The sequence below is a fragment of the Streptomyces sp. NPDC047085 genome (assembly GCF_040643735.1).
Lineage (GTDB): Bacteria > Actinomycetota > Actinomycetes > Streptomycetales > Streptomycetaceae > Streptomyces.
In genome coordinates this window covers 1-223,313 of the sequence record NZ_JBEYUW010000005.1, presented here as the reverse complement: position 1 = coordinate 223,313, position 223,313 = coordinate 1, and the positions used below count along the sequence as shown (strand labels likewise).

Here is a 223,313-nt window from a genome sequence, read left to right as displayed (position 1 = left end):
GGGCGGGGCTTGACCGTCGCGGCCGTGGGATGCGGCCCGTGCTCCGCCTGGACGGCGAGCGCGACGACGACGGCGGTCGCTCCCGCCGTCAGTCCGGAGACCCAGGCCCACGAGGGCAGTCGGGCAGCCACGGGTACGCATCTCCTCCGCTACGGGTCCCCGTCAGATGGGTCGGGGTCGGATCATCGTACTCAGTCCGGCTCAGTCGAGGACCGGCAGCAGGTCGGGCAGGTGCCCGTCGGAGGCCGCGGCCGCGCGCTGCCGCTCCTGCGGTACCTCTCCGTACAGGGTCGTGCGCGGCTTCGCGGGGCGTCCGGCGGCCTCCGCCACCGCGACCAGGTCCCGGACCGACTTGTACGAGCCGTACGACGAGCCCGCCATCCGCGAGATCGTCTCCTCCATGAGCGTGCCGCCCAGGTCGTTCGCACCGGAGCGGAGCATCTCCGCCGCACCCTCCGTGCCCAGTTTGACCCAGCTCGTCTGGATGTTGGGGATGTGTGGGTGCAGGAGCAGGCGGGCCATCGCCGTCACCGCCCGGTTGTCCCGGGTGGACGGGCCCGGCCGGGCGATGCCCGCCAGGTACACCGGCGCGTTCGTGTGGATGAACGGCAGCGTCACGAACTCCGTGAAGCCCCCCGTGCGCTCCTGGATCCCGGCCAGCGTGCGCAGGTGGCCCAGCCAGTGGCGGGGCTGGTCCACGTGGCCGTACATCATCGTGGAGGAGGACCGGATGCCCAGCTCGTGGGCGGCCGTGATCACCTCGATCCAGGTGGCCGTGGGCAGCTTGCCCTTGGTCAGCACCCAGCGGACCTCGTCGTCCAGGATCTCCGCCGCCGTGCCGGGGATGGAGTCCAGGCCGGCCTCCTTGGCGGCGGCCAGCCACTCCCGGACGGACATGCCGGTGCGGGTCGCGCCGTTCACCACCTCCATGGGGGAGAAGGCGTGCACATGCATGCCCGGGACGCGCTCCTTCACCGCCTTCGCGATGTCGAAGTACGCGGTCCCCGGCAGGTCCGGATGGATCCCGCCCTGCATGCACACCTCGACCGCGCCCACGTCCCACGCCTGCTGGGCCCGGTCGGCGACCTGCTCCAGGGAGAGGGTGTACGCGTCGGCGTCCGTGCGGCGCTGCGCGAAGGCGCAGAAACGGCAGCCGGTGTAGCAGACGTTGGTGAAGTTGATGTTCCGCGTGACGATGTAGGTGACGTCGTCACCCACCACCGACTTTCGCACGTCGTCCGCGATCCGGCACAGCGCGTCCAGCGCCGGGCCGTCCGCGTGGAACAGGGCCAGGGCCTCGGCGTCCGTGAGCCGCGTGGGGTCGTCGGCGGCCGTGCGCAGCGCCTGCCGCACGTCCGTGTCGATGCGCTCCGGCGCCATGCCGGGGACGGCCGCCTCGCGCAGCGCCTCCCAGTCGCCGTAGACCTCGTCGAAGTCGTCACGCCGGTCGGACGTGCGGCCCTCGGTGTCGATCGCCCGGTGCAGGTCCGTACGGCCGGACGGTACGAACACCTCCTCCGGCTCCTGCCACGGGTGCCCCTCGACCACCGCGTCCGGGCGGGCGAGGCCCGTCTCCGGGTCGGCGAGGGCGCTGACGTGCGGGCGCAGGCGCGGGTCCAGCCAGGGCTCGCCGCGCCGGACGAACTCCGGGTAGACGCACAGGCGTTCACGCAGTTCGAAGCCGGCCGCCGCCGACTTCGCGGCCAGTTCCTCGATCTGCGGCCAGGGGCGCTCGGGGTTGACGTGGTCGATGGTGAGCGGGGAGACCCCGCCCCAGTCGTCGATACCGGCGCCGATGAGCCGCTCGTACTCGGAGTCGACCAGGTTCGGCGGGGCCTGGAGGCAGCCGGACGGGCCCATGATGTGCCGGGCCACGGCCACCGTGGCGACCAGGTCGTCGAGTTCGGCGTCCGGCATGCCGCGCATCGCCGTGTCCGGCTTGGCGCGGAAGTTCTGGATGATCAGCTCCTGGATGCCGTGGTAGGCGCGGGAGATCCTGCGGAGCGCGAAGAGGGACTCGGCGCGCTCCTCGTAGGTCTCGCCGATGCCGATCAGCAGGCCGGAGGTGAAGGGGACGGAGGAGCGGCCCGCGTCCTCCAACACCCGCAGCCGTACGGCGGGTTCCTTGTCCGGGGAGCCGTAGTGGGGGCCGCCCGGCTCGGACCACAGGCGGGTGGCGGTCGTCTCCAGCATCATGCCCATGGAGGGCGCCACGGGCTTCAGCCGCTGGAAGTCCGTCCAGGTCATGACGCCCGGGTTGAGGTGGGGCAGCAGGCCCGTCTCCTCCAGGATGCGGATGGAGACGGCACGGACGTAGGCGATGGTGTCGTCGTAGCCGTGCGCGTCCAGCCACTCGCGCGCTTCCGGCCAGCGGTCCTCGGGCTTGTCACCGAGGGTGATCAGGGCTTCCTTGCAGCCCAGGGCGGCGCCCTTGCGGGCGATGTCCAGCACCTCGTCCGGGGACATGAACATCCCGTGGCCCGCCCGGCGCAGCTTGCCGGGGACGGTGACGAAGGTGCAGTAGTGGCACTTGTCCCGGCACAGCCGGGTGAGGGGGATGAAGACGCTCTTCGAGTAGGTGATGACGCCGGGCCTGCCCGCCGCGTCGAGGCCCGCGTCCCGCACCCGGGCCGCGGACGCGGCGAGGTCGGTCAGGGCCTCGCCGCGGGCCTGGAGGAGCACCGCCGCCTCGGAGACGTCGAGGGCGACGCCGTCCCGGGCGCGTTTGAGGGCGCGACGCATGGAGTTCTCGGTCGGGCCGGTTCCGGAGGTCGCGGAAGTCGTCATCTCTCGAGGATACGTTCGGCCTGATCAAGCCAACGGGGCCCGCCGCGCCTACAGGAAGCGGGCATAGCCGTCCAGCACCCCCAGCACCTCCGACTCGCCCGCGGGCGGGAGTTGGACGACGGTCTCCTCGATGCCCAGTTCGGCGTAGTGGGCGAGCTTGCCGGGGGTGGGGTGGACGGCGTACGGAACGATCTGCAGGGCGGCCGGGTCGCGGCCGGCGTCCGCCCAGACGGACCGCAGCACGGGCAGCGATTCGGACAGACCCCCTCCGCCGATCGGCAGCCAGCCGTCCGCGTACTCCGCGATGTGCGCGAACAGCTTGGGCCCCGCCGCCCCGCCGACGAGGGTGCGCGGGCCGACGACCGGTCCGCGCGGCTTCCGCACCGGCTTGGGGTGGGCGAAGCTCGGCCGCACGCTGCCGTACCGGCCCTCGTGGCCGACCGGCTCCTCGGACCACAGCGCCCGCATCAGCGCCATCCGGTCACGCACCAGCTCGCGGCGCGAGCGCCACTCGACGCCGTGGTCGGCGGCCTCCTCCACGTTCCAGCCGTAGCCGAGGCCGAGGGTGAACCGGCCGTCGGAGAGGTGGTCGAGGGTGGCGATCTGTTTGGCCAGGCCGATGGGGTCGTGCTGGGCGACCAGCGTGATGCCGGTACCGACACCCAGGCGCTCGGTGACGGCGGCGGCCTGAGCGAGAGCGACGAACGGGTCGAGGGTACGGCCGTACTCGCGCGGCAGCTCGCCGCCCATGGGGTACGGGGTGGTGCGCTCGACGGGGATGTGGGTGTGCTCGGGGACGTAGAGGCCGGCGAAGCCGCGCTGCTCCAGTTCGCGGGCCAGACGGGTGGGGGTGATGGTCTCGTCGGTGAGGAAGATCGTCACGGCGATGCGCATGGGTCATCTGTAGCCGGTTTGCCCTCACCTATCCATACCGACCGGTCGCGCAGTTCCCGGCGCCCTCGGGGTGGCTTACGTTGGACGGGTGACGACGTTGCGCGGCACTCTCTCCCCAGGCTCACCGGACTACGTCTACCTTCCCGTCGAAGTTCCGTCCGGCACCCGCGAGTTGCGCGTCTCCTACACCTACGACCGTAACGGCAACGCCCTCGACATCGGACTCTTCGACCAGCGCGGTACCGAGCTGGGCGGTCGGGGGTTCCGGGGGTGGTCCGGAGGCGCTCGTACGGAGTTCTTCGTGCGGGCCGACGAGGCGACGCCCGGGTATCTGCCCGGACCGCTCGGCCCCGGCACCTGGCACCTCGTGCTGGGCCCGTACACGGTGGCGCCGCAGGGGCTGTCGTACGAGGTGACGGTGACGCTCGTGCCGGGGGAGGCCGGGGAGACGCCGCGGCCGGTGTATCCGCCGGACCGGGCCGGCGGGCGGGGGCGGGCCTGGTACCGGGGGGACTGTCATCTGCACTCCTGGCATTCGGACGGGCGCCGCACCCCGGACGAGATCGCGGCGCTGGCCCGGGCCGCCGGGCTGGACTTCGTCAACAGCTCCGAGCACAACACGACCGCCTCGCACGCCCACTGGGCGGACGCGGCGGGCGACGAACTGCTCGTGCTGCTGGGCGAGGAGGTCACCACGCGGAACGGCCATGTGCTGGCGCTGGGGACCGAGCCGGGCACCTTCGTGGACTGGCGGTACCGGGCGCGGGACGACCGCTGGGGGCACTTCGCGCACGAGATCCGCCGGGCCGGCGGGCTGGTCGTACCGGCCCACCCGTACGGCGACTGTGTCGGCTGCTCCTGGAAGTTCGGGTTCGGGGAGGCGGACGCGGTCGAGGTGTGGAACGGGCCCTGGACGCCCGACGACGAGCTGGCGCTGGCCGCCTGGGACGCCCAGCTCGTCGCCCCCGCACGGCGGAACGGGGACTGGCTTCCCGCGATGGGCAACAGCGACGCCCATCGCGCCCCCGACGTGGTCGGCCTGCCGCAGACGGTCGTCCTCGCCGACGCCCTCACCAGGGACGCGATCCTTGCCGGACTGCGCGCGGGCCGCTCGTACGTGGCCGAGTCCCGGCACGTGGACCTCGCCTTCACCGCGTGCGCCGAGGACGGCCGGCAGACGGGGATCGGGGAGCGCTTGGCGGTCCCCGAGGACACCCCGGTGACCGTCCGCCTGGAGGTCTCCGGCGCCCCGCGCTGCACGGCCCGCCTCGTGACCGACCAGGGCCTGCTGTACACGAGCCGCCCGCTGCCGGTGTCGGGAGCGGGCACGGTCGAGTGGCGTACGACCCCGGCGCGCGCGGCCTACGTACGGGCGGAACTGCGCCACGAGGCGGCCCTGGGACCGGTGCCGGGCGCGATGGCCGCGTTCACCAACCCCGTCTTCCTCGGCGCTACTTGATCTGGGCGGCGGCCCACTCGGCCCACTCGCGGCGCATCGCGTTGAAGCGCAGGCCGTACTCCAGGGCGATGCGGCCGTAGACGGAGAGGTTGTCGTCGTCCCAGTCGATGGCATCGTCGAGCTGCTTCAGCTGCTCGTGCTCGCGCGCGGACATCTCGACCAGCTCGGTCAGATAGGCCCGGGCCTGCTCGGGGCGCAGCACACCCAGGAAGAAGACGCGCAGGAGCAGGTCGCTGCGGGTGTTGCGCTGGGGCTTGGTCTCGGTCAGCCAGTGGCGCAGCTCGGCCAGGCCCTCGTCGGCCAGGGCGTACTCCTTGCGGCCGCGCGGCCCCTCGGCGGCCACCGTGATCAGCCCGGAGTCCGCCAGCTTGGTCAGCTCGGTGTAGATCTGGCTCTGCGTGGCCGGCCAGACGTTGGCCAGCGAGGTCTCGAACCGCTTCAGCAGGTCGTACCCGCTGGCGGGGCGCTCCGAGAGCAGGCCGAGCAGTGCGTGTCTGAGGCTCATGCCCCCAGCTTACCTTCCACCCTTGACATGTCACGATCCGACCTTCTAGTTTTGACATGTCAGATCAGGAAGCAAGGCCGTGCGACCACACGGCCACACCAGAGCACGACCACATCGAGCAAGACCACTCGAAAACGGGGAAACCAATGTCGTACCTGCGCACGTTCCTGCCGTGGATCGTCTTCGCCGTCTTCCCTTCCGGGGACTGGCAGTGGGGCGCTCTGGCCGCCCTGCTGGCCGCCGTCGCGATCATCGCCAAGGAGAAGCAGTCCGGCACCGGATTTGACGCACTCGTCATCGAATCCGGCTCGGCGGTCTTCTTCGCCGTCCTCGCGGCCGTCGCCTTCGCCGACCCGCACTCGGGCGTGCACGACTACTCCGCGTCGCTCTCCTCCGGCACCCTCGCCCTCATCGCCGGGGTCTCGCTGGCCATCGGGCGGCCGTTCACCCTGGGCATCGCCAAGCGCACCACCCCGCCCGAGGTCTGGGGTCTGAAGCCGTTCATCCGGACCAACGTCGTCATCACCGCCGTCTGGACCGCCGCCTTCGCTGCCATCGCCGTCGCCCTCGCCCTGGTGGCCCACGCCGGTCACGCCCACTCCACCGCGGCCACGGTGCTCCAGATCGCCGGCTTCGCCGTCCCGATGGTCTTCACCGTCCGCTACGTCGCCCACGTCCAGGCCAAGGCCGCGCAGGTGGCCCGGTGAACCCGAAGCACCTCAGCGGCAACTACGCCCCGGTCACCGAGGAACTCACCGCGCACGACCTGCCGGTGACCGGCACGATCCCGCCCGAGCTGGCCGGCTGGTACCTGCGCAACGGCCCCAACCCGGCCGACGCCGCCTCCGGGCACTGGTTCTTCGGCGACGGCATGGTGCACGGCGTCCGCCTCGACGGCGGGCGTGCCGTCTCCTACCGCAACCGGTGGGTGCGCACCACCAGGTTCACCGACGGGGCGCGGATGTACGACGAGCAGGGCCGGCGGGACCTGACCTCCGGCCCGGCCAACACCCACGTGGTCCGGCACGCCGGCCGCACCCTCGCCCTGGTCGAGACGGCCCTGCCCTACGAGCTGACCCGCCACCTCGGCACCTTGGGCCCCTACGACTTCGACGGCCGGCTGGGCACCGCGATGACGGCCCACCCGAAGACCTGCCCGGTCACCGGCGAACTGCACTTCTTCGGCTACGGCATGGTGGAGTCCACCCACCTCACCTACCACCGGGCGGACGCCACGGGCGCGTTGGTGATCAGCAGGCCCGTCGAGGTGCCGGGCCCGACGATGCTGCACGACTTCGCGCTCACCGCCGAGCACGTCGTCTTCATGGACCTGCCCGTCGTCTTCGACGTCGAACTCGCCCTGACCGGCGGGACGATGCCCTACAGCTGGGACGACGGGTACGGGGCCCGGCTCGGCGTCCTGCGCCGCGACGACCCGTACGGCGAGGTCCGCTGGTTCGCCGTGGACCCCTGCTACGTCTTCCACTCGCTCAACGCCCACGACGCGGCCGACGGCACGATCGTCCTGCACGTCATGCGCTACCCGGAGATGTACCGGCGCACCGCCGACGGCGGCACCGCGCCGCAGCGGGCCGTGCTGTGGAAGTGGACCGTCGACCCGGCCCGCGGGACGGTGCGCGAGGAGCAGGTCGACGATCGTCCGGGCGAGTTCCCCCGCGTCGATGACCGCCTGACCGGCCTCGACTCCCCCTACGGGCACGTGACCTGCGGCACCTCACTGGTTCGCTACGACCTGACGACCGGCTCCGTCACCACGCACGACTTCGGCCCCGGCCGCACCCCCGGCGAGGCCGCGTTCGCCCCGGCCGACGACAGGCCCGGCGGCCCCGGCTGGCTCATGACGTACGTCCACGACGCCACCACCGACCGCAGCGACCTGGTCGTCCTGGACTCCGGCGACCTCGCCGCGCCCCCGGTCGCGACGGTCCACCTGCCGGCCCGGGTCCCCTTCGGCTTCCACGGCAACTGGCTGGCCGACCGGGATGCCCAGGGCCTGTCCTAGGCAGAGCTCCCACGAGTGGCCCGGCGCAGGGCGATGATCTCGGCGACCGCGGTCAGCCAGCGGGCGGCGCGGGTCTCGGCCTCCGGGGTGGTGGTGACCCGCGCGGCCTCGGTCAGCCACTCGCGCAGCAGCTCGGCCGGATCCGGGGACGGGAGCGGCTCGGGCAGCTGCGCCGCGTACGCCAGGCCGCCGGACCGGACGATCTCGGCGACGAACACCAGCGAGCGCGGCAGCACGCCCAGCCGGTCCAGAGTGACCGCCGCCGCGACGGCACCGTCACCGAACAGGGCGGTCCGGAAGGCGTCCTGGGTCAGGCCGTAGCGCAGCAGGACGGCGACGTCGGTGGCGGCCAGGACCTCGTCGTCGGTGCGGCTGTCGGGGGCTGGGGACATGAGGGCCTCGGTTCCGGTGCGGGTCAGCGGACCGTGATCGTGAAGACGTAGAAGCCGGCCTGGGCGCGCGGAGTGGCGGTCAGGGTGGGGTACGGGGACGGGGACGCAGGGCTTTTGGATGCCGTGCCGGTGGGGGTGGGGGTCAGGGTGGAGCGGTCGTGGGGGCCGGGGCCGGTGCACGTGTCCAGGGGGCAGTACAGCAGTCGTACCGTCGTCCTGCCCTTCGCCAGGGCGGTGAAGTTGAAGGACTGGGTGCCTCCGGTGCTGCCGATCATGTCGCTGTCGTCGCCGGACGCCCGGTCGCCCCGGTGCTTCAGCACGGCCGCGTCCGGCTCGGGGTCGGCGAGGTACCAGTGCTCGCCCAGGGTCGCGGCCGACGGGACGGTGAGGGAGAACTCCTCGCCCGGCTCGACGGTGACGGTCCGCTGCTCCAGGCCGTACTCGGCGGTGGCCTTGCCGGTGCCGGTCGCGGTGGGAGCCGCCGACACGCTGGGGGTGGGCGACGCGCTGGGGGTGGCGGTCGTGCTGGTCCCGCCCTGCTCGCCGCAGCCGGTGAGGGCGATCAGGCAGGCGAGGACGGCCGAGCCGAGGAGGGGTGCGCGTGACGTCATGGTGATCCGCTGGTTCCTTGTGGTGTTTCAGTCCTGAGGGAGGTGCACGGCGTACGCGTTCGGCAGCCGGCTGTCGCTGGCCTTCGCCATGCCGCCGTTGACGAAGTCGTCCTCGCTGACCCACGTGGTCTTGCCCCACGGGTTGTAGATCTCCAGCTTGTCGCCCTCCTGGCCGACGATCATCATGGAGTGCCCGTGACGCGTGCCGTCCGCTTCGTACCCCTCGGCGTCGAAGGGCACCGGCTTGCCGTCCGCCACCGCCTTCTCGATCTCCGGCAGGATGGTGCGCCGGGAGTCCGCGTCCCGGACCTCGTGCAGTGCGTAGGAGCTTCCGGTCTCCGGGCTGATCTCCTTGTTGGAGATCTCGGTCTGGCCCTTCAGGTCCATGCCGTTCCAGTGGGCCTCGCCGTGACCTTCCTGGTGCATCCGGTGCTGTTCGTCCACCAGCCGCCGCCGGAAGGCCGCCGGGTCGTCCTCCTGGCCGCCGGGGCCGCCGGTGAGTCCGAGAGCGTAGACGGGGTCGACCATGGCCCGGGCCGTGACCGTGGTGGAGGCGACACAGGTGCCCTCCCGGCCGTCGCCGCCCTGGGCCCACTGCTGGCCGTCGAAGCTCTGGAGGTCGGTGTTGATGTTGGCGCCGTTGCCGGGGTCCGTCCCCTCGTCCTTGAGGCTGTCCCCCTGGGTGACGATCGGCGACAGGTGCCGCTGCAGCCAGGCCGGGTCCTTGCCGTGGATCTTCCCGCCGAACGTCTCGACGTCGTCGACGCCGTGGCCGGCGGCGAGGGCCTTCATCAGGTATGCCTTCTCCTGCGGGGACTTCGCGTTCGCCAGGAGCCGCTCCATGCGGGCCCGGTCGGCCGGCGGCAGCTTCTCGAGGGCCCGGCCCGAGCGTTCCAGCTCGTCGGCGGTGAGGATCTCGTTGTAGTCGGCGGCGCCGGCCGCCCCGCTGGTGTCGGCGAGCATCAGCCGGTCGACCGCGGTCAGTTCGCCGGTGCGCATCTTGCCGGCGCGTGCCTCGGCCGCCCACTTGTTCAGGTCACGGACCGCGGCACGGACGGCGTCGTCCGCGGCGGCGGCCGCGTCGTGCATGAGCGTGACCCCGTCGGCGGCGGGGGCCCGGGCCGCCGCGAGGTCTCGCTTCTCCTCCTCGGTCTCGATCAGGGTGTCGAGCATGTCGAAGAAGCCGTCCCTGTCGCCGAGTTGCCGCTTCGCCACGCTGCAGCCTGGCACGGCCGTCGGCATCCCGCTGCTGCGCGTGCCCGAGCGCGTCGGCCAGTGCGAGCAGCGCCTTCCCGCCGCCCTCGAAGGCCTCGGCCATTTTCGTCGCGGCCCGGGCGGCGGCGCCCACCGCGGCGGAGGCGAGCACGCTCGTGTCGCCGACCCAGACCTCCGGCAGCCGCTTGCGGGCCACCTTGTGCACCCGGTCGTGCAGGTCCCCGGCTTCGTCGACCTGGCCGCGGTAGCGCCGGCCCAGCGAATCGAGGGTCGCCGTGTCGCCCACCGGCGCGGAGACGAAGAGCGCCTCGTCGATCCGGTCCAGCAGATCGTTCTTGGATCCGGCCTTGGGGATGCTCTCGCACAGTTCGGCCAGCCAGGAACGGCGACCGGCCGGAGTCTCCAGGGAGACCAAGGGGCCCATGGCGCCCATGGGGTCCAGCGGCCCCAGCAGTCCCGTCACCGTGCCGCCCTCAGTAGCCCGACAGGGCCGACAGGCGGTCGGCGGACACCGGCAGCGCGGTGGCGCCGTTCACCCCGACGGACACGGCGTGCGCCTGGGCCGCGACCCCGTGGTCACTGCCGGAGTAAGCCCTCTTGGAGAGGCGGATCTTGTCGCCGAGTTCGTGCAGCGCCGCCCCCAGGGTGGACGCGTCCGCGTCCCAGGCGGCGGCGAAGGCGTTGAACGCCTCGCTCACCTCGGCACCGCCCAGGGCGTCCTGCGTGTAGCACATCGGAGTCTGGACCGCCGCGCGGATGCGTCCCGCGTCGTCGCCCGCGCCGTCCAGTTCCTTCGCCGGCCCGGACATGCCGGACCTGACCGTGTAGCCGTCCGACGACGCGCCCATCACGTTCCCCCGTTGCGACCGGTCATGATCGCAGGGGAGGCTAACACGCACCAGTCGTACGACGGTCCATACAGCTCACGCCCCGCACGGGGCCCACACAGCATCCACGCGGGGCACACGTCCGGACGCCGCCCGTGGAGGAGAGCACGGGAGCCCGAGAGATGTCACGCAACGCCGACCTCAAGCACCGCATCGTCACCCGCTTCCAGCGGTACGTCGCCAACCCGCTCAACCGGCGGCTGCCGTTCCAGACCCTCCTGGAGACCACCGGCCGCACGTCCGGGCTGCCCCGGACCACGCCGGTGGGCGGCCGGCGGGTCGGGGACGCCTTCTGGCTGGTGTCGGAGTTCGGCTACAAGTCGCAGTACGTACGCAACATCCAGGCCGACCCCAAGGTCCGCGTCCGCATCGGCGGCCGCTGGCACCACGGCACCGCCCACCTCCTCCCGGACGACGACGCCACGGCCCGCCTGCGCTCCCTGCCCCGCTTCAACAGCGCGGCGGTACGGGCACTCGGCGTCGACCTGCTGACCGTACGGGTGGACCTGGAGGACTGAGGTTCCCCTGATGTGTCCGGCTCACCCCGGCCACACGATCGACTGCACCTCGCTGTACGCGTGCAGAGCGTAGGAGCCCACGTCGCGGCCGACGCCGCTCTTCTTGAAGCCGCCGAAGGGGGCTTCCATGTTGCGGCCGACGGTGTTGATGCCGACGCCGCCGGCGCGCAGGCGGCGGGCGACGCGGAAGGCGCGGGCGACGTCGGACGACCAGACGTAGTCGATCAGGCCGTAGTCCGAATCGTCGGCGAGGGCCACGCCCTCGTCCTCCTCGTCGAAGGGGATGACCGCGACCACCGGGCCGAAGATCTCCTCCCGGGCCACCCGCATGTCGTTCGTGCAATCGGCGAGGAGGGTGGGGGCGACGTAGAAACCCCGCTCCAGGGACGGGCGTTCGCCGCCGGTGACCACGGTCGCGCCTTCCTTGCGGCCCAGTTCGACGTACGACTCCACGCGCGCCCGGTGCTCGGCGGAGATCAGGGGGCCCACCACCGTGTCCGGCTCACGCGGGTCCCCCACCTTCAAGCGGTCGGCGTACGCGGCCAGTTGCTCGACCAGGCGGTCGTACACGCCCCGCTGGGCCAGGACCCGGGTCGGTGCCGTGCAGATCTGGCCGCTGTAGAAGGAGAAGGTCGTGCCGATGCCGGCCACGGCCGAGGCCAGGTCGGCGTCGTCGAAGACGAGCGCGGCGCCCTTCCCGCCCAGCTCCATCAGCTGGCGCTTCATGTCCCGCCCGCACACCTCGGCGATGCGCCGTCCGACGGCCGTGGAGCCGGTGAAGCTGACCATGTCGACGTCGTCGGAGGCCACCACCGCCTCCCCCACGGCCACCGAGCGCCCCGAGACGACGTTCAGCACGCCCGGCGGCGCTCCGGCCGCCTCCAGCGCCTCGGCCATCCGGTACACGGACAGCGGGTCCTGCGGGGCCGGCTTCACCACCACGGTGTTGCCCATGGCGAGGGCCGGGGCGACCTTGCCCGCCGGGTTGGCCCACGGGTTGTTGTACGAGGTGACGCAGGTGACGACGCCGACGGGCTGGCGTACCGCGAGCGCGCCCATCACGCCCGCCCTCCCCATCGGGCCGGCCTCGTTGATCTGCGGGGCGATCGCCCACTCGGCGGGCTCCACGCCGGCGTACCGGCGGAAGCGGGCCGCGGCGACACCTACCTGCATCGCCCGCGCCGTCCGGGTCGTCGCCCCGGTCTCGGCCCGCGCCAGCTCGGCGTACGGCACGAGCCGCTCGCGGACGATCTCCGCGGCCCGCCCGAGCACCGCAGCCCGCTCCTCCGGCCGGGTCCGCGACCAGCGCCCGAACGCCTCCCGCGCCGCCGCGCAGGCCTCCCGCGCCTGTTCCGGCGAGGCCTCCGGGGCCTGCCCGACGGTCTCCTCGGTGGCCGGGTCGATCACCGGGTAGAAGCCGGCGTCCGGCTCGACCCACTCCCCGCCGACGAACAGCCGCTGCCCCTCGCTCACCTGGCCGCTCACCTGGTGCTCACCGTCCCGGTGTCCCGCCCCGAGCGCAGCACCCGGCCCGGTACGGCCCCGCTCACCACGTCGTCCCGGATCGCCTCGACCCCGTTGACCCACACGGCCCGCACCCCGAGCGCCTTCGAGTCCAGCCGCGGACTGTCACCCGGCAGGTCGTGCACCAGGGTGGCCTGACCCGCGTCGATCCGCTCCGGGTCGAACAGCACCAGGTCCGCATGCCAGCCCTCCCGGATCCGGCCCCGCTCGCGCAGCCCGAACAGCCGCGCCGGGTCGTCCGTCAGCATCCTGACCGCCTGCTCCAGACCCACCAGCTTCCGGCCGCGCAGACAGTCCCCGAGGAACCGGGTGGTGTACGGCGCCCCGCACATCCGGTCCAGGTGCGCGCCCGCGTCCGAGCCGCCGAGCAGCACGTCCTCGTGCTGCCAGGTCTCGGCGCGCAAGGTCCAGGAGGCGGGGTCGTTGTCGGTGGGCATCGGCCACAGCACCGTACGCAGCTCGTCGTTGGCGCAGATCTCCACCAGGCAGGCGAAGGGGTCCTGCCCGCGCTCGGCGGCGACGTCCCGCACCACCCGGCCGGTCAGCCCGCGGTTGGCCTCGCTGTACGTGTCCCCGATGACGTACCGCCCGAAGTTCACCAGCCGCCGGAAGACCCCCGCCTCCTTCGACCGGGCCCGCCGCAGCATCTCGGCCCGGACGGCCGGGTCCCGCAGCCTGGCGATCCGCTCCGGCACCGGCAGCCCGAGGACCGGCCCCCACCCGGGGATGAGGTTGAGGGCGCAGAAGGTGCCCAGGGACATGTTCATCGGGGTGAGGATCGGCATGGTGAGCGCCACCACGCGCCCGCCCGCCTTCCGCGCCCGCTCGCTCGCGCTCAGCTGCCGGGGCACCCGCTCCGGCACGGCCGCGTCGACGGTGAGGACGTTCCAGTTCAGCGGGCGCCCGGCCACCGCGCTCAGCTCCACGAACAGATCGATCTCGGCGTCGCTGAACTGATCCAGACAGCCGGCCACGATCGCCTCGATCTGCGTCCCCTCGTGCTCCCCGACCGCCCGGGCCAGCGCCAGCAGCTCGGCCGGTCGCGCATGCCGGGAGGCGACCGGCTGCCCGTCGCCGTCGGAATGGGTGCCGGACTGCGTGGTGGAGAACCCCCAGGCCCCGGCGTCCATGGCCTCGTGGAGCAGCCGGACGATCTCCGCGAGCTGTTCCTCGCTCGGCTGCCCGCCGATCGCGTCGGGCCCCATGACGTACCGCCGGAGCGCGCAGTGCCCCACCATGAACCCGGCGTTGACCGCGATCCGCCCCTCCAGCGCGTCGAGATACTCACCGAAGGAGTGCCAGCTCCACGGCGCCCCCTCCTCCAGCGCCACCAGGGACATCCCCTCCACCTTCGACATCATCCGCCGGGTGTAGTCGGCGTCCCCGGGACGGTCGGGGTTGAGGGGCGCGAGCGTGAACCCGCAGTTCCCGGCGGCCACCGTCGTCACCCCGTGGTTGAGGGAGGGCGTGGCGTACGGGTCCCAGAAGAGCTGGGCGTCGTAGTGGGTGTGGGGGTCGACGAAGCCGGGGGCGAGGACGAGGCCGTGCGCGTCCTCGGCCGTACGGGCGTCCTCGGTGACCTTGCCGACGACGGCGATACGACCGTCCCGTATGCCGACGTCGGCGGTGAACGCGGGCGCTCCCGTCCCGTCGACGACGGTCGCGCCCTTGATCAGGTGGTCCAGCATGCCGGGAGCCCCCTTATACGGCCTGACGGAACCGCGACGTCCGGTGCACCGGATCCGTGTCGATCTTCGGGATCACGTGCTCCCCGATCAGCCGGATCGTCTGCAGCGTCTCCTCCTTCGGCACGCCCACCGGCAGCCCGAAGCTCAGCTGGTCCGCCCCCGCCTGCTCCCACCGCTTGCACTGGCGCAGCACCTCGTCCGGATCCCCGCAGATGAGCAGCTCCTCCTCCACGAGCAGCTCCACGAACTCCGGCGTGTACTGCGGCAGCGTCTCCGGCCACACCGGGAAGCCCTCCGGCCGGGGGAACGTGTCGTGGTACCGGAACACCAGCGACGGCAGGTAGTGCAGCCCGCCGTTGACCGCGATCTCGATCGCCTCGGCGTGCGTCGGCGCGCAGATGGCGGTGGTGGTCACCATGACGTTGTCGTTGACGAAGTCCCCGACCGGCTCCGCGTTCACGACCGCCGTCTTGTACTGCTCCAGCACCCACTCCATGTCGGAGACCTTCTGGATGCTGAAGCCGAGCACGCCGAGCCCCTTCTTCGCGGCCATGGCGTACGAGGCCGGAGACCCGGCGGCGTACCACATCGCCGGGTGCGACTTCCCGTACGGCTTGGGGAGCACCTTGCGCGGCGGGAGCTGCCAGTGCTTGCCCTGGAAGCCGGCGTACTCGTCCTGGAGCCACATCTTCGGGAACTCGGCGATGGTCTCCTCCCAGATCTCCTTCGTGTAGTTCATGTCGGTGATCCCCGGGAGGAAGCCGAGGATCTCATGGCTGCCGGCGCCCCGCCCGCTGCCGAACTCGAAGCGGCCCTCGCTGAGGTGGTCCAGCATGGCGACCTTCTCGGCGACCTTGACCGGGTGGTTGACCTGGGCGAGGGGGTTGAAGATCCCGGAGCCCAGGTGGATGCGCTCGGTGGCGTGGGCGAGATAGCCGAGGAAGACGTCGTTGGCGGAGAGGTGCGAGTACTCCTCCAGGAAGTGGTGCTCGGAGGCCCAGGCGTACTTGAAGCCTGACGTGTCCGCCTGGATGACGTACTCGGTCTCCTCCATCAGCGCCTTGTGCTCGGCCAGCGGGTCGGTCTCGGCGCGCTTGCCCACGTATCCCTGTACGAAGAGCCCGAATTCCACGGCGGTTCACCATCCCAAGTCCAGGTGGTTCCTACGAGTCCTACGAACTTTCTGACGTAGCGTCAGATTCGTCAATAGATGACGGCCTGTCAGATGACGCTGACCCCCGCCAGCCATCCCCCGTCGATCACGAACGGCTGCCCGGTGATGTACGAGGAGTCGTCCGAGGTGAGGAAGAGCGCCAGCCGGGCCACCTCCTCCGGCTGCCCCACCCGCCCGAGCGGCACCAGCTTGCGGTACAGCTCGTCCAGGGCCCGGCTCATCTCCTCCGGGTCGGCGTCCGGGTCCAGCCGGGCCGGGTTCGACATCGCGGTGTCGATCGCGCCCGGGCAGATGGCGTTGACCCGGATCCGCCGGCTCGCCAGCTCCAGCGCGGCCACCCGGGTCAGTCCCAGCACGGCGTGCTTGGTGGCGGCGTACGTGCCCACGGCCGCCATGCCCGTCAGCGCCGTGTAGGACGCGGTGTTGACGATGGTCCCGCCGTCGGCCAGCTCCGGTGCGACCGTCTTCATCCCCAGGAAGCAGCCGACCTGGTTGACCTGCACGACCTGCATGAACTCGTCGAGCGGGGTGTCCACGAGGGCGTTGAAGCGCAGGATGCCCGCGTTGTTCACCAGCCCGTCGAGCCGGCCGTACGCCTTCTTCGCGGCGGCGACGGCGGCCTTCCACTCCTCCTCCACGCCCACGTCCAGGTGGACGTAGGTCGCCCCGATCTCCTTGGCGAGGGCCCCACCGAGGTCGTCCAGCACATCGGCGACGACGACTCGCGCGCCCTCCGCGACGAAGAGCCGCGCCTCCTGCTCGCCCTGCCCGCGCGCCGCCCCGGTGACGATGACGACGCGCCCGTCCAGCTTGCCCATGCCGCTCCTCAGGTCAGGCGGGGCGCGACCTCCGCCCCGAACGCGTGGATCTGGTCGATGAGTTCGCTACGGCTCCGGCTGCGGAACCGCACCTGGATCTGGTGCACGCCCATCGCGCGGTAGGCCCGCAGCGACTCGGCGATCTCGTCCGGGGCCCCGGTCAGGGTGCGCCGCCCGACCTCCCAGCCGACCCGGCCGACGTACAGCGGCTCGGTGATGGCGCCGATGGTGCAGGGCGCCTCGATGCCCGCTTCGGCGCGGAGGCGCCGGAGCCTGTCGATCTGAGCGGGCAGCCGGTCCCGGGGATCCCCCTGCGGCAGCCAGCCGTCGCCCTTCAGCGCGGCCCGGCGGACGGCGGCGGGAGAGGAGCCGCCGACCCAGAGCGGGACGTGCTCCTGGGCGGGCCGGGGGCGCTGACCGAGCCCCTCGAAGTCGTAGAGCTTGCCGTGGTGTTCGGGGAACTCCGACGGTCCGAGGGCGGCCCGCAGGGCGTCGATCACCTCGTCGAGCACGGCGCCGCGCCGCTCGAAGTCCACCCCCAGCGCCTCGAACTCCTCCCGCACGTGCCCGGCCCCCACGCCCAGGATCAGCCGGCCCCCGGAGAGCCGGTCGAGGGTGGCGTACTGCTTGGCGCTGAGCAGGGGATGCCGCAGGCCCACGACGGCCACATGGCTGAGCAGCCGTACCCGCCCGGTCACGGCGGCGAGGTGGGCGAGGGTGGCGACGGGGTCGTACCAGACCGTGCTCATCGCGTCCGCGAGGCGGCGCGGGATCGCCACGTGGTCGCAGCAGGCGAGGTAGTCGAACCCGGCCCGGTCCACGGCCCGGGCGACCTCGACCAGGTCGGCGGGCCCGGCGGCGGCCTCCCAGCCCTCCGTGTAGAGGGTGCTCTGGGACTGCACGGGCAGCTGGATGCCGTACGCGAGGCTCACCGGGGGCTCCACAGGCCGTCCGGGGTCAGCCCCAGCAGCTCGATGGCGTTCCCTCGGACGATCCGCTCGACCACGTCCGCCGGCAGGTGCCCCATCTGGGCCTCGCCGACCTCCCTGGACTTCGGCCAGGTGGAGTCGGAGTGGGGGTAGTCGGTCTCGTACAGGACGTTGCCGACGCCGATGGAGTCGAGGTTGCGAAGGCCGAAGGCGTCGTCGAAGAAGCAGCCGTAGACGTGGCCGGCGAACAGCTCGGACGGCGGCCGGTGGACCTTGTCGGCGACCCCGCCCCAGCCCCGATTCTCCTCCCAGACCACGTCCGCGCGCTCCAGGATGTACGGGATCCAGCCGATCTGCCCCTCCGCGTACATGATCCTCAGGTTCGGGAAGCGCTCGAACTTGCCGCTCATCAGCCAGTCCACCATCGAGAAGCAGCAGTTGGCGAAGGTGATGGTGGAGCCGACGGCGGGCGGGGCGTCGGCGGAGGTGGAGGGCATCCGGCTGCTGGAGCCGATGTGCATGGCGACGACCGTGCCGGTCTCGTCGCAGGCCGCGAGGAACGGGTCCCAGGCGTCGGTGTGGACGGAGGGGAGGCCGAGGTGCGGGGGTATCTCGGAGAAGGCGACGGCCCGGACCCCGCGTTCGGCGTTCCGCCGCACCTCCTGGGCCGCCAGTTCGGCGTCCCACAGCGGGATGAGGGTGAGCGGTATCAGCCGCCCGTGCGCCTCGGGGCCGCACCACTCCTCCACCATCCAGTCGTTGTAGGCACGGATACAGAGAAGCGCGAGGTCCTTGTCCTCCGCCTCCGTGAAGGTCTGGCCGCAGAAGCGGGGGAAGGTGGGGAAGCAGAGGGCGGACTGGACGTGGTTGACGTCCATGTCGGCGAGGCGCTGCGGGACGTCGTACGACCCCGCCCGCATCTGCTCGTACGTGATCACTTCGAGCTTGATGTCGTCCCTGCTGTAGCCGACGGCGGTGTCGAGGCGGGTGAGGGGGCGGCACAGGTCCTCGTACACCCACCAGTCCCCGAGGGGACCGTCCGCGCCGCCCGGCTCGCCCATGACGGGCTTGAAGCGCCCGCCCAGGAAGGACATCTCCTTCAGGGGGGCGCGGACGATGCGCGGACCGGTGTCCAGGTACCGCTTCGGGAGGCGGTCCTGCCATACGGCGGCGGGCTCAACGGTGTGGTCGTCGACCGAGATGATCAGAGGAAAGGTCGCTGTCGTCGAGGTCTCCATGAGGCTCACGGTAGCGCCGATCTGACGGTCCGTCAGCTCCTGTTTCGGGTCTGCCGGGCGCGGAGAGGTTGTGAGGGCCTTGTGGACTCACGCGTGCCACCCTGTGATCGGGGTCTCCCACGGCTGACGCAACTGCCCGGAACAAGGCAAACTGACGGGGTTGTTCGTGATGCCTAGGGGGGGCGAACGCATGGAAGGTCGGCCGCGAGTACCTGAGCAGCGGCGTCCCGGCTCCGCGGCCAGTGCCATCGCGGAGCCGGCGGCATCGCGCTTCAGCGTGCTCGGTCCGGTACGGGCCTGGCGCGGCGGGGAACCGCTGAACACCGGCTCCCCTCAGCAGCGCGCCCTGCTGGCCGCCCTGCTGCTGCGCGAGGGCCGTACGGCGACGGCGGCGGAGCTGATCGACGCGCTCTGGGGCACCGAGCCGCCGTCCCAGGCCCTGGCGGCACTGCGGACGTACGCCTCACGCCTGCGGAAGGTCCTGGACCCGGGCGTCCTGGTCAGCGAGTCCGGCGGGTACGCGGTGCGGGCGCCGGCCGAGGGCGCGCTGGACCTGGCCGTGGCGCAGGAGCTCGCGGGAGAGGCGGAGAAGGCGCGCGGGGCGGGTGACCTGTGCCGGGCGCGTTCCCTGCTCAGCGAGGCGCTGGACCTCTGGGACGGCGAGCCTCTCGCCGGCGTCCCCGGCCCCTACGCGGAGGCGCAGCGCGTCCGGCTGGAGGAGTGGCGGCTCCAACTGCTGGAGTCCCGCCTCGACATGGACCTCGAACAGGGCTGCCACGCGGAGGCGGTCTCGGAGCTGACGGCGCTGACGGCCGCGCACCCCCTGCGGGAACGGCTGCGCGAGCTGCTGATGCTGGCCCTGTACCGCAGCGGCCGCCAGGCCGAGGCGCTGGCGGTGTACGCGGACACGCGGCGCCTGCTGGCGGAGGAACTGGGCGTGGACCCGCGCCCCGGGCTCAGGGAACTCCAGCAGCGCATCCTCCAGGCCGACCCGGCCCTGGCGGAACCCTCGGCCCCTGCGGCAGAACCACCCGTGGTCCAGGTGCGCCCGGCCCAACTCCCTGCCTCGGTCCCAGACTTCACGGGACGGGCCGCCTTCGTGGGCGAGCTGAGCGAGGTGCTGGCCTCGGCATCGGAGGCGGAGGGCCGCGTGATGGCGGTGTCGGCACTGGCCGGGATCGGGGGCGTGGGCAAAACCACTCTGGCGGTCCACGTCGCCCACCGCGCACGCTCCTCCTTCCCCGACGGCCAGCTCTACGTCGACCTTCAGGGCGCCGGCCATCGCCCCGCCGAACCGGAGACGGTCCTCGGCTCCTTCCTGCGCGCCCTGGGCACGGCGGACTCGGCGATTCCGGACTCCCTGGAGGAGCGGGCGGCCCTGTACCGCTCGGTCCTGGACGGCCGTCGGGTGCTGGTCCTCCTGGACAACGCGAAGGACGCGGCCCAGGTACGCCCCCTGCTCCCCGGCACGGAGGGCTGCGCCGCCCTGGTCACCTCCCGGGTCCGCATGGTGGACCTGGCCGGGGCCCACCTGGTCGACCTGGACGTGATGTCACCGGACGAGGCACTGGCCCTGTTCACGAAGATCGTGGGCCAGGAACGGGTCGCGGCGGAACGGGAGGCGGCGCTGGACGTGGTCGGCGCCTGCGGCTTCCTCCCCCTGGCCATCCGCATCGCCGCGTCGCGCCTCGCGGCCCGCCGCACCTGGACCGTCTCGGTCCTGGCGGCCAAGCTCGCCGACGAACGCCGCCGCCTCGACGAGTTGCAGGCCGGCGACCTCGCGGTGAAGGCCACCTTCGAACTGGGCTACGGCCAACTGGAACCGGCCCAGGCCCGCGCCTTCCGCCTGCTGGGCCTGGCCGACGGCCCGGACATGTCCCTGGCCGCCGCGGCCGCCGTCCTCGACCTCCCGGTGGAGGACACGGAAGACCTGCTGGAATCCCTGGTCGACACCTCCCTCCTGGAATCCGCCGCCCCCGGCCGCTACCGCTTCCACGACCTGGTCCGCCTCTACGCGCGTGCGTGCGCGGAACGCGACGAACAGCCACCCAGCGAGCGGGACGCCGCGATGTCGCGGCTGCTGGACTTCTACCTGGCGACGGCGGCGGGGGTCTACGCGGCCGAGCGGCCAGGGGACAGGCTCGTGGACCATCTGGAGAAGACGGGCGTCTCGGGATTGGTCTTCCCCGATCGCCGCGCCGCGCAGGACTGGCTCTACGCCGAAGCAGTGCCGCTTCTGGCTTGCGTACGGCAGTCGTCCAGCGGCGCCACGCTGCGGCGCGCCGTCGACCTGCTGTGGGCGGCGGTCGACCTCGCGGAGTCGGGAGCGAACTTCAAGGAGTACGAGGCGGTCGGCGCGGCCCTGCGTGACGCCGCTCATGCCGCCTCCGACCTTCGCGCCGAGGGCCGGGCCATCCTTGTACTGGCCAACGCCCGCCACTGGTCCGGACAGTTCACCCAAGCCTATGAGGAAGCACGACAGGCACTGGCCCTGTCGGAGTCTGCCGGCGACCCCTTGCCGTGCTGCTGGGCGGCGAACATCCTCGGCGCCTTCGCCTTTTACCAGGGCCGCTATGCCGAGGGCGAGGCATACCTGGAGCGTGCCATCGCCGACTTCCGCGCCTGCGGCGACCTCTCCGGCGCGGCAGCGGCGCTGTGCAACCTCTCTCGTCTGCACCTGCAGACGGACCGGCCGGACAGCGCCGTGCATCTCGCGCGGCAGGGCACCGAGATGTACGAGGAGCTCGGTCACTCCCTGAAGGCGGCCAACGGCCACTACGCCCTGGGACTGGCCCTTGGCGAAAGCGGCCAACTGGCCGACGCCAGCGCGCATCTGGGGCAAGCCCTCCTCGTCTTCCGCGCCAGCAGGCAGCGCCTGTGGGAGGGGATGACCCTCTACCGGCTTGCCGAGGTGGACCTACGCGCCCAGCGGCCGGCCCAGGCGGCCACCAACGCCGAGATGGCCCTGACGCCGCTCAAGGAGATCGGTGGCGAGTGGCGACGCGGCAACGTGCTGACCGTACTCGGAAAGGCCCTGAACGGGATCGGGCAGACCGGCAGGGCCCAGGTCTGCTGGCGCGAGGCGCTGGAGATCTACGAGCGGCTGAACTCCCCTGAGGCAGCGGAGGTCCAAGCGCTCCTGGCCCCGGCCGCCACAGCCTGACCTGGCCACGGTCGCGGCGTTCATCGATCGTTTATCGCGCCACGGCACTCTCTTGGTGTCGGGCCGTTCCGTCGGGGGGCAGACGGCCCAGTCGGCGAGGCCGCCTCACTCGCGATCTAGAGTGGGCGACTCCAGTGGCCCATCCGGCCACCCTCGGGGGAGTGACCGGATGGGCCCGCCACAGCTGCAACGCAACTCCAAGGGGAGGCACCTGATGAGCGACACCACCAAGGACCAGCCGGTCGTCAAGCCGGACAACACCCACATCACCGACGCCACGGCCGGCACCGAGGTCAAGCCGCTCAACACGCACATCACCGATGCCGAGGCCGGCGCGGACATCAAGCCGCTCAACACCCACATCACGGACGCCGAGCTGGCAGCCGGCGATGGCACGGCCACTCCGGACAACACCCACATCACGTCCGAGCCCGCCTGAGCCGGACAACACGGGGGATCGGCCGCGGCGGCGCGGAGGGGGAGCCGTCGCGGCCGAGGTGTGTTCAAAGGCGATCATCAAGGTCGCCATCGCCGTTGCCGCAGTGAGCCGGGACCTCGATGACGATCAGCGCCCGGCCCCCTCCAGCTCGCACCGCACCGTCTTGCCCGCCGCCTGCTCCACTCCCCACCGCACCGCCACCGCATCCAACAGGGCCAGGCCGCGTCCCGTCTCGTCGTCGGGCGCGGCGGGCGGGGCGACGGGGAGGGCATGCTCGGCCGGGTCCGTGACCTCGACCCGAATGCTGTTGCCGCCCGGCCGCGCCACCCGTACACGGATCGGCGCCCCCTCCCCCACATGCCGGATGACGTTGGTGACGAGTTCGGTGACGCAGAGCTGGACATCGGCACAGGGCTCGTCGAGATAGCGGCGGACGGTGCGGCGCAAGCCCTGGAGTGCCTTCGGTACGGCGACGAGTTCGACGTCCAGAAGCGGCCGGCTCGGCCTGCGCCCCTCGGTCCGCAGCACCTCCACCAGCTTGCGTGCTGTCGCCGTGTTGCAGTTCCCGAGGGCCACCAGACCAGCCGGGGGCTGGTATCCGCCCGCGAAACTCGGCAGGTCCACCCGGAGGGACGGCAGGGTGATGCCGTGGGCGGAGAGGGCGTCGCGCAGATCCTCCACGCAGAGGGTGCTGTCGTAGACGGAGTTGCCGGGGGTGGCGGAAGCGGAGTTCAAGGAGGACACGGTTGCGTACGCCTTCCTGTGCTCTCTGTGACGAAACAAGGTTTCGGCTACGCAGCGCAACTGGCAAACGGCGGTGACGAGTTATGCCCCCACGCAAGGACCCCGACGCCTCGGCGAACGTCCCCTCCTTCTACGGCGCCGAGTTGCGCTACCAGCGGGAGCTGGCGGGGCTGACGCTGGAGCAGCTGGCGGAAGGGAGCTTCCGGGGTGTCCCGTTCCTGAGCCAGATCGAGCGCGGAGAGCGGCGGATGCCGCTGGATCTCGCCCGGCACGTCGACAAGGTGCTGGGGACGGACGGGTTTTTCGAGCGCCGTTGTGAAGATGCCCGCAGGGCACGGCAGTCGGGGCATGCGGAGTACTTCGCGGACGTGGCGGAGATGGAGCAGCATGCGGAGACGATCGAGGAGTGGGCTCCGATGCTCGTACCGGGACTGTTGCAGACACAGGCGTACGCCGAGGCCGTCGTTCACACCTTGCTGCCCTGGCTGCCGCCCGAGACCGTCGACAAGCAGGTCCGGGCCCGGTTGAAGCGGGCGGAGATCTGGAAACGCGAAGACCGGCCGTCCTTCTGGGCGGTGCTCCACGAGTCCGTCGTCCACAAGCCTCTCTTGCCGCCGACTGAGATGGCGTTGCAGCTGAAACACATTGCTCATGTGATCCGCTCCACGCAGGGCGTTCTGCAGATCCTCCGGGAAACGGCGAACGCCCACCCGTTCATGATGGGCATGATGAAGGTGATGACCTTCCCGGACGCCCCGCCGGTTGCCTACACCGAGGGCCTCCACAATGGCCAACTCATCGACTTTCCCGCGCTCGTGAAGGACTACCGCAGGTCGTACGATCTGCTCAGGGCCGCGGCACTCCCGCCAGAGGCGTCCCTGGCCATGGTCGAACAAGCGGCAGAGGACTACCGAGATGGCAAGCACCGGGATTGACCTGAGCACCGCCCAGTGGCGCAAGAGCAGCTACAGCAACGGGAGCGGCGGGGATTGCGTCGAAGTCTCGGACACTCACCCCGGGGTGATCCCCGTCCGTGACTCGAAGCGGCCGGACGACGGACCCGTACTCCTCTTCCGCCACCTCGCCTGGAGCACCTTTCTCGGCTCGCTGAAGGGCTGAGCCCTCCTGTGCCGGTGTGCACAGAGCATCTCGGTGGCGGGGTATCCCGATCCCGCAGGGTTCCTGACCCGGGTACCCTCGCGTCGCAGCGCTGAGCGGGCCGCAAGCTGGCTGGCCAGTACATACAGGTGCACCCTGATCACGTACACGCGCCCTGATCCCGCCGATCTCGTCGCCACACCGCAGTTAAGCGGACCAGCCGGTCAAGGCCACCTCTGCGCCACCTACCGTCTGGTACCGGCCATTCAGGAATCCGAGACCGGCCCCCAGGTGGACATGGCCGCACCAGGCGAGGACATGGTCCACGCCTGCGGGAGCAAGACCGGCCTGTGTGACACCCACGGGACAAGCGACGCCACAGCCCTCGCCTCTGCCGGCGCCGCCCTCATCTGGCCCAAGCACCCGACCTGGACCAACAACCAGGTCCTGCGGGTCACGCTCAACATCATCGGCGCACCCACGGACGGAGCCAAGCGCAACGACGCCATCGGCTATGGCATCGTCCGGCCCCGCGTCGCTCTGCAGAGCCCAGTGACCCGGGCCCCGCTGATGTCTATCCGCTGCCGGACCTGGAGGCGGCGGCGGAGTCGTGCTCCTCGGAGCGGCGCTCGCGGTTGGCGCCATCACCCGCAGGCAACGGACGCCGACAGCACCACTCGCAACGCCAGCCTCCGCTCCGAACCAAGCTCCGCACGCAGCGCCTGGATTCAGTCCCTCTCCCTACACACCCCCGGTCCCACCGGACCAGTTCCCCCCGTCCGATCGAGGACCTGGGGGCGTCTGAGTACGGATACTCAGACGGGCTGGTGGCCGACACCGATGGGGCACGTGATGCGGTGTCGGTACTGTGCTTCTCGATCACCACAGCATTGCTGTCGCACGTTCACAGCATCTCGGCGGCGTACGACGGGACACGGGGAGGGGCCACGCATGGCGTGGGAGGAGTGGGAGCAGGCCAAGGCCGCGGCGGTCGAGCGGCAATCGGCACACATGCAGCTCAACCAGATTCCGAGCGACCCGGGAGGCACCAGCTCGGGTGGCGGCGGCGTGTCCGGCAAGCTCAGGTCCGACAAAGCTGCCTGGTCCACGGCCGGTAACGGCGTCGGCGATCTACGGGACAACATCAGCAAGGCGCTGGCGAAGCTGGGGGAGGGCCAGAAGGGCCTCGGCGAGGATTCCGGGTGCCTGACCGCTGCTGCCCAGCGGGAGGTCCACACATCCTGGGAGCGCTACGTCGGGGACGTGAGCGGGCGCTGCGAGAAGCTGGCCGGGCTGCTGGAGAAGGTGGGCAACGATCAGCTAAGGACCGACGAGGCCATCAAGGCCGAGATCGCGAAGGTGAAGACCGAGTACGAGGACACGCCGGCGGCCGGCGGTCAGTCCAAGGGCCGGTGACCAGAGGCCATGGACTACATGACGCTGAAGACCTTGAAGCTGTCCGAGTACTCGGATGCGGCGGATGGTTTCCGCGCGGTGAGCGACATGGCCGGCGCGGCCAAGGACCGCATCGAACTGCAGATCACCGTGGCCATGAAGAAGGCCAACGAGGGTGAGGCAGCAGATGCGGCGGACGGCCAGTTGCGGGAGCTGGCGAAGAACTTCCACTACACGCAGGTCGAGTGCGGCCTGGTCAGCACCGCGCTGGACGGGTTCGTGTACGACATGGAGGCGGCCAGGAGAAAGCTGGACGCTGTGGTCGAGGACGCGCATGCCAGGAAGTTCACCGTGAACTCCGACGGCTCGGTCAGTTACCCGCCCGGCGGTGAGAAGACCGACGGCAAACTCCCCGAGGGCGGCACCGTGGCCAGCCTTGCGGAGGACCCGACCGCAGACGCGATCGGCCGCTATGCGGCCGGCATCGACCCCAACCCCAACGCCCGGTACGCGCAGGAATACGCCGATCGCATCGCGGAGGCCGTCAAGGAGGCCACGGAGGTCGACGAGAAGTGGGCGCCGAAGCTGCGGGCGCTGAAGGCGGACGACGACCTGACCGTCTCCGACCGGGACTGGGCCGACGCGAAGAAGGACACCGCCGGCGTTCTCAAGGGAGCCGAGGACTACCTGCATTCCATCAAGGAGCCGCCCAAGCACGGGACTCCCCAGGAGAACGCGGAGTGGTGGAAGAGCCTCACCGACGAACAGCGGGCGGATTACATCGCCGTCCACCCTGACTCGATCGGGTGGATGGACGGCCTTCCCGCCACCGTGCGTGATGAGGCGAACCGAACCGTGCTTGCCGAGACCCGTGGCGCTTCTCAGGTCGAACTGGACGCCTGGATGGCGAAGGAGCCCGACCGCTTTACGACCATGCACCAACTCAACCCCAACACGGGTGAGGAAGTGGATGTCCAGGTGAGGGATCCTGAAAAGGAAGCTGAATGGCAGAAATGGGAGCGAAGCGGAAGGAGTTGCAAGGGCGGATCGACGGCATGGATGCGATCCAAAAGCGCTTCGACGCGACCGGCAAGCGGGGACTACCTGAGGCATACCTGCTGGGGTTCAGCACCGAAGGAGACGGCCGCGCGATCATCGCCAACGGAAACCCGGACACCGCGGATCACCAGGCCGTCTATGTGCCGGGTACGACGTCGGAGCTGGGAAACATCGAGGGCAACATCAACCGGATGGTCAATGTCTGGCACGAAGCCGATGACCAAGCCGATGGAAAATCTGTTTCCACGATCACCTGGCTCGGCTACGACGCACCTGACAGCGTCTGGAAGGACGCACCGTTCCCGAACTATGCATATGACGGTGCGCCGGCGCTCAACCATTTCCTGGACGGACTCGAGGCGTCACATTCCGGCGAATCGGAACCACACCGTACCGTGATCGCCCACTCGTACGGATCGACCCTTGTCGGCGCTGCGGCCCAGACGGGCCATCTCAACGCCGATGACGTCATCTTCGCAGGCAGTCCCGGCGTCAGGGTGTCCGGCGCCGATGAGATGGACGTCCCCAAGGGACATGTGTGGAACGAGGAGGCCGACGGAGACCCGGTTCCAGACGTCGGCCGCTGGGGTCACGGCGGGGACCGCTTCATCATCCCCAGCGATCCGGAATTCGGTGCCCACCAGATGACCACGGACACCGAAGGGCACAGCGGTTACTGGGACGAGACCTCCCATGGCCCTTCCCAGAGTCTGTTGAACCAGGCCCTGGTCGTTGTCGGCAAGGGTGACATGGTGCCACTGAAGCCGCCGCCCGACCCTTGGGCGCATGTGAAGTAGGAGTGCTGGCAGCCAGGGAAGCAACACGATGACCAGCCCGACGAAGTAAGGCTCCCCGACATGAAGACCAAACTGAGCGCTCTCGTGCTCGCCCTGCCCCTTTCCCTCACGATCCTCACGGGATGCAGCATGACTGACGGCCACTCTGACGAAGTCCCGTTCGCCGGCACGAGCACCTCAAGTCACGCGGCCGACGAAATGGAAAAGGTATCCAGCAGCATCTACGACCTGATCGGCGTCAAGGGGAAGGCGTCAGATAGCCAGCCGGGAGTCATGGACTGCTCGGACAAGGACACTAAGACGTACTTTCGCATCTTCCACCCGTGGAGTTTCTACCCCACATCGGCGAGCGACCTCGACGTAGCGATGGAGCGGCTCAAGACGGAACTGCCGAAGCATGGGTGGAAAATCGTCGCATACGGTCCGGACACCAGCAAGAACAAGAACATCAACCTGGTCGCTGACAACGACAAGAAGAAGTCCAGCGTTAAGATCATCAAAATGGCGAAGAACGATCCACCGAAGCTGAGCCTGACCGTCGTGTCTGGTTGCTACAAGGTCCCGGACGGTGAAGAGGTCGAACGTTTCTGAGAAGTCCTGTGGCCTTGACAACACCCAGCACCCCTTTAACTACGAGGCAACGTCGGCTCACCGCCGCCGCAATTCACCCTTCACGACCTTTCCGCTTGCGTTCCTTGGCAGTTCGGATACGAACTCCACCGCCCTCGGCACCTTGTAGTTCGCCATTTCGCGGCGGGACCAGGCGATCAGGTCGTCGGAGGTCAGGACCGAGCCGGGTTTTCGGACCACGAAGGCCTTGCCGACCTCACCCAGGCGGGGGTCCGGGATGCCGATCACCGCTACGTCCGCGACGTCCGGGTGGACGCCGAGCAACTGCTCTATCTCCGCCGGGTACGCGTTGAAGCCGCCGGCGATGAACATGTCCTTGAGGCGGTCGGTGATGCGGAGGTTGCCGGCCTCGTCCAGGACGCCCACGTCGCCCGTGCTCAGCCAGCCGTCCGGGGAGATCACCTCCCGCGTCGCAGCCGGGTCCTCGTAGTAGCCCCGCATGACGTTGAAGCCCCGGACCAGTACCTCCCCGGGTGTGCCGGGCGGGACCGGGGTGCCGTCGGTGGCGGCGACCTTCACCTCGGTACCGGGGATCGCCCGGCCCGAGGTGGAGGCGATCACCGAGGGGGTGTCCCCGCGGTGGCACATGGTGACGATGCCACTGGCTTCGGAGAGGCCGTAGGCGGTGAGGACCGTCTCCACGCCCAGTTCGCCGCGCAGGCGTTCCACCAGGCGCAACGGCACCACCGCCGCGCCCGTCACGACGAGGCGGAGAGAGGAGAGATCGTGGGCGTCCCTCGCCGTGTGGTCCAGGAGGGACTGGTGGAGGGTCGGTGGGCCGGGCAGGACCGACACCCGCTCCGCCGCGATGTTCGCCAGCGCCGTCTCCACGTTGAACACCGGCTGCGGGATCATCGTCGCCCCGCGCATCAGGCAGGCGATCACGCCGGCCTTGTAGCCGAAGGTGTGGAAGAAGGGGTTGATGATCAGGTAGCGGTCGGTGGTGCGCAGGCCCGCCAGGTCCGCCCAGATCACGTACGCCTTCAGCGTCTGCTCGTGGGTGATCATCGCGCCCTTGGGGCGACCCGTCGTACCAGAGGTGAAGATGATGTCCGAGAGGCAGCCCCCTTCCAACTCGTCTTCGCGCGCCCGCACTTCGGATGTTCCGACCCCTTCCCCCGCTGCCAGGAAGTCCTTCCAGGTCAGGAAGTCCTGGGGGGCGTCGTCGGAGAGGACCACCACCCGCTCCAGTTCCGGCAACCCGGGCAGCGGACCCCGGCCCGTCGGCACGCCCTCGCCCGCCGCCCGCCTCAGTGAGGCCACGTACGAGGTGCCGAGGAACGTGCCCGTCACGAACAGCAGCCGGGTGCCGCTGCGGCGCAGCACGTCGGCCGCCTCCGCTCCCTTGAAGCGGGTGTTCAGCGGCACCAGCACCGCGCCCGCCGTCACCGCGCCCAGTGCCGCGACGATCCAGTCGAGGGAGTTGGGGGCCCAGATCGCGACCCGGTCGCCGACCTGGACCCCGCTCGCCAGGCATGTCGCCGCCGCGCGTTCGACTCGGGCGCCGAGTTCCGCGTAGGTGATCCTCGTGCGGCCGTCGACCACCGCCTCGGTATCCGCGTACCGTTCGGCCGACCACCGCACCAGGCGGGGAACGGTGCCCCAGTCGCCCCGGTCGCCCCAGCCCCGTTCGTTCACAGCAGGCCTCCCGCATGCACGCGTAGCTGACGGTCTGTCAGATTAGCTGTAACCTGACGGACTGTCAGCAGGGGAAGGGGTGGGTGCAGCATGGCAGCCATGGCAGGGGCAGGAGCAGGGCTGAAGGACGCGACCGCCATCGTCGGCATCGGGCAGACATCGTTCGCCAAGCGCCTCCCGGAGGACGAGAGGACCCTCGCCTGCCGTGCCGTGATCGCCGCGCTGGACGACGCCGGAATCGCGCCCGGTGAGGTCGACGCCCTCGCCTCCTACACCATGGAGGAGACCGACGAGGTCGAGCTGGCCAAGGCGGTCGGGTTCGGGGATCTCACCTTCTTCAGCAAGGTCGGGTATGGAGGCGGGGGCTCCTGTGCCACCGTCGCTCATCTCGCCGCGGCCATCGCCGCCGGGCAGGCCAGTGTCGGGGTCGCCTGGCGGTCGCGGAAGCGGGGCAGCGGGCGCCGGCCATGGACCAACACGGCCGTCCAGCTGCCCACCCCCGCCCAGTGGACCCGGCCCTTCGGGCTCCTCCGCCCCGCCGACGAGATCGCCATGCTGGCGCGCCGGTACATGCACGAGTACGGGGCCACGCGCGACCACCTGTTCAACGTCGCCCTCGCCTGCCGCAACCGGGCCAACCAGAATCCCGCCGCCGTGATGTACGAGCGCCCGCTGACCCGCGAGATGTACATGACCTCCCGGTGGATCAGCGAGCCCCTCTGCCTCTTCGACAACTGTCTGGAGACGGACGGCGCGCTGGCCTGTGTGGTCGTCGGCAAGGAGCGGGCGCGGGACTGCCGGCAGCGGCCCGTGTACGTCCACTCCGCCGCCCAGGGACTGCCCGCCCAGCACCACGGCATGGTCAACTACTGGAACGACGACCCCCTCACCGGCCCGGCCTGGAGCGCCGCCCGGCATCTGTGGAAGCACGCCGACCTCACGCCCGAGGACGTGGACGTGGCGCAGATCTACGACGCGTTCACGCCGCTGATACCCCTCTCCCTGGAGGGGTACGGCTTCTGCGGGAGGGGCGAGGGCGGGGCCTTCACCGAGCAGGGCGCCCTGGAGATCGGGGGGCGGCTGCCGGTCAACACGGGGGGCGGCGGACTCTCCGAGGCGTACGTCCACGGCTTCAACCTCATCAACGAAGGGGTGAAGCAGCTGCGCGGGACCAGCACCGCACAGGTTCCGGGGGCCGCCACCTGTCTGATCACCGCGGGGGAAGGCGTCCCCACCTCCGCCCTTCTGCTGAGGAATTGAGCGAGGAGTTGAGACAGTCGTGCTGAACCCCGTCACCGATGCCGACGGCGCCCCCTTCTGGGAGTACGCCGCCCGTGGCGAGCTGCGCGTCCAGGCCTGCGCCGACTGCGGCGAGCCCCGCTTCCCGCCCCGGCCCTGCTGCCCGCACTGCCAGTCCTTCGGGTGCGAGTGGCGGCCGGTGTCGGGGCGGGGGCGCGTGTGGTCGTACGTCGTGGCGCATCCGCCGCTGCTGCCGGACTACGCGGAGCAGGCCCCGTACAACGTGGTCGTCGTGGAGCTGGAGGACGCGCCCCGGATACGGCTCGTGGGGAATCTGGTGACCCGGGCCGGGGCCCCGCTCAACTCCCTTGATCCGGAGCGGATTCGGATCGGCGGGCGGGTCCAGGCCGTCTTCTCCGACGGGCTTCCGCAGTGGGTGCCGGCGTGAGTGGCAGCGGGAGTGAAGGTGTGAGTGCCGTCCGGCTGGACGTCGACAAGGAGAGCGGTGTCGCCGTCGTCACGCTGGACCGGCCCGAGCGGCTCAATGCCATCGATCTCGGCATGGCCGACGAACTCGCCCAGGTCTGGCGCCGGTTGCGGTTCGACGACTCCGTGCGGGCCGTCGTCCTGACGGGGGCCGGGGAGCGGGCGTTCTGTACGGGGATCGACCGGGACGCCGTCGTGCCGCAACCGTCGTCGCCGTACATGCAGGACGATCCGCTGCTCACCGTCGGACCGAAGGCGAACGACCTGTGGAAGCCGGTCGTGGCCGCCGTGCGCGGCATGGCCTGCGGCGGGGCCTTCTATCTGCTGGGCGAGAGCGAGTTCGTGGTCGCGGACACCACGGCCGCCTTCTTCGATCCGCACACGACGTACGGGATGGTGAGCGCCTACGAGTCCATGCTGATGGCCGCGCGCATGCCGTACGGGGAGGTCGCGCGGATGATGCTCATGGGCGCCGGTGAACGGATCTCCGCTCAGCGGGCCCATGAGATCGGGCTGGTGTCGGAAGTGACCGAGCCGGGCGGGGCGTTGGCGGCGGCGGTGCGGTGTGCCGGTGTCCTCGCCGGGTATCCGGCGGGCGGGGTGCAGGGGACGGTACGGGCGCTGTGGGCGGCCCGGGAGGCGGGCCTGGCGCAGGCGTTCGCGCAGGCGCCGCACCTCATCGCGCTCGGCAGTCTGCCGGCCGAGCGGCAGGCGGAGCTGTTCGAGGGGCGGCGCCGGGGAGGGTTCCGGACGCGGTGAGCCCTCAGCTCACGACGGTGGCGTTCGGCTGGGGCTCGCAGTGGTCGAGGCGGGCGAGGTAGGCCTTGTTGAACGGGATCTTGGCGGTCTGTGTCCCGTTGGCGGGGACGGTGACGTCCACGTCCTCGTAGTCGATGAACTTCGAGCGCCTGTCCTTGTAGTAGACCGTCACCGAGAAGGTGGCGCCGGTGTCGTTGGGGTTGGTGACCTCGACGGTCGCGTACGGCTTCTTCCTGGTCGCGCAGCTCACGAGCTCGACCGTGGCGTCCTCCAGGTAGCCGCTGCTGCCGTTGCCGGTGTCGCCGTTCGAGTCGTCGTACGCGTTGTCGTCCGAGTCGTCGTGATCCTGGTGCGAGCTGCTGCACCCGCCCCCGCTGCTGTGGCTGCTCTTGTGGTGGCCGCGGCTCCGCCCCGACGAGAACCCCGTCAGGGCGAGCACCACGAACATGAGCACGGCCGTGAACCTGAGTGTGCGCCCCCGATGCTGCATGCGATCAGCCTACTGACGGGCGTCAGGCCGTACGTGCCGTCCCCGTCCCCTTCTCCGCGTCCAGGGCGTACACGCAGCGGTCCTTGCTGCACGCGTACACGACCCCGTCCCTGACGACCGGGGAGCCGGTGATCTCGCCGCCCGTGGCCAGCTTCCAGCGGAGTCGGCCGTCGTCGGCCTTCAACGTGTACAGCAGATGGTCGGTGGAGCCGAAGTGGATGCGGCCCTCGGCGACCGAGGGGGCGCCCACGACGTCGCCGCCGGCCTGGAAGCGCCACTTGGGCGTACCGGTGACCGCGTCCAGGGTGTAGAGGCCCTTGCCGCTGCCGACGTGGACGTGCCCGGCGGCGATCAGGACCGGTTCGATGGAGGAGCGGGACTCGGTGGCGATGCGCCAGCGGTCGCGGCCGTCGGTGGCGTCGAGGGCGTAGACCGTGCCGAGGTAGTCGGCGAGGTAGATGCCGCCGCCGGTGACCGCCGGGCCGGGGGCGAAGGCGGGCGGGCAGAGGAAGACCGCGGGGGCCTCGAAGTGCCAGCGCACCATGCCGCTGGCCACGTCGACGGCGAGGACGCGGGTGCCCGCGGAGATGTAGACGTAGCCGTCGGGGGCCGGGGTGAGGCGGACCGGGACGCCGCCGCAGGAGGCCGCGTCGCCGATGGGGTACGACCAGCGCTCCTCGCCGGTGCGGGCCTCCAGGGCGCGCAGCCGGGCGTCCTGCCAGACGTAGACCGTGCCGTCGTGCACGAGGGGGCCGGCCTCGGGGGACTCGAAGTCGGTCTGGCAGCCGGAGATCTCCCACAGCTTCTGGCCGTTGGCCGCCTCCCAGGCCTGGACGCCGCCGCCGCGGGTGCCGGTGACGACGGTGCCGTGGTCGGCCTTGAGGGAGTAGACCCAGGCGTCCGTGGACAGCCGCCACAGGTCGCCGCCCTCGCGGGCGTCCAGGGCGAAGAGGGTGGGGCCGTCGGAGGCGTGGATCCGGCCGTCGGCCACCGCCATGGACCAGGCGACGTCGCGGGTCTTGAAGCGGCGGCGGCCGGTGGCCACGTCCAGGGCGTGCACCTCGAAGGAGGTGACGTAGACGAGGTCGCCGTCGACCGAGGGCGTCCCCCAGACGTCGTTGGACATGCGGAAGCGCCAGGGGCGCCAGCCGGCGGGCTCCGCGGGCGCGGCCGGGGCGGCCGGTACGGCAGGGCCCACGGCGGGGTCGGTGCCGTTGACGCCGGGGCGCGGGCGGGACCAGTTGGCGACCAGCCCGGCCTCGGGCGGGGGCGCCTTGACGGCGGCCGCGCGGGCGTCGGCGACGCGCGGGCCGGGGCCGATGGGCACCTGGGCGCCGGCCAGCTGGACCGGGCCGGTGTCGGGGGCGCCCGCCGCGCCGACGGCCACGGGGGCGGGGTCGTAGGACGGCGGCGGGGGCACGGCGGCGCGGCCGCCGCTACGGGGGCCGGGGGCGGTGGGGGCCGGCTTGGCGGGCGGGCGGCCGCCGCGGCGGGACTCGATGAGGCCGACGGCCTTCTCGGGCAGCCAGGCGGAGGCGGTGCCGCTGTCGTCGGAGCCGGAACCGAAGAGGTGGGGGGCGAGCTGGGCCTGGAGGTCGGCGGGGCTGGGCCGGCCGACGGCCTCCATCTGCATGCAGGCCTCGATCAGCGGGCGCAGCTCGTCCGGCAGGCCGGTGAGGTCCGGGCCCTCGCGCAGCAGCATGAAGACCGTCTCGACCGGGTTGGCGCCGTGGAAGGGCGGGTGGCCGGTGGCGGCGAAGACCAGGGTGGAACCGAGCGAGAAGACGTCGCTGGCGCCGGTGACGCTGCGGGAGTCCTTGGCCTGCTCGGGGGACATGTAGGCGGGGGTGCCGACGGCGACGTTCGTCATCGTCAAACGGGTGTTCGAAACGCCGGAGGCGATGCCGAAGTCGATCACCCGGGGGCCGTCCTCGACCACCAGGACGTTGGAGGGCTTCAGGTCGCGGTGGACCAGCCCGGCGCCGTGGATGGACTGGAGGGCCTCGGCGACGCCCGCCGCGAGCCAGCGCACGGCCTGGGCCGGGAGCGGCCCGCACTCGTTCACTATCTCTTCGAGGGAGGGCGCGGGGACGTACGCGGTGGCCAGCCAGGGCACGGCGGCGCGCGGGTCGGCGTCGACCACGGCGGCCGTGTAGAAGCCGGAGACCGCGCGGGCCGCCTCCACCTCGCGGGTGAAGCGGACGCGGAAGAGCTGGTCCTCGGCCAGCTCGGTGCGGACCGTCTTGATCGCCACGCGCCGGCCGGACGCCGAGCGCGCGAGATAGACCAGCCCCATGCCGCCGGCCCCCAGCCGGCCGAGCACCTCGAACGGCCCGATCCGCCGCGGATCGTGCTGCGTCAGCTGATCCACCACTTGCCTGCCACCTCCCCGTACGAGCCGCGTCACCCACATATGTACGCGGCCGAAGTGCAGCGTCTCACCACCGCACCGCCATGGCGGCACGCACCCCGATTCTTCCTGGCCGGGCGGCCGGTTGCGAACCCGGTGATGAATCGGGGTGTCTCATGCCGAATACGGTCATTTCACCGCCGCAGCGGCATGCCTCACAGCTGCGGCAGCATGCCTCACCGCTGCAGCAGTGCGAACGACGCCCCCTGATTGTCGGTGACGACGGCCACTCTCCCGTACGACGTCTCGAAGGGCGGCGCCTGGATCCGCCCGCCGAGCCGCTGCACGGCCCCGAGGGCGTCGTCCAGGTCCGCGACCCGGAAGTGGGTGAGGAAGTGCGGGGGCATCTCGGCCGGGAAGACCTCGGAGACCTCCGCGCGGCCGAAGTCGGGCTCGGTGTCCGTGCCGAACAGGGCGTCGTGGAAGAGACCGCCGTAGAAGGCGTTGGCGGCGGCGGTGTCCCGGGTGTACAGCTCGGCCCAGACGAAGGTGCCCGGCACGTGCCGCCGCCCGAAGCCCTGGTGGCTGCCCGGCTGCCACAGGCCGAACACCGCTCCCCCGGGGTCGGCGGCGAGGGCGGCGGTGCCCAGGTCCTCCACCGGCGTGGGCGCCATCACGACCTGTCCGCCGGCCGCCGTGATCCGCCGAGTGAGCGCCTCGGCGTCCGGGGTGGCGAAGTACACCGTCCAGACCGTGGGCAGCCGCCCGTCCGCCTTCTGGGCCAGCGTGGCGACGGGCTCACCGCCCAGCCGCGCCAGCACGGTGGAGCCGAACAGGGCCTCGAAGGTCCACCCGAAGAGCTCACCGTAGAACCGCTTGCCCGCCTCGACGTCGGACAGCTGGGCGTCCACCCAGCACGGGACGCCCTCTCCGTACACCGATGCCCTGTTTTCGGCCATGCCGCCAAAGTAACCGGGTCGCGCGCAGCCCGCAGACCAGCCACACCATCCCCGATACACCCGTGCACCCCATTTGCAGTCGGCCGAATCGCGCTCCGATCACCCCTCGGTAAGCTGACGGCATGACAGGACAAGTGCGTACCGTCGACGGCCGCGTGGCCGGCCGGCGTGGGCAGGCGACCCGGCAGAAGCTGCTCGACTGCCTCAGCGAGATGCTCAGCTCCTCCCCCTACCGGGACGTCAAGGTCATCGATGTCGCCCGGAAGGCGGGCACTTCGCCCGCGACCTTCTACCAGTACTTCCCGGACGTCGAAGGTGCCGTCCTGGAGATCGCCGAGCAAATGGCCGCCGAGGGCGCCGGATTGACCGAGCTGCTCGAAGGGCGCAGTTGGGCCGGCAAGTCGGGGTGGGTCACCGCGCAGGAACTCGTGGACGGATTCCTGGAGTTCTGGCGGAAGCACGACGCGATCCTGCGTGTGGTCGACCTCGGCGCCGCGGAGGGGGACAAACGGTTCTACAAGATCCGCATGAAGATCCTGAACTCGGTGAACAACTCCTTGTCGGACTCCATCGCCGAGTTGCAGGCCAAGGGCCGGGTCGACAAGGACGTGAACCCGGCGGCCATCGCGGGTTCGCTGGTCGCGATGCTCGCGGCGGTGGCCGGGCACCAGAAGGGTTTCCAGACCTGGGGTGTCAAGCAGGCCGAGCTCAAGCCGAATCTGGCGCTGTTGGTGCACCTGGGTGTGACCGGCAAGAAGCCGACGAAGTAGCGCACGGCTTCCTTCTCTTTTTCCCAGGCCCCCAAGTCCTGTCTGGCAGGCGGTGGTTCATCCGTCGGTGAACCACCGCCTGCGTGCTGTACGGGCCTTTTCGGGCTCGCGCGGGCAACGCCGGCCTACGCGGGCAACGGCCGGTCCTTCACCACGTGCTTCATCACCAGCGTCGAGGTCAGGCGCTGCACTCCCGGCAGGGTCGCGAGCCGGTCGTCGTACAGCCGCTGGAAGGCGGCGAGGTCGGCGGTGGCCACGCGCAGCAGATAGTCGGGCTCGCCGAACAGACGTTGGGCGTCGAGGACGTGGTCCAGCTCGCCGACCGCCCGCTCGAACTCGGCGACCGTCTCCCGGTCCTCCTGCCGCATGGACACGAAGACCAGCGCCTCGAAGGTCAGCCCGAGCGCGGCCGCGTCCACCACCGCCCGGTAGCCCTGGATGGCACCGGAGCGCTCCAGCTCGCGCAGCCGCCGGTGGCAGGGCGAGACGCTGAGGCGCACCCGGGCGGCCAGCTCGGTCACGGTCAGCCGCCCGTCCTGCTGCAGCTCGGCAAGAATTTTCCGGTCCACGTCGTCCATGAGGAAATTCTTGCCCAGAACCGTCCGTCGCGGGCAAACTTCGGGAACACTTTCGGGCCATTCACGCCTAATGTCCCCAGCATGGACTCGGGACTGCTCTTCTCCTTCCTCGCCGTCGACCTGCTACTGGTGTGTGTGCCGGGCGCCGACTGGGCGTACGTCATCGCGACCGCCCTGCGCGGCCGCTCCGTGATGCGCGCGGTGGCGGGCCTGGTCTCGGGGTACGCCCTGCACACGGTCCTGGCGACGGCGGGCCTGGCGGTACTGGTGGTGGGCTCACCGAAGCTGCTGACGGCGCTGACGGTGGCCGGTGCGGGGTACCTGCTGTGGCTGGGGTGGGGCGTGCTGCGCAGTCCGGCGGTGCCGGGTGCGGCGGAGGAGACGCCCGGGGTGGACGGGCGCGCTTTCCTGCGCGGCGCCACGATCAGTGGGCTGAACCCCAAGGGCCTGTTGCTCTACCTCTCGGTGCTGCCTCAGTTCCTCACCCTGCGGGGCGCGCATCTGCCCGTGCCCGTCCAGACGGCGGCCCTGGGCCTGCTCCACATGGCCTGCTGCGCGGCCGTCTACCTCACCGTCGGCATCCTGGCCCGTGCCCTGCTGTCCGCGAGGCCTGCGGCGGCCCGGGCGGTGACGCGTACGTCGGGGGCGGCGATGCTGGGAATCGGGGCGTTCTTGCTGGTGGAGCGGCTGGCGACGGTGTAGCTCCGCGGGGCCGGGGGTTGGGGGCCGTTGTTTGCCTGCGGGCCCGTCGTGGCTGGTCGCGCAGTTCCCCGCGCCCCTGGGGTGCTGCAGTGCTGCCCGCTACATAGCCGCCGCAGCTGCGCTGGGGGCCGTTGTTTGCCTGCGGGGGCGTGGTGGCTGGGCGCGCAGTTCCCCGCGCCCCTAGGGTGCTGCAGTTCGGCCCGCTACATAGCCGCCGTAGCTGCGCTGGGGGCCGTCGGTCGTCTGCGGCGCCTGGTGGCTGGGCGTGCAGTTCCCCGCGCCCCTAGGGTGCTGCAGTCCGGCTCGCTGCATAGCCGCCGTAGCTGCGCTGGGGGGTCGGCGGTCGTCTGCGGGGCCGTGGTGGCTGGTCGCGCAGTTCCTCGCGCCCCTTAGGGGGCTGCAGTGCTGTCGGCCGTCGTATCGCGCGTAGCTGCGGGCAGTCGTGCCGCTGGGGCGGCACGGGTGGGCGCAGCGGCACCCTGCCGGCCCCCGGCCCACGGCTACCGGCGCGTGAGGCGGAAGAGGCGGATCTCGCGGGTCACGCGGGCCTGGTACGTGGCGTACGGCGGCCAGAAGGCCAGGAGTGCCTTCCAGGTGGCGGCGCGCTCCTCCCCCGTGAGCAGCCGGGCCGTGACCGGGATGTCCTGGCCTTTCCAGCTGATCGAGGCGTCGGGGTGGGCGAGGAGGTTGTGGGTCCAGGCGGGGTGGCCGGTCCGGCCGAAGTTGGAGCCGACGAGGATCCACCCGTGGCCGTCCTCCTCCGGCATGCAGGCGAGCGGGGTCCGGCGGGGCAGCCCGCTCTTCGCTCCCGTCGAGGTGAGGATCACCCCGGGCAGCATCTGGGTGCTGAGCAGATACCGGCCCCGGGTGAGCCGGTGCACCGCCCGGTCGAGCGCGGGGACCACGTGCGGGGCGATCTTGGCAAAGCCCCGGGTGGAGGAGACCTTCTGCACGAGCCGTACGCCGGCGGAGGCCATCAGACCGCCACCTCCCCGCGTGCGAACAGCCCGGCCAGCTCGGCAGCCCGGTCCCGCAGCCGGTGCACCGGCCCGAACAGCAGCTCGTCCCCGGCCGCCCGCTTGAAGTACAGGTGGGCCTCGTGCTCCCAGGTGAACCCGATCCCGCCGTGCAACTGGATCGCCTCCCCGGCCGCGAGCCGCAACGCCTCCAGCGCCTGCGCCAGCGCCAGCCCGCCGACCCGCTCTCCTCGCGACCCGGCTTGTGCCGGCGGCGGCGCAGCGGGGTGCGGCCCGTCGGACGCCGACGGTGAGGACGTCCCACGGGGGCCACCCGCACTCGGCGACGAGAACCGCACGGGTGGTGCGGGTGGGAACGAGACCGCCGAAGGCGAAGCCGAGGCGGCCGCGGACGCAGACACAGACGCGATCGGCGCCTCCACCCCCGTCCCCGCCGCCCACGCCGCGTAGTACGCCGCCGAACGAGCCGCCTGCACCGCCACGTACACGTCCGCGAGCCGGTGCTTCACGGCCTGGAAGGAGCCGATGGGGCGCCCGAACTGCTCCCGCTGCCCGACGTACTCCACCGTCCGCTCCAGCACCCGCTCGGCGGCGCCCACGGCCTCCGCCGCGAGCACGGCGGCGACGGTGTCGCCGAGCGCGGAGAGCACGGACAGCACGTCGTCCTCCTCGCCGGAGCCCAGCAACTCCGCCCGCACGTCCCGCAGTTGGACGCGCCCCTGCGGACGGGTGGCGTCGAGGGCGGTGCGCCGGGCTCGTACGACCCCCACCGCGTCCCCCGCCACCAGGAACAGCAGGATCCGGGACCGCGCGAACCCGCCCGTGTGCGCGGCGACGACGAGCAGCCCGGCGCTGTGCCCGTCCAGCACCTGGTCGACCTGCCCGTACAGCCGCCACCCCTCCGGCGTGTGCCGGGCCTGCACGCCCCCCGCCCGGCCCCCGCCGGCCCATTCTCCGCCGTTGCCGCAGGTCAGCGCGAGGGCGGTGGAGAGGGCCGGGCCGGGGACGGCGAGGGCGGCGGTGAGCCGGCCGGTGGCCAGCCGGGGCAGCAGGTCGGCGCGCTGAGCCTCGGTGCCGAGGGCGAGGATCAGCGGCGCCGCGAGGACGGAGGTGGCCGTCAGCGGGGACGGACACAGCGCCCGCCCCACCTCCTCGCAGGCGAGGGCGAGTTCGGTGACCGAGCAGCCGGCGCCGCCGTACTCCTCGGGCAACGCGAGCCCCGGCAGGCCGAGCCGCCCGGCGAGGGCGGACCACAGCGCGGGGTCGTACCCGGCCGGGGTGTCGGCGGCGGCCCGCAACTCCTCGGCGCCGCAGCGTTTGCCCAGCAGCTCGCGCAGGGTGCGGCGGATCCCCTCCTGCTCGGCGGTCAGGCGCGTATCCATGGCTCATCCCTCCGACACCCCAGATCTGACGGGCCGTCATGTTAGGCCGGAAGGGAAGCGAAACCCAGAGGCGTGAAGCCCGTAGGTCCACGCGATGGTCCACGCGAGCACGACGCCCACCCATATCTGATGTACCGTCAGATACATGACGACGACCCCAGGGACCCGGAAAGTCGCCGTGGTAGGGGTGGCCCTCTCCGACTGTGGTCGGGTGGAGGGGGCGACCCCGTACGCCCTGCACGCCCAGGCGGCCCGTCGTGCCCTCACCGACGCGGGGCTGGACCGCGGTCTGGTGGACGGCTTCGCCTCGGCGGGGCTCGGCACGCTGGCCCCGGTGGAGGTGGCCGAGTACCTGGGCCTGCGGCCCACCTGGGTGGACTCCACCTCCGTCGGCGGCTCCACCTGGGAGGTGATGGCGGCCCACGCGGCGGACGCGATAGCGGCGGGCCACGCGAACGCCGTCCTGCTGGTCTACGGCTCGACGGCCCGCGCGGACATCAAGGCGGGGCGCAGGACGGGGAATCTCGACTTCGGCGCGCGAGGGCCGCTCCAGTTCGAGGTCCCGTACGGCCATACGCTGATCGCCAAGTACGCGATGGCGGCCCGCCGCCACATGATCGAACACAGCACGTCCATCGAGCAGTTGGCCGAGGTCACGGTCCAGGCACGGGCCAACGCGGCGCTGAACCCGGAGGCGATGTTCCGCGATCCCGTCACGGTCGACGACGTCCTGTCCGGCCCGATGATCGCGGACCCCTTCACCAAGCTGCACTGCTGCATCCGATCGGACGGCGGCGCGGCGGTGCTGCTGGCGGCCGAGGAGTACGTGCGGGACTGCCGTACCGCACCCGTCTGGATCCTCGGCACCGGCGAGCACGTCTCCCACGCGGCGATGTCCGAGTGGCCGGACTTCACGGTCTCCCCGGCGGCGGTCAGCGGCAGGCTCGCCTTCGAACGGGCCGGGGTGCGCCCGGCGGAGATCGACTTCGCGGAGATCTACGACGCCTTCACCTACATGACCCTGGTGACCCTGGAGGACCTGGGCTTCTGCGCCAAGGGCGAGGGCGGCGCGTTCGTGGAGAAGGGCCGGCTGCTGGTGCGGGGCGGGGAGCTGCCGGTGAACACGGACGGCGGCGGTCTGTCGGCGCAGCATCCCGGGATGCGGGGGTTGTTCCTGCTGGTGGAGGCGGTACGGCAACTGCGCGGGGAGGGTGGGGAGCGGCAGGTGCGGAAGGGGGACGGGGAGGTGCCGCGCCTCGGTGTGGTGTCCGGGACGGGGGGCTGGTTCTGCTCGTCCGGGACGGTGGTGCTCGGCCGGAACTGATCAGCCGGAGGAGCGCGCGGGAAGACGGTTCGTGACGGCCGGTGTTGTCGCCGGCGAGGGACGAGCCGCAGGAGGAGACCGAGATGGCGTTGACCCGCGCAGAGCGAGAGGCGTTCCTGGCCGAGGCGCACGTCGCCGCGCTGGCGGTGGTCTCGGGCCCGGGGCGGGCACCCCTGACCGTGCCGATCTGGTACTGGTACGAGCCCGGCGGGGACGTTTGGATCATGACGGGCCTGGAGTCCCGTAAGCACGGCCTGATCAGGGAGGCGGGCCGGTTCACCCTGATGGTCGACCGGCTGGAGCCGACGGTGAGGTACGTGTCGGTGGAGGGCCCGGTGGTCCGGACGACACCGGCTACGGTCGAACAGCTGCGGCAGCTCTCGGCGCGCTACCTGCCGGCCGAGAAGGTGGACGGCTACGTCGACTTCGCCTGGAAGAACCACGGGGAGCAGGTGGTGATCCACATGCGTCCGGAGCGGTGGGTGTCGTCGGATCTGGGCCAGGTGTGAGCATGAGGGAATGGGAACTGATCTCCACGAACTGCTGAGGTCGCTGCGGGTGTGGGACGCGGGGACGACGACGCTGCCTCCCTTCGATCCGGACACCGCGCCGCCGACGCCCCTGCTCCTGTTCGAGAACTGGTTCGCGGAGGCGGTGGAGGCGGGACAGCCCGAGCCGCACACGATGTCGCTCGCGACGGCCGACGCGCAGGGGAACCCTGACGTGCGGATCGTGATGCTGCACGGCGCCGACGCCGACGGCTGGTCCTTCGCCAGCCACGCCACCAGCCGCAAGGGCCGCGCCCTGGCCGCCCATCCGTACGCGGCCCTCGCGTTCTACTGGCCGGTGCTGGGCCGCCAGGTCCGGCTGCGCGGCCCGGTGACGTCGGCGCCCTCGAGGGAGAGCCAGGCGGATCTGCACGCCCGCTCGACCGGTGCCCTGGCGGCGGCCCTCACCGGCCGGCAGAGCGAGGACCTGTCCTCCCTGGAGGACCTCCGCCAGGCCTCGGAGGCCGCCTGGAAGCGGGCCCGGCAGCACCCGACCGAGCCCTCCTCGACCTGGACCCTGTACCGGCTGCACCCCGACACGGTGGAGTTCTTCCAGGGCGACGCCGAACGCCGGCACGTACGGCTGGAGTACCGCAGCACGGAATTCGGCTGGACCCGAACCCTGCTGTGGCCGTGAGGACCATGGTTCCGTTCAGCCCAAGGGCCTGAACACCGGTTTCCCCTCACGGAACGTGACACGCAACGGCATCCCGGCGACCACGTCTTCCCCCGCGCACTCCACCAGCTCGGTCATCATGCGGGGGCCCTCCGTGAGGTCGGCCACGGCGGCGATGTAGGGGGTGCGGTCGGTGAAGGGCGGGAGGTCGTTGCGGTGGACCGTGGACCAGGTGTAGAGGGTCGCCCGGCCGCTCGCCTCCTCCCAGACGACCCGCTCGCTCCAGCAGTGGGGGCAGAACTCGCGGGGGTAGTGGTGGGCCCGGCCGCAGCTCCCGCAACGGCGGATCAGCAGCCGGCCCTCGGCGGCCGCGTCCCAGTAGGGGCGGGTGAAGGCATCGATCTCCGGAAGGTCGTAGCGTGCTCCGCCCATCAGAACCACCCCAGCGCCGCGTCCACCGACCACGTCTGCCACGCCATTCCGAAGAACCCGACCGCCGAGATCAGCGCCATCATCGAGTTCTGGCCCTGTTCCGCCCAGTCGTGGATCATCAGGACGAAGTAGATCGCGTTCAGGAGCAGGCCGCCCACCAGGGCGACCGGGGTGAGGAAGCCCAGGATCAGGCCGAGCCCGAGGGCCAGTTCGGCGTACGCGACCACGTACGCCATCAGCTTCGGCCTCGGCTTCACCACCACCTCGAAGCCCACCCGCACCGGGGCCCAGCGGTGTTCCTCGGCCACGCCCGCCGCCCAGGCGATGCCCGCCCCGCGTTCGAACCAGGCCTTCTTGTCCTTGTGCCGCCAGCTCTCCAGCCACCACAGGCCGAGGCCTATGCGCAGCACCGCGAGCCACTCCGCGCCATCGAGCCAGATCGCATCCATGGATCTGACGGTACGTCAGATAGTCGGGAATGCCGAGGGGTACGGCATCGGTCCGTCACGTCCGCGACCCGCACCGCACATCCGCGCTCCCCACCGCACCCGTCCCGCCCACTCCCTCCACAGCCGTGATCAATCCGCAACCAATTCCGGTCTTGACCGAGACCCATCAACCTGGTGCGTGATTACGCTCGCGCTCATGGCCGACTCCCGACCCCCCTCCGCGCACCTGTCCGCGACCCCCGCCGACCGCCCCGTCTACGTCATAGGCGCCGGTCCCGGCGGACTCGCCGCCGCGTACGCGCTGCGGGAGCGGGGCATACGGGCGGTGATCCTGGAGAAGGCCGAGCACGTGGGCGCCTCCTGGCGGGGCCACTACGACCGGCTGCGTCTGCACACCACCCGGCGGCTGTCGGCCCTGCCCGGCCTGGCGATGCCCCGCAGGTTCGGGCGCTGGGTGTCCCGGGACAACGTGGTCCGCTATCTGGAGAAGTACGCCGAGCACCACGAGCTGGAGATCGTCACCGGGGTCGAGGTGTTCCGGATCGACCGGGCGGCGGACGAGGACGGCTGGCTGCTGCACGCCTCGGGCGGGCGGGAGCTGACCGGCAGCGCGGTGGTCGTGGCGACCGGCTACAACCACACCCCGCACCTGCCCGAATGGCCGGGCCGGGACACGTACGCCGGGGAGCTGCTGCACGCCGGGCAGTACCGGAACGCCGAGCCGTACGCCGGCCGCGACGTGCTGGTCGTCGGGGTCGGCAACACGGGTGCCGAGATCGCCGTGGACCTGGTGGAGGGCGGCGCCTCGCGGGTCCGGCTCGCCGTGCGGACCGCGCCGCACATCGTGCGCCGTACGACCCTCGGCTGGCCCGCGCAGTACTCCGGCGTGCTGGTACGACGGCTGCCGGTGCGGCTCGTGGACCAGTTGGCCAAGTCGGTCGGCCGGCTGGGTGTGCCGGATCTGTCGGCGCACGGGCTGCCCCGCCCGGACACCGGGATGTACAGCAGGGTGATGCAGGGCGCCGTACCGGTCCAGGACGTCGGCCTGATCGACGCGGTGCGGGCGGGGAAGGTGGAGGTCGTGGCCGCCGTCGAGGGGTTCGAGGACGGGAAGGTGGTCCTCGCCGACGGCAGCCGGATCGAGCCGGACGCCGTGATCGCGGCGACCGGGTACGTGCGGGCGCTGGAAGGCCTGGTGGGGCATCTCGGCGTGCTCGACGCGCGCGGCAGACCCGTCGTCCAGGGCGCCCGCACCCCGGCCGGCGCGCCGGACCTCTACTTCCAGGGCTACACCAACCCGATCAGCGGCATGTTCCGCGAACTGGCCATCGACGCCCGCAAGATCGCGAAGGCGGCCGCGCGGCGGTTCGCGTAAGGGGCCGCCGGCGGGCCCCCGGCGGCGGGGTGCCGTAACTTTGCCGTTCCGACCCATTCCTGACGCTGTGTCAGTTCAGTAATCTGACACTGCGTCAGTTGAATGTTGTTGCTGTCCCACAGCGCCGCCGGCGCTGTCACACAGGAGCGGGCGGAACGATGCTTGGATCAACCCACGGCACCCTCACCACCGACTCCCGCCGGGCCCGGGTCATCGCCTGCGGCGAACAGCGGCCCGGCCCCGCCGTGCACGGCCGGGCCGACTCCATGGACGGCGGGGCGGGCGGGACCGACCTCGACGTCAGCGGGCGCCCGCTGTACGCCGACGTACCCGATCTGGCGCGGTTCTTCCGGCCCGAGTCGGTCGCCGTGATCGGCGCCTCGGACGCCGAGGGGCGGCCCAACACCGGGATCACCCGGCAGCTGCTGGCCTGGGCCGAGCGGGTGGGGGCGCGGGTGCATCCCGTGCATCCGTCCCGCGCGTCGGTGTTCGGCCTGCCCTGCGTCGCCTCCGTCGCCGACCTGCCCGAGCAGGTCGACCTGGCCGTGCTGCTGGTGGCCGATCCGCTGCCGGTGGTCGAGGAACTGGCAGAGGCGAAAGTGCGGTTCGCCGTCGCGTTCGCCTCCGGGTTCGCCGAGACCGGCGAGGAGGGCGCCGAGGCGCAGGAGCGGCTGGCCGAGGCCGTACGACGGTCGGGGCTGCGGCTGCTCGGGCCGAACACCAACCTGAACGCCTTCGAGCGGTTCCGGGACGACCTGGACGGGCCGGCCATCGCGCTGATCACCCAGTCCGGGCACCAGGGTCGGCCCGTCTTCGCCCTCCAGGAGCTGGGCATCCGGCTCTCCCACTGGGCGCCGACCGGCAACGAGGCCGACCTGGAGACCGCCGACTTCCTCTCCTGGTTCGCCGAGCAGCCCGAGGTCGGTGCCATCGCCGCTTACGTGGAGGGCCTGAAGGACGGCCGCGCCTTTCTGCTGGCCGCCGACCGGGCCGCCCGCCGGGGGGTGCCGGTGGTCGCGGTGAAGGTGGGCCGCACCGAGGCCGGGGCCCGTACGGCCGCCTCGCACACCGGCAAGCTGACCGGCGCCGACGACGTGGTGGACGCGGCCATGCGGCAGTACGGGGTGGTACGCGTCGACGGCCTCGACGAACTCCAGGACACCGCCGCCCTGTTGGCGCGGGCGCGGGCTCCCCGGGCCGAGGGGGTCGTCGTCTACTCCATCTCCGGCGGCACCGGCGCGCACGTCGCCGACCTCGCCGCCGGGGCGGGGCTGCGGCTGCCGAGGCTGTCGGAGGGCAAGCAGGCCGAGCTGCACCAGTGGATACCGGAGTACCTGAGCGTGGCCAACCCCGTGGACAACGGCGGGCATCCGGTGGGCGACTGGCGCGGCCGGAAGATCATCGACGCGATCCTCGCCGACCCCGAGGTCGGGGTGCTGATCTGCCCGGTGACCGGGCCCTTCCCGCCGCTCAGCGACACGCTCGTACGGGACCTGGTCGAGGCGGCGGAGGAGACGGACAAGCTGGTGTGCGTGGTGTGGGGGTCGCCGGTCGGCACCGAGCCCGCGTACCGGGAGGTACTGCTCGGCTCCTCCCGGGTGGCCACCTTCCGGACCGTCGGCAACTGCCTCACCGCCGTCCGCGCCTGGCTCGACCACCACCGCTTCGTGAGCGACTACCGCTCCCCGTTCGACGAGGCCCCGCGCACCCTCTCCCCCTCCTACCGCAAGGCCGAGGCCCTGATGCGGCCCGGCCAGCAGCTCAGCGAGCACGCGGCCAAGCAACTCCTGCGCGCCTACGGCATCCGGGTGCCGCGCGAGCAACTGGTGACCAGCGCGGCGGGGGCCGTCCGCGCGGCCGGGCAGGTGGGCTACCCGGTGGTGATGAAGGCGTCCGGCGCCCGGATCGCCCACAAGACCGAACTCGGCCTCGTCAAGATCGGCCTGACCTCCGCCAGCCAGGTCCGGGACGCCTACCGCGAGCTGACCGACATCGCCCGCTACGAGGGCGTCGCGCTGGACGGTGTCCTGGTGTGCCAGATGGTCGAGCAGGGCGTGGAGATGGTCGTCGGGGTCACGCACGACGAGCTGTTCGGGCCGACGGTGACCGTGGGGCTCGGCGGGGTGCTGGTGGAGGTGCTGCGCGACGCCGCCGTACGGGTGCCGCCGTTCGGCGAGGAGCAGGCCCGGGACATGCTCGCCGAACTGCGCGGCCGGGCCCTGCTGGACGGGGTCCGGGGGCGGCCGCCGGCCGACCTGGACGCGCTCGTGGAGGTCGTCCTGCGCGTGCAGCGCATGGCGCTCGAACTGGGCGAGCACATTGCGGAGTTGGACATCAACCCGCTGATGGTGCTGCCCCGGGGACAGGGCGCGGTGGCGCTGGACGCGCTGGTGGTGTGCCGATGAGCGAGGTGATGCGCGACGAAGCCGAGGTAGGGGTACGGCACGAGGTCCGTGAGCAGGTCTCGTACGTCACCCTCGACCGGCCCGAGTCCCTCAACGCGCTCACTCCGGGCATGCGGGACCGGCTGATCGGGCTGCTGGAGGAGGCGTCGGCGGATCCGGGCGTGCGGGCCGTGGTCCTCACCGGGACCGGGCGCGGGTTCTGCGCGGGCGCGGATCTGCGGGGCGGGGCCGCCGGGAAACGCCTCCCGGGAGACGTGGCACGCACCCTCCGCCTCGGCGCCCAGCGGCTGGTCGCCGCCGTGCTGGACTGCGAGAAGCCGGTGCTCGCGGCCGTGAACGGTACGGCGGCGGGGCTCGGGGCACATCTCGCGCTCGCCTGCGATCTGGTGCTGGCGGCCGAGTCGGCCCGGTTCATCGAGGTGTTCGTACGGCGCGGTCTCGTACCGGACGGCGGCGGCGCCTACCTGCTGCCCCGGCTGATCGGGCCGCAGCGGGCCAAGGAGCTCATGTTCTTCGGGGACGCGGTCCCGGCAGCGGAGGCCGAGCGGCTGGGGCTGGTCAACCGGGTCGTCCCGGACGGCGAGCTGGAGAAGACCGCCCGGGAGTGGGCGACCCGCCTGGCGGCCGGGCCGACCCGCGCCCTGGCGCTGACCAAGCAGCTGGTGAACGCCTCGCTGGACGGCGACCGGGCCGCCGCCTTCGCCGCCGAGGCGGCCGCACAGGAGATCAACATGACGGCGGAGGACGCCCGGGAGGGCCTGCGGGCGTTCGTGGAACGGCGGAGCCCGGAGTTCCGGGGACGGTGAGGCTCAGCCGCGCGGCGAGGGCGGCCGGTGCCCCGCCCAGCCCGGCCCCGTGGTCGTCCTGGGGGGCGGCGGCCCAGAGCCACCACAGCAGTCCGGCCGCCGGCAGCTGGGCGCCCCCGAAGGCCGCCGCCGCACTCAGGTCGTCGGGTGCCCAGGTCAGCCCGGCCCTCCGCAGCGTTTCCCGCGTCTTTCCCCGCCTCATGGCCGCAGCGTAGGTGCCCGTTTCCGGCCATCCGCCGACCCCTTCCCATCTGATGGCCCGTCAGCTTCAATGGAGGTGTGATGGGACACGCAGGGGCGGCGGCCGCCGCCGTCCGGTACCTCGGTTCGGCCCCCGCTTCGGGGCCCGTGGAGGCGTTGCCGCGCCCGGAGTTGCGGTGCGTCCGGGACGACGAGCGGGCGCCGGTGGACCAGGCGCTGTTCCGGGGCGTGCTCGGGAACTTCGCGACCGGCGTGACCGTGATCACCGCGCCGGCCGCCGAGGGCGAGGACTCTCCGGCCGGCTTCGCCTGCCAGTCCTTCTCCTCCCTCTCCCTCGACCCGCCCCTGGTCTGCTTCCTGGTGGGCCGCGCCTCGACGACCTGGCCGCGCATCGCCCGCGCGGGCGTCTTCTGCGTCAACGTGCTCAGCGCCGGACAGGGCGCGCTGTGCCGGGCCTTCGCGGTGAGCGGCGCGGACAAGTTCGCGGGGGTGGCCTACGACGCCGCGCCCGTCTCCGGCTCCCCGCGCCTGGCCGGTGCCGCCGCCTGGGTCGACTGCGCGATCCACGCCGTGCACACCGGCGGCGACCACCTCATCGTCGTGGGCCGGGTGACCGCCCTCGGTGCCGCCGAGCCGACGGATCCGCTGCTCTTCCACCGGGGCCGGTTCGCCCGGCTGGACGGCGGCTGAGCGGGCCCGGCGGGCGTCTGCCGGCGTTCAGGACACGGCCACGGCCGGGGCCGGGACCGCAGGGCGGCGGCGGATCACCAGGGCCATCAGGGCGGCCGCCGCACACAGGGTGCCGGAGGCGTACCAGACCATGTCGTAGGCGCCGAAGACGTCGCGGGCGACGCCGCCGAGGTAGGCGACGAGGGCGGCGCCGACCTGGTGGGAGGCGAGCACCCAGCCGAAGACGATGGCGCTGTCCTCGCCGTACTGCTCCCGGCACAGGGCCAGGGTGGGCGGGACGGTGGCGACCCAGTCGAGGCCGTAGAAGACGATGAAGAAGATCATCGGCGGGTGGACGGACGGCCCCAGCAGCATGGGGAGGAAGAGCAGCGAGATGCCGCGCAGGGCGTAGTAGACGGCGAGCAGGCGGCGCGGTTCGAAGCGGTCGGTGAACCAGCCGGAGGCGATCGTGCCGACGACGTCGAACACGCCGATGACCGCGAGCAGCGAGGCCGCCGCCGTGACGGGCATGCCGTGATCGTGGGCGGCGGGCACGAAGTGGGTCTGGATCAGCCCGTTGGTGGAGGCGCCACAGATCGCGAAGGTGCCGGCGAGCAGCCAGAACGGGCCGGTGCGGACGGCGGAGCCGAGGACCGTGAGGGTGCGCCGGGCGGCGCCGGTGACCGGCGGCGGCTTCGGTACGAACTCCTTCGCGCCGTACGGCGCGAGGCCCACGTCGGCGGGGTGGTCGCGCAGCAGGAGCCAGACGAACGGCACCACGGCGAGGGCGGCCAGGGCGACCGTGACGGCGGCCGGCCGCCAGTCGTACGACTCGACCATCCAGGACAGCAGTGGCAGGAAGATCAGCTGGCCGGAGGCGGAGCCCGCGGTCAGGATGCCGCTGACCAGGCCGCGCCGCTCGGTGAACCAGCGGTTGGTGACCGTCGCGGCGAAGGCCAGCGCCATGGACCCCGAGCCCAGGCCCACCAGCAGGCCCCAGCACAGCAGCAGCTGCCAGGCCGCCGTCATCCACACCGTCAGGCCTGAGCCGAGCGCGATCACGGTCAGCGCGACGGCGACCACGCGGCGGATGCCGAAGCGGTCCATCAGCGCGGCCGCGAAGGGCGCGGTGAGTCCGTAGAGCGCGAGGTTGACGGAGACGGCCGCGCCGATCGTGCCCCGCGACCAGCCGAACTCCTGGTGCAGCGGATCGATGAGCAGTCCGGGCAGGGAGCGGAAGGCGGCCGCGCCGATGATCGTGACGAAGGTGACGGCGGCGACGAACCAGGCGCGGTGCACCCTTCGGCGCCGGGCGGGCGGGGCCTGGGCGGGGACGGTGGCTTCGCTTGTCTGAGTCACGTCATAGAGGATCCTTTTTCCAGTCCCGTGCATCGAGTGGCCCGGAGGACAGCATTCGTTAGGATCGGGCCATGACTGTCGGCGAGGAGTTCCGCCCGCACCGCATCGTCGTCCTGGCCCTGGACGGCCTGCTCCCCTTCGAGCTGGGCATCCCGCACCGGATCTTCGGCCGCCCGAAGGACGCCGAGGGCCGGTATCTGTACGAGGTCGTCACCTGCTCGATCCGCCCGACGGGCCCGGTCGAGACCGACGCCGACTTCGCCGTGCACGTCCCGAACGGCCCGGAGGCGCTGGCCACGGCCGACACGGTGATCGTCCCGGCGTCGTACGAACTCGGGCCCGTCTACGAGGAGGGCAGGCTCACCGGCGAGCTGGCCGCCGCCCTGGCCCGGATCCGGCCCGGCACCCGCCTCGCCTCCATCTGCACCGGCGTCTACGTCCTCGCCGCCGCCGGCCGCCTCGACGGGCGCCCGGCGACCACGCACTGGGCGGACGCCGACCGCTTCCAGCGGATGTTCCCGCGGGTCCGGGTCGACGCGGACGTGCTGTTCATCGACGACGGCGACGTGCTGACGTCGGCCGGGGTGGCCGCCGGGATCGACCTGTGCCTGCACATGCTGCGCCGCGATCACGGCACGGCCGTCGCCAACGAGGTGGCCCGCCGCACCGTCGTCCCGCCCCACCGCGCCGGCGGCCAGGCCCAGTACATCCACCGCCCCGTCCCCGACCCGCAGCTGGCCACGACCACCGCCGCCCGCGCCTGGGCGCTGGGCCGCCTGCACGAGCCGATCCAGCTGCGGGACATGGCCGAGCAGGAGGCCATGTCGGTGCGCACCTTCACCCGCCGCTTCCGCGAGGAGGTCGGCATCAGCCCCGGCCAGTGGCTCACCCAGCAGCGTGTCGAACGCGCCCGCCATCTCCTGGAGTCCACCGACCTCTCGGTCGACCAGGTGGCCCGGGACGCGGGCTTCGGCACGGCCCAGTCGATGCGCCAGCACCTGCAACAGGCCCTCGGGGTCACCCCGACGGCCTACCGGCGGACGTTCCGCACGGAGGCGACACGGCCGGCCCCCGGAACGTGAGCACCACGGCACCGCTCGGAAGGTGAGCACCACGGCACCGCTCAGAAGGTGAGCACCGCCCGTGCCACCCGTCCCGCCTCCGCGTCGGCCCGGGCCTTCTCGAAGTCCTCCACCGGATAGGTCGCCGTCACCAACTCGTCCAGCAGCAGGCGCCCTTGGCGGTACAGCTCGGCATATCGGGGGATGTCGTACTGGGGCCGGGAGGAGCCGTAGCGGCAGCCGAGGACCGCCTTGTCGAGGAACATGGAGGAGACGACGAAGGACGCCTCGGCACCCGCCCGGGGCATGCCGAGCAGCACGGCCTGCCCGTGACGGTCGAGCAGGTCGATCGCCTGACGGACCAGCTCCACGCGCCCCACGCACTCGAAGACATGGTCGGCGCCCGTCGGCAGCAGGTCCCTTACCCCGTCCACCGAGGTCAGGAAGTCGGTCGCGCCGAACTGCCGGGCCGCCTCCTCCTTCGCCGGGTTGGCGTCCACGGCCACGATCCGCGGGGCGCCCGCGAGCCGCGCGCCCTGCAGCACGTTCAGGCCGATCCCGCCGGTGCCGATGACGACCACGCTGTCGCCCCGGTCCACCCGGGCCCGGTTGAGGACGGCACCGACCCCGGTCAGCACCCCGCACCCGATCAGCGCGGCCGACGGCAGCGGGATGTCCTTCGGGATCCGTACCGCCTGCACGGCCTTGACGACCGTACGTTCCGCGAAGGCGGAGTTGCTCGCGAACTGGTGGACCGCCCGGTCCCCCCGGGAGAAGGGCTTGCCGGGCCGCCCGATGGCCCGCCGGCACATCGTCGGCCGCCCCCGGTCGCAGTCCGCGCAGGTCCCGCAGTTGGCGAGCGTGGACAGGGCCACATGGTCGCCGGGCCCGACATGCGAGACGCCCGCACCGACCGCCTCCACCACCCCGGCCCCCTCGTGCCCCAGCACCACCGGCACCGGGAAGGGGATCGTCCCGTCCACCACGGACAGGTCGCTGTGGCACAGACCGGCCGCCGAGATCGCCACCAGCACCTCGCCGGGCCCCGGGTCCCGCACCGCCAGATCGTCCACCACCTGGACCCGCTTGCCGTCGAACACCACACCGCGCATCACAGGGACCCCTTCGGCTCTCTCGGCAGACCGAGCACCCGCTCGGCGATGATCGTGCGCTGAACCTGGTCCGAGCCGCCGTAGATGGTGTCGGCCCGGGAGAAGAGGAACAGTTGCTGGTCCGCGTCGAGTTCGTACGGCGTCGACGACGACCAGTCCCCGGGCCCGGCGGAGGCCTCCGCCCCCCGCACCTGAACCGCCAGCTCGCCGAGCCGCTGGTGCCAGTTCGCCCACAGCAGCTTGGCCGTACTGGGTGCGCCCACGTCACCCGAACCCCCCAGCGTGCGCAGCGCGTTCCACCGCATGACCCGCAACTCGGCCCACAGCCGCACCAGCCGGGCTCGTACGACGGGATCGTCGACCGCCCCGGTCCGCAGGGCTGTCCGCACGACCCGCGCCAGCTCCTCCGCGAACCCGATCTGCTGGGCCAGTGTCGAGACGCCCCGCTCGAACCCGAGCAGGCTCATCGCCACCCGCCACCCCTGCCCCTCTCCCCCGACGACGTGCTCCACGCGCGCGCGTGCCCCGTCGAAGAAGACCTCGTTGAAGTCGCTCGTGCCGGTCATCTGCCGGATGGGCCGTACGTCGACACGCCCCGGCTGGTCCATGGGCACCAGCAGAAAGCTCAGCCCGTGGTGCCGACGCGACCCTTCCTCGGTACGGGCCAGCACGAAGCACCAGTCGGCCTCATGGGCGAGCGACGTCCAGATCTTCTGTCCGGTGATCCGGTACGACGCCCCCTCCCGCACCGCCGTCGTACGAACCCCCGCCAGGTCGGACCCGGCGCCCGGCTCGCTGTATCCCTGGCACCACAGCTCCTCCCCGGCCGCGACGGGCGGAAGGAAACGGCGCTTCTGTTCCGCCGTGCCATGGGCGATGAGGGTCGGGGCCAGCAGGTTCTCCCCGATGTGCCCGGACCGCGGCGGCGCCCCCGACCGCGCGTACTCCTCGGCCCAGACGACCTGCTGAGTCAGCGTCCCGGTCCGATTCCCGTACCCCCCCTCACCCCACCCGAGCCCGATCCAACCGGCTGAGCCGAGAGCCCGCTCCCAACTGCGCCTGTCAACGGCGAGTTTGACATTCGCGTCCAACCAGGCGCCGACCTCGGCTCGGAAGGCCGCATCCTCAGCGGTGAATTCAAAGTCCACAGGGCCTCCTCGCAACACCGGTCACTGCAACACACCAAGGGGCGCGGGGAACGGCGCGATCAACCACGACGAACCCGCTCCCGCGAACCGACAACGCGCCCCGAGCTACTGGGCGTTCGGCCTAGAGCCCTGCCGGGCCGCGCTTTCCATCGCCAATAGCTGGGACAGCATGGGCATCGGGTCCACCCCCACCGACCCCGGCAGAACCTCCGCGATCCGCTCCGGCGTCCAGGCACCCTCCCCGTGAACCGAACGGAGTTCCCGCGGCTGGGCCCACACCGCGATCTTCGGGCCGGCGACCGTGTAGACCTGTCCGGTGATGTCCTCGTCGCGGGCCCGGTCGGACAGCAGGTACACCACCAGAGCCGCCACGTCCTCCGGCTCACCGATCTCCGTCAGCTCCATCGGCACGTTCGCCGACATCCGCGTACGGGCCACGGGAGCCACCGCGTTCGCGGTCACCCCGTACTTGTGCAGACCCAGCGCCGCGCTGCGGACGAGCGAGATGATCCCGCCCTTCGCCGCGCTGTAGTTGGCCTGCGAGACGGAACCCTGGTGGTTGCCGCTGGTGAAGCCGATCAGCGTGCCCGCGCGCTGCTTCCGCATCACCGCGGACGCGGCCCGGAACACGGTGAAGGTGCCCTTCAGATGAGTGGCGACGACCGGGTCCCACTCCTCCTCGGTCATGTTGAAGAGCATGCGTTCGCGCAGGATCCCGGCGACGCACACGACCCCGTCGAGGCGCCCGTACGAGGACAGGGCGACGTCGACGACTCGCTGCCCCCCACTCATCGTGGAGATGTCGTCGGCCACCGCGACCGCCTCCCCGCCCGCCGCCTCGATCTCCTTGACGACGGCGTCGGCGACCTCGCTGGTGGGTGAGGTGCCGTCGGTGGAGACGCCGTAGTCGTTGACGACGACCTGCGCTCCCTCGGCCGCCGCAGCGTGGGCGACCGCGCGTCCGATGCCCCGTCCGGCGCCGGTCACGGCGACCACCTTGCCTGCCAAGAAGTTCCCCACGTCCGGCCCCTTCCCGAGGTTTCTGACGGTCCGTTAGATTTTATGGCGCGTCGGATGTGCGGACACAAGCCCCGGGGAGGCACCGGATGTCACTGCCGACTCTTCATCCTGCGTTTCACGAGATCGCCAAGCGCGTGAACAACTGGGGGCGCTGGGGGGCGGACGACGAGATCGGCACGCTGAACCTGATCACCGGCGAGGTCGTCCGCGCGGCCGCCGCCTGCGTCCGCCGGGGCCGGCGCGTGCCCCTCGCGCTGCCTCTCCAGCAGGACGGTGTGCAGACGGGGATGATCCCCGGGCGGGTCAACCCGCTGCACACGATGGTGCAGATCAACCAGGAGCTGTTCGGGCCGGGCACGGTGGCGTGCAGCGACGACGCGGTGACCATGGGGCTGCAGGCGGGTACCCACTGGGACGCGCTGACCCATGTCTCGCACTCCGGGAAGCTCTACAACGGGCGCCCGGCGCACACGGTCACCGCGCACGGCGGCGCCGAGTTCAGCGGGATCGCCACGGCGCGGCACGTCGTCTCGCGCGGGGTGCTGCTGGACGTGGCGCGGGCGCGGGGCGTGGACCGGCTGGCGGGCGGGCACGCGGTCACGCCGGAGGACCTGGAGGCCGCGGAGGAGTTCGGTAGCGTCCGTGTGCGCGCCGGCGACATCGTGCTCGTACGCACCGGGCAGGTGCGGGTGTATCTGGCCGGGGACAAGCACGGGTACGGCTATCCGTCACCGGGTCTTTCGGTGCGCTGCCCGGAGTGGTTCCACGCGCGCGATGTGGCCGCGGTCGCGAACGACACGCTCACTTTTGAGATCTTTCCGCCCGAGATGGACAATCTCTGGTTGCCTGTGCACGCCCTGGACCTGGTGGAGATGGGGATGCTCCAGGGTCAGAACTGGAATCTCGAAGAGTTGTCCACAGCCTGTGGAGAAGAGGGCCGGTACGCGTTCCTGCTGTCGGCGATGCCCGAACCGTTCGTCGGAGCGACGGGAACACCGGTGGCACCGATCGCGGTGCTGTGAAGTCCGGTCGACGACGTCTGGTCGGTGAGGTCCGGCTGGTGAAGTCCGGCTGGCGGCGCACCCCCCTGTTTCCCCCTGGCGCCGCCAACCGGTGCGACCCACACTCGGCGAGGACGGCTGTCACCCGCGCCCTCGCCGTCCCCTCGCGGCGAATCACCGCCCACCAGGGTGTTGAAACGGTCACACGACGTCAACGCCGATACGGCGATTCATCACGAATGCCCTCTTCACCGGGGGCCGCGCACAGGTGCACCCCCGGCGCACCGCCGGACGCACCCCCGGCGCACCGCCGCTCCGGGGCCTACACCGCCTCGAACGCGAGATCCTCGTACGCGGCCGCCCCGCCCCCGTACGCCACCGCCGCGCCCTCCCGGGGCCCCGAGCAGCGGTCCAGTTCGCACCAGATGCTCTTGCCGGCGTCCTCAGGGCTCCAGCCCCAGCGGTCGGCCAGGCAGTCGACGAGGGCCAGGCCCCGGCCGCCGGTGGCGTCACCGCCGGCGCAGCGCGGCACGGGGGCGCGGGAGCTGGTGTCGGAGACCTCGAGGCGGACCGTGGCGGACTCGATCGCACCCGAGGGCAGGGACAGTCGCAGCACGGCAGGACGGCCGGTGTGCACCACGGCGTTGGTGACCAGTTCGGAGACGAGCAGGATCAGCGTCTCGGCGAGCGGCTCGTCGGCCTCTATGCCGGACCCGGCCAGGCGCGAACGGGCCCACCTCCGGGCTCGCCCCACCTCTGCGGGGTCGGGCCGGACTTCCAGCTGCACCTGAAGCACCTGCACCGCTCACACCATCCGAACCGGCGGACACATGACCTCGCGCCACGCGTCCAGCGCGACGGGGGCCACGATCGTAGCCATTCTCTGCATGGCCAGAACAACGGCCCGAGCAAGGATCACGGAACGTGATTCCCTTACGAGAAAGCATGGTTGACGTACAGTCACCCCAACAAGCGCTTCGGGCATATTCCAGCGCGAAGGAGTACCCGTGCGGCATACTGTGCGACGCTCGCTGCGGGGAGTCGAACAGGCCGATTCCGGCGTCACCCCGGGGGCAACACCGGTACGGCTCGTGCTCGTGGCCACTCGCATCCCACACAAGGTACCCGAGGGGGCACCCGACTCCGGGGCGTGACGAGTCCCGCGATGGGGACCCAACCGGGTATCGACGCTCCGTGATTCCGGTATGCCACGATCCGCGACATCGCGGGCCACGGCTTCGGCGGCACCGCAGGGCCGGGGGCCGGGCGGCCGGTCAGGCCACCAGGTCGGCGGCGAGCGCTTCCTCACCGTCCGTCCCCCCGCCGCTCCGCCGGGCCCGCACCCAGGCCCGTTTCAGATGCAGATGGACGTCCGCCTCCCAGGTGAAGCCCATGCCGCCGTGAATCTGCAGGCAGTCGCGGGCCCCGCGGACGGCGGCCTCGTCGGCGAGCAGCCGGGCGGCGGCGATGTCGGCCCGGTCGGCGGTCACGGCGGCCGCGTAGACCGCCGCGCGGGCGGTCTCGGTGCGTACCAGCATGTCGGCGCACAGGTGTTTGACGGCCTGGAAGGCCCCGATCGGCTGCCCGAACTGCTCACGGGTCCGGGCGTGTTGCACGGCCAGTTCGCCCACCCGCGCGGCCGTGCCGAGCTGCTCGGCGGCGGTGAGCAGCACGGCCACCGGATCGGGCTCGGGCGCGCCGGGGCCGGGTACCGCGTGCAGGGGTGTCAGCGGGTCGACCGAGGTGAGCGGCGTCGCCCCGGAGGTGTCCCCGCGTACGACGTCCGCCGCGTCGAGCCACTCCACCAGGGTGCCGTCGACCGCCGCCACCACCGTGTCCCCGGTGGCGGCCCCGGGCACGGCTCCGGCCGCCAGATGCGTCGCCACCAGCGGCCCCGGCACCAGCGCCCGGCCCGCCTCCTCGAACACCAGCACCGCCTCGCTCAGCCCGAGTCCGACGCCCCCGTCCGCCTCGGGCAGCCGCAGGGCGAAGAACCCGGCGTCCCCGAGCGCCTTCCACAGCGCCCGGTCCAGGCGCGGCGCGGCCCCGGCGCCCGCCCGCACGTGGGCGTCGGCCGCCGTGCGCAGTGCCTCGCCGGGGAGGTGCCGGGCGAGCAGTTCGCGGACGGCCGCCGTCAACGCCCGCTGCTCCTGGGTCGGTCGGAAACGCACGGTCACCGTCCCTTCGGCAGGCCGAGGATGCGCTCGGCGACGATGTTGCGCTGGATCTGGGAGGTGCCGGCGGCGATGGTGTACGAGAGGGAGGAGAGCCGGTCGAGCACCCAGGGCCGGTCCAGGTCGAGGGAGCCTGGTCCGAGGACGTCGGCGGCGGTGTCGTACAGCTCCTGGCGGGCGTGGGAATAGCGCAGCTTGAAGACCGAGCCGCCGACGCCCGGCACCCCGCCGCCCGCCTCCGCCTCGCTGACGTTCCACTGGGTCAGCCGCCACAGCGCCCGGAACTCGGCGTTGAGCCGCCCGAGCCGGCGCCGCAGCCCGGGGTCGTCCCAGCGGCCGTTCTCCCGTGCCGCGCGGGCGAGTTCGCCCAGCACCCGGCGGCAGGCGACGACCTCGCCGACGAAGGCCGTGCCCCGTTCGAAGGAGAGGGTCACCATGGTCACGCGCCAGCCGTCGTTCTCCGCGCCCACCCGGTTCGCCACTGGTACCCGCACCTCGTCCAGGAACACCTCGGCGAACTCCGTGGACCCGGCGAGCGTGCGCAGCGGCCGTACGGTGATGCCCTCGGCGTCCATGGGCAGGGCCAGCCAGGTGATGCCCCGGTGTCTGGGTGCCTCCGGGTCCGTGCGGACCAGCAGCTCGCACCAGTCGGCGACCTCGGCGTGCGAGGTCCAGATCTTGGACCCGGTCACCATGTAGTCGTCGCCGTCCCTCCGCGCGCGCGTGCGCAGCGCGGCGAGGTCGGAGCCGGCGTCCGGCTCGCTGAACCCCTGGCACCACACCTCGTCCCCGCGCAGGATCGGCGGCAGCCAGCGCTCCTTCTGCTCGGGGGTGCCCTCGGCGGCGATGGTGGGCCCGGCGTGCAGCAGCCCGACGAAGTTGGCGCCGACATAGGGGGCGCCCGCCTTCTCGGTCTCCTCCAGGAAGATCAGCCGCAAGGTCGGCGAGGCGTCCCAGTGGACGTCGGCGTACCCGGCGTCGTACAGCGTCCGCTGCCAGCCGAGGTCGTAGGCGCGGCGCCCGGGCCAGTCGTGCGGGGACGGCTTGGCCGGCAGGGTGGGCAGCACCTTGCCGAGCCACTCCCGCAGCCGGGCCCGGAACTCCTCCTCCTCGGGTGTGTACGAGAGGTCCACTAGCGGTCCAGGTCCAGGCCGAGCATGCGGATGGCGTTGCCCCGCATCAGCTTGTGCACGGTCTCGTCGTCCAGGCCCTTCACATGGTCGAGGGCGACCTCCTTGGTGTGCGGGAAGGTCGAGTCGACGTGCGGGTAGTCGGTCTCGAAGGTGGCGTTGTCGCGGCCGACGACGTCCAGGGACGCGATCCCGTGCTTGTCCCGGAAGAAGCAGCAGAAGATCTGCCGGTAGTAGTACGTGGAGGGCGGCTCGGGGATCAGGTCCCTGACCCCGCCCCAGGCGCGGTGCTCCTCCCACACGTCGTCGGCGCGTTCCAGGGCGTACGGGATCCAGCCCATCTGCCCTTCGGAGTAGGCGAGTTTGAGGGTCGGGAAGCGGACCAGGACCCCGCTGAAGAGGTAGTCCATCATCGAGGCCATCGCGTTGTTGAAGCTGAGCGAGGCCTGGACGGCGGGCGGGGCGTCCGGGGAGGCGGCGGGCATCTGGGAGCTGCTGCCGATGTGCATGTTGACCACCGTGCCGGTCTCCTGGCAGGCGGCGAAGAACGGGTCCCAGTACCCGGAGTGGATGGACGGCAGCCCGAGGTGGGTGGGGATCTCGGAGAAGGTCACGGCCCGCACCCCGCGCGCGGCGTTGCGCCGGATCTCTGCGACGGCCAGCTCCACGTCCCACAGCGGGATGAGGCACAGCGGGATCAGCCGGCCGCCGCTGTCGCCGCACCACTCCTCCACCATCCAGTCGTTGTAGGCGCGCACACAGGCCAGCGCGACCTCCTTGTCGTGCGCCTCGGCGAAGGTCTGGCCGCAGAAGCGCGGGAAGGTCGGGAAGCAGAGGCTGGCCTCGACGTGGTTGAGGTCCATGTCCTTCAGTCGCTCGGCGGGGTCCCAGCACCCTGGGCGCATCTGCTCCCGGGTGATCCCCTCCAGGGTCATCTCGTCCCGGTCGAAGCCGACGGCGGCGATGTTGCGCTTGTACGGGAACTTCAGGTCCTCGTAGATCCACCAGTCCGTCGGGGGGCCGGCCGGGTCCATGGTGATCTGGTACTTCCCGCCGACGTACGCCAGCTCCCCGATCCCGGCGGTCAGCGGCTTGGGCCCGTGGTCCCGGTACTTCGCCGGCAGCCAGGTCTCGAAGAGGTGGGCGGGTTCGATCACATGGTCGTCGACGCTGATGATGCGGGGCAGTTCGGTCATGGTTCCCCTCCGCGTTCCCTCCGCCGGACCGTACGGGCAGTGCGTACGGGCAGTACGAGCAGTACGTACGGGCAGTGCTTATCTGATGGCCCGTCAGATAGCATGGCAGCTGACGAGTCGTCAGCCAAGGAGGGGGCACACACGTGAACGAGACCCCGCACTCCCTGAGTTCCGCGCGCACCCTGTGGGAGCTGGTGGACCGCCGGGCCCGCCTCACCCCCGACCGCCCGGTGCTGCTCCAGGAGGACCGGGCGCTCACCTTCGGCGCACTGCACGAGGGCGCGGAGCGCGTGGCGGCGGGCCTGTACGGCATGGGCGTACGCCCCGGCACGGTGGTGGCCTGGCAGCTGCCCACCCGCATCGAGACGGCCCTGCTGTCCTTCGCCCTGGCCCGCCTGGGCGCCGTCCAGTCCCCGGTCATCCCCTTCTACCGGGACCGCGAGGTCGGCTTCGCGCTGCGCGAGTCCCGGGCCGAGTTCTTCGCCGTACCGGGCGCCTGGCGCGGCCACGACCACACGGAGATGGCCCGCCGCCTGGGCGCGAAGGGGGTCTTCGAGGCGTACGACGACCTGCCGCGGGGCGATCCGTCCGTACTGCCCCCTCCCCCCGCCGAGGGCACGTCGGTCCGCTGGATCTACTGGACCTCGGGCACCACCTCCGACCCCAAGGGCGTCCTGCACACCGACCGTTCCCTGATCGCGGGCGGCTCCTGCCTCGCCCACGCGCTGCGCCTGACACCGGACGACGTGGGCTCGATGGCCTTCCCGTACGCGCACATAGCCGGACCCGACTACACGGTGATGCTGCTGCTCTACGGCTTCCCGGCGGTGATGTTCGAGCACTTCGCGCTGCCGGACGCGCTGGCGGAGTACCGGCGGCACGGGGTGACCGTGGCCGGCGGCTCGACGGCGTTCTACTCGATGTTCCTCGCCGAACAGCGCAAGCGGCCAGGGGCGAAGGTGATTCCCTCCCTGCGGCTGCTCGCGGGCGGCGGGGCTCCCAAGCCCCCGGAGCTCTACCACGCCGTCGTCCGCGAGATGGACGTACAGCTCACGCACGGCTACGGCATGACCGAGGTGCCGATGATCACGATGGGCGATCCGCGGGACACCCCGGAGAACCTGGCGACGACCGAGGGCCGCCCGCCGGCCGGCATGGAGATCCGGATCGTCGACGGCGAGGTACGGCTGCGCGGCGAGGCCGTCTGCCAGGGCTACCTGGACCCCGCCCAGACGGCCGCCGCCTTCGACTCCGACGGCTTCCTGCGCACCGGCGACCTCGGCCATGTCACCGGCTCCGGCCACCTGGTCCTCACCGGCCGCCTGAAGGACGTCATCATCCGCAAGGGCGAGAACATCTCCGCCAAGGAGATCGAGGACCTGCTCGCCGCGCATCCGGCGGTGGGAGACGTGGCGGTGGTCGGGCTGCCGGACGCGGAGCGCGGGGAACTGGTCTGCGCGGTGGTCGAACGGCGTCCGGGCGCGGACGGGTTGACGCTGGCCGAGGCCGTGTCCTACCTGCGGGCGGAAGGGCTGTCCGTGCACAAACTGCCGGAGCGGCTGGAGGTGGTGGACGCCCTGCCACGCAACGAGACCTTGCGGAAGGTGCTCAAGTACCGCTTGCGGGAACGGTTCGGCGGGGCTTCGGAAGCTACTCCGGCACCGTGAAGTAGCGCGCGAACGCCTCGATGATCTCCGTCTCGCCGATCCTGCCGTCGCCGTCGGTGTCGAGGGCCGCGGCGACCGTCTGGGCGAGGTCCTCCGGTACATGGAAGACGCGGAGGACGCGGGCGGTGTCGGCGAGGGTGGCGTGGCCGTCGGTGTCCTGGTCGGCGACGGCCAGGGCCGCGTGCAGGAAGGGGCGGGCGATCTCGGCGAAGCGGCCGGGGTTGTCGCGCAGGCGCTTGACCGCGCCGGTGACGAACTCCTCGCGGGTGATGCGCTGGTCGCCGTCCCGGTCGGCGATGCCGGCCATGCCCTGCCAGAAGGCCTCGGCGCCGGCGTACAGCGCCTGCCCCTGGTCGGAGCGGGCGGTGACGCCGAACTCGGCGAGCAGTGCCTTGGCCGCGGTGCTGAAGTCCTCGCGGTCGATGTAGCCGTTGCCGTCCTGGTCGAAGGTGGCGAACCGGGCGGCGATCCTGCGCTCGTACTCGGTGCTGACCATGTCTGTTCGGGCCGCCTTACGTTGACGTGGGGGTCGATCTGGCTGGGAGCGTACGTCGTGCGCGGCTGTGAAGTGACGGGAAAACGGCGGTTGTGCCTGGACCGGGGGAATTCTGCGACAACTTTGTGGCGCCCGGGGGTCGGGTCGGCAGGAGGCCGGACCGCGCGAGGTCAGGCCGGCACGAGGTCGGACCTGCGGGAGTCAGGCCGAGAGGGGGCCGGCCTCGTCGGTGACGGCCGACTCGACGTCGGGGCGGATGTCGAACAGGCGGCGCACGCCGAGCGCGCCGAGCACCCGGTTGACGTGCGAGCCGTCGTCGGCGCCCCGGTCGGGCAGGATGAGCCGCAGCCGGCCCTGGCAGGAGCGGATCAGTCTGCGGGCGGCGACGAGGACGCCGACCCCGCTGGAGTCGCAGAAGAAGACCTCGGAGAGGTCGAGTACCAGGCTGTGGTGGCCGTCGGCGACCGCGTCGTGCACCCGCTGGCGCAGCACCGGCGAGGTCACCAGGTCCAGTTCCCCGGACACCCGGAGCACGGCCCACTCACCCCGCTCGGCGCCTTTCACTGTGAATGCCACGGCCCTGCCCCTCCGCTCGCCGGATCTCCCGGAACCGCCCGGAAAACGGAAGCGATTCCTACGTTTCCTTCCGCGCGGCTGCCCAGCGGCCGTTCCCTGAAACCCCGAACAGCAAACCGTGAACGATCGGCAAAGGGCTTGTTTCAGTCACTACCGATCCGGTTCGATCGGACATGAACACCCTTTGTGTGAAGGTTATGTGAAGAGGGCACTATCACCTGCGGCGCTTCACGGGGCGCACAATGACACAAAGGGGCGTGCGCTGTCAGACGTGCCGACTACATTCGAGATGACGGTGCGGACACGCTGAGCACGGGCGAGGGGAGGAACCACATGGCGAAGAAGGACGTACCGCCCCGCTGGGACCGCAAGATGCAGCAGCGGCTCGCGCGCGGCGAGGCGGCCGCCCTCGGCGAGCTGTACGACCGGTTCGCCTCCCTTGTCCACAGCCTCGCCCACCGCGTCCTCGGCGACGAGAAGGCCGCCGACGGCGTCACCCGCGAGGTCTTCACCCACCTCTGGGAGCACCCGGAGGGCTACGACCCCAAGCAGGGCCCGCTGCGCTCCTGGGTGGCCGCGGTGACCAACCGGATGGCCGTGCAGCGGCTGCGCGACAGCGAGACCGCCGCGCTCACCCGGGGCGAGAGCGGCTCCCCGGAGGAGCTGGAGAGCCTGGAGAGCAGGGTGCGCCGCGCCTCCGTCGCCGCCCGCGCCGACTACATCGTCCACTCGATGCCCTCCCCGCTGCGCGCCGCCCTGGAGCTGGCCTACTTCCAGCGGCGTGACTACCGCCAGACCGCCGTCGACCTCGGCGTCACCGAGGACGAGGCCCGCCGCCGCCTCCGCCTCGGCCTGCAACTGCTCTCCACCGCCCACGACGCCGGCACACCACCGGAACCCGGAGGTGCGGTGTGAGCGGAACCGGAGGACCCGGGGAGCCGTACGACGATGGCTCCGAGCATGCTGAACGTCAGCCCGAGCAGCGGTCCGACGGCGGGCCCGACCAGCCCGCGCGCATCCCGATGCCCCGCGCCTCCGTCGAGGACAGCGGACGGCCGCTGCCCGATCCGACCGACCTGGGGGATCTCGCACCTGTGCCGCTCGACCTCTCACACGACGTCCTGAAATCACTGCTCGGGGCCTGGGCCCTGGCCGCCTGCTCGGCGGCGGAGGCGGTGACCGTCGAGGACCACCTCGGCACCTGCGGTTCCTGCGCGGACGAGGCGCGACGGCTGCGCGAGGCGGTGGGGCTGCTGCACAAGCCCGAGAGCCTCGACCTGGACCCCGGGCTGCGCACCCGGGTCCTGGAGAGCTGCCTGCACCGCCGGCCGCCGCGCATCCCGGTGCCCGACTGGGCGGCGCCGTACGACGCCGAGACCGCGCGACTGGACGCGCTGCTGCAGGACTTCGGGGACGCCGAGTGGCACGCGCCGGTGCGGCTGCGGTGGTTCGAGGGCGACCGGAAGAAGAGCCGTCGTACGACCGTGGCCGGGGTGATCGCGCATCTGCTGTCGGTGGACGGGCTGGTCGCAGTGGCGCTGGGCCTGGACGACCCGCTGGCGGAGATCCTCGGGGCGAGCGGGACGGGCGGGCCGAGCGGGCCCGGCGGACAGGGCGTGGCCGGGCCGGTCGAGCGGACCGAGGCGTTCTGGCGGACCTCGCACTTCCCGCCGACGCGTTCGGTGCGGGGACCCTGGCGGGACCAGAGCCACCATCTCGTGCGGACGGCGTCCTTCACGGGCGGCAGCGTGGGCGGGTTCGCGGTGTCGTACGGCGACTTCGAACTGCCGCTGCACGACGCGATGCTGGACCGGGCCTTCGAGTGCTGGGCGCACGCCGAGGACATCGCGGAGGCGGTGGACTACCCGTACGAACCGCCCGCGCCACGGCACTTGAGCAAGATCATCGACCTCGCGGCCCGGATGCTGCCGACCGTGCTGGCCGCCCGGCGCCGGGCGGGACTGTCCGCGCCGGGCCGGACTCCGCATCTGGTGTCGGCGGGCACGCCGGGGCGCAGTGTGCGCCTGGAGATCGAGGGCGCGGCCGGCGGAGAGTGGCTGATCCCCCTGGACTCCCCGGGCGCGGTCGGCTCCGCCGAGTTCGAGGTCGCCCACGTCGCCCTCGACGGCGTGGAGTTCTGCCGCCTCGCCGCCGGCCACGTCTCCCCCGCGGAGGCCGCTGCGGGCCAGGTCGGCGACCGCGAGGCCATCCAGGACATCCTGTCGGCGGCGGCGAGCCTGAGCCGCATGTAGGAGCGGGCCGCGGATGCGCGGGCAGCCGGCCTGCCTTGTCGGCATGGCCAGTACGGCCGTTGTCGCCGCCGACTCGGACCGCGTGCGCACTCCGGTGGTCCACCAGGCGCCTGTCTCCGACGCGGACGCACTCCTTGCACAGACCAAAAGCCTCGGCGACCTCGGTGGCGTGCTCACCCCCCCCGTCACCGAACTGCTCAACGCCGTCCTCAAGGCCGACGACGGCCAGCTCATCCCCGACCAGGCGACCAAGCTCGGTGATGCCGTGAAGGCCGCCATCGCCCAGGCCGCCGCCGCGGCCCCCACGCCCCCGAGCCCGAAGAGCGGCGCCAAGGCGTGTGCCGCCGCCGATCTCTCCGCCGACGCGCTGGCCGGACTGCAGAAGGCGGTCGACGCGCTGCTGAAGGCGGCCACCTCCGGGGACGCCGGCCCGGGCAGCTCCCCGCGGTGCGTGCCGCGGGGAGCCCGGGCAAGGTGCTGTCGCCGCGGCAGGGTGCCCCTTCGGGGGTCGGCGTCTCTAGGCAAAGACCACCGTGCGGCGGCCGTTCAGGAGGATCCTCCGCTCGGCGTGCCACTTGACCGCGCGCGCGAGCGCCTGGCACTCCACGTCGCGGCCGATGGCGACCAGACCCTCGGGGGTGACGTCGTGGCCGACCCGCTCGACCTCCTGCTCGATGATCGGGCCCTCGTCGAGGTCGGCGGTGACGTAGTGGGCGGTGGCGCCGATCAGCTTCACGCCCCGGGCGTGCGCCTGGTGGTACGGCTTCGCGCCCTTGAAGCTCGGCAGGAAGGAGTGGTGGATGTTGATGATCCGGCCGCTGAGCTGCTTGCAGAGGTCGTCGGACAGCACCTGCATGTAGCGGGCCAGCACCACCAGCTCGACGTCCTGCTCGCGGACGAGCTCCAGCAGCCGCGCCTCGGCCTCGGGCTTGTTGTCCTTCGTCACCGGGATGTGGTGGAACGGGATGTTGTAGGAGCCCACCAGCTCCTCGAACTCGGTGTGGTTGGAGACCACCGCCGCGATCTCCACCGGCAGCGCACCGATCCGCGCGCGGAACAGCAGGTCGTTCAGGCAGTGCCCGAACTTGCTGACCATCAGGACGATCCGCATCTTCTGGTCGGCCTGGTGGATCTGCCAGTCCATGTGGAAGGTGTCACCGATCGCCGCGAAGCTCGCCCGCAGCTTCTCCACCGTCACCGGCGCCTCCGCCGAGAAGTGGACGCGCATGAAGAACAGACCCGTGTCGTGGTCGCCGAACTGCTGGCTGTCCTCGATGTTGCAGCCGGTCATGAACAGGTAGCTCGACACGGCGTGCACGATGCCCTTTTTGTCCGGGCAGGAGAGGGTGAGGACGTACTGATCGGCGGGGGCCGCGGCTCGGCTGGGCTGCTCGTTCATGCAGCCCAGAATCTCACGCCGGACCGGCCCTCCGAGCCGTTGTCCGCTACGCGGACCTGGTCATGATCCGCAGCACCTCGAGGGTCCGCGGCGGCGCGTCGGGGTCGTCCCCGTCGCTCGTGGCGAGCCGCAGATGCGCGTCCCGGGCCGCCCGCACCGCCTCCGGCCACCCCTGGTGTTCGAGGTAGGCGCCGACCGGCGCGTCCGGTCCGACCTGGTGCATGATCCGCAGCACCCGCAGCACGGCGGTGTCGACGAGCGCCGCCTCCTGCGAGTCCCGGAAGATCGTGCCGACGTATTTCTCGGCCGACCAGTTGTCCAGCCAGGTGTCCTCGACCAGCCGGTACACGGCGTCGGTGACGTCCCCGTACCCGTCCACGCCGGCCAGCCAGACGTCCCGCTGGAACACCGGGTCGGAGAGCATGTGCAGCGCGGAGCGCACATTGCTGCGCCAGCGCCACCACGGCATGTCGTTCAGTGGCATGCCGCCCATGGTGGAGGAGCGACGGCCGCGACGGGAAGAGTTCTCCGAACCTTGCACGGTCATCGATCGTACGTTCTCCGTCCCACTGATCACACCGGCCCCTGGAATTCACCCTGGTGTCACTTTTCGTTGACCGAGGGTCACTCTTGGGTTAGCTGTGTGAGGGAATCGTGCATGTGCATGACCGGCAGGCGACGCACCTTCAGTTCCATCCTCCCCTTCCTCTCCCGGCCGACCAGAGCAGCCGCCCTGTCCGCGAGCGCTCTGGCCGCGTGTGCGTCGCTGACCGCCGGGTGCGGGGTCATCCCCGGTGCCACGGGGGGCTCCGGGGATGGCCCGATCAAGGTCATGACCTGGGCACCCGACAAGACCGACGCCACCAACAAGCCCGGCATGCCCGCGATGGCCCGCGCCTACGCCAAGTGGATCAACGGCCAGGGCGGCGTCAACGGCCGCAAGCTCGAGGTCCTGACCTGCAACGACCACAACGACAGCGTGGGCGCCGCGGAGTGCGCCCGGCGCGCGGCGGCCGAGGACGTGGTCGCGGTCGTCGGCTCCTACAGCCAGTTCGGCGACTCCTACCTCGCCCCGCTGGAGAGCGCCGGCATCCCCTACATCGGTGGCTACGGCGTCACCAACGAGGAGTTCACCGGCCACCTGTCCTACCCGGTCAACGGGGGCCAGCCCGCCCTCCTGGCCGGTCTCGGCAAGGCACTGGCCGGCACCTGCGGTCCGGTCGCCCTGGTCCGCCCCGACAGCATCGCCGGCGACCAGCTGCCCGCGGTGCTCGACTCGGGCCTGAAGGCGGGGGGACACGCGCAGGCGGGCGACCAGCTCGCCGCCGAGAACGCCACCGAGTACGGCGGCCAGGCCGATCAGGCGCTGCGGTACGCGACCCAGGACGTCACCCGCAGGGGGTGCGTGGTGCCCGCGCTCGGGGACCGCACCGAAGCCTTCATGGACTCCTTCCGGCGCGCCCGCGAGGGGTTCCCGAAGGTGCGGCTGGCGACCGTGCTGGGCAGCGTCGACCAGACGGTGATCAACGCGACGGGCGGGGCGTCGGGACCGTACGAGGGGGCGTACATCACCGGCTGGTACCCGCCGGCGTCCGACGCGCGCTGGGCCCCCATGAAGCGGGTCATCAACGAGGAGGCCTTCGGCGACAACCGCATCGACCCCGCGGACGCCGGAGTGCAGACCACCTGGATCGCCTACACCGTGCTGAAGGCCGTACTGGAGAAGATCGGCGACGGCGAGGTGAGCGCCGACACCGTGCGGCGCACCCTCGACCACGGGCTGAAGGTGTCCACGGGCGGCCTCACCCCGACCCTCCACTGGCCCGACGAGACCACGCTCGCCGCGGTCGGCTTCCCGCGGCTCGTCAACGCCGACGTGACCCTCCAGGTGGTCCGCGACGGCAGGCTGGTCGCCGCCAAGCAGAGCGGGCCGGGCGGCGGCGACATGACGAAGACCCTGGAGACCGCGGACATCGGCTGACCGAGCGGACCGGACCCCGCCGACAGGACCTGGCCGACAGAGCCTCGCCGACAGGGCCGAGCCGGCACTCCGGCGCCTGTGGTGCTCCAGGCGCCGGAACCGTCTCAGGCGCGCCGGAGGATCCCAGGCGCGCCGGAGGGCGTCAGAGGCTCCTGAGGGCGGCAGAGGCTCGGAGGGCCTCAGCGGCCCCGGAGGCCGTCAGAGCTGGGTGGGCTGGCGCTGGGTCAGGCCGTACTTCTGCGCGATGGCGTTCCACAGGCCGGCCGCCTTGGACTTCTCCGCGCTGGCGGTGACGCTCGCCCGATCGCCCGCCTGGGTCTGCCCGGTGGGCTTGGCGTGGCCCTTGTGGCAGCCCCGCTTGCCGCCCACCTGGTCGGCCCAGGCCGCGTAGTGGTTGTCGGCGGAGGCGGAGGCCTGCCAGGCCTTGGTGAGGGAGGCGGTCAGCTCGGCGTTGTTCGGCAGCTTGTCCACGGACAGCTTGCCCAGCCGGGTGACCAGGTCGCCGCGCTGCTTGGCGGCGGCACGCAGGTCGGAGGCGGCCTGGCCGAGGTTGTCGCACTGCCGGACGTTGCCGACCGCCCGGATCACCGAGGCACGGCTGCCGCCGCTGTCGGCGAGCAGCTTGTCCAGCTCGACCGCCTGCGCCTTGGCCGGGTCGGCGGCGGGCGAGGCGGACTGCTGCTGGGTGGCCGACGCCGAGGCGGCGACGTTCTTGCTGTCGTCGCCCTTGTCCCCGCCACCGCCGCTGAGCAGCGCGCCGGCGCCGATGCCGACGACGGCGATGCCGACGCCGATGGCGGCGATCAGCGGCACCCGCGAGCCGGTCCGGCCGCCCCGGCGCCCGCCCTCGTAGTCCATCGAGTCCACCGGCAGCCCCCGCGTCGAGGGCTGCTGCGGCGGGCCGGCGTAGGCGTCCGGCCGACCCTGCGGCTGGACGCGCGGCATCTGCTGCGTGGCCCCGGCCGGGCCCTCGGCGCCCGCGGGCCCGCTGCGGAAGAGGTTGTCGAACTCGGCGGGCGGCTGCCGGTCCCCGCCCTGCCCCCCGCCGGGGACCGGCGGTATGTACTGGGTGGCCTCCGCGTCCGCGTGGCCGGCCGGCGCGGGCTGCTGCTGCACGCGCCCCAGGAACCGGGTCTCCTCCCCGGCCGCCTCCGGCGGCAGCGCGCCCGGCGCCACCGGCGGGATGTACTGCGTGGCGCCCTCGTCGGCCCCGCCCGCCGGAACCGGCGGCAGGTACTGGGTCGCCCCCTCGGGCACGGCGCCCGGGACGGCCGACGGGTACGCGGACGGCTGCCCGCCCGCGTCGGCGGGCACCGGCGGGATGTACTGGGTCGCGCCGTCGGCCGCCGGGGGCAGCGGGGCGCCCGCCGCCGGGTACGCGGGCGGCAGGGGCGCACCGGAGGAACCCGGAAGGTCCTGCCCGGCGGGCGGCAGGGGCGCGGCGGACGAACCCGGCAGCTCGTGCCCGGCGTACTGCTGCGGGTACGACTCGGCACCGCCGTAGCCGGGCTGCCCGGCGTCCTGGCCATAGGCCGGGGCCTGTCCGGCGGAGCCGTAGCCGGGCTGCCCGCCGTACGCGGGCGCCTGGCCGTCCTGGCCGTATCCGGGGGCGGGCGTGCCGTACGACTGGGCGCCGTACGACGACGGGGCCGGCGCGCCCTCGGGGGGCAGCGGGCCGGGACCGCCCGTGGCCGGGGGCTGCTCCGGGGTGTGCCACTGCTGGCCGGCCGCCGCGGGCCAGCCCTGGCCCTGCTGGGTCTGCTGGGGCTGCTCCTGGCCGGGGCCCCAGCCGCCGCCCCACGCCTGCCCACCGGCCGGCGCGGCGGGCGCGGGTGCGGGTGTCATGCCCGGCAGCAGGGGCTCACCTCCGTCGGAGGGCAGCACGATGCCTTCGTGCGCGCGCTGCGCCGAGGGCTCATCGCCCTGTCCACTCTGCGTCACCGGGACTCCTACGATTGAGGGACCTTCGGAATCGTCGGCTCACGCTACCGGGTCCCCCGAGCCGGGTGCCACGCAGCTCAGGGCGCGATCTTGTGCCCTGTGACAGCGGTAACAAAACCTCCCCGCGGCACGCTGTTTATGCCCCCGGCCCGGCATCCGGACGCCGTTCGCCGCGCGTTCACGCAACCGCGGAGCCGGTGTTCAGGCGGCCTGCCGATGATCAGGCCGCCTGCTGGAGGTCGAGGCGGGCTCCGAACTCTCTCACCACCGCCTCGTCGCGGAAGGGCTCCAGTCGCTGCTGGAGGTCCTCCAGATACTCGGCGCCCCGGTTGGAGCGGAGCGTCTCCAGCAGCTCGACCGCCTTCAGGCCGGTGCTGCACGCCTGCTCGATCTCGCGCTGCTGCACCTGGGCCGTGGCGAGCAGCACATAGCCGATGGCGCGCCGCCGGGCCCGCGACTCGGGGTGCCCGGCCAGCGACTGCTCGGCGTACCGCGCCGCCGCCTCCGCCTGGCCCAGGTCGCGATGACAGTGCGCCAGCTCGTCGGCGAGGTAGGCCTCGTCGAAGTGCCTGATCCACGCCGGGTCGTCCCCGGAGGCCGCGTCCGCCTGCTCCATCGCCGAGATCGCCCGCCCGGAGGCCGCCTGCGCGGCACGGACGTCGCCGAGCAGGGCGTGCCCGCGGGCCTCGGCCGCGTGGAACATCGCCTCCGCGCGCGGGGTCACCCGCCCCCGCGCCCCCTCCTGCGCGGCCCGCGCCAGCTGGGCGATCTCGCGCGGATTGCCGAGCTGCGCGGCCAGGTGGCTCATGGAGGCGGCCAGGACATAGCCGCCGTAACCGCGGTCGCCGGCCGCCTGCGCGAGGCGCAGCGACTGGATGTAGTAGCGCTGGGCCAGGCCCGGCTGCCCGGTGTCGACCGCCATGTACCCGGCCAGCTCGGTCAACCGGGCGACGGTGGCGAACAGTTCACGGCCGACCGCCTCCCGGTACGACCCCGCGAGCAGCCCGGAGACCACGCTGTTGAGGTAGTGCACGACGACCGGCCGCACATGCCCGCTGCCGTACTGGTGGTCGAGATCCACCAGCGCCTGCGTCATGGACCGTACGGCCGCCACGTCGGACTGGCCCACGCGCGGGCCCGCCTGCCGGGCCACCTGGGCGTCCGGCGCCGAGATCAGCCAGTCACGGCTGGGCTCGACCAGCGCGGAGGCGGCGACGGAGGAGCCGGACAGGAAGTCCCGCCGCCCCACGTCGCTGCGCCACAGCTCGCAGACCTGCTCGATGGCCCCCAGTACCGTCGGCGAGAACTGGAGACCGACCCCCGAGGCGAGGTTCTTGCCGTTGGCCATGCCGATCTCGTCGATCGTGACCGTACGGCCGAGCTTGCGCCCGAGCGCCTCCGCGATGATCGCCGGGGCCCGGCCCCGCGGCTGCTGGCCGCGCAGCCAGCGGGCCACGGACGTCTTGTCGTAGCGCAGGTCGAGACCGTGCTCGGCGCCGCACATGTTGACCCGCCGGGCCAGCCCGGCGTTCGAGCACCCCGCTTCCTGGATGAGTGCCTGCAGCCGTTCGTTCGGCTGCCTCGCCACGAGAGGCCTTGCGGCCATGTGCTACCCCCTGCGAACCCCTGGAGCGTGAAGATCCGGCCGAACGGTCCGGCCGAACGATCCGGTCGGAACGTGCGGTCGGAACGTGCGGTCGGAACGTCCGGTCGGAACGATCCGGTCATGAAGATCACTGCCCAGCTGACATACCGTCAATGCGTGACATGTGCGGTTTGCCGGGGTAAAGGCAGATGCCACCCCCCTCCCTGACTACCCAGCCCACGCCCCGCTTCCTCCCACGCGCCCCCGGCTGTGCACCCATGCGCCCCGGCTGCCGAATCGATGCTCCTCCCCCGCGCGCGCTCCAGCCGTAACTCCAGGTGGGTGCGGGAGTTGAGTGGAACGTGGAAGAGACGATCGCGGGAACCGAAGCCGCTCAGATTCCGAGGCAGCGCGGGGCGTCGCTGCTGGAGACCGCCGTGCGCTACGCCGAGGAGCGGCACTGGGACGTGTTCCCGGGCACCTGGCTCGAAGCCGTCGACGGGGTGCAGCGCTGCTCGTGCGGCGATGCCTCCTGCCCCGCGCCGGGTGCGCACCCCGCGCGCTCCGACTGGGCGACGCAGGCGACCGGCAGTGCGACCGTCGCCCGCCGGATGTGGCAGAAGCAGCCCACGGCGTCGATCCTGCTGCCGACCGGGCGGACCTTCGACGCGCTGTCCGTCCCGGAGAGCGCCGGGTTCCTGGCCCTCGCGCGGATGGAGCGGATGGAGCTGACGCTGGGGCCGGTGACGCTCACTCCCGACCGGCGGATGCACTTCTTCGTGCTGCCGGGGGCCTCCGTGAAGGTTCCCGACCTGGTGCGGAAGCTGGGGTGGTCGCTGGCCTCGCTGGATCTCGCGCCCTTGGGGGAGGGAAGTTTCGTCGCCGCTCCGCCGACGCGGTTCGGGTCGCGGGGTGCGGTGCAGTGGGCCTGCCGGCCGACGGCGGCGAACCGGTGGCTGCCGGACGCGGAGGAGTTGATCTCGCCGCTCGCGTATGCGTGTTTCCGGGACCGGTAAGCGCGATCGATAAGGGGGTCGGTGAGGGGGGCGCCTGGCGGGGCCGTCTCCCCTTCGGGTTCGCTCCAGCCGCGTTCCAGCCGCGTAGGGTTCCTTCATGACCGAGGCTGCGGTGCGTGTGCGGGGGCTCTGGAAGCGGTTCGGGCAGCAGGTGGCGGTGGGTGGGGTGGATCTCGATCTGCCCGCCGGGAAGTTCATCGGGCTGGTCGGGCCCAACGGGGCGGGGAAGACCACCACGTTGTCCATGATGACCGGGTTGCTGCGGCCCGATCAGGGGTCCGTCGAGGTCGTCGGGCGGGACGTGTGGCGCGATCCGGTGGGCGTGAAGGCGCGGATCGGGGTGCTGCCCGAGGGACTGCGGTTGTTCGAGCGGCTGTCGGGGCGGGAACTGCTCGGGTACGCGGGGCGGCTGCGGGGGCTGCCCGGGCCCGAGGTCGACAAGCGGGCCACCCAGTTGCTGGACGTGCTCGATCTCGCCGGGGCCCAGCACAAGCTCGTCGTCGACTACTCGACCGGCATGCGCAAGAAGATCGGCCTCGCGGCCGCCGTCCTCCACAATCCCGAAGTTCTCTTCCTGGACGAGCCGTTCGAGGGCGTCGATCCGGTGTCCGCACAGACCATCCGCGGGGTACTGGAGCGCTACACCGCCTCCGGCGCCACCGTCGTGTTCTCCTCGCACGTCATGGAGCTGGTCGAGTCGCTGTGCGACTGGGTGGCCGTCATGGCCGCCGGGCGCATCCGCGCCACCGGACCCCTGGCCGAGGTGCGCGGGGCGCACCCCACGCTGCACGGGGCGTTCCTGGAGCTGGTGGGCGCGAGCGGCCGCGACACCGCATCCGATCTGGACTGGCTGGGCGGCGGGACACCCCGATGACCGACGAGACCGCGACCACGGACCCGACCGGCACCGCGCGGCCTGTCGCCACCACGGCTCTCACCGCCACGGCCCTGACCGCCACGGCCCTCACCGCCACCGTCGTACGCCTGAAGCTGTCGCTGCTGAGGAACGGGCTGCGGCAGTCGGCGGGCCGGCGGACCGCGTTCGTCACCTCGGCCGTTCTCGCCCTGCTCGTCGCACTGCTGCAACTGCTGGGTCTGCTGGCCCTGCGGGGGCACGCGCACGCCGAGGCCGTCGCCGTGCCGGCCACGGCCGTGACGGCGCTGGGATGGGCGGTGCTGCCACTGTTCTTCCCGAGCGGCGACGAGACGCTGGACCCGACCCGGCTGGTGCTGCTGCCCCTGCGGCCCCGGCCCCTCGTCCGGGCGCTGCTCGCGGCCTCCCTGGTCGGGATCGGGCCACTGTTCACGCTGCTGGTGCTGGCGGGGTGCGTCCTGGCGGTGGCGCACGGCGCGGCGGGGTACGCGTTCTCCGTCGTCGCCGTCGTCCTCGCCCTGCTGGTCTGCGTGGCGCTCGCGCGGGCCGTCGCCGCCGCCAACGTACGGCTGCTCACCAGCAGAAGAGGCCGCGATCTGGCCGTGCTGAGCGGCCTCGTGATCGCCATCGGGGCCCAGCTGGCCAACTTCGGCGCGCAGCGGCTCGGTTCGGCCGGGCTCGGACAGCTGGAACCGGCCGCGGACGTGCTGTCCTGGGTGCCGCCCGCCTCGGCGGTGGGCGCGGTGCACGCGGCGAGCGAAGGGTCGTACGGCGTCGCGGTCGCCCAACTCACGCTTGCCGTGGGTGCGTTGGCGGCCCTGATCGCCGTCTGGGCGCGGAGCCTGACCCGGCTGATGACCTCGCCCGACGGGTCCACGCTCCAGTGCGCCGACGTGGGGGCGCGCGAGCGCTCCTCCACGGGGCTGGGACGGCTGCTGCCGGGCGGGCGCACGGGCGCGGTCATGGAACGCGCCCTGCGCTACGTCTGGCGCGACCCGAAGACCAAGGCCGCATGGGTGACCTCGCTGGCCATCGGGCTGATCGTGCCGGTGTTCAACGCGGTGCAGGGCACCGGCTCGATCTACTTCGCGTGCTTCGCCGCCGGCATGCTCGGCATCCAGATGTACAACCAGTTCGGGCAGGACACCTCCGCCTTCTGGATGGTGGCCCTGACGATCTCCACCCCGCGGGACGCCTACGCCGAGCTGCGCGGACGGGCGCTTGCCCTGCTGGCGATCACCCTGCCGTACGCCGCCCTGGTCACCGTCCTGACGACCGCGCTGCTCGGCGACTGGCCCCGCCTTCCGGAGGTGCTCGGCCTGTCCCTCGCCCTGCTCGGCGCCATGCTGGCCACCGGCGCCTGGACCTCGGCCCGCTTCCCGTACTCCATCCCCCAGGAAGGCCACAAGAACGTCGCCCCCGGCCAGGCCGGCCTCGCCTGGATCTCCGTCTTCGGCGGCATGGTCGCCGCCGCCCTCCTCTGCTCCCCCGTCATCACCCTGACCATCTGGCTGAACGTGAGCGCGGACGGCGACGCGTGGACCTGGGTCCTGCTCCCGACGGGCGCGGCGTACGGCGCCACGATCACCTGGACGAGCCTCCGACTGGCAGCCCCACGCACGGCGTCCCGCCTGCCGGAAATCTTGGCGGCGGTGAGCAAGGGCTGAGGGCGCCGATCTGGCATAGGGCCCTGCAACTCACCCAAAGGGGCGCGGGGAACGGCGCGACACACAACGCACCCGCATCCGCCAACGCACCGACACCACGCAGACGAGAAGGCACATCAATCCCCGAGCACGGATGCAAGAAACGGCTCGACAGCCGACCGCCAAGCCACCGGCCGGTCATAGTGCACGAGGTGCCCCGCCTCCGCCACCTCCGCATACTCCCCCCGCGGCAGCACCCGCACCATCTCCTGCGCCTCCGCCCGGCCCAGCTCCCCGTCCAGCCCCCGCACGACCAGTGCGGGACACCGGACCTGCGCCAGCTCCTCCCAGTGCGCGTCGTACACCCAGCTCTCGCGGGTGCGCAGCATCTGCTCCGGGTCGAAGGCGGGGCGCCAGCCGTCCGCCGACTCGTGCATGACCTCGGCGTAGAACTCCCCCCGGGAGGGGTTCGGGCGCTCCACCCACGGATCGTCCTCGCCGAACCACTTGCGGACGTCGGCGAGGGTGGCGAACGGGACGGGCCAGGAACGGAACCACTGGGCCCACTCGCGCTGCGAGGCCGCGCCGAGGGCGGAGGCCCGCATGTCGCAGATGACCAGGCCGCGCACCAGGTCGGGGCGTTTCGCGGCGAGCTGCCAGGCGGTCAGGGCGCCCATGGCGTGCCCGATGAGGACGGCGGGGGCGAGACCGAGCTGTTCGACGGCGGCCTCGGCGTCCTCGACGTAGGCCTCCCGGCTGTACGCGGCCTGCGGGTCCTTCTCGCTCTGGCCGTGGCCGCGCTGGTCGAGCGCGACGGCGCGGTGCCGCTCGGCGAGCCAGCGGGCGGTGGACGCCCAGTGGGAGGCGCGGCCCATCAGGCCGTGGAGTAACAGCACGCCCGGAGCGTCGGGCTCCGGATCCGTCTTGGGAGGGTCCGCGAACTCCCAGGCGGCCAGGCGCACCCCGCCCGCTCCCGTCACGTCGATACGCCGTGCCATCGGCCTGGTACCCCCCAGCTCCGCCTGCCTCGTACCGGTGTACTGCCGTGCTCGCCGTCGCCGGCGTTCGCGCCGCTCACGCTGTCGTACTGCCGTCGTACCCGTACTTCCGTCGTACTGCCGTCGCAGACTATCGAATACCTATTCGAAAAATCGGCGTCTGCGGACAACACCCCTCGTTCGAGTGACACCCCTCAAGGAATGATCGCCGCCACCGAGGGGATCTTTCTGGCGGGAGGCGGACCGCTCGGGGAAAAACGGTCCGAAGGGGATGACCCTGGGAGCTCGGGGCTCCGGGTCAGCACAGGGGAGGACAGGCCCCGGCGCCACTCGGCGCCGGGGCCCCGACCTGTTCAGCGCTTGGCGACGAACACGTGCGAGGCGATGTCGGCCTCCAGCTCGGCCGCCTCGCCGCCACTGCCCACCAGCACCCCGCCGGCGGACTCCGTCACGCTCACCACGGAGCCGGGCTGCACGCCCGCGCGCCGCAGCGTGTACATCAGCTGCGCGTCCGTCTGGATCGGCTCGCCGATACGGCGGACGACGACCGTCTTGCCGTCGGCGCCTGCGTCCAGATCGGCCAGCGAGACCATGCTCTCGTCCAGGAACGGGTCGGCCCCGTCCTTCTCGCCCAGCTCCTCCAGACCCGGGATCGGATTACCGTACGGCGACTCGGTCGGGTGACGCAGTAGCTCCAGCACCCGGCGCTCGACGGCCTCGCTCATCACGTGCTCCCAGCGGCACGCCTCCGCGTGGACCTGCTCCCACTCCAGGCCGATCACGTCGACCAGCAGACACTCCGCGAGACGGTGCTTGCGCATCACGCGCGTGGCCAGGCGGCGGCCCTCGTCGGTCAGCTCCAGGTGGCGGTCGCTGGCGACGGACACGAGACCGTCACGCTCCATGCGCGCCACCGTCTGGCTCACCGTCGGCCCGCTCTGGTCCAGCCGCTCCGCGATGCGGGCGCGCATGGGGACGACGCCTTCCTCTTCGAGTTCGAGGATGGTGCGGAGATACATCTCCGTGGTGTCGATCAGTCCGGACATACGTGCCCCTCGATTACCTCTGCCGGCAGCTCCGGCGCGTGCGCTGGCCCTGGCATCAATTCTGCCGGATCCCACTGACAAGCGGGGGCCTCCGGCAGAACGGCGTCCGCGGAGCACCCCAAGGGGTCCAGCGCGACACCCCCCGTCAACACGCGTACACACCCCCTCGGCCGTATTGACACCGCACTGGTCCAGACCGCACCGTGATCCGCGACACCGACGCCGCGAAGGGGCACCGCATGAGCGACGGCACGCCTGCCGACCTGTTCTTCGACGCCGCCATCAACCTGCTGCAACAGGTCCGCGAGGAGGAGGCCGAGGCGATCGACAGGGCCGGCACCCTGCTCGCCGACACCGTCGCGGCCGGCGGACGCCTGTTCGCCTTCGGCGCCGGGCACTCCTCCCTGGCCGCCCAGGACGTCGTCTACCGCGCCGGCGGACTCGCCCTGATGAACCTGCTCGCCGTCCCCGGAGTCGTCGGCGTCGACGTCACCCCGGCCACCCTCGGCTCCGCCCTCGAACGCGTCGACGGCCTCGCGAGCGCCGTCCTGGACACCTCACCCCTCCGCGCCGGCGACGCCCTCGTGATCATCTCCCTCTCCGGCCGCAACGCCCTGCCCGTGGAGATGGCCCTCAGCGCCCGCGCCCTCGGGGTGAAGGTCATCGGCGTGACATCGGTGGCGTACGCCACGGAGACGACGTCCCGGCACACCTCGGGCACCTTCCTGAAGGACCACTGCGACGTCGTCCTGGACTCGAAGATCGCCGTCGGCGACGCCGAACTCACCCTCGACACCATCCCGGCGCCCTTCGCTCCCGCCTCCACGGTGGTCACCAGCGCCCTGATGCAGGCCGTCGTGGCCACCGCTGCCGCCACCCTGGCCGACCGCGGCATCGAGCCCCCACTGCTGCGCTCCGGCAACGTCGACGGCGGCCACGAATGGAACAGGCGGGTCATGGAGGAGTACGGCGACCGGATCTTCTACCGCCGCTGAGACGGCCACTCCCTACCCGCTACTCCCTGCCCCCTACTTCCCCGGCTCCTCCCGCACGGCCTCCGCCAGGTCCAGCGCCGCGCCGATCCGTGCGGCCACGTCCTCGGCGTAGGCCGCGTCGGACCGCTCGAAGCGGCTGCGGCCGGACCCGCGCAGGAAGGTGACCACGCCCAGCGTCCGGCCCCGGCTGCGCAGCACCGCGCACAGGGCGTGCACGGCGTCCTCGGGCCACTGCCGGTCCCGCGCCCACTCCCGCGCCCGCTCGGCCGACACCGACCCGGCGTCCGCGCGCACCGTGCCGGCCCGCGCGACGCACTGCAGCGCCGGGTGCCCGGGTTCGTAGCGCAGGGGCAGCCCGGCCGCGCCCGTGAGCACGCTGGGACCGGGAGCCCCGGCGGGGGTGGCCGCGAGCCGCACCAGCCGCACCGGGGCCGAGTCGTCGCCCTCCGCGCGCGGGGCGCCGGCCATGCGGTCGAGCAGCGCGTGGTCGGCGAAGCCGGCCAGCGCGAAGTCGAGGTGGACGGTGGCCGCCTCCGCCGGATCCTCGCACTCGCCCGCGGCGCGCGCGGCGCGGTGCAGCTGGTTGGTGCGGAAGCGCAGCAGGGAGGCCTCCTGCTCGCCGTGCTTGGCCTCGGTCACGTCCTGGAAGAGCCAGCCGACCCCGAGCGGCACCGGCTCCTCGGCCAGCGGCGACGCCAGCCGCAGGAACCCGCTGCGCCAGCAGCGCCGCTTCTCACCCTCCGGCGTGCGCAGCGCCACCCACATCTCGGCGGGCGCGGGCGGCGCACCCTCGGCCAGCACATGAGTGAGCGCGCTCTCCAGCTCCTCCGCGCCCTGCGCCAGCAGCTCACCGAGCGGCCGCCCGAGCGCGGACGTACGCCCGATACCCAGGGCACGCGCCGCGTGCGCGTTCACAACGGCGGGCCGCAGATCGGCGTCCACCAGGACCACACCCCAGGACGCGTCCTCGAACAGCGCCTCGCTCAACGCGATCGAACGCTCCAGGTCGATCTGCGCGTGCACCTCACTGAAGGCGCAGTACAGACCCGCGGGCTTGCCGTCCGGACCGCGTACGGCGGCGGACTGGGTCCGCACGAGCACGCGTCCGCCGTCCTTGGTGACCAGGGCGAACTCATGCACCTGACGGCCGGACGCGTGCATGGCCGCCATCAGCCGGGACTGCACCTCCTCGGCGTCGGCGCTGCGCACCGCCCACCCGGCGAAGCCGTGCCGCCCGACCGCCTCGGCCGCACTCCAGCCCAGGATGCGCTCCGCCTCGCGGTTCCAGTGGGTCACCACACCATCGGCGTCGAAGGCGCACAGCGCCGCGTCCATGCCGTCCAGCAGCGCGGCGAGCAGATCCTCGGAACCGCCGGACTCGTCCGGGGGGTCGGGGTCCGGCCCGCCCGGGCCGTCAGAGCGGTGCGGGCCGGACCGCTCGGGCTCGTCCGGCCCCAGCTCGTCGGTGGTCCCACTCCGCCGGGAAGCACTCACCTGGACCCCCTGGAGGCTGCGTCGGCGCACGTTACGGCGCTCGGTTCGCTCATCGGCCTTCATTCAACTGGAACGTGACGCAGCCCACATCCTGTTCCCGCAGATTGAAGGAATCAATGCCGGACAACCAGACCCGGCCCACCCGCCGGCTCTCGCCCCAGCTCCAGCCGCAGGTCGACCCACTCGTCGCTCCCGTCGTCCAGCACATACCGGTCGGTCTCCACGAAACCACGCCGCTCCGCGAACCGCAGCCCGTCCACGTTCACGGCCAGCACACACGTCTCGACCGCCCTCGCACCGAGCACACGCGCGTGCGCGAGCCCGTTCTCGTACAGGGCCGCACCGAAGCCACGCCCCCGGTACACGGGCAGCACCCGCGCGATCACGGTCACGACCCCGTCCTCCCCCACCGGCGGCCTGACCGTGGAGCACCCGACCAGCTCATCCCCGAGATAGGCGTTCTCCATCCGATACCGCCCCACCCGCTCCCGCGCGTCCTCGACGGACATGGCGGCAGGCGGAACGATCACATTGTGGACGTACCGCCACTGCTCGAGCATGGCGTCACCGTCGACGGGCTCGATACGAAGATCGGTCATGCGCGGCAACGTAGGGAAACGGGCGCCCAGCCGCCACCGCTTTCGAGCAAGCCGAAAAGGCGAGCAAAAAACGGTTGAACCGAACCGGTCGGCTTCTTAGGGTGGCGATTACACGAGAAGGGAGGTGGTTCGGCAGATGTATGAAAACCGGACGCGTGAGGTGACTGCGGGCTAGCGGCTCGCCACCACACCCAGTGCGGTGCCGGACCGGCACGTGAAAGACGCGTGCAGCCGGCCCAATCCCAAGCAGTCACCCGACCCGCGAGCTCGCCGGTACGTCCGGCCGGCTCCTCCGCCGAGGCGGAGGGACCGAGCTCGCGGGTCGTCTGCGTTTGTCGGTTCAGTGGGCGATGTCCGCGTATCCCTCGACGTCCCGCGGATCGCGCGGCCCCGGCCCCACATACCGCGCCGAAGGACGCACCAGACGACCGGTGCGCTTCTGTTCCAGAATGTGCGCGGACCAGCCGGCGGTCCTCGCGCACGTGAACATCGACGTGAACATGTGCGCCGGGACTTCGGCGAAGTCCAGCATGATCGCGGCCCAGAACTCCACGTTGGTGGCGAGCACGCGATCCGGCCGCCGATTGTGCAGCTCCTCCAGCGCGGCCTTCTCCAACGCCTCCGCGATCTCGAACCGCGGCGCTCCCAGCTCCCGCGCCGTACGCCGCAGCACGCGCGCCCGCGGGTCCTCGGCCCGATACACCCGGTGCCCGAACCCCATCAGCCGCTCACCGCGGTCCAGCGCCCGCTTGACGTAGGCCTCCGCGTCCCCGGTGCGCTCGATCTCCTCGATCATGCCGAGCACGCGGGAGGGCGCACCACCGTGCAGCGGCCCGGACATCGCGCCCACGGCCCCGGACAGCGCGGCAGCGACATCCGCACCCGTCGACGCGATCACCCGTGCCGTGAAGGTGGACGCGTTCATGCCGTGCTCGGCGGCCGACGTCCAGTAGGCGTCCACGGCGGCGACATGCTTCGGGTCCGGCTCGCCCCGCCAGCGGATCATGAACCGCTCCACGACGGACTGCGCCTTGTCGATCTCCCGCTGCGGCACCATCGGCAGTCCCTGCCCGCGCGCGGACTGGGCGACGTACGACAGCGCCATGACGGCGGCGCGGGCGAGGTCGTCGCGGGCCTGCGCCTCGTCGATGTCGAGCAGCGGCCGCAGCCCCCACACGGGTGCCAGCATCGCGAGCGCCGACTGGACGTCCACGCGGATGTCACCCGAGTGGACGGGGATCGGGAACGGCTCGGCCGGTGGCAGGCCGGGGTTGAAGGCACCGTCGACGAGCAGCCCCCACACATTGCCGAACGAGACGTGACCGACCAGATCCTCGATGTCGACGCCCCGGTACCGCAGGGCGCCGCCCTCCTTGTCCGGTTCGGCGATCTCCGTCTCGAACGCTACGACTCCCTCGAGCCCAGGTACGAAGTCGGACATCAGGCGGCTCCTCATGGTGTGTCGGCGGCGGTCACCCCGGTGATGCCCCGATCCTCCGGTGGTCACCCAAACCGCGGGGGGATCTGCACGATAACCCCGAGTGTCACCGTTGGGGAGACCACGCGACACTGAGTGCCACGCTCGTTCGATACGGCAGGATGACCGCGTGACGACCGACAGCGAACCCTTCTTCGAACCCGTCCTCGACCCTGCCACCGATCCCGCCGCCATGCGGAAGCAGTACCGGGCCCAGGGTCTCGAAGAGCACGACCTCGCCACGCACCCGATGGACCAGTTCGCCCGCTGGTTCGAGGACGCCGCGAGGGCGGCTCTGCACGGCACGATCTACGAGCCGAACGCCATGGTCGTCTCCACGGCGGACGCGAAGGGCCGGCCCAGCTCCCGCACGGTCCTGATGAAGCAGTTCGACACCGACGGCTTCGTCTTCTACACCAACTACGACTCCCGCAAGGCCCGCGAGCTGGCGGAGAACCCGTACGTCTCCCTGCTCTTCCCCTGGCACCCGGTCGCCCGCCAGGTCATCGTCACCGGCGTCGCCCGCCGCACCGGCCGCGACGAGACCGCCGCCTACTTCCGCAGCCGCCCGCACGGCTCCCAGCTGGGCGCCTGGGCCAGCGCCCAGTCCTCCGTGATCGCCTCCCGCGCCGAACTGGAGGAGGCCTACGCCGACCTCGGCGCCCGCTACCCCGAGGACGAACAGGTCCCGGTCCCGCCGCACTGGGGCGGCTTCCGCATCGCCCCGGAGACGATCGAGTTCTGGCAGGGCCGCGAGAACCGCCTCCACGACCGCCTGCGCTACACCGCCCGCCCCGACGGCACCTGGACAGTGGACCGCCTGAGCCCGTGAGGCGCGGCCCCCACGGTGGGGGTCACGCCGGAGTCAGCAGGTTCGTGTGGTGGCGTTCTGCCACCAGGGGGTGGGCCCGGAGTTTGCCCTTCAGTTCGTTGTAGCCGTATTCGGCGTACAGGGGGTTGGAGGGGTCGGTGGTGATGCCGGGGGCCGTGGAGGCGTGGGGGAAGGGGAGGGGGGCGACCTTCGCGTCCAGACGGGGGTTGTAGAAGAACGGGACGGAGAAGCGTTCCGTCGCTCCGGGCGGGCTGACCACGCGGTGGTTGGTGGCGACCAGGTAGCCGTTGGTGGCCACCTCCAGCAGTTCGCCGAGGTTGACGACGAAGGCGCCCTCCAGCGGGGGCACGTCGTGGAAGAGGCCGTCCTCGCGCTGGACCTGGAGGCCGCCGACGGTGTCCTGGAGGAGGAGGGTGAGGAAGCCGTAGTCCTTGTGCGCGCCCACGCCCTGGTCGGTGCCGTCGCCCGCGCTGCCGGGGTAGCGGACCAGCTTGAGGTGGGGGTGGGCGTGCTCGCCGAAGATCGGGTCGTAGAAGTCGGCGGGGGCACCGATGGCGGTGAGGAGTTCCCGGAGGAGGCGCTGGGCCACGGCGCTGAGCTTGTCGATCCAGGCCAGGGCGGCGGTGCGCAGCTCGGGGAGGGCGGCGGGCCACTGGTTGGGGCCCTCCAGCCACCAGTACGGGGGCTCGTCCGGGCCGGGGGCGTGGGCGGGGCGCTCGGCGCCTATGTCGAGCTGGTCGCGCCAGTCGCGGGAGCCGCCGGTGCGTTCGTCGCCGGTGCGCGTGTAGCCGCGGAAGTGCGGGGAGTTGACGTTGTCGAGGGCGAGCCGGTCGGCCTCGGGCAGCTTGAAGAAGGCGTGCATGGCCGTGAGCAGGGCGTCGGTCTCGGCCCGGGTCACGCCGTGTCCGACGAGCTGGAAGAAGCCGACGTCGTGGGCGGCGCTGTGCAGCTGGGCGTGGAGCAGCGCCCGGGCCTGGGGGCCGCGGTCGGCGGCGGACAGGTCGATGATCGGGAGCTGGTCGTACGACGGGGTCGCCGTCGCGGTGTGCGTCGTCATGGGTGCGTCCACAGGGGTGTGTGGGCCACGGGCAGGCCGCCATGGGTAGGGGCGGCGCCCAGAATGCCGTAAAAGAGGGAAGAAAAAAGGGGCTGAATCAGGCCGAAAGGCGACAGCCCATGCTCGTGACGCGCACGTAGTCCACGTGGCGGCGGCGAACGAGCATCGGAGGCATGGGCCCAAGAGTACTGCGGGTCGCCAAATCCGGCTGTGGCCCGGTTCACGTGGCCGGCGCCGGGGGCGTCTCAGCAGGTCAGGGCCGCACGGTGGGTCAGGCCACACCGTGGCTCAGGGTCGCACCGTGGCTCAGAGTCCCCCTGTGGCTCAGGTCAGCGCCGCGTCCAGCAGGGCCGCCCACTGGGTCACGACCCGGGCGCGGCGGGCGGTGTCGTCGGTGAGGAGGTTGGCGAGGCCGAGGCCGCGGGCCATGTCGAGGAAGCCCTGGACGGTTTCGCGGACGCCGGGGCGGGATTCGTCGGCGCCGAGGAGTTCGACGGCGATGCGGTGGGTCTCGCGGCCGACGCGGGCCTCCAGCTCGGTGACCCGGGTGCGCAGCTGGTCCTCGTTGGAGGCGGCGACCCACAGGTGGAGGGCGGCACGGAAGAGGGGGCCGGTGTAGAGGTCGACCAGGGCGGCGACGACGGCGCGGCGGTCGGCGGCGCCGTCCGGGAACAGGTCTCTGAGCGCGCTGGAGCGTTCTTCGGCGACGTACTCGACGGCGGCGGTGAACAGGTCCTCGCGGGTGGGGAAGTGGTGTTGCGCGGCGCCCCGGGAGACGCCGGCGCGTTCGGCGACGACGGCGACCGTGGAGCCCGCCCAGCCGTGTTCGGCGAGGCAGGCCACGGCGGCCTCCAGGAGCCGCTGCCGGGTGGCCCGGCTGCGGTCCTGCTTGGGGACGCGATCGGGGACCCGGTCGCGTTCCGCCGTCGTACTCACACCACCCATGCCGCATCACGTCTTTCCAGGAAGGCCGTCATCCCCTCCCTGGCCTGGGCGGAGGCGAACAGCCGGGCCGAGAGCGCGGTCAGGTGGGCCGCGTCCCGGTCGAACGTCTCCAGCACCCTAGCTGTGAGCAGCTGTTTCGTCTCGGCCAGGGCCTGGGGGGAGGAGCGGCGCAGGCCGTCCAGGACGGGGGCGAGGGCTTCGTCCACGTCGTCGCCGGTGAGGGTGAGCAGGCCCAGGCGTTGGGCCTCGGCGGGGCCGAAGCGTTCGCCGGTGAGGTAGTAGCGGGCCAGGGCGCGGGGGTCGGTGCGCGGGATGACCGGGAGGGAGATCACCGCGGGGGCGACCCCGATGCGGACCTCGGTGAAGGCGAAGGTGGCCTCGGGGGAGGCGGCGGCGATGTCGCAGGCGGCGAGGAGGCCGAGGCCGCCGGCCCGGACGTGTCCGGTGATCCGGGCGATCACGGGTTTGGGCAGTTCGACGAGCTGCCGGAGCACGCCGACGAGGGCGTCCGGGTCGGGTGGGTCGCGCAGGTCGGCGCCGGCGCAGAAGGTGGTGCCGGTGTGGGTGAGGACGACCGCTCGGACGTCCGGGTCCTTGGCGCAGTCGGCGAGGGCGCCGGAGAGGTCGCCGACGAGCGCCGCCGAGAGTGCGTTGCGGGTGTCGACGGCGTCGAGGCTGAGGGTTTCGACGGCACGCGCGCGCGTGCGTCCGATCAGTGCGCCTTTCGGTGTGCTCACGCGTGCTCCCTGAGTTCGCGGCGGAGGATCTTCCCGGAGGCCGCGCGTGGGACGGTGTCGATGAAGGTGATCCGGCGGACGCGTTTGTAGGGGGCGACGCGTTCGGCGACGTAGAGCATGATCTCGTTCTCAGTCAGGTCGTCGGCGGTGGGCTGGCGGACGACGTAGGCGTGCGGGATCTCGTTGCCGTCCTCGTTGTAGGCGCCGACGACGGCGGCGTCGGCGATGCCGGGGTGGGTCAGGAGCAGGGCTTCCAGCTCTGCGGGGGCCACTTGGAAGCCCTTGTACTTGATGAGTTCCTTCACGCGGTCGACGACGTACAGCCAGCCGTCGGGGTCGACGTGTCCGACGTCTCCGGTGTGCAGCCAGCCCTCTGTGTCGATCATGGCGGCGGTGGCGTCGGGGCGGCCGAGGTAGCCCTTCATGATCTGGGGGCCGCGGATGAGGATCTCGCCGGGTTCGCCGGTGCCGAGGTCCTTGCCGGGGTCGTCGAGGGAGACGATGCGCATCTCGGTGCCGGCGATGAGCCTGCCGACGGTGCCGGGGGGTGCCTGGTGCAGGCTGTCGAGCGGGACGACGTGGGTGCCGGGGGACAGTTCGGTCATGCCGTAGGCCTGGCCGATGGGCGGCAGTCCGAGGCGTTCGGCGCAGGCGGCGGCGAGGGCCGCGTCGAGCGGGGCGGCGGCGCTGATGACGTACTTCAGGGAGGAGAGGTCGTAGCGGGCCACCGAGGGGTGCTTGGCGAGGGCGAGGACGATCGGCGGGGCGACGTAGAGGCCGGTGATGCGGTGGTTCTCGATGGCGGCGAGGAAGGTCTCCAGGTCGAAGCGGGGCAGGACGACGACCGTGGCGCCCTTGCGCAGGGGCGCGTTCATCAGGGCGGTGAGGCCGTAGATGTGGAAGAAGGGCAGTACGGCGAGGATGCGGTCGCCGGGGCCGGCCGGGACGGCGGGTTCGAGCTGGGCGAGGTTGGTGGCGATCTGCCGGTGGGTGAGCATCACGCCCTTGGGGATGCCGGTGGTGCCGGAGGAGTACGGCAGTGCGGCGATGTCCTCGGCCGGGTCGAAGTCGATCTCCGGTTCGGGTGCGGCGGAGGCGAGCATGTCGATGAGCGAGCGGTGTCCGGTGGCGCTGTCGCAGACGAATATCTCCCGTATGCCGCCCGCGAGTTCGGCGGCGCGGCGGGCGGAGTCCAGCAGCGGGGAGACGGTGACGATCCAGCGGGCGCCGCTGTCGCCGAGCTGCTTGGCGAACTCCTCGGGTGTGGCGAGCGGGTGCACGGTGGTGACGGAGGCGCCCGCGCGCGTGGCGGCGTAGAAGGCGGTCGGGAAGGCGATCGTGTTGGGACTGTGCAGGGCGAGGACGTCGCCCTTGCGCACGCCGGCGTCGGCGAGCGCGGCGGCGAGGCGCCGGTGGAACCGGTCCACTTGCTCGTACGTGAGGGTGGTGCCGTCCGTGCCGTCGACGAGGGCCGGCTGGTCGCCGAAGTCGGCGGCCCGGCCCAGGACGGCGTCGTGGATGGGGAGTTCTACGGGCGGGACGTCTGCGTACGCGCTGCGGAACACGGTTCCTCCAAGCGGCTGCCGGTGGTGGCCTAGTACGACTTGGGCAGGCCCAGGGTCTGGTGGGAGACGTAGTTGAGAATCATCTCCCGGCTCACCGGAGCAATACGAGCCACGCGCGCGGCCGTTATCAACGAGGCGAGCCCGTATTCGCGCGTGAGGCCGTTGCCGCCGAGGGTGTGCACGGCCTGGTCGACGGCCTTCACACAGGCCTCCCCGGCCGCGTACTTGGCCATGTTGGCGGCCTCGCCCGCGCCGATGTCGTCGCCGGCGTCGTAGAGATGGGCCGCCTTCTGCATCATCAGCCGGGCCAGTTCCAGGTCGATGTGCGCCTGCGCCAGGGGGTGGGCGATCGCCTGGTGGGCGCCGATGGGCGCTTTCCAGACGGTGCGGTCGCGGGCGTACTCGATCGCCTTGGTGAGCGCGTAGCGGCCCATGCCGATCGCGAACGCGGCCGTCATGATCCGTTCGGGGTTGAGCCCGGCGAACAGTTGCAGCAGGCCGGCGTCCTCGTCGCCGACGAGTGCGTCGGCGGGGAGCCGTACGTCGTCCAGGACCAGCTCGAACTGCTTCTCGGCGGCGTTGAGTTCCATGTCGATGGGGTGCTTCTGGAAGCCCTCGGCGTCCGTCGGGACGATGAACAGGCAGGGCTTGAGGCGTCCGGTGCGGGCGTCCTCGGTGCGGCCGACGACGAGGACGGCGTCGGCCATGTCGACGCCGGAGATGAAGACCTTGCGGCCGGTGAGGAGCCAGTCGGCGCCGTCCCGGCGGGCGGTGGTGGTGATGCGGTGGCTGTTGGAGCCGGCGTCGGGTTCGGTGATGCCGAAGGCCATGAGGCGGGTGCCGTCGGCGAGCCCGGGGAGCCAGGTGCGCTTCTGTTCCTCGGTGCCGAAGCGGGAGATGACCGTGCCGCAGATGGCGGGTGACACGACGAGCATGAGCAGCGGGGATCCCGCCGCCCCCAGCTCTTCGAGCACGATGGAGAGTTCCGTGATGCCGCCGCCTCCGCCGCCGTGCTCCTCGGGGAGGTTGACGCCGAGGTAGCCGAGTTTGCCTGCCTCGGCCCAGAGTTCGGTGAGGGGCTTTCCTTCGGCGATGGTGCGGGTGAGGTAGTCGCGGCCGTAGCGCTTGCCGAGGGCGGCGACGGCGGATCGGAGGGCCTTGTGCTCTTCGGACTCGATGACGGCGGTCATGGGGCTCCTAAGAAGAGGTTTCCTGTACGACGGCGAGCAACATGCCGGGTTCCACCTGCTGCCCGGGTGTGGCGTGCAGGGCGGTGAGGGTGCCGGCGGCCGGAGCCGAGATCTGGTGCTGCATCTTCATCGCCTCCAGCCAGATCAGGGGCTGGCCGGCCTGGACGGTGGCGCCCTCGGTCAGTCCCTCGGCGATGCGGACGACCGTGCCCGGCATCGGGGCCAGGAGGGAGCCGGGGGCGAACTGGGCCGTCGGGTCGGGAAAGCGGGGCAGGGCGGTGAGGGCGGTGGTGTTGACGTAGACCCGGTCGCCGTAGCGTGTGACGTCGAACGCGCGCTGTACGCCGTCCACTTCGAGGACGACCCGGCGCGGGCCGGCGTGGACGACCCGCACTCCGTCGGCCGTGAGGCCGTCCCTGGTGTGCCGGTAGCGGACCTCGTGTTCCTCGCCCGCCATCTCGTACCGCTTGACCTGCGGTTGTGACGGCAGGTTGCGCCAGCCGCCGAAGCGGGAGCGGCCGTGGGTGTCGGCGAGGGCCGCGGCGAGGGGGGCGTACGGGTCGGGGTCGGGGGTGGTGAGGTCGGTGAGGTGGCGGTCGTAGAAGCCGGTGTCCATGCGGCCGCCGGTGAACTCCTCGTGCCGCAGTGAGCGGATGAGCAGGTCCCGGTTGGTGACCGGGCCGTGGAGTTCCGCTCGCTCCAGCGCGCCCGCGAGCCTGCGGATCGCCTCCGCGCGCGTGGGGGCGTGGGCGACGATCTTGGCGAGCATGGGGTCGTAGTGGACGCCGATGGTGTCGCCGTCGGTGTAGCCGGTGTCGAGGCGGATGCCGTCGGGTACGGCGAGGCGGTGCAGGGTGCCGGTCTGGGGGGCCCAGCCCTGGGCGGGGTCCTCGGCGTACAGGCGGGCCTCGACGGCGTGGCCGCGCGCGCGTGGCAGGGTCGTTTCCAGGGCCAGGCCCTCGGCGACGCGGATCTGTTCGGCGACCAGGTCGAGGCCGAAGACCGCCTCGGTGACGGGGTGTTCGACCTGGAGGCGGGTGTTCATCTCCAGGAAGTGGGCTTTGCCGTCGGCGACCAGGAACTCGACCGTGCCGGCGCCCACGTAGGACACGGCGCGGGCGGCGCGGACGGCCAGCGTGTCCAGTTCGCCGGCGAGTCGGGAGGTCAGACCGGGTGCCGGGGCCTCCTCGACGACCTTCTGGTGGCGGCGCTGGAGGGAGCAGTCGCGGGTGCCGAGGGTCCAGACGGTGCCGTGGGAGTCGGCGAGGATCTGCACCTCGACGTGGCGGCCCTGTTCGATGTAGGGCTCGGTGAAGACCTCGCCGTCGCCGAAGGCGCTCGCGGCCTCGGCGCGGGCGGCCTCCAGGGCGGCCGGGAGGTCCGCCAGGCGGCGTACGATCCGCATGCCGCGCCCGCCGCCGCCCGCGGCCGCCTTGACCAGTACGGGCAGGTCGGCCTCGGTGATCGCGGCCGCGTCGAGGGGCGCGAGGCCCATCAGTTCCTTGGCGCGGGTCTTGGAGGCCATCGCCTCGATCGCCTCGGGCGGCGGGCCGATCCAGATCAGGCCGGCGTCGAGGACGGCGCGGGCGAAGTCGGGGTTCTCGGAGAGGAAGCCGTAGCCGGGGTGGACGGCGTCGGCGCCGGCGGCCAGGGCCGCCTTCACGATCAGGTCGCCGCGCAGATACGTCTCCGCGGGCGTGGCTCCCGGCAGCCGTACCGCCGTGTCGGCCACGCGCGCGTGGAGCGCGTTCTCGTCGGCGTCCGAGTGCACGGCGACCGTCCGGATTCCCAGCTCACCGCAGGTGCGGAAGATCCGGCAGGCGATCTCGCCCCGGTTGGCGACCAGCAGTGTCGAAATCATGAGCCTCACATCCGGAAGACGCCGAAGCCACCGCGCGCGCCCTCGTAGGGGGCGGTGTGGATGGCCGACAGGCACAGGCCGAGGACGGTGCGGGTGTCGCGCGGGTCGATGACGCCGTCGTCGTAGAGCCGCCCGGACAAGAACATCGGCAGGGACTCGGACTCGATCTGCTGCTCCACCATCGCGCGCAGGGCGGCGTCCGCGTCCTCGTCGTACGGCGCTCCCTTCGCCGCCGCCGACTGCCGGGCGACGATGGACAGCACGCCGGCGAGCTGCTGGGGGCCCATGACGGCCGACTTGGCGCTGGGCCAGGCGAACAGGAAGCGGGGGTCGTAGGCGCGGCCGCACATGCCGTAGTGCCCGGCGCCGTACGAGGCCCCCATGAGGACGGACAGGTGCGGGACCCTGCTGTTGCTGACCGCGTTGATCATCATCGAGCCGTGCTTGATGATCCCGCCCTGCTCGTACTCCTTGCCGACCATGTAGCCGGTGGTGTTGTGCAGGAAGAGCAGCGGGATGTCGCGCTGGTTGGCGAGCTGGATGAACTGGGCGGCCTTCTGCGACTCCTCGCTGAACAGGACGCCCTGGGCGTTGGCCAGGATGCCGATGGGGTAGCCGTGCAGGGCGGCCCAGCCGGTGGTCAGGCTCGTCCCGTAGAGCGGTTTGAACTCGTCGAAGTCGGAGCCGTCGACCAGGCGGGCGATGACCTCGCGCGGGTCGAACGGGGTCTTCAGGTCCGCGGGGACGATGCCGAGCAGCTCCTCCGGGTCGTACTTCGGCGGGGCCGCCGGACCCGGGTCCTCGTACGCCTTGCGGTGGTTGAGCCGGGCGATGACGCGCCGGGCCTGGCGCAGGGCGTCCGGCTCGTCCACGGCGAAGTAGTCGGCGAGGCCCGACACGCGCGCGTGCATCTCCGCGCCGCCCAGGGACTCGTCGTCGCTCTCCTCACCGGTCGCCATCTTCACCAGCGGCGGCCCGCCGAGGAACACCTTCGCGCGTTCCTTGACCATGATCACGTGGTCGGACATGCCGGGGATGTAGGCCCCGCCCGCGGTGGAGTTGCCGAAGACGACGGCGACGGTCGGGATGCCGGCGGCGGACAGCCGGGTGAGGTCGCGGAAGATGGCCCCGCCGGGGATGAAGATCTCCTTCTGCGAGGGCAGGTCGGCGCCGCCCGACTCGACCAGGCTGATGCAGGGCAGCCGGTTGGCGAGCGCGATGTCGTTGGCGCGCAGCGACTTCTTCAGCGTCCAGGGGTTGCTGGCGCCGCCGCGCACGGTCGGGTCGTTGGCGGTGATCAGGCACTCGACGCCCTCGACCACGCCGATGCCGGTGACCACGGACGCGCCGACGGTGTACTCACTGCCCCAGCCGGCCAGCGGGGACAGCTCCAGGAACGGGGTGTCCGGGTCGAGGAGCAGTTCGATCCGCTCGCGGGCGAGCAGCTTGCCGCGCCCCCGGTGCCGGGCGACGTACTTCTCGCCGCCGCCCGCGAGCGCCTTGGCGTGCTCGCTGTCCAGGTCGGCGAGTTTGGCGAGCATGGCCTCGCGGGCCGCCTGGTGCTCGGCGCCGTGCGGGTCCAGGCGGGACTCGAGAACCGTCATAGCAGGGCCTCCGGGATGTCCAGGTGGCGGGAGCGCAGCCATTCGCCGAGGGCCTTGGCCTGCGGGTCGAAGCGGTGCTGGGCGGCGACGCCGGCGCCGAGGATGCCCTCGACGACGAAGTTGAGGGCGCGCAGGTTCGGCAGGACGTGCCGGGTGACGGGCAGGTCCCGGGTCTCGGGCAGCAGCAGGCGGAACCTTTCGGCGGTCAGCTCGTGCGCGAGCCACCGCCAGGCCGCGTCGCCGGCGGACGGCCGCGCCCACACCCCGACGTTGGCGTTCCCGCCCTTGTCCCCGCTGCGGGCACCGGCGACGAGTCCGAGCGGGGCGCGTCGCGTGGGCCCGGTGGGCAGGGGGTCCGGGAGGGGCGGCTGGGGCAGGGTGTCGAGTACGCGGGTGTCCTGGGCCGGTGCCACAGGTGTGCGGCGGCCGTCATGGAGGACCGCCACATGGTCGACGGCACCATGGGGCACGTACACATCCTCGAAGACCCCATAGGGTGCGCCCTTTCCGGGGGGCGCGAGCACATGGAAGCCGGGGTAGCTGGCGAGGGCCAGCTCGATCGCGGCGCCGCTCAGCGGCCGTCCGACGACCCGCTCGTCGGGGTCGCGTACGACCAGCCGCAGCAGGGCACTGGCCGTCTCCTCGGTACCGGCGTCGGCGCGGTCGGTGCGGACCAGGTCCCAGCGGACCTCGGCGGGCGGGGACTTGGCGAGCGTCTCGCTCATCTGCTCGCGCACCAGCGCCGCCTTGGCCTCGATGTCGAGGCCGGTGAGGACGAAGGCGACCTCGTTGCGGAACCCGCCGAGCCGGTTCCGCCCCACCTTCAGGGTCGGCGGGGGCGCCTCACCGCGCACGCCCTCGATCCGCACCCGGTCCGGCCCGTCCTGGCTCAGCCTTACGGTGTCCAGCCGGGCGGTGACGTCGGGCCCGGCGTACCGGGCGCCGCCGGTCTCGTAGAGCAGCTGGGCGGTGACCGTGCCGACGTCGACGAAGCCGCCGGTGCCGGGGTGCTTGGTGATGACGCTGCTGCCGTCGGCGTGGAGCTCGGCGAGCGGGAAGCCGGGACGGCGTACGTCGCCCTCCTGGAAGAAGGCGTAGTTCCCGCCGGTCGCCTGGGTCCCGCACTCCAGCACGTGCCCGGCGACGACGGCGCCCGCGAGACGGTCGTACTCCCCGGGCCCCCAGCCGAAGTGGGCGGCGGCGGGCCCGGTGACGAGGGCCGCGTCGGTGACCCGGCCGGTGATCACGACGTCGGCGCCCGCCCGCAGGCACTCGGCGATGCCGAAGCCGCCGAGGTAGGCGTGGGCGGCGAGGGCGCCCGGGTGGGCGGCGGTCAGGTCGTCGCCCTCGACGCGTGCGACCCGCACCGGGATGCCGAGCCGGTCGGCCAGCTGCCGTACGGCGTCGGCGAGTCCGGCCGGGTTGAGGCCGCCCGCGTTGGTGACGATCCGCACCCCGCGCTCGTGGGCGAGGCCGAGGCAGTCCTCGAGTTGGCGCAGGAAGGTGCGGGCGTATCCGGCGGACGGGTCCTTCAGGCGGTCCCGTCCCAGGATGAGCATGGTGAGTTCGGCGAGGTAGTCGCCGGTGAGGACGTCGACCTCGCCGCCGGTGAGCATCTCGCGCAGGGCGGCCGCGCGGTCGCCGTAGAAGCCGGAGAAGTTGCCGATGCGCAGCACCGTCACGCCGGGTCCCCCTTCGGCGGGCGGCCGGTGCCGGGCGGGCCGGCGAAGGCCTGGGCGATGTCGAGCCAGCGGTCGGCGTCCGGGCCCTCGGCACGCAGGGCGAGGTCGGCGCGGTGGGCGCGCTGGGTGACCAGGAGGCAGAAGTCGAGGGCGGTCCCGGTGACGCGCTGCGGCGCGTCCTTGGGGCCGAAGGCCCAGACCTCACCGGAGGGCGCCAGGACCTCGACGCGGAACTCCTCCCCCGGCACGGGCAGTCCCCGCACCCCGAACGCGAAGTCTCGTGCCCGCACCCCGATGCGGACCACATGCCGGAGCCGGTCGGTGGGTGCGCGGACCACACCGAGGGCGTCCGCCACGTCCTGGCCGTGGGCCCAGGTCTCCATAAGGCGCCCGGTGGCCATGGAGGCGGCCGACATGGGCGGGCCGAACCAGGGGAAGCGCTTGCCCTGGGGGGCCGCCGCCCGCAGCGCCCGGTCGAGCGCGGCCCTGCCCTCCCGCCACCGGGCCAGCAGCTCGGCGGGCGCGAGGCGGGCGCCCTCGTCGGCGGCGTCGTCCACGAAGGAGTCGGGGGCGGAGAGCGCCTTCTCGACCACCTCCCGGAAGCCGCCCTCGTCCGTCACGGCGAGCAGGGCGGCCTGGTCGGTCCAGTGCAGGTGGGCGATCTGGTGGGCGATGCTCCAGCGCGCCGCGGGCGTCGCGAGCGCCCACTGCTCGTCGGTCAACTCGGCCACGATCAACTCGAGTTCGCGGCTTTCCTCACGCAGGTCGTCGAAGACGGGCGTCGGATCGGACATGGGGGGAGCATGGCAGCGCGGGGATAAACAATCAAGCGTGCTTGCATGAATTTACGCGGGTCAGGAGAAGCGGGCGGCTTTGAACTTTGAAGGGGATGCCGGGGACAACCGCTCTCACGGCAGGGGGTCGGGCGTGTCCTGCCAGATGGTCACGAGCTCCGAGCGGGGCGTGATCATGTAGACGAAGAAACCACCTGCCACGACCGCGTGCTTCGCCCCGTCATCGGCACCTGGTAGGCGGGTCCGTGAAGGCACAGCGCCTCCGCCGCCCGAACCAGTTCGTCGGCCGTCTTCTCGACCTCGGCGAGAAATGCGGGCGACGCCCCGGCGGCCACGGTCTCCTCGTCCGGGACGTCTCCCAGCGCCAGGTCACTCGGCATGCACCGCCCCGGACGCGGCGCGGTAGATGCCGGCGGCCGTGGCCAGATGGCGACGTGCCTCCTCCGGCTCCTCGGCCACGTGCGCGAGGTACTCGGCTCGGTGGTAGACCTTCGCCGTCTCCGGATGGCGCTCGATCTCGATCAGCGCCGCCCAGTGGTCGAGGTACGCGTGCACCGGCTTGAGCGAACCCTGTTCCACGGCTTCACCCAAGGCCTGATCCTTGGCCCGGTCGTAGGTGGCGAGGAGCTGCGGGGCGACCACGGCACAGGCGGCGCGCAGGGCAGCCGGTGTGCGCTCCGGCCGGGGGATCACCGGCCCGTCCCCAGCCGCTTCGGTGTGCTGCAGACTCATGCGCCGTTCCCTTCGTGCCCTCGGCCGACGCTCCGGCCGAGCCGGGGCCGGCGGATCGGGGCACCGCCCCGACTCTAGTCCCCTCACACCTCACCGTGCCGCAAGAACGTCACGGAGCGACGGCCGGCTCCTTCGCCCTTCCCCGTCCCACCTGCGTGCGCACCGCGCCGATGCTTGCCGCGATGACCAGGGCGATGGCGGCGGTCTGGGCGAGGGAGAGGGACTGGCCGAGGATCAGGAAGCCGGCGGTGGCCGCGATGGCCGGTTCCAGGCTCATGAGGATGGCGAAGGTGGAGGCGGGCAGGCGGCGCAGGGCCAGGAGTTCGAGGGTGTAGGGCAGCACCGAGGAGAGCAGGGCCACCGCCGAGCCGAGGGCGAGGGTGGTGGGGTTCAGCAGGCGGCTGCCGGCCTCGGCGATGCCCAGCGGGAGGAAGAGGAGCGCGGCCACCGCCATGGCGAGGGCCAGCCCGTCCGCCTGGGGAAAGCGGCGGCCCGTCCGCGCGCTGAAAACGATGTAGGCCGCCCACATGGCGCCGGCACCCAGGGCGAAGGCGACACCTATGGGGTCGAGGTCGCTGAAGCCTCCGCCGCCCAGCAGGAAGACACCCCCGAGCGCCAGGCCCGCCCACAGCGCGTTGATCGCGCGGCGGGAGGCGAGGACGGACAGGGCCAGCGGTCCGAGGACTTCGAGGGTGACGGCGGGGCCCAGCGGGATGCGGGCGACCGACTCGTAGAACAGGCCGTTCATCGCGCCCATGGTGATGCCGAAGACGACCACCGTGCCCCAGTCGGTGCGCGAGTGGCCGCGCAGGCGCGGGCGGCAGACCAGGAGCAGGACGACGGCCGCCGCCAGCAGTCGCAGGGTCACGACGCCCAGCGCGCCGGCCCTCGGCATCAGGGTCACCGCGAGCGCCCCGCCGAACTGGACCGAGACCCCGCCGGCCAGCACCAGCCCGACGGGACCGAACGAGCCGAGGGAGGTGCGCGGCGCTCCGGCGGGAGCGACCGGGGTCGGCGTGGCGGCACTGGCCGCACTTGCGGCACTGGCGGTGCCGGGGGCGCTGGAGGGGGTCACGGGCGGTCCAGGTGCTTGATCGGGTTCGTTCATCGCGATGTACTACCGAGTCCAGGGTAATGGACTTAGTCAGGAGTGTGAACCCTTTATGTAGCTGTACTGGATGCTGAGCCCGGAGGAGATGGAAGAGGATCAGCGCCGGGACATGTAGACGTCGAGCGCCTTGTGCAGCAGGCGGTTCAGCGGGAAGTCCCACTCGCCCAGGTACTCCACGGCCTCGCCGCCCGCGCCCACCTTGAAGCGGAGCAGCCCGAGCAGGTGGTTGGACTCCTCCAGGGTGTCGGTGATGCCCCGGAAGTCGTAGACGTGGGCGCCGAGTTCGTGGGCGTCGGCCATCATCCGCCACTGCATGGCGTTGTTGGGCTGGACCTCGCGCTTGCGGCTGGTGGAGGCGCCGTAGGAGTACCAGACGTGGCCGCCGACGATCAGCATGGTGGCCGCCGCGAGCACGTCGCCCTCGTGGTGCGCGAGGTACAGCCGCATGCGGTCGGGGTGTTCGGCGGCGAGCGCCGTCCACATCCGCTGGAAGTACGGCAGCGGGCGCGGAATGAATTGGTCGCGCTCGGCGGTCTCGGTGTAGATGCCGTAGAAGACCGGCAGGTCCTCGTAGCCCCCGCGGACGACCTTCACGCCCGCCTTCTCGGCCTTCTTGATGTTGCGCCGCCACTGCTGGTTCAGCCCGCGGTGGATGTCGTCCGACGACCGCCCGGCGAACGGAACCTGGCTGACGTACCGGGGCTGTCCGGCGGCGAAGCCCTCCTCGCTGCCCGGCTCGGCCTGCCGCCAGCCCAGGCGGCGCAGCCGCTCCGCGACCTCCCCGGCGCCCGGCTCGTACGACGTCGCCTCCGCGTCCCGCAGCCGGTGCGCGGCCGGGTCGGCGATCGCGGCCTTGACCGCCTCGGGGCTCCACCGCCGCAGCACCACGGGCGGCCCCATCTTCACCGAGAAGGCACCGCGCCCCTTCAGGTAGGCCAGCAGCGGGTCCAGCCAGCGCTCCAGGTCGGGCGCGTGCCAGTCGATGACCGGCCCCTCCGGCAGATAGGCCAGGTACCGCTTCACCTTGGGCAGCGGCCGCAGCAGCACCAGCCCCACCCCGACGAGCCGCCCGTCCGCCTCGAACCAGCCCAGGCTCTCCGCCCGCCAGTCGGGCTTCACATCGCCCCAGGACGGCAGCTGCATATGGCTGACCGAGGGCAGCGCGGACACGAAGGCCAGATGCTCGGCGCGGGTGATGGGCCGCAGTGTCAGGGTCATGCGCGCTACTCCTCCAAGATCGCTCGTCCCGCTCACCCTACGGAGTCGGCCCTCCCGTCCCTCGGCCCGAACGCCGCCAGCACCTCCGTGTCCGTCGCCCGCGCGTGCAGGAAGTAGTCGGCCCACTCGGCGATGTCGGGGTAGGCGCACTCGGCGGTGAGGCGGGAGACGGCCGCCGGGATGTCGTACGACGTCACGCGCAGGTCGGCTCCGGGGCCGAGGAGGCACCAGTGGGCGCCGGGCCGGCCGTAGGGCATGCCGACGCTGCCCGGGTTGACCACCAGACGGCCGTGGGCCAGACGGACGTACGGCATGTGGGTGTGGCCGCAGACGACGGTGCCGATGCCGGGTGGGAGGCCGGTGAAGACCTCGGCCCAGCGGGCGGGGCGGGAGTCGACCAGCACCACCTCCTCGTCGTCGCGCGGGGTGGCGTGGCAGAACAGCACCGTGCCGAGGCCCCGGACGCGCAGGGTGAGGGTGCGGGGCAGGGCGGCGAGGAAGTCGACCTGTTCGTCGCGCAGGGCCCGCGCGGCGAACGGGCCGATGGGGTCCGGGATCTCCGTCCGCTCGCCGCGCCGGTACTCCACCAGTTCCCGGTCCGCGTTCCCGCCGACCCACAGCACCCGCTCGCCCTGTTCCCGCAGCAGGTCCAGCACCTCGGCCGGCTGCGGGCCCGCCGTGATGTCGCCGGTGAGGACGATCCGGTCGGCGGCTGCCACCTCCGGCTCCGCCAGAACCGACTCCAGAGCCGGCAACACCCCGTGGATGTCGGAGAGGACCGCCAACCTGCCGTATTCCTCGCCCACTTCGCCGGGCTCGCTCACTTCGCCACCTCCGACCCCTGCTCCGCGCTGTCCAGCGCCTCCGCCAGCACCTCGGCCAGATGCCGCCCCCGCACTCCGGCCAGCTGCTCCAGCTGGGTGCGGCAGGAGAAGCCGTCCGCGAGGATCACCGTCCCCTCGGCCGCACCCCGTACCGACGGCAGCAGCTGTTCCTCCGCGCAGGCCCGGGCCACCTCGAAGTGCCCCTTCTCGAAACCGAAGTTGCCCGCGAGGCCGCAGCAGCCGCCGCTCAGCTCGCCGGTCAGGCCGGCGGACTCCCGCAGCCGGCGGTCGGCTCCGTCGCCGAGGACCGCGTGCTGATGGCAGTGGGTCTGCCCGGCGACCGGTCTGTCCACGGCGGGCGGCATCCAGTGGGGGGCATGCCGCTCCAGTGCCTCGGCGAAGGTGAGGACGGCGGCGGCCAGTCGGGGCGCGCGCGGGTCGTCGTGCAGGAGTTCCGGGAGGTCGGTGCGCAGGGCCGCAGCGCAGCTCGGCTCCAGGACGACGACGGGTGCGCCGGCCTCCAGCACCGGTTCCATCAGGTCCAGGGTGCGGCGCAACACCGCGCGGGCGCGGTCGAGTCGGCCGGTGGAGAGGTAGGTCAGGCCGCAGCAGACCCGGGACCGGCGGGCCGTGAGCAGCGCGGTCGCCGCCCTCGACCTGGCGTCCCCGACCGGGCGTCCGCGCAGCACCAGCGTCGGTGGCAGCGCCACCCGCAGCCCGGCGGCCTCCAGCACCCGGACGGCGGCCCGGCCGACGGACGGGGACAGGTGCTCGGTGAAGGTGTCCGGCCACAGCACGACGAGGTCGCCCGTGCCTCCGGCCGAGCCGCCCCCAGCTCCTTCGGCAGGCCTCCGCCCCCGCCACCACCCGGTGAACGTCCGCGTGGCCAGGCGCGGGATCTCCCGCTCGGCCGCGATCCCGCCCAGTCGCTTGCCCAGCCGTGCCAACGGCCCCACTGCAGCCAGCGCGTTGATCACGGGCGCCGCACGCGTCCGGGCTGCCCAGCGCAGCCAGACCGGCAGTGAGCCCATGCTGTAGTGGGCGGCCGGGCGGCGCCTGCCCGCGTAGTGGTGGTGGAGGAACTCCGCCTTGTAGGTGGCCATGTCGACGCCGACCGGGCAGTCCGAGCGACAGCCCTTGCAGGACAGGCACAGGTCCAGGGCGTCCCGGACCTCGGTGGAACGCCAGCCGTCGGTGACCAGGTCGCCCGCGAGCATCTCGTGCAGCAGACGCGCCCTCCCCCGCGTGGAGTGCTCCTCCTCGCCGGTCGCCCGGAAGGAGGGGCACATGACGGCGGGGCCGGCCGCCGTGGTCGTACGGCACTTGGCGACGCCGACGCAGCGGCGGACGGCCGCGCGGAAGTCGCGGCCGTCGGCCGGGTAGCCGAAGGCCACGTCCACCGGGCGGCGGGGCAGGACCGAGAAGCGGAGGTTGGCGTCCAGCGGGGCCGGGCGGACCAGCATGCCGGGGTTGAGGAGGTCGTCGGGGTCCCAGATCCCCTTGGCCCGCTCGAAGAGGCCCACCAGCTCGTCGCCGTACATCCGGGGCAGCAACTCCGCGCGGGCCTGTCCGTCGCCGTGCTCCCCGGACAGCGAGCCGCCGTGGGCGACCACCAGGTCGGCCAGTTCCCCGGAGAAGCGGCGGAAGCGGCCGATGCCCGCCTCGGTGAGCAGGTCGAAGTCGATGCGGACATGGATGCAGCCGTCGCCGAAGTGGCCGTACGGCGTGCCGCGCAGGCCGTGGGCGGCGAGCAGGGCGCGGAAGTCCCGCAGATAGGCGCCGAGCCGGGCGGGCGGCACCGCGCAGTCCTCCCAGCCGGGCCACGCCTCCCTGCCGTCGGGCATACGGGTCGCCGTACCGCTCGCGTCCTCCCGGATGCGCCACACGGCGCGCTGGGCGGCCGGGTCCGTCACGACCAGGAAGTCGAGCACGTCAGCCGCGCGGACGATCGCCTCCGCACGCGCGCGTGCCTCCCTCTCCGTCTGCCCTCCCGTCTCCACGAACAGCCAGGCACCGCCCCTGGGCAGCCCGGTCGGCGAGCGCACCAGGTCGGCCGCCATGCCCTCCACCGTCAGCGGGCCGAGCGGCAGCAGCCCGGCGGCGGCCTCGGCGGCCGCGCTCTCGTCGCCGTACGCCAGCACGGCCAGGGCACGCGCGCGTGGGGCCTCCACCAGCCGTACGACCGCCTCGGTGAGGATGCCGAAGGTGCCCTCGGAACCGCAGAAGGAGCGGGCGACGTCGGCGCCCCGCTCGGGCAGCAGGGCGTCCAGCGCGTAGCCGGAGATACGGCGGGGCAGGTCCGGGAAGCCGGTGCGCAGCCGGGCCAACTCGCCCTCGGCCAGGTCGCGCAGACCGTCCGGGGCGCCGGACCAGCCCTGTCCGAGCCGCAGCCGCTGCCCGCGCACGGTGACCACCGACAGCTCGCGCACACTGTCGGCCGTGGTCCCCCAGGCGACCGAGTGGGAGCCGCACGAGTTGTTGCCGATCATCCCGCCGAGCGTGCACCGGCTGTGCGTGGACGGGTCGGGGCCGAAGCGGAGCCCGTGCGGGGCGGCGGCCTCCTGGAGCCGGTCGAGGACGAGCCCCGGCTGCACGACGGCCGTACAGGCCTCGGGGTCGATCGACAGCAGTCGGTTCATGTGCCGGGTGAAGTCCAGCACCACGCCCGTGCCGGTCGCCTGCCCTGCGATCGACGTGCCCCCGCCACGCGCCACCACCGGCACCCCGTGCGCCCGGCACACCTCCAGCACGGCGGCCACGTCGTCACCGTCTCTCGGCGCGACCACCCCCATCGGGACACGCCGGTAGTTGGACGCGTCCATGGTGACGAGCGCCCTGGAGGTGACGTCGAAACCGACCTCACCCCGGACGGCCCCGCGCAGCTCCGCTTCGAGCCGCGAGAGATCCGCCGCAAGCCCCGATCGATGCGCCGCGAGCCGCGCGGCGTCCGCTGCGCGCCGCGCCTGATCCGCTCCAAGCTCCGAGTGATCCGTCATGCGTCCAGGATGCATCCGATCACGCACCGTCACCTGGACTTGTCCACAGGGCCGTAGTGATCGTCGTACTACCCGACAATTCCATGTCCCGGCGCTCTCGTCTCATCGGACGGACATGGTTCCGTCCCGTTTCGTCTAGCGGATACCCTCCGACTCGTGGCCGACATCCAGATTCCCGCTGACATCAAGCCCGCCGACGGACGCTTCGGCGCGGGTCCCTCCAAGGTGCGCACCGAGGCACTGGAGGCGCTCGCCGCCACCGGCAGCTCCCTGCTCGGCACCTCCCACCGCCAGGCCCCGGTCAAGAACCTGGTGGGCCAGGTCCGCGAAGGCATCAGCTCCCTGTTCTCCCTCCCGGACGGCTACGAGGTAGTCCTCGGCAACGGCGGCTCCACCGCCTTCTGGGACATCGCCACCCACGGCCTGATCGAGAACAAGTCCCAGCACCTCAGCTTCGGTGAGTTCTCCTCCAAGTTCGCCAAGGCCGCCAAGCTCGCGCCCTGGCTCGCCGAACCCACCGTCATCGCCACCGACCCCGGCACCCACCCCGAGGCGCAGGCCGAGGCGGGCGTCGACGTCTACGCCTTCACCCACAACGAGACCTCCACCGGTGTCGCCATGCCGATCAAGCGCGTGGCCGGCGCCGACGAGGGCGCCCTGGTCCTCGTGGACGCCACCTCCGGCGCGGGCGGCCTCCCGGTCGACATCGCCGAGACGGACGTCTACTACTTCGCCCCGCAGAAGTCCTTCGCCTCCGACGGCGGCCTGTGGATCGGCGTCTTCTCCCCGGCCGCGATCGAGCGCGCCGAGCGCGTCCACGCCTCCGGCCGCCACGTCCCGGAGTTCTTCTCGCTCCCCACGGCGATCGACAACTCCCGCAAGAACCAGACGTACAACACCCCGGCCCTCGCCACCCTCTTCCTGCTCAACCAGCAGCTGGAATGGCTCAACGGCCAGGGCGGTCTCGCCTTCTCCACGGCCCGCACCAAGGATTCCTCGACCCGCCTGTACAGCTGGGCGGAGGAGTCCAAGTACGCCACCCCGTTCGTCTCGGACCCGGCCAAGCGCTCTCAGGTCATCGGCACGATCGACTTCTCCGACGAGATCGACGCGTCCGCCGTCGCCAAGGTGCTGCGCGCCAACGGCATCGTGGACACCGAGCCGTACCGCAAGCTCGGCCGCAACCAGCTGCGCATCGCGATGTTCCCGGCGATCGACCCGGCGGACGTCGAGGCGCTGACGAAGTGCGTCGACTATGTGATCGAGAAGCTCTGACCTCTCCGGTCTCTCCGATACGAGGATGAGGGCGCCCGGTGTCACACCGGGCGCCCTCTTCTCTAGCCTCTGCGCCGCAGCCGCCGCAGCCCGAAGAGGGCGGCCGCGCCGACGGCGAGGACGACGGCGCCGACCTTCACACTCCCGGAGCCGACAGCGCTGTTGCTGTCGTCGGAGGCGGAACTCCCGCCGCTGGAGGGTGCCTTGCTCGCGCCCCCGTTTGGCGCGTCCTCCGCCTGCACCGCGCTGTCGGCCCCTTCACTGCCGTACATCAGCTTGGTGCCGTCGGCGGAGTACGAGAGGGACTCCCCCTGCCCCTGCAGGGGCACGTCGAGCCGGCCCTTCCGCTTGATCCTGCCGCCGTTCCAGTCGTAGGAGATACCGCCGAAGTACCCGCGTACGGCGAGCTGTCGGCCGTTCGGCGAGAAGGCGGCGTCGGTGGCCCAGAGGTCGACGGGGGCGACGGGCTTGAAGATGTTCGCGCCGGAGGTGGAGAGCTGCGCGGGGCCTTCGAAGAGATGCCCGCCGTCCTCCTTCTTGTCGATGATGTACACCCGTCCGGTCTTGGGGTGCACGATCAGCGACTCGGCGTCCCGGGGCCCGTCGGAGTACTTGACCACGTACTGCGTGGCCCTGACCGTCTCGTCCTTGAGCACCTTCGGCTCGGGCAGCCGGTAGATCCACACGTACGGCCACTTGCCGCCGAGGTTGTCGCCGATGTCGCCGACGTAGATCTGGTTGTCCGGCCCGATGGAGATGGCCTCCACGTCACGCGGGGAGCCGATGCCGCGCAGGGTCAGCGTGGCGACGGTCTTCCCCGTCGCGCTGTCCACGGCGTAGATGTACGGCCCGTCGTCGCTGTCGTTGTGCGTCCAGTAGATGCCCGGATGCTGACGGGAGGCGGCCAGGCCGCTGGACTCGGTGATCCTGGAATCCTTGATCGTGAACCCCTGGTCGCCAGGGCTGTCACCGTCGGCGGCGGAGGCGGGCAGCGCGCAGGCACCCGCGAGCAGGGCCCCGGCGAGCAGGGCGAACGGTCGGCGCATGCACCCAAGCCTGCCATCCCTTCCGGCGGTTCACGCAGGGCCGGGGGTGCAGGGGGCGTGGTGGGCTTCACACCCCCACGCACCCCACCCGCCCCCGAGATCGTCCATCATGAGCGGATGCTCAGGTTCATGCCCGTAGGTGACTCGATGACGATCGGGAGCGCGGGCGAACACACGTGGCGCTACCGGATGTGGCAGCACCTGCGGGAGACGTTCGGCGGCCCGTTCCAGATCGTCGGCCCGCGCGAGACGCTGTACGACAAGGCCCTGGACGCCCCGGCGTCCTACGAGTACGCCGACCCCGACTTCCCCCGCGCCCACCTGGCCGGCTGGGGCGAGGGCTGGCTGCACATGGCTCCGCTGATAGGCGAGGCGGTACGGGCCCACCGTGCCGATGTCCTGCTCGTCTCCCTCGGCCTGATCGACCTGGGCTTCTACACCAACGCCGAGCAGACGGCGGAGAACGTGCGCGCCTTCATCGCCGCCGCCCGAGAGGCCAACCCGCGCATCCGCATGGTCCTGCTGCCGGTGATCCCGAACGTCCGCGCCGAGGCGGACCCGCCGTTCGCCGAGCAGGTGGCCCTCTTCAATGTCCTGCTCGCCAAGACAGTCGCCGACCTGGACGAGCCCCGCTCGCCGATCCTGCTCGCCTCGCCTCCCGCGTCGTACGACATCCACATGGACACCTACGACGGCACGCATCCCAACGCGAGCGGGGAGCACCGGATCGCGGAAGCCTTCGCGGGGGCGATGTGGGAGGCGTGGGGCATCGGACATCCGTACGCGGCCGGAACAGGCTGACCGGTTTCCGGCGTCTCCTGGTCACGGTGCGTATCGTTGTACTGCGCGGCTGCACTGTCCGTGGGGCAGCCGGGGAGGAGCGCCACGATGACCGTCCTTGAAGACAGGATCGAGATGGCCGACGCCGACGCCAACACCAAGCGTTTGGACGAGTGGTTCGAGCGGCTGGAGCGTATGCCCGTCCCCGAGGGATTCAGGGTCGAGATCGTCGAGGGCAACGTTCACATGACGCCGCAGCGCGACACGCATTGGCTGATCATCCGCGAGTTTCTCTGGGCCCTCGAGGACAGGTTCGGAAGGAAGGTCAAGGTGTTCTCGGACGTCCGCATCGACTTCCCGGGCCACGAGAACGGCTTCTGCCCGGACATCGCCATGCTCAAGGACTCGGCGAAGCCGGACGACACAGGCCACTGGCGTTACCAGGACGTCGAGTTCGTCGCCGAGGTCATCTCCACGGGGACCGCCGCCAACGACTACGGCCCGAAGAAGACCGCCTACGCCACCGCCGAAGTCCCCCTCTACGTCATCGCCGACCCCTACCAGGGCCGGTGCTTCGTCTACACAGACCCCAAGGACGGCGACTACGAGAACCGGACGCCGGTGGACTTCGGCACCGACATCGACCTGACCGGAACCGTGGTCGACCTCGTCCTCAAGACCGACGACTTCCCCCGCGACTAGTCCCGCCGCGATCAGTCCCGGTCCAGCGCCCACACCAGCAGGGCGTCCCCCGACTCGGACGCCGTGCACCAGAGTCCGTCGCCCAGCGCGATGCCGGCCTGGGTGCCGACCGGGAGCGGGTAGGAGACCTCCACGGGTGTCCGCGCGCCCGAGGTGTCGATGGCCCAGTGCCGCCCCTCGCCCCACTCCTCGTCGCTCTCGACGGTCGAGCAGATCAGGGTCGTCTCGTCGATGAAGCCGCCCGCCCAGTCCCAGCAGGGAGACGCCTCGTCGTTGTCGGGCTCGGCGTCGGGATGCCGGGGTACGGCGGTCTCGGCGTCCCACTCCAGGCCGTCCAGGACCGAGCCGCGGCTGTCGCGGACGGCCAGCACGTCCTGGTCGTGCGCCACCGTCATCAGCCGCTCGCCCGACGGGCTCACACTCATCAGGGCCAGGTCCTCCGCGATGTGGTCGACGGCCATCGTCCGCCCGTCCCAACGGCCCCAGCGCAGTGGCGCCCCGTCCTGGCCCTCGCCGATGCTCAGCCCCATCTGCGTCGGATCGACCGGATGCGGCAGATGGTGGCTGCCCGCCGCCGCGGCCCCGGCGTCCGCCCGCGCGAGCAGCCGCCCGTCCTCGGCGTCCAGGAGCAGCCACTCGTCGATCGCCTTCGGGTCCAGCTCACCTGTGGTCAACGGGCCGCGCACATGCGCCCAGACGAACTTCCCGTCGGCCGAGAAGCCGGCGGAGCCGCCCTCCGGGTAGCGGTGATCCTTGCGGTCCGCGTATTCGTCGTAGGACGTGTGCATCTCCCGGCAGGCGCCGTACCAGCAGCCATGTCGGACCTCCCAGCGCGTTGCGCCCGAGGGTTCCACCGCCCGCACCGCGTGGACTCCCGCGAACACGGCCAGACTCGCGTCCGGCGCCACCGCCCACGTCCCGCGCCGGCTGGGCCAGGGCGCGGGCACCCGCACCCGCTCGCCCGTCGGCGCGAACGCGTCGTCCAACGCCTGGACGACGAGGGCGTCGTCGCAGCGCTGGGCGAGCAGCCGGCGTCCCGGCAGGCCAGACAGCACCGGGAACCCGCCCTCCGACAAGGGCAGAAGCGAAGGAACGGTGGCACAGAGCCGGGCACGGGCACGAGCAGGCACGCGAGTCTCCTGAAGTTCAAGGCTGCGCGCACCCTATGACACGCCTCTGACAACACGGCGGCCCCGGCGGCGGCACCGCACGTCACCACCTGGGGAATCTCCCTCGACGCGCTCGATTCGCTTGCTTAGAGCGCACTTCACGTCGTTGGCTAAGCAGTCATGGAGTACACGCAGCTAGGACGCACGGGACTCAAGGTCAGCCGGCTTGTGCTCGGCACGATGAACTTCGGTCCGCAGACCGGCGAAGCCGACTCTCACGCGATCATGGACGCGGCACTGGACGCGGGCATCAACTTCTTCGACACCGCCAACGTGTACGGCTGGGGTGAGAACAAGGGCCGTACCGAGGAGATCATCGGGAACTGGTTCACCCATGGCGGCGGGCGGCGCGAGAAGGTCGTGCTCGCCACCAAGGTGTACGGCAACATGCTTCCCGACGGCGAGACCGTCTGGCCCAACTTCGACAAGCTCTCCGCGCTGAACATCCGGCGCGCCGTGGACGCCAGCCTGAAGCGGCTGCAGACGGACTACATCGACCTCTACCAGTTCCACCACGTCGACCGGGACACCCCGTTCGACGAGATCTGGCAGGCCGTCGACGTCCTCGTCCAGCAGGGCAAGATCCTCTACGCCGGTTCCTCCAACTTCCCCGGCTACAAGATCGCCCAGGCGAACGAGACGGCCGCGCGGCGCGGCGGCACGATCGGCCTCGTCAGCGAGCAGTGCCTGTACAACCTGGCCGAGCGCCGCGCCGAGATGGAGGTCATCCCGGCCGCGCAGGAGTACGGCCTCGGGGTCATCCCCTGGTCGCCGCTGCACGGCGGTCTGCTCGGCGGGGTGATCAAGAAGGAGGCGCAGGGCGGGCGCCGCGCCTCCGGACGGGCCGCCGACACCCTGGCCGACCCGGCCGCCCGCGCGCAGATCCAGTCGTACGAGGACCTGCTCGACAAGCACGGTCTGGAGCCCGGCGAGGTGGGCCTGGCGTGGCTGCTGACCCGGCCCGGGGTGACCGGCCCGATCGTCGGCCCGCGCACCGCCGAGCAGCTGGAGTCCGCCCTGCGGGCGGTGGAGCTGAAGCTGAGCGAGGAACTGCTCACCGGCCTCGACGAGATCTTCCCGGGCCCGGGCCCGTCCCCGGAGGCGTTCGCCTGGTAGCACCCGCGGCCGGCAGTGCTTGCGGCCGGTGGTGGCTACGGCCGGTAGTGGCTACGGCCGGTAGTGGCTACGGCCGGTAGTGGCTACGGCCGACAGTGCCCGCGGCGGCGGTCTACCTGACCGCCGCCGCCACGGCGACTACCACCAGCAGGAGAACAAGCGCACCGGCCATGATCCGGTTCCGGGTTTTCGGGTCCACGTGAACGAGCCTAACCGGCGCCGCCCAGCCGCCAGCGGGCGACCACCTCGTACCGGGGCTGCTCGCCCGGCACCCCGGACTTCGGCAGGTAGCTGCGAACCAGGGCCAGGTCGGCGACGGTCCAGGTACGGCTGCTGAACCCGGCGAGGGCGGCGACGTACGGCCGTACGTCCACCGACTCCCGGTCGCGGGCCTCCGCGTCCCGGCCGTGCGCCCTTGAGCCCCGGCGGTGGCCCATCGCCTCCCGGCTGCGGGCCACGGTCAGGTGGGCCTTGTACCGCCGGTGCTCCCCCATCGGCACCCCGGCCCTCCGCGCCGCCGCCTCCACGCGGTCGGCCAGCCGGCCCAGGGTCTCCAGGTCGCCGGACGCACCAGCCCACAGCACCTGGCCGCGGCCGAACTGACCGCCGCCGGAGATGGCGAGCGCGAAGGGTTCCGTATGGCGGGCCGCGCGGGCCAGCCGTTCCGACAGCTCCGGTACGAGGGTGTCGTCGACCTCGCCGTAGAAGGCGAGCGTGTAGTGCCAGCCGGGGCGGTCGGTCCAGCGCAGCCCGCCCGCGCCGGGCAGCGAACGCAACAGGTCCACCTCGGCGGCGAGTTCGTCCGTCACGTCCGGCGGGGGCACCACGGCGGCGAAGAGTCTCATGAGGCCAGTCTGCCCAGCGCGTGCCGGGCGTGTCCGAATGACCGTGCGTATCGTTGTACCGCGCGGCTGCACTCGTCCGGGGCAGCCGGGGAGGAGCGCCACGATGACCGTCCTTGACGACAGGATCGAGATGGCCGAGGAGAGCGGCGAGCTGACTCTGGACGTCATGTTCGAGTGGCTCGAGAAGATGCCCATCCCCGAGGGAACGAAGGTCGAGATCGTCGGGGGGAACATCTTCATGTCACCGCAGCGGCAGGGCCACTGGGAGATCATCTTCGACATCGCGGAGCAGTTGCGCGCCAAGTACCCGCGCAAGCGGTTGGCGTCGGACGTGCGGATCGACTTTCCCGGGCGTCTGAACGGCTTCGCCTGCGATGTGGCGGCCATGGCCGAACGGTCGGTGAGGGACGGCAAGGGCCGCTGGCGCTATCAGGACGTCGAGTTCGTGGCCGAGGTCATCTCCAAGGACACGGGCGCCAACGACTACGGGCCGAAGAAGGACACCTACGCCGCAGCCGAAGTGCCGGTGTACCTGGTCGTGGACCCGTACACCGGCGAGTGGCACCTGCACACCCTGCCGCAGGACGGCAAGTATCACAGCGAGGTCAGTTTTCCTTTCGGGGAGGACATCGACCTGACCGGCACCGTCGTCGGCCTCGTCCTCAAGACCGACGAGTTTCCCCGCGACTGATTCCCGCTCCCGGGCTCACGCCACCGTCGCGAGTTCCTCCCGCTCGCGCGGCACGAACCGGACCCGGGGGTGGCCGTGGTGCCAGCCCACCGCCAGGCGGAGGCCGCCGACGCGGGCCAGGATCAGGCCGATGGTCGCGGCCGCGGCGGCCGAGATCACGCCGCCGAGGGCGAAGCCGACGCGGGCGCCATAGGTGTCGGTGATCCAGCCGACGACCGGTGCGCCCACCGGCGTACCGCCCATGAACACCATCATGAACAGGGCCATCACGCGGCCGCGCATGGCCGGGTCGGTGGCCATCTGCACGGCGGTGTTCGCGGTGACGTTGACCGTCAGGCCGAAGATCCCGATCGGGACCATGAGCAGCGCGAACAGCCAGTACGACGGGGCCAGCGCGGCCACGATCTCCAGCGCCCCGAAGGCCGCCGCGGCGGCGATCAGGACGCGCAGCCGGGCCGTGCCGCGCCGGGCGGCCAGCAGGGCGCCGCCGAGGGAGCCGACGGCCATCAGGGTGTTGAAGAGGCTGTAGGCGCCGGCGCCCGCGTGGAAGACGCCGTCGGCGTAGGCCGACAGCCACACCGGGAAGTTGAAGCCGAAGGTGCCGATGAACCCGACCAGGACGATCGGCCAGATCAGGTCCGGGCGCCCGGCGACATAGCGCAGCCCCTCCCGCAGCTGGCCCTTGCCGCGCGGGGTCCGCTCGACCACGTGCAGCTCGCGGGCGCGCATGAGCAGCAGGCCCCCGATGGGTGCGACGAAGGACAGGCCGTTGAAGAGGAACGCCCAGCCGGTGCCCACGCCTGTGATCATGAGGCCGGCGACGGCGGGGCCGACCAGGCGGGCGGACTGGAAGTTCGCGGAGTTCAGGCTGACCGCGTTCTGCAGCTGCTCCGGGCCGACCATCTCGGAGACGAAGGACTGCCGGGCCGGGTTGTCGACGACCGTGGCGAGGCCGACGGCGAAGGCGGCGAGGTAGACGTGCCAGACCTGGACGTGTCCGGAGAGGGTCAGCGCGGCGAGCGCGAGGCCCGTGACGGCCATGGACGTCTGGGTGACCAGCAGCGTGGGGCGCTTGGGGAGGCGGTCCACGAGGACGCCGCCGTAGAGGCCGAACAGCAGCATCGGCAGGAACTGCAGGGCGGTCGTGATGCCCACGGCCGCCGAGGAGCCGGTGAGGCTGAGGACCAGCCAGTCCTGGGCGATGCGCTGCATCCAGGTGCCGGTGTTGGAGACGACCTGGCCGACGAAGAACAGACGGTAGTTCCGGATCCTCAGCGAGCTGAACATCGAGGACCTGCGTCTGTTGCCGATCGAGGGGTTGTGGGTGGTTTTCGGTGCGGGGGCGGAAGGTATTCCGGATCCCGTACTCAAAACGGTTCGCCTCCTTGCTACTTCTTACAGATGCGCGAGCTTCTCCAGAACGGGGGCGGCGGCGCGCAGTTTGGCCCACTCGTCCTCGTCGAGGCCGTCGACCAGGCCGGCCAGGAACGCGTTGCGCTTGCGGCGGCTCTCCTCGAGCATCGCCTCGGCCTGCTCGGTCCTGGTGACGACCTTCTGGCGCCGGTCCTCGGGGTGCGGCTCCAGACGGACCAGTCCCTTGGCCTCGAGCAGCGCGACGATGCGGGTCATCGACGGCGGCTGGACGTGCTCCTTGCGGGCGAGTTCGCCCGGTGTGGCCTGGCCGCAGTTGGACAGGGTGCCGAGCACCGACATCTCGGTGGGGCTCAGCGACTCGTCGACCCGCTGGTGCTTGAGCCGACGGGACAGCCGCATCACGGCGGAGCGGAGGGAGTTCACGGCGGCAGCGTCGTCGCCATGGGTGAGGTCCGGCATGTTCTTTAGAGTAACTCATTACTCTGACTAAAGACCAACGCGACACGCCCGGGTGCCCGTGACTCCCGCCACTGAACCCTCTGATCACCCGTATGAGTGAGACGGCTCCGGAAAGTGACACGCGGGGTGGCCGGATGTGGCGACCCTCGTACGCATGGGGACCAGTGTGCTCAGCCTGCGGATAGACGGGGAGCTGCTCGAGAGGCTCCGGCACCATGCGGCCAGAAGAGGAATGAGCGTGCAGGACTATGTGGTCCGCACGCTCATCCGGGACGACTTCGACGAGCGGTTCCAGGCCGCCGTCGAGGAGACGGAGAAGTTCTACGGGGTTCCGTGACCCCGGCCGATCAGGTCGGGCGCTGAGGCTCAGGCCCGGGGCCGGTCAGGTCAGGCCCAGCGCCGGCATCAGGTAGTAGAAGCCGAAGACCGCCGCGACGACGTACATCGCCACCGGGACCTCCTTCGCGCGGCCGGCCACCAGGCGCAGCACGACGAAGGTGATGAAGCCCATGCCGATGCCGTTGGTGATCGAGTAGGTGAACGGCATCATCAGCATGGTCACGAAGGCCGGGATGCCGATCGTGTAGTCCGCCCAGTCGATCTCCTTGACGGAGTTCGAGAGGATCAGGAAGCCCACCGCGACCAGGGCCGGGGTGGCCGCCTGGGACGGGACCATCGTGGCGATCGGCGTGAGGAACAGGGCCGCGGCGAAGAGGGCGCCCGTGACGACGTTCGCGAAGCCGGTGCGCGCGCCCTCGCCGACGCCCGCCGTGGACTCCACGAACGCGGTCGTGGCCGAGGAGGAGCTGGCGCCGCCCGCCGCGACCGCGAGGCCGTCCACGAAGAGGACCTTGTTGATGCCGGGCATGTAGCCCTCGGCGTCGGTCAGCTTGGCCTCGTCGCCGACGCCCATGATCGTGCCCATGGCGTCGAAGAAGCTCGACAGCAGGACGGTGAAGACGAAGAGGGTGCCGGTCAGCACGCCGACCTTGTGGAAGCCGCCGAAGAGGCTGAACTGGCCGATCAGGCCGAAGTCGGGGGTGGCCACCGGGTTGCCCGGCCACTTCGGGACGGTCAGGCCCCACGCGGGGATCGTGGCGACCGCGTTGATGATCACCGCGAGGACGGTCATGCCGACGATGGAGATCAGGATGGCGCCCGGCACCTTGCGCACGATGAGGCCGAAGGTGAGCAGCACGCCCAGGATGAAGATCAGCACCGGCCACCCGGTGAGGTGACCGCCCACGCCGAGCTGGAGCGGGACGGTGGTCTGGGCGATGTCCGGGATGCGGGTGACGAAGCCGGAGTCGACCAGGCCGATCAGCATGATGAACAGGCCGATGCCGATGGAGATCGCCTTGCGCAGGCCGAACGGCACCGCGTTCATCACGCGCTCGCGCAGGCCCGTGGCGACCAGCAGCATGACCACGAAACCGGCCAGCACGACCATGCCCATGGCGTCCGGCCAGGACATCCGGGGCGCGAGCTGGAGCGCGACGACCGAGTTCACGCCGAGGCCGGCGGCGAGCGCGATCGGGACGTTGCCGATGACACCCATGAGGAGGGTGGCGAACGCCGCCGTCAGCGCGGTCGCGGTGACCAGCTGGCCGCCGTTCAGGTGATGCCCGTACATGTCCTTCGCGCTGCTGAGGATGATCGGGTTGAGCACGATGATGTACGCCATCGCGAAGAAGGTCGCGAAGCCGCCCCGGATCTCACGGGCGACGGAGCTGCCGCGCTCCGAGATCCTGAAGAAGCGGTCGAGGGGGCCGTAGGCGGGCTCGCCACCGGGCATTTCGGGGGCGGGGACCTTGGCGGGTGCCGAGGTGGGCATGCGGAACCTCATCACCAGCGGGGTCCCCCCGAGCCCCGTTGGAGTTTCGTACGAGCAGAAGTGGTCAAAGACAAACGGTTTCAGTATGAACGTATGAGTGCCAGATCGCTATCTGCGCGCGTAGACCGGACCGCCTCGTAAGCTGTGCCCCATGGCTAAGTGGACCCCCAAGCACGAGGCGCCGGAGCCCCTGGAGGGGCCCGTGATCGCCACCATCACCGGCGGCACGATCGTGTGGTTCGTCCTCTTCCTGGCCCAGCTGCCCTTCTACGGCTGGTTCGACGACCACGGTCACCTGTGGTGGCTGTGGACCTGCCTGGCCGGGGGCGGGCTGGGGCTCATCGGCATCTGGTACGTCCGCAAGCGCGACGCGGCGATCAAGCGGGCTGCGCGGCCGCAGCCGACGACGGCCGAATAGCGTCGTCGGCCGAATAGCGCCGTCGGCCGCTTACCGTCCGGTGGGCGGGCGGGCGGGAGCCCACGTACCGTCGAGGGCATGAGCCATATGCTCGACCCCGTCCATCCGGTCACCCTCCCCGGACCAGACTCACCGGGCCTGAGCAGTGCGCAGGTCGCGGAGCGCGTCGCGCGCGGACAGGTCAACGACGTGCCGGTGCGCAGCAGCCGCTCCCTGGGCGAGATCGTCCGCGCCAACGTCTTCACCCGGTTCAACGCGATCATCGGCGTCCTGTGGCTGATCATGCTGTTCGTGGCGCCGATCCAGGACAGCCTGTTCGGCTTCGTGATCCTCGCCAACACCGGCATCGGCATCGTGCAGGAGTGGCGGGCCAAGCAGACCCTGGACTCGCTCGCCGTGATCGGGGAGGCCCGGCCGACCGTGCGCCGGGACGGCGGATCCATCGAGGTCGCCACGAACGAGATCGTGCTGGACGACCTGATCGAGATCGGGCCAGGGGACAAGGTCGTCGTGGACGGGGTGTGCGCGGAGGCGGACGGGCTGGAGATCGACGAGTCCCTGCTCACCGGTGAGGCCGACCCGGTCGTCAAACGGCCCGGCGACCCGGTGATGTCCGGCAGCTTCGTCGTCGCCGGCGGCGGCGCGTTCCAGGCGGCCAAGGTGGGCCGCGAGGCGTACGCCGCCCAGCTCGCCGAGGAGGCCTCCCGCTTCACCCTCGTCCACTCCGAGCTGCGCACCGGCATCTCCACGATCCTCAAGTACGTGACCTGGATGATGGTCCCGGCCGCGATCGGCCTGGTCGTCACCCAGCTCGTGGTGAAGAACGACGACCTGAAGGACGCCGTCGCCCGCACGGTCGGCGGGATCGTCCCGATGGTCCCGGAAGGGCTGGTGCTGCTCACCTCCGTGGCCTTCGCGATAGGTGTCATCCGGCTGGGCCGCAAGCAGTGCCTGGTGCAGGAGCTGCCCGCCATCGAGGGACTCGCCCGCGTCGACACCGTCTGCCTGGACAAGACCGGCACCCTGACCGAGGGCGGCATGGACGTCACCGGCCTCAGAATGCTGGACGGGGCCGACGAGACGTACGTACGCAAGGTGCTCGGGGCCCTCGGCGAGTCCGACCCGCGCCCCAACGCCTCCCTCCAGGCGATCATCGACGCCTACCCGGACAGCGAGGAATGGCGCTGCGTGGAGTCGCTGCCGTTCTCCTCCGCCCGCAAGTACAGCGGCGCCGCCTTCAGCGAGGGCGACGGCGAGACCAGCACCTGGCTGCTGGGCGCCCCCGACGTGCTGCTGGGCGCCGACGATCCGGCCCTGGCCGAGACCGCGCGGCTGAACGAGCGGGGCCTGCGGGTCCTGCTGCTCGCCCGCGCCACCCACGACCTGGACGGCCCCCAGCCGGCCCGGGGCGCCCGCCCCACCGCCCTGGTCGTCCTGGAGCAGCGGCTGCGCCCCGACGCGGGCGACACCCTGCGCTACTTCGCCGAGCAGAACGTCCGCGCCAAGGTCATCTCCGGCGACAACGCGGTGTCCGTCGGCGCGGTCGCGGCCAAGCTGGGGCTGTCCGGTACGGCGGTGGACGCGCGGCACCTGCCCGCCGACCGGCGGGAGATGGCCGAGGCGCTGGACGAGGGGACCGTGTTCGGGCGGGTCACCCCGCAGCAGAAGCGGGACATGGTCGGCGCGCTGCAGTCGAGCGGGCACACGGTCGCGATGACCGGCGACGGCGTGAACGACGTGCTCGCGCTGAAGGACGCCGACATCGGCGTCTCGATGGGCTCGGGGTCGGAGGCGACCCGGGCGGTCGCGCAGATCGTGCTGCTGAACAACAGCTTCGCCACGCTGCCCTCGGTGGTCGCCGAGGGCCGCCGGGTCATCGGCAACATCACCCGGGTGGCGACCCTGTTCCTGGTCAAGACCGTGTACTCGGTGCTGCTGGCGGTGCTGGTGGTGTGCTGGCAGGTCGAGTACCCGTTCCTGCCCCGGCACCTGACCCTGCTGTCCACCCTCACCATCGGCGTACCGGCGTTCTTCCTGGCCCTGGCACCCAACAAGGAACGGGCCCGCCCCCATTTCGTACGGAGGGTCATGCGGTACTCGATCCCCGGCGGGGTGGTGGCCGGGGCGGCGACCTTCGTGACGTATCTGCTCGCCCGCCACTCCTACACGGGCTCGGACGCGCTGGCCGCCGAGACCAGTGCGGCCACCCTCACCCTGTTCCTGATCTCCATGTGGGTTCTGGCGATCATCGCCCGCCCGTACACATGGTGGCGTCTGGCCCTGGTGGCCGCGATGGGGGTGGCGTTCCTGTTCGTCCTCGTCGTGCCGGCCCTGCAGACCTTCTTCGCGCTGAGGCTGGTGGGCATGACGATGCCGTGGACGGCGGTCGCGGTGGCCCTGGTGGCGGCGGTCGCCCTGGAGTTCCTGTGGAAGTGGGTCGACCGCCGCTTTCCCGCGTAGGGGCTACCGCCCCGTGCAGGGGTTACTGCACGTCGATGTAGTCACCCGCGGAGTTGATCGCCGGGGTGGAGGGGGAGCCCGCGAAGCTGTAGCGGTAGTAGCCGTCGACGGAGGCCGTCACCGTGGTCTTCAGAGCGCCCGTGGAGGACGTCGTGATCGTCTTGACGGTGGTGTAGGTGCTGGTGCCCGCCTTGGCGAACTGGAGCTTGACGGACACGCCGCTGACGCCGTGGTACAGGTGGTCGTCCCAGTTGGCGCGGGTCAGCGAGCCGGTGACCGTGATGGTCGCGCCCTTCTTCACCGGCTCCGGAGAGGCGTTGGCGGTGAGCTTGTCGTAGCGCTGCACCAGGGTGGTGCCGAAACCGGCCTTGTCGTTGTAGCCGACCTTGCTCAGGTCCGGGTTGGACTGGTTCTGGCCGTTGAAGGCGACGGCCTCGGCGGCCACGCTCCAGGTGCCGGCCCAGGCGGACTTCAGGTCGCCGTCGGCCGGGTAGATGTCGATGGTGCCGGTGCACGTCTCGGTGGTCGCCGTGACCGTCGTGCAGCTCGCCGGGTTGTCGCCGAAGAGCTCGGGAGTCGTGTCGGCGCCGTAGGTGCCCTTGTAGAGGAAGGCGTCCGTGAAGAAGTCGCTCGCCTTGACGTTGACGTCAGCGCCGTGGGTCAGCGTGTAGGTGTACTTGGTGCTCACCTTGTTGGTGGTGCCGACCTTGATCGCCTTGGCGATCGTGAGGTTGGAGAAGCTGACGTTCAGCGTGTAGGGCGTGCCGCTGGACTCGGCCGCCTGCGCGGTCGGCAGGGCCAGGGCGGACAGGGCCAGTGCGCCGGCGACGGCGGCCACGGTGGCACGAATGCGCATGAGTTCCCCTGGAGGGAGAAAGGATCGAGGAGTCGGTCGACTCACGCTTCAGATCCGCGAGGGAAGCGGAAGGTTGTACTCCGATACCGAGTTCCGGCCATTCTTTGTCGGCCGATTACCAGCCCTTGACGTATGCAGGAGGAAACGTTCCGGCCCCGGAAGCCGGCTTGCCCCGGGACCGGATCGGCAGCGCTTACTGCACGTCGACGAAGTCGGCCGTGGAGTTGACGGCCGGGGTGGTCGTGGTGCCCGCGAAGCTGTAGCGGAAGTAGCCGTCGACCGTCGCGGTGGTCGTCGTCTTCAGGTAGCCCGTCGAGTCCGACTTGATGGTCTTCAGTGTGGTGTAGGTGCTGGAGCCCTTCTTGCAGAACTGGAGCTTCACGTACTGGCCGGTGTAGCCGTGGTACTTGTTGTCCTCCCAGTTGGCGCGGGTCAGCTTGCCGGTGACCGTGATGGTCGCGCCCTTCTTCACCGGCTCCGGAGACGCGTTCACCGTCAGCTTGGAATAGCGCTGGACGAGGGTGGTGGCAAGGTCACCCTGGCGAGCGAGAGCGGTCAGCTGCCCCGCGTCGCTGAGCTGGACCGCCACCGCGGCACCCTTCCAGGTGCCGGCGTCCGAGTTGAGCAGTTCACCCTCACCCGGGTAGATGTCGATCTTGCCCTTGCAGGCGGCGACGGTGGGCGAGGTCGGCGTGCAGGTGGCGGGGAGATCACCGAACAGGATGTTGTCCGGGAAGTTGATGTCGCCCCGGTACAGGAACGGGCCGGTGACGAAGTTCTCGGACGTGATGTCGACGTCCGCGCCGTGGGTCATCGTGTACGTGACCGTCGTGGAGACGTGGCTGGAGATGCCGACCTTGATCGCCTTGGCGATCTTGAAGTCGGAGAAGGTGGCGTTCAGCGGGGCCGGCTCGCCGACCGCGGCGGTGCCGAAGGCCTGCTTGCCGGAGGCCGGGTGCGCGACAGCCTGAAGGATCTTGACAGCGTCCGCCTTGTGGGAGGCGCCGGAGTCGGCGGCCAGAGCCGACGGGACGGCGAAGGCGGAGAGGGCCAGGGCGCCGGAGACGGCGGCCACAGTGGCACGAATGCGCATGAGTTCCCCTGGAGGGAGAGATGGACCGAAGTCCAAGTGATCGGTTGAGTCCGTAGCCCGGACTCAACCGATCAGACCCGTGAGCAACGTGGGGGGTTGTACGAGTGATCCGGTGAAGATCCAGCCGGATGCCCGGAACAGTGAGGTCAGCCGGTCGAACGAGGTCAGTCGAACCAGCGGTCCCGTGCCAGCTCCTCCGTGCGCGAGGGGTCCTCCAGCAGGGCCGCCACCTCGAAGCGGCGCGGCCACTGACCGGCCGCCCACGCGAGGCCCGCGGCGACCCCCTCCAGCGTGGCCGCGTGCAGCACGCCGTCGTCGGTCAGCCGCCAGTCGATCTCGACGCCGTCCACGACCAGCTCCTCGTGCTCGACATACGTGTCGGGCGTCAGCGGTCCGAGCAGCACCCGCACCGACTCCGGCACGTCGTGCTCGGCCCCCTCCGAGTGCACCTCGCCGGTGACGGACTCGCTCAGCCGCCGCACCTGGAACAGCTCGGCCAGCTCGGCGGCCCGGGACGGACGCACCGGCAGCAGCGGGACCCCGGAGGTGAACGGCAGCAGGTCGGGCGAGTCGACGACCACGGCGTCGGCGGCGTCCACCACCTCCACCCGCCCGTCCACCACGGCCCGCACCTCGTCCGGCAGGGTCACCTGCTCCGGGTCCAGCTCGGCCAACGCACCGTACAGCCCGTGCAGTTGAGCAGCGGTGACACTCCGCTCCGGGTCGGCGAGGCGGTCCAGCAGCTCGGCGGCGCCGCCCGGCTCGTCCAGCAGGGCCACCACCGACGTCCGCACCCCGAGGGCGCGCAGCACCTGCTCGTCCTCGAACCCGGTGGCGTCGGCCTCGTCGTACAGGCCCCGCAGCAGCGGGTCGCCGCCGGCCGCGAGCAGGCCCGCCGGGCGGCGGCCGTCGAGCACCGGGTGCCCGCGCAGCCACCAGGCGGTGTACGGCCGTACGACCTCGTGCGTGCCGTCGGGCAGCAGGACGCGCACCGGCTGGGTGAGGGCGTCGCGCAGCGGCGGCCGGGCGAGCAGGGCGAGCGCCTCGGGCCAGTGGTCGTCGTCCACGAGGTCCAGGTCGCGCACGGCGACCAGCTCGGTGGCGACCGGGGGGACGGGGCTGTCGGGGAAGCGGTCGAGGATGTCCTCGCACCACACGTCGACCGCGTCGAGCAGCCCGGCGTCGTCGGGCTCCGCGAAGTCGCCCTCCCGGGGCTCCAGTTCGTCCGGGTCGAGGACGACGTCGGTGGCGCGGACCAGCGCGAAGTTCGCCAGCACGCCGCAGGCGGTCAGCGGCTGCTCGCCCCACTTGCGCGCCAGCTCCGCGTCCACGGCGGCGAGTTCGTCCTCGCGGATCACCCGGGCGAAGTCACTGCCGGGGAGGACCAGCTCGCCCGCCGGGGCGAGTTCGCCGTCCTCGTCGGGCAGCGCCAGCGCGCCCAGCCACGGCTCGTCACCGGGTTCGAGACCCGCGTCACGGACGAGGGTGAGCACGGTGTCGGCCAGCTCCTCGGCGTCCGGGGCGTCCTCCTCCCACAGCGCCCCGCCCTCGTCCTCCAGCGAGGCGGCGACGGCGGCCCGCACCTGCGGGGTGGTCAGCACCGCGCGCGGGGTCGCGGGCAGCGCGCCCAGCTTCTCCAGCAGCGGGTGCGCGGCGTCCTCATGGGCGACCTTCAGCCCCAGCCGGCCCAGGATGTCCGGGTCGATGAGGGCGGCGTCCGGGGTGGGCAGCAGCACCTGACGGGGCCCGATCGTCGTCCGCCCGTCCGCGAGCGGCACCGCGAGCCCCGAGAGCCGGTCCGGGTCGACCCCGGCGAGGCTGTCGTACAGCCGCCACCACCAGTCCGGGTCCTTCTCCAGTCCGGCGAGCCGGTCGATGGCGTCCGCGAGCGGGAGCCGGGCGACACCCAGCGTCCGCAGCTCGGCGCGGCGTTCCAGACCGGCCGGCAGCAGAGTGGGCAGCACCTCGGCGAGCACCCGTACGGTCCCCGCCCCCGCGCCCTCCACGACCTCGGCGTCCCGGGGCCGCAGGGCCTGCGGCAGCTCGTCCGCTCCGTCGCCCTGCGGCTGGACGGCCGGGGGCAGGAACGCGGTGCGCGGCAGCCGCTCCAGGATCGCCTGCCGCAGCGCGCCGTCCAGCTCGCCCTTGCCGAGCGGCCCGGGTACGAGGTCGATGGCGCCCTCGGTCACCGGGCGCCAGTCGGCGAGCAGTTCGGCGTAGGCGTCCGCCGCGCGCTCCACCAGGAAGTCGGTGAGCGGGCCGGGGGCCGCGTGCCGGCGGGTGGTGTCCAGCGGGAACGAGGCGATGAGCAGCGCGGGCACACCGAGCGGCTCGTCGCTGGGGGTCGGGGCGTGCACGACGGGACTGGTACGCGGCCGGACGGGCCGCCCGCTCTCGTCGGCCGGCACGGCCCAGGTCACCGACCAGTGCGGACGCAGCCGCTCCTCCACCGGGCGGTCGGCGAGCAGGTCCGGGGTGAGCGGCCCGTGCGCGGAGGCGGTGCGCCAGCGGGTCGTCCCCTCCCGCGAGTCCTCCACGACGGTGACGGCGCCCTCGGTACGGCGGCGCAGGGTGCGGAGGGCTCCGCCGCCGGCCTCGACCACCACTTCCTCCAGCCCCGGCAGGGCGAGGAGCAGGGCGTCGTCGACGGCGTCGAGGAGCCGCTCGGCGAGATCGGCGGCGGCGCTGTCGCGCAGCGGCAGGATGACGGCGGTGTCGTACGGGTCCGGCGCGGTGCCCTCGGCGGCGAAGGGCAGCCGGAGCAGCGGCACGTGCCCGTCCCGCCGGCGGATCTCGTCCCCCAGCCCGGGGCTGTGCCGGGCGGTCTCCGCGGCCAGCTCGCGCGCCTCGGCCAGCGACCAGCGGACCCCGCCGTGCCGGCCGACGATCGCGGGCTCGTCGGTGACGGCGAGTACGGCCGCGAAGCCGACGCCGAACCGGCCGACGGCGCCGTGCGTGTCCTGTTCGCCGCGCTTGGCGGAGGCCCGCAGCGTGGACAGCGACTCGACACCGGTCGCGTCGAGGGGAGCGCCGGTGTTCGCGGCGACGAGCACGCCGTCGCGCAGGGTGAGCCGCAGCCGCCCCGGCGTCCCCGCCCGCGCGGCGGCGTCGGCGGCGTTCTGCGCCAGCTCGACGACGAGCCGGTCCCGGTACCCGCCGAGGACGAGATCCTCCTCGGCGTTGGCGTCCTCCCGGAACCGGGCAGGGCTGGTCGCCCAGGCGTCGAGGACACCGCGCCGCAGACGGGCCGTCCCGAACGGGTCGGCCCCCTCGGCCGCCGGCCGCACGTACTTGCTCACGTTCACTCTCCTCGTTGGGGCTGAGGAGAAGGTACCGCTCCGTGGTGACACGACCGTGGGGTCAGCCCTCGGAGGCGCACGGGACGAAGGCCGCCCAGGGGGTGCCTGCGACAGCGGACGGAGCCGGATGGGCCGCCGCGCTACGAGTGACCCGGCTCCGCCGTCCCTACGAGCACGACGAGCGCTACGAGTGACCCAGCTCCGCCGTCTCCTCGTCGCCCGCCTCCGGGACCGAGCCGGAGTCGCGGGCGGGGCGGAGGGGGAAGGGGTCGACGCGGGTCTCGTCGATGACCGGTGCGGCCGGCTGGGGCGGCTTGGGCATGACGGCCGCCTCGGAGTGGGCGCCGCAGCCGTAGGCCAGGGAGACCACGCGGCCGTCGGCCGGGGAGAACTCGTTCGCGCAGACACCGAAGGCCTGGCCGAGGGAGCCGCCGATGGGAGCGAGGAAACCGCAGGTCGAACAGGAGGCGGGGGCCGCCTGGGCCATCTGCGTCTTGGGCCCGAAGGCCTCCTCCCAGCGGTCGGCCGCCACGTGCAGGCCGTAGCGGGACAGGACGCGGGCGCGGCGCATGCCCAGTTCCTCGGCCACCGCCGCGATCGAGCCCCGGGCCGGGGCGGTCGGCTGCACGGCGGGCGCGCCGGGGGTGACGTCGGCGTCCTCCGCCTCCACCAGTTCGGCCATCTCGTGGGAGACGACGGAGTTCGGCAGCGGCTCCTCCTCGCCCGAGTAGCCGGGCTCCAGGCGCAGGTCCTCCTGGTCGGTGGGGAGCAGGTCGCCGGGGCCGAGGTCGCCGGGGCGCAGCCGCTCGCTCCACGGCACCCATTCGGGGGCGAGGAGGGCGTCGGGGCCGGGGAGGAGGACCACCTCGTCCAGGGTCACGATCTTCGCGCGGGAGGCGCGGGCCACGGTCGCCGCCCAGCGCCAGCCGCGGTAGCCCGCCTCCTTGCACTCGAAGAAGTGCGTGACAACACGGTCGCCCTCGGAGACCAGGCCGACGTGCTCGCCGACCACTCCGGGCGCGGCGACCTCCTCGGCGGCGGCGCGGGCGAGGTCGATGGCCTCGGCGCACAGACGGTCGGGGGTGCGGCTTCGCGTTGTCGCTGCGCTCACAGGTATCGCTTCTCTCCTACGCCGTCTACGAGTGCGGATGCCTCCGGCGGTGAAGCGGTTCTGCGGACGGAGCGGACCTGTGGGCCGCATCGACGTCCGCGTCCGATCGCGCTCGGGCGCACCTCTGCCATCCATTCTGCTTTATGGCTGAGATACGCACGCTACCCCGTTGGCGGTGGTGGGGGACAGTCCGGCGCTTCTTCCCACCCGCTCACCGGTCCCGGCCGGGCGCGGCGCGGGGCCGATGCGGCTCGTTCCGCGGGTCGCGGACCCCGGTGCCGTCCCGACTCGCTTGGGCGCAAACCGCACCATAGGCCGGGTCCTCGGGGCACTATGAACGACGTGACAGCCGCGGACAGGGACAGCGGTGGAGGCGGGTCGGGCCGCGTCGGCGGTGCCGTCCGCTCGGTCGGGCGTGCCCTGCACTTCCCGGTGACCGGCACGGCGCGCGGGATCCGGAAGGCGACGCACGCGCACGGCGCGGGCGAGTCGGGGCTGGGCAAGCTGATCGAGCTGCACGCGGTGAACGGCGCCGGCGATGTCATGATCACCATCGCCCTGGCGTCCACCGTCTTCTTCTCGGTGCCCACCGACGAGGCCCGGGGCCGGGTCGCGCTCTATCTGGCCATCACGATGGCACCCTTCACCGTCCTCGCCCCCGTCATCGGCCCTCTTCTCGACCGGCTGCCGCACGGCCGCCGCGCCGCCATGGCCGGCGCCATGCTGGCCCGGGCGCTGCTCGCGCTGGTCATCTCGGGGGCCGTCGTGAGCGGGAGTCTGGAGCTGTATCCGGCCGCTCTGGGGGTGCTGGTCGCGTCCAAGGCGTACGGGGTGGTGCGCAGCGCGGTCGTGCCGCGGCTGCTGCCGCCCGCCTTCTCGCTGGTGAAGGCCAACTCCCGGGTCACCCTCGCCGGGCTGCTGGCCACGGGGGTCGCCGCGCCGATCGGGGCGGGGCTGCACGCCATCGGGGATCCCTGGCCGCTGTACGGCGCCTTCGTGATCTTCGTCGCCGGGACCTTCCTGTCGTTCTCGCTGCCGCCGAAGGTGGACTCCGCCAAGGGCGAGGACGTGGCCCTGCTCGCCGCCGACGAGCAGCATCTGCACGGGCCGCACCGCAAGCAGACGATCAAACGGCGGCCGGGGCTGCGGACGGTCGGGCCCGCCGTGACCCACGCCCTCGGCGCCAACGCCGCCCTGCGCTGCCTGTCCGGCTTCCTGATCTTCTTCCTCGCCTTCCTGCTGCGCGAGCACCCGCTGACCGGGGAGAGCGCGGCGGTGTCCCTGGGGATAGTGGGGGTCGCGGCGGGGACCGGGAACGCGCTCGGCACGGCCGTGGGCGCCTGGCTGAAGTCGAAGGCGCCGGAGATCATCATCGTGTCCGTCGTCGCCGTGGTGCTCGGTACGGCGATCGTGGCCGCCTTGTTCTTCGGGGCCCTCCTGGTGGCCTGCCTGGCCGCGGTCGCCGGGTTCGCGCAGGCGCTGGCCAAGCTGTCCCTGGACGCGCTGATCCAGCGGGACGTGCCGGAACTGGTGCGCACCTCGGCGTTCGCGCGGTCCGAGACGCTGCTGCAGGTGGCATGGGTGTTCGGCGGCGCGATCGGCATCGTGATGCCGCTCAACGGCGCCCTCGGGCTCACGGTCGCCGCCCTCATCGTGGCCGCCGGCTGGCTGGCCACGCTGCGCGGGCTGCTCGCCTCCGCCCGGCACGGCGGCAGGCCACGGGCGCGAGTGGCGTAACGAACCGGGCACGCCGCACCCCACATGGGCGGACGCCTCCGGGCGCCCGATAGCCTTCGGCCATGACCTCGCTGCAATCCGCCTCGCGACGCCGCCGCGCCGTCGCCGTCGCCGGCGCCGTTTCCGCCGGACTGCTCCTCCTGTCGGCCTGTGAGAAGCCGACGCCCGTCTCGACGGTCACCGTCGGGGATAGCTCGGTCAACTCCGAGGCCCTCTGCTACAACGACGGCAAGGCCCTGGACGCCGCGTCGCTCGCGAAGTGCGTCAAGAACACCGGCGACATCAAGTCGATCACGGTGGACCAGGACGAGACGGTCCGCTTCGGCGTCGACCCGAAGATCGCCGACGAGGGCTGGATCCTCCTGGTCAACGGCCGCCAGTTCACCGACGTCAGCAAGAAGACCTACCGCACGATCCCCGGCAGCGCCTTCTTCAACGCCCAGTACGGCACCCAGGGCGCCTCCAACACCGTCTCCGTCCAGATGGGTGAGAAGGTCGAGGTGCCCAAGGGCCTGTGGACCTTCAAACTCAAGAAGGCCTCCTGACCACGGCTTCCGCCCGCATGAACATCCTCGTGGCCACCGCGGTCCCGGCCGAACGGGACGCGGTGGCACGGGCGTTCCCGGGACCGGCCGAGGAGATACGGCTGCCGGGCACGTCCGTGCTCCGGACGGCCGCCGGGTGCACGGGGTGTGCCGGGTACGACCTCCTGGCCGCCGGCGTGGGTCCCGCCCTGGCCGCCGCCTCCACCGCCGCCGCGCTCACCGCGGCCGCCCTCGCCGGCACCCCCTACGACCTCGTCGTCTCCGCCGGTATCGGCGGTGGCTTCCAGCCCGACGCGCCGCTCGGCTCGCTCGTGGTCGCCGACGCGATCACCGTGGCCGATCTGGGCGCCGAGACCGCCGACGGCTTCCTCCCGGTCACCGACCTCGGCTTCGGGACCGTCACCCATATGCCGCCGAATTCACTCGTACGAGGGGTGTCCGAGGCCATCGGCGCGCGTCCCGGCACGATCCTCACCGTCTCCACCGTCACCGGCACCGCCGCCCGCGCCGCCGCACTGCGCACCCGCCACCCGAAGGCTCTCGCCGAGGGCATGGAGGGGTTCGGGGTCGCCGAGGCGGCCGCCGCGCACGGCGTGCCCGGGCTGGAGATCCGCGCGGTGTCCAACCCGGTCGGCCCGCGCGACCGCGCCGCCTGGCGCATCGGCGACGCCCTCGCCGCCCTCACCGAGGGCTTCGGGAAGCTCGCGCCCGCATTGGAGAGTTGGAACCCGTATGACGACCAGTGACCAGCACCTGCGGAAGCCCTCGCAGAAGTCCCCGCACAAGCCTCTGCAGATCGCCTACTCCCCCTGCCCCAACGACACCTTCGTCTTCGACGCCCTCGCCCACGGCCGCGTCCCCGGCGCCCCCGGGCTGGACGTGACCTTCGCCGACATCGACGTCACCAACGGCATGGCCGAGCGCGGCGAGTTCGACGTGCTGAAGGTGTCGTACGCCGTCCTGCCGTACGTGCTGGACGAGTACGCGCTGCTGCCCTGCGGCGGTGCGCTGGGCCGGGGCTGCGGGCCGCTGGTGCTGACCCGCGACCCGGACGTCGATCTGACGGGCCGTACGGTCGCCGTGCCGAGCGAGAAGTCGACCGCGTACCTGCTGTTCCGCCTGTGGGCCGCCGACACGCTGCCCGCCGGGGTCGGCGAGATCGTCGTCCTGCCGTTCCACGAGATCATGCCGGCCGTGCGGGACGGCAAGGTGGACGCGGGACTCGTCATCCACGAGGCGCGCTTCACGTACCAGAACTACGGGCTGCACAAGCTCGCCGACATGGGCGAGCACTGGGAGAGCACGACCGGGCTGCCGATCCCGCTCGGCGCGATCATCGCCAAGCGCTCGCTGGGCGCGGAGGCGCTGACCCGGCTCGCCGAGGCCATCCACACGTCGGTGCACGCCGCCTGGGACGACCCCGAGGCCTCCCGCCCCTACGTCATGGAACACGCCCAGGAGATGGACCCGGCCGTCGCCGACCAGCACATCGGCCTGTACGTCAACGAGTTCACGTCCGACCTCGGCGAGGACGGCTACGCGGCGATCCGCGGGCTGCTCACGCGTGCGGCGGCCGAGGGACTGGTGCCGCCCCTCGGCCCGCGCGTGCTGGATTTCCCCTGACGGTCTCCCCTGTCGGGTCCCTACACGTCCAGCTGGTCGGCGACCGCGCGGAGCAGGCCGGCGATCTTCTTTCCGGCGGCCTTCTCGGGGTAACGGCCCCGCTCCAGCTGCGGCGTGATGTTCTCGAGGAGGGTGGTCAGGTCCTGCACGATCGAGGCCAGCTCGTCCGGCTTCTTGCGCTGCGCGGCAGCCACCGAGGGCGTCGGATCGAGCACCGTCACCGAGAGCGCCTGGTCGCCGCGCTGACCGGCGACGACGCCGAACTCCACGCGCTGTCCCGGCTTGAGCGCATCGACTCCGGCAGGGAGAACCGAGGAATGGACGAAGACGTCACCGCCGTCGTCGCGGGAGAGAAAGCCGAAGCCCTTCTCGCTGTTGAACCACTTGACCTTGCCGGTAGGCACGTCTGTCCTCGTCCTCGTACTCGTCGGGAAAACTACTTCGGAAACGGCTCTTGATAGCACTAGAGCGGGTCGACCATGACCCGCCGCTACCAAGGCTAATGGTCTTCGGGCGGGTGACAAGACGTCCCCCGGTTGTTCTCTCGCGCAGGGAACTACCCTGGTCCGGTGCGTGACAAAACCCAAACGAATTCCGCCGGGCCCGGTGACGGACTGATCCGCGCCGGTGCCGTCGTCTTCTTCATCGGAGCCGTGGCCACCCTCGTCACGGTGACCCCGCTGTTCCTCGGAGCGAAGCCTTTTCCGACGTACATGTTCGGACTGAGCATGCTCATGGCCGTCGGCTTCCTCATCGCCGGCGCCGGTGTGCTGCGGTCGGTCGCGGCCGGCCGGCGTCAGGCGCGGGGCGCCGCCCGGTAGCCCGCCAGCCAGGCCGGGAAGGCGGAGAGGTCGTCGAGCACGACGTCCGCACCGGCGGCCCGCAGCGCGTCGCCGTCGCACGGCCCCGTGGCCACGGCGACCGACAGCGCGCCCGCGATGCGCGCCCCGCGCACGTCGCCGACGTGGTCACCGACGTACACGCCCGCGCCGTGCTCGCGCAGCGCCGCCGCCTTCTGCTCGGCCCACAGGTCGCCCACGACCACGTCGGGCTCGATGCCGAGGTGGTCCAGGTGCAGCTTGGCGTTGGGCTCGTACTTCGCCGTGACCACCATCGTGCGGCCGCCGGCCTCCCGTACGGCGCGTATCGCCTCCCGCGCGCCCTCCATGGCGGGCGTGGCGGCGACGGCGATCGACGGGTACATCTCCCGGTACAGGTCCGCCACCGCGGCGACCTCGTCCTCCGGGAACCAGTTGACCAGCTCCTCCGCGAGCGGCGGCCCCAGCCGGGTCACCGCCAGATCGGCGTCGATGTACGTCCCCGTCCGCTCCGCCAGCGCCAGGTAACAGGCTCTGATGCCCGGGCGGGAGTCGATGAGGGTCATGTCCAGATCGAAGCCGACGGTGAGGGTCATGGGGGGCATTCTCCCTCCGGGCATCCGACGCGGGCCCGGCGGGGGCGCCGTGGGGGTGCGAGCCGGTTCGTCGCCCCTGGGGGGTTGCAGCTAACGCTGTCTTTGTGAGCGCCAGAGGAGGAACAGGGCCGATGCCACTGCCGCGCCCCGGACCACCCAGGGCCACGTCTCCGTTACGGCGTCGTTCATGTGGCCCTCGGCGATCGGCGCCCCCCAACGGTTGGTGTCGCGGCCCCAGAGCCAGAGGAGGCCGGACGCGACCGACAGGCCGGGGATGATCATGACGGCCCACTTGGTCTCGGCCGGGCTCAGGCGGCGCGAGCCGTAGGCGATCAGCCAGCCGAGGATCAGCGCGAACCAGTTGCCGAGGACGGCGCCGACGACCAGCGCGGCGGCGGCCAGCAGCAGGAGGGGGTTGGACCAGCCGGCGGCGGGGCGGGGAAACAGCCGGCGCGCGCGGCGCGACGCCGGATCCTGGTCCGGGGCCGCGGGCTTTTCCTGCGCGGGCTCCGGTTCCGTTCCCTTTGCCTTGTCGGCTCCCTTGTCGGCCGCCTCCTCCGTCTCCTTCGGGGGACGTTTGAGCAGCTCGGGGATCTCCACGCCGCCGACGAACCCCGGTACGGCGTCACCGCCCGCCGAACCGAACGAGCTGCCCTCCACCCGCCACCAGTCGGGCTCGGTCACGCTGTCACCGAGTTCGTGCGCGGGGGCGAGGTGGGGCGGGGAGGGCCCGTCGCTCGGGGCGGGCAGCGCGGGCTCGGCGGGGCGGGGCCGGGGCACGACCCTGCGCAGCCCCTTGCGCTTCTCCCCGGGCTCCGGCCCGGACCCACGCTTCGGCTCGCGCTCGCGCGGCGCGGGCTGGGCGGGCACGGACGCGGACGGCGGCTGTGTCGCCCTCGCGGCGCCGGTGGTACCGGTGACGCCCGTGGTGCCGCCCGCGGCCGCGACCACCTCGTCCGGGGTGCCCAGCCGGTCGAGGATGCGGCGGACGGCGGCCGGGCTGTCCACGGTCACCTTGGCCCGGTGCCGGTCGATCTCGTTCCGCAGCTCCGACACCAGCCGCATCCGCGTGGCCGACGGCAACTGCCGCTGCTGAGCGATGTCCCCGACACGGCTCAGATACTCGTAGACGACCTGGTCGCTTTCGATCCCCAACGGAACCCCTCCGGGGCGACGGCGGCACAACCCCGTGAGGAAGGTAGCGCAGTCCGGGGCCGGCGAGCCCGCGCGGCGTGAGCGAAGCGGGCGCGGGCGCAGCCCTCGCGGACGGCAACCGCTAACGTGAGTCAGATGAGCACCGAGGAGAAGCCGGCGGCCCCCCGGTCCCTCGCGGAGGCACTCCGCGCGAGGGACGACGCCTCGCTGGCCGCGCTCCTGCGCAGCCGACCCGATCTCATCACTCCCGTCCCCACCGACCTCACCCAGCTGGCCACCCGGGCCGGCACCCGCGCCTCGGTCCTGCGCGCGCTGGAACGGCTGGACCGGTTCGCCCTGCAGACGGCCGAGGCCCTGGCCGTGGCCCCGGACCCGGCGTCGTACGACACCCTGCTCGGCCTGCTCGCGGGGGACGCCCGGGACGAGACCGTCGTCGCCGCGCTGCCCCGCGCGGTCGCCACCCTGCGCGAGCAGGCCCTGGTGTGGGGCGGGGACGACCGGCTGCGGCTGGTGCGCACCGCGCGCGAGCTGCTCGCGCCGTCCGCGCAGCACCCCTCCCCGACCGGTCTGGGACCGAGCGTGCAGGAGACCACCTCGGGCATGTCCCCGGGACGGATGCAGGAGATCGTCACCGCCGCCGGGCTGCCCTCGACGCACGACTCGGTCTCTGCGGTTGCCGCGCTCACCGAGCTGTTCACCGACCGGAAGCGGATGGCGGCGCTGCTCGCCGAGGCCCCGGAGGCCTCCCGGGAGGTGCTGTCCCGGCTGATGTGGGGCCCGCCATACGGGCAGGTCACCGCGGATCCGGCAGCCCATCTGCGCTGGCTGCTGGACCGCGGGCTGCTGCTGCCGACCGCTCCGGGCACGGTCGTCCTGCCCCGGGAGGTCGCCCTGCACCTGCGCGAGGGCCGCGCGCACCGAACACCCGAGCCGCTGCCGCCCCCCGTGGAGCCGGCCACGGCGCACGGCGCCCGGATGGTGGACGCGACGGCGGCCGGGCAGGCCTACACCGCCCTCGCCACCGTCGAGGAGCTGCTCAAGGACTGGCACGAGGGAGGCCCGGCGGTGCTGCGGGCCGGCGGGCTCAGCGTGCGGGACCTGAAGCGGACCGCCGTCGCCCTCGACGTGACCGAGCCGGTCGCCGCGTTCTGGGTCGAGCTGGCCTACGCCGCCGGTCTGCTCGCCTCCGACGGCGAGGCCGACGAACGCTACGCGGCCACCCCCGCCTACGACGAGTGGCTGGAGCTGCCGCCCGCCGAACGCTGGGCCCGCCTCGCCGAGGCCTGGCTGACGGCCACCCGCACCCCGGGGCTGGTCGGCGGCCGGGACGTGAAGGACCGGACGCTGTCCGCGCTGGGCCCGGGTCTCGACCGGTCGGCCGCCCCCGAGGTACGGCACCGGGTGCTGACCCTGCTGGCCGGGCTCCCGGCGGGCGCGGCGCCGACGGCCGACTCGGTGCTGGCCCGGCTGCGCTGGGAGCGTCCGCTGCGCGGTCCCCGGCCCGAGGGCGAGGAGGATCTGCGCACGCGCCTCGCCCGCTGGACCCTGTCGGAGGCGGAGCTGCTGGGTGTCACCGGCCGCGGGGCGCTGTCCGCGCACGGCAGGGCACTGCTCGGCGTCCCCGCGCCCGCCGCACCGGCCGGCACCGGCGCCCCGGAGCCCTCCGGCCCCGGCGACAAGCTGCCCGTCCACCATCACCACCACCCGGCCGCCCCCGTCGAACCCCTGTCCACCGCCGAGCAGACCGTCGCCACCGCCGCCGCGGCCCGGCTGCTGGCACCGCTGCTGCCCGAGCCCCTGGACCACGTCCTCCTCCAGGCCGACCTGACGGCGGTCGCCCCCGGCCCGCTGCGGCGGCCGCTCGCCGACATGCTCGGGGTGCTCGCGGACGTCGAGTCCAAGGGCGGCGCCACCGTGTACCGGTTCACCCCGGGCTCCGTCCGCCGCGCCCTGGACGCCGGCCGGACCGCCGCCGACCTGCACGCCTTCCTCACCGCCCACTCCCGCACCCCCGTCCCGCAGCCGCTGGCCTATCTGATCGACGACGTGGCCCGTAAGCACGGCCATCTCCGGGTGGGCGCCGCCTCGGCCTACGTCCGCTGCGACGACGACGCCCTGCTCAACGAGATCCTCGCCGACAAGCGCGCCGCCGCCCTGCGCCTGCGCCGCCTCGCCCCGACGGTGCTGGCCGCCCAGTCCGACCCGGGCACCCTGCTGGAGGGCCTGCGCGCGATGGGCTACGCGCCCGCCGCCGAGTCCGCCGAGGGCGACGTCCTGATCAGCCGCGCCGACGCCCACCGCACCCCGCCGCGCACCGCCCCCGAGCCGGTACCGGAAGGCCCGCCGCCGCCCGACGCCACGCTCCTCGCGGCCGCGATCCGCGCGATCCGGGCCGGCGACCTGGCCGCCACCACCCCGCGCAAGTCCGCCGGCACCCCGCTGACCGGCGGCGAACTGCCCCGCACCAGCTCCGCCGAGACCCTGGCCACCGTGCAGGCCGCCGTCCTGACCGGCGAGTCCCTGTGGATCGGCTACGTCAACGCGGAGGGCGCCGCCAGCCAGCGCGTCATCGCCCCGATCCGCGTCGAGGGCGGCTTCGTGACGGCGTACGACCACACCGCCGACGAGGTGCGCACCTACCCGCTGCACCGGATCACGGGAGTCGCCGAACTGGCGGAGGACTGACCGGCCAGGACCGACTCCGGCAGGGGGTGCTCCCCGGGGCCCGCGGTTGCGGCGCCCCACCGTGATCGTCCGCCGGTAGGGCACACTGGATGTTTGGCCGTGCGGAAGGGAAGTGCCTAGGTGAACGGACCGCTGATCGTCCAGTCCGACAAGACCCTGCTGCTCGAAGTCGACCACGAGCGGGCGGACGACTGTCGTCGGGCCATCGCGCCCTTCGCCGAACTGGAGCGGGCGCCCGAGCACATCCACACCTACCGGGTCACCCCGCTCGGGCTGTGGAACGCGCGGGCGGCGGGACACGACGCCGAGCAGGTCGTCGACGCGCTGGTGCAGTACAGCCGCTACCCGGTGCCGCACGCGCTGCTGGTCGACATCGCCGACACTATGGACCGCTACGGGCGGCTGACCCTCAGCAAGCACCCCGCGCACGGACTCGTCCTCACCACCACCGACCGGCCGGTGCTGGAGGAGGTCCTGAAGTCCAAGCGGATCGCCCCGCTGGTCGGGGCGCGCATCGACCAGGACACCGTGGTCGTGCACCCGTCCGAGCGCGGGCAGATCAAGCAGGTCCTGCTGAAGCTGGGCTGGCCCGCCGAGGACCTCGCCGGGTACGTGGACGGCGAGGCGCACCCGATCGAGCTGCTCGAGGACGGCTGGGCGCTGCGCCCGTACCAGAAGCAGGCCGTGGAGAACTTCTGGCACGGCGGCAGCGGTGTCGTGGTCCTGCCGTGCGGGGCCGGCAAGACGCTGGTCGGCGCCGGATCGATGGCGCAGGCCAAGTCCACCACCCTGATCCTCGTCACCAACACCGTCTCCGCCCGGCAGTGGAAGCACGAGCTGGTGAAGCGGACCTCGCTGACCGAGGACGAGATCGGCGAGTACAGCGGCACGAGGAAGGAGATCCGCCCGGTCACGATCGCCACCTACCAGGTGCTGACGACCAAGCGGAAGGGTGTCTACCCCCACCTCGAACTCTTCGACTCCCGGGACTGGGGCCTGATCCTCTACGACGAGGTGCACCTGCTGCCGGCCCCCGTCTTCAAGTTCACCGCGGACCTCCAGGCGCGGCGGCGGCTGGGGCTGACCGCGACCCTGGTGCGCGAGGACGGCCGCGAGTCGGACGTGTTCTCCCTCATCGGGCCCAAGCGGTTCGACGCGCCCTGGAAGGAGATCGAGGCGCAGGGGTACATCGCGCCCGCCGACTGCGTCGAGGTCCGGGTCAACCTCACGGACTCCGAGCGGCTGGCGTACGCCACCGCCGAGACCGAGGAGAAGTACCGCTTCTGTGCGACCACCGACACCAAGCGGAAGGTCACGGAGGCGATCGTCCGCCGGTTCGCCGGGCAGCAGATCCTCGTCATCGGCCAGTACATCGACCAGCTCGACGAGCTGGGCGAGCATCTGAACGCCCCCGTCATCAAGGGCGAGACGACCAACGCCCAGCGCGAGAAGCTCTTCGACGCGTTCCGCGAGGGCGAGATCAGCGTGCTGGTCGTCTCGAAGGTCGCCAACTTCTCCATCGACCTGCCCGAGGCCACGGTCGCCATCCAGGTGTCCGGCACCTTCGGCTCCCGCCAGGAGGAGGCTCAGCGCCTCGGCCGCGTGCTGCGCCCCAAGGCCGACGGCCACCAGGCCCACTTCTACTCGGTCGTCGCCCGCGACACCATCGACCAGGACTTCGCCGCACACCGCCAGCGCTTCCTGGCCGAGCAGGGGTACGCCTACCGAATCGTGGACGCGGACGAGATCCTCGCCGGGAACTGAGCGGTCCTCTCCCCGAAGAGAGCCGCCCCCAGCAGGGCCAGGCCCAGCACCGGGTACGGCGCCGCCAGGGGCTGCTCCCACCAGGGCAGATGCAGGTCCCGGTCGCCCTCGTGCGGGACCAGCCACAGGGTGCGGGCGGTGAAGAGCACCGCCGTCAGGGCCGCGAGGCGGACGCGGCCCTCGGCCAGCAGCACCGCGAGGAGCGGCACGCACCACACCCAGTGGTGGGACCAGCTGATCGGGGAGATCAGCAGGGCGGTGAGGGCGGTCAGGAGGACGCCGTACCGCTCCTGCCGCGCGCCCGCGCGGACCGCCAGGCACAGGCCCGCCGCACCCACGGCCGCCGCCGACACCGCCCAGGGGAGACCCGGCGACGGGTCGTGCAGCGCACGGGCGATCATGCCCTGGAGGGACTGGTTGTCCACGATCCATGCCTTGCCCACCCTTCCGGTGTCGTAGAGGCGTCTGGTCCAGAACTCGGCACTGGCGTGGGGCAGCAGCGCGGCGCCGAGCAGGACCGTGCCGATGAAGGCCGCCGTCGCCGTGGCCGCCTCTCTTCTGCGTCCGCGCAGGAAGAGGTAGGCGATGAAGATCGCCGGCGTGAGCTTGATCCCCGTGGCCAGGCCGAGGGCCAGACCCGTGGCGCTGGTCCGGGTGCCCGTCCGGGTGTCGGCGCGGGGAGGCCGGGTCAGGTCCCAGAGGACCAGGCAGGTGACGGCGAGGTTGATCTGGCCGAACAGGAGCGTCTGGAAGACCGGTTCGAGCCAGAGGGCGAGGGCGGTGGCTGTGCAGAGGAGGGGCAGGGAGAGGGCCGGCGGCCGGGGCGGGGCGGGGCGGGAGGCCAGGCGGGCCGAGAGGGCGACGAGGCCGGTGAGCAGGAGCGCGTTGCCCGCGAGGAACGCCGCCTTCAGGGCCGGGACCGGGATCCAGGTCGTGGGGACGAACAGGACCGCCGCGAAGGGCGGGTAGGTCGCCGGCAGCCGCCACTCGGTGACCGTGAAGCCGTACAGGTCGCCGCCGCGGGACACGGCGGCGCCTTCGGCCCGGTAGACCAGCAGGTCGGCCATCGGGGCCCGGTGCAGGACGCACAGGGCGGTGAAGGAGCAGAGGGAGACCGCAAGGAAGAGTAAGGACACCACCGTCCGCTTCGGCACGGAGATGACCCTATGCGGTTACTTGCGACGTATGCCCGCCTCCTCGCCGTACTCGCCGAGGATCACGACGCGGAACGCGGCCTCCGCGAAGACCTTGATCGCGCGCAGGGCGTTGCCCAGCGGGTAGTGGTGGGGGCCGTCCACGGCCGTGGCGCCGGCGGGTGGCCGGGCATGGGCTGGAGAGATGGTTGCTGCGCTCATGTCTCCATGGTGGAACTTCGGGCACGCATCCGGCATCGGTCTCCAGAGCCAATCCCGGAGGCCCTCGCGTAGACCCCCGGGTGGACCCCGACCCCTACGCCGGACGGGCCGTGTCCCCTAGGGGAAGGGACGGGGCCGGAAGATCCACCGGAAAATCCGGGGGCAGCAAAATCCATTGGCCCCGGACCCTCCTCCCCTCCTACAATCTCCGCTCTTGCCCGCCTCCCTCACGGAGTGCCGTCGTCCGGCCGGAAACCGGACGGCATTCGTCGTAGCCGCGTATCGCACGAACGCACGCATCACACGAACGCACGTATCGCACGAGCGCACGTCGCACGTATCGCACGTATCAGGCCCACCCGGAGGCACCCCCTTGTCCACGCCCGCCCACGACCCCGTCGGCGCCCCACTCGGCGACCCCCGCACCGCCTCGCCCCGCGACCCCCACACCGCCTCCCTCGACGACCCCCTCGCCCGAGAGCGCTCCCACCTCGCCGGCTCCCGAGCCGCCCTGCGTGCCATGCGCGAGGACGTCGAGGCGCTGGACATCCGCGACGTCACCGCGAACTGGGTCAACGCCGCCGTGCTCGCCCACCAGATCGACGAGCGCATCAAGGCCCTGGCCGACCTCAGCGACACCCCCCTCTTCTTCGGGCGGCTCGACTACCTGCACGCGCCGGGCGCCGCGCAGGCCGAGGGGGCCGAGGGCGAGCGGTTCTACATCGGGCGGCGGCATGTGCACGACGCCGACGGCGACCCCATGGTCATCGACTGGCGCGCCCCGGTCTCCCAGCCGTTCTACCGGGCCTCCAAGAAGGACCCGATGGACATCGGGCTGCGCCGCCGCTTCGGCTACACCGGCGGCGAACTGACCGCGTACGAGGACGAGCACCTCTCCGACCCGGCAGAGTCGGCGGCCACCAGCAAGCTGCTCCAGCAGGAGATCGAACGACCGCGCGTCGGCCCCATGCGGGACATCGTCGCCACCATCCAGCCCGAGCAGGACGAGATCGTCCGGTCCGGCCTCTCCGGCACGGTCTGCGTCCAGGGCGGACCCGGCACCGGAAAGACCGCCGTCGGCCTGCACCGGGTCGCCTATCTCCTCTACGCCCACCGGGAGCGGCTCGCCCGCACCGGCACGCTGGTCATCGGGCCGAACCGGTCCTTCCTGCACTACATCGAGCAGGTCCTCCCGGCGCTGGGCGAGTTGAGCGTGCAGCAGGCCACCGTGGACGACCTGGTCGCGCACGTGGAGGTGCGCGGGACGGACGACGCGGCCGCCGCGATCGTCAAGGGCGACGCCCGGATGGCCGAGGTGCTGCGCCGGGCCCTCTACTCCCACGTGACCCTGCCGGCCGAGCCGGTCGTCGTGGTGCGCGGGTCGCGCCGCTGGCGCGTGCCGGCATACGAACTGGAGGACTTGGTCCGGGAGTTGCTGGAGCGGGACATCCGTTACGGCGCCGCCCGCGAGGCCCTGCCGCAGCGGATCGCGCACGCGGTGCTGGTGCAGATGGAGCGGGCCGGCGAAGCGCCGGACGACCGGGTGCAGGACGCCGTCGCCCGCAACAGCGCGGTGAAGGCGGCCGTCAAGGAGTGCTGGCCGGTGGTCGATCCGGCCAAGCTCGTGCTGCGGCTGCTGACCGACGCCGACTTCCTCGCCGAGCATGCCGAGGGGATCCTGGACGAGGACGAGCAGAAGACGATCCTGTGGGCGAAGCCCGTACGGAGCGTGAAGTCGGCCAAGTGGTCGGCGGCGGACGCGGTGCTGATCGACGAGGCGGCCGACCTGATCCAGCGCACGCACTCGCTCGGCCATGTCGTCCTGGACGAGGCGCAGGACCTGTCCCCCATGCAGTACCGCGCCGTCGGCCGCCGCTGCACCACCGGCAGCGCGACCGTCCTCGGCGACCTCGCGCAGGGCACCACGCCCTGGGCGACCCGGAGTTGGGACGAGGCGCTGACCCATCTCGGCAAACGCGAGGGGGTCATCGAGGAGCTGACGGCCGGCTTCCGCGTCCCCACGGACGTGATCACGTACGCCTCCCGCCTCCTCCCCCACATCGCGCCGGGCCTCGCCCCGGTCGCCTCCGTCCGTGAGAACCCGGGGTTCTTCGAGGTCCGTACGGCGACGGGGCCGGACGCCGCAGACGGCGCGGACGCCGCGGACTCCGCGGGTGAGGCCCTCGCGGCCGAAGTGGTCGCCGCCTGTGAGGAGTTGCTCCGCAACGAGGGCTCGACAGGCCTGATCGCCGCGGACGCCCGCATCCCCGCCCTCGCCGAGGCCCTGACCACGGCCGGGATCGCCTACCTCGCCCCCGGCGAGGAGACCACCCGCGAGACCCGCCTGACCCTGGTCCCGGCCTCGCTCGCCAAGGGTCTGGAGTACGACTACGTGGTCCTGGACGAGCCGCAGGCGGTGGTCGACGGCGAACCCGACGAACGGACGGGCCTGCGCCGCCTGTACGTGGCCCTGACCCGAGCGGTGTCGGGCCTGATCGTCACCCACGCGGCGCCACTGCCCCCGCAGCTGGGCTGAGCCGGCGCCGGTGCGTGGTGAGCAGGCCGCTGTGCCGCCGGCCCACCACGCACCCGCACGGCGCGTACAACCCGTACCCCTACGGCGCTACTCCCCGTCCAGAACCCTCCGCCACTCCCGCACAGCACCCTCGGAGACCGGCCCCGCCCAGCCCGCGGAGCGCGCGGCGCCCCCGATGTGGAAGGCGTCGATGCCGGCGTGCCGGAGGGCGGGGACGTGGTCGAGGCGGAGGCCGCCGCCGACCAGGAGCGTCTGGCCGTAGCCGGGCTCGCCCCGTCGGCCCGCCTCGGCGGCCAGGGTCGGCAGACCCTCGTCCACACCGGAGGCGGAGCCGGCGGTCAGGTAGGTGTCCAGTCCGGGCAGGTCGGCGAGCTGCTTGCGCAGCGCGTCCCGGTCGGCGGCCCGGTCCATCGCCCGGTGGAAGGTCCACCGGCAGCCGCCGAGCGCGCCGACGACCCGTTCCACGGCGGCCAGGTCGACACCGCCGACGGCGTCGAGGAACCCGAGCACGAACTGGTCCGCGCCCGCGTCCCGCATCTCACCGGCCACCCGCACCAGCCGATCGACGTCACCCGCCGCGAACCCGTCCGCCAGCCGCAGCATCACGCGCAGGTCGATGTCGACGGCGGCCCGGATCGCGGCGACCGTCGAGGGCGCCGGGGTGAGCCCGTCCGCCGCCATCTCGGTGACCAGCTCCAGGCGGTCCGCGCCTCCGGCCTGGGCGGCGACCGCGTCCTCGACGTCGAGCGCGATCACCTCCAGGACTGCACGCTTGCTCATGGCACCCCATTCATCGGCGGCTACAGGTCTAGTCCAATTCAAGACTACGCCTGCCCAGCGCCGACCCGGGCAACCCCTCCTCAGCCGAAGATGTTCAGTTCCCCCTCCGCCGCGCCGGCCAGTTCGTACGCGGCACCGTCCAGCGGCCGCCCCGCGTACAGCCGTACGAGCGTGGCGGCGTCGCCGATGTACCGGGCGGGCGGACCTCCCGCGGTCAGGGCCCCCAGCCGCAACGGCTCGTCCACGTCCTCGAGGTCGGCATGCAGCGGCACGTGCCGCTTCTCTCGGGTGACGCGGACCAGCAGCGTCAGCGCGTCCGGCAGTCCGGCCCCGGCGTACGCCCCCGGCGCCCCGAGGACGTCACGCACGTCCCCGGCGTGCACCCACTCCCCCAGGGCGATCATGTCCAGCACCCCGCCCGCCTTGGCGATCACCGGCCCGGCCTCGGTCATCCCGCGCTCCAGCTCGTCCACGACCCGCGCGTTCGACCACTCGGCCCGCTCGGCGATGTCCCGGTCGTTCGACTCGGGCGAGAACACGCCCTTCTCGAACCGGCTCTCCACCACCCGCATCAGCGCAGCGGAACAGTGCGCGAGCACGTCCCGTACGGTCCAGCCCGGACAAGCGGCGGTCGACAGCGCGAAGTCCGCGTCGGAGCGTGCACGCAGCAGCGGTATCAGGGCGTCCCGCTCGACGGCCAGCAGACGTCCGGGGAGTTCGGGGTCACGTGGTACCTCGTGTACGTCAGTCATGGGCCCCAAGCTAGGTGCATCGAGCCTCACCGCGGGAGAATGACGGCATGGCCGACCTCGACGAGCTGCGTTCCCGCTGGCTGCGTGCACTGCTCGCGACACGGGACGACGACTCCTGCGCCCCGGACCCGTACAGGTATGCCGATGCCCTGCTGCGCCGCTGGTCGGAGCCGCAGCGCCGTTACCACACGATCGAGCACTTGAAAGCGGTCCTCGACCACATCGACACACTCGAGGAGTACGCGGACGACCCGAACGTGGTCCGTCTGGCCGCCTGGTTCCACGACGCGGTCTACCTCCCCGAGCGCTCCGAGAACGAGGAACGCTCCGCCCGCCTGGCCGAACGCGCCCTGCCGGAGGCCGGCGTCCCGGCCGCGAAGACCGCCGAGGTCGCCCGCCTGGTCCGCCTCACCACCACCCACGCCCCCACCGCCGACGACCCCGACGGCCAGGTCCTCTGCGACGCGGACCTGGCGATCCTGGCCTCACCTCCGTCGGCGTACGCCGTCTACACCGCCGAAGTCCGCGAGGAATACCACTTCGTCCCCAACGACGCCTTCCGCGAGGGCCGTTCGGCCATTCTCCGCCAACTCCTCGCCCTCCCCAGCCTGTTCCACACCCCGTACGGCCGCGACCACTGGGAGGCCACGGCCCGCTACAACCTGACCTCCGAGCTGGAAATGCTGTCGACCTGAGGGGTGCCGCCACCTAGGGTTCGCCTCATGCGAGCGATATCCGGGGACGATGTGACCGCGGCCGTGGCGGGATGCGCGGCGGTACTGGGTGCGGCGGCGGAGCGGGACTGGAGGGCCGTCAGGGCCGGGCGGTTGGAGTGGGACTGCCATACGACGGCGTTCCACATCGCCGAGGATCTCGTCGCGTACGCCGCCAATCTGGCCGGGCGGGCGCAGGACGCGTACGTCCCGTTCGACATCACCCTCGACGAGGGCACCGACAACGCGGGGCTGGTGCACGTCATCGAGACGACCGGGGCGCTGCTCGCCGCCGCGGTCCGCACCGCGCCGCCCGGCGTGCGCGCCTTCCATCCGTACCCGTTCCGCAGCGCCGACCGCGAGGGCTTCGCCGCGATGGGCATCGCCGAGGTGCTGCTGCACACGCATGACATCGCCGAGGGGCTCGGGGTCGCCTACGAGCCGTCCGAGCAGCTCGCCGAGTCCGTGCTGACCTGGCTCTTCCCGCACGTCCAGCCCGGTCCCGCGCCCTGGCCGACCCTGCTGTGGGCGACCGGCCGCGGCGAACTGCCCGGCCGTGCTCCCGTCACCGAGTGGCGCTGGCGCAACAACCTGGTCATCCCCGCCGAGCGCTTCACCCTGACCGGCGTCCGCCCGGCCGCCGCCCGCGATCTCCGGCTCGGCGGCGACGGCGGGTTCGAGTGGATCGAGGGCGGGCCGTACGAGGGGACGCGGGAGGCCTCCGGCTTCCTGGTGAAGGCCTACGAAGCGGGCGTGCACCGGCCCGAGTTCGGGGTCTTCGCCCTCGTCCGGCACGAGGACGGCCGCGCGATCGGCGGCATCGGCTTCCACGGCGCCCCGGACGAGGAGGGCCGCGTGGAGATCGGCTACGACCTCGTCGAGGGCGCCCGCGGCCAGGGGTACGCCACCGAGGCCGTGCGCACCCTCACGGAGTGGGCGCTGGCCCGGGACGACGTCGACACCGTGATCGCGACCATCGAGGGGGCGAACCTCCCCTCGCAGCGCGTGGTGTCCCGGGCCGGGTTCACCCGGGCGACCCTGGAGGAGGAGCGGACGGCCCGCGAGGACCACGGCATGGACGACGGGCTCCAGCTCTACATCCGCCGGGGCTGACGACCGGCGGCCGCCTGGCTCCCGTGCGCTAGGGCCTGTCTTCCGGATCAGGCCGGCTCCGGCCGACCGAGCCTCTTGGCGGACCCGAGCGGGGTCTGGTGCGTGCAGCTGCAAGGCGGAGGAGGGAGTCGACGCGGAGCGTCGGCGAGTGACGACAACGCCGCAGATGTGCGTGCCAGACCCCGCGACGCCGGCAAGATCCGGAAGACAGGCCCTAGGCCCGCCGCCCGGCCCGGCTTCCCTTCCGTCTGCGCAGTCCGGAGGAGGTCAGCAGCCGTACCACCTCGCGGCTGCTGACCTCCACCGCGCCGGCGGCCACCGCGTCCGCGTACCGGTGCGAGGGGAGGTCGTAGTGGTCGCGTTCGAAGGCCCGGCGGGGTACGCCCAAGTCGGCGGCGAAGAGGTGCAGTTCGTCGTACGACACGTCGCTCACCAGGTGGGACCACATGCGCCCGTGCCCTGGCCAGGTCGGCGGGTCGATGTACACCGTCACGGGCGCCTCACGAGGACGCCGTCCCGCCCGTGGCCCGCCCGAGCGAGCCCACAGCGGCGACCTTCACGCCCGCCTTGTGGCACACCCAGTGCGGATCGGGCCCCAGCTCCGGCTCCACGTCCAGCGCGTGCGGATCGCCCGAGCCGCACACCGGGCACAGCGGCCAGCGGCCGTACCGCTCCAGCAGCGCGTCCTGTACGTCCTGGGCGACCAGCCCGGCCAGGTAGTCGACGCCGTCCGGCCACTGCTGGACCCACCAGCGACGCTGCGCGACGGAGTCCTCGACCAGCGAGACCACGTCGGCCTCGGCGACCTCGCGCGCGATCAGATCGGCGAGCACCAGCGCGCGGGCAGCGTGCAACGCCTGCTCAAGGGGGGTCAGGGACTCCATGGTCCCATTGTGCGCACTCTTGACCGCGAGGCGGAACCGAAAATATCTTTCATTGGTGACCCAGGACGTGAAGGAAATTTTCGGCACCCCGGGCAGCTCGCTCGCCGCCAAGGTGCGTACCCTCGCGCCGTCCATGACCCGGTCCATGCAGCGTGTCGCCGAGGCCGTCGCGAGCGATCCCGCCGGCTGTGCCGCCCTCACGGTCACCGGCCTCGCCGAACTCACCGGCACCAGTGAGGCGACCGTCGTCCGCACCGCCCGCCTGCTCGGCTACCCCGGCTACCGCGATCTGCGCCTCGCCCTCGCGGGCCTCGCCGCGCAGCAGCAGTCGGGGCGGGCGCCCGCGATCACGACGGACATAGCGGTGGACGACCCGATCGCCGACGTCGTCGCGAAGCTGGCCTACGAGGAGCAGCAGACCCTCGCGGACACGGCCGCCGGACTCGACACCGTCCAGCTGGGCGCGGCCGTCGCCGCGCTGGCCGGAGCCCGGCGGACCGATGTGTACGGCATCGGGGCGTCCGGGCTCGTCGCCCAGGACCTCACCCAGAAGCTGCTCCGCATCGGCCTCATAGCCCACGCACACAGCGATCCGCATCTCGCGGTGACCAACGCGGTGCAGCTGCGGTCGGGTGACGTGGCGATCGCGATCACGCACTCCGGGTCGACGGGCGACGTCATCGAGCCGCTGCGGGTCGCGTTCGAGCACGGGGCCACGACGATCGCCATCACCGGCCGGCCGGACTCGCCGGTCACCCAGTACGCCGACCACGTACTGACCACGTCCACCTCGCGGGAGACCGAGCTGCGACCGGCCGCGATGTCCTCGCGAACCAGTCAACTGCTGGTGGTGGACTGTCTGTTCGTGGGGGTGGCGCAGCGGACGTACGAATCGGCGGCGCCCGCCCTGGCCGCGTCGTACGAGGCGCTGGCGCACCGGCACCGGAGCGCTGGGCGTTAGGGGGTGTCGTCTGGATCATCCCGGCCAAGAGGCTAGGTCGGCCGGAGCCGGCCTGATCCAAACGAGACCCCCTAGCCCACCCGCGGGACCCACCGGAACAGGACCCCCCACCGGAAAGAGCCGCACGTTTATGACCTCCGATCACCTTCGTCTTCAGGCCGAGCTCGGCTCGCTCACCACCGAGGCCTTCCGGCCCGAGCTCGCCGAGATCGACCAGCTGCCCACCCTCGACATCGCGCGCCTCATGAACGGTGAGGACGCGGGCGTCGCGGCCGCCGTCGCCGCGCGGCTGCCGGAGATCGCCGCCGCCATCGACGCCATCGCCGCGCGCATGGCCCGCGGCGGCCGTCTGATCTACGCCGGTGCCGGTACCGCCGGGCGGCTCGGCGTGCTGGACGCCTCCGAGTGCCCGCCCACCTTCAACACCGAGCCCGGCCAGGTCGTCGGGCTGATCGCGGGCGGGCGGGAGGCCATGGTGACGTCCGTGGAGGGGGCCGAGGACTCCAAGGAGCTGGCCCGCGCGGACCTGGACGCGCTCAAGGTCGCCGCTGACGACAGCGTTGTCGGGATCTCCGCCTCCGGGCGCACCCCGTACGCCGTCGGCGCCGTCGAGCACGCCCGTGGCCTCGGCGCCCTGACCGTCGGGCTGGCCTGCAACGAGCACAGCGCGCTCGCGGCCGCCGCCGAGCACGGCATCGAGGTCGTCGTCGGCCCCGAGCTGCTCACCGGCTCCACCCGGCTGAAGGCGGGCACGGCCCAGAAGCTGGTCCTGAACATGCTGTCGACGATCACGATGATCCGGCTCGGCAAGACGTACGGAAACCTGATGGTCGACGTCCGCGCCTCCAACGACAAGCTGCGGGCCCGCTCGCGCCGCATCGTCGCCCTCGCCACGGGAGCCTCCGACGCGGAGATCGAGCGGGCGCTGACGGAGTCGGGCGGCGAGGTGAAGAACGCGATCCTGGCCATCCTCGCCGACGTCGACGGCCCGACGGCCGCCCGCCTTCTGGAGGAGTCCGGCGGACATCTGCGTGCCGCGCTGGCGGTCGCGGGCGGCTGAGCCGCACGCTCGGGGGGTGCGCCACGACCCCACGACCAGCCCCGCCACCGCCACCGCGATCCTCACCCTGGCCGGCGGCCCCGCGAACGTCACCTCCGTCACCCACTGCATGACGCGGCTCCGCCTGACCGTCACCGACCCGGCGGCGGTCGACGGGGACGGGCTCCGGGTCCTGCCCGGGGTGCTGGGGGTGGTCGGGGCCGGGGGGCCGTCCGTGCAGGTCGTACTCGGGCCGGGGGTGGTCGGAGCGGTCACGGCGGAGGTACGGAACCTGATCGGCGACGAACCGGCCACCGCCGGTACGCATACGGCTCACACCGAGCCGACCGACGCCGAGCCGCCCCGTGCCGAATCGGCCGATGCGGCACCAGTCGGTGCCGAACTGGCCGTTGCCGACCTGAAGGAGCGCATCCGGCGGCGTAACGCCACCCCCGCCAAAACCGCCCTGCGCCGCATCGCGAACGTCTTCGTCCCGCTCATCCCCGCCCTGATCGGCTGCGGCATCCTCGCCGGGCTCAACGGGCTGCTGCTGAACGCCGGTTGGCTGCCCGGGCTGACCCCGGCGCTCACCGCCGTCGCGTCGGCCTTCATGGCACTGATCGCGGTGTTCGTCGGCTACCAGGCGGCGAAGGAGTTCGGCGGCACGCCGGTGCTGGGCGGCGCGGTGGCGGCGATCGTCGTGTATCCGGGCGTGGCGAAGGTGACGGCGTTCGGGGTGCAGCTGACCCCCGGTCAGGGCGGTGTCCTGGGCGCCCTGGCGGCCGCTCTGCTGGCGACCCGGGTGGAGAAGTGGTGCCGGGGCCGGCTGCCGGGCGCGCTGGACGTACTCGTCACGCCGACCGTGACCGTGCTCGTCTCCGGCCTTGTCACGCTGTACGGCCTGATGTACGCGGCCGGCGTGGTGGCGACGGCGATCGGTATGGCGGCGAGCTGGCTCCTGTCCACGACCGGCGCCCTGGCCGGTCTGGTCCTGGGCGGCCTGTTCCTCCCCCTCGTCATGCTGGGCCTGCACCAGGCCCTGATCCCCATCCACACCACCCTCATCGAACAACAGGGCTACACCGTGCTGCTCCCCCTGTTGGCCATGGCGGGCGCGGGGCAGGTGGGCGGGGCGCTCGCGGTGTACGTCCGGCTGCGCCACGACACCGGCTTGCGTACGACGATCCGCTCGGCTCTCCCGGCGGGCCTGCTGGGCGTGGGCGAGCCCCTGATCTACGGCGTCTCGCTGCCGCTGGGCCGCCCGTTCGTGACGGCATGCGTGGGCGGGGCGGCGGGCGGGGCGTTCATCGGGTTCTTCGCGATGCTGGGGGACAAGGTGGGCGCGACGGCGATCGGGCCGTCGGGCTGGGCGCTGTTCCCGCTGCTGGCGGGGAACAGGGGGCCGGGGGTGACGGCGGCCATCTACGGGGGCGGGCTGCTCACCGCGTACGCCGTGGGATTCGCGGCGACGTGGCTGTTCGGCCTCACCCGGCGCCCGCGTACGGGCGCGGCCGCGTGACGCACCCTCCTGGCCGTTCGTTTCCCGGGCATGATGAAGAAGCTCCTGACCACCGCCGCCCTCACCGCCTCCGCCGCCGCCCTGGCCGCCCCCGCGCACGCCGACGACCACTGGACGGCCACCGGCACCGCCATGTGCGCGGGCGATCTCGTCGCCGTCCCCGTGGTCAAGTCCGTCTCCCCCCTGCCCCTCCCCGACAGCGCCCCCGCCTGCGGCAAGGGAAGCCTCATCCACCACGGCGGCTGAGCCCCAGGAGGCACGGGTGAGAAGCTGGGAGGCATGAACCACGCCCAACTGACCGCGCTCGGCCGTGCCCTCCGGGTCATCGGGGAGCACGGGGAGGCTCTGAGTGCCGATGTGCCGGAGGCGCGGCTGCAGGAGATCAAGGGGGATCTGCGGCGGGCGCTCGACCTGGTGGAGGAGAGCGTCGGGGGCAACGCGCCCACTACCCGGTGCCCGGAGCATCCGCACGGGCCGGTCGACGAGAGTGCGCCCGATCTGTGTCTGCTGTGCGAGACCCGGCGCCGGGCCGCGCGGCGGGCGGAGTACGGGGGCGGGCGGCCGCAGGGCGCGGAGGCCCCGGCGAGCGCGCCGTCCCGGTACGGCGTCCGTGCCGACCGTCCGCAGCCCCAGCAGCGCTGGCTGCCGGAGGCGTGGAACGGGCGGGAGTGGCAGTTGTGCGGCACGCCCCGGCGCGACCGGCGGGAGGCCGAGGCGTATCTGGCCGCTCAGCGGCGCTCGTCCCGGCCCGCCATGGCGTACCGGCTGGTGCACGAGTTCACCGACTACGAGGTGCTGCGGGTGTGGGGGACGCCCGTGTACGTCGACATCGAGCCGATGGGCAACCTGTAGGCGCCCCCCCTGCTTCCCGGCTGCCTCAGCTCAGCGTCTTCGCCGCGGCGGCGTCGTACGGCTTCAGCTCGTCGAAGCGGTCGGCGAGCACCTTGGCCGCCCACTCCGGGTCCTGGAGCAGCGCGCGGCCGACGGCGACCATGTCGAACTCGTCGGCCTCCAGGCGGTCCAGGAGGTTGTCGATGCCCTTGACCGGGGAGCCCTCGCCCTGGAAGGCGCCGATGAAGTCACCGTCGAGGCCGACCGAGCCGACGGTGATGACCTGCTTGCCGGTGAGCTTCTTGGTCCAGCCCGCGAGGTTGAGGTCGGAGCCGTCGAACTCGGGGAGCCAGTAGCGGCGGGTGGAGGCGTGGAAGACGTCGACGCCGGCGGCCGCGAGCGGGGTGAGGATGGCCTCCAGCTCCTCGGGGGTCTCGGCGAGGCGGGCGGTGTAGTCCTGCTGCTTCCACTGCGAGTAGCGGAAGATGACCGGGAAGTCGGGGGACACGGCCGCGCGGACGGCCGCGACGATCTCGGCCGCGAACTTGGTGCGGGCCACCGGGTCGCCGCCGTAGGCGTCGGTGCGGCGGTTGGTGCCCGCCCACAGGAACTGGTCGACGAGGTAGCCGTGGGCGCCGTGCAGCTCGACGCCGTCGAAGCCGATGCGCTCGGCGGCGGCCGCGGCCTCGGCGAACGCGGCGACGACGTCGTCCAGGTCCTGCTGGGTCATGGCCCTGCCGGTGGGCTCGGCGCCCTCGGTGACGATGCCGGAGGGGCCCATCGCGGGGGCGTCCGGGAAGGGGGCGTCGCCGTCCTTGCGGACCATGCCGATGTGCCACAGCTGCGGGACGATCGTGCCGCCCGCCGCGTGCACGTCCTCGGCGACCCTGGCCCAGCCCGCCAGCTGCTCCTCGCCGTGGAACCGGGGCACGCGGTCGCTCTGACCGGCCGACTCGTGGCCGACGTAGGTGCCCTCGGTGACGATCAGCCCGACACCGGCGGCGGCACGGCGGGCGTAGTACGACCGCACGTCCTCGCCGGGGATGCCGCCCGGGGAGAACATCCGGGTCATCGGCGCCATCACGATCCGGTTGGGCACGGTCAGGCCGTTGAGGTGGATCGGACGGGACAGGATCTGGGCCGCGCGGGAGGTGGGGGACGTCGTGACGGTCACGTGGGGGGCTCCTCGTGAGTGACGGTTCAACAGAGCGATTGACCAGCTGGTATGTGCACACGCATTGGTGCACCTTCTTAAGCAACTGAGGGTACGGCGTCCCGCATTCCCACCTCAGCGAGGAGTGGTGTGATCCCGGACACGCCCGAGGGCGGCACCCCCTGCAACAGACAGGGAGTGCCGCCCTCGGTACTGAAGGACAGGCGATCGGCCAGAGGTCGATCAGAAGTCCATGTCACCGCCCGGCATGCCGCCGCCGGCCGGCGCGGCGGCCTTCTCCGGCTTGTCGGCGATGACGGCCTCGGTGGTGAGGAACAGCGCGGCGATGGAGGCGGCGTTCTGCAGGGCAGAGCGGGTCACCTTCGCCGGGTCGATGATGCCCTCGGCGACCAGGTCGACGTACTCGCCGGTCGCGGCGTTCAGGCCGTGGCCCGGGGTCAGGTTGCGCACCTTCTCCACCACGACACCGCCCTCGAGGCCGGCGTTGACGGCGATCTGCTTCAGCGGGGCCTCCAGCGCGAGCTTCACGGCGTTGGCGCCGGTCGCCTCGTCACCGTCGAGCTCCAGCTTCTCGAAGACGTTGGTGGTCTGCAGCAGGGCCACGCCACCACCGGCGACGATGCCCTCCTCGACGGCGGCCTTCGCGTTGCGGACGGCGTCCTCGATGCGGTGCTTGCGCTCCTTGAGCTCCACCTCGGTGGCGGCACCGGCCTTGATGACCGCGACACCGCCGGCGAGCTTCGCCAGGCGCTCCTGCAGCTTCTCGCGGTCGTAGTCCGAGTCGCTGTTCTCGATCTCGGCGCGGATCTGGTTCACGCGGCCGTTGACCTGCTCCGAGGAGCCGGCACCGTCGACGATGGTGGTCTCGTCCTTGGTGATGACGACCTTGCGGGCGCGGCCCAGGAGGTCCAGGGTCGCGTTCTCCAGCTTGAGGCCGACCTCCTCGGAGATGACCTCGCCGCCCGTGAGGATGGCGATGTCGCCGAGCATGGCCTTGCGGCGGTCGCCGAAGCCCGGGGCCTTGACGGCGACGGACTTGAAGGTGCCGCGGATCTTGTTGACGACCAGGGTCGACAGGGCCTCGCCCTCGACGTCCTCGGCGATGATCAGCAGCGGCTTGCCCGACTGCATGACCTTCTCGAGCAGCGGGAGCAGGTCCTTGACGGAGCCGATCTTGGAGTTGGCGATGAGGATGTACGGGTCCTCGAGCGACGCCTCCATGCGCTCCATGTCGGTCGCGAAGTAGGCGGAGATGTAGCCCTTGTCGAAGCGCATGCCCTCGGTGAGCTCGAGCTCCAGGCCGAAGGTGTTGCTCTCCTCGACGGTGATGACGCCTTCCTTGCCGACCTTGTCCATGGCCTCGGCGATCAGCTCGCCGATCTGGGTGTCGGCGGCGGAGATGGACGCGGTGGAGGCGATCTGCTCCTTGGTCTCGACGTCCTTCGCCTGCTCCAGCAGGGCGGCGGAGACGGCCTCGACGGCCTTCTCGATACCGCGCTTCAGGGCCATCGGGTTGGCGCCGGCGGCGACGTTGCGCAGGCCTTCCTTGACCAGGGCCTGGGCGAGGACGGTCGCGGTGGTCGTACCGTCACCGGCGACGTCGTCCGTCTTCTTGGCGACTTCCTTGACCAGCTCGGCGCCGATCTTCTCGTACGGGTCCTCGAGCTCGATCTCCTTGGCGATGGAGACACCATCGTTGGTGATCGTGGGGGCGCCCCACTTCTTCTCGAGGACGACGTTGCGACCCTTGGGGCCGAGCGTCACCTTGACGGCGTCCGCGAGCTGGTTCATGCCGCGCTCGAGGCCGCGCCGCGCCTCCTCGTCGAACGCGATGATCTTGGCCATGTGAAGTGGTCCCTCCAGGACTGGGGGTGATTCCTTCGGACCGCGCCCGCGCCCGCGACGGACGGCTCGCCGACCTGTGGTTCCTTGCCCCACCTGGCCTGCGGGCCTCACCGACCCGGTCCATCTTTGTCACTCTCACCTTCAGAGTGCTAACGCCAATGATTAGCACTCGGCATGGTCGAGTGCAAGCGGCTCACGGGATGCGGGCAGGGCGTCGGCCGCGCGCGAACAGGGAGCGCCGGGCATGCCGAAGGGTCCGTACCCAGAGGTACGGACCCTTCGAAGATGAAACAGAAGAACGTCGCTGTCAGTCGACGCGTGCTTCAGCTGGTCGCCAGCCGGACCATGTCCGCCTGCGGGCCCTTCTGGCCCTGCGAGATCTCGAAGTCGACCCGCTGCCCCTCTTCCAGGGTGCGGTAACCGTCCATCTGGATCGCGCTGTAGTGGACGAAAACATCCGCACCACCGTCGACCGCGATGAAGCCGTACCCCTTCTCCGCGTTGAACCACTTGACGGTGCCCTGAGCCATGCCTAACTCCCCTATTACTGGCCCTTGCACAGATCCACACTTCGCGGATCCGGGTCAGACCTCACCCCCCAAATCGGTCGGGGGCGTGCGCCGGAACGCGTCGACCGCGGCTGAATGTATCTGTCCAACTGCCGTCTGCAACAGGTCAATCGGACGAGAATTCTGGACGCGACTGGTCCGGAATGTGGCGAGAATTCGCCAGAAGGCGGGGCAAGTCGGGCCCCGTAAAAACCACAAATGCCGCATACAACCCGGGCATTTTGGCTACTTCTTGTCGGGCACGCGGCATCGTTTCAGGGCCCCCGACCTGTGCGGCGGGGAGCGCGTTCCCCAACTGTACCGCGCTCAATCACGCAGAATGGCCCCCTCCGTTTCTCTCACGGAGGAGGCCATTCGATGAACGCTCGGTAACCGTGGTTACCTTGGGTAATACTCAGCCGCCGGCGACGGCCGGAATGATCGATACGCCGGCACCGTCCGGCGTGGCCGTCTCCAGGCCCTGCTCGAAGCGGACGTCGTCGTCGTTCACGTACACGTTGACGAAGCGGCGCAGCTTGCCCTGGTCGTCCAGGACGCGGGCGGCGATTCCGGTGTGGTTCTTCTCCAGGTCCTCGATGACCTCGGCGAGCGTCGCGCCCTCGGCGGCGACCTCGGCCTGGCCGCCGGTGTAGGTGCGCAGGATGGTGGGGATGCGAACGGTCACGCTCATACGAGGCCAGCCTCTCGGAAGGAGTCCAGGGTCGGACGGATGGTGGCGGTCAGGCCGGTGCCGGCCACCGCGTCGAGGGTCTTGAGGCCGTCACCCGTGTTGAGGACGACCGTGGTGAGCGACGGGTCCAGGACGCCGTTCTCGATCAGCTTCTTCGTGACGCCGACCGTCACACCGCCCGCCGTCTCGGCGAAGATACCCTCGGTGCGGGCCAGCAGCTTGATGGCGTCGACCACCTGCTCGTCCGTCACGTCCTCCACGGCACCGCCCGTGCGGCGCGCGATGTCCAGGACGTACGGCCCGTCGGCCGGGTTGCCGATGGCGAGGGACTTGGCGATGGTGTTCGGCTTCTGGGGGCGGACCACGTCGTGGCCGGCCTTGAAGGCCGTCGACACCGGCGAGCAGCCCTCGGCCTGGGCGCCGAAGATCTTGTATGGCTTGTCCTCGACGAGCCCGAGCTTGATCAGCTCCTGGAGCCCCTTGTCGATCTTCGTGAGCTGCGAGCCGGACGCGATCGGGACGACCAGCTGATCCGGGAGCCGCCAGCCGAGCTGCTCGCAGATCTCGTACGCCAGGGTCTTCGAACCCTCCGCGTAGTACGGCCGCAGGTTGACGTTGACGAAGCCCCAGCCCTCGCCGGCCGGGTCGCCGATCAGCTCGGAGCAGAAGCGGTTCACGTCGTCGTAGTTGCCCTCGATGCCGACCAGTTCACCGCCGTAGACCGCCGCCATGACGACCTTGCCCTGCTCCAGGTCGTGCGGGATGAACACGCAGGAGCGGAAGCCGGCCCGGGCCGCGGCGGCGCCGACCGCGCCCGCGAGGTTGCCGGTGGAGGAGCAGGAGAGCGTCGTGAAGCCGAAGGCGCGCGCGGCCTCCAGGGCCTGGGCGACGACGCGGTCCTTGAAGGAGTGCGTCGGGTTGCCGGAGTCGTCCTTCACGTACAGCCCGCCGGTGACGCCCAGCTCGCGGGCCAGGTTGTCGGCCTTGACGAGCTTGGTCCAGCCGGGGTTGATGTTGGGCTTGTCGGCCACGTCGGCCGGGACCGGCAGCAGGGGCGCGTAACGCCAGATGTTCGCGGGGCCCGCCTCGATGCGCCCCCGCAGTTCCTCGGGCTCGTAGGCCGAGAAGTCGTACGCGATCTCCAGCGGGCCGAAACACTCCTCGCAGGCGAACACCGGTCCGAGCGGCACCCGGTGACCGCACTCGCGACAGCTCAGCGCCGCGGCCGGGCCGAGGTCTACGGTGGGATTGCTGGTGCTTGCAACTGTCTGCACAGCCATGGAGGCGAGGCCCTTTCTCCTCATCTTCCTCACGACGCATCTCGCCGTGAGACGGATTTGGCACCTTCCCTAGCCGGGAGCCTCGCGGGTGAACGAGTACCGACTGGAGGGTTGCCGGGGCTTCATCGGGCCGTGTCCCTCTGCCCCTCTGGATGAGCGGTATGCGGTTGTGTGAACGCCGTTGACCCCCGACATGCGATGGTCATCGGCGTTGTTCAAGACTGTAACCGAAGGCCACGACAGTTGAGAGAGTCGTCCGAACCGCGAGATGGATCACCCGGTTCCCCGGAACGCCCGGTGTGATCACGAACAGTGAGGAGCCGCAGACCGTGCTGGAAGAAGTCGAGCGCTGGCTGGCCACCCGCTCCTGGTCCGTGGCCGACCGACCGCTGCACCGCGTGCTGGCCGCCAAACAGCGCACCGGCCAGTCCGTCTCCGTCGTCCTGCCCGCGCTCAACGAGGAGGAGACCGTCGGCGACATCGTCGCCGCCATCCGCCACGACCTCGTGCTCCAGGCCCCGCTCGTCGACGAGATCGTCGTCGTCGACTCCGGCTCCACCGACCGCACCTCCGAGGTCGCGGCCGCCGCGGGCGCGCGGGTCGTCCATCGCGACGACATCCTCCCGCGCATCCCGGCCGTCCCCGGCAAGGGTGAGGTGCTGTGGCGCTCCCTGCTGGTCACCGGCGGCGACATCGTCTGCTTCGTCGACGCCGACCTGAAGGAGTTCTCCTCGGACTTCGTCCTCGGCATCGTGGGCCCCCTGCTCACCGATCCGGACGTCGACCTGGTCAAGGCGATGTACGACCGCCCGCTCGCCGGGGCGGCCGGGCAGGGCGGCCGGGTCACCGAGCTGATGGCCCGTCCGCTGCTGAACATGCACTGGCCCCAGCTGGCCGGCTTCGTGCAGCCCCTGGGCGGGGAGTACGCGGCCCGCCGCTCGCTGCTGGAGCAGCTGCCGTTCCCGGTCGGGTACGGCGTCGAGCTGGGCATGCTGGTGGACGCCCTGCACCTGGTGGGCCTGGACGCGCTGGCCCAGGTGGACGTGGGCGTGCGCAGGCACCGGCACCAGGACGGGCAGGCGCTGGGCCGGATGGCCGCCGCGATCTACCGCACCGCCCAGCTGCGGCTCGCCCGCGGACACCTCGTCCGGCCCGCCCTCACCCAGTTCGAGCGGGGCGAGGACGGGTTCGAGCCGCGCACCTACTCGGTGGACACCGAGGAACGGCCGCCGATGGCGGAGATCGCGGAGTACGCGGCGCGCCGGGTGGCGTGAGGGCTCCGGGCACCGAGGGCGCCCGGGGCGTGTGAACGGCGGACAACGGCTGTATACAGCCCCCTTTCGGGGCGGACCGTACGTTTGAGCGTTTCCGGGCCGGGCTAGGTTCTGGACCATGGCTTCCTCCCGTGGTGCTGAGGTGCTGGTCGCGTCGAATCGCGGCCCGGTTTCGTACGAGGTGCGCGAGGACGGCTCGCTGCACGCCCGGCGGGGCGGCGGCGGGCTGGTCTCGGGTCTGTCGGCGATCGGGCCGGAGACCGACGCGGTGTGGGTGTGCGCCGCGCTGGGCGACGGCGACCGCGAGGCCGTACGGCGCGCGGGGGGCGGACTGCTGCCGGCCGAGGACAGCGGCGGGCAGCGGGTACGGATGCTCGGCATCGACCCGGCCGTGTTCGCCGACGCCTACAACGGCATCGCCAACTCGGTGCTCTGGTTCGTCCACCACATGCTGTACCAGACCCCGCTGGAGCCGCTCTTCGACGCGGAGTTCCGCCGGCAGTGGGAGTCGTACCGCTCCTACAACCGCGCCTTCGCCGAGGCGCTGGCCGAGGAGGCGGGCGAGGGCGCGGCGGTCCTGATCCAGGACTACCACCTGGCCCTCGCCCCCCGGATGCTCCGCCAGCTCCGCCCCGACCTGCGCATCGGCCACTTCTCGCACACCCCGTGGGCGCCGCCGGACTACTTCCGTCTCCTGCCCGACGACATCGCGGCCGAGCTGCTCACCGGCATCCTCGGCGCGGACCGGGCGGCGTTCCTGACCCATCGGTGGGCGGACGCGTTCACCGACTGCTGCCACGCCGTGCTGGGCCCCGGCATCCCGTCCGGGACCCGGATCGGGGTGCACGGGCTCGGGGCGGACGCGGACTTCCTGCGCGAACGGGCGCACCGGACGGACGTGTCCGAACGGATGGCGGTGCTGCGGGAGGAGATCGGCGAGGGCCGCCGGACGATCGTCCGGGTGGACCGGACGGAGCTGTCGAAGAACATCGTGCGGGGGCTGCTGGCGTACCGGCAGCTGCTGACCGATCATCCCGAGTGGCGGGAGCGGGTCGTCCATCTGGCCTTCGCGTATCCGTCCCGGCAGGACCTGGCGGTGTACCGGGACTACACCGCCGAGGTGCAGCGGGTCGCGCAGGAGATCAACGGGGAGTTCGGCACGCCGGGCTGGACGCCGGTCGTGCTCCATGTGAAGGACGACTTCGCCAGGTCGCTGGCCGCGTACCGGATGGCGGACGTGGCCCTGGTCAATCCGATCCGGGACGGCATGAACCTGGTCGCCAAGGAGGTGCCGGTCGTGTCGGACGAGGGGTGCGCGCTGGTGCTGTCGCGGGAGGCGGGGGCGTACGAGGAGTTGGGCGACGATGCGGTGGTGGTGAACCCGTACGACATCGGGGGAACGGCGCGGGCGTTGCACGAGGCGCTGTCCCTGCCGGTGGGTGAGCGGGCGGAGCGGACGAAGCGGCTGGCGGCGGCCGCGACGGCGTTGCCTCCGGCGCGGTGGTTTCTGGACCAGCTGGCTGCACTGGAGTAGCGCACGAGCGGACCCGACGCGGGCGTCAGAGCATCTGCGCCGCGAGGGCGTGCAGCAGGGAGACGACGCCTTCGGGGCCGTTCACGACGAGGTCGGCTCGGTCGGCCAGTTCTGTCACTTCGGTGCTGCCGCTGCACACCAGGATGCCGGGGACGCCGTCGGAGCGGAGTTTGTCGACTGCGGCGTAGGCGGGGAGGTCGCCGAGGTCGTCGCCGGCGTAGAGGACGGACTGGGCGCCGGTGGCGCGGATGTGGTCGAGGAGGGCGACGCCCTTGTCCATGCCGGGCGGGCGGAGTTCGAGGACCAGCCGGCCGGGCTCGACGATCAGGCCGTGCCGGCCGGCGAGGTCGGTGAGGGAGTCGCGCAGGGCCTCGAAGGCGGCCTGGGGGTCGTCCGCGCGGCGGGTGTGGACGGCGACGGCCCGGCCCTTCTCCTCGATCCAGGTGCCGTGCCGGGCGCCGGCGCGGTCCAGGAGTCCGGGCAGCTCGGCGCGGACGGCGGCGACGCCGGGGTGCGGGGGCGGGGCGGTGACCGTGCCGGTCGCGGCGTCCCAGCGTTCGGCGCCGTAGTGGCCGAGGACGGTCAGATGGTCCAGGCCGGGGACGCCGGCGAAGCCGCCGTAGCGGACCGCGACGTCGGCGGGGCGGCCGGTGACCACGGCGACGGAGGCCACCTTCGGGGCGAGGGCGGCGAGCGCGGGTACGGCGTCGGGGTGGGCGCGGGCCTGCTCGGGGTCGTCGACGATCGGGGCCAGCGTGCCGTCAAAGTCGAGGCCGATCACGGCGGTGCGCGGCGTGGCGAGCAGTGCCCGCAGTCCGTCCCGGCCGGCCGGGGTCACCGGGGTCGGCAGAAGGTCCATACACCGACACTATCCAGGGCGGGGCGTCCTCAAGCCTGATGGGTGTCGGTGCCCGGCGTTACGGTGACACGCATGGAACTGGGCACCCGCGAGAAGGCCATCCTCGCCCTGGAGCGCCGGGGCTTCGCAGGCCCCGGCGCGAAGGAGAGGGCGATACGCGAGGAACTGGGCCTCCCCCCGGTTCGCTACTACCAGCTCCTCAACGCCCTCCTGGACGACGAGCGGGCGCTCGCCCACGACCCTGTCACGGTCAACCGCCTGCGCCGGATCCGGGAGGCCCGCCGAGAGGAGCGGTGAGCGACGCCGCTCAGTTCGCGGCGCTGCTGTCGGCCGCGGTGGCGGTCGCCTGCAGGCGGGTCAGGACGCCGTCGGGGCTGCCGCCGGGGGCGACCGCCTGGCCTATGTCCTTCTTCACGGCCGCGCTGACCGCCGCCCAGGAGACCTTGCCGACGGGGTACAGCTCGGAGATCGGCAGCTGGTCGAGGAAGGGGTGCAGGGCCTTGTCGGGGGCCTGGTCCGAGGCGCTCATGGCGGCGGACGCGGAGGTGGTGACCGGCAGCAGGCCGTACTCGCGGGAGAAGTCGAGGACGTTCTTCCGCTGGTACGCGAAGTCCAGGAAGTCGCCGATCTGCTCGGCGTGCCCGTTCTGCTTGAAGCCCATCATCCAGTCGGTGACGCCCATCGCGGCCCTGGCCTTGCCGGTGCGGCCCGGCATCGGCACCATGCCGAACTTCACGCCCTTCTTGGCGGCCTGCTGGATGAGCGTGGGGTGCCCGTTGAGCATGCCGACCTGGCCGTCGGCGAAGGCGGCGAAGGCGTCCGCGCGGTTGAGCCGGCCGGGGGCGACGGGGCCGGTCAGGCCCTTGTCGACCAGCTCGTCCTTGAGCCAGGTGAAGGTCTGGGCGTTCTGGGCGGAGTCGAGGGTGTAGGTGCCGACGTCGTCGGTGTAGGCGCTGCCGCCGCTGAGCAGCCACTGCATGGTCTCGGCCTGCGCCTCCTCGGGGCCGAGGGGCAGCGCGAACGGGTACTTCACGCCCTTGTCCTTGAGCGCGGCGGCGTCGGAGGCCAGCTCGGCCCAGGTGGTGGGCGGGGTGATGCCGGCGTCGGCGAACAGGGTCTTGTTGTAGAAGAGCACCCGGGTGGAGGCGGCGAAGGGGATGCCGTACTGCAGGTGGTTCCACTGGCCCGCTTCGGCGAGCGGGGAGAGGAAGTCGGCCTGGGTGCGGATGGAGAGCAGGTCGGAGGCCTGGTACAGGTCGCCCGCTGCCGCGTAGTCGGCGTAGGCGCCGATCTGGGCCAGGTCGGGGGCGTGCCCGGCGTCGACCATCTCCTTGACCTTGCGGTCGACGTCGTTCCAGGAGTAGACGCTGACCTGGACCTTCACCCCGGGGTGCCCCGACTCGTAGGCGGCGGCCAGGGCGTCCCAGTACTTCTGCGAGCTGTTGGCCGCCGAGTCGCCGTAGTCGGCGGCGACCAGCTTGAGGGTCACGTCGGAGTCGCCCGTGCTTCCACAGCCGCCGAGGACCGCCGTCATGCCCAGTGCGGACACCACCGCGATCGTTCCTGCCCTACCCCGACGCACCGTCAAAGCCCCAACCCGTTGTCTGACCGTTCAATATGTGGACCCATAAGGTCTACACCACGTGAGTGGACTAGACCTCTCGTGGGTCGGAGGGCCACACTAGGCCCCGTGAGACATGTCATCGCCCTGGACGTGGGCGGTACCGGGATGAAGGCCGCCCTCGTCGGTGACGACGGCGCTCTGCTGCACCGAGCCCGCCGGGCTACCGGCCGCGAGCGCGGGCCCGACGCCGTGGTCGAGAACATCCTCGACTTCGCCGCCGAGCTGCGCGCCCACGGCACCCGGCACTACGGCGAACCGGCCGCCGCGGCCGGCCTCGCGGTCCCCGGCATCGTCGACGAGCAGCGCGGCATCGCCGTCTACGCCGCCAACCTCGGCTGGACGGACGTACCCCTGCGCGCCCTGCTCGCCGAGCGGCTCGGCGTGCCCGTCGCCCTCGGCCACGACGTGCGCACCGGCGGCCTCGCCGAGGGCCGGATCGGCGCGGGCCGGGGCGCCGACCGCTTCCTGTTCGTGCCGCTGGGCACCGGCATCGCCGGCGCCATCGGCATCGACGGGCGGGTGGAGTCCGGCGCGCACGGCTTCGCGGGCGAGATCGGACACGTCGTCGTACGCCCCGGAGGCACCCCCTGCCCGTGCGGGCAGCACGGCTGCCTGGAGCGGTACGCCTCCGCGTCCGCCGTCAGCGAGGCATGGGCGGCTGCCTGCGACGACCCGGACGCGGACGCCGCCGACTGCGCGAAGGCCGTCGCGTCCGGTGACCCGAACGCCGTCCGGATCTGGCAGCAGGCGGTGGACGCGCTCGCCGACGGCCTGGTCACCGCGCTCACCCTGCTGGACCCGCGCACGCTGATCATCGGTGGCGGCCTGGCCGAGGCGGGGGAAGTGTTGTTCCAGCCCCTGCGGGACGCCGTCCGGCAGCGGGTCACCTTCCAGAAGCTCCCGGCCATCGTCCCCGCCGCACTCGGGGACACGGCCGGCTGCCTGGGCGCGGGCCTCCTCGCCCGCGACCTGCTCGGCTCCACCGACCTCGATCCCACCGACCCTTCGGAGGTAACCGCCTGATGGCTCCCAGCTTGGTTCTCGCAGGTGCTCGGGTGGTGCTGCCCGGCGGTGTGGTGGACGACGGGCGCGTGTCCGTGGAGGGTACGAAGATCGTGGCCGCGGCCGCCGAGAGCGCCGAGGTGATCGACGTGACCGGCCACTGGCTGCTGCCCGGCTTCGTCGACATCCACAACCACGGCGGCGGCGGAGCGTCCTTCTCCGGCACCCCGGACGAGATCATGAAGGCCATCCGCACGCACCGCGCGCACGGCACCACCACCCTCGTCGCCTCCACCGTCACCGACGAGATGGACCTGCTGGTCCAGCAGGCGGGGCTGCTGAGCGAGCTGGCCGAGCAGGGGGAGATCGCCGGCATCCACTTCGAGGGGCCGTTCATCTCGCCGTGCCGCAAGGGCGCGCACTCCGAGGAGCTGCTGCGCGACCCGGAGCCGGCCGAGGTGCGCAAGCTGATCGACGCGGCGCGCGGCCGGGCGAAGATGGTCACCCTCGCCACCGAACTCCCGGGCGGCGTCGACTCCGTACGGCTGCTCGCGGAGCACGGCGTGATCGCCGCGGTCGGGCACACGGACGCGACCTACGAGCAGACGGTCGAGGCCATCGACGCGGGCGCCACGGTCGCCACCCACCTCTTCAACGCCATGCCCACCCTGGGCCACCGCTCCCCCGGCCCGGTCACCGCCCTGCTGGAGGACGAGCGGGTCACGGTCGAGCTGATCAACGACGGCACGCATCTGCACCCCGCCGCGCTGGAGCTGGCGTTCCGTCACGCGGGCGCCTCCCGGGTCGCGTTCATCACGGACGCGATGGACGCGGCCGGCATCGGCGACGGCCGCTACATGCTCGGCCCGCTGGAGGTCGAGGTCAGCGAGGGCGTGGCCCGGCTGGTGCACGGCGGCTCGATCGCGGGCTCCACGCTCACCATGGACCGCGCGTTCAAGCGGGCGGTGACGGTCGACAAGCTGCCGGTGGAGGACGCGGTGCGGGCCCTCTCCGCCAACCCGGCCCGCCTGCTCGGCATGTCCGACCGCGTCGGCTCGCTGGAGCCCGGCAAGGACGCCGACCTGGTGCTGGTGGACGCGAACTTCGACCTCAAGGGCGTGATGCGGCAAGGGGAATGGGTCGTAGCGCCCCAACTGCCCTGATCCGTACCTCCGTCACGAGACGGCGGCCGGTCCTCCCACTGGGCCGACCGCCGTCTCTTTGGCATGATCGAGCCCCCGGAAACGAAGACGCGATACCGAAGACGCGCCAACATCGAGGGAGGTCGGACCGGGTGATCCTCACGGTCACGCTGAACACCGCTCTCGACATCACCTATCGCGTACGGTCCCTGCGGCCGCACACCTCGCACCGCGTCTCGGACGTCATCGAACGGCCGGGCGGCAAGGGCGTGAACGTGGCCCGGGTGCTGGCCGCGCTCGGGCACGAGGTGACGGTCACCGGGTTCGCGGGCGGCGCCACCGGGCGTGCGGTGCGCGAGCGGCTCACGCAGACGCCCGGACTGACGGACGCGCTGGTGCCGGTGGCCGGGCCGACCCGGCGCACGATCGCGGTCGTGGACGAACTTTCCGGTGACACCACCCAGTTGAACGAACCGGGCCCCCAGATAGCGCCGGCCGAGTGGGGCGCCTTCCTGGACCGGTACGAGGAACTCCTGCCGTCCGCCTCGGCGGTGGCCCTGTCGGGCAGCCTGCCGCCGGGGGTGCCGGTGGGGGCGTACGCGGGTCTCGTCCGCGCGGCCCGCTCCGCGTGCGTGCCGGTGCTGCTGGACACCAGCGGGGAGCCGCTGCGTCGGGGGGTCGCGGCCCGCCCCGACATCATCAAGCCGAACGCCGACGAACTGGCCGAACTCACCGGCTCCCACGAGCCGTCCCGCGCCACCCAGGACGCCCGCCGCCGTGGCGCCCACGCGGTCGTGGCCTCCCTCGGCGCGGAGGGCCTGCTCGCGGTCACCCCGGACGGCCACTGGCGCGCCGCCCCGCCCACCCGCCTCCACGGCAACCCGACCGGCGCGGGCGACTCCGCGGTCGCCGGCCTGCTGTCCGGCCTGGTGGAACATCTGTCGTGGCCGGACCGGCTGGCCCGAGCGGTCGCCCTCTCGGCGGCAACCGTACGGGCCCCCGCAGCGGGCGAGTTCGACCCGGCGGCGTACGAGGAGCTGCGCGAGCGGGTCGCGGTGACGGACGTGGTCCGGGCGGCCTAGCTGTCCCGCTTGACCTGGCCCTTCTTCAGCCAGACCTGGTCCAGCAGGACGTTGCACTTGTCGCCGGGCTGGCAGGAGAGGGAGATGGTGTTGGGGCCCTTGTTCAGGGTGGGCCACACGTAGGAGGTGGTCCAGCCCTTGGTGAAGTCGCCGTTGGGGGCGTGCGCGTAGTTGTCCAGGCCCAGCTTGCTGCCGAACGGCTTGCCGTTGACGGTGACCGTCATCTCCTGGTCCTCGCCGGGCACGCTGTAGTTCACGAAAAGGGTGTACGCGCCGTCCTCCGGGACGTCCACGCTCCAAGTCGCCGACGCGCCGACCGTGTTCAGGCCGCCCACGTAGACACCACCCGCCGCCTTGGCGCCCTGGACGTCCGAGGCCTTGGCGGCGCCGCCGGCCAGCTGGAGGGCCTGGGCGTCCGTCTTCGGCAGTTCGCCGGCCGGGGCCGAGTTGCTGGTCGAGGGGCTCGGGGCGCTGGTCTGGGACTGGGTCGGGGTGGTGGAGGGCTGGTTGCCGGCGTTGTCGTCGTCCGAGTTGCCGTTGATCATCGCGATGCTGATGCCGATGACGACCGCGGCGACCACCGCGATCGCGCCGATCAGCAGGCCCTTGGTGTTCGGGCCGCCGCGGCCGCCGCCCGTGGTGGACGGCATGGGCCGGTGGCTGGTCGGGGCGCCGCCGGGGAGGGTCTCGGGGGCCTGGTAGTGGGCGTTCGGCTGGCCGTAGGCACCCTGCTGCTGCGGGACCGTGGGCCCCGGCTGGCCGTATCCGGCGCCCGGCTGGCCGTACTGGCGCTCGCCGACCGTGCGCACCCTGCTGACCGAGTTCGGGTAGCCGTAACCACCGGACGGCGGCTGGGCGCCTCTGGCCTGGCCGTCGGCATACAGATAGCCGAACGGGTCGTCGTCCTCGGGCGTGCTCGGGCCGTTTTCGCCGGGCGTCATCCCTTGGTCTCCTCAGCGGGTGCGGGTGGATGCGATACGCGTGTGGAATGGCGAGCCTACCCGGTCCCGCTGCCCCAAGAAGGTGACTCGGACCGCATCAACTCACTGACCTGCACATCATCCCGCGCGGCGATGCTGTTTGGGACGAGATCGTTTCTCTACGTACATCCGCTCGTCGGCGGACTTCAACACTTCGTCCGCCGTCATCCCGCAGTGCGCCCAGCCGATGCCGAAGCTGGCGCCCACCCGGACGGCCCGGCCCTCGGCGCGGATCGGCTGGATGATCTCGTTGCGCAGGCGTACGGCGAGGTCCTGGGCGTCGGCCTTGCCGAGGCCGTCGGCGAGGATCACGAACTCGTCGCCGCCGAGCCGGGCGACGGTGTCCCCGTCGCGCACGCCCCGGGACAGCCGCCGGGCGACCTCGATGAGGACCGCGTCGCCCGCGTTGTGGCCGAAGCGGTCGTTGATCGACTTGAAGCCGTCCAGGTCGCAGAAGAGGACCGCGAGCCCCTTGGTGCCGTCGTCGCGGCCGTCCTCGGGGGCGACGGTGTGGACGTGGTGGTCGAAGCCGTCGTACGCCTGCGGGCCCGGCGCGAAGTCGAAGCCGTGGCCACCGGGGACGTCGTAGGCGGGATGGCCGTAGGCCGCGTCCAGGGACTCCAGGGCGTCGCCGGGGTGGGACGGGCGCTGGCACAGCCGGGAGGAGAGGCGGGAGCGCAGCTCGGCGGAGTTCGGCAGCCCCGTGAGGGAGTCGTGGGAGGCGCGGTGGGCGAGCTGCAGCTCGCGGCGCTTGCGCTCCTCAATGTCCTCGACGTGGGTGAGCAGGAAGCGGGGCCCGTCGGCGGCGTCGGCGACGACGGAGTTGCGCAGGGACACCCAGACGTAGGTGCCGTCGCGGCGGCCGAGGCGCAGCTCCGCGCGGCCGCCCTCGGCGGAGGTGCGCAGGAGGGTGCCGATGTCCTCGGGGTGGACGAGGTCGGAGAAGGAGTAGCGGCGCATCGCGGAGGCGGGGCGGCCCAGCAGCCGGCACAGGGCGTCGTTGGTGCGCAGGATGCGGCCGTGCTGGTCGCCGCCCATCTCGGCGATGGCCATGCCGGAAGGGGCGTACTCGAAGGCCTGCCTGAAGCTTTCCTCACTGGCCCGCAGGGCCTGCTGCTCGCGCTCCAGGCGGACCAGGGCGCGCTGCATGTTCGCACGTAGACGCGCGTTGCTGATCGCGATGGCGGCCTGGAAGGCGTACATCTGCAGGGCCTCGCGGCCCCAGGCGCCCGGGCGGCGGCCGTTGCGCGGGCGGTCGACCGATATGACGCCCAGCAGCTCGCCGCGGGAGCCGCCCTGCACGCCGGGCGTGTACATCGGCGCGAAGAGCCGGTCGGAGGGGTGCCACTCGTCCTCGAAGCGCGGCGCGGGCCCGTCGGTGAACCACTGCGGGACGTCGTCGTCGTCCAGCACCCAGCCCTCGGTGTGCGGGATGAAGATCAGGTCGCCCCACTGCTCGCCCATGTTCAGCCGCCGGTCCCAGGACTCGCGGGAGCCGACCCGGCCGGTGATGAGGGCCTCGGCGGCGGAATTCCCGGAGAAGGCGGCGACGACGAGGTCCCCGTCCTGGCGTACGAGGTTCACGCACGCCATCTCGTACCCGAGGGCGCCGACCACGCCGTCGGCGACGGTCTGCAGGGTGTCCGCCAGGCTGCGTGCCGTGTTCATGTCGGCCATGACCTGGTGCAGCTGCCGGAGGGACGCTAGACGGACATACGGCTCGGACTCTGTTTCCACGCTCGCCCTCCCCCCGAGACCTCGCAGCGAATCAAGGGTTCTCTCAGCTTCCCCGCCACTGAATCACAGCGCGCTGCTCACTCGGTACACAGGGTCAACAATTCCTGGCCCTTGTGACTCAAGTCACAGGTGAACGTGAACAATTGAGTGGGGTTTCTGCGTTTTCCCGTTGCGTTGCCGACCGCATGGTTCGTGACCCTGCGCACATGATGCGCGAACCGTTCCCGTGCTTGGCGTACTTGGCCTCCGCGGTCCGGCGGTCCGTTCGTCCGATGGTGTGGTGCTGGCGGAGGACCTTGAAGCCCTTGAGGCCGACGATGGCGTGTTCGGCTCGCGCCCGCCGCTCGACGAACGGCTTGATCTTGTTTCGCCTGGTGATGACCTCCGGTGCGCTGCGGTATGCGGTGTCTCCGATCAGCAGGCGGTGCCCGGCAACCTGACCCGCCATGGTGGCACGGAAGACGAGGGGGTCGCCCACGGCGATCACGCGACAGTCCCTGGCGCGGATGGCCAACGGGGATGCACCGGTCGGCGGTAGTTCTTGGAGCAGGCCGTCACCGCCTGCTCCTGTACGGGGATCAGCGCCCCGTCAGCCAGCCATAGATCGGCCCGGCGTCCGTCGGGCGGTTCGACGAGCCGGGCGATCACGGGTGTGAGGCGGTCGATGACGCGATGGAGCGCTGCCCGGGCCTGGGCTCCGGCAGGAGCGCGGCGACGCCCGCGACCAGCACCAGGAACGTTATGGCGGACAGTCCGACCCAGCGCGAGCAGCGAGCGGGCTCAGCCGGCCAGGTTGATCTTCGGCGCGAACGGACAGAACAACCCAAGGTCAGTTACTTCCCGAATCCGGGATAGGTGATTTCCAGCTCCCCGGCTTGGGGGTGAGCCTCCCGCCAGGCTTCCAGCCGGTCTTCCGGCCACAGAGGAGTTCGCCCCGCGCAGAGGGCGCCGCGGAAGTCGTTGTTGGCGCTGCTGAGGTCACGTTGGGCATTCGTACGACAATGCATGGATCGAATGCGTGACCTTGTCGTTGGGGCGTCGTTGATCGGGTGATGGCAGCGCGAGCTGGAGCTCGGTGCCGCGTGCGCCGGCTGTTGCGTCGGGAAGGGGGTGTCGGTCATGCGGGCCGCCCAGCCGCGGAAGTTCCGGGGGAAGAACAAGGCCCCGAAGTGGACCAGGCCCGCCAACGGGATCGTGTCGGTGATGGTGCTGCCGCTGACCGTCACCGACCCCGCCGACCTGGACCGGCTGGAGAAGCTGTTCGGCGCGATATGGTCGATCAAGCGGGCCGTCCAGCGCGACGCCCGCGCCAGGGTCAACGCTTACTGGGCCGCCAGGCGCGAGCGCGACCGCGATGGGATGAAGGCCGTCCGGCAGCGCCTCGGGCTGTCCCGTGAGGCCCTGGAACGCTGCGCCTACCGGCACCTGGAAAACGCCGGGCATCTCAAGCACCACGCCACCAAAGCGTTGGCCATGCACATCGCCGACGAGGTGTGGAACGGCGTCTCCCGCCACCTGTTCGCCGACAATACTGGCAACCGCCACGGACGGCCCCGCGTTGGCCGGTGGCACGATTTCACCCGCATCCCCGGGCGGGCCCGCTCCCACACCGCCGAGAACAAGTGGGAGACCTTCCGCCTGGTCGGCACCCTCCACGGGCACGCCATGGCCTACACCGACGGCGGGCAGCACGACCTGATGCAGCCGCGCCGGATGCCGAAGCCGACCGTGCCGGACGGCAAGGTGCCCACCGGCAAGCTCACCGCCGCCGGGAAGCCGAGCGTGCGCAAGGCCACCTGGTGGGACCACACCGGCCCCTTCGCCGTCGTCTTCGCCGGAGGCCCGGACAGCAAGCTCGGTGACCTCGTGCTCCCCGTCCGCATCCCCCAGGGTGCAGGCCGACGGGAGCGAGTGGAGCACTTCCTTGCCGACCCCCGCCGCTGGCACAAGGTGGACCTCGTACGCCGCCGCAAGGCGTCCGCTCCTGGCGGATGGACGTACGAGGCGCACTTGATGGTCCTCGGACCCGGCTACGCCTCCCCGGCGGTCCGTCAGATGCGGAAGCGCGCCGCCGAACTGGACCGGATCGGCGGAGTGGACGGCAACGTCTCCAACCTGTCGGTGGTCTCCTTCCCCGCCTCCATGGACCCCGCCGAGGGTTCTCCGGCGTCCTCGGAGGTCGTACTGACCGGGGAGGAGCGGGCGCGGCTGGAGAAGAAGGCGCGCAAGCAGCGTGGCCGTGCGCGGGCGCTGGAGCGTTCCCGCCGGGCCACCAACGCCGCCCAGTACGGGCTGTCCAAGCGGCAGGCCGCACGCGCCGAGCGCCGCGCCGCCAAGGGCCTCAAGTCCAAGGCCGTGACGGTGCCGGGCGGTGCCCGCGACGCACGGTCCAATGGGGCGCCCAAGCAGGCGTTCCGGCGCGACCGGCTGTCCGGCAACTACCGGGAACTGCGCGCCCGCCAGGCCGAAGCCGCCGCCGGCGCTGCCGAGTACCGACGGCACCGCGCCCGCCAGATCGCACGGGAGATCATCGCCGCACACGGGCCCCACCTCACGGTGGAGGACTGCGACATCCGCACCTGGTACCGGCTGTGGGGCAAACGCCTCTCGCAGACCACACCCGGCATGCTCATATCTGCCCTGGAGATCGAATGCAAGGCCGCCGGTGGCCGCCTCCTACGCGCCTCCACCTGGTCAACCGGCCTGTCCCAGCACTGCCTGTGCGGGGAACGCGTCTCCAAGAAACTGCGGGACCGGGAACACAAGTGCATCGCCTGCGGGCTCGTCGGCAAGCGAGACCTCGTGTCCGCAACACTGGCCGCCTTCGTGAACCTCGCCGACCCAGACGACCCGAAAACCGCGACCCTGGACACTGCCAGGTCGCGGCACGCACAGATCATCTTCGATCAAGGGCTGGAAGAGGCCCTGCGGGAGTCAACCACACCGTGCCAGAACACCCCTCGGGGTGCTGGTCGCGTGGCAGTCCCACGTCAGCGTGGAACCTCTGCTCCCCGAACCGCCGGACGGCGGGACCGAGCGACCCCGGATGAGCCGCGCCCCGTGCGCGACCACGCCGGAAAGCCCGGCCCCCGCACCGCGTGCAGTCCACAGCCAGCCTCTGGCGAATTGCGACTCAAGTCTTAGGACCCGGTTCGGGCGGAGGCCCGATGCGGGGCGGGCGGGGCGGAGATTAGCGTTTCCGGCGTGCTGAAGACCGCCTCCCCCACCGCCACCCCAGCTTCCGGGCATGCTGAGGGGGTGAGCAACGACGAGTTCCGGGCCGCGATGTCCCGGCTGGCCGCGGGCGTCGTCCTCGTGACCGCCCAGGAGCCGCCGCTGGACCCGGACGACCCGCACGCGCCGGACATGGAGGACGTCGGCATGACCGCCACCGCCTTCATGTCGGTCTCGCTGGACCCGCCGCTCGTGCTCGTCAGCCTGCGCGAGGGCTCCCGCATGGACGACCTGCTCGACGAACAGCCGATGTGGGCGGTCTCGGTGCTCGCCGAGAGCCAGCGGCACATCGCGGGCCGCTTCGCCATGAAGGGCCGCATCAGCGACCGTCTGCTGTTCGAGGACATCCCCTACCTCCGTGGTGAGGTCACCGGCGCCCCGCTGGTGGGCGGCGCGCTCGCCACGCTGGAGTGCCGCACCGAACAGCGGGTGCCGGCCGGCGACCACACCCTGGTCATCGGCCGCGTGCTGACCGCGCGGGTGCCGAGCGCGGACGGCGGCCCCCTGCTGTACTTCCGCGGCCGGTACCGGCAGATGGGGTGAGCGGGAGCTACCGGCAGTTGGGATGACCGGACGCTCCCGGAAGTGGGGATGAGCGGGCGGGCCGGCCGGGAATTCCGTGGCCGGGGCGGGGCAGCCCGGCTTACCGTGCGCGGATGACACCTCGCCTGGAAACGATCACCACCGCGAACCTCGACGCCGCGCTCGCCGTCCGCGTCCGCCCTGACCAGGAGCACGCGGTCGAACCGGTCGCGCACTCCCTCGCCGAGGCGTACGTCCGCCCGGCCGGTGTCGCCTGGCCGCGCCTGATCGTGGACGGCGACCGCCCGGTCGGCTTCCTGATGGCCTTCCTCGACATCGACTGGCGGGACGACGGCGGCAGCCTCGTCCGCTCCGGCCTGTGGCGGCTGAACATCGCCGCCGATGAACAGGGCAACGGGTACGGCCGGTTCGCCGTGGACGCCGTCGCCGAGGAGCTGCGCCGCCGGGGCACCAAGGAGATGTACGTGACCTGGCACCCCGGCCCGGACGGCCCCGAGGAGTTCTATCTCCGGCTGGGCTTCCGCACGAACGGGGAGACGAGCGGCGGGCAGACGGTGGGCGTGCTCGACCTTTCCTGATGCCCGCGCGGGCTCTCCTGCGGTCAGTGCCCCTCGAACTCGACGGTGAGTCCTGCCACCCGCTCCGGGTCGGTCACGATCTCGACGACGGCGACGCGGTCGCGGACGATCGTGAAGCGCAGCGCCCGCTCCAGCCGGCCGTCGGCGTCCAGGACGACCACCCCGGGCAGGCCGTCGACCAGCGCGGGCCGGATGACCTGCGCGGGCCGGCTGGCCGCGGCGAAGCTCGCGTACGTCAGCGCGCCGCACGCCACCGCTGCGGCGCCGGTCGTCACGCCCGCCTCGCTGCGGGCCACCACGTCCGGGTCGAGCACGGCGAGCAGCCCCTCGAAGTCGCCGTCCCGGGCGGCGGCCATGAACGCGTTCACGACTTCCCGGTGCCGGTCCGGGCCGGTGTCCGGGGCCTCGGCACCCCGCACCCGCCGGCGGGCCCGGCTGGCGAGCTGCCGGGCGGCGGCCGGCTGACGGCCGAGGACGCCGGCGACCTCGTCGAACGGCACGGCGAACAGGTCGTGCAGCACGAAGGCCAGCCGCTCGGCCGGGGTGAGGGTCTCGAGTACGACGAGGAGGGCGACGCCGACCGAGTCGGCGAGCAGGGCATCCTGTGCGGGGTCGGGCGCGGAGGACGGGGCCGGGTGCCAGGTGTCGAGCGGTTCTTCGGCGCGGGACCTGCGGGAGCGGAGCATGTCGAGGCAGACGCGGCCGACGACGGTGGTCAGCCAGGCGCCGAGGTTCTCCACCTGCGCCGCGTCGGCTCTGCTCAGCCGGAACCAGGCTTCCTGCACGGCGTCCTCGGCCTCGGTGGCCGAGCCGAGCATGCGGTAGGCGACGGCGCGGAGGTGGGCGCGGTGCGTCTCGAAGCGCTGAGCAAGCTCGGCAAGCCGGTCGTGGTCGGTCGTGGGGTCGCTCATGGTGTCGCCGGCCTCTCCGTCCCTTTATTCGTGCGGTCACTGGGATGACGGATGGGCGGGCGGGGATGTGACATCTCGTTGCCGGGTGCGGGTGGGTGGGTGGTGTGTTTTTCCCACCCGCACCACCCGTGCGGCTTTCGTGGTCGAGTGCGGGTGGCCCCTGCGGGGCGAGATCGCCGTCGGCGGGCGCGGGTGGGTCCCGGGGGGCGGGGCGCCGTCGGGGGCGGGGGGTGGGTTACGTCCAGTCTCGGCCCGTACGGCCCCGCTTCGTCTCCGAACGTGCCTTCTTCTCGCGCAGGCGGCGTTCGTTGATGCCGCGGGGGATGCGGGTGGGACGGCGGGGTTTGGGTGGGGGTGCGGTGGCTTCGGCGAGGAGCGCGGCGAGGCGTACGGCGGCGGCCTCGCGGTTGCGCCACTGGGAGCGGTGCTCGGAGGACCGTACGACGACGGCCCCGTCGACCAGACGCCCGGCCAGCCGCTGCAGCGCCCGCTCCTTCCACACCGGAGGCAGCGCCTCGGTGGCCGCGAGGTCGAAGCGCAGCTCGACCTGGGAGTCGCTGGTGTTGACGTGCTGCCCGCCGGGCCCGGACGACCTCGAGAAACGCCACGTCAGCTCGGCCTCGGGAAGCGAGACCGAGCCGCGGATGATGTAAGGCCCGGACATGTGTCCCATGTTCCCGGCCACGGCCGTCCCGCGTCACCCGGTTTTCGCCGTGAGCCGGGAGCAAGGGGAGGAGAGGTCGGTAAAAAAGGTAAAGACGGGCGGAACCATCGGGACCCCCCTCGACGTTCTTCCCGGTGACGGTAGCTTCGTCGGCACAGAATTCCTCACGGGAAGGACTCCCACATCATGGCTGTAAGCCTGTCCAAGGGTGGCAACGTCTCGCTCACCAAGGAGGCACCGGGCCTGACCGCCGTCACCGTGGGCCTCGGCTGGGACGTCCGCACCACCACCGGCACGGACTTCGACCTCGACGCCTCCGCCATCGCGGTGAACGGGCAGGGCAAGGTCTACTCCGACGGCCACTTCGTGTTCTTCAACAACAAGCAGACCCCGGACAACACGATCGTCCACACCGGTGACAACCGCACCGGCGAGGGCGCCGGCGACGACGAGGCCATCAACGTCAACCTGGCCGCGCTCCCGGCCGACATCGAGAAGGTCGTCTTCCCGGTCTCCATCTACGACGCCGAGAACCGCGGCCAGAACTTCGGCCAGGTCCGCAACGCCTACATCCGCATCATCAACCAGGCCGGCGGCGCCGAGATCGCCCGCTACGACCTGTCCGAGGACGCGGCCACCGAGACCGCCATGGTCTTCGGCGAGCTGTACCGCAACGGCGCGGAGTGGAAGTTCCGCGCGGTGGGCCAGGGTTACGCCTCGGGCCTGGTCGGCATCGCCCAGGACTTCGGCGTCAACGTCTGACCTACCCGGAGCCAGCCCGGTGGGAGCCCCGGGCCGCGGCGGGCAAAACGCCGTGGCCCGGGCCCCGCTCCCGCGTTACCGTGCCCGCGTGATCCTCCAGCCCCTGCCTCCCGGCCGCGACATCCCGGCCCCGCTGCTCACCGAGCTGACGGCGCTGTACGCCTCGAACCGCGAGTTCCACGCGCTCAGCGGGGACTTCCCGGACCCGGACGACGTACGTCCCGAGCAGGTGGCGGTCGCCCTGGCCGACGAACTGGCCCACCCGGACGCCGAGGTGCTCCTCGCCCGCGCCGAGGGCCTGCTGGTCGCGATCGTGATCACCCTGGCCCACCACCCCGACCCCGCCGACCCCGACCCATGGATCGGGCTGCTGATGGTCCGCGCGACCGAGCACGGCAAGGGGTACGGCCGCCGCGTCGCCACCCTGGTCGAGGACCGTTTCCGCGCCGCCGGCCGCCAGGCCGTACGGCTCGCCGTGCTCGACAACAACCCCAAGGCCCTGGCCTTCTGGACCAGCCTGGGCTACAAGAGCGTCGCTCACCGCCCGGACCGCGCGCTCGGGCGCCCCTGCACCGTCATGCGCAAGGCGCTGCCGGACGACCGGGAGTGAGTCCCGTTTCCGGGACCCGTGCTCAGCCGTGTGCTCCGAACGGTGCCGGTGACCCACGGTGCGAAGGCGCCACCGCCGCTCTGTGACCCACGCCACACGACGTTCCTGTCAGCAATCGAGTCGCTGTTCCGCTCAACCCACCGGGACCAAGCGAACCGACAGGAGCGACACATGAAGCACCGCATCGTCGTCCTCGGCGCCGGCTATGCCGGGGCCTACGTGGCCGGGAACCTGGCCCGTCGGCTGTCGCCGGCGGACACCGAGATCACCGTGGTCAACGCCGAGCCGGACTTCGTCCAGCGGCTGCGGCTGCACCAACTCGCGGCCGGCCAGGAGATCGAGGCTCCACAGCTCGCCGACGTCTTCGCGGGCACGGGGATACGGCTGCGCCTGGCGCGTGTCACCGCCGTCGACCCCGACCGCCAGGTCGTCGCCGTTGCCGACGCCGAGGGCGGCGGCGAACTCGGCTACGACACGCTGGTCTACGCGCTCGGCAGCCACGGCGCCGACCACGGCGTCCCCGGCGTGGCCGAGCACGCCTTCGACGTCGCCGCCCGGCCCTCCGCGCTGCGCCTGCGCGAGCGCCTGGACGGCCTCGGCAGGCGGAGCGAAGGCGGGAGTGTGCTGGTCGTCGGCGCCGGGTTGACCGGCATCGAGACCGCCACCGAACTCGCCGAATCCCGGCCCGGCCTGTCGGTGTCGCTGGTCGCCCACGGCGAGCTGGGCGCCCCGCTCTCCGCCGGAGCCCGCGGCCACCTGCGCCAGGCGTGCGCCCGGCTGGGCGTCACCGTCCTGGAGCACACCAGCGTCGAAGCCGTCGAAGCGACGCGGGTGCTGTGCGCCGACGGCACCGCCCTGGCGTCCGACGCGACCGTCTGGGCGGCCGGGTTCGTGGTCGATCCCATCGCCGCCGCCGGCGGGCTGGAGGTCACCGAGAACGGCCGGATCGTCGTCGATCGCACCATGCGGTCGGTCTCGCACCCGAACGTCTACGCCGTCGGCGACAGCGCCTACGCCATCGGCGACAACGGCATTCCGCTGCTGATGTCCTGCGCTTCGGCCGGCTACACCGGCAGGCAGGCCACGGCCGCGATCGTGGGAGGCCTGACCGGCCGCAAGATCCCGAACACCAAGCTGGAGTACCTGGGCAACCACATCAGCCTCGGGCGGCGGGACGGGATCCTGCAGATGGTCGACGACGAAGCGCGTGCGAAGCCGACGTACATGGGCGGCCGGAAGGCCGCTCGGATCAAGTCGGGCATCCTCAAGATGGCGCTGTGGACCACCTCGCACCCGACCTTCGGCCTGCCCAGCCGCACGCGCCGCCTGGCCGCCGCGCCGAAGACGTCCGCCGTGAACGCCGTCGCATAGCCGACCAGAGTCCGCCTAGGGTGATCCGCGTGGACCGCACCGCCACTGATCGCTTCGACACCGGCCGGTTCGAGGCCGGCCGGAACCGGCTGGCCTCGCTGGCGTACCGGCTGCTGGGATCCGCCGTCGACGCCGAGGACGTCGTCCAGGACGCGTTCCTGCACTGGCAGGCCGCGGACCGGCAGCGGATCAAGGTGCCGGAGGCATGGCTGACCAAGGTCGTCACCAACCTCTGCCTGGACCGGCTCCGCTCGGCACAGGCCCGCCGCGAACGCACCGTCGGCGCCTGGCTGCCCGAACCGCTCCTGGACGGCGACCCGATGCTCGGCCCGGCCGCCACGTTCGAGCAGCGCGAATCGGTCTCCCTGGCCGTGCTGACGCTGATGGAGCGCCTGTCACCCGTCGAGCGGGCCGTCTATGTCCTGCGCGAAGCGTTCTCCTACAGCCACGCCGAGATCGCCGAGATCCTCGACATCACCGAGTCCGCGAGCCAGCAGCACCTCCACCGGGCCCGGCGCCGCGTCACCGCCGCCCGCCGCGGCGGCGGCGAGGTCGACCCTGCAGCCGCCCGCAGGATCGTCGAGGAATTCCTCGCCGCCGCCTCCTCGGGCCGCACCGAACGGCTCGTAGCGCTGCTCACCGACGACGCGACCGCGATCGCCGACTCCAACGGCGCCGGCCCGGCCGAGAAGCTGCTGCGGTACGACACTCCGCGGCGCATCGCCGCCATCGCACGGGCCGGCTTCAGGCCCACTCCCGCGAAACGGCGCCTGGCCGGCGGCACGCCCGCCGTCCACTACGCGCTCGTCAACGGCGCGCCCGCCATCCTCTTCGTGCTCGGCGACCGGGCCATCGGCGCCGTGACCTTCGACATCACGGGCGGCAGGATCGCGACCGTGCGCGGCATCGCCGCCCCCGACCGCCTCGCCCGCCTCAACGAGGCCTGGCGGCAGCACGAACCGGACGCGCCGCTCGTCGCCCAGTGGTGATCCGACCCCGACGTGAGGCACTGACGCAGTGATGCGGCGGGGCCGACCCGGGGTGTGACGCCCCGAGCCTCAAATTCGCTGTAACCAAGGGGAGTTGCATCCTCACCCCTCATGTCCGGATATCGGATACCAGGGCACGCCTTTCGGATACGAACACGTAAAGTCTTGTCGGCGGCCTGTCAAACAGGCCGTTTCTGATGTCACTCTCTCCTCGCCGCCGCAACTCTGTGCATCCCCTGTGCCCCACCTGTGTCTCCGGCCCCACGGAGACCAGCCCTAAGGAGACCGAGTGAGTCAGCAGCCCCACGCCTCCCGCACCTCCCGTACGACCGCCGTGCGCGCCGCCGCGCTGGTCGGCTCGGCCGCGATGGTCGTTCTCGCGCTGCAGAACGGCGCCGCCACCGCCGCCCCCACGCACACCGGTGCCATGGCCGCCCCGCTCAGCACCTCCGCCCGTGTCGCGGCCCTCGAGTCCGCGCAGCGGCACGCCGGTGCGGCGGCCCGCGAACTCGGCCTCGGCGCCAAGGAGAAGCTGGTCGTCCGGGACGTGATCAAGGACGTGGACGGCACGGTCCACACCCGCTACGAGCGCACCTACGCCGGTCTGCCCGTCCTCGGCGGCGACCTGGTCACCCACGTGACGAAGAGCGGCTCCCTCAAGGGCGTCGACAAGGCGGCCAAGGCCCGGATATCCGTGCCGACCACCACCGCCGCCGTCTCCGCCGCGAGCGCGAAGAAGTCCGCGCTCAAGGCCGCCGACAGCGCCAAGGCCACCGCCTCGACCTCCCGCAAGGTCGTCTGGGCGGCCGGCGCCAAGCCGGTCCTCGCCTACGAGTCCGTCGTCAAGGGCCTCCAGCACGACGGCACCCCGAGCGAGCTGCACGTCATCACCGACGCCACCACCGGCAAGAAGCTCTACTCCTACGAGGCCATCGACACCGGCACGGGCACCAGCCAGTACAGCGGCACCGTCACGATCGGCACCACCGCCTCCGCCTCCGGCGGCTTCGACCTGATCGACGGCGGCCGCGGCGGCCACAAGACGTACGACCTGAACGGCGGCACGACCGGCACCGGCACCCTCTTCCACGACGCCGACGACGTCTGGGGCAACGGCACCGTCAGCAACCGGCAGACCGCCGCCGTCGACGCCGCCTACGGCGCCGGCGTCACCTGGGACTTCTACAAGGCGGCGTTCAACCGCAACGGCATCGCGGGCGACGGCCGGGCCGCCTACTCCCGCGTCCACTACGGCAACGCCTACGTCAACGCCTTCTGGAACGACAGCTGCTTCTGCATGACGTACGGCGACGGCGCGAACAACGCCGACCCGCTCACCTCGCTCGACGTGGCCGGCCACGAGATGAGCCACGGTCTGACGGCAGCCACGGCCAAGCTCAACTACCGGGGCGAGTCCGGCGGTCTGAACGAGGCCACCTCGGACATCTTCGGCACCTCGGTGGAGTTCTTCGCCAACAACGCCTCGGACCCCGGTGACTACCTCATCGGCGAGAAGATCGACATCAACGGCAACGGCACGCCGCTGCGCTACATGGACAAGCCCAGCAAGGACGGCGGCTCCGCCGACTACTGGTCGAAGTCCGTCGGCCGCCTCGACGTGCACTACTCGTCCGGCGTCGCCAACCACTTCTTCTACCTGCTGTCCGAGGGCAGCGGCGCGAAGACCATCAACGGGGTCTCCTACAACTCCCCGACGTACAACGGCTCCACGGTCACCGGTATCGGCCGGGACAAGGCCGACCAGATCTGGTACAAGGCCCTCACCACGTACATGACCTCGACCACCAACTACGCGGGCGCCCGCACCGCCACGCTGCAGGCCGCGGCCGACCTGTACGGGTCGGGCAGCGCGGAGTACAACGCGGTGGCGGCGGCCTGGACGGCGGTCAACGTCAACTAGCCGCAGGAGCAGGCAGTACGGCAGCCGGGCCGCCCGTCACGGGTGGTCCGGTTTTCCGTCTCCGTACAGCCAGTCCTTCCAGATCGCTCCGAAGTCCTTGCCGGGAACCTTCTTCTCCACGTACGCGGTGAAGTCGGCGGTGCTCGCGTTGGCGTGGCGGCGGGTGGCGGCCCAGCCCTGGATGATGTCGTAGAAGGTGTCGTCGCCGACCTTCTGCCGGATCTTCTGCAGGACCATCGCGCCGCGGTCGTAGACGGGCGTGTCGGAGATGCGGTCCGCGCTCGGCGGTTTCGCGGGCGGGAAGTCCCAGAGGTCGTCGTCGCCGTCCTCGTAGAGGTTCATGAAGGTCTGCTGGGCGCTGTCGCCGCCGTGGTCCTCCTCGTACAGCCACTCCGCGTAGGAGGCGAAGCCCTCGTTGAGCCACATGTCCCGCCAGGACTTCGGGGTGACGGAGTCGCCGTACCACTGGTGGGCGAGTTCGTGCACGAGGGTGCTGGTGTCGAGCTGGTCGGCGGGGAAGACGGGCCGGTTCTGGGTCTCCAGGGCGTAGCCGGCGTCGTGCGGGCGGTCGACGATCGCGCCGGTGGAGGAGAAGGGGTACGGCCCGAAGTTGGTCTCCTCCCAGTCGATGATCTCGGGGATGTTCGCGAGCACCTTGGCGCTCGCCGCGCGCTGGGTGGGGTCGACGGCGGTGACGACCGGCAGACCGTGCGGGCCGGTGGTGCGGGTGATGTCGTAGTGGCCGATCGCGACGGTGGCGACGTAGCTCGCCATGGGCTGGGCGGTGTGCCAGGAGTACGCCGTACGGCCGCCCTTGTCGCTCCGGCCGGTCAACTCCCCGTTGGAGACGGCCTGGAGGCCCTTCGGGACGGTGACCGTGATGTCGTACGTCGCCTTGTCCGAGGGGTGGTTGTCGCTCGGGAACCAGGCCATGGAGCCGACGGGCTCGCCGAGGCCGAGGGCGCCGTCGGCGGTGCGCAGCCAGCCTTCCTCGGAGCCGTCGGGGTCGGTGAGGGTGCGCGGGGTGCCGGAGTAGCGGACGGTCGTGCTGAAGGTCTCGCTCTTGCTGAGGTCGTCGTGCGGGCGGACGGTGAGTTCCTGTCCGGCGCGGTTCCAGCGGGCCTGTCTGCCCTCCACGGTGACCTTCTCGACGTGCAGCCCGGCGAGGTCGAGGTCGAACGCGGACAGGTTCTGGGTGGCGCGGGCGGTGATGACCGCCTTGGCGGTGAGGTGGCGGGTGGCCGGCGTGTAGTCGAGGGTCAGCGCGTAGTGGGTGACGTCGTAGCCGCCGTTGCCCGCCTTCGGGAAGTACGGATCGCGCAGGCCGGAGCCGCCCGGGGTGCCGTGGACGCCGCCGTCGCACGCGGTGCCGGTCAGGGCGAGGGCGAGGAGCGCTGCGACAGCCGGGACATGGCGCGCGGATCTGGACATGTCAGTGATCTTAGGCGGGCGGGGCACACCGGAGCAGGGGCGGGGCGGTCGGCGTGACACCATCTCCCCGTGCTCGACATCGGCTACGCCCTCTCCAACCGCTTCCCCGACCCGCCGCAGACGGACTACCGCACCGCGGACGTCCACACCCTGCGGCACGACCTGTTCTGCGGGGACGTCTATCTCGCGGACACCGAGACGGACCGGGAGCTGTCCACAGCCTGGGGATGGGTGCCGGTGCTGGACTTCGCGTGGGCGCTGTGCGACATCGTGGAGCAGCTGGACCGGGACCCCATGGGCTCCCGCGCCGCCCGGCCGCAGCGCGCGGAGCTGGACTTCACCGAGTCCACCGACCGCATGTTCTTCGAGCGCCGCTTCGGATGGGTCGACATCGCCTCCGACTGGCTCCCCGCCGAGGAGTCCCCGCTCAGCTTCTCCCACGCCGAACTCCGGCGCGAGGCACGCGACTTCCTCCACGACCTGATCGCCGATCTGACCGACCTCCACGAGGACCTCGCGGAGAACCCGGCGATCTGGACCCTCCAGGCGCGGTTTCCCCGGGTGCCGTAGGAGCCGTGGGGGCGGGCCGGCCTCACTCGACTCTGATCCCCAACTCCGCCGCCAGCACCGGCGCCAGATCGAGCAGTTGGCCCGTGCTGATCACCGCACCCGACAGCCGGTCCAGGCCCCGGACGATCTCCAGCGGGGCGGCGCCGCGCAGGTCCACGTCCTTCAGGGTCGCGCTGCCGAAGTCGGTGCCCTTCAGGGCGCAGTCGAGGAACTCGACCCGCTCCAGGCGGGCGCCGGCGAAGTCCGGTTCGACCAGGACGCAGGACTCGAAGACGACGTCCTTCAGGCGGGCCTCGCGGAGGTTGAGGTAGTCGATCTTGCCGCCGCGGATCACGACCCGCTCCAGGACGGCGCCGTGCATCTGGGTGCCGCCCAGGCGGGCGTCGAGCAACTCGACGTCGCGGAACGTGGACTCGGCGAGGTGCGTGCCGACGCCCCGTGGGCCGGAGAGGACGGAGTCCAGGATCCGGGCCCGGCCCAGCGCGGTCTCGTCCAGCGTGCAGTCGGTCAGCGCGCAGTCCATGAAGCGGGCGCCCGCGCCGTCCTGCCCGGCCAGGTCCGCCGCGCGGAACTCCAGGCCGTCGTAGTCGCCGTCCGGCTCCAGCCCGTCGCCCGGCCAGGGTTCCAGAGGGGGCAGCCGCACCTCCGGACGCCGTGCGCCCTTCGGCCCCGCCCCGCGTGCGCCCTTCGGCCCCGCCCCGCGTGCGCCCGTCGTGCCCGTCATACGCGTCCTGCCCGTCGTACCCGTCGCTCTCCTCGCCATGCCCCCATGCTGCCCCCCGCCACTGACAATCCCGCCGCCGCGCGATTCCCCGCCGCCCGATCCCCGGCCGGCCCCGCCATCACCCACCCCGCGACTCCCCACCCCGCGATCCCCCACCCCACCGATGTCACATTCCGGGGTGTCCGCGCCGTCGTATTCGCGGACACACAAGGAAGCCGTGCACACAGGGGGCCCAGCCCATGCATCGCCATCGCATCACCGTCGTCGGCGGCGGCTTCGCCGGACTCACCGCCGCCATCACCGCCGCCGAGGCGGGCGCCGAGGTCACCGTGTACGAGGCGCACCACACCCTGGGCGGCCGGGCCCGCACCGCCGAGGGGCCGTACCGGACGAACGAGGGACCGCACGCCCTGTACAACGGCGGCCCGCACTGGATCTGGCTGAAGCAGCGGGATCTGATCGGGCCGCTCGCCCCGCTGCCGCCGCTGGAGGCGGCCCGGCTGCGGCTGCGCCACCACGGCGTGCTGCGCCGCACCCCGCCGTTCGCGCTGCTCAAGCTGCTGCGCCCGTCGGTGCGGCAGGCGCCCGTCGACCGGGACTTCCTGAGCTGGGCGACCGAAGTCGCCGGCGAGGAGGGGGCCCGGGCGGCCGCGAACTACTCGGCCGTGGCGCTGTTCCACCACGACCCGGGCTCGCTGTCCGCCGCGTTCGTGCAGGAGCGGCTGCGCCGGGCCACCAAGCTGCCGCCGGAGGCGCACTATCCGCGCGGCGGCTGGGGGAACGTCATCGACCGGATGGCCGCCAGGGCCTGGAACCTGGGGGTGCGGGTCGAGACGCTGTCCCGGGTCGACCGCCTGCCCACCGACACGCCCGTCGTCGTCGCCACCTCGCTGCCCGCGGCCCGGCGGCTCCTCGGGGACGACTCGCTGAGCTGGCCGAGCGGCCGTACCGTCCTGCTCGACCTCGGCCTGCGCACCCGGCGCGGGGACGCCTTCGCCGTCTCCGACCTGGACGCGCCGGGCTGGATCGAGCGGTTCACGGCGCAGGACCGGACCCTGGCGCCGGCCGGCGAGCAGCTGGTCCAGGGGCAGATCCCGATCGGGCCCGGGGAGTCCCGCGCGGACGGGCTGGCCCGGGCCGAGGAGTTGCTCGACCTCGGTTTCGAGGGGTGGCGGGAGCGGGTCACCTGGCGGCGGGAGGCCGTGGCGGGGGGCCGTACGGGCGCGGTGGACCTGCCGGGCCGCTGCTGGCGGGACCGGCCCTCCGTGGACCGCGGTGACGGCGTCTACCTGGCCGGTGACCAGGTCGCGGCGCCAGGCGTGTTGTCGGAGGTGTCCTTCAACAGCGCCGTCACCGCGGTGTCCCTGATCCTCGGCCGACCCGCCCTTGACCTCAAGCAAGCTTGAGGTCGAAGAGTGGGCCCCGGAGACAGAGCAACCGAGGAACGACGACTGGGGGATCCCATGCACGCCGTACGCCTGTACGCCTTCGGGCCGGCCGAGAACCTGACGTACGAGGAGACCGCGGATCCGGTCCCGGGCCCCGGTGAGGTGCGGATCGCCGTGGCCGCGGCCGGGGTGCACCTGCTCGATACCGCCCTGCGCGAGGGGCACCGGGGTCCGCTGCCCGAGCCGCCCGCCCTGCCCACCGTCCCGGGCCGTGAGGTCGCCGGTGTCGTGGACGCCCTCGGCGAGGGTGTGGACGGGGCGTGGCTCGGCAAGCGGGTCGTGGCCCACCTGGGCTTCGCGCCCGGAGGGTACGCCGAACTCGCCGTCACCGGCGTCGAACGCCTCCACGAGGTCCCGGAGGGGCTGGGCCTCGCCGAGGCCGTCGCCATGATCGGCACGGGGCGTACGGCGCTGGGGATCGCGCAGTTCGCCGAGCCGGGGCCGGACGACGTGGTCGTCGTACCGGCGGCCGCGGGCGGCATCGGCACGCTGCTCGTGCAGTACGCCAAGAACGCCGGGGCCACGGTGGTGGGCCTGGCGGGCGGGGCCCGCAAGACCGCCCTGGTCCGCGCCGAGGGCGCCGATCTCGCCGTCGACTACACCGACCCCGACTGGCCCGCCGAGGTCCGCACCCACCTGGGCGGACACACGCATGAAGAGGGGCCCGCCACCATCGTCTACGACGGCGTCGGCGGCGAGGTCGCCCGGGAGGCGGTCGCCCTGCTCGGGCCCGGCGGGCGGCACCTGGTGTTCGGCTGGTCGGCCGAGGGCATCGGCGAGGACCGGCGGGGCCACTTCGTCGAAGGCGTCTCCGAGTCCGTCCTCGGACCGGCGATGTTGGAGAAGGCCGGCGGCCTGCGCGCGCTCGAACTGCGCGCCCTGACCGAGGCCGCCGAGGGCCGGCTGCGCCCGGCCGTCACCCGGTTCCCGCTTGCCGAGGCAGCCGCCGCACACCGGGCACTCCAGACGCGCGGGACGACAGGAAAGGTGGTACTGGAGCCATGAGGCACCGCCACGCCATGCCCGCGGACGCGGATGCGGCATGGGCCTGACCTTCATGCCGGTCTTCGCCACCTCCACGGCCGCGTCGCCCCGCGCGACGCGGGTGTCACCTCGGCGACCGTCAACACCGCCCAGCAGGTGGGCGGTTCGATCGGTACGGCCCTGCTCAACACGATCGCCACCACCAGCAGCACGGCCTACGTCGCCGCGCATCTGCACAGCCCCGCCGGGAAGGCGGCCGTCGTCCCGGCGGGCGTGGTGCACGGCTACACCGTCGCGATCGGGTGGGCGGCGGGCGTCATGCTGCTGGCGGGCCTGGTCGCGGGCCTGATGGTGACGACCAGGGGGCCCCGCCGGGGAACGGCCGCCGAGGCCCCGGTGGCGGAGTCGGTCGGCTGAACCGCCCAGCAGGACCGGCGCCCCGGTGACCGAATCAGTCGGCTGAGCCGCCCAGTCGGGCCAGCGCCCCGTCCGTGAGGCGGTAGACCGTCCACTCGTCCTGCGGGCGGGCGCCGAGGGCCTCGTAGAAGCCGATCGCGGGCCGGTTCCAGTTCAGCACCGACCACTCCAGGCGTTCGTAGCCGCGCTCGACGCAGATCCGGGCCAGCTCGGTCAGCAGGGCGCGGCCGTGGCCGCCGCCGCGGGCGGTGGGGCGGACGTAGAGGTCCTCCAGGTAGATGCCGTGGACGCCGCGCCAGGTGGAGAAGTTCAGGAACCACAGCGCGAACCCGACCGGTTCGCCGGTCGTGTCGTCCACCGCCATGTGCGCGAAGGCCGCCGGCCGCTCGCCGAACAGCGCCTCCCGCAGCTGCTCCTCACTGGCCCGGGCCTCCTCGGGCGCCTTCTCGTACTCGGCCAGCTCCCGGATCAGGGTGTGGATGACGGGTATGTCGGCGGGGGTCGCGGTGCGAATCATGACACGAGGGTAGCCAGCGGTGCCTCAGTGCCGCCCCGCCACCCGGTCCGCCACGCGGGCCAGGCGTGACGACTCGGTGCCGGGGTGGAGGCGTTCGCGCTGGTCGGCGGCGCGGTAGGTGGCGTACATGCCCTGGACGCCGAGCCAGCGGAAGGGCTCCGGTTCCCACTTGCGGACCTTGTGGTTCACCCAGGGCAGCTCGGTCAGGTCGGTGCGGCCCGCATGGCCCGAGTCCTGCTGGACGAGGTCGCGCAGGGTGCGGGCGGCCAGGTTGGCGGTGGCGACGCCCGAGCCGACGTAACCGCCCGCCCAGCCGAGCCCGGTGGCCCGGTCGAGGGTGACCGTGGCGCACCAGTCGCGGGGTACGCCGAGGACGCCGGACCAGGCGTGTTCGACGCGCACGCCCGCGAGGGAGGGGAAGAAGTGGGTCAGGATCTCCCGCAGCGCCTCGATCGTCTCGGCCTGGGTGCGGCCGTCGTTGTCGGTGCGCGAGCCGAACCGGTACGGCACTCCGCGCCCGCCGAGCGCGATCCGGCCGTCGGCGGTGCGCTGCGCGTACATGTAGGCGTGCGCCATGTCGCCCAGCGTCTCCCGGCCCACCCAGCCGATCGCCGCCCACTGGTCCTCGGTGAGCGGCTCGGTGGCGATCATCGAGGAGTTCATCGGCAGCCAGGTGCGCTTCTGGCCCTTCAGGGACGCGGTGAAACCCTCGGTGCAGCGCAGGACGTAGGGGGCGCGGACCGTGCCGTAGGGGGTCACGGCGTGCTTGGGACGGATCTCCGTCACCGGCGTGGACTCGTGGATGGTCACCCCGAGCGCCTCCACGGCGGCGGCGAGGCCCTTGACCAGCTTCACCGGCTGCAGCCGTGCCCCGTGCGGGGTCCAGGTGGAGCCGACCGCGTCGGCGACCCTGATCCGCTCGGCGGTCTCCCGGGCGCCGTACAGCTCCCGGTCCTTCTCGCCGTACGACAGCTCGTGCTCGTGGAACGCCTTCAGCCGGGCCAGCTGGGCGGGCGTGGTCGCCACCTCCAGCACGCCGCCCTTGTGCAGGCCGGCGTCGATGTCCTCCGCCTCGGCGACGGCGATCACCTCGTCCACGGTGTCGTTCATCGCCTTCTGCAGGCGTACGGCGGCCTCGTGGCCGTGCAGCTTCGCGTACCGGTCGCGGCCCGCGACGCCGTTGTACAGCCAGCCGCCGTTGCGCCCGGAGGCGCCGTAGCCGCAGAACTTCTGCTCCAGGACCGTGATCCGCAGGAAGGGGGCGGCCTTCTTGAGGTAGTACGCGGTCCACAGGCCCGTGTAGCCGCCGCCGACGATGACGACGTCGGCGGACGCGTCCCCGGACAGCGGCTCCCGCGCCGCGGGGAGACCGTCCTGCGCGTACCAGAAGGAGATGCCGCCGTTGACGACACCGCCGTTGACGCCACTGCTTGCCGAGCTGCTCATGCGCGGGACGTTAACCCCTGAGGGCGGCCAGTGTCTCCTTCGGATTCCATGCTTTTCCACGGCCTCTGACCAGCGGATAACAGGCGAGCCCGATCAGAACGGACAGGACGTGCCCGAAGTCGGTGAAGGTCCGGCCGGCGGCCAGCGGGACCCCGTACACGACGGCCAGAGCCGCCAGGTACAGGTACCGCCACGGCGAGGCGATCCGGTAGGTGAGCACCGCCATCACCCCCGCCAGCGCGTAACTCACGCCGATGTCCAGGGTGTTGACCGCCGACCGCGGGGCGTGTCCGTCGTGGATCGCCTTCAGCAGGGCCAGCTCGCTGATCAGCGTGGCGAACACGTGCGCGGCCACGCACACCGCGAGCCAGCGCAGCGTGCCGAGCCAGCGTTCGGCCTGGGCGTGGAAGACGGTGTACAGGAGGGCGTACGGCAGCCAGCGCCCGCTGTCGATCCACATCGCGCTGGTGATCAGCACCCGCAGCGGGTTCCGCGACAGCTCGTGGATGTTGGTCGACCGCTGCCGCAGGAAGTCCTCCTCGAAGTCCGGCGACATGTGGTGCAGGGCGACGGTGGTGACGAACAGGATCAGCAGCCAGACATAGGTACCGGGCGCGCTGCGCACGTAGTCCGCGACCGCCCGGAGCCCACGCCGAAATCCGCTGACCCGGTTCACAAGCGTCAGTATGGTCGGCAGGGTGATCGAGGTGCCTGGCGAGCTTGCCGCTTCTCAGGAGAAATTCAACGGTGCGGCGGGGCGGGCCTTCGTCGCGGTTCTGCCCCGGCGGGCCGAGGAGTTCCTGGAGCGTTGGGGGCTAGGGTCTGTCTTCCGGATCAGGCCGGCTCCGGCCTACCGGGCCCTCCTGGCGGACCCGAGCGGGGTCTGGTGCGTGCAGCTGCAAGGCGGAGGAGGGAGTCGACGCGGAGCGTCGGCGAGTGACGACAACGCCGCAGATGTGCGTGCCAGGGCCCGCGACGCCGGCAAGATCCGGAAGACAGGCCCTAAGGCGTCGAGGGGCCCGCGATGTACGGGGTGGCCGCGCTGGTGCTGCCGGTGGTCCGGGCCGACAGCACACCGGCCGCGCTCAAGCTGCAGCTCCTCGACGAGGAGAGCGCGGGCGAGCCCGCCGCCCTGCGGGCCTGGGGCGGGGACGGGGCCGTACGGCTGCTGGAGCACGACGAGCCGACCTGCACGCTCCTGCTCGAGCGGCTGGACGAGCGCCGCGCGCTAGGGCCTGTCCGGCGGATCAGGTCGCAGGAAGGAAACGGAGCCTCATAAGCGCTGGTGAGCGGGGTCTGGTGCGTGCAGATGCAAGGCGGAGGAGGGAGTCGACGCGGAGCGTCGGCGACCGACGACAACGCCGAGATGTGCGTGCCAGACCCCGCGTCTGCGACAGGATCCGCCGGACAGGCCCTAAGCCGGATGCCCGACGCGCGCGAGGCGGTTCGGGTCATCGCCGGGCTGCTGGCCCGGCTGACCTCGCGGCCCGCCCCGGCCGGGATGCGCCACCTGGGTGACATCGCGCGGGCGATGCTGGAGCAGGTGCCGTGGGCGCTCGGACGGGTGTCCGATCCGGCGGACCGGCGGCTGCTGCGGGACTGCGCGGCGGCGATGCGCGAGGTGGCGGCCGAGCCGGGCGACCGGCTGCTGCACTGGGACCTGCACTACGACAACGTCCTGGCCGCCGACCGCGCCCCCTGGCTCGCCATCGACCCCAAGCCGCTGGCCGGCGACCCCGGCTTCGAGCTGCTGCCCGCGATCGTCAACCGGTACGACCCCGCCGGCACCCGCGGACGCTTCGACGTGCTGACCGGTGTGCTGGGCCTGGACCAGGAGCGGGCGCGGGCGTGGACGCTCGGACGGGTGCTGCAGAACTGTCTGTGGGAGATCGAGGACGGCCGGTCTCTCGAGCCCGTGCAGCTGGAGATCGGGCGGGCGCTGCGCGGGAGCTGACACGCCGCCGGATGGCCTATCCGGGCAAGGCTGGATTAATCGGTCATACGGTTCGCGATATGAAGAGATGTCACCTCGCATATCTCGCGTGCACCACCGTCCTCGTCGGCGCCACCCTGGGTGCGACGCCCGCGGCAGCCGCCCACAAGACCCTCGTGGTCCATCCGGGCCAGTCGATCCAGAAGGCGGTGAACGCCGCGCAGGCCGGGGACACCGTCCTCGTCCTGCCCGGCACCTACCACGAGAGCGTCACGATCAAGACGCCCCGAGTGACCCTGCGCGGCACCGGCAGCAGCACGGTGATCAAACCCGCCCCCGTGAAGGCCGCCCGGACGGCCGCACCCACCTGCGCCGGGAGCGGCATCGGCATCTGTGTGATCGGCACCAAGACCAAGAACGTCGAGGGCGTCACCGTCTCCGACCTGACCGTGACCGGCTTCAGCCGGGCCGGCGTCTTCGGCATGGCCACGGACACCATGACCGTACGCCGGGTGAACGCCGTCAAGAACGCGGTGTGGGGCATCGCCCAGGAGCGGTCCGTGCACGGGATCATCCAGTCCAACTACGCCCGCGAGAACGGCGACGCTGGCGTGTTCCTCGCGAACACCATCAACGAGGAGGCGGGCGCCTACGACGCCGGAGAGACGCTCCTCGAACACAACCGGCTGGAGAACAACCGCATCGGCATCACCGTCCGCCGGCTGCGCAACCTCACCGTCGCGGAGAACGCCGTCGGCGGCAACTGCGCCGGCGTGTTCGTCGTGGGCGACGAGAACAAGCCGAAGGCCGGCGACCTGACCGTGATCGGCAACCTCGTCAACGCGAACAACAAGTCCTGCCCGAAGACCGCGCGGCTGCCCAAGCTGCAGGGCTCCGGCATCGTCGTCACCGGCACCGAGAAGGTCCGGGTGACCGGCAACGTCGTCACGGAGAACTCCGGCACCTCACCGCTGTCCGGCGGCATCGTGCTGCTCAAGAGCTTCGTGGGCGTGACCACGGAGAAGAGCCGCGTCGACGACAACTGGCTGGCCGGCAACTCCCCGGCCGACCTCGTGAACACGGAAACGGGCAAGGGCGCGGGCAAGGGCAACGTCTTCGAGGGCAACAGCTGCCGCACCTCGAAGCCCGCGGGCCTGTGCTGACCGCCCGCCCGCTGCCTCTGAAGGACCGACGAAGGCCGAAGAACGAGAAAGGGCGGCAGATGACGACCGCTGAAACAGCCCCACCGCCCCCGATGCGGCTCCGCGAGCTGGTGTTCGGGGCGGCCTGCGCCGCCGCCGTCCGGGCCGCCGCCCGGCTCGGCGTCGCCGACGCCCTCGACAACGAGCCGATGGCCGTCGAGAAGCTCGCGGCCGCGGTGAAGACCGAATCCAAGCCGCTGCGCCGGCTGCTGCGGGCCCTGTCCTGCTACGGCGTCTTCGCCGAGCGGCCCGACGGCACCTTCGCGCACACCGAGATGTCCCGGCTGCTGCGCGAGGACGACCCGAACAGCCTGCGCGCGATCGCCCTGTGGTGCACCGAGCCCTGGACCTGGGACGCCTGGCCGAAGCTCGACGAGGCCGTCCGCACCGGCCACAACGTCGTGGAGGACCTCTACGGCAAGGAGTTCTTCGCCTACCTCAACGAGGACGCCCCGGAGTCCGCAGACGTCTTCAACCGCGCCATGACCCGCTCCAGCGAGCAGTCGGCCCGGGAGGTCGCGGCTCTGCTCGACCTGTCCGGCGCCCGGTCCGTCGCGGACGTCGGCGGCGGCCAGGGCCACGTGGTGGCCTGCCTGCTGGACAAGTACCCGGCGATGCGCGGCAGCCTGCTAGACCTGCCCCGGGTCGTGGAGAACGCCCTGCCGAGGCTGCGCGAGGGCGGCGACCTGGCCGACCGCACCAGGATCGTCCCCGGCGACATCCGCGCCGCCGTCCCCGTCGAGGCCGATGTCTACGTCATCAAGAACATCCTCGAATGGGACGACGAGAGCACGGCCAGGACCCTCGGCAACGTCGTCCGGGCCGGCGGCCCCGGCACCCGGGTCATCGTCATCGAGAACCTCGTCGACGACACCCCCTCGATGCGCTTCAGCACCGCCATGGACCTGCTGCTGCTCCTCAACGTCGGCGGCGCCAAGCACACCACCGACAGCATGCGCAGCCGACTGACCGCGGCGGGCCTCGTCGTGGACGACGTCAGCCCGGTCAACCCCTACCTGCACGCCTTCGACTGCCACGTCCCCGCCTGACCTGCCCGACCCCGGGCGCGCGGAACAGGCGCGCAGAACAGGCACACAGAACACCGGCCGCCGGGCCCGCGACGCTGCGGGCCCGGCGGCCGGTGGCCGTCCGGAGTGCCGTACGGCTCAGTCGCGCTCCCACACGTAGAAGCGCTGCGCCATCGCGTCCTTCGGCGACCTCCAGGTCTCCGGGTCGTACGCGCTGACGTACGCCGACAGGCGCTCGCTGATGTCCCGGAACTCGGGGTGGCCGGCCACCTTGGCGATGGCCGGGCCCGGGTCGCTCTCCGACTCGACGAGGTGCATGTACACATCGCCGAACTGGAAGAGGCTGCGGCGGCGCACCCCGACCAGGTGCGGCAGTTCGCCCCGGTCCGAGTCCGCGAAGATCTTCGCGATGTGCTGAGCCGATCCCGGTTCCATCCGGGCGACGATCAGTGCCTGGTGCATGGACTTCGTCCTCTCCCGCCGCGGGCCGGCGTCAGTCGGCCAGGGCCGGTGCGGGCCGGTGTCCGGCGGCGGCCTTCTCGATCTTGTCCCGGATGAGCGCCATCTGGATCTTGGAGTTCCGGTTGATGTTGTCGGTCATCCAGTCGTCGTCGACCGGGGCGTCCGGCTTCATCGCGAAGTCCTGCGTCCACACCATCCGGGTGCCGGCGGGCACCTCCTCGTACGCCCAGTGGATGTCCATGTGGGCGAAGGGACCCGTCTCCACCCGGCGGGCCTTCACGGTGTGCGTGGCCGGGTCGGGCTCGCGCTCCGAGACCCAGCTCCACACCGTGCCGTTCTCGTCCGGGTGCATGGTCAGCCGGAACGTCGTCTTGCGGCCCTCCTGGGAGAGGACCTCGACGGACGCGTACTCGCTGAACAGCCGCGGCCAGTTCTCCAGGTCGTTGGTCATGTCCCAGACCAGGTCGAGCGGAGCGGCGATGGTGATCTCGTTCTGGGTGTGTCCTGCCATGTCAGGCTCCTGCCATCAGAGTGGTGTTGACGAGGTCGAGGAACTGACGGGGCGTCTTGCAGCGCTCCGCGTCGGGCGGCATCGGCGTGCCGTGCCGGTTCTCCAGCTCCCCCACGATGCCGAGCAGGCCGAGCGAGTCGAGCCCGAGCGCCTCGAACGCGGTCTCGGGCAGCTCCAGCACCTCGGGGGAGACGGTGACGCCGGCGGCCTTCTTCATCAGCCCGGCCAGCTCTTCGACGGTGATCTGGGCGGTCATGTGCTTTCTCCTTTGCTGTTCGCCTGTGCGGCGCCGTGCCGCAGCACCAGCGCCGAGTTCGACCCCATGAGTCCCCGGCTGAGGACCAGCGCCGTACGCACCTCGGCGACCCGGGCCCGTCCGGTCACGAGGTCGAGGTCGTGGCAGACGTCGAAGACGTTCGGCGTCGGCGGGATCAGCCCGTGCTCCATCGCGAGCACCGCGGCCGCGCTGTCCAGCACCGGCGCCGCGCAGTAGCCCCGGCCGATCCCCGTCTTCGGCGCCGTCACCGGCACCCGGGACCCGTGCGCGCCGAGGGCGTCCACGAGCGCCAACGCCTCGGCCCGGTCCGCCTCCGGCACCCCGAGGGCGTCGGCGAAGACGACGTCGACCTCCTCCGGAGCACAGCCCGCCTCCGCCAGCGCCCCCCTGATCGCCTGCGCCAGCCCCTCCCGGGACTCCGCCCAGCGGGAGGCGCCGGTGAAGGTCGCCGCATGACCGGCGACGAACGCCCGGGTCTCGACCCCGCGCTCACGAGCGGACCGCTCCGCCTCCACCACGAGCATCGCCCCGCCCTCGGCGGGCACGAACCCGCACGCCGCCTCGGTGAACGGACGGTAGGCGCGGGACGGATCCGGCTCCGTGCTCAGCTCCTCGTACCCGAGCTGGCACACCATCGAGTACGGCGCCAGCGGCGCCTCGGTCGACCCGGCCACGATCGCGTCCGTGCCCCGGTGCACCGCCCGCGCGGCATGCGCGACCGCGTCCAGGCCACCGGCCTCGTCGGAGGCGACGACCGAACACGGGCCCTTGAAACCGCGGCGGATGGAGATCTGACCCGTGCTCGCCGCGTAGAACCAGGCGATGGACTGGTACGGCCCGACGAACCGGCTCCCCTTGCCCCACAGCTGCTGCAGCTCCCGCTGGCCGAACTCGCCACCACCGGAACCGGCGGCCGTGACCACCCCGATGGAGAACGGGTCCTCCGAGGTGTCGGCCTGCCCCAGCCGGGCGTCCGCCAGCGCGAGGTCCGCCGCCGCCATGCCGAAGTGCGTGAACCGGTCCGTCTGCACCAGGAACCGCTCCTCGACCGCCGTCGGATCGAACGAGCGGACCTCGCCGGCCACCTTCAGCGGCAGGTGGTCACAACCCTCCCGGGTGACCCGGTCGAGCACACTGAGCCCCTCCTGGGTGGCCTTCCAGAAGGTGTCCGTGCTGGTGCCGTTGGGTGCGACCACACCGATACCGGTGATGGCCGCGCGCCGTTCATGCGGTGCGCTCATCGAGTCCTCACTCCCTCGGACGGGTCAGGATCACCGCGGACTGGAAACCGCCGAACCCACTGCCCACCGACAGCACGCCGGACAGCTTCCGCTCCCGGGCCACGCGCGGGACGTAGTCCAGGTCGCACTCCGGGTCGGGCGTCTCGTAGTTGGCGGTCGGCGGTATCGCCTGCTCGGCCATCGCCAGCACACAGGCCACCACCTCGATCGCCCCGATCGCCCCCAGCGAGTGCCCCACCATCGACTTGATGGAGCTCATCGGGGTGTCGTAGGCGTGGGGCCCCAGCGCCCGCTTCACGGCCGCCGTCTCATGACGGTCGTTCTGCCGGGTGCCCGAGCCGTGCGCGTTCACGTAGTCGATCGCCGTCGGGTCGAGCCGGGCCTGGTCCAGGGCCGTCTCGATCGCACGGGCCATCTCCAGCCCCTCACTGGTCAGACCCGTCATGTGGTACGCGTTGCCGAACGTGGCGTAGCCGCTCAGCTCGCAGTACACCCGCGCGCCCCGGGCCCGGGCGTGCTCCAGCTCCTCCAGGACGAGCACCGCTCCGCCCTCGCCCATGACGAACCCGTCACGGTTGTTGTCGAAGGGCCGCGAGGCGTGCGCGGGATCGTCGTTGTTCGGAGACGTCGCCTTGATCGCGTCGAAGCAGGCCATGGTGATCGGGGATATCGGGGAGTCCGAGGCACCCGCGATGCATATGTCCGCACGGCCCTCCTGCACGGTGTGGAAGGCGTACCCCACCGCGTCCAGACCCGAGGTGCAGCCCGTGGACACGGTCTGCACCGGACCGCGCGCACCGAACCGCTCCGCCACCGACGACGCCACCGTGCTCGGCGAGAACGCCCGGTGCAGCTGCGGCTCCGCCCGCTGGTGGTCCACGTCCCAGCGCTCACCACCATGGCTGACCAGGACGTAGTCGTGCTCCAGCCGGGTCGTGCCGCCGACGGCGGTACCCACCGACACCCCGACCCGCCACGGGTTCTCCCGCGACAGCTCCAGGCCCGAGTCCCGCACCGCCTCGTCGCCGGCCACCAGGGCGAACTGGATGTACCGGTCCGCCCGCTCCACCTGCTCCGCGTCCAGACCGTACGCCGCCGGATCGAAATCGCACTCGGCGGCGATCCGCGACCGCAGCCCCGAGGGGTCGAAGAACGTGATGCCCCGCGTCGCCGTCCTGCCCCCCGCCAGCAGATCCCAGAACGCCGCTGCACCGATCCCGCCCGGGGCCACGATGCCTATGCCCGTGACCGCCACGCGCCGGGTCATGACCGCACCTGATCCCGCTCGGCCGCGCGAGCCGCACCCGCCGACGCCGGCTCGGTCACCACGGCCGCGGCCCCGATGACCTCCGTCTCCTCGGTGTCCACATGGCCCAGCTGCGGACGTGGGGCCAGCGGACCCAGGTGGAAGACGATCCGCGCCTCCACCTTGCCGACATTGCGGAAGCGGTGCCGCATGTGCGCCGGGATCATCAGACCCTGCTCCGGCCGCAGCGAAGTCGGCTCGCCGTCCAGGTCCACCTCCAACTGCCCGCAGACGACGTACACGAACTCCTCGGAGTACGGGTGGTAGTGCTCACCGATGCGGTCGCCGGGCTGCACGATGGCCACGCCCATGAAGCCGCTGGTGGCACCCACCGTCGTCGGCGTCAGCATGGCGCGCAGATCGCCGCCGCGCCGCGTGTTGGGCTCGATCTCGCTGAGGTCCACGATTTTCGGACGGGATTTGATCACAACTTCCTCCGTAGGGTGTGCCGCCTCGGCGCTTGCCGGGGAAGACCCGCTCACCGGGTCAGACCTCGGGCGAGCGGCGGTCGGTGACGAGATCCATCCGGGCCGCCTCACCGGCGAGCAGCTGCCGCAGCTCGGCCGCCGTCCCGGCGTCCCGCGGCAGGGCGTCGACGTCCGTACCGCGCACATCGACCAGCCGCACCACCACGTCGTCGCGCTGGAAGACCGTGCTGCGCAGCACCGCGCTCGCCGGGTCCTCCGCCGCCGCCTGGTCGTGCTGGGAGAGCAGCTCGGCCAGCCGCATCCCCTGACCGGGCCGCGCCGGGTAGCACAGCGCCAGCCGCGCCCCCTCCGGCTGCGCGTCCGCGCTCACGTGATGCACGGCCGGCAGCGCCGCCCGGGTGAAGAACACCCGCGCCGACTCCGGGTCGTCCAGATCACGGTCCTGCTCCAGATACGGGTTGAGGGCCTCCTCCGCCGCCCGCACCCCCGGCTGCCGGGCCACGTGGCGCAGCGCCGCCAGCAGGTCACCGCGCACCTCGATGGCGCGCACCACCCGGTTGCCGTGCATGAACAGCGAGGTCCGGCACAGCCGCGTGGTGTCGTCGACCCGGGCCTCGGGCGAGGCGTAGTTCGCGAGGATCGACTTGACCTTCTCCTCACTGCCCGGCTTCACCGTGAACGTCAGCGCGTGCCGGATCATCCCGTCGCCGATGCGCGGGTGCGCCTGCAGCCGGCGCTGCCCGGACCTCGCCGCGGCCGAGGCCTGCCCGGTCTCCCGCACGATGTGGAACCGCAGCGAGCGGGTGTCCCGGACGCAGCTGTGCAGCGGCTCCACCATCCGCACGTGCTCCTCGCTGTTCACCCAGGTGAGGAACGGCGGAGCACTCTCCCACTCACTCGTGATCAGCCACTGGGACGGATTCTCGATCGACTGGCACAGCTGGTCGCTGACATGCCCGGGCACCTTCGCGACCTGGTTGCACAGCTGCTCGTACGCCTCCAGGAACTGCTGCTGGGCACCGTCGTACACGTCAACCAGAAGGACGACCCGCAGCGGCGAGCCGTCGAACACGGACTGGGAGACACGCTTCGACACCTCGCGGGTCAGCGTTTCTGAGGGACGTTCAGACGTCGTGGTCATCCTGCACACATCTCCTTCGCGGGACAGAGCCGGTGCCGGCCGCGATGTGGCGACGGCAGCGTTCCTTGATCCTGTGCCGGTCCCCACAAGCCCGCGACTCGTATGAACCACGCGGGTGATTGGGCACGCGGAGCCACCGTGGGCGGGCATGAAGAGTCACAGGCGCCCCGCAGGCGCACCCCAGTCACTGGAGGCTTCGATGCATCAAAAAGCCGACCACCGGGTCCCCGTCCTCATCGTGGGCGGCTCACTGGTGGGCCTGTCCATGTCCGTGTTCCTGGGCCGACTCGGTGTCCGGCACTTGCTCGTCGAGCGCCACTCCGGCACCTCGATCCACCCCCGCGGACGCGGCAACAACGTCCGCACCATGGAGCTGTTCCGCGTGGCCGGCATCGAGCCGGACATCCACGCCGCCGCCTCACTCCTCGCCGACAACCACGGCATCCTCCAGACGCCGACCCTTGTGGGTGACGCCGGCGAATGGCTCTTCAAGCACATCGACCCGGGCGGCGGCATCGCGAAGTTCAGCCCCACCGGCTGGTGCCTGTGCAGCCAGAACGACCTCGAACCCGTCCTCCTCGACAGCGCCCGCGAACTCGGCGGCGACCTCCGCTACTTCCACCAGATGGAGTCCTTCGAACAGGACGCCGACGGAGTGACGGCGGTGATCCTCGACCGCAAGACCGAGGAGCGCTACACCGTCCGCGCCGACTACCTGGTCGCCGCCGACGGCCCCCGCAGCCCCGTCCGCCACGCCCTCGGCATCGGCCAGAGCGGCCCCGGCGACCTGTTCGCCAACGTCAGCGTCACGTTCAGGTCGGCAATGCTGGCCGACGTCGTCGGCGACCGCCGCTTCATCTGCTGCTACCTCACCCACCCGGACGCCGACGGCGCCCTCCTCCCCGTCGACAACAAGGAACGCTGGGTCTTCCACGCCCCCTGGCACCCCGAGCGCGGCGAGAGCCTGGAGGAGTTCACCGAGGAACGCCTCCAGCGCCACATCCGCGGCGCCGTCGGCGTCCCCGACCTCGACGTGAAAATCACCGGCATGGCCTCATGGCGCGCCGCCGAACGCGTCGCCGACCACTACTCCTGCGGGCGCGTCTTCCTCGCCGGCGACTCCGCCCACGAGATGTCCCCCACCGGCGCCTTCGGCTCCAACACCGGCATCCAGGACGCCCACAACCTCGCCTGGAAACTCGCCGCCGTCCTCGACGGCTGGGCCGGCCCCGGCCTCCTCGACACCTACGACGCCGAGCGCCGCCCGGTCGCCGTCGCCACCAGCGCCCGCGCCTCGGCCCGCTCCGTCGAGCACAGCCACCCCGGCTTCGCCCCCGCCCCCGGCGTCGGCGGCGCCAAACGCGGCGGCATCCTCAACATCGTCCTCGGCTACCAGTACCCCCACGGCGCCGTCCTCGGCTCCGATCCCGACCAGCCGGTCGTCCCCGACGCGCTGTCCCTCACCGGCCGCCCCGGCACCCGCGCCCCCCACCTCTGGCTGCGGCGCGACGGCAAGCGCATCTCCACCCTCGACCTGTACGAACGCTCCCTCGTCCTCCTCACCGACTCCCCCGACGACGCCGGCTGGTACGACGCCGCCCGCCGCATCGCCGACACGGACGGCATCCGCCTGGACGCCTACCGCATCGGCCCGAGCGCGGACGCGGACCTGCGCTACGACACCGAGGACACCGAGGACACCGACTGGGCCCAGCTCCACGGCACCACCGCCGACGGCGCGGTCCTGATCCGCCCGGACGGCTTCATCGCCTGGCGCACCCCAGGCCCCGCCCCCGACCCGGAAGGCGCCCTGCGAGAAGTCCTGGCCTCCCTGCTGCGCACCCCCTGACCTGCCCAAACGACAAAGGCCACCCGCACTGGACAGTGCGGGCGGCCTTCTGCGCGGAGCCCCCTGTCGGATTCGAACCGACGACCTTCGCTTTACAAGAGCGGCGCTCTGACCAGCTGAGCTAAGGAGGCGCGCACGCGCGCGTGCCGCGTACGTGCCTGTGCAGTGTACCCAGGTCCCAGCGCGGCCCCGGCGAAAATTTCTGCGAAGTTCACCGGGGTTCGGATGCTGACAGAGGGGCTGAACGGAAGGTAGCGTCCTGACCTGGTTCGCTCGTGCGGACTACACCAACCACCTTCCACAACGGATCGTCCGGCACGTTCCTGCCGGTAGAAGGGGGCCCTTCACCATGGCCACTGTCACGTTCGACAAGGCGACCCGGATCTACCCGGGTTCCACCAAGCCCGCCGTCGACGCGCTCGACATCGCGATCGAGGACGGCGAGTTCCTCGTCCTGGTCGGCCCGTCGGGTTGCGGAAAGTCCACCTCGCTGCGGATGCTCGCGGGCCTGGAGGACGTCAACGCCGGCGCCATCCGCATCGGTGACCGCGACGTCACGCACCTGCCGCCCAAGGACCGGGACATCGCCATGGTGTTCCAGAACTACGCGCTCTACCCGCACATGACGGTCGCCGACAACATGGGCTTCGCGCTCAAGATCGCCGGCGTCAACAAGGCGGAGATCCGGCAGAAGGTCGAGGAGGCCGCGAAGATCCTCGACCTCACCGAGTACCTCGACCGCAAGCCGAAGGCCCTCTCCGGTGGTCAGCGCCAGCGTGTCGCCATGGGCCGCGCGATCGTCCGCGAGCCCCAGGTCTTCCTCATGGACGAGCCGCTGTCCAACCTGGACGCCAAGCTCCGCGTGTCCACCCGTACGCAGATCGCCTCGCTGCAGCGCCGTCTCGGCATCACCACCGTCTACGTCACCCACGACCAGGTCGAGGCCATGACCATGGGCGACCGTGTGGCCGTGCTCAAGGACGGCATCCTCCAGCAGGTCGACTCGCCGCGGAACATGTACGACAAGCCCGCGAACCTCTTCGTCGCCGGCTTCATCGGCTCCCCGGCCATGAACCTGGTCGAGGTCCCGATCACCGACGGCGGTGTGAAGTTCGGCAACAGCGTGGTGCCGGTCAACCGGGACGCGCTGTCGGCAGCCGCCGACAAGGGCGACCGCACGGTCACCGTCGGTGTCCGCCCCGAGCACTTCGACGTGGTCGAGCTGGGCGGCGGCGCCGCCGCGTCCTCCCTGTCCAAGGACGCCGCGGACGCGCCGGCCGGTCTCGCCGTCTCCGTGAACGTCGTCGAGGAGCTGGGCGCCGACGGTTACGTCTACGGCACCGCCGAGGTCGGCGGCGAGCTCAAGGACCTGGTCGTCCGCGTCAACGGCCGCCAGGTGCCGGAGAAGGGCTCCACCCTGCACGTCGTGCCGCGGCCGGGCGAGACCCACGTGTTCTCGACCTCCACGGGCGAGCGCCTCTCCGACTGAGCGAAGGGCTCCCTCCCGGGTTCCCCCCAGGGCTCCCTCACGGGCTGACGAGAAGGGCCCCGCGGCTGATCGCCGCGGGGCCCTTTCCGCTGCCGGGTCAACCCCTTACCCAGAAAGAGGCCCTCATTCATCCCCCATTAGGGTGACTAAATGTCGCCAAATCATTACCGGGCGCTACCCTCACACGCGTGAAGCACTCCACCACCTCTCAGACGCGACTCGGCCATCGGGGCGGCCCTGCCCGCCGGATCGGCCGCACTCTCGCCCTCGTCCTGCCCGTCTTCCTGGTGCTCTCCGGAACCCTCGCGGTCACCCGGGTCAACTGGACGGGGAGCTCCGCCGGCTCGGTGCTCACCGCCTCGGACGTCTCCTCGGCGGAGATTCCCGCCGGGCCGGTCGCCCGCGCCCCGCAGGACGTGCTCCGCGACCAGCTGATGTCCGAGCTGCAGGACAAGAACCCGGGCGTGGTCCTCACCCACCTCCAGCAGGCCGTCAACGGCCACCCCGCGCTGGCGAAGCACTGCTCCTCCATCGCCCGCGCCCTGGGCAGGGCGGCGGTGCGCATCTACGGCGCCTCGCGCGCCCAGTCGTACGCCCGCCCGGTCTGTGACACCGCCTTCGCCTCCGGCGTGCTGGCCGCGCACAGCTGACAGCGGTTCGGAAGTGGGTAACGGCTCCTTAAGGAGTCCGTTGCCGCCGGAGTTCCGGCAGGGGCGCCACGTACAGTTCGGAGCATGACCCATCCGAGCGCCGCGTTGCGCCCCACTCAAGCCGTCGTCCTGGCCGGTGGCCAGGGCTCACGGCTGCGTCCTTACACCGACGACCGGCCCAAGCCCATGGTCGAGATCCCCGGCACGGGCACTCCGATCATCGGCCACCAGCTGACCTGGCTCGCCGAGGAAGGTGTGACGGACGTGGTGGTCTCCTGCGGCCACCTCGCCGAGGTCCTGCAGAAGTGGCTGGACTCGGCCGACCTGCCGCTGTCCGTCACCACCGTCGTGGAGACGGAGCCCCTGGGCCGCGGCGGCGGCCTCAAGTACGCCGCCGCGCATCTCCCCCACCCCGACCGGGCCTGGTACGCCACCAACGGCGACATCTGGACCCGCTTCTCCCTGCGGGACATGGCCGACTTCCACACCGAGCGGGATGCCGTGGCGACCTTGGCGCTGGCCCGTCCGCGCATTCCGTGGGGTGCGGTGCAGACCGACGGGTTCGGGCACATCACCGACTTCATCGAGGCCCCGCCGTCGACCTTCGAGATCAACGCCGGTGTGTACGTGTTCTCGCCCGAGTTCGCCGACATGCTCCCCGAGCGGGGGGATCACGAGCGGACCACGTTTCCCCGGCTGGCCCGGGAGCGGAGGCTCGCGGGTTTCCCCATTCCCCAGGGGGCCTATTGGCGGGCCATCGACACGGCGAAGGATCTGACCGAGGCGGCCAAGGAACTGGCGGCCCTGGGACGGTAGCCGTACGTCACGTCAGAAGGGGCCCCGTACCTGCCGGTACGGGGCCCCTTGTTTTTCTTGTTCTGTCAGCCCAGCAGCCCCCCCACCAGGCCCGGTTGGCCGGAGGAGGAAGAGCCGCCGGAGCTGCTCGTGCCGCCGGAGGAGGAGGGACCGCCCGTCGACGTGCCGCCGGCGCTGGTCGGGCCCGCGCTGGTGCTGGGGGCGCCGCCGGTGGGGGCGGACTGGCGGGGCGGGGCCTGGCCGGTGGTGCCCTGGGTCTGGGTGGGCGTCGTCGTGGTGGTGCCGGCGCTGGTGCGGCCGGCCCCCGGGGCCGTCGCCGCGCCGGACGGGCTCGCGCCGGCCGTCGCGCCGCCCGTCGGCGCCGTGGAGGCCGACGGGGTGCTCTTGTGCCGGCGGGCGGGGTCCTGCGGGAGCGGGGAGCCGGGGAGGTTGTTGCGGGGGGCGTCGCCGGGACCGGGGACGACCACGCGGCTGGAGTCGCGTACGGCGCCGCCGAGCAGGGAGCCGATGAGGAGGGTGAGGCCGACGGTGACGAACGTGATCAGCGCGCCTCGGCGCAGGACGTAGCGGCGCAGTTCCCAGATGTCGGCGCGGGGGCCGAGGTTGCGCCAGGCGCTGCCCGCGAGGCGGCCGTCGACGGAGTAGACGGGGGCGCCGGCGATGATCAGCGGGGACCAGGCGGCGAGGTAGATGATGTCGGGGGCGTCGTAGGCGGGGACCGTCTTCCAGCTGACGGTGACGATCAGGGCGGCGGAGAGCAGGGCGCCGACGACGGCGCCGACGCGCTGCCAGCAGCCGAGGATGGTCAGGACGCCGACGACGACCTGGAGGAAGGCGATGACCAGGCCGGAGCCGACGGGGTGGTGCAGGGCGAACTGACGCAGCGGCTCGGCGACTTCCCAGGGGTGCAGGGTGTTGAGCCACTTCACCATGGAGCCGCGTTCGCCGCCGTCGAAGTAGACGGGGTCGCAGAGCTTGCCCATGCCGGCGTAGATGGAGATGAAGCCGAGGAAGATGCGCAGGGGCAGCAGGACGACGCCGAGGTTCATGCGGCGGCCGGGGTAGTAGGCGTGCCGCGCGGGGTCGTCGCCGCCGTGCCGGGCGGTGCGCTCGCCGGTCGGGTCGGCGGCGAGTTCGTCGTCGTCGAACTCGTCGTCGCCGTAGGGCGGTTGGCCGTACGCGGAGTCGTCGTAGCCCGCGTCGTCGTAGCCGGGGTCCGCGTACGCGGGGTCGTCGTAGGCGCTGCCGACCGTGCGCATGTGCGGCAGCAGGCGGGTGCCGGCGTCGGGGGCGCTGCGCTGGTGGCCGACGACGGGGGTCTCGGCGATCCGGTCGAACTGGTCGTAGGTCTCGCCGTATCCGGTCTCGCCGTATCCCGACTCGTCGTACCCCGTCTCGCCGTACCCGGGCCCGACGCGGGGGAGGACCTGGGTGGCGCCGGCCTCGGTGGCGGGGTCGTCGGCGTAGCGGACGCTACTGCCCCGCACGGCCTGGAGCAGCCGGTGGGCGCCGGTGTCGTCCGGGGCCGACCTGCCGCTCCAGACGACGGGGCGGCGGCGGCCGGTGGCGGCGCCGGCCCGGTCCGCCGTGCCCACGACCGGCACGCGGGCGGTGTCCTGGCCGGCGCTCGGATACCGGGCGATCCGCTGGGATTGGGCGCGCCTCGTCGTCGCGCCCAGCTGCACGCGGAAGCTGGCGTGATTGACGATGACCTGCGCCGGATCGCTCGGCACCTTCACCATGCTCAGCGCGGGAGCGTCGTCGAGCCCGGACTGGAAACCCGACGAGCGGTCCCCCGTGGGTGTGCGGGGTGTTCTGGTGTCCACACTCATCTAACCGAGTGACATGGAGTTAGGACACTGCTCCGAACGGCCGGATGTGTCCGGACCGCGTCAAAGTCGCCCTGAACGCCGGTTGGACTCCGGAATTACCGCGTATGGGCGAGGTTCCGGACGCGTGTTCAGGAACGTCGGCGCGCCGCCTCGTACAGCACGATGCCCGCCGCCACACCGGCGTTCAACGACTCCGCGCCACCCGGCATCGGGATCCGCACCCGGAAGTCGCAGGTCTCGCCGACCAGGCGGGACAGGCCCTTGCCCTCGCTGCCGACCACGATGACGACCGGACCCCCCAGGGCCTCCAGCTCGCCGAGTTCGACCTCGCCGTCGGCGGCCAGGCCGACGACCGTGATGCCGGCCTTCTTGTAGGCCTCCAGCGTCCGGGTCAGGTTGGTGGCGCGGGCGACCGGGGTGCGGGCGGCCGTACCGGCGGAGGTCTTCCAGGCGCCGGCGGTCATGCCGGCCGAGCGGCGCTCGGGGACGACGACGCCGTGGCCGCCGAAGGCGGAGACGGAGCGGACGACCGCGCCGAGGTTGCGCGGGTCGGTGACGCCGTCGAGGGCGACGATGAGGGGGTCCGCGGCCTCGTCGTAGGCGGCCTCGGTGAGGTCCTCGGGGTGCGCGTACTCGTACGGCGGGACCTGCAGGACCAGGCCCTGGTGGTTGAGGCCGTTCGTCATGCGGTCCAGCTCGGGGCGCGGGGCCTCCATGAGGTTGATGCCGCCGCGCTCGGCGGCGAGCTGGAGGGCCTCGCGGACGCGCTCGTCGTTGTCGATGAACTGCTGCACGTAGAGGGTGTTCGCGGGCACGCCCTCGCGCAGCGCCTCGATTACCGGGTTACGGCCGACGACCAGCTCGGAGGAGGACTTGCCGGCGCCCCGGCGCTGCTGCGGGCGGCCCTGCGCGCGGCGGGCCTTGGCGGCCGCGGCGCGCTGCTTGGCGTGGCCCTTGCGCATCTCGGCGGGCGGGGTCGGCCCCTTGCCCTCCAGGCCCCGGCGCCGCTGGCCACCGCTGCCGACCTGCGCGCCCTTCTTGCCGGACATGCGACGGTTGTTCGCGGCCATGAGTTACTCGTCTCCGTTGAGCTTCGTACGTACGTCTTATGCAGTGTGCCGCCCGGGGGGCCGGGCGGCACAGTCGATCAAGCAGTCGATCAAGCAGCGGATCAGGCAGTCGATCGAGCAGTCGATCAGGTGCGGCTAGCGGGCGCCGAGGCTCCAGCGGGGGCCCTGCGGGCTGTCCTCGATGACGAGGCCGGCCTGTCCCAGCTGGTCGCGGATGGCGTCGGCGGTGGCCCAGTCCTTGCGGGCGCGGGCGGACTCGCGCTGGTCGAGAACGAGGCGGACGAGGCTGTCGACCACGCCGTGCAGCTCTTCGCCACGGCTCGCGTCCTCGCCGGCCCAGTGCGGGTCGAGCGGGTCGAGGCCGAGGACGCCGAGCATGGCCCGTACCTCGGCGAGGCGGGCGACGGCGGCGTCCTTGTCGTCGGCGGCCAGCGCGCTGTTGCCCTGCCGGACGGTGGTGTGCACGACGGCGAGGGCACCCGGGACGCCCAGGTCGTCGTCCATCGCCTCGGCGAAGGCGGGCGGGACCTCGGCGGCCGGCTCGACCACTCCCCCGGCCTTCTCCACCACGCGCTGCACGAAGCCCTCGATCCGCGCGAACGCCGACTCGGCCTCGCGCAGCGACTCCTCGCTGTACTCGATCATCGAGCGGTAGTGCGGGGTGCCCAGGTAGTAACGGAGCACGATGGGCCGCCACTGCTTGACCATCTCGCTGACCAGCACGCTGTTGCCCAGCGACTTGGACATCTTGTCGCCGGCCATGGTGACCCAGGCATTGTGCACCCAGTACCGGGCGAACTCGTCGCCGTAGGCCTTGGCCTGGGCGATCTCGTTCTCGTGGTGAGGGAAGATCAGGTCGAGGCCGCCGCCGTGGATGTCGAAGGCGGTGCCCAGGTACTTGTGGGCCATCGCCGAGCACTCCAGGTGCCAGCCGGGCCGGCCCGGTCCCCAGGGGGTCGGCCAGGTCGGCTCGCCGGGCTTGGCCGCCTTCCACATGGCGAAGTCCCGCAGGTCCCGCTTGCCGGTCTCGCCCGCGCCGGACGGCTGCTGCAGGTTGTCCAGCTCCTGCCGGGACAGCTCCAGGTAGCCCGGGAAGGACCGCACGTCGAAGTAGACGTTGCCGTCCGCCTCGTAGGCGTGGCCGCGCTCGATGAGGCCCTGCATCATCTCGACCATCTCGGTGATGTGGCCGGTGGCGCGGGGTTCGTAGGTCGGCGGGAGGCAGCCGAGGGCCTGGTAGCCGTCGTTGAAGGCGCGCTCGTTCTCGTAGCCGATGGACCACCAGGGGCGGTTCTGCTCGCCGGCCTTGGTGATGATCTTGTCGTCGATGTCGGTCACGTTGCGGATGAACGTGACGTCATAGCCGCGGTACTCGAACCAGCGGCGCATGATGTCGAAGTTCAGACCCGAGCGGATGTGCCCGATGTGCGGTGCCGCCTGCACGGTGGCGCCACACAGGTAGATCGAGACACAGCCCGGCTTGACCGGGGTGAAGTCACGGATCTGCCGGGCGCTGGTGTCGTACAGGCGAATAGTCACGACACCAGGGTAGTGGGCCCGGAGTGATGCCTCGTGCCGCTTGCCTCACATCGTCCCGATGCCGTTTGCCTCACATCATCCCGACGACCTTCTCGGGCGTGATCCGCACGATCACACGATCGGCGTCCTGAGCGGAAGCCGGATTGAACTCCGCGTACTTCTTGCCGGTGTACTTCATCGACAGTTCGTCGATGAAGTCCTCGGCGCCCTGGGTGGTCAATTCCGCGGTGCCCCGGATCTCGCCGTACGTGTACGGATTCTCGGGATCCTGGACGACGACGCTCACCCGGGGGTCGCGGTCGAGGTTCTTCTTCTTGCGGCGGTCGACGGTCGTGGAGAACAGGAGCTGGTTCCCGTCCCGTTTCACCCACACCGGGGACAGCTGCGGGCTGCCGTCCGGCTGGATCGTGCCGACCACGATGAAGACGGGGGTGTCGAGCAGGGATTTGAGCCGGTCGGTGAGGACGGCGGGCATAGGGGTACCTCCTCGGTCACAGGTGACTCTGCAGGCACCCTCGCACGCCCTCAGCCCACCCGCACCACGAGCGCCGTGGCCACCGCCATCAGCCCTTCCCCGCGGCCGGGGAAGCCGAGGCCGTCGGTCGTGGCGCCCGATACGGACACCGGGGCGCCGGCCGCCTCGGAGAGGATCTTCTGGGCCTCGTCGCGCCGCTTGCCGATCTTGGGGCGGGGCCCGACGACCTGCACCGCGACGTTGCCGATCCGGAAGCCCGCCTCGCGGACGATGCGGGCCGCCTCCGTCAGCAGGGTGACGCCGGACGCGCCGGACCACTCGGGGCGCCCGGTGCCGAAGTGCTGCCCGAGGTCGCCGAGGCCCGCCGCGGAGAAGAGCGCGTTGCAGGCGGCGTGCGCGACGACGTCGGCGTCGGAGTGCCCGGCCAGGCCCGGTCCCTCGCCCTCCCACTTCAGGCCGGCGCACCACAGCTCGCGGCCCTCTTCGAAGGCGTGGATGTCCGTGCCGATGCCGACCTGGGGAAGCAGCGGAAGCTGCTGCTCAGAAGCCATCGTTGAGCCTCCTGCGGGCCAGGACCGCCTCGGCGAGGACGAGGTCGAGGGGGCGGGTGACCTTGAAGGCCTCCTCGTGGCCGGGAACGGTCACCACCGTCAGGCCGAGCTGCTCGACCATGCTCGCGTCGTCGGTGACGTTGTCGGTGACGGTCTCGTGGGCGCGGACCAGGGTCTCCCGGTCGAAGCCCTGGGGCGTCTGCACGGCGCGCAGCCGGGCCCGCTCGGGCGTGGCGAGGACCGGCTCGGGGTCGCCGGGGACGGCCGCGGGCTCGACCTCCTTGACGGTGTCGGCGAGCGGCAGCGCGGGAACCACGGCGGGGGCGCCGTCGCGTACGGCCTCGATGACCGCGTCGACCGTGTCGACGGGGACGAGCGGGCGGGCCGCGTCGTGGACGAGGACGATGCCGTACTCGGGCGGCAGGGCGTCGAGGCCGAGCTTGACCGATTCCTGGCGGCTGTCCCCGCCGGGGACGACCAGGAAGTCGGTGCGCTCGGGCAGCGCGTGCGCGTCGAGCAGGGACTTGACCTCGGCGGCGCCGTCGGGCGGGGCGACGACGATCACCAGGGAGACATGGCGGGACGCGGCCAGGGCGTGGACCGCGTGGATCAGCATGGGCGTGCCGCTCAGCGCGCGGAGCGCCTTGGGGGCGCCCGGGCCGAGGCGTACGCCCCGGCCGGCGGCCGGGATCACGGCTGCGACACGGCTGTCCGGGCGGGACGGCGACCCGGCCTCCGGACGGGCCGGTGCGGGTGAAGGGCGCGAATCGTCAGACATCGGTTCCTGTCAAGGTTTGTGTGCTCGGCCTGGGTGGGTATGGCCTGGAGGAGTGCCGGGCGCGACGCCTTGACCGGACCCTTCCGTGACCCTGGTCGAGCCATCTGCCCGGGCCCGGCACACCAAGTATCGGGGGGCTTCCTCCGAGGTGTACGGCAGGCGTGGGGACGGCCCGTCGCGGGTGATCCGAATCCGGCCATTCAGGCCTCGGATCCGGCCGGAGTCGCTCCGGAGCCGCTCCAAAGTCTGCCGGGACTGCTCGGGACTTCCGCTGAGGACCGCGCTGCCGGGCCGCGCCGCCGGACTTCGCTGCGGGAATTCGCTGCCGGCAGGCCGCATTACCGGCATCGCCGGGGACGAACATGCCGCAGCGCCCGGCGACAGAGTCAGTGTCATCGGGCACCGCGGCATGTGCACTGTGCTGAGTGTGCTTCGCTGCAAGCAGGGGATGCTGCCTGCCAGGCGTCAGGAGGCGAGAACCTCGTCGAGCAGCGCCTCGGCCTTGTCCTCGTTCGTGTTCTCCGCGAGCGCGAGCTCGCTCACCAGGATCTGGCGGGCCTTGGCGAGCATGCGCTTCTCACCGGCGGAGAGACCGCGCTCGCGCTCACGACGCCACAGGTCACGCACGACTTCCGCGACCTTGATGACGTCGCCGGAGGCGAGCTTCTCCAGGTTTGCCTTGTAGCGACGCGACCAGTTCGTGGGCTCCTCGGCGTACGGCGCACGCAGCACCTCGAAGACCCGGTCCAGCCCGTCTTGACCGACCACATCACGCACGCCGACGAACTCCGCATTGTCCGCTGGCACACGCACCGTCAGGTCACCCTGGGCGACCTTCAGCACCAAGTAGGTCTTGTCCACGCCTTTGATCTGGCGAGTTTCGATGGCCTCGATCAGCGCGGCCCCGTGATGGGGATAGACCACGGTGTCGCCAACCTTGAACGTCATGTGACAGGTACCCCTTCCGTGGCTATCCAGGGTAACACGGATACGGCGTCTTCTGAATGGCGTTTTCGCAGGTCAGGGCATATCTCGGGGCTTGACAACAGCAACCGGAACGTGCTTCGACGCCCCCGCGGAACCGGGAATTCGCAGGTCGGAGCGGCTCTCCGGGCGAGGTGAAACGCGTACGTCACACACCCCGGAGGCCACCCCCAGGCGGCCGAACATCCCGATTTGTCCGCTTCCAAGCGTACGACTTCCGCTACTCCGTTCGGTGGCCGGAGTCGGGTACGAGACGATTCCGGAATTGATCACGGGGACCGGACGGGAGTGGATTGCGGGTGGATGAAGCAACCGATCAAGCGGCGCGTTGATCAATATCGGGATGGGCCCGCATTCCTTCACGGAAAATTTGCCGGGGGTGTTGCGGAGATGTGTACGGCGGTGTCACGAGCGCGTTATGCGAATGGCGGACGAGCGCCCCTGCAAAGTGACCGGCGGGTCACTTGCAGCGCCCGGGGTACCCCACCCGGAGGGACATCGTGGGGCTTGGGGGAGGGTCGGGTGCGGCGGCGCGGGAACGGCTCGGTAGCCTAAGGCCGCTGACAGACACTTAGCGCGGCTTTATAAGGAGCCGCCCCTGCGTTCAAGGAGTTGCCGCCGCCGTGAGCAGCAGCCTTCGACGCGGCGCCCTCGCCGCCTCCGCCATCGTCTTCTCGATCGCCTCGCTCGCTGCGTGCGGCGCCGGTAACGACGCGCAGACCCTGGGCATCAAGCCGGACAACGCGGCGACCAGCGTCGGGAACATCAAGATCCAGAACGCTCTGATCATCACCCAGCCCGACGCGACGGCGACGGGCCCGGTGGCTATCTCCGCGACGCTGTTCAACAGCAGCAAGGACCCGCAGACGCTGCAGTCGATCAGCATCCCGGGTGCCGGGGACGCCACGCTGAAGCCCGCCAAGGGCCAGAGCCTCACCATTCCGTCGCACGGCTCGCTGGTCATCGGCGGCAAGAACAACGCCTCCGCGCTCCTCACGAACGGCAGCGAGGCGATCAAGAACGGCAACGCGCAGCAGGTCACCTTCACCTTCAGCTCGGCCGGCGCGGTGAGCCTGCGCGCCTACGTGGTCCCGGCCACCAGCTACTTCACCGAGTGGGGCCCGAGCGAGATCCCGTCCGCCCCGGCCTCGCCGAGCGCCTCCGGGTCGGCCTCCGGCGCCCCGGGCGCGACCGCGAGCGGCAAGCCGGCCAAGGGCGACAAGACCAGCCCCTCGGCGACCGCCTCCGACGCGGCCACCGGCGCCACCCCGAGCGACTCGGCCTCCCAGTCGGCCGCCGGTCACTGAGCGGTCGTAGACCAGCGGACGTAGCTCGACCGTCGTAGCCCGGCCGTCGTACGCACGAGGGCGACACCCCCGTTTGGGGTGCCGCCCTTCGTCGTATGCCGTTATGGCGTGCGTCCGCCGTGTGGATCGGTTTACGGCTCGAACTTGTAGCCCAGGCCGCGGACCGTGACGAGGTACCGCGGCGCGCCCGGGTCGGGCTCGATCTTGGCGCGGAGGCGCTTGACGTGGACGTCGAGGGTCTTGGTGTCGCCCACGTAGTCGGCGCCCCAGACACGGTCGATGAGCTGCATACGGGTCAGCACGCGGCCGGCGTTGCGCAGCAGCATCTCCAGGAGGTCGAACTCCTTGAGCGGGAGGTCGACCTTCGAGCCCGACACCGTCACCACGTGGCGGTCGACGTCCATGCGGACCGGGCCCGCCTCCAGCGCGGCCGGGGTGACCTCCTCCGGCTCGCCGCGGCGGCGCAGGACGGCCCGGATACGGGCGACCAGCTCGCGGGAGGAGAAGGGCTTGGTGACGTAGTCGTCGGCTCCTATCTCCAGGCCGACGACCTTGTCGATCTCGCTGTCCTTGGCGGTCACCATGATCACGGGGACGTTGGAGCGGCCGCGCAGCTGCCGGCACACCTCCGTGCCGGGCAGGCCCGGCAGCATCAGGTCGAGGAGGACGAGGTCGGCGCCGTTGCGCTCGAACTCGTCGAGTCCGTCGGGGCCGGTGGCCGCCACGGCGACCTCGAAGCCCTCCTTGCGGAGCATGTACGACAGGGCGTCGGAGAAGGACTCCTCGTCCTCGACGACGAGCACTCGGGTCACGGAAGGACCTCCGGGGCGGGAAGCGGTTCGTACGGGGATGATTCGGCGGTGCCTCCGGCCTCGTCGTCGAGGTCGGGGTGCTGCTGGGCACGGTCGCGGGCGGCACCCGCCTCCGGCAGCCTGAGGGTGAACGTGGAGCCCTGGCCTTCGGCGCTCCACACCGTGACCTCCCCGCCGTGCGAGGCGACCACGTGCTTGACGATCGCGAGACCCAGACCGGTGCCTCCGGTGGCCCGGGAGCGGGCCGGGTCGACGCGGTAGAAGCGCTCGAAGATGCGCTCCTTGTCCTTGTCGGAGATGCCGATGCCCTGGTCCGTGACGGCGAGCTCGATCATGTCGCCGCCGGAGGCACTGACGCGGCGGGCGGCTATGCCGACGCGGGTGCGGGCCGGGGAGTAGTTCACGGCGTTCTCGACCAGGTTGCCGAGGGCCGCCGCGAGCTGGCCGCGGTTGCCCCAGACGTGCAGGTCGGCGGTGCCGCCGGCGGCCATGGTGATCTGCTTCGTACCGGCCTGGTGGCGGCAGCGGTCGATGGCCTCGGCGACCAGCTCGTCCACCCGGACGGGCTCGGCGTCCTCCAGCGGGTCGTCGTTCTGCACCCGCGAGAGGTCGATCAGTTCCTGGACCAGGTTGGTCAGCCGGGTCGCCTCGATCTGCATCCGGCCCGCGAAGCGCTGCACGGCCTCGGGGTCGTCCGAGGCGTCCATGACGGCCTCGGAGAGCAGGGAGAGAGCGCCGACGGGCGTCTTCAGCTCATGGCTCACATTGGCCACGAAGTCGCGCCGTACGGCCTCGATCCGGCGGGCCTCGGTGAGGTCCTCGACCAGCAGCAGGACCAGGCGGGAGCCGAGCGGGGCCACGCGCGCGGAGACGGCGAGGGCCTCGCCCCGTCCGGTGCCGCGCCGGGGCAGGTCCAGCTCGACCTGGCGTATCTCGCCGTCCCGGCGGGTGTCCCGGGCCATCTGGAGCATGGGCTCGATGGCGAGCTTGCCGCCGCGGACCAGCCCGAGGGCGTAGGCGGCGGAGCTGGCCTTGACCACGGCGTCGGACTCGTCGAGGACGACGGCCGAGGAGCGGAGCACCGACAGTACGGTGTCCACTCCGGGCGGGAGTACGGGATCGGTGTGCAAAGAAGTCCTGGTCGGTCGCTTCTGGTCGCGTTCGCTCCAGCGGAACGCCAGCATGGCGATGACACCGGTGAGCACCCCGGCGATCGCTGCCGCTGCGGCGACCGCCGCGTTCACGTCCATGCATCCAGGTTAGGCATGGGGTACGACATACCCACAGCCGTCCGGGTGCGACCTCGGACACTCGTCGCCCAGAGTTCACCTTGGAGCCAGTACTGATTCACTTCGGGTGGCGGAAACGGTCGCGTACGAGGCAGAACGTGGGAGCGTGGGGACCAAGCACACCTATGAGAGGGAACCCTGATGCGGGACGCGTACCACGAGGAACTGGACTCGATCGGCGACGGTCTGGTGGAGATGGCCCGGCTGGCCGGGTCGGCGATCGGGCGCGCCACGACCGCCATGCTGGACGCCGATCTGAAGCTGGCCGAGAGCGTGATCGAGGCCGACCAGAAGGTCGACGAACTCCAGCACGACCTGGAGGCGCGGGCCATAGCCCTGCTGGCCCGGCAGCAGCCGGTGGCGACCGACCTCCGCATCGTCGTCACGTCGCTGCGCATGTCCGCCGACCTGGAGCGCGCGGGCGACCTCGCCCAGCACGTGGCGAAGCTGGCCCGGCTGCGGTTCCCCGCGCGCGCGGTCCCGCAGGACCTGCACGCCACCATCCTGGAGATGGGCCAGCTCGCGCAGCGCCTGATGGCCAAGGCCGCCGAGGTGATCATCACCAAGGACGTCGACCTCGCGCTCCAGCTGGAGCAGGACGACGACGAGATGGACCTCCTGCACCGCACCCTCTTCCAGCACCTGATCGACGACCGCTGGAAGCACGGCATCGAGACGGCCGTCGACGTGACGCTGCTGGGCCGCTACTACGAGCGGTACGCCGACCACGCCGTGGCCGTCGCCAAGCGCGTCGTCTACCTGGTCACGGGCGAGCACGCGGACGAGCTGCAGCCGGACATCCAGCCGGTGACCGGGGTCGAGGGGGCCTGAGACCGGGCCGGCGGGGCCGAGCGCGGCTCGCTGGTTGTCGGTCGGAGGCTCCCTGGTTGCCGGTCGGGGCTCGACGGCCGATGGCCCGGGGATCCGAGGCTGCCGACCAGGGGCTCGAAGGTCGGTGGCCGGGGGCTCGAAAGCTGTCGGCCGGGGCGCGCGGCGCCTCTGTGCGCCGTTGATGCGCCCGGGCAAATGGGCATGGAATGGGCAGGGCACCAGGCCCCCGTGTCGAGGAGGACCCATGGCCGAATCCCCCAGCACCACGCCCGACCCCACCCAGGAGCGCGAGACCGAGCAGTCCGCCGAGATCAGGAGCCTGCCGCTGGTGGCCGCGTGCGGCTGCGGTTCGGGCTGCGGCTGCGGTTGCCAGTCGGGCGCTCCTTGCCAGTGCGGCTGACGTCGTAGACCTCTGAAGGGCCCCGGAACCTGACTCCGGGGCCCTTCGCCGTACGAGGTGCCGTACGAGGCCGTGCCAGGCGGCCGCCATACGAGGTGCCGTACCGCTGCGGCCGGGCGCAGCATGGAGGGACGGACCATCGCAAGGAGGTGTGGCCATGGCCAAGTTCATGGACGTCCACCACGGCATGCAGGGCATCACGGCCGACCAGCTGATACAGGCACACCAGGCCGATCTCGCCATAGAGAAGGAAGAGGGCGTGCACTTCGAGAGCGCCTGGGCGGACCCGCAGTCCGGCGTCGTCTACTGCCTCTCCGAGGCCCCCTCGGCCGACGCGGTCCAACGCATCCACGAGCGCGCCGGTCACCGCGCGGACGAGATCCACCCGGTCCCTCTCCAGGTCTGAAGCCCTGGCTCCCCCCGGACCCGAGCCGCACGGATGCCTCGGGCGACTTGCTGTGGTCACCCCGGCCGACTCGGTCACCCCGGCCACAGGGCATCCGCGCGACTCGGCGAACTCCTGCGCAGCAAGCCCAGCCCCACGACCACTGACGGTGGCTGGCCTATCCTCCTCGGATGGACGAGCCTCCCTGCTTCTGCCTGCTCTGCGCTCCCACGCAGTGGGGTGGTCCCGCGTGGGCGGAACGCGACAACCGTACGGCGCGGAGCGTGGCCGAGTTCGGCTGGCATGTCATGGGCGTGGCCGGTGACGGCGCGCCCGGAGACTGGGGTTACTCCATCGGCCTCTGGCACACGTTGCGGAGCCCTGAGGTCAGTGTCTTCGGGCTCCCCTCCCAGACCGCGATGCGCGTGGTGAACGCCGCCGGCGCCGCGATCCGCGACGGGGAGCCGCTCCAGCCCGACCAGCGCCGGGGAGACGTGCTGAACGGTTACGACGTGGCCGTCCGGCCGGTGCATCCCAGCTGGTACCACGACTTCTTCGGCGCGGGCATCGACTTCTACCAGACCCCACCGCTCCCCATCACCCAACTGTTCTGGCCCGACAAGGCCGGGCGATTCCCCTGGGAAGAAGAAGCCGACGCCCACTGCCGCGCCGGCCAGCCCTTCCTCTGGATCCCCAAGGAAGACTCAGACGGCCCCTGGACGAACATCGCCTCCGAAGGCTAGGCGGGCACGGGCCGGGCGGTTTCCTGCATGGCGGCGATGCGTGCCGACCGTTCTGCGTCGAAGCCCACTGGAGCCGCCTTTCCGGTTCGGCCCGCAGGCTATCGCCAGGCATGCCGGGTGCGATGGCTCGTCAAGTGGCTTGATCGATAGGGCGGGTTACTTCTTCTTGCCCTGGGCACGGGGACGGCCAGCCGTGGATCACATGAGCGGCATCAGCCCGCGGAAGCAGCCCGCCACTGCGCGGTGATGCACCCCTCTTCCATGTCCCACCACTCCTTGGCGACACCGTGGTTGAGCAGCTTCCGCACCTTGGCGAGATCGGCTGTGGGCGGGATGTCCAGGGCAACCATGCCGAACCGCTCTATGCCCTCGCCGCAGACTCCGAGTTCGTGAAACGCGTTGATCACGCTCTGTCGTGCAGCGCCAGAGCCGCCGCCGCGGAACACGATGAGGCGGATGGTGCAGTTTTCGGAACGCCGCACCACCTCTCCGGCCCACCGCACGCCCTCCTCGTCGGGCTCGGTGGCCACGACATCCCCGCAGGCAATGCCTCGGACGAACCAGGGGATGTTGTCGAGCCGCACAGTGCCGTCGCCTTGGTCGACCGCCCACAGACTCTCCACCGACGCCGGGGGCCAGTCGTCCTCGATCGCAAGGCGGAAGTGCACCTTCACGTACGGGCCGTCGGGGTTCGTCATGGTGCCCAGGATGCACAGTGCTGCCGCGCCGGCCGCAGGTGGGTGACCTATGACGTCTACTCAGAGGCGGATACGGATTCGTCTGTGCCTCAGTCGACGACGGTCAGCCACGACGGCGAGGACGCCGACCGATCACGCGCGCGTATGCCTCGCTGCACCCCCACCGGCCTCCGCCACGCTGCCGGCGCCGTCGACCAGAGCAAGCCGCATCGGCCTGCCCGCAAAGGGTCGCCCTTCAACGCCGCATATGCTCGCTCAACCTCGCCCAAGTACTGCTCCAGGCGGAAACGAACCTCCTCGATGGGCCTGCCATCGCGGCCCGGGCACGTCAGATCGGACCAGATGACCGTCTCGCCCCGGAGCCGGACCCGGATGGTCAGCCTGTCCGGCCCTGGCTCGGGCCGCTCCTGCGTTGCCACACCCACCGTGCGCGGCATGTCCGTCGGATAGAGCGGTCCGCCTGGGCGGAGCAGTCGCCTCGGATCGAGGCCGGCCATTCTGCTGTCGCTGCGCGCGACCACGTCGAGGCCATCGACGAAGAGGTACGTGTGAACGGCAGCACACGCCGGCGGCCCGGGACATGCGCTGATGAGCAGCCTGCTCACCGCACCGTCGCTGTGACCGTCGGGCACGGTGGCCCTCACCTCGCGCGGGGATCTACGGGGCATCCGCCTGATGTGACGTCATGGGCCGATGCTAGCGGCTACGCCTCCGAGGTCGTATGGCTCCAGACCACTGATCCCCAAGTGAACGGCCTGGTCAGCCAGGGCTGTCGGCGCATCGACCTCGATGACGGCCCTGCTACTGACGTGCGTCCCGGACGAGCACCCCGCCGCCCCCCAGCCGATCACGACGGCCACCATCAAGGCCCATGCCCGCAACCGCCGCAACGACAAGTTGCCCCCCAAAGTTTGAAAGATCGCGTAACCGGATCCGGCCTGACCTGGCGAGACGCTGACCTGCGCCGACACGGTTGGCAGTTGTCATCCCCCTATCAACATCGGTTCGCCTCGGACGGCCCGCATCTGTTGGATGCGCTCTCCGCGAACATCGTGGGCTGTGTGACGGCCGCTGGAATCCTGGCAACAGCGACCTACGGAGGATCAACATGATCGTGGAGTACATCCGCTACCGCATCGCCGAATCCGAACGTCGAGTCGACTTCGAGAAGGCCTACGCGGCTGCCGCCGAGCGGCTGGACCTCGCCCCCCAGTGCCTCGGATACGAGCTCTCCCACGGCATCGAGGAACCCGACCGCTACATTCTGCGGATCGAGTGGACCTCCGTCGAGGACCATGAGCAGGGCTTTCGCGGCGGCCCGCACTTCCCCCCGTTCCTCGCTGCGATCCGCCCCTACATCGGCGACATCGAGGAGATGAAGCACTACACGAGGACGTCCGTAGTGTCCGCCGCCGGAAGGGCAGCATGACCGAGCGTGCCGAGACCCTGTACGACGCCATCGGCGGCATCGACGCACTCCGCCGGCTGAGCGGCACCTTCTACGACGGCGTCCTGGCGGACCCGCTACTGTCCCCGGTCTTCGCGAACTTCACCCGGACGCACGTCGAGCATGTTGCCGTCTGGCTCGCCGAGATCTTCGGCGGTCCCGCACGCTTCACCGCCGAACTCGGCGGTCATCAAGCCCTGCTGCGCGCCCACCTCGGCCTGTCGATCAGCGAGGAACAGCGAAACCGCTGGATGGAGCTGATGGCAGCCGCTGTCGACAAGGAGCTCCCGGAGGAAGAGCTGCTACGCCGCCAAGTCCTGGAGTACTTCGACTGGGGAACCCGGATCGCCCGCGACGTCTCGGCCGGGCCGGTTGACGAGGACCTCGGCGACCCGGGGCCGACGCCGCGCTGGGGTTGGGACGGGCTGATGTGAGCAACGCCGGGCATCGGAGCGCCCTGCCCTTCCGATGCTGACAGGCAAAAGCGAGGTCGGCGGAGCGACTTCGGCCTGGAGCTGCTTCGGCGCGAGTGATCACGGCCCCGTAACTCAGCCACATGGGTTTTTCCTGCCTCGCCCGCATGCACGGAGCGCGCCCCGGCACAGTAACAAGCCCCCTACCAGCAGCGAACCCGCAGGTAGGGGGCTTGAACGTTCTGCGTTACTTCTTCTTGCCCTGGTTCTTGACCGCCTCGATGGCTGCCGCGGCGGCCTCGGGGTCGAGGTACTTGCCGCCGGGGGTGACCGGCTTGAAGTCGGCGTCGAGCTCGTAGTAGAGGGGGATGCCCGTCGGGATGTTCAGGCCCGCGATGTCGGCGTCGGAGATGCCGTCCAGGTGCTTGACCAGGGCGCGCAGGCTGTTGCCGTGGGCGGCGATGAGGACCGTGTGGCCGTCCAGCAGGTCGGGGACGATGCTGTCGTACCAGTACGGGAGCATGCGGGTGACGACGTCCTTGAGGCACTCCGTCTGCGGGCGCAGCTCCGGCGGGAGCGTCGCGTAGCGCGGGTCGTCGAACTGGGAGTACTCGGAGTCGCGGGGCAGCGGGGGTGGCGGGGTGTCGTAGGAGCGGCGCCAGAGCATGAACTGCTCCTCGCCGAACTCGGCCAGCGTCGCCGCCTTGTCCTTGCCCTGGAGGGCGCCGTAGTGGCGCTCGTTCAGGCGCCACGAGCGGTGGACGGGGATCCAGTGGCGGTCGGCGGCCTCGAGGGCCAGCTGGGCCGTGCGGATCGCGCGCTTCTGGAGGGACGTGTGGACCACGTCGGGCAGGAGGTCGGCGTCCTTCAGGAGCTCGCCACCGCGGACTGCCTCCTTCTCGCCCTTCTCGTTGAGGTTGACGTCCACCCAGCCGGTGAACAGGTTCTTCGCGTTCCACTCGCTCTCGCCGTGGCGGAGGAGGATCAGCTTGTACGGTGCGTCGGCCATGCCTCAGAGCGTAATCCACGCATTCGGCCCCACGCCCGGCCCGCCCAGTGGGCGGACGTTTGACGGCATCTGTTAATTGAGTGGCTCCCGACGGCCCGCCGAATGTAAGTTGCGCTAGCCATTGAGCCGCTTACTGAGCGTGCGGCGCCGACGGAAGGTGCCGTGCCAGCCGGGGGGTCCTGTCCATGTCCGTCGCGTCCGCCGCCCGTCTGAGGAGAGCCGCCCGGGAAACCGTGTCCGGGCTGCCCCGGGAGTTCTGGTGGCTGTGGACCAGCACACTCGTCAACCGGCTCGGCGCCTTCGTCGCCACCTTCATGGCGCTCTACCTGACCCTGGACCGCGGGTACTCCGCCTCGTACGCCGGTCTCGTCGCCTCCCTGCACGGGCTCGGCGGGGTCGTCTCCTCGCTGGGCGGAGGCGTGATGGCAGACCGGCTCGGACGGCGGCCGACCCTGCTCATCGCGCAGACCGCCACCGCCGGATCCGTCGCACTGCTCGGGTTCATGCACGATCCCGTCGCCATCGCCGCCGTCGCCTTCCTCGTCGGCATGGCCTCCAACGCCTCCCGGCCGGCCGTGCAGGCGATGATGGCCGACATCGTCCGGCCCGAGGACCGGGTACGGGCCTTCTCCCTCAACTACTGGGCCATCAACCTCGGCTTCGCCGTCTCCTCCATGGCCGCCGGGTTCATCGCCGAGTTCAGCTATCTCGCGGGCTTCCTGATCGAGGCCGGGATGACGCTGGCCTGCGCGCTCGTCGTCTTCCTGAAGGTGCCCGAGTCGCGGCCCACGGCCACGGCCAAGCAGGCGGACGGCGACGTCAGCCTCGGGACGGTGCTGCGCGACGGGCGGTACATGGCCGTCGTCGGGCTGTCCTTCCTCGTCGCTCTCGTCTTCCAGCAGGGCTCGGTCGGGCTGCCGGTGGCCATGGGGCGGGCCGGGTTCTCGCCCGCCGACTACGGCCTCGCCATCGCCGTCAACGGCATCCTGATCGTCGCCCTGCAGATCCCGGTCACCCGCTTCATCGAGCACCGGGACGCGCGCACCCTGCTGGTCCTCTCCTCGCTCCTCGCCGGTTACGGCTTCGGGCTCACCGCCTTCGCCGGGTCGGTCGGCGTCTTCGCGCTCACGGTGTGCGTGTGGACGCTCGCCGAGATCGTCAACGCGCCGACCCAGACCGGGCTCGTCGTCCAGCTGTCCCCGGTGCACGGCCGCGGACGCTACCAGGGCATGTACACCCTGTCCTGGTCCGTCGCCGCCCTGATCGCCCCGCTGATGTCCGGCGCGGTCATCGACCGCTTCGGCGCGGAGTGGCTGTGGGGAATGTGCGCGGTCGTGGGCACCGCGGCCGGGCTCGGGTACGGGGTGCTCATGCGGCGCCTGCCGGCGAAGGAGGGGGAGCGGGAGCAGGAGCAGGAGAGTGGCGCGCCGGGTGTGGTCGCGGCGGCCGAGGGGGCGGAGGGGGCCGGGGCGCGCACGGCGTGAGCGGCGTCCGCGGCCCGGATGCTCGGCCCGGATGATCACGGATGCATCCGCGCCCCCTTCAGTGCCTTGTCCACGGGGTTCCGTGGGCCGTAGACCGCCAGGCCCACCAGGTCCAGGTCGGCCGTGGGGACCGCGTGGACGGCGGCGCGGTTGTCGCGGTCGTTGCCCGTGGTGAAGAGGTCGGCCGTGAAGACGGCGCGGGGCAGGGCACGGGACAGGGCTCGGGCGTGGGCCGCTTTCAGGGTTTCCTTCGTGCCCTCGAAGACCAGCACGGGCTGGCGGAACATCGGCAGGTAGGGGACGCCGTCGGCATCCTCGTACGGCTCGCCGATCACCTCCGGGAGCCGGCTGCCGAGGCCGCTGACCAGGAAGGCCGTCACGTTGAGGCGCTGCCAGGGCTCCAGGTCCTCGCGGAGCAGGACGGCGATCTTGGTGTCGAAGCGGATCGGCTCGGCGGTCGCATCGGCGGTCGCGTTGGCAGTCGGTTCGGTGTCCATGCGATGAGACTGCCGACCGCCGTCCGTCACCGTCTTGTACGTTCTTTGCATGGCCGCACAGCCGGAGGTCTCCGCCTGGCGCCCGCGCGTCCCGGGTGTCGTGGAGGTCTTCCACGCGCACTTCACCGAGTACGCGTACCCGATGCACGTCCACGACGCCTGGACGCTGCTGATCGTCGATGACGGAGCCGTGCGGTACGACCTCGACCGGCACGAGCACGGCACCCCGCACGACACGGTGTCGCTGCTGCCGCCGCACGTCCCGCACAACGGCTCCCCCGCCACCCCGCACGGCTTCCGCAAGCGGGTGCTGTACCTCGACAGCAGCCATCTGGGGGACGAGCTGATCGGGCCGGCGGTCGACGGGCCCGACCTCCGCGATCCCCTGCTGAGGCTGCGGGTCGGGCAGGTGCACACCGCGCTCGGGCGGCCCGGGGAGGAACTGGAGGCGGAGAGCCGGCTCGCGCTGGTCGGCGACCGGTTGCGGGACCACCTGCGGCGCAGGGAGCCGGAGGCCGCCCACCCCGACCCCGCCCTCGCCCGTTCCCTGCGCGAGCTGCTCGACGAGCGGGTCGCCGAGGGGCTCGCCCTGGCCGATGCGGCCCGGCTGCTGCACGCCCATCCCGCCCACCTGGTACGGGCGTTCAGCACCGCCTACGGCATCGCCCCGCACCAGTACCTGACGTCCCGCAGGGTCGGCCGGGCGCGCCGGCTGCTGCTGGACGGGCTGGCGCCGGGCGAGGTGGCGGTGGCGACCGGGTTCTGCGACCAGGCCCATCTCACCCGGCACTTCAAGAAGCTGGTGGGGGTCACTCCGGGGCGCTACCGGCTCAGTTCGCGCTGAGCCTCGTACAGGTTGCGTGGGCGGGAAAGTACTGCCGCGCACAGGAGAGGACGGCCGCCTTCGCGCCGTCAGTCAGCCGGGCGTTCGATCAGGTGTCTGAACGCGTCCAGGTTCCGCGTCGACTCCCCGCGCGACACCCGCCACGCGTACTCCTTGCGGATCGCGGACGCGAAGCCCAGCTCCAGCAGGGTGTTGAAGGCGCCGTCTGCCGCCTCCAGGACCTGGCCGAGGAGACGGTCGATGTCCTCGGGGGTGATGGCGGTCAGCGGCAGGCGGGCGGTGACGTAGATGTCGCCGAGCCGGTCGACGGCGTAACTCACGCCGTACAGCTTGAGGTTGCGCTCCAGCAGCCAGCGGTGGACGCCGGCCTCGTTCTCGTCGGGGTGGCGGACGACGAAGGCGTTGAGGGAGAGGGTGTGCCGGCCCACCAGGAGCGAGACGGTGGTGGACAGCTTGTGGGTGCCGGGGAGTTTGACGACGTAGTTGCCGGCTTCCGGGCTCTCCCACTCCAGCTCGGCGTCCTTCAGCACGCCCTCGACGACCTGCGCGGCCTTCTCCACGTCACCCATGCTGGGAGCGTACGCGACGGCGGTGGGACTGCGTCGCGGCCGTGTACACGTCGGCCGTGGCGGCCGCCGCGGTGTCCCAGCCGAAGGACTGCGCGTGCCGGGCGGCGGCCGCGCCCATGCGCCCCGACAGGGACGGCTCGTCGGCGAACCGGCCCAGCACGCGCGCGTACGCGCCCGGATGGTGGCCCTGGACGAGGAAGCCCGTGACGCCGTCGCGCACGGCCACCGGGAGACCGCCGACCGCGGCCGCGAGCACCGGCGTCCCGGCCGCCTGCGCCTCTATCGCGACCAGGCCGAAGGACTCGCTGTAGGAGGGCATGACCAGCACGGACGCGGCCCGGAACCAGTCGGCGAGCTGCTCCTGGCCGACCGGCGGCCGGAACCGTACGACGTCGGCGATGCCGAGCCGCGCGGCGAGCTTCTGCAGCCCCTCCGGCTTGGCGAGGCCGCTGCCGCTGGGCCCGCCGACGACCGGGACGACGATGTTCGGGCGCAGCTCGGGACGCGTGTCCAGCAGCACGGCGACGGCCCGGAGCAGCACGTCGGGGGCCTTGAGGGGCTGTATGCGGCCCGCGAAGAGCGGGATCAGGGCGTCCTGGGGCAGGCCGAGGCGGGCGCGGGCGGCGGAGCGGGCGGCCTGGGCGTCGCCGGGGCCCAGCGCGCCGGGGTCCCCGGGGAACATGCCCTGCGGGAAGGGGCGGAAGCGGTCGAGGTTCACGCCGGGGTGGACCACGGCGACCTTGGCGAGGTCGGCCGCGTAGTGCCGGACGAGTTCGTCGGCCTCCTCGGCGGTGTTGGCGATGAGCCGGTCCGCGGCGGCGACGATCTGGGTCTCGCCGATGACACGGGCGGCGGGCTCGGGGGTGTCGCCGTCGGCCAGGTTGGCGTTCTTGACCTTGGCCATGGTGTGCATGGCGTGCACCAGGGGCACGCCCCAGCGCTGGGCGGCGAGCCAGCCGACGTGTCCGGAGAGCCAGTAGTGGGAGTGGACGAGGTCGTAGTGGCCGGGGCGGTGGCCGGCCCAGGCCTGCATCACGCCGTGCGTGAAGGCGCACAGCTGGGCCGGGAGGTCCTCCTTGGCGAGGCCCTCGTAGGGGCCCGCGTCGACGTGCCGGACGAGGACGCCGGGGGCGAGCTGGACCGTGGGCGGGAGGTCGCCGGAGGTCGCGCGGGTGAAGATCTCGACCTCGATGTTGATCGCGGCCAGCCGCTGGGCCAGCTCCACGATGTAGACGTTCATGCCGCCGGCGTCTCCGGTGCCGGGCTGGTGGAGCGGTGAGGTGTGCACGGAGAGCATGGCGACGCGACGGGGCCTGCGGTGCAGCCTCAGCCGCGAGGGAGCCGCTGGAGAGCGACGCCCGAGCCTGCCGACGTACTGGCTCACGTGGCGTTCCTCCTTGCTGCGGGCATGCCTGCCGGAGGACCGACCTCGCCCTCCAAGGGGGTCCAACAGCGGACGGGCGCCCCGCAATTTCCCGATCAGGCGACTTTACCCAACCATGACCTTGGATCGATCAACCGTTCGACGCTCCCGTGCGTGGCGCCCGCTCACCCTCGTGAGCCCGCTTACCCTCGTAGACATGACAGCCCGCGTGATGCCCCGCCCCGTGGGAACGGTGACGCGCGGGACCACCAATCCCAACCGGCTGCGCCGCATGGACCGCTGGATCGCCGCCACGCACGGCGCCGAACTGCGGCGCGCGGCCGATCCGGTCGCCGTCGACCTCGGTTACGGCGCCGCCCCCTGGACCGCCGTCGAGCTGCTCGGCCGACTGCGTACGGTCGCCCCACGCGCGCGCGTGGTCGGCGTCGAGATCGAGCCGGAACGGGTCGCGGCGGCCCGGCCGTACGAGCGCGAGGGTCTGGCCTTCCGGCACGGCGGCTTCGAGGTCCCCGTTCCCGGGCGTCCGCTGCTCGTCCGGGCCGCCAATGTGCTGCGCCAGTACGACGAGGACCAGGTCGCCGCCGTGTGGGAGCGGCTGTGCGCACGGCTCGCCCCGGCCGGCGGCGGCTCGCGCGGCGGGCTGCTGGTCGAGGGGACGTGCGACGAGATCGGGCGGCGGCACGTGTGGGTGGCGCTCGGCCCGGACGGCCCGCGCACGGTGACCTTCGCGACCCGGCTGGGCTCCCTGGAGCGCCCGTCGGACCTGGCCGAGCGGCTGCCGAAGGCGCTCATCCACCGCAATGTGCCCGGCGAGCCGGTGCACGCCTTCCTGCGCGACTTCGACCGCGCCTGGGCCGCCGCCGCACCCTACGCCTCCTACGGCGCCCGTCAGCGCTGGATCCGCACGGTCCGGGACCTGCGGACCGACTGGCCGGTGACGGACGGACCGGCGCGCTGGCGGCAGGGGGAAGTGACGGTGGCGTGGGGGGCGTTGGCGCCGGGCACGCGCTGAGTCCGCGCATGCGCGAGTAGAGGTGCGGGACGCCGCATGGGCCGACCGGGCGTCGGCGCGCGGGTGAATCGCGGGAACCCGCGCGGGTGAACGGGGTGAACCCGCGTGGGTGAACCCGTGGAACGATCTCCGTGCGTCGTTCGTCACATCGGCGAGGAGATCGCCGTACTCAGGGGGGCGGGGGGAAATGCACGGGGGTGAGGGGTCGACGAGGCATGCGGAAAATCCGACTTCCGCCTTCCTCTGTCGTTTTGCGCGACACCGTGGCACGATCCCCCGGACGATCGTAAGTTACTGACGGTAAATCAGCTTGGGGGCTCAGGTATGGGTACAGGCAAGCGTGGCCTGCTCGCCGCCGCCGTGACGGTGGTCTGCGCGGTGACCGTGCTGGCGGCACCCGGCACGGCGTTCGCCGCGCCCACCCCCACCCCGAGCGCGAGCGCGACCCCGGGCTCCGGCTCCGGCGTCCCGACTCCCCCGCGCAGCAAGGACCTTGAGCAGGTCCGCGAGAAGCTCGACAAGCTCTACCACGACGCGGCCGTGGCCACCGACGCCTACAACGCGGCCGAGGAGCAGACCAAGAAGCAGTCCGCGCAGATCGTCACGCTGGCCAAGAAGATCGTCGAGGGCCAGCAGAAGCTGGAGCGGCTGAAGGACCAGGCGGGCGCCGCCGCCCGGGCCCAGTACCGCACCGGCGGGCTGCCGCCCACCGCCCAGTTCCTGCTCAGCGACGACCCGCAGCGGTTCGCGGACGGGGCCGGGACAGTGCTCAACGGCGAGCGGGCGACCAAGAAGCTGCTCACCGAAATGACCCGTACCCAGAAGGAATTGCGGCAGTACGCGGACGACGCCTCCGCGCGGTGGGAGAAGTTGGAGGCCAACCGCAAGGAGAAGGCCGCCGCCAAGAAGAAGATCAAGCAGCAGATCGCGGCCGCCGAGAAGCTCGAGTCCAAGCTGGAGAAGAAGGAGCGGGAGCGGCTCGCCGAGCTGGAGCAGCAGGCCGCCTACAAGGCGCAGACCGCCTGGCTGGACACCGGGATACTGAAGGAGATCAACGGCAAGGCCTCCGCACAGGGCAAGAGGGCGGTCCAGTTCGCCACGGCCCAGCTCGGCAAGCCGTACGTCTGGGGCGCCGAGGGCCCCAAATCCTTCGACTGCTCCGGCCTCACCTCCCAGGCGTGGGCGAAGGCCGGCCACGCCATCCCGCGCACCTCGCAGGAGCAGTGGAAGCAGCTCAAGCACGTCGACATCAAGGACATGCGCCCCGGCGACCTCATCATCTACTTCGACGACGCCAGCCATGTCGCGATGTACGTCGGCGACGGCGCGATCATCCACGCCCCGCGCCCCGGACGCTGGGTGACGGTCGCGGGCGCGGGCTCGATGCCGATCCTGGGTGTCGTACGGCCGGACGCGTAGGCCGCACGGCGCACGGATCCTCGTGACGCATGCCATATTTCCCGTGACGCGTGCCATATACGGCCCCTCGGCGCACGCCGCCCGCATCCCCGTGACCTGGGCCATGTGACCCAGTCCACCCCAACCCGGGCCGAAACCCGGGCCGTACGTGAGCTTCGTCATCCCCGCCGTCGCGGCGTCCTGTCCAACTGCGGTACGGATCGCGGCATATGACAGCGGCCTGAGCGGGAGCGACGCGGCTCACACCATTCCATCGGGACGGCGAGTACCGCTATGGTCCGGGTCGGTGGCCCGAGGTCCCTCGACGCCACCGTGCCCTCGGGGGGAGGGAAGGAACCAGAACAATGCCCGTACCCGTACCGCGGCAGAGAGCGATCCCGGCCGTGGAGAGTGGTCAGGCGCAGGCCGCCTCCGCGAGCGGCGGCCCCCTCAAGGAAGAGGCACACCGAGTCGCCGCGACCAACGCCCCGAGCGGCGGCCCTCTCACCCTGCTGCTGATCGAGGACGACCCGGCGGGCCAGATCGTGCCCGAGCTGCTCGACTCGGCCGGCCGGCCCATCCGCGTCCGCACCGCCCGCAACCTCACCGAGGCCGAGCGGCTGCTCACCGACGACGTCCACTGCATCCTGCTGGACCTCGCCCTTCCGGCCCCCGGCCGGGCGGCCGAGGCCGACGGCGAGCGCGCCGACGAGCTGGCCGTGCTCCGGCACGTGCTGGAGATCGCGCCCCGGCACGCCGTGCTCGCGCTGACCGCCTCCGGCGACGCCGAGCGCGGTGCCGAGGCCGTGCGCGTGGGCGCCCAGGACTACCTGTTCCGCGACGAGCTGGACAGCCGGCTGCTCAGCCGGGCGATACGCTACGCGGTCGAGCGGAAGCGCTCCGACACCGCCGAGCGGCGCCTGGCCGAGGGCAGGCTGCGCGCGCAGGAGAACCGCCGCCTTGAGCGCGGCCTGCTGCCGACCCCGCTGCTGGAGGGCTCCTCGCTGCGGTTCGCCGCGCGCTACCGCCCCGGCCGCTCGCGCGCCCTGCTCGGCGGCGACTTCTACGACGCCGTACGCACCGCCGACGGCACCGTGCACGCCATGATCGGCGACGTCTGCGGCCACGGCCCGGACGAGGCCGCGCTCGGCGTGGAGCTGCGCATCGCCTGGCGGGCGCTGACGCTGGCCGGGCTGTGCGGGGACGAGCTGCTGGGCACGCTCCAGGAGGTGCTGGAGCACGAGCGCGCGGACGAGGAGATCTTCGCGACGCTGTGCACGGTGGACATCTCCCCCGACGGGCGCCGGGCCGGCCTGTGCCTGGCCGGACACCCGGCCCCGCTGATCGCCGGCCCCGGCCGGACCGCGCAGCTGCTGCCGTACGACAACAACGGCCCCGCCCTCGGCCTGCTCCCCGGCGCCCGCTGGCCCCGGATGCAGGTGGAGCTGGGTGCCGAGTGGAGCCTGATGCTCTACACCGACGGCCTGATCGAGGGCCGGGTCGGCGCGGGCAAGGAGCGCCTGGGCCAGGACGGCATGGTCGCCATGATCCGCCGCCAGCTCTCCGAGGGGCTGCAGGGCGAGAATCTGCTGCGGGCCGCCGTGCACGAGGTCCGCGACCTCAACGGCGGCGAGCTGACGGACGACGTGGCGGTCGTACTGCTGGACCGGACGCCGTAGGGCCCCTGCCGGGGCTCAGCGGCGGCCGTTGTACGGCCCGTACGGACCGTCGCTGCTGCTTCCGCCGCGGCGGCGGCCCCAGCCGTTGCCGCCGCCGACCTGCTTGAGTGCGGGGCGCACGTCGACGATGTAGACGATGCTCGCGATCACGCCCGCGATCGGCAGGATGGACAGCAGCGAGAACAGGTAGCTGACCACGAGGGCGATGCCCAGGATGATCAGCCAGAAGACCTTGTTCTGCTTGTCGGCCGCGCGGAAGGCGTCCTCGCGCCGGAACGCGGCGTCGACCAGCCCGAACGCGGCCAGGGCCATGAGGACGATCTTCAAGATCCCCAGGAATCCCTGGAAGCCCAACATCAGCATGGTGCCCACCGTCCGTCGTCTGCCGATCCGTACGTGTCTCCCGGTCCGTACGCCGTCACCGTACCCGTACAACGGGCCGGGCACCCCAAGGGTGCCCGGCCCGTTCCCGCCACGTCGGCCTCGCTCACTTGGCCGGCGGGGTCGTCTTCTTCGCGGGGGTGGTGACCTTGCGGGCGGCCGGGGCCCGCTTCGCCACGGGCTTCTTCGCCTCGGCGGACTCGCTCTTGGCCTCGGCCGGCTTCGGCTCCGCCTCGGCCGGGGCCGGGGCCGGCTCCGGCTTGCCCTCGACGGCGATCGCCAGGTCCTCGATCTCCTCGGCGGCCTCGCCGCGCCACTGCTTCACGGCCTGCTCGCCGTGCTCGGCGACCTTCTCGTAGGTCTCACGGGCCTTGACGGCGTACTCGGCGGCGACGCCGACACTGCGCAGGGCGAGGTCCTGGGCGGTCTCGCCGAACTTCTTCAGGTCGACGTCGATGGTGCCGATGAACTCGTTCACCTTGGTCTGCAGGACCTCCTGCGCCTCCTTGGCGCGGGCGGCGGCCCTCTCCTGCACGGCCTTCGGGTCGGTGTTGCGCACCTTCTCGATGCGGGCCGGGGCCTCGGCACGCAGCTGCTCGACCAGGGCGGGCACCTTCTTGGCCTGCTGGAGGGCGAGGTCGGCGGTGCCGGCGGCGAAGTAGAGCGGGGTCGGGTCGCTGAATGTCTTGCGCAGGTCGTCGGTGATGGCCATGGTGGTGGTCCTCCCGGATTCGCGTTCGGCTGAGGGTCGTGTGGTCCGCGGTGCGGCGACCGGTGGCTGACTTGTCGAGGGCCTGCCTCATCCGGCCGTCCGCCGCGGACCGGCGTCATTGCCGCCGTCCGTGCGGGTGCCGCGTACGGCGGTGTCGCCTGGTGCGTCGGTGTCGCTCGGGTCGCCGGTGTCTCCGGCGACGTCCGCCGCGTCCCCCTCGCCGCCGGTCCCCTGTTCCGGTGCGCCGATCCCGAATCCGTTCTCCTTGCGGAAGGATTCGTAGATCTGGAGCAGCACCTGCTTCTGCCGCTCGTTCAGCGTGGGATCGGCGAGGATGACCGCTCTGGTCTCCACCTCGTCCCGGTCCCGTTCGGCGTCGAGGATTCCGGCGCGGACGTACAGCGTCTCGGCGGAGATGCGCAGCGCCTTGGCGACCTGCTGGAGCACCTCCGCGCTGGGCTTGCGCAGCCCGCGCTCGATCTGGCTCAGGTACGGATTGGACACCCCGGCGGCATCGGCGAGCTGACGCAGCGACAGTTGCGCGTTGCGCCGCTGCTCGCGCAGGTACTCACCGAGATTGCCGACGTTGAGCGATGCCATGTCTCCACCATGCCCCATCCCCGCTAACAATTGCAAGCACCCGCTTGCAAAAGCATGAACGGGGCGGCATGGCGCCTATCGGGGGTCGCGGTCGAACTGGGCCTTCGACCAGCGGTGGCCGAGCGCGCTGAGTCCGAGGCACCAGGCGATGGTGATCCACCCGTTGTTGCCGATCCCGGTGCCGAGGAGGAGTCCGCGCAGGGTTTCGATGGCCTTTCGCAGGCCGCAGGCGGCTTACAGGCTGTGGGCGGTGATGTCGCCGTGGGTGGTGGTGGCGTGGATGGTCAGGGCGGCGCCGGCGCCGTCGGTGTTCTGGAGCGCGTTATGGATGCGGCCGTAGCCGGTGCCGGCGTCGAGGGAGGCGGAGACTCCGCGGGCGGCGGCGACCGCGATGTCGCCGGAGTCGGTGCGCAGGACGACCGTGCCGCGCAGGGCCTCGGTGATGCGGAGGTCGCCCTTCTGGGTGCTGATGTGTGCGGGGCCGTTGAGGCGGCCGAC

Annotated in this window: 211 protein-coding genes, 1 tRNA gene, 7 pseudogenes and 1 riboswitch (1 of these 220 running past the window's edge); of the genes and pseudogenes, 97 read left to right on the top strand and 122 right to left on the bottom strand. The window is 71.8% G+C overall.

The genetic code is table 11. The features are described 5' to 3' along the window. The 3 genes from ABZ865_RS19710 to ABZ865_RS19700 all read right to left on the bottom strand — a co-directional run. Window positions 1-131: the start of a hypothetical protein gene (locus ABZ865_RS19710; RefSeq protein ID WP_361231642.1), read on the bottom strand. Its footprint begins 433 nt before the window's first position; 131 of the gene's 564 nt are visible here — the first part of the coding sequence; its start codon is at window positions 129-131; its stop codon lies beyond the left edge, outside the window. A 70-nt stretch (window positions 132-201) separates the two neighbouring features. Beyond that, window positions 202-2,787: a bifunctional FO biosynthesis protein CofGH gene (locus tag ABZ865_RS19705; RefSeq protein WP_361231640.1), complete on the bottom strand. Its 2,586-nt coding sequence runs from the start codon at window positions 2,785-2,787 to the stop codon at window positions 202-204. 48 nt (window positions 2,788-2,835) lie between these two features. Next, complete coding sequence (locus ABZ865_RS19700; RefSeq protein ID WP_361231638.1) at window positions 2,836-3,681, bottom strand: LLM class F420-dependent oxidoreductase; 846 nt, start codon at window positions 3,679-3,681, stop codon at window positions 2,836-2,838. 88 nt (window positions 3,682-3,769) lie between these two features. Between ABZ865_RS19700 and ABZ865_RS19695 the strand changes: the two genes are divergently transcribed. Continuing rightward, window positions 3,770-5,140: a CehA/McbA family metallohydrolase gene (locus ABZ865_RS19695; RefSeq protein ID WP_361231636.1), complete on the top strand. Its 1,371-nt coding sequence runs from the start codon at window positions 3,770-3,772 to the stop codon at window positions 5,138-5,140. Here ABZ865_RS19695 and ABZ865_RS19690 read toward each other — a convergent pair. Further along, the gene (locus tag ABZ865_RS19690) at window positions 5,133-5,645 is read right to left on the bottom strand and encodes a PadR family transcriptional regulator (RefSeq protein ID WP_361231634.1); all 513 of its coding nucleotides are present in this window, start codon (window positions 5,643-5,645) and stop codon (window positions 5,133-5,135) included. The two genes, ABZ865_RS19695 and ABZ865_RS19690, sit on opposite strands and share 8 nt — an antisense overlap. 146 nt (window positions 5,646-5,791) lie before the next feature. Here ABZ865_RS19690 and ABZ865_RS19685 point away from each other — a divergent pair, with 146 nt between their 5' ends. Then, a complete protein-coding gene (locus ABZ865_RS19685; RefSeq protein WP_361231632.1) occupies window positions 5,792-6,352 on the top strand; it encodes a hypothetical protein in 561 nt (186 codons plus the stop codon). Continuing rightward, complete coding sequence (locus ABZ865_RS19680; protein ID WP_361231630.1) at window positions 6,349-7,668, top strand: carotenoid oxygenase family protein; 1,320 nt, start codon at window positions 6,349-6,351, stop codon at window positions 7,666-7,668. Before ABZ865_RS19685 ends, ABZ865_RS19680 begins: the two co-directional genes overlap by 4 nt. Here the strand turns inward: ABZ865_RS19680 and ABZ865_RS19675 are convergent. The 4 genes from ABZ865_RS19675 to ABZ865_RS19660 all read right to left on the bottom strand — a co-directional run bounded on the left by ABZ865_RS19675 (window position 7,665) and on the right by ABZ865_RS19660 (window position 10,734). After that, window positions 7,665-8,060, bottom strand: coding sequence for a hypothetical protein (locus ABZ865_RS19675; protein WP_361231628.1), 396 nt, complete (start codon window positions 8,058-8,060; stop codon window positions 7,665-7,667). The genes ABZ865_RS19680 and ABZ865_RS19675 overlap by 4 nt on opposite strands. 23 nt (window positions 8,061-8,083) lie before the next feature. Next, window positions 8,084-8,671: a protease inhibitor I42 family protein gene (locus tag ABZ865_RS19670; RefSeq protein ID WP_361231626.1), complete on the bottom strand. Its 588-nt coding sequence runs from the start codon at window positions 8,669-8,671 to the stop codon at window positions 8,084-8,086. A gap of 27 nt (window positions 8,672-8,698) precedes the next feature. Further along, the gene (locus ABZ865_RS19665) at window positions 8,699-9,844 is read right to left on the bottom strand and encodes a peptidoglycan-binding protein (RefSeq protein ID WP_361231624.1); all 1,146 of its coding nucleotides are present in this window, start codon (window positions 9,842-9,844) and stop codon (window positions 8,699-8,701) included. Between the two features lie 515 nt (window positions 9,845-10,359). Then, window positions 10,360-10,734 carry a hypothetical protein gene (locus ABZ865_RS19660; RefSeq protein ID WP_361231622.1) on the bottom strand — a complete coding sequence of 125 codons (375 nt, stop codon included), beginning with the start codon at window positions 10,732-10,734 and terminating at the stop codon, window positions 10,360-10,362. Between the two features lie 161 nt (window positions 10,735-10,895). On the opposite strand from ABZ865_RS19660, the gene ABZ865_RS19655 reads away from it, so the two are divergent. Further along, window positions 10,896-11,291: a nitroreductase family deazaflavin-dependent oxidoreductase gene (locus ABZ865_RS19655; RefSeq protein WP_361231620.1), complete on the top strand. Its 396-nt coding sequence runs from the start codon at window positions 10,896-10,898 to the stop codon at window positions 11,289-11,291. A gap of 21 nt (window positions 11,292-11,312) precedes the next feature. On the opposite strand, the gene ABZ865_RS19650 is transcribed toward ABZ865_RS19655, so the two are convergent. The 6 genes from ABZ865_RS19650 to ABZ865_RS19625 form a co-directional block, all read right to left on the bottom strand. Continuing rightward, window positions 11,313-12,776, bottom strand: a complete 1,464-nt coding sequence (locus tag ABZ865_RS19650) for an aldehyde dehydrogenase family protein (protein WP_361231618.1) — start codon at window positions 12,774-12,776, stop codon at window positions 11,313-11,315. Continuing rightward, the gene (locus ABZ865_RS19645; RefSeq protein WP_361231616.1) at window positions 12,773-14,503 is read right to left on the bottom strand and encodes a D-aminoacylase; all 1,731 of its coding nucleotides are present in this window, start codon (window positions 14,501-14,503) and stop codon (window positions 12,773-12,775) included. Before ABZ865_RS19645 ends, ABZ865_RS19650 begins: the two co-directional genes overlap by 4 nt. Before the next feature lie 13 nt (window positions 14,504-14,516). Continuing rightward, a complete protein-coding gene (locus ABZ865_RS19640; RefSeq protein WP_361231614.1) occupies window positions 14,517-15,635 on the bottom strand; it encodes an LLM class flavin-dependent oxidoreductase in 1,119 nt (372 codons plus the stop codon). Window positions 15,636-15,724: 89 nt separating this feature from the next. Beyond that, window positions 15,725-16,495 (bottom strand): glucose 1-dehydrogenase, encoded by a 771-nt coding sequence (locus tag ABZ865_RS19635; protein WP_361231611.1) that lies wholly within the window; start codon window positions 16,493-16,495, stop codon window positions 15,725-15,727. Between the two features lie 8 nt (window positions 16,496-16,503). Next, window positions 16,504-17,427 (bottom strand): LLM class F420-dependent oxidoreductase, encoded by a 924-nt coding sequence (locus ABZ865_RS19630; RefSeq protein WP_361231609.1) that lies wholly within the window; start codon window positions 17,425-17,427, stop codon window positions 16,504-16,506. Further along, window positions 17,424-18,662: an amidohydrolase family protein gene (locus ABZ865_RS19625; protein WP_361231607.1), complete on the bottom strand. Its 1,239-nt coding sequence runs from the start codon at window positions 18,660-18,662 to the stop codon at window positions 17,424-17,426. Before ABZ865_RS19625 ends, ABZ865_RS19630 begins: the two co-directional genes overlap by 4 nt. 190 nt (window positions 18,663-18,852) lie before the next feature. Here ABZ865_RS19625 and ABZ865_RS19620 point away from each other — a divergent pair, with 190 nt between their 5' ends. Further along, window positions 18,853-21,825: a BTAD domain-containing putative transcriptional regulator gene (locus tag ABZ865_RS19620; protein WP_361231605.1), complete on the top strand. Its 2,973-nt coding sequence runs from the start codon at window positions 18,853-18,855 to the stop codon at window positions 21,823-21,825. 214 nt (window positions 21,826-22,039) lie between these two features. After that, on the top strand, window positions 22,040-22,264 hold the full coding sequence (locus ABZ865_RS19615) for a hypothetical protein (protein ID WP_361231603.1): 225 nt from the start codon (window positions 22,040-22,042) through the stop codon (window positions 22,262-22,264). A gap of 126 nt (window positions 22,265-22,390) precedes the next feature. On the opposite strand, the gene ABZ865_RS19610 is transcribed toward ABZ865_RS19615, so the two are convergent. Both ABZ865_RS19610 and ABZ865_RS19605 read right to left on the bottom strand, forming a co-directional pair. Continuing rightward, a complete protein-coding gene (locus ABZ865_RS19610) occupies window positions 22,391-22,792 on the bottom strand; it encodes an ATP-binding protein (protein ID WP_361232270.1) in 402 nt (133 codons plus the stop codon). Further along, a pseudogene (locus ABZ865_RS19605) lies at window positions 22,784-22,999 on the bottom strand (ATP-binding protein); the annotation flags it as partial. The gene ABZ865_RS19610 and the pseudogene ABZ865_RS19605, both read right to left, overlap by 9 nt. A 92-nt stretch (window positions 23,000-23,091) precedes the next feature. Here ABZ865_RS19605 and ABZ865_RS19600 point away from each other — a divergent pair. The 6 genes and pseudogenes from ABZ865_RS19600 to ABZ865_RS19575 all read left to right on the top strand — a co-directional run bounded on the left by ABZ865_RS19600 (window position 23,092) and on the right by ABZ865_RS19575 (window position 27,948). Continuing rightward, window positions 23,092-23,943 carry a helix-turn-helix transcriptional regulator gene (locus ABZ865_RS19600; RefSeq protein WP_361231601.1) on the top strand — a complete coding sequence of 284 codons (852 nt, stop codon included), beginning with the start codon at window positions 23,092-23,094 and terminating at the stop codon, window positions 23,941-23,943. After that, on the top strand, window positions 23,924-24,127 hold the full coding sequence (locus tag ABZ865_RS19595) for a DUF397 domain-containing protein (protein WP_361231599.1): 204 nt from the start codon (window positions 23,924-23,926) through the stop codon (window positions 24,125-24,127). The genes ABZ865_RS19600 and ABZ865_RS19595 overlap by 20 nt, the downstream gene beginning before the upstream one ends. A gap of 249 nt (window positions 24,128-24,376) precedes the next feature. Next, window positions 24,377-24,711, top strand: a pseudogene (locus tag ABZ865_RS19590) (S8 family serine peptidase); the annotation flags it as partial. 346 nt (window positions 24,712-25,057) lie between these two features. Next, window positions 25,058-25,522, top strand: coding sequence for a hypothetical protein (locus tag ABZ865_RS19585; protein WP_361231597.1), 465 nt, complete (start codon window positions 25,058-25,060; stop codon window positions 25,520-25,522). Window positions 25,523-25,531: 9 nt separating this feature from the next. Beyond that, window positions 25,532-27,357, top strand: a pseudogene (locus tag ABZ865_RS19580) (alpha/beta hydrolase). Between the two features lie 60 nt (window positions 27,358-27,417). Next, window positions 27,418-27,948, top strand: coding sequence for a hypothetical protein (locus ABZ865_RS19575; protein ID WP_361231595.1), 531 nt, complete (start codon window positions 27,418-27,420; stop codon window positions 27,946-27,948). A gap of 57 nt (window positions 27,949-28,005) precedes the next feature. Here ABZ865_RS19575 and ABZ865_RS19570 read toward each other — a convergent pair whose 3' ends face one another. Then, window positions 28,006-29,625, bottom strand: a complete 1,620-nt coding sequence (locus ABZ865_RS19570; protein WP_361231593.1) for a FadD3 family acyl-CoA ligase — start codon at window positions 29,623-29,625, stop codon at window positions 28,006-28,008. 99 nt (window positions 29,626-29,724) lie between these two features. Between ABZ865_RS19570 and ABZ865_RS19565 the strand changes: the two genes are divergently transcribed. The 3 genes from ABZ865_RS19565 to ABZ865_RS19555 are packed head-to-tail and all read left to right on the top strand — an operon-like array spanning window position 29,725 to window position 32,109. After that, the gene (locus tag ABZ865_RS19565) at window positions 29,725-30,885 is read left to right on the top strand and encodes a lipid-transfer protein (RefSeq protein ID WP_361231591.1); all 1,161 of its coding nucleotides are present in this window, start codon (window positions 29,725-29,727) and stop codon (window positions 30,883-30,885) included. A 19-nt stretch (window positions 30,886-30,904) separates the two neighbouring features. Then, window positions 30,905-31,312 (top strand): OB-fold domain-containing protein, encoded by a 408-nt coding sequence (locus tag ABZ865_RS19560; RefSeq protein ID WP_361231589.1) that lies wholly within the window; start codon window positions 30,905-30,907, stop codon window positions 31,310-31,312. Window positions 31,313-31,332: 20 nt separating this feature from the next. Beyond that, window positions 31,333-32,109, top strand: a complete 777-nt coding sequence (locus tag ABZ865_RS19555; protein ID WP_361231587.1) for an enoyl-CoA hydratase/isomerase family protein — start codon at window positions 31,333-31,335, stop codon at window positions 32,107-32,109. Window positions 32,110-32,113: 4 nt separating this feature from the next. On the opposite strand, the gene ABZ865_RS19550 is transcribed toward ABZ865_RS19555, so the two are convergent. The 3 genes from ABZ865_RS19550 to ABZ865_RS19540 all read right to left on the bottom strand — a co-directional run bounded on the left by ABZ865_RS19550 (window position 32,114) and on the right by ABZ865_RS19540 (window position 35,908). Then, complete coding sequence (locus ABZ865_RS19550) at window positions 32,114-32,599, bottom strand: hypothetical protein (RefSeq protein WP_361231585.1); 486 nt, start codon at window positions 32,597-32,599, stop codon at window positions 32,114-32,116. A gap of 22 nt (window positions 32,600-32,621) precedes the next feature. After that, window positions 32,622-34,973 carry a serine/threonine-protein kinase gene (locus ABZ865_RS19545; protein ID WP_361231583.1) on the bottom strand — a complete coding sequence of 784 codons (2,352 nt, stop codon included), beginning with the start codon at window positions 34,971-34,973 and terminating at the stop codon, window positions 32,622-32,624. A 212-nt stretch (window positions 34,974-35,185) separates the two neighbouring features. Continuing rightward, window positions 35,186-35,908: a VOC family protein gene (locus tag ABZ865_RS19540; RefSeq protein ID WP_361231581.1), complete on the bottom strand. Its 723-nt coding sequence runs from the start codon at window positions 35,906-35,908 to the stop codon at window positions 35,186-35,188. Window positions 35,909-36,030: 122 nt separating this feature from the next. Here ABZ865_RS19540 and ABZ865_RS19535 point away from each other — a divergent pair, with 122 nt between their 5' ends. Beyond that, the gene (locus ABZ865_RS19535; RefSeq protein ID WP_361231579.1) at window positions 36,031-36,678 is read left to right on the top strand and encodes a TetR family transcriptional regulator; all 648 of its coding nucleotides are present in this window, start codon (window positions 36,031-36,033) and stop codon (window positions 36,676-36,678) included. A gap of 125 nt (window positions 36,679-36,803) precedes the next feature. Here the strand turns inward: ABZ865_RS19535 and ABZ865_RS19530 are convergent, their stop codons facing one another. Further along, a complete protein-coding gene (locus ABZ865_RS19530; protein ID WP_361231577.1) occupies window positions 36,804-37,256 on the bottom strand; it encodes an Lrp/AsnC family transcriptional regulator in 453 nt (150 codons plus the stop codon). 81 nt (window positions 37,257-37,337) lie between these two features. On the opposite strand from ABZ865_RS19530, the gene ABZ865_RS19525 reads away from it, so the two are divergent. Then, the gene (locus ABZ865_RS19525; RefSeq protein ID WP_361231575.1) at window positions 37,338-37,958 is read left to right on the top strand and encodes a LysE family translocator; all 621 of its coding nucleotides are present in this window, start codon (window positions 37,338-37,340) and stop codon (window positions 37,956-37,958) included. A gap of 500 nt (window positions 37,959-38,458) precedes the next feature. Here ABZ865_RS19525 and ABZ865_RS19520 read toward each other — a convergent pair whose 3' ends face one another. Together ABZ865_RS19520 and ABZ865_RS19515 are read right to left on the bottom strand one after the other, a co-directional pair. Continuing rightward, window positions 38,459-38,935 carry a nitroreductase family deazaflavin-dependent oxidoreductase gene (locus ABZ865_RS19520; RefSeq protein ID WP_361231573.1) on the bottom strand — a complete coding sequence of 159 codons (477 nt, stop codon included), beginning with the start codon at window positions 38,933-38,935 and terminating at the stop codon, window positions 38,459-38,461. Then, a complete protein-coding gene (locus tag ABZ865_RS19515) occupies window positions 38,935-40,317 on the bottom strand; it encodes an acyl-CoA dehydrogenase family protein (protein WP_361231571.1) in 1,383 nt (460 codons plus the stop codon). The genes ABZ865_RS19520 and ABZ865_RS19515 overlap by 1 nt, the downstream gene beginning before the upstream one ends. A gap of 145 nt (window positions 40,318-40,462) precedes the next feature. On the opposite strand from ABZ865_RS19515, the gene ABZ865_RS19510 reads away from it, so the two are divergent. The 3 genes from ABZ865_RS19510 to ABZ865_RS19500 all read left to right on the top strand — a co-directional run bounded on the left by ABZ865_RS19510 (window position 40,463) and on the right by ABZ865_RS19500 (window position 42,826). Beyond that, entirely contained in the window at window positions 40,463-41,641 is a 1,179-nt protein-coding gene (locus tag ABZ865_RS19510) for an acetyl-CoA acetyltransferase (RefSeq protein ID WP_361231569.1), read from the top strand. An 83-nt stretch (window positions 41,642-41,724) separates the two neighbouring features. Next, on the top strand, window positions 41,725-42,150 hold the full coding sequence (locus ABZ865_RS19505) for a pyridoxamine 5'-phosphate oxidase family protein (RefSeq protein WP_361231567.1): 426 nt from the start codon (window positions 41,725-41,727) through the stop codon (window positions 42,148-42,150). 10 nt (window positions 42,151-42,160) lie between these two features. Then, entirely contained in the window at window positions 42,161-42,826 is a 666-nt protein-coding gene (locus tag ABZ865_RS19500; RefSeq protein ID WP_361231564.1) for a pyridoxal 5'-phosphate synthase, read from the top strand. A 15-nt stretch (window positions 42,827-42,841) separates the two neighbouring features. Here the strand turns inward: ABZ865_RS19500 and ABZ865_RS19495 are convergent, their stop codons facing one another. Both ABZ865_RS19495 and ABZ865_RS19490 read right to left on the bottom strand, forming a co-directional pair. Beyond that, window positions 42,842-43,237, bottom strand: coding sequence for a Zn-ribbon domain-containing OB-fold protein (locus ABZ865_RS19495; RefSeq protein ID WP_361231562.1), 396 nt, complete (start codon window positions 43,235-43,237; stop codon window positions 42,842-42,844). After that, a complete protein-coding gene (locus tag ABZ865_RS19490; protein WP_361231560.1) occupies window positions 43,237-43,686 on the bottom strand; it encodes a DoxX family membrane protein in 450 nt (149 codons plus the stop codon). Before ABZ865_RS19490 ends, ABZ865_RS19495 begins: the two co-directional genes overlap by 1 nt. A gap of 196 nt (window positions 43,687-43,882) precedes the next feature. On the opposite strand from ABZ865_RS19490, the gene ABZ865_RS19485 reads away from it, so the two are divergent. The 4 genes from ABZ865_RS19485 (at window position 43,883) to ABZ865_RS19470 (ending at window position 49,163) form a co-directional block, all read left to right on the top strand. Then, on the top strand, window positions 43,883-45,061 hold the full coding sequence (locus ABZ865_RS19485) for an NAD(P)/FAD-dependent oxidoreductase (RefSeq protein ID WP_361231558.1): 1,179 nt from the start codon (window positions 43,883-43,885) through the stop codon (window positions 45,059-45,061). A gap of 158 nt (window positions 45,062-45,219) precedes the next feature. Further along, window positions 45,220-47,466 carry an acetate--CoA ligase family protein gene (locus ABZ865_RS19480; RefSeq protein WP_361231556.1) on the top strand — a complete coding sequence of 749 codons (2,247 nt, stop codon included), beginning with the start codon at window positions 45,220-45,222 and terminating at the stop codon, window positions 47,464-47,466. An 8-nt stretch (window positions 47,467-47,474) separates the two neighbouring features. Continuing rightward, complete coding sequence (locus ABZ865_RS19475) at window positions 47,475-48,272, top strand: enoyl-CoA hydratase-related protein (protein WP_361232267.1); 798 nt, start codon at window positions 47,475-47,477, stop codon at window positions 48,270-48,272. Between the two features lie 282 nt (window positions 48,273-48,554). Beyond that, window positions 48,555-49,163 carry a flavin reductase family protein gene (locus tag ABZ865_RS19470; protein WP_361231554.1) on the top strand — a complete coding sequence of 203 codons (609 nt, stop codon included), beginning with the start codon at window positions 48,555-48,557 and terminating at the stop codon, window positions 49,161-49,163. A gap of 27 nt (window positions 49,164-49,190) precedes the next feature. Here the strand turns inward: ABZ865_RS19470 and ABZ865_RS19465 are convergent, their stop codons facing one another. Next, window positions 49,191-50,501, bottom strand: coding sequence for an MFS transporter (locus ABZ865_RS19465; protein WP_361231552.1), 1,311 nt, complete (start codon window positions 50,499-50,501; stop codon window positions 49,191-49,193). A gap of 71 nt (window positions 50,502-50,572) precedes the next feature. Here ABZ865_RS19465 and ABZ865_RS19460 point away from each other — a divergent pair, with 71 nt between their 5' ends. Continuing rightward, window positions 50,573-51,583 (top strand): helix-turn-helix domain-containing protein, encoded by a 1,011-nt coding sequence (locus ABZ865_RS19460; RefSeq protein ID WP_361231550.1) that lies wholly within the window; start codon window positions 50,573-50,575, stop codon window positions 51,581-51,583. A 41-nt stretch (window positions 51,584-51,624) separates the two neighbouring features. Here ABZ865_RS19460 and ABZ865_RS19455 read toward each other — a convergent pair whose 3' ends face one another. The 3 genes from ABZ865_RS19455 to ABZ865_RS19445 form a co-directional block, all read right to left on the bottom strand. Further along, window positions 51,625-52,674, bottom strand: coding sequence for a Zn-dependent alcohol dehydrogenase (locus ABZ865_RS19455; protein WP_361231548.1), 1,050 nt, complete (start codon window positions 52,672-52,674; stop codon window positions 51,625-51,627). Further along, window positions 52,674-53,822, bottom strand: coding sequence for an acyl-CoA dehydrogenase family protein (locus tag ABZ865_RS19450; RefSeq protein WP_361231546.1), 1,149 nt, complete (start codon window positions 53,820-53,822; stop codon window positions 52,674-52,676). The genes ABZ865_RS19455 and ABZ865_RS19450 overlap by 1 nt, the downstream gene beginning before the upstream one ends. 105 nt (window positions 53,823-53,927) lie before the next feature. Beyond that, entirely contained in the window at window positions 53,928-54,842 is a 915-nt protein-coding gene (locus ABZ865_RS19445) for an SDR family NAD(P)-dependent oxidoreductase (protein WP_361231544.1), read from the bottom strand. 86 nt (window positions 54,843-54,928) lie between these two features. Here ABZ865_RS19445 and ABZ865_RS19440 point away from each other — a divergent pair, with 86 nt between their 5' ends. After that, entirely contained in the window at window positions 54,929-55,864 is a 936-nt protein-coding gene (locus ABZ865_RS19440) for a cyclase family protein (RefSeq protein WP_361231542.1), read from the top strand. Window positions 55,865-56,165: 301 nt separating this feature from the next. Here ABZ865_RS19440 and ABZ865_RS19435 read toward each other — a convergent pair whose 3' ends face one another. The 4 genes from ABZ865_RS19435 to ABZ865_RS19420 all read right to left on the bottom strand — a co-directional run bounded on the left by ABZ865_RS19435 (window position 56,166) and on the right by ABZ865_RS19420 (window position 60,343). Further along, window positions 56,166-56,630, bottom strand: coding sequence for an ATP-binding protein (locus tag ABZ865_RS19435; RefSeq protein WP_361231540.1), 465 nt, complete (start codon window positions 56,628-56,630; stop codon window positions 56,166-56,168). Between the two features lie 487 nt (window positions 56,631-57,117). Next, window positions 57,118-58,014: an acyl-CoA dehydrogenase family protein gene (locus ABZ865_RS19430; RefSeq protein WP_361231538.1), complete on the bottom strand. Its 897-nt coding sequence runs from the start codon at window positions 58,012-58,014 to the stop codon at window positions 57,118-57,120. A 2-nt stretch (window positions 58,015-58,016) separates the two neighbouring features. Further along, window positions 58,017-59,150: an acyl-CoA dehydrogenase family protein gene (locus ABZ865_RS19425; RefSeq protein WP_361231536.1), complete on the bottom strand. Its 1,134-nt coding sequence runs from the start codon at window positions 59,148-59,150 to the stop codon at window positions 58,017-58,019. Next, entirely contained in the window at window positions 59,150-60,343 is a 1,194-nt protein-coding gene (locus tag ABZ865_RS19420) for an amidohydrolase family protein (protein WP_361231534.1), read from the bottom strand. Before ABZ865_RS19420 ends, ABZ865_RS19425 begins: the two co-directional genes overlap by 1 nt. Before the next feature lie 143 nt (window positions 60,344-60,486). Between ABZ865_RS19420 and ABZ865_RS19415 the strand changes: the two genes are divergently transcribed. Then, window positions 60,487-62,010, top strand: coding sequence for an AMP-binding protein (locus ABZ865_RS19415; protein WP_361231532.1), 1,524 nt, complete (start codon window positions 60,487-60,489; stop codon window positions 62,008-62,010). Here the strand turns inward: ABZ865_RS19415 and ABZ865_RS19410 are convergent. Together ABZ865_RS19410 and ABZ865_RS19405 are read right to left on the bottom strand one after the other, a co-directional pair. Next, window positions 61,994-62,506, bottom strand: a complete 513-nt coding sequence (locus tag ABZ865_RS19410) for an EF-hand domain-containing protein (protein WP_361231530.1) — start codon at window positions 62,504-62,506, stop codon at window positions 61,994-61,996. The genes ABZ865_RS19415 and ABZ865_RS19410 overlap by 17 nt on opposite strands. A 201-nt stretch (window positions 62,507-62,707) precedes the next feature. Next, complete coding sequence (locus tag ABZ865_RS19405; RefSeq protein ID WP_361231528.1) at window positions 62,708-63,082, bottom strand: STAS domain-containing protein; 375 nt, start codon at window positions 63,080-63,082, stop codon at window positions 62,708-62,710. 333 nt (window positions 63,083-63,415) lie between these two features. Between ABZ865_RS19405 and ABZ865_RS19400 the strand changes: the two genes are divergently transcribed. After that, entirely contained in the window at window positions 63,416-63,997 is a 582-nt protein-coding gene (locus ABZ865_RS19400) for a sigma-70 family RNA polymerase sigma factor (protein ID WP_361231526.1), read from the top strand. Continuing rightward, complete coding sequence (locus ABZ865_RS19395; protein WP_361231524.1) at window positions 63,994-65,334, top strand: MDMPI N domain containing protein; 1,341 nt, start codon at window positions 63,994-63,996, stop codon at window positions 65,332-65,334. The genes ABZ865_RS19400 and ABZ865_RS19395 overlap by 4 nt, the downstream gene beginning before the upstream one ends. Window positions 65,335-65,851: 517 nt before the next feature. Here the strand turns inward: ABZ865_RS19395 and purU are convergent. Together purU and ABZ865_RS19385 are read right to left on the bottom strand one after the other, a co-directional pair. Beyond that, window positions 65,852-66,733, bottom strand: coding sequence for a formyltetrahydrofolate deformylase (gene purU / locus ABZ865_RS19390; protein WP_361231522.1), 882 nt, complete (start codon window positions 66,731-66,733; stop codon window positions 65,852-65,854). A gap of 46 nt (window positions 66,734-66,779) precedes the next feature. After that, window positions 66,780-67,280: a hypothetical protein gene (locus ABZ865_RS19385; RefSeq protein ID WP_361231519.1), complete on the bottom strand. Its 501-nt coding sequence runs from the start codon at window positions 67,278-67,280 to the stop codon at window positions 66,780-66,782. A 117-nt stretch (window positions 67,281-67,397) separates the two neighbouring features. Here ABZ865_RS19385 and ABZ865_RS19380 point away from each other — a divergent pair, with 117 nt between their 5' ends. Next, window positions 67,398-68,714 carry an ABC transporter substrate-binding protein gene (locus tag ABZ865_RS19380; protein ID WP_361231517.1) on the top strand — a complete coding sequence of 439 codons (1,317 nt, stop codon included), beginning with the start codon at window positions 67,398-67,400 and terminating at the stop codon, window positions 68,712-68,714. A gap of 198 nt (window positions 68,715-68,912) precedes the next feature. On the opposite strand, the gene ABZ865_RS19375 is transcribed toward ABZ865_RS19380, so the two are convergent. Together ABZ865_RS19375 and ABZ865_RS19370 are read right to left on the bottom strand one after the other, a co-directional pair. Then, window positions 68,913-70,655 (bottom strand): hypothetical protein, encoded by a 1,743-nt coding sequence (locus tag ABZ865_RS19375; RefSeq protein ID WP_361231515.1) that lies wholly within the window; start codon window positions 70,653-70,655, stop codon window positions 68,913-68,915. Window positions 70,656-70,875: 220 nt separating this feature from the next. Next, window positions 70,876-72,261: a transcriptional regulator gene (locus ABZ865_RS19370; RefSeq protein ID WP_361231513.1), complete on the bottom strand. Its 1,386-nt coding sequence runs from the start codon at window positions 72,259-72,261 to the stop codon at window positions 70,876-70,878. Window positions 72,262-72,602: 341 nt separating this feature from the next. On the opposite strand from ABZ865_RS19370, the gene ABZ865_RS19365 reads away from it, so the two are divergent. The 3 genes from ABZ865_RS19365 (at window position 72,603) to ABZ865_RS19355 (ending at window position 75,797) form a co-directional block, all read left to right on the top strand. Continuing rightward, entirely contained in the window at window positions 72,603-73,256 is a 654-nt protein-coding gene (locus tag ABZ865_RS19365) for a bifunctional DNA primase/polymerase (protein WP_361231511.1), read from the top strand. 97 nt (window positions 73,257-73,353) lie between these two features. Continuing rightward, entirely contained in the window at window positions 73,354-74,130 is a 777-nt protein-coding gene (locus tag ABZ865_RS19360; protein ID WP_361231509.1) for an ABC transporter ATP-binding protein, read from the top strand. Continuing rightward, window positions 74,127-75,797, top strand: a complete 1,671-nt coding sequence (locus ABZ865_RS19355; protein WP_361231507.1) for a transporter — start codon at window positions 74,127-74,129, stop codon at window positions 75,795-75,797. The genes ABZ865_RS19360 and ABZ865_RS19355 overlap by 4 nt, the downstream gene beginning before the upstream one ends. 116 nt (window positions 75,798-75,913) lie before the next feature. On the opposite strand, the gene ABZ865_RS19350 is transcribed toward ABZ865_RS19355, so the two are convergent. Together ABZ865_RS19350 and ABZ865_RS19345 are read right to left on the bottom strand one after the other, a co-directional pair. Beyond that, on the bottom strand, window positions 75,914-76,774 hold the full coding sequence (locus ABZ865_RS19350) for an alpha/beta hydrolase (RefSeq protein WP_361231505.1): 861 nt from the start codon (window positions 76,772-76,774) through the stop codon (window positions 75,914-75,916). A gap of 353 nt (window positions 76,775-77,127) precedes the next feature. Next, complete coding sequence (locus ABZ865_RS19345) at window positions 77,128-77,820, bottom strand: metal-dependent transcriptional regulator (RefSeq protein ID WP_361231503.1); 693 nt, start codon at window positions 77,818-77,820, stop codon at window positions 77,128-77,130. Between the two features lie 239 nt (window positions 77,821-78,059). Between ABZ865_RS19345 and ABZ865_RS19340 the strand changes: the two genes are divergently transcribed. After that, on the top strand, window positions 78,060-78,815 hold the full coding sequence (locus tag ABZ865_RS19340) for an SIS domain-containing protein (protein ID WP_361231501.1): 756 nt from the start codon (window positions 78,060-78,062) through the stop codon (window positions 78,813-78,815). Window positions 78,816-78,848: 33 nt separating this feature from the next. Here the strand turns inward: ABZ865_RS19340 and ABZ865_RS19335 are convergent, their stop codons facing one another. The 3 genes from ABZ865_RS19335 to ABZ865_RS19325 form a co-directional block, all read right to left on the bottom strand. Continuing rightward, window positions 78,849-80,309 (bottom strand): PAS domain-containing protein, encoded by a 1,461-nt coding sequence (locus ABZ865_RS19335; protein ID WP_361231499.1) that lies wholly within the window; start codon window positions 80,307-80,309, stop codon window positions 78,849-78,851. A gap of 113 nt (window positions 80,310-80,422) precedes the next feature. After that, complete coding sequence (locus ABZ865_RS19330) at window positions 80,423-80,908, bottom strand: GNAT family N-acetyltransferase (RefSeq protein WP_361231497.1); 486 nt, start codon at window positions 80,906-80,908, stop codon at window positions 80,423-80,425. 340 nt (window positions 80,909-81,248) lie between these two features. Then, window positions 81,249-82,349: a citrate synthase 2 gene (locus ABZ865_RS19325; RefSeq protein ID WP_361231495.1), complete on the bottom strand. Its 1,101-nt coding sequence runs from the start codon at window positions 82,347-82,349 to the stop codon at window positions 81,249-81,251. Window positions 82,350-82,578: 229 nt separating this feature from the next. Here ABZ865_RS19325 and pdxH point away from each other — a divergent pair, with 229 nt between their 5' ends. Next, a complete protein-coding gene (gene pdxH, locus ABZ865_RS19320) occupies window positions 82,579-83,217 on the top strand; it encodes a pyridoxamine 5'-phosphate oxidase (protein WP_361232265.1) in 639 nt (212 codons plus the stop codon). A 22-nt stretch (window positions 83,218-83,239) separates the two neighbouring features. Here the strand turns inward: pdxH and ABZ865_RS19315 are convergent, their stop codons facing one another. From ABZ865_RS19315 to ABZ865_RS19245, 15 genes are all read right to left on the bottom strand, one after another. Next, entirely contained in the window at window positions 83,240-84,274 is a 1,035-nt protein-coding gene (locus ABZ865_RS19315) for a 2-oxoglutarate and iron-dependent oxygenase domain-containing protein (protein WP_361231493.1), read from the bottom strand. A 324-nt stretch (window positions 84,275-84,598) separates the two neighbouring features. Then, window positions 84,599-85,219: a TetR/AcrR family transcriptional regulator gene (locus tag ABZ865_RS19310; protein WP_361231491.1), complete on the bottom strand. Its 621-nt coding sequence runs from the start codon at window positions 85,217-85,219 to the stop codon at window positions 84,599-84,601. Further along, window positions 85,207-85,956 (bottom strand): enoyl-CoA hydratase family protein, encoded by a 750-nt coding sequence (locus ABZ865_RS19305; RefSeq protein WP_361231489.1) that lies wholly within the window; start codon window positions 85,954-85,956, stop codon window positions 85,207-85,209. The genes ABZ865_RS19310 and ABZ865_RS19305 overlap by 13 nt, the downstream gene beginning before the upstream one ends. Then, window positions 85,953-87,521, bottom strand: coding sequence for a 4-coumarate--CoA ligase family protein (locus tag ABZ865_RS19300; protein ID WP_361231487.1), 1,569 nt, complete (start codon window positions 87,519-87,521; stop codon window positions 85,953-85,955). Before ABZ865_RS19300 ends, ABZ865_RS19305 begins: the two co-directional genes overlap by 4 nt. 29 nt (window positions 87,522-87,550) lie before the next feature. After that, window positions 87,551-88,711, bottom strand: coding sequence for an acyl-CoA dehydrogenase family protein (locus ABZ865_RS19295; protein WP_361231485.1), 1,161 nt, complete (start codon window positions 88,709-88,711; stop codon window positions 87,551-87,553). Window positions 88,712-88,718: 7 nt separating this feature from the next. Beyond that, a complete protein-coding gene (locus ABZ865_RS19290) occupies window positions 88,719-90,572 on the bottom strand; it encodes a biotin carboxylase N-terminal domain-containing protein (RefSeq protein ID WP_361231483.1) in 1,854 nt (617 codons plus the stop codon). Between the two features lie 5 nt (window positions 90,573-90,577). Beyond that, window positions 90,578-92,176, bottom strand: coding sequence for a carboxyl transferase domain-containing protein (locus ABZ865_RS19285; protein WP_361231481.1), 1,599 nt, complete (start codon window positions 92,174-92,176; stop codon window positions 90,578-90,580). After that, entirely contained in the window at window positions 92,173-93,858 is a 1,686-nt protein-coding gene (locus ABZ865_RS19280) for an acyclic terpene utilization AtuA family protein (protein WP_361231479.1), read from the bottom strand. The genes ABZ865_RS19285 and ABZ865_RS19280 overlap by 4 nt, the downstream gene beginning before the upstream one ends. Beyond that, complete coding sequence (locus tag ABZ865_RS19275; protein WP_361231477.1) at window positions 93,855-94,652, bottom strand: TIGR03084 family metal-binding protein; 798 nt, start codon at window positions 94,650-94,652, stop codon at window positions 93,855-93,857. Before ABZ865_RS19275 ends, ABZ865_RS19280 begins: the two co-directional genes overlap by 4 nt. Window positions 94,653-94,825: 173 nt before the next feature. Next, on the bottom strand, window positions 94,826-95,032 hold the full coding sequence (locus tag ABZ865_RS19270; RefSeq protein ID WP_361231475.1) for a hypothetical protein: 207 nt from the start codon (window positions 95,030-95,032) through the stop codon (window positions 94,826-94,828). Beyond that, entirely contained in the window at window positions 95,022-95,384 is a 363-nt protein-coding gene (locus ABZ865_RS19265) for a DUF6247 family protein (protein ID WP_361231473.1), read from the bottom strand. Before ABZ865_RS19265 ends, ABZ865_RS19270 begins: the two co-directional genes overlap by 11 nt. Window positions 95,385-95,493: 109 nt before the next feature. After that, window positions 95,494-96,492: an EamA family transporter gene (locus tag ABZ865_RS19260; protein ID WP_361231471.1), complete on the bottom strand. Its 999-nt coding sequence runs from the start codon at window positions 96,490-96,492 to the stop codon at window positions 95,494-95,496. 99 nt (window positions 96,493-96,591) lie between these two features. Then, window positions 96,592-97,713 (bottom strand): peptidoglycan bridge formation glycyltransferase FemA/FemB family protein, encoded by a 1,122-nt coding sequence (locus ABZ865_RS19255; protein ID WP_361231469.1) that lies wholly within the window; start codon window positions 97,711-97,713, stop codon window positions 96,592-96,594. 32 nt (window positions 97,714-97,745) lie between these two features. Beyond that, window positions 97,746-98,537, bottom strand: coding sequence for a metallophosphoesterase family protein (locus tag ABZ865_RS19250; protein WP_361231466.1), 792 nt, complete (start codon window positions 98,535-98,537; stop codon window positions 97,746-97,748). After that, complete coding sequence (locus tag ABZ865_RS19245) at window positions 98,534-101,533, bottom strand: FAD-binding and (Fe-S)-binding domain-containing protein (protein ID WP_361231464.1); 3,000 nt, start codon at window positions 101,531-101,533, stop codon at window positions 98,534-98,536. The genes ABZ865_RS19250 and ABZ865_RS19245 overlap by 4 nt, the downstream gene beginning before the upstream one ends. Before the next feature lie 156 nt (window positions 101,534-101,689). On the opposite strand from ABZ865_RS19245, the gene serC reads away from it, so the two are divergent. Next, complete coding sequence (serC, locus tag ABZ865_RS19240) at window positions 101,690-102,808, top strand: phosphoserine transaminase (protein ID WP_361231462.1); 1,119 nt, start codon at window positions 101,690-101,692, stop codon at window positions 102,806-102,808. Between the two features lie 62 nt (window positions 102,809-102,870). Here serC and ABZ865_RS19235 read toward each other — a convergent pair whose 3' ends face one another. After that, a complete protein-coding gene (locus tag ABZ865_RS19235) occupies window positions 102,871-103,854 on the bottom strand; it encodes a WD40 repeat domain-containing protein (protein ID WP_361231460.1) in 984 nt (327 codons plus the stop codon). Window positions 103,855-103,971: 117 nt separating this feature from the next. Between ABZ865_RS19235 and ABZ865_RS19230 the strand changes: the two genes are divergently transcribed. Both ABZ865_RS19230 and ABZ865_RS19225 read left to right on the top strand, forming a co-directional pair. Then, window positions 103,972-104,655 carry an SGNH/GDSL hydrolase family protein gene (locus tag ABZ865_RS19230; RefSeq protein ID WP_361231458.1) on the top strand — a complete coding sequence of 228 codons (684 nt, stop codon included), beginning with the start codon at window positions 103,972-103,974 and terminating at the stop codon, window positions 104,653-104,655. An 87-nt stretch (window positions 104,656-104,742) separates the two neighbouring features. After that, the gene (locus ABZ865_RS19225) at window positions 104,743-105,336 is read left to right on the top strand and encodes a Uma2 family endonuclease (RefSeq protein ID WP_361231456.1); all 594 of its coding nucleotides are present in this window, start codon (window positions 104,743-104,745) and stop codon (window positions 105,334-105,336) included. 11 nt (window positions 105,337-105,347) lie between these two features. Here the strand turns inward: ABZ865_RS19225 and ABZ865_RS19220 are convergent, their stop codons facing one another. Continuing rightward, window positions 105,348-106,391 carry a hypothetical protein gene (locus tag ABZ865_RS19220; protein WP_361231454.1) on the bottom strand — a complete coding sequence of 348 codons (1,044 nt, stop codon included), beginning with the start codon at window positions 106,389-106,391 and terminating at the stop codon, window positions 105,348-105,350. A gap of 234 nt (window positions 106,392-106,625) precedes the next feature. On the opposite strand from ABZ865_RS19220, the gene ABZ865_RS19215 reads away from it, so the two are divergent. After that, window positions 106,626-107,621, top strand: coding sequence for an aldo/keto reductase (locus ABZ865_RS19215; protein ID WP_361231452.1), 996 nt, complete (start codon window positions 106,626-106,628; stop codon window positions 107,619-107,621). 209 nt (window positions 107,622-107,830) lie between these two features. Here ABZ865_RS19215 and thpR read toward each other — a convergent pair whose 3' ends face one another. Then, window positions 107,831-108,466 carry an RNA 2',3'-cyclic phosphodiesterase gene (gene thpR, locus ABZ865_RS19210; protein ID WP_361231450.1) on the bottom strand — a complete coding sequence of 212 codons (636 nt, stop codon included), beginning with the start codon at window positions 108,464-108,466 and terminating at the stop codon, window positions 107,831-107,833. A gap of 103 nt (window positions 108,467-108,569) precedes the next feature. On the opposite strand from thpR, the gene ABZ865_RS19205 reads away from it, so the two are divergent. Continuing rightward, entirely contained in the window at window positions 108,570-109,157 is a 588-nt protein-coding gene (locus tag ABZ865_RS19205; RefSeq protein ID WP_361231448.1) for a Uma2 family endonuclease, read from the top strand. Between the two features lie 15 nt (window positions 109,158-109,172). On the opposite strand, the gene ABZ865_RS19200 is transcribed toward ABZ865_RS19205, so the two are convergent. Then, window positions 109,173-110,444: an MFS transporter gene (locus tag ABZ865_RS19200; RefSeq protein ID WP_361231446.1), complete on the bottom strand. Its 1,272-nt coding sequence runs from the start codon at window positions 110,442-110,444 to the stop codon at window positions 109,173-109,175. Between the two features lie 108 nt (window positions 110,445-110,552). Further along, the gene (locus tag ABZ865_RS19195; RefSeq protein ID WP_089101888.1) at window positions 110,553-110,990 is read right to left on the bottom strand and encodes a MarR family transcriptional regulator; all 438 of its coding nucleotides are present in this window, start codon (window positions 110,988-110,990) and stop codon (window positions 110,553-110,555) included. 154 nt (window positions 110,991-111,144) lie between these two features. Here ABZ865_RS19195 and ABZ865_RS19190 point away from each other — a divergent pair, with 154 nt between their 5' ends. Continuing rightward, complete coding sequence (locus ABZ865_RS19190) at window positions 111,145-111,327, top strand: ribbon-helix-helix protein, CopG family (RefSeq protein WP_361231444.1); 183 nt, start codon at window positions 111,145-111,147, stop codon at window positions 111,325-111,327. 45 nt (window positions 111,328-111,372) lie between these two features. Here ABZ865_RS19190 and ABZ865_RS19185 read toward each other — a convergent pair whose 3' ends face one another. Beyond that, complete coding sequence (locus tag ABZ865_RS19185; RefSeq protein WP_361231441.1) at window positions 111,373-112,824, bottom strand: NCS2 family permease; 1,452 nt, start codon at window positions 112,822-112,824, stop codon at window positions 111,373-111,375. Between the two features lie 151 nt (window positions 112,825-112,975). Between ABZ865_RS19185 and ABZ865_RS19180 the strand changes: the two genes are divergently transcribed. Together ABZ865_RS19180 and ABZ865_RS19175 are read left to right on the top strand one after the other, a co-directional pair. After that, window positions 112,976-113,242, top strand: a complete 267-nt coding sequence (locus tag ABZ865_RS19180) for a DUF2530 domain-containing protein (protein ID WP_361231439.1) — start codon at window positions 112,976-112,978, stop codon at window positions 113,240-113,242. Window positions 113,243-113,320: 78 nt separating this feature from the next. After that, entirely contained in the window at window positions 113,321-115,702 is a 2,382-nt protein-coding gene (locus tag ABZ865_RS19175; RefSeq protein ID WP_361231437.1) for an HAD-IC family P-type ATPase, read from the top strand. Between the two features lie 22 nt (window positions 115,703-115,724). Here ABZ865_RS19175 and ABZ865_RS19170 read toward each other — a convergent pair whose 3' ends face one another. From ABZ865_RS19170 to ABZ865_RS19160, 3 genes are all read right to left on the bottom strand, one after another. Continuing rightward, window positions 115,725-116,558, bottom strand: coding sequence for a hypothetical protein (locus ABZ865_RS19170; RefSeq protein ID WP_361231435.1), 834 nt, complete (start codon window positions 116,556-116,558; stop codon window positions 115,725-115,727). Between the two features lie 193 nt (window positions 116,559-116,751). Next, on the bottom strand, window positions 116,752-117,651 hold the full coding sequence (locus ABZ865_RS19165) for a hypothetical protein (protein ID WP_361231433.1): 900 nt from the start codon (window positions 117,649-117,651) through the stop codon (window positions 116,752-116,754). Between the two features lie 164 nt (window positions 117,652-117,815). Beyond that, window positions 117,816-120,950 (bottom strand): molecular chaperone Hsp90, encoded by a 3,135-nt coding sequence (locus ABZ865_RS19160; protein ID WP_361231431.1) that lies wholly within the window; start codon window positions 120,948-120,950, stop codon window positions 117,816-117,818. Between the two features lie 41 nt (window positions 120,951-120,991). On the opposite strand from ABZ865_RS19160, the gene ABZ865_RS19155 reads away from it, so the two are divergent. Further along, window positions 120,992-121,144 carry a hypothetical protein gene (locus ABZ865_RS19155; protein ID WP_361231429.1) on the top strand — a complete coding sequence of 51 codons (153 nt, stop codon included), beginning with the start codon at window positions 120,992-120,994 and terminating at the stop codon, window positions 121,142-121,144. On the opposite strand, the gene ABZ865_RS19150 is transcribed toward ABZ865_RS19155, so the two are convergent. Further along, complete coding sequence (locus ABZ865_RS19150) at window positions 121,135-122,061, bottom strand: DUF3027 domain-containing protein (protein ID WP_361231427.1); 927 nt, start codon at window positions 122,059-122,061, stop codon at window positions 121,135-121,137. The two genes, ABZ865_RS19155 and ABZ865_RS19150, sit on opposite strands and share 10 nt — an antisense overlap. Before the next feature lie 342 nt (window positions 122,062-122,403). Between ABZ865_RS19150 and ABZ865_RS19145 the strand changes: the two genes are divergently transcribed. The 4 genes from ABZ865_RS19145 (at window position 122,404) to ABZ865_RS19130 (ending at window position 125,966) form a co-directional block, all read left to right on the top strand. After that, on the top strand, window positions 122,404-123,798 hold the full coding sequence (locus ABZ865_RS19145) for an MFS transporter (RefSeq protein WP_361231425.1): 1,395 nt from the start codon (window positions 122,404-122,406) through the stop codon (window positions 123,796-123,798). A 62-nt stretch (window positions 123,799-123,860) separates the two neighbouring features. Beyond that, on the top strand, window positions 123,861-124,343 hold the full coding sequence (locus ABZ865_RS19140; protein ID WP_361231423.1) for a DUF2771 domain-containing protein: 483 nt from the start codon (window positions 123,861-123,863) through the stop codon (window positions 124,341-124,343). Between the two features lie 17 nt (window positions 124,344-124,360). Then, window positions 124,361-125,089, top strand: coding sequence for a futalosine hydrolase (locus ABZ865_RS19135; RefSeq protein ID WP_361231421.1), 729 nt, complete (start codon window positions 124,361-124,363; stop codon window positions 125,087-125,089). Continuing rightward, window positions 125,076-125,966, top strand: coding sequence for a 1,4-dihydroxy-6-naphthoate synthase (locus ABZ865_RS19130; RefSeq protein ID WP_361231419.1), 891 nt, complete (start codon window positions 125,076-125,078; stop codon window positions 125,964-125,966). The genes ABZ865_RS19135 and ABZ865_RS19130 overlap by 14 nt, the downstream gene beginning before the upstream one ends. Before the next feature lie 20 nt (window positions 125,967-125,986). Here the strand turns inward: ABZ865_RS19130 and ABZ865_RS19125 are convergent, their stop codons facing one another. Beyond that, window positions 125,987-126,370, bottom strand: a complete 384-nt coding sequence (locus ABZ865_RS19125; RefSeq protein WP_361231417.1) for a cold-shock protein — start codon at window positions 126,368-126,370, stop codon at window positions 125,987-125,989. 165 nt (window positions 126,371-126,535) lie between these two features. On the opposite strand from ABZ865_RS19125, the gene ABZ865_RS19120 reads away from it, so the two are divergent. Further along, window positions 126,536-126,787 (top strand): hypothetical protein, encoded by a 252-nt coding sequence (locus ABZ865_RS19120; RefSeq protein WP_361231415.1) that lies wholly within the window; start codon window positions 126,536-126,538, stop codon window positions 126,785-126,787. On the opposite strand, the gene ABZ865_RS19115 is transcribed toward ABZ865_RS19120, so the two are convergent. Both ABZ865_RS19115 and ABZ865_RS19110 read right to left on the bottom strand, forming a co-directional pair. Then, window positions 126,763-127,380 carry an HAD family hydrolase gene (locus ABZ865_RS19115; protein ID WP_361231413.1) on the bottom strand — a complete coding sequence of 206 codons (618 nt, stop codon included), beginning with the start codon at window positions 127,378-127,380 and terminating at the stop codon, window positions 126,763-126,765. The two genes, ABZ865_RS19120 and ABZ865_RS19115, sit on opposite strands and share 25 nt — an antisense overlap. A gap of 90 nt (window positions 127,381-127,470) precedes the next feature. Then, complete coding sequence (locus tag ABZ865_RS19110) at window positions 127,471-128,535, bottom strand: hypothetical protein (protein WP_361231411.1); 1,065 nt, start codon at window positions 128,533-128,535, stop codon at window positions 127,471-127,473. 135 nt (window positions 128,536-128,670) lie between these two features. On the opposite strand from ABZ865_RS19110, the gene ABZ865_RS19105 reads away from it, so the two are divergent. Beyond that, a complete protein-coding gene (locus ABZ865_RS19105) occupies window positions 128,671-131,220 on the top strand; it encodes a helicase C-terminal domain-containing protein (protein ID WP_361231409.1) in 2,550 nt (849 codons plus the stop codon). A gap of 120 nt (window positions 131,221-131,340) precedes the next feature. Next, on the top strand, window positions 131,341-132,984 hold the full coding sequence (locus tag ABZ865_RS19100; RefSeq protein ID WP_361231407.1) for a DNA repair helicase XPB: 1,644 nt from the start codon (window positions 131,341-131,343) through the stop codon (window positions 132,982-132,984). On the opposite strand, the gene ABZ865_RS19095 is transcribed toward ABZ865_RS19100, so the two are convergent. Together ABZ865_RS19095 and ABZ865_RS19090 are read right to left on the bottom strand one after the other, a co-directional pair. Next, complete coding sequence (locus ABZ865_RS19095; protein WP_361232262.1) at window positions 132,942-134,051, bottom strand: glycosyltransferase 87 family protein; 1,110 nt, start codon at window positions 134,049-134,051, stop codon at window positions 132,942-132,944. The two genes, ABZ865_RS19100 and ABZ865_RS19095, sit on opposite strands and share 43 nt — an antisense overlap. A 105-nt stretch (window positions 134,052-134,156) precedes the next feature. After that, the gene (locus ABZ865_RS19090) at window positions 134,157-134,339 is read right to left on the bottom strand and encodes a hypothetical protein (RefSeq protein ID WP_361231405.1); all 183 of its coding nucleotides are present in this window, start codon (window positions 134,337-134,339) and stop codon (window positions 134,157-134,159) included. 520 nt (window positions 134,340-134,859) lie between these two features. Between ABZ865_RS19090 and ABZ865_RS19085 the strand changes: the two genes are divergently transcribed. Continuing rightward, entirely contained in the window at window positions 134,860-136,875 is a 2,016-nt protein-coding gene (locus tag ABZ865_RS19085; RefSeq protein WP_361232259.1) for a UvrD-helicase domain-containing protein, read from the top strand. A gap of 87 nt (window positions 136,876-136,962) precedes the next feature. Here ABZ865_RS19085 and ABZ865_RS19080 read toward each other — a convergent pair whose 3' ends face one another. Together ABZ865_RS19080 and ABZ865_RS19075 are read right to left on the bottom strand one after the other, a co-directional pair. Further along, window positions 136,963-137,655, bottom strand: a complete 693-nt coding sequence (locus ABZ865_RS19080) for a copper homeostasis protein CutC (protein ID WP_361231403.1) — start codon at window positions 137,653-137,655, stop codon at window positions 136,963-136,965. A gap of 80 nt (window positions 137,656-137,735) precedes the next feature. Beyond that, complete coding sequence (locus ABZ865_RS19075; protein WP_361231401.1) at window positions 137,736-138,407, bottom strand: maleylpyruvate isomerase family mycothiol-dependent enzyme; 672 nt, start codon at window positions 138,405-138,407, stop codon at window positions 137,736-137,738. Window positions 138,408-138,454: 47 nt separating this feature from the next. Between ABZ865_RS19075 and ABZ865_RS19070 the strand changes: the two genes are divergently transcribed. Beyond that, window positions 138,455-139,102 carry an HD domain-containing protein gene (locus ABZ865_RS19070; RefSeq protein ID WP_361231399.1) on the top strand — a complete coding sequence of 216 codons (648 nt, stop codon included), beginning with the start codon at window positions 138,455-138,457 and terminating at the stop codon, window positions 139,100-139,102. A gap of 27 nt (window positions 139,103-139,129) precedes the next feature. Next, a complete protein-coding gene (locus ABZ865_RS19065) occupies window positions 139,130-140,233 on the top strand; it encodes a GNAT family N-acetyltransferase (protein WP_361231396.1) in 1,104 nt (367 codons plus the stop codon). A gap of 214 nt (window positions 140,234-140,447) precedes the next feature. Here ABZ865_RS19065 and ABZ865_RS19060 read toward each other — a convergent pair whose 3' ends face one another. Beyond that, window positions 140,448-140,726, bottom strand: a complete 279-nt coding sequence (locus ABZ865_RS19060; RefSeq protein WP_361231394.1) for a DUF4031 domain-containing protein — start codon at window positions 140,724-140,726, stop codon at window positions 140,448-140,450. Window positions 140,727-140,733: 7 nt separating this feature from the next. Continuing rightward, window positions 140,734-141,117, bottom strand: coding sequence for a hypothetical protein (locus tag ABZ865_RS19055; protein WP_361231392.1), 384 nt, complete (start codon window positions 141,115-141,117; stop codon window positions 140,734-140,736). Between the two features lie 55 nt (window positions 141,118-141,172). Here ABZ865_RS19055 and ABZ865_RS19050 point away from each other — a divergent pair, with 55 nt between their 5' ends. The 5 genes from ABZ865_RS19050 to ABZ865_RS19030 all read left to right on the top strand — a co-directional run bounded on the left by ABZ865_RS19050 (window position 141,173) and on the right by ABZ865_RS19030 (window position 145,488). Next, window positions 141,173-142,078 carry a MurR/RpiR family transcriptional regulator gene (locus ABZ865_RS19050; RefSeq protein ID WP_361231390.1) on the top strand — a complete coding sequence of 302 codons (906 nt, stop codon included), beginning with the start codon at window positions 141,173-141,175 and terminating at the stop codon, window positions 142,076-142,078. A gap of 130 nt (window positions 142,079-142,208) precedes the next feature. After that, window positions 142,209-143,138, top strand: a complete 930-nt coding sequence (murQ, locus tag ABZ865_RS19045; protein WP_361231388.1) for an N-acetylmuramic acid 6-phosphate etherase — start codon at window positions 142,209-142,211, stop codon at window positions 143,136-143,138. Window positions 143,139-143,154: 16 nt separating this feature from the next. Further along, a complete protein-coding gene (locus tag ABZ865_RS19040) occupies window positions 143,155-144,636 on the top strand; it encodes a PTS transporter subunit EIIC (RefSeq protein WP_361231386.1) in 1,482 nt (493 codons plus the stop codon). 30 nt (window positions 144,637-144,666) lie between these two features. Next, window positions 144,667-144,882 carry a hypothetical protein gene (locus tag ABZ865_RS19035; protein ID WP_361231384.1) on the top strand — a complete coding sequence of 72 codons (216 nt, stop codon included), beginning with the start codon at window positions 144,667-144,669 and terminating at the stop codon, window positions 144,880-144,882. Between the two features lie 33 nt (window positions 144,883-144,915). After that, a complete protein-coding gene (locus tag ABZ865_RS19030) occupies window positions 144,916-145,488 on the top strand; it encodes a hypothetical protein (protein ID WP_361231382.1) in 573 nt (190 codons plus the stop codon). A 25-nt stretch (window positions 145,489-145,513) separates the two neighbouring features. On the opposite strand, the gene ABZ865_RS19025 is transcribed toward ABZ865_RS19030, so the two are convergent. The 5 genes from ABZ865_RS19025 to thrC all read right to left on the bottom strand — a co-directional run bounded on the left by ABZ865_RS19025 (window position 145,514) and on the right by thrC (window position 151,005). Next, window positions 145,514-146,641 (bottom strand): NADH:flavin oxidoreductase, encoded by a 1,128-nt coding sequence (locus ABZ865_RS19025; protein WP_361231379.1) that lies wholly within the window; start codon window positions 146,639-146,641, stop codon window positions 145,514-145,516. Between the two features lie 222 nt (window positions 146,642-146,863). Next, on the bottom strand, window positions 146,864-148,486 hold the full coding sequence (groL, locus tag ABZ865_RS19020; RefSeq protein WP_100826879.1) for a chaperonin GroEL: 1,623 nt from the start codon (window positions 148,484-148,486) through the stop codon (window positions 146,864-146,866). Between the two features lie 323 nt (window positions 148,487-148,809). Further along, window positions 148,810-149,016 carry a cold-shock protein gene (locus tag ABZ865_RS19015; protein WP_019057200.1) on the bottom strand — a complete coding sequence of 69 codons (207 nt, stop codon included), beginning with the start codon at window positions 149,014-149,016 and terminating at the stop codon, window positions 148,810-148,812. A 433-nt stretch (window positions 149,017-149,449) separates the two neighbouring features. Beyond that, a complete protein-coding gene (locus ABZ865_RS19010; RefSeq protein WP_076087077.1) occupies window positions 149,450-149,725 on the bottom strand; it encodes a MoaD/ThiS family protein in 276 nt (91 codons plus the stop codon). After that, the gene (gene thrC / locus ABZ865_RS19005; RefSeq protein ID WP_361231376.1) at window positions 149,722-151,005 is read right to left on the bottom strand and encodes a threonine synthase; all 1,284 of its coding nucleotides are present in this window, start codon (window positions 151,003-151,005) and stop codon (window positions 149,722-149,724) included. Before thrC ends, ABZ865_RS19010 begins: the two co-directional genes overlap by 4 nt. 17 nt (window positions 151,006-151,022) lie before the next feature. After that, window positions 151,023-151,164, bottom strand: a riboswitch (SAM riboswitch). A gap of 170 nt (window positions 151,165-151,334) precedes the next feature. On the opposite strand from thrC, the gene ABZ865_RS19000 reads away from it, so the two are divergent. Both ABZ865_RS19000 and ABZ865_RS18995 read left to right on the top strand, forming a co-directional pair. Continuing rightward, on the top strand, window positions 151,335-152,279 hold the full coding sequence (locus ABZ865_RS19000) for a glucosyl-3-phosphoglycerate synthase (protein ID WP_361232256.1): 945 nt from the start codon (window positions 151,335-151,337) through the stop codon (window positions 152,277-152,279). 118 nt (window positions 152,280-152,397) lie between these two features. Continuing rightward, entirely contained in the window at window positions 152,398-153,813 is a 1,416-nt protein-coding gene (locus tag ABZ865_RS18995; protein ID WP_361231374.1) for a trehalose-6-phosphate synthase, read from the top strand. A gap of 25 nt (window positions 153,814-153,838) precedes the next feature. Here the strand turns inward: ABZ865_RS18995 and otsB are convergent, their stop codons facing one another. Next, window positions 153,839-154,672, bottom strand: coding sequence for a trehalose-phosphatase (gene otsB, locus ABZ865_RS18990; protein WP_361231372.1), 834 nt, complete (start codon window positions 154,670-154,672; stop codon window positions 153,839-153,841). Window positions 154,673-154,744: 72 nt separating this feature from the next. Here otsB and ABZ865_RS18985 point away from each other — a divergent pair, with 72 nt between their 5' ends. Then, on the top strand, window positions 154,745-154,969 hold the full coding sequence (locus tag ABZ865_RS18985) for a DUF3263 domain-containing protein (protein ID WP_361231370.1): 225 nt from the start codon (window positions 154,745-154,747) through the stop codon (window positions 154,967-154,969). Between the two features lie 10 nt (window positions 154,970-154,979). On the opposite strand, the gene ABZ865_RS18980 is transcribed toward ABZ865_RS18985, so the two are convergent. After that, window positions 154,980-156,224, bottom strand: coding sequence for an extracellular solute-binding protein (locus tag ABZ865_RS18980; RefSeq protein WP_361231368.1), 1,245 nt, complete (start codon window positions 156,222-156,224; stop codon window positions 154,980-154,982). Window positions 156,225-156,362: 138 nt separating this feature from the next. Between ABZ865_RS18980 and ABZ865_RS18975 the strand changes: the two genes are divergently transcribed. The 3 genes from ABZ865_RS18975 to ABZ865_RS18965 all read left to right on the top strand — a co-directional run bounded on the left by ABZ865_RS18975 (window position 156,363) and on the right by ABZ865_RS18965 (window position 159,522). Continuing rightward, complete coding sequence (locus ABZ865_RS18975) at window positions 156,363-157,319, top strand: ROK family protein (RefSeq protein ID WP_361231366.1); 957 nt, start codon at window positions 156,363-156,365, stop codon at window positions 157,317-157,319. Continuing rightward, window positions 157,319-158,461, top strand: a complete 1,143-nt coding sequence (gene nagA / locus ABZ865_RS18970; RefSeq protein WP_361231364.1) for an N-acetylglucosamine-6-phosphate deacetylase — start codon at window positions 157,319-157,321, stop codon at window positions 158,459-158,461. Before ABZ865_RS18975 ends, nagA begins: the two co-directional genes overlap by 1 nt. Before the next feature lie 131 nt (window positions 158,462-158,592). After that, window positions 158,593-159,522 (top strand): 1-phosphofructokinase family hexose kinase, encoded by a 930-nt coding sequence (locus tag ABZ865_RS18965; protein ID WP_361231362.1) that lies wholly within the window; start codon window positions 158,593-158,595, stop codon window positions 159,520-159,522. On the opposite strand, the gene ABZ865_RS18960 is transcribed toward ABZ865_RS18965, so the two are convergent. From ABZ865_RS18960 to ABZ865_RS18950, 3 genes are all read right to left on the bottom strand, one after another. Next, window positions 159,519-160,463 carry a carbohydrate-binding protein gene (locus ABZ865_RS18960; RefSeq protein WP_361231360.1) on the bottom strand — a complete coding sequence of 315 codons (945 nt, stop codon included), beginning with the start codon at window positions 160,461-160,463 and terminating at the stop codon, window positions 159,519-159,521. The genes ABZ865_RS18965 and ABZ865_RS18960 overlap by 4 nt on opposite strands. 117 nt (window positions 160,464-160,580) lie before the next feature. Continuing rightward, on the bottom strand, window positions 160,581-162,239 hold the full coding sequence (gene cdgB / locus ABZ865_RS18955; protein WP_361231358.1) for a diguanylate cyclase CdgB: 1,659 nt from the start codon (window positions 162,237-162,239) through the stop codon (window positions 160,581-160,583). A gap of 118 nt (window positions 162,240-162,357) precedes the next feature. After that, window positions 162,358-162,726, bottom strand: a complete 369-nt coding sequence (locus tag ABZ865_RS18950) for a hypothetical protein (RefSeq protein ID WP_361231356.1) — start codon at window positions 162,724-162,726, stop codon at window positions 162,358-162,360. 632 nt (window positions 162,727-163,358) lie between these two features. Here ABZ865_RS18950 and ABZ865_RS18945 point away from each other — a divergent pair. The 3 genes from ABZ865_RS18945 to ABZ865_RS18935 all read left to right on the top strand — a co-directional run bounded on the left by ABZ865_RS18945 (window position 163,359) and on the right by ABZ865_RS18935 (window position 166,594). Continuing rightward, window positions 163,359-165,383, top strand: a complete 2,025-nt coding sequence (locus ABZ865_RS18945; RefSeq protein WP_361231354.1) for a transposase — start codon at window positions 163,359-163,361, stop codon at window positions 165,381-165,383. A 60-nt stretch (window positions 165,384-165,443) separates the two neighbouring features. After that, window positions 165,444-166,016, top strand: coding sequence for a flavin reductase family protein (locus tag ABZ865_RS18940; RefSeq protein ID WP_361231352.1), 573 nt, complete (start codon window positions 165,444-165,446; stop codon window positions 166,014-166,016). 113 nt (window positions 166,017-166,129) lie between these two features. Then, a complete protein-coding gene (locus ABZ865_RS18935; protein WP_361231350.1) occupies window positions 166,130-166,594 on the top strand; it encodes a GNAT family N-acetyltransferase in 465 nt (154 codons plus the stop codon). Between the two features lie 23 nt (window positions 166,595-166,617). Here the strand turns inward: ABZ865_RS18935 and ABZ865_RS18930 are convergent, their stop codons facing one another. Both ABZ865_RS18930 and arfB read right to left on the bottom strand, forming a co-directional pair. Beyond that, window positions 166,618-167,505 carry a sigma-70 family RNA polymerase sigma factor gene (locus tag ABZ865_RS18930; protein WP_361231348.1) on the bottom strand — a complete coding sequence of 296 codons (888 nt, stop codon included), beginning with the start codon at window positions 167,503-167,505 and terminating at the stop codon, window positions 166,618-166,620. A gap of 235 nt (window positions 167,506-167,740) precedes the next feature. Beyond that, window positions 167,741-168,169, bottom strand: a complete 429-nt coding sequence (arfB, locus tag ABZ865_RS18925) for an alternative ribosome rescue aminoacyl-tRNA hydrolase ArfB (protein WP_361231346.1) — start codon at window positions 168,167-168,169, stop codon at window positions 167,741-167,743. Window positions 168,170-168,355: 186 nt separating this feature from the next. On the opposite strand from arfB, the gene ABZ865_RS18920 reads away from it, so the two are divergent. From ABZ865_RS18920 to ABZ865_RS18900, 5 genes are all read left to right on the top strand, one after another. Further along, window positions 168,356-168,931 (top strand): TerD family protein, encoded by a 576-nt coding sequence (locus ABZ865_RS18920; RefSeq protein WP_361231343.1) that lies wholly within the window; start codon window positions 168,356-168,358, stop codon window positions 168,929-168,931. An 88-nt stretch (window positions 168,932-169,019) separates the two neighbouring features. Beyond that, window positions 169,020-169,541 (top strand): GNAT family N-acetyltransferase, encoded by a 522-nt coding sequence (locus ABZ865_RS18915; protein WP_361231341.1) that lies wholly within the window; start codon window positions 169,020-169,022, stop codon window positions 169,539-169,541. Between the two features lie 171 nt (window positions 169,542-169,712). Further along, on the top strand, window positions 169,713-170,912 hold the full coding sequence (locus ABZ865_RS18910; protein WP_361231339.1) for an FAD-dependent oxidoreductase: 1,200 nt from the start codon (window positions 169,713-169,715) through the stop codon (window positions 170,910-170,912). A gap of 29 nt (window positions 170,913-170,941) precedes the next feature. Further along, a complete protein-coding gene (locus ABZ865_RS18905; RefSeq protein ID WP_361231337.1) occupies window positions 170,942-171,901 on the top strand; it encodes a sigma-70 family RNA polymerase sigma factor in 960 nt (319 codons plus the stop codon). A gap of 289 nt (window positions 171,902-172,190) precedes the next feature. Continuing rightward, window positions 172,191-173,822, top strand: coding sequence for a M4 family metallopeptidase (locus ABZ865_RS18900; RefSeq protein WP_361231335.1), 1,632 nt, complete (start codon window positions 172,191-172,193; stop codon window positions 173,820-173,822). A gap of 36 nt (window positions 173,823-173,858) precedes the next feature. Here ABZ865_RS18900 and ABZ865_RS18895 read toward each other — a convergent pair whose 3' ends face one another. Next, window positions 173,859-175,253 carry a M1 family metallopeptidase gene (locus ABZ865_RS18895; protein WP_361231332.1) on the bottom strand — a complete coding sequence of 465 codons (1,395 nt, stop codon included), beginning with the start codon at window positions 175,251-175,253 and terminating at the stop codon, window positions 173,859-173,861. A 69-nt stretch (window positions 175,254-175,322) separates the two neighbouring features. On the opposite strand from ABZ865_RS18895, the gene ABZ865_RS18890 reads away from it, so the two are divergent. Next, the gene (locus ABZ865_RS18890) at window positions 175,323-175,823 is read left to right on the top strand and encodes a hypothetical protein (RefSeq protein WP_361231330.1); all 501 of its coding nucleotides are present in this window, start codon (window positions 175,323-175,325) and stop codon (window positions 175,821-175,823) included. A gap of 22 nt (window positions 175,824-175,845) precedes the next feature. Here the strand turns inward: ABZ865_RS18890 and ABZ865_RS18885 are convergent, their stop codons facing one another. Then, window positions 175,846-176,547, bottom strand: coding sequence for a pentapeptide repeat-containing protein (locus tag ABZ865_RS18885; RefSeq protein ID WP_361231328.1), 702 nt, complete (start codon window positions 176,545-176,547; stop codon window positions 175,846-175,848). Between the two features lie 239 nt (window positions 176,548-176,786). Between ABZ865_RS18885 and ABZ865_RS18880 the strand changes: the two genes are divergently transcribed. The 3 genes and pseudogenes from ABZ865_RS18880 to ABZ865_RS18870 form a co-directional block, all read left to right on the top strand. Further along, complete coding sequence (locus ABZ865_RS18880) at window positions 176,787-177,953, top strand: FAD-dependent oxidoreductase (RefSeq protein ID WP_361231326.1); 1,167 nt, start codon at window positions 176,787-176,789, stop codon at window positions 177,951-177,953. Window positions 177,954-178,010: 57 nt separating this feature from the next. Next, complete coding sequence (locus ABZ865_RS18875) at window positions 178,011-179,000, top strand: zinc-binding dehydrogenase (RefSeq protein ID WP_361231324.1); 990 nt, start codon at window positions 178,011-178,013, stop codon at window positions 178,998-179,000. 34 nt (window positions 179,001-179,034) lie between these two features. After that, a pseudogene (locus tag ABZ865_RS18870) lies at window positions 179,035-179,396 on the top strand (MFS transporter); the annotation flags it as partial. A 34-nt stretch (window positions 179,397-179,430) separates the two neighbouring features. On the opposite strand, the gene ABZ865_RS18865 reads toward ABZ865_RS18870, so the two are convergent. Genes ABZ865_RS18865 through ABZ865_RS18855 form a run of 3 tightly spaced genes read right to left on the bottom strand, consistent with a single transcriptional unit; the run spans window position 179,431 to window position 182,035 of the window. Further along, on the bottom strand, window positions 179,431-179,913 hold the full coding sequence (locus ABZ865_RS18865) for a GNAT family N-acetyltransferase (protein WP_361231322.1): 483 nt from the start codon (window positions 179,911-179,913) through the stop codon (window positions 179,431-179,433). Between the two features lie 24 nt (window positions 179,914-179,937). Further along, a complete protein-coding gene (locus ABZ865_RS18860; RefSeq protein ID WP_361231320.1) occupies window positions 179,938-181,359 on the bottom strand; it encodes an FAD-dependent oxidoreductase in 1,422 nt (473 codons plus the stop codon). A 10-nt stretch (window positions 181,360-181,369) separates the two neighbouring features. Further along, entirely contained in the window at window positions 181,370-182,035 is a 666-nt protein-coding gene (locus tag ABZ865_RS18855; protein ID WP_361231318.1) for a rhomboid-like protein, read from the bottom strand. Window positions 182,036-182,045: 10 nt separating this feature from the next. On the opposite strand from ABZ865_RS18855, the pseudogene ABZ865_RS18850 reads away from it, so the two are divergent. The 4 genes and pseudogenes from ABZ865_RS18850 to ABZ865_RS18835 all read left to right on the top strand — a co-directional run. Continuing rightward, window positions 182,046-182,177: pseudogene (locus ABZ865_RS18850) on the top strand (hydroxyurea phosphotransferase); the annotation flags it as partial. A gap of 194 nt (window positions 182,178-182,371) precedes the next feature. Further along, a pseudogene (locus tag ABZ865_RS18845) lies at window positions 182,372-183,313 on the top strand (aminoglycoside phosphotransferase family protein); the annotation flags it as partial. A 59-nt stretch (window positions 183,314-183,372) separates the two neighbouring features. Beyond that, window positions 183,373-184,455 (top strand): right-handed parallel beta-helix repeat-containing protein, encoded by a 1,083-nt coding sequence (locus ABZ865_RS18840; protein WP_361231316.1) that lies wholly within the window; start codon window positions 183,373-183,375, stop codon window positions 184,453-184,455. 59 nt (window positions 184,456-184,514) lie between these two features. Next, window positions 184,515-185,543: a methyltransferase gene (locus ABZ865_RS18835; protein WP_361231313.1), complete on the top strand. Its 1,029-nt coding sequence runs from the start codon at window positions 184,515-184,517 to the stop codon at window positions 185,541-185,543. 117 nt (window positions 185,544-185,660) lie between these two features. Here the strand turns inward: ABZ865_RS18835 and ABZ865_RS18830 are convergent, their stop codons facing one another. From ABZ865_RS18830 to ABZ865_RS18800, 7 genes are read right to left on the bottom strand one after another with little or no spacing between them, the layout of a single operon-like run. Next, the gene (locus ABZ865_RS18830) at window positions 185,661-185,984 is read right to left on the bottom strand and encodes a TcmI family type II polyketide cyclase (protein ID WP_361231311.1); all 324 of its coding nucleotides are present in this window, start codon (window positions 185,982-185,984) and stop codon (window positions 185,661-185,663) included. A gap of 31 nt (window positions 185,985-186,015) precedes the next feature. Continuing rightward, a complete protein-coding gene (locus ABZ865_RS18825; protein WP_361231309.1) occupies window positions 186,016-186,495 on the bottom strand; it encodes an SRPBCC family protein in 480 nt (159 codons plus the stop codon). Window position 186,496: 1 nt separating this feature from the next. Then, the gene (locus ABZ865_RS18820; RefSeq protein WP_361231307.1) at window positions 186,497-186,751 is read right to left on the bottom strand and encodes a phosphopantetheine-binding protein; all 255 of its coding nucleotides are present in this window, start codon (window positions 186,749-186,751) and stop codon (window positions 186,497-186,499) included. Then, the gene (locus tag ABZ865_RS18815) at window positions 186,748-188,013 is read right to left on the bottom strand and encodes a beta-ketoacyl synthase N-terminal-like domain-containing protein (protein WP_361231305.1); all 1,266 of its coding nucleotides are present in this window, start codon (window positions 188,011-188,013) and stop codon (window positions 186,748-186,750) included. Before ABZ865_RS18815 ends, ABZ865_RS18820 begins: the two co-directional genes overlap by 4 nt. Window positions 188,014-188,020: 7 nt before the next feature. Further along, a complete protein-coding gene (locus ABZ865_RS18810) occupies window positions 188,021-189,280 on the bottom strand; it encodes a beta-ketoacyl-[acyl-carrier-protein] synthase family protein (protein ID WP_361231303.1) in 1,260 nt (419 codons plus the stop codon). Beyond that, window positions 189,277-189,747: a cupin domain-containing protein gene (locus tag ABZ865_RS18805; protein WP_361231301.1), complete on the bottom strand. Its 471-nt coding sequence runs from the start codon at window positions 189,745-189,747 to the stop codon at window positions 189,277-189,279. The genes ABZ865_RS18810 and ABZ865_RS18805 overlap by 4 nt, the downstream gene beginning before the upstream one ends. Before the next feature lie 58 nt (window positions 189,748-189,805). Further along, window positions 189,806-190,888, bottom strand: coding sequence for a SchA/CurD-like domain-containing protein (locus ABZ865_RS18800; protein WP_361231299.1), 1,083 nt, complete (start codon window positions 190,886-190,888; stop codon window positions 189,806-189,808). 199 nt (window positions 190,889-191,087) lie between these two features. Here ABZ865_RS18800 and ABZ865_RS18795 point away from each other — a divergent pair, with 199 nt between their 5' ends. Further along, window positions 191,088-192,737 carry an FAD-dependent monooxygenase gene (locus ABZ865_RS18795; protein ID WP_361231297.1) on the top strand — a complete coding sequence of 550 codons (1,650 nt, stop codon included), beginning with the start codon at window positions 191,088-191,090 and terminating at the stop codon, window positions 192,735-192,737. A 57-nt stretch (window positions 192,738-192,794) separates the two neighbouring features. Here the strand turns inward: ABZ865_RS18795 and ABZ865_RS18790 are convergent. Next, window positions 192,795-192,868, bottom strand: a tRNA-Thr gene (locus ABZ865_RS18790). 218 nt (window positions 192,869-193,086) lie between these two features. Here ABZ865_RS18790 and ugpC point away from each other — a divergent pair. The 3 genes from ugpC (at window position 193,087) to ABZ865_RS18775 (ending at window position 195,692) form a co-directional block, all read left to right on the top strand. Continuing rightward, window positions 193,087-194,226, top strand: a complete 1,140-nt coding sequence (gene ugpC / locus ABZ865_RS18785; RefSeq protein ID WP_361231295.1) for a sn-glycerol-3-phosphate ABC transporter ATP-binding protein UgpC — start codon at window positions 193,087-193,089, stop codon at window positions 194,224-194,226. A 188-nt stretch (window positions 194,227-194,414) separates the two neighbouring features. Beyond that, a complete protein-coding gene (locus ABZ865_RS18780) occupies window positions 194,415-194,876 on the top strand; it encodes a hypothetical protein (protein ID WP_361231293.1) in 462 nt (153 codons plus the stop codon). Window positions 194,877-194,960: 84 nt separating this feature from the next. Then, window positions 194,961-195,692, top strand: coding sequence for a nucleotidyltransferase family protein (locus tag ABZ865_RS18775; protein ID WP_361231291.1), 732 nt, complete (start codon window positions 194,961-194,963; stop codon window positions 195,690-195,692). Between the two features lie 65 nt (window positions 195,693-195,757). Here ABZ865_RS18775 and ABZ865_RS18770 read toward each other — a convergent pair whose 3' ends face one another. From ABZ865_RS18770 to ABZ865_RS18740, 7 genes are all read right to left on the bottom strand, one after another. Beyond that, complete coding sequence (locus ABZ865_RS18770; protein WP_361231289.1) at window positions 195,758-197,524, bottom strand: DoxX family protein; 1,767 nt, start codon at window positions 197,522-197,524, stop codon at window positions 195,758-195,760. A gap of 128 nt (window positions 197,525-197,652) precedes the next feature. Then, window positions 197,653-198,594, bottom strand: a complete 942-nt coding sequence (rlmB, locus tag ABZ865_RS18765; protein WP_361231287.1) for a 23S rRNA (guanosine(2251)-2'-O)-methyltransferase RlmB — start codon at window positions 198,592-198,594, stop codon at window positions 197,653-197,655. 135 nt (window positions 198,595-198,729) lie between these two features. Then, window positions 198,730-200,133 carry a cysteine--tRNA ligase gene (gene cysS, locus ABZ865_RS18760; RefSeq protein ID WP_361231284.1) on the bottom strand — a complete coding sequence of 468 codons (1,404 nt, stop codon included), beginning with the start codon at window positions 200,131-200,133 and terminating at the stop codon, window positions 198,730-198,732. A gap of 70 nt (window positions 200,134-200,203) precedes the next feature. Continuing rightward, the gene (locus ABZ865_RS18755) at window positions 200,204-200,608 is read right to left on the bottom strand and encodes a PPOX class F420-dependent oxidoreductase (protein ID WP_361231282.1); all 405 of its coding nucleotides are present in this window, start codon (window positions 200,606-200,608) and stop codon (window positions 200,204-200,206) included. 50 nt (window positions 200,609-200,658) lie between these two features. Continuing rightward, window positions 200,659-201,159 (bottom strand): 2-C-methyl-D-erythritol 2,4-cyclodiphosphate synthase, encoded by a 501-nt coding sequence (gene ispF, locus ABZ865_RS18750; protein WP_361231280.1) that lies wholly within the window; start codon window positions 201,157-201,159, stop codon window positions 200,659-200,661. Then, window positions 201,149-201,937: a 2-C-methyl-D-erythritol 4-phosphate cytidylyltransferase gene (gene ispD, locus ABZ865_RS18745; protein ID WP_361231278.1), complete on the bottom strand. Its 789-nt coding sequence runs from the start codon at window positions 201,935-201,937 to the stop codon at window positions 201,149-201,151. Before ispD ends, ispF begins: the two co-directional genes overlap by 11 nt. Window positions 201,938-202,402: 465 nt before the next feature. Next, window positions 202,403-202,885, bottom strand: coding sequence for a CarD family transcriptional regulator (locus tag ABZ865_RS18740; protein WP_003953493.1), 483 nt, complete (start codon window positions 202,883-202,885; stop codon window positions 202,403-202,405). A 659-nt stretch (window positions 202,886-203,544) separates the two neighbouring features. Here ABZ865_RS18740 and ABZ865_RS18735 point away from each other — a divergent pair. After that, the gene (locus ABZ865_RS18735) at window positions 203,545-204,228 is read left to right on the top strand and encodes a DUF461 domain-containing protein (RefSeq protein ID WP_361231276.1); all 684 of its coding nucleotides are present in this window, start codon (window positions 203,545-203,547) and stop codon (window positions 204,226-204,228) included. Between the two features lie 131 nt (window positions 204,229-204,359). Here ABZ865_RS18735 and ABZ865_RS18730 read toward each other — a convergent pair whose 3' ends face one another. Together ABZ865_RS18730 and ABZ865_RS18725 are read right to left on the bottom strand one after the other, a co-directional pair. Beyond that, window positions 204,360-205,040, bottom strand: coding sequence for a response regulator transcription factor (locus ABZ865_RS18730; protein ID WP_010358452.1), 681 nt, complete (start codon window positions 205,038-205,040; stop codon window positions 204,360-204,362). After that, entirely contained in the window at window positions 205,037-206,290 is a 1,254-nt protein-coding gene (locus ABZ865_RS18725) for an ATP-binding protein (protein ID WP_361231274.1), read from the bottom strand. Before ABZ865_RS18725 ends, ABZ865_RS18730 begins: the two co-directional genes overlap by 4 nt. A gap of 180 nt (window positions 206,291-206,470) precedes the next feature. Here ABZ865_RS18725 and phoU point away from each other — a divergent pair, with 180 nt between their 5' ends. From phoU to ABZ865_RS18705, 4 genes are all read left to right on the top strand, one after another. Then, window positions 206,471-207,160 carry a phosphate signaling complex protein PhoU gene (phoU, locus tag ABZ865_RS18720; RefSeq protein ID WP_361231272.1) on the top strand — a complete coding sequence of 230 codons (690 nt, stop codon included), beginning with the start codon at window positions 206,471-206,473 and terminating at the stop codon, window positions 207,158-207,160. A gap of 244 nt (window positions 207,161-207,404) precedes the next feature. Next, entirely contained in the window at window positions 207,405-207,560 is a 156-nt protein-coding gene (locus ABZ865_RS18715; protein ID WP_199842885.1) for a hypothetical protein, read from the top strand. Between the two features lie 157 nt (window positions 207,561-207,717). Beyond that, window positions 207,718-207,966, top strand: a complete 249-nt coding sequence (locus ABZ865_RS18710; protein ID WP_361231269.1) for an SCO4226 family nickel-binding protein — start codon at window positions 207,718-207,720, stop codon at window positions 207,964-207,966. A gap of 170 nt (window positions 207,967-208,136) precedes the next feature. Continuing rightward, window positions 208,137-208,688 (top strand): DUF4262 domain-containing protein, encoded by a 552-nt coding sequence (locus ABZ865_RS18705; protein WP_361231267.1) that lies wholly within the window; start codon window positions 208,137-208,139, stop codon window positions 208,686-208,688. Window positions 208,689-208,900: 212 nt separating this feature from the next. Here ABZ865_RS18705 and ABZ865_RS18700 read toward each other — a convergent pair whose 3' ends face one another. Then, window positions 208,901-209,386: a DUF4265 domain-containing protein gene (locus tag ABZ865_RS18700; protein ID WP_361231265.1), complete on the bottom strand. Its 486-nt coding sequence runs from the start codon at window positions 209,384-209,386 to the stop codon at window positions 208,901-208,903. A gap of 1,108 nt (window positions 209,387-210,494) precedes the next feature. Between ABZ865_RS18700 and ABZ865_RS18695 the strand changes: the two genes are divergently transcribed. Both ABZ865_RS18695 and ABZ865_RS18690 read left to right on the top strand, forming a co-directional pair. Beyond that, window positions 210,495-210,815, top strand: a complete 321-nt coding sequence (locus ABZ865_RS18695; RefSeq protein ID WP_361231262.1) for an antibiotic biosynthesis monooxygenase family protein — start codon at window positions 210,495-210,497, stop codon at window positions 210,813-210,815. Next, window positions 210,812-211,267, top strand: a complete 456-nt coding sequence (locus tag ABZ865_RS18690; RefSeq protein ID WP_361231260.1) for a group II truncated hemoglobin — start codon at window positions 210,812-210,814, stop codon at window positions 211,265-211,267. The genes ABZ865_RS18695 and ABZ865_RS18690 overlap by 4 nt, the downstream gene beginning before the upstream one ends. 226 nt (window positions 211,268-211,493) lie before the next feature. Here the strand turns inward: ABZ865_RS18690 and ABZ865_RS18685 are convergent, their stop codons facing one another. Next, entirely contained in the window at window positions 211,494-212,255 is a 762-nt protein-coding gene (locus ABZ865_RS18685) for a phosphoglyceromutase (protein ID WP_361231258.1), read from the bottom strand. A gap of 185 nt (window positions 212,256-212,440) precedes the next feature. On the opposite strand from ABZ865_RS18685, the gene ABZ865_RS18680 reads away from it, so the two are divergent. Further along, on the top strand, window positions 212,441-213,739 hold the full coding sequence (locus ABZ865_RS18680; RefSeq protein WP_361231256.1) for an MFS transporter: 1,299 nt from the start codon (window positions 212,441-212,443) through the stop codon (window positions 213,737-213,739). A 35-nt stretch (window positions 213,740-213,774) separates the two neighbouring features. Here the strand turns inward: ABZ865_RS18680 and ABZ865_RS18675 are convergent, their stop codons facing one another. Beyond that, window positions 213,775-214,236: a DUF2000 domain-containing protein gene (locus ABZ865_RS18675; RefSeq protein ID WP_361231253.1), complete on the bottom strand. Its 462-nt coding sequence runs from the start codon at window positions 214,234-214,236 to the stop codon at window positions 213,775-213,777. Window positions 214,237-214,285: 49 nt separating this feature from the next. Between ABZ865_RS18675 and ABZ865_RS18670 the strand changes: the two genes are divergently transcribed. Continuing rightward, the gene (locus ABZ865_RS18670; protein ID WP_361231251.1) at window positions 214,286-215,080 is read left to right on the top strand and encodes an AraC family transcriptional regulator; all 795 of its coding nucleotides are present in this window, start codon (window positions 214,286-214,288) and stop codon (window positions 215,078-215,080) included. A gap of 68 nt (window positions 215,081-215,148) precedes the next feature. Here ABZ865_RS18670 and ABZ865_RS18665 read toward each other — a convergent pair whose 3' ends face one another. Both ABZ865_RS18665 and mshA read right to left on the bottom strand, forming a co-directional pair. Beyond that, a complete protein-coding gene (locus ABZ865_RS18665; protein ID WP_361231249.1) occupies window positions 215,149-215,649 on the bottom strand; it encodes a YbjN domain-containing protein in 501 nt (166 codons plus the stop codon). After that, the gene (gene mshA, locus ABZ865_RS18660) at window positions 215,642-217,033 is read right to left on the bottom strand and encodes a D-inositol-3-phosphate glycosyltransferase (protein WP_361231247.1); all 1,392 of its coding nucleotides are present in this window, start codon (window positions 217,031-217,033) and stop codon (window positions 215,642-215,644) included. Before mshA ends, ABZ865_RS18665 begins: the two co-directional genes overlap by 8 nt. Before the next feature lie 196 nt (window positions 217,034-217,229). On the opposite strand from mshA, the gene ABZ865_RS18655 reads away from it, so the two are divergent. The 3 genes from ABZ865_RS18655 (at window position 217,230) to ABZ865_RS18645 (ending at window position 221,122) form a co-directional block, all read left to right on the top strand. Continuing rightward, window positions 217,230-218,045 (top strand): class I SAM-dependent methyltransferase, encoded by an 816-nt coding sequence (locus ABZ865_RS18655; protein WP_361231245.1) that lies wholly within the window; start codon window positions 217,230-217,232, stop codon window positions 218,043-218,045. Window positions 218,046-218,369: 324 nt separating this feature from the next. Beyond that, the gene (locus tag ABZ865_RS18650) at window positions 218,370-219,464 is read left to right on the top strand and encodes an NlpC/P60 family protein (protein WP_361231242.1); all 1,095 of its coding nucleotides are present in this window, start codon (window positions 218,370-218,372) and stop codon (window positions 219,462-219,464) included. A 344-nt stretch (window positions 219,465-219,808) separates the two neighbouring features. Beyond that, the gene (locus ABZ865_RS18645) at window positions 219,809-221,122 is read left to right on the top strand and encodes a fused response regulator/phosphatase (RefSeq protein WP_361231240.1); all 1,314 of its coding nucleotides are present in this window, start codon (window positions 219,809-219,811) and stop codon (window positions 221,120-221,122) included. 15 nt (window positions 221,123-221,137) lie between these two features. Here ABZ865_RS18645 and ABZ865_RS18640 read toward each other — a convergent pair whose 3' ends face one another. The 5 genes and pseudogenes from ABZ865_RS18640 to ABZ865_RS18620 form a co-directional block, all read right to left on the bottom strand. Then, window positions 221,138-221,485, bottom strand: coding sequence for a DUF2516 family protein (locus ABZ865_RS18640; protein WP_361231238.1), 348 nt, complete (start codon window positions 221,483-221,485; stop codon window positions 221,138-221,140). A gap of 124 nt (window positions 221,486-221,609) precedes the next feature. Then, window positions 221,610-222,215, bottom strand: coding sequence for a hypothetical protein (locus tag ABZ865_RS18635; RefSeq protein ID WP_361231236.1), 606 nt, complete (start codon window positions 222,213-222,215; stop codon window positions 221,610-221,612). A gap of 87 nt (window positions 222,216-222,302) precedes the next feature. Further along, window positions 222,303-222,815 (bottom strand): helix-turn-helix transcriptional regulator, encoded by a 513-nt coding sequence (locus tag ABZ865_RS18630; protein WP_361231234.1) that lies wholly within the window; start codon window positions 222,813-222,815, stop codon window positions 222,303-222,305. 75 nt (window positions 222,816-222,890) lie between these two features. Beyond that, a pseudogene (locus ABZ865_RS18625) lies at window positions 222,891-223,028 on the bottom strand (ABC transporter permease); the annotation flags it as partial. 21 nt (window positions 223,029-223,049) lie between these two features. After that, a partial coding sequence (locus ABZ865_RS18620; protein ID WP_361231232.1) for a DUF4097 family beta strand repeat-containing protein occupies window positions 223,050-223,313 on the bottom strand: 264 nt, incomplete at its 5' end.

Excerpts from the sequence above, each read along its gene's own strand:
- ABZ865_RS19165 (WP_361231433.1), bottom strand. The coding sequence starts at position 117,651 with ATGCGCATTCGTGCCACTGTGGCCGCCGTCTCCGGCGCCCTGGCCCTC.
- ABZ865_RS18880 (WP_361231326.1), top strand. The coding sequence starts at position 176,787 with ATGCATCGCCATCGCATCACCGTCGTCGGCGGCGGCTTCGCCGGACTC.
- ABZ865_RS19585 (WP_361231597.1), top strand. The coding sequence starts at position 25,058 with ATGGCGTGGGAGGAGTGGGAGCAGGCCAAGGCCGCGGCGGTCGAGCGG.
- ABZ865_RS19565 (WP_361231591.1), top strand. The coding sequence starts at position 29,725 with ATGGCAGGGGCAGGAGCAGGGCTGAAGGACGCGACCGCCATCGTCGGC.
- ABZ865_RS19085 (WP_361232259.1), top strand. The coding sequence starts at position 134,860 with ATGCGCGAGGACGTCGAGGCGCTGGACATCCGCGACGTCACCGCGAAC.
- ABZ865_RS18920 (WP_361231343.1), top strand. The coding sequence starts at position 168,356 with ATGGCTGTAAGCCTGTCCAAGGGTGGCAACGTCTCGCTCACCAAGGAG.
- ABZ865_RS19175 (WP_361231437.1), top strand. The coding sequence starts at position 113,321 with ATGAGCCATATGCTCGACCCCGTCCATCCGGTCACCCTCCCCGGACCA.
- ABZ865_RS18645 (WP_361231240.1), top strand. The coding sequence starts at position 219,809 with ATGCCCGTACCCGTACCGCGGCAGAGAGCGATCCCGGCCGTGGAGAGT.
- phoU (WP_361231272.1), top strand. The coding sequence starts at position 206,471 with ATGCGGGACGCGTACCACGAGGAACTGGACTCGATCGGCGACGGTCTG.
- ABZ865_RS19675 (WP_361231628.1), bottom strand. The coding sequence starts at position 8,060 with ATGTCCCCAGCCCCCGACAGCCGCACCGACGACGAGGTCCTGGCCGCC.
- ABZ865_RS19470 (WP_361231554.1), top strand. The coding sequence starts at position 48,555 with ATGGGACACGCAGGGGCGGCGGCCGCCGCCGTCCGGTACCTCGGTTCG.
- ABZ865_RS19215 (WP_361231452.1), top strand. The coding sequence starts at position 106,626 with ATGGAGTACACGCAGCTAGGACGCACGGGACTCAAGGTCAGCCGGCTT.
- ABZ865_RS19295 (WP_361231485.1), bottom strand. The coding sequence starts at position 88,711 with ATGACCGCCGTCATCGAGTCCGAAGAGCACAAGGCCCTCCGATCCGCC.
- ABZ865_RS19595 (WP_361231599.1), top strand. The coding sequence starts at position 23,924 with ATGGCAAGCACCGGGATTGACCTGAGCACCGCCCAGTGGCGCAAGAGC.
- ABZ865_RS19245 (WP_361231464.1), bottom strand. The coding sequence starts at position 101,533 with ATGACGGATCACTCGGAGCTTGGAGCGGATCAGGCGCGGCGCGCAGCG.
- ABZ865_RS19350 (WP_361231505.1), bottom strand. The coding sequence starts at position 76,774 with ATGGCACGGCGTATCGACGTGACGGGAGCGGGCGGGGTGCGCCTGGCC.
- ABZ865_RS19700 (WP_361231638.1), bottom strand. The coding sequence starts at position 3,681 with ATGCGCATCGCCGTGACGATCTTCCTCACCGACGAGACCATCACCCCC.
- ABZ865_RS19255 (WP_361231469.1), bottom strand. The coding sequence starts at position 97,713 with ATGACCCTGACACTGCGGCCCATCACCCGCGCCGAGCATCTGGCCTTC.
- ABZ865_RS19360 (WP_361231509.1), top strand. The coding sequence starts at position 73,354 with ATGACCGAGGCTGCGGTGCGTGTGCGGGGGCTCTGGAAGCGGTTCGGG.
- ispF (WP_361231280.1), bottom strand. The coding sequence starts at position 201,159 with ATGGCTTCTGAGCAGCAGCTTCCGCTGCTTCCCCAGGTCGGCATCGGC.
- ABZ865_RS19340 (WP_361231501.1), top strand. The coding sequence starts at position 78,060 with ATGAGCGACGGCACGCCTGCCGACCTGTTCTTCGACGCCGCCATCAAC.
- ABZ865_RS18985 (WP_361231370.1), top strand. The coding sequence starts at position 154,745 with ATGGAACTGGGCACCCGCGAGAAGGCCATCCTCGCCCTGGAGCGCCGG.
- ABZ865_RS19015 (WP_019057200.1), bottom strand. The coding sequence starts at position 149,016 with ATGGCTCAGGGCACCGTCAAGTGGTTCAACGCGGAGAAGGGGTACGGC.
- ABZ865_RS19290 (WP_361231483.1), bottom strand. The coding sequence starts at position 90,572 with ATGATTTCGACACTGCTGGTCGCCAACCGGGGCGAGATCGCCTGCCGG.
- ABZ865_RS18815 (WP_361231305.1), bottom strand. The coding sequence starts at position 188,013 with ATGAGCGCACCGCATGAACGGCGCGCGGCCATCACCGGTATCGGTGTG.
- ABZ865_RS19105 (WP_361231409.1), top strand. The coding sequence starts at position 128,671 with ATGAGCACCGAGGAGAAGCCGGCGGCCCCCCGGTCCCTCGCGGAGGCA.
- ABZ865_RS19135 (WP_361231421.1), top strand. The coding sequence starts at position 124,361 with ATGAACATCCTCGTGGCCACCGCGGTCCCGGCCGAACGGGACGCGGTG.
- ABZ865_RS18705 (WP_361231267.1), top strand. The coding sequence starts at position 208,137 with ATGGACGAGCCTCCCTGCTTCTGCCTGCTCTGCGCTCCCACGCAGTGG.
- ABZ865_RS19345 (WP_361231503.1), bottom strand. The coding sequence starts at position 77,820 with ATGTCCGGACTGATCGACACCACGGAGATGTATCTCCGCACCATCCTC.
- ABZ865_RS18675 (WP_361231253.1), bottom strand. The coding sequence starts at position 214,236 with ATGGACACCGAACCGACTGCCAACGCGACCGCCGATGCGACCGCCGAG.
- ABZ865_RS19550 (WP_361231585.1), bottom strand. The coding sequence starts at position 32,599 with ATGCAGCATCGGGGGCGCACACTCAGGTTCACGGCCGTGCTCATGTTC.
- ugpC (WP_361231295.1), top strand. The coding sequence starts at position 193,087 with ATGGCCACTGTCACGTTCGACAAGGCGACCCGGATCTACCCGGGTTCC.
- ABZ865_RS19325 (WP_361231495.1), bottom strand. The coding sequence starts at position 82,349 with ATGTCCGACTTCGTACCTGGGCTCGAGGGAGTCGTAGCGTTCGAGACG.
- ABZ865_RS18865 (WP_361231322.1), bottom strand. The coding sequence starts at position 179,913 with ATGATTCGCACCGCGACCCCCGCCGACATACCCGTCATCCACACCCTG.
- ABZ865_RS18740 (WP_003953493.1), bottom strand. The coding sequence starts at position 202,885 with ATGACGTTCAAGGTTGGCGACACCGTGGTCTATCCCCATCACGGGGCC.
- pdxH (WP_361232265.1), top strand. The coding sequence starts at position 82,579 with ATGCGGAAGCAGTACCGGGCCCAGGGTCTCGAAGAGCACGACCTCGCC.
- ABZ865_RS19260 (WP_361231471.1), bottom strand. The coding sequence starts at position 96,492 with ATGAACGAACCCGATCAAGCACCTGGACCGCCCGTGACCCCCTCCAGC.
- ABZ865_RS19200 (WP_361231446.1), bottom strand. The coding sequence starts at position 110,444 with ATGTTCAGCTCGCTGAGGATCCGGAACTACCGTCTGTTCTTCGTCGGC.
- ABZ865_RS19185 (WP_361231441.1), bottom strand. The coding sequence starts at position 112,824 with ATGCCCACCTCGGCACCCGCCAAGGTCCCCGCCCCCGAAATGCCCGGT.
- ABZ865_RS19475 (WP_361232267.1), top strand. The coding sequence starts at position 47,475 with ATGCGCGACGAAGCCGAGGTAGGGGTACGGCACGAGGTCCGTGAGCAG.
- ABZ865_RS19190 (WP_361231444.1), top strand. The coding sequence starts at position 111,145 with ATGGGGACCAGTGTGCTCAGCCTGCGGATAGACGGGGAGCTGCTCGAG.
- ispD (WP_361231278.1), bottom strand. The coding sequence starts at position 201,937 with ATGTCTGACGATTCGCGCCCTTCACCCGCACCGGCCCGTCCGGAGGCC.
- ABZ865_RS19235 (WP_361231460.1), bottom strand. The coding sequence starts at position 103,854 with ATGCGCCGACCGTTCGCCCTGCTCGCCGGGGCCCTGCTCGCGGGTGCC.
- ABZ865_RS19575 (WP_361231595.1), top strand. The coding sequence starts at position 27,418 with ATGAAGACCAAACTGAGCGCTCTCGTGCTCGCCCTGCCCCTTTCCCTC.
- ABZ865_RS18840 (WP_361231316.1), top strand. The coding sequence starts at position 183,373 with ATGAAGAGATGTCACCTCGCATATCTCGCGTGCACCACCGTCCTCGTC.
- ABZ865_RS19705 (WP_361231640.1), bottom strand. The coding sequence starts at position 2,787 with ATGACGACTTCCGCGACCTCCGGAACCGGCCCGACCGAGAACTCCATG.
- ABZ865_RS19615 (WP_361231603.1), top strand. The coding sequence starts at position 22,040 with ATGAGCGACACCACCAAGGACCAGCCGGTCGTCAAGCCGGACAACACC.
- ABZ865_RS19530 (WP_361231577.1), bottom strand. The coding sequence starts at position 37,256 with ATGGACGACGTGGACCGGAAAATTCTTGCCGAGCTGCAGCAGGACGGG.
- ABZ865_RS18655 (WP_361231245.1), top strand. The coding sequence starts at position 217,230 with ATGACAGCCCGCGTGATGCCCCGCCCCGTGGGAACGGTGACGCGCGGG.
- ABZ865_RS19490 (WP_361231560.1), bottom strand. The coding sequence starts at position 43,686 with ATGGATGCGATCTGGCTCGATGGCGCGGAGTGGCTCGCGGTGCTGCGC.
- ABZ865_RS19540 (WP_361231581.1), bottom strand. The coding sequence starts at position 35,908 with ATGGCCGAAAACAGGGCATCGGTGTACGGAGAGGGCGTCCCGTGCTGG.
- ABZ865_RS19330 (WP_361231497.1), bottom strand. The coding sequence starts at position 80,908 with ATGACCGATCTTCGTATCGAGCCCGTCGACGGTGACGCCATGCTCGAG.
- ABZ865_RS19685 (WP_361231632.1), top strand. The coding sequence starts at position 5,792 with ATGTCGTACCTGCGCACGTTCCTGCCGTGGATCGTCTTCGCCGTCTTC.
- ABZ865_RS19075 (WP_361231401.1), bottom strand. The coding sequence starts at position 138,407 with ATGACTGACGTACACGAGGTACCACGTGACCCCGAACTCCCCGGACGT.
- ABZ865_RS19600 (WP_361231601.1), top strand. The coding sequence starts at position 23,092 with ATGCCCCCACGCAAGGACCCCGACGCCTCGGCGAACGTCCCCTCCTTC.
- ABZ865_RS19230 (WP_361231458.1), top strand. The coding sequence starts at position 103,972 with ATGCTCAGGTTCATGCCCGTAGGTGACTCGATGACGATCGGGAGCGCG.
- ABZ865_RS19520 (WP_361231573.1), bottom strand. The coding sequence starts at position 38,935 with ATGGCCTCCGCCGGCGTACGGCTCGTGCAGAAGGTCTCCTCCACCCGG.
- ABZ865_RS19315 (WP_361231493.1), bottom strand. The coding sequence starts at position 84,274 with ATGACGACGCACACCGCGACGGCGACCCCGTCGTACGACCAGCTCCCG.
- otsB (WP_361231372.1), bottom strand. The coding sequence starts at position 154,672 with ATGGACCTTCTGCCGACCCCGGTGACCCCGGCCGGCCGGGACGGACTG.
- ABZ865_RS19035 (WP_361231384.1), top strand. The coding sequence starts at position 144,667 with ATGATGAAGAAGCTCCTGACCACCGCCGCCCTCACCGCCTCCGCCGCC.
- ABZ865_RS18910 (WP_361231339.1), top strand. The coding sequence starts at position 169,713 with ATGAAGCACCGCATCGTCGTCCTCGGCGCCGGCTATGCCGGGGCCTAC.
- ABZ865_RS18695 (WP_361231262.1), top strand. The coding sequence starts at position 210,495 with ATGATCGTGGAGTACATCCGCTACCGCATCGCCGAATCCGAACGTCGA.
- ABZ865_RS18775 (WP_361231291.1), top strand. The coding sequence starts at position 194,961 with ATGACCCATCCGAGCGCCGCGTTGCGCCCCACTCAAGCCGTCGTCCTG.
- ABZ865_RS18860 (WP_361231320.1), bottom strand. The coding sequence starts at position 181,359 with ATGAGCAGCTCGGCAAGCAGTGGCGTCAACGGCGGTGTCGTCAACGGC.
- ABZ865_RS19180 (WP_361231439.1), top strand. The coding sequence starts at position 112,976 with ATGGCTAAGTGGACCCCCAAGCACGAGGCGCCGGAGCCCCTGGAGGGG.
- ABZ865_RS19225 (WP_361231456.1), top strand. The coding sequence starts at position 104,743 with ATGACCGTCCTTGAAGACAGGATCGAGATGGCCGACGCCGACGCCAAC.
- ABZ865_RS18650 (WP_361231242.1), top strand. The coding sequence starts at position 218,370 with ATGGGTACAGGCAAGCGTGGCCTGCTCGCCGCCGCCGTGACGGTGGTC.
- ABZ865_RS18830 (WP_361231311.1), bottom strand. The coding sequence starts at position 185,984 with ATGCACCAGGCACTGATCGTCGCCCGGATGGAACCGGGATCGGCTCAG.
- ABZ865_RS19660 (WP_361231622.1), bottom strand. The coding sequence starts at position 10,734 with ATGGGCGCGTCGTCGGACGGCTACACGGTCAGGTCCGGCATGTCCGGG.
- ABZ865_RS19090 (WP_361231405.1), bottom strand. The coding sequence starts at position 134,339 with ATGAGCGCAGCAACCATCTCTCCAGCCCATGCCCGGCCACCCGCCGGC.
- ABZ865_RS18690 (WP_361231260.1), top strand. The coding sequence starts at position 210,812 with ATGACCGAGCGTGCCGAGACCCTGTACGACGCCATCGGCGGCATCGAC.
- ABZ865_RS18665 (WP_361231249.1), bottom strand. The coding sequence starts at position 215,649 with ATGGGTGACGTGGAGAAGGCCGCGCAGGTCGTCGAGGGCGTGCTGAAG.
- nagA (WP_361231364.1), top strand. The coding sequence starts at position 157,319 with ATGGCTCCCAGCTTGGTTCTCGCAGGTGCTCGGGTGGTGCTGCCCGGC.
- ABZ865_RS19080 (WP_361231403.1), bottom strand. The coding sequence starts at position 137,655 with ATGAGCAAGCGTGCAGTCCTGGAGGTGATCGCGCTCGACGTCGAGGAC.
- ABZ865_RS18895 (WP_361231332.1), bottom strand. The coding sequence starts at position 175,253 with ATGTCCAGATCCGCGCGCCATGTCCCGGCTGTCGCAGCGCTCCTCGCC.
- ABZ865_RS19400 (WP_361231526.1), top strand. The coding sequence starts at position 63,416 with ATGGCGAAGAAGGACGTACCGCCCCGCTGGGACCGCAAGATGCAGCAG.
- ABZ865_RS18945 (WP_361231354.1), top strand. The coding sequence starts at position 163,359 with ATGCGGGCCGCCCAGCCGCGGAAGTTCCGGGGGAAGAACAAGGCCCCG.
- ABZ865_RS19440 (WP_361231542.1), top strand. The coding sequence starts at position 54,929 with ATGTCACTGCCGACTCTTCATCCTGCGTTTCACGAGATCGCCAAGCGC.
- ABZ865_RS19495 (WP_361231562.1), bottom strand. The coding sequence starts at position 43,237 with ATGGGCGGAGCACGCTACGACCTTCCGGAGATCGATGCCTTCACCCGC.
- ABZ865_RS19130 (WP_361231419.1), top strand. The coding sequence starts at position 125,076 with ATGACGACCAGTGACCAGCACCTGCGGAAGCCCTCGCAGAAGTCCCCG.
- ABZ865_RS19065 (WP_361231396.1), top strand. The coding sequence starts at position 139,130 with ATGCGAGCGATATCCGGGGACGATGTGACCGCGGCCGTGGCGGGATGC.
- purU (WP_361231522.1), bottom strand. The coding sequence starts at position 66,733 with ATGAACGAGCAGCCCAGCCGAGCCGCGGCCCCCGCCGATCAGTACGTC.
- ABZ865_RS19275 (WP_361231477.1), bottom strand. The coding sequence starts at position 94,652 with ATGTCCGATCCGACGCCCGTCTTCGACGACCTGCGTGAGGAAAGCCGC.
- ABZ865_RS19620 (WP_361231605.1), top strand. The coding sequence starts at position 18,853 with ATGGAAGGTCGGCCGCGAGTACCTGAGCAGCGGCGTCCCGGCTCCGCG.
- ABZ865_RS19140 (WP_361231423.1), top strand. The coding sequence starts at position 123,861 with ATGACCTCGCTGCAATCCGCCTCGCGACGCCGCCGCGCCGTCGCCGTC.
- ABZ865_RS18820 (WP_361231307.1), bottom strand. The coding sequence starts at position 186,751 with ATGACCGCCCAGATCACCGTCGAAGAGCTGGCCGGGCTGATGAAGAAG.
- ABZ865_RS19355 (WP_361231507.1), top strand. The coding sequence starts at position 74,127 with ATGACCGACGAGACCGCGACCACGGACCCGACCGGCACCGCGCGGCCT.
- arfB (WP_361231346.1), bottom strand. The coding sequence starts at position 168,169 with ATGTCCGGGCCTTACATCATCCGCGGCTCGGTCTCGCTTCCCGAGGCC.
- ABZ865_RS19115 (WP_361231413.1), bottom strand. The coding sequence starts at position 127,380 with ATGACCCTCACCGTCGGCTTCGATCTGGACATGACCCTCATCGACTCC.
- ABZ865_RS18755 (WP_361231282.1), bottom strand. The coding sequence starts at position 200,608 with ATGCCCGCCGTCCTCACCGACCGGCTCAAATCCCTGCTCGACACCCCC.
- ABZ865_RS19525 (WP_361231575.1), top strand. The coding sequence starts at position 37,338 with ATGGACTCGGGACTGCTCTTCTCCTTCCTCGCCGTCGACCTGCTACTG.
- ABZ865_RS18935 (WP_361231350.1), top strand. The coding sequence starts at position 166,130 with ATGACACCTCGCCTGGAAACGATCACCACCGCGAACCTCGACGCCGCG.
- ABZ865_RS19265 (WP_361231473.1), bottom strand. The coding sequence starts at position 95,384 with ATGAGTCTGCAGCACACCGAAGCGGCTGGGGACGGGCCGGTGATCCCC.
- thpR (WP_361231450.1), bottom strand. The coding sequence starts at position 108,466 with ATGAGACTCTTCGCCGCCGTGGTGCCCCCGCCGGACGTGACGGACGAA.
- ABZ865_RS19670 (WP_361231626.1), bottom strand. The coding sequence starts at position 8,671 with ATGACGTCACGCGCACCCCTCCTCGGCTCGGCCGTCCTCGCCTGCCTG.
- ABZ865_RS19655 (WP_361231620.1), top strand. The coding sequence starts at position 10,896 with ATGTCACGCAACGCCGACCTCAAGCACCGCATCGTCACCCGCTTCCAG.
- ABZ865_RS19385 (WP_361231519.1), bottom strand. The coding sequence starts at position 67,280 with ATGACCGTGCAAGGTTCGGAGAACTCTTCCCGTCGCGGCCGTCGCTCC.
- ABZ865_RS19285 (WP_361231481.1), bottom strand. The coding sequence starts at position 92,176 with ATGACGGTTCTCGAGTCCCGCCTGGACCCGCACGGCGCCGAGCACCAG.
- ABZ865_RS19420 (WP_361231534.1), bottom strand. The coding sequence starts at position 60,343 with ATGACCGAACTGCCCCGCATCATCAGCGTCGACGACCATGTGATCGAA.
- ABZ865_RS18835 (WP_361231313.1), top strand. The coding sequence starts at position 184,515 with ATGACGACCGCTGAAACAGCCCCACCGCCCCCGATGCGGCTCCGCGAG.
- ABZ865_RS19370 (WP_361231513.1), bottom strand. The coding sequence starts at position 72,261 with ATGGCCGCAAGGCCTCTCGTGGCGAGGCAGCCGAACGAACGGCTGCAG.
- ABZ865_RS19170 (WP_361231435.1), bottom strand. The coding sequence starts at position 116,558 with ATGCGCATTCGTGCCACCGTGGCCGCCGTCGCCGGCGCACTGGCCCTG.
- ABZ865_RS19485 (WP_361231558.1), top strand. The coding sequence starts at position 43,883 with ATGGCCGACTCCCGACCCCCCTCCGCGCACCTGTCCGCGACCCCCGCC.
- thrC (WP_361231376.1), bottom strand. The coding sequence starts at position 151,005 with ATGGCTGTGCAGACAGTTGCAAGCACCAGCAATCCCACCGTAGACCTC.
- murQ (WP_361231388.1), top strand. The coding sequence starts at position 142,209 with ATGACCTCCGATCACCTTCGTCTTCAGGCCGAGCTCGGCTCGCTCACC.
- ABZ865_RS18795 (WP_361231297.1), top strand. The coding sequence starts at position 191,088 with ATGCATCAAAAAGCCGACCACCGGGTCCCCGTCCTCATCGTGGGCGGC.
- ABZ865_RS18670 (WP_361231251.1), top strand. The coding sequence starts at position 214,286 with ATGGCCGCACAGCCGGAGGTCTCCGCCTGGCGCCCGCGCGTCCCGGGT.
- ABZ865_RS19070 (WP_361231399.1), top strand. The coding sequence starts at position 138,455 with ATGGCCGACCTCGACGAGCTGCGTTCCCGCTGGCTGCGTGCACTGCTC.
- ABZ865_RS19635 (WP_361231611.1), bottom strand. The coding sequence starts at position 16,495 with ATGGGCAAGCTGGACGGGCGCGTCGTCATCGTCACCGGGGCGGCGCGC.
- ABZ865_RS18825 (WP_361231309.1), bottom strand. The coding sequence starts at position 186,495 with ATGGCAGGACACACCCAGAACGAGATCACCATCGCCGCTCCGCTCGAC.
- ABZ865_RS19310 (WP_361231491.1), bottom strand. The coding sequence starts at position 85,219 with ATGGGTGGTGTGAGTACGACGGCGGAACGCGACCGGGTCCCCGATCGC.
- ABZ865_RS18995 (WP_361231374.1), top strand. The coding sequence starts at position 152,398 with ATGGCTTCCTCCCGTGGTGCTGAGGTGCTGGTCGCGTCGAATCGCGGC.
- ABZ865_RS19500 (WP_361231564.1), top strand. The coding sequence starts at position 42,161 with ATGGGAACTGATCTCCACGAACTGCTGAGGTCGCTGCGGGTGTGGGAC.
- groL (WP_100826879.1), bottom strand. The coding sequence starts at position 148,486 with ATGGCCAAGATCATCGCGTTCGACGAGGAGGCGCGGCGCGGCCTCGAG.
- ABZ865_RS19095 (WP_361232262.1), bottom strand. The coding sequence starts at position 134,051 with ATGGCCGACCTGCTGGTCTACCGGGCCGAAGGCGCCGCCGTGTCCCGC.
- ABZ865_RS18930 (WP_361231348.1), bottom strand. The coding sequence starts at position 167,505 with ATGAGCGACCCCACGACCGACCACGACCGGCTTGCCGAGCTTGCTCAG.
- ABZ865_RS19480 (WP_361231556.1), top strand. The coding sequence starts at position 45,220 with ATGCTTGGATCAACCCACGGCACCCTCACCACCGACTCCCGCCGGGCC.
- ABZ865_RS19460 (WP_361231550.1), top strand. The coding sequence starts at position 50,573 with ATGACTGTCGGCGAGGAGTTCCGCCCGCACCGCATCGTCGTCCTGGCC.
- ABZ865_RS18810 (WP_361231303.1), bottom strand. The coding sequence starts at position 189,280 with ATGACCCGGCGCGTGGCGGTCACGGGCATAGGCATCGTGGCCCCGGGC.
- ABZ865_RS18710 (WP_361231269.1), top strand. The coding sequence starts at position 207,718 with ATGGCCAAGTTCATGGACGTCCACCACGGCATGCAGGGCATCACGGCC.
- ABZ865_RS19665 (WP_361231624.1), bottom strand. The coding sequence starts at position 9,844 with ATGCTCGACACCCTGATCGAGACCGAGGAGGAGAAGCGAGACCTCGCG.
- ABZ865_RS19195 (WP_089101888.1), bottom strand. The coding sequence starts at position 110,990 with ATGCCGGACCTCACCCATGGCGACGACGCTGCCGCCGTGAACTCCCTC.
- ABZ865_RS18635 (WP_361231236.1), bottom strand. The coding sequence starts at position 222,215 with ATGGCCATCACCGACGACCTGCGCAAGACATTCAGCGACCCGACCCCG.
- ABZ865_RS18630 (WP_361231234.1), bottom strand. The coding sequence starts at position 222,815 with ATGGCATCGCTCAACGTCGGCAATCTCGGTGAGTACCTGCGCGAGCAG.
- ABZ865_RS19515 (WP_361231571.1), bottom strand. The coding sequence starts at position 40,317 with ATGGATACGCGCCTGACCGCCGAGCAGGAGGGGATCCGCCGCACCCTG.
- ABZ865_RS19010 (WP_076087077.1), bottom strand. The coding sequence starts at position 149,725 with ATGAGCGTGACCGTTCGCATCCCCACCATCCTGCGCACCTACACCGGC.
- ABZ865_RS19055 (WP_361231392.1), bottom strand. The coding sequence starts at position 141,117 with ATGGAGTCCCTGACCCCCCTTGAGCAGGCGTTGCACGCTGCCCGCGCG.
- ABZ865_RS19410 (WP_361231530.1), bottom strand. The coding sequence starts at position 62,506 with ATGGTCAGCACCGAGTACGAGCGCAGGATCGCCGCCCGGTTCGCCACC.
- ABZ865_RS19645 (WP_361231616.1), bottom strand. The coding sequence starts at position 14,503 with ATGCTGGACCACCTGATCAAGGGCGCGACCGTCGTCGACGGGACGGGA.
- ABZ865_RS18725 (WP_361231274.1), bottom strand. The coding sequence starts at position 206,290 with ATGGACGTGAACGCGGCGGTCGCCGCAGCGGCAGCGATCGCCGGGGTG.
- ABZ865_RS19535 (WP_361231579.1), top strand. The coding sequence starts at position 36,031 with ATGACAGGACAAGTGCGTACCGTCGACGGCCGCGTGGCCGGCCGGCGT.
- ABZ865_RS19205 (WP_361231448.1), top strand. The coding sequence starts at position 108,570 with ATGACCGTCCTTGACGACAGGATCGAGATGGCCGAGGAGAGCGGCGAG.
- ABZ865_RS18800 (WP_361231299.1), bottom strand. The coding sequence starts at position 190,888 with ATGACCACGACGTCTGAACGTCCCTCAGAAACGCTGACCCGCGAGGTG.
- ABZ865_RS19380 (WP_361231517.1), top strand. The coding sequence starts at position 67,398 with ATGACCGGCAGGCGACGCACCTTCAGTTCCATCCTCCCCTTCCTCTCC.
- ABZ865_RS19270 (WP_361231475.1), bottom strand. The coding sequence starts at position 95,032 with ATGCCGAGTGACCTGGCGCTGGGAGACGTCCCGGACGAGGAGACCGTG.
- ABZ865_RS18640 (WP_361231238.1), bottom strand. The coding sequence starts at position 221,485 with ATGCTGATGTTGGGCTTCCAGGGATTCCTGGGGATCTTGAAGATCGTC.
- ABZ865_RS18885 (WP_361231328.1), bottom strand. The coding sequence starts at position 176,547 with ATGACGGGCACGACGGGCGCACGCGGGGCGGGGCCGAAGGGCGCACGC.
- rlmB (WP_361231287.1), bottom strand. The coding sequence starts at position 198,594 with ATGGCCGCGAACAACCGTCGCATGTCCGGCAAGAAGGGCGCGCAGGTC.
- ABZ865_RS18700 (WP_361231265.1), bottom strand. The coding sequence starts at position 209,386 with ATGACGAACCCCGACGGCCCGTACGTGAAGGTGCACTTCCGCCTTGCG.
- ABZ865_RS18715 (WP_199842885.1), top strand. The coding sequence starts at position 207,405 with ATGGCCGAATCCCCCAGCACCACGCCCGACCCCACCCAGGAGCGCGAG.
- ABZ865_RS19690 (WP_361231634.1), bottom strand. The coding sequence starts at position 5,645 with ATGAGCCTCAGACACGCACTGCTCGGCCTGCTCTCGGAGCGCCCCGCC.
- ABZ865_RS18875 (WP_361231324.1), top strand. The coding sequence starts at position 178,011 with ATGCACGCCGTACGCCTGTACGCCTTCGGGCCGGCCGAGAACCTGACG.
- ABZ865_RS19455 (WP_361231548.1), bottom strand. The coding sequence starts at position 52,674 with ATGCGCGGTGTGGTGTTCGACGGCAAGCGGGTCCAGGTGGTGGACGAT.
- ABZ865_RS19510 (WP_361231569.1), top strand. The coding sequence starts at position 40,463 with ATGACGACGACCCCAGGGACCCGGAAAGTCGCCGTGGTAGGGGTGGCC.
- ABZ865_RS19030 (WP_361231382.1), top strand. The coding sequence starts at position 144,916 with ATGAACCACGCCCAACTGACCGCGCTCGGCCGTGCCCTCCGGGTCATC.
- ABZ865_RS18960 (WP_361231360.1), bottom strand. The coding sequence starts at position 160,463 with ATGACGCCCGGCGAAAACGGCCCGAGCACGCCCGAGGACGACGACCCG.
- ABZ865_RS18685 (WP_361231258.1), bottom strand. The coding sequence starts at position 212,255 with ATGGCCGACGCACCGTACAAGCTGATCCTCCTCCGCCACGGCGAGAGC.
- ABZ865_RS19505 (WP_361231567.1), top strand. The coding sequence starts at position 41,725 with ATGGCGTTGACCCGCGCAGAGCGAGAGGCGTTCCTGGCCGAGGCGCAC.
- ABZ865_RS18680 (WP_361231256.1), top strand. The coding sequence starts at position 212,441 with ATGTCCGTCGCGTCCGCCGCCCGTCTGAGGAGAGCCGCCCGGGAAACC.
- ABZ865_RS19625 (WP_361231607.1), bottom strand. The coding sequence starts at position 18,662 with ATGGAGACCTCGACGACAGCGACCTTTCCTCTGATCATCTCGGTCGAC.
- ABZ865_RS18770 (WP_361231289.1), bottom strand. The coding sequence starts at position 197,524 with ATGAGTGTGGACACCAGAACACCCCGCACACCCACGGGGGACCGCTCG.